The following is a 230,686-nucleotide window of genomic DNA, read 5'->3' as shown; positions in this document are numbered from 1 at the left end:
GTGAACTTGCGCACCGAACATGTCAACACGTTGACCGCCAGTAATTTTGGTGTACAGGTTATATTTTTTCGCGATTTGACCAATGGCAATTAAACCATCTGGGGTAACTTCACCGCCTGCCATACGCGGCACAACCGAGTAAGAACCATCTTTTTGGATGTTACCCAAGTAATAGTCGTTACTGTCTTGTAAGCCTGCATGACTTGGCTCAAGTACGAAATCATTCCAGCAAGAGGCCAAAATGTTTGCCGCAGCAGGTTTACAAATGTCACACCCTAAACCATGACCATGTTGATGAATCAAATCATCGAAGGTTTTGATTTCATTCACACGTACCAAGTGATACAACTCTTGGCGCGAGTACGGGAAGTGTTCGCAAATGTGGTTATTTACAGTCACACCTTGACGTTGTAATTCGGATTTCAATACTTGAGTCACTAATGGCGCACAGCCACCACATGCTGTTGCTGCTTTGGTGCATTTCTTTAATGCACCCAAAGAAGTCGAGCCATCACAAATCGCTTGGCAAATGTCCGCTTTTGATACGTTGTTACATGAACAAATCGTTGCGCTGTCTGGCAACAAATCTACACCGCTACCACCTGACTTACCTGCCGACTGTTCAAAGCCCGGCATAATCAAGCTTTCAGGCACTTCTGGCAAAGCCAGACCATTTAACATCATTTGTAAAAGGTCGTTGTATTCTTTGGCATCACCCACCAAAACTGCGCCAAGCAACTTGGTTTTATCTGCATTTACAACAATCTTTTTATAAACCAGCGCATGCTCATCTGCATAGAAATAGCTTAATGCACCTGGCGTCATAGCATGCGCATCACCTACAGAGGCAACATCCACACCCATCAACTTCAACTTAGTGCTCATGTCTGCACCAGCGAAGCAATTACACTCTTCATCTAGAATGTGTTTTGCTGCAATACGTGCCATGTCATAGCCCGGTGCAACCAAACCATAAATTTTATTTTGCCAAAGTGCACATTCACCAATGGCATAAATGTTTTGATCTGAGGTTTGGCAGTAATCATTAATGACGATACCACCACGCTCACCAATCGCGAGACCACTATTACGTGCAAGCTCATCACGTGGACGAATGCCGGCAGAGAATAAAATGACATCTGCTTCAAGTTCACTACCATCTGCAAATTTCATTACATGTGTAGTGCTGTTGCCCGATTGAATAGATTGAGTCGCTTTTTGTGTATGAACTTTTACACCAAGGTCTTCAATTTTACGGCGTAAAACTTTACCGCCCAAGTCATCAATTTGAACTGCCATTAAACGTGGCGCAAACTCAACAACATGTGTTTCTAGATCTAAATCACGCAACGCTTTAGCTGCCTCAAGACCAAGTAAACCACCACCAATCACTACACCTGTTTTTGCATTAAGACTTGCTGCACGAATCGCGTCTAAGTCTTCAATCGTACGGTAAACAAAACAGTTTTCACGGTCATTACCCGGAATTGGTGGAACGAATGCATACGAACCAGTTGACAACACTAATTTATCATAGCTAATGACATCACCATGGTTGGTTGTAACTGTTTGCGCAGCTGTATCAATTGCAGTTGCTTTGGTATTTAGACGTAAGTCAATGCCATGAGCATCAGCAAAGTCAAAACGCGCTAAAGATAAATCTTTTGCTGACTTCCCCGAAAAATATTCTGTCAAATGTACGCGGTCATACGCGATACGAGGCTCTTCCGCGAGAATCGTGATTTCCAGTTCATCATCTGCTTTTTCTAAAATGGCTTCGATGAATTTGTGGCCCACCATACCATGACCAATCATTACCAATTTCATAATGTTTCTCCTCAAATCACGTTGCTTTTAAGCTGCGTTATTGCGTTCTCAAATAGACGTTGTTTTTTGCCTTGTAGTTCTACCGAGAAGCGAATCAATCTCACAAAGCAGGTAGCTGCTTGGAATACATTTCTTTCACTCGTTGATGACACCCAATGCACAGCAAAGTCATAAAAATAAATAAAAAAAGCGAGCCCCCTCATAGAGAAGGCTCGCATCGCTGGAACTGAAAAATTAAATAATTCAGATATAAATTTTTTATGCAATAAAAATAAAGACATGGCCTTCACTCCGACTGAACGTAACTTCTTTGTGCACACTTGAATGTTCACAAACTCGATCAGAACGGACATCTTTGGCCGTCTTTAAAACTTATGGTCGTCTTCGACCTGTTAATAAATAAGCATTTTGCATGCCAGCTTTCAAAAAAATTAAATTAATTATTTTTTATTATTATTTTTCATATAGATAAAATTTTTAAAAATATAGAAGCGAATATTCTAAAATGGAGGACTGCTCTAATGTTGCACATTTATAATGGTCAGATAAAAATACGCTCTGCTACAAAATGAATCGTATTTTTGCACCAAGATTGATCAATTATGCCTTTAAGCATGCTAATTTAACGTTAAAGCTCGATTTTTTCTTTAGTTTGCTATGGCATTAATCTTGCTTAAATAATTGATAACAAAAACGCGTCGAATTGGCGCATTTTCTTAGCCTGATTTTCTGAACTTATGCCAAAACTCAAAATAGCCCTTATTGATGATGATCATGCGCGAGCCGACTATATAAGAAAAAGTTTGCTTGAAAATGATTTTGAAGTAGTTGCGTGCCTTACTTTGGATCATTTAAATATCTTTCGTCTAGAACATTTACAAGCTGATGTGATCTTGCTTGATATGGATCATCCTCATCGTGACATTATTGAAAGCTGTGTCAGTAGCTATGACCTGCCTACAGTTCTATTTACCAAAAATTCTGATAAAGACACCATTAAACAAGCCATCGATGCGGGAGTCACTGCTTATATTGTCGATGGCATTGACCCTTCCCGCTTGCATACCATTTTAGAAATCTCAATTGAACAATATAAAAAGCACAAAAAACTTGAAGGTGATTTAAAAGAGGCTCAAACCAAACTTGCCGACCGTAAAGATGTTGAAAAAGCCAAAGTGTTACTTATGCAACTGCATGGCCTACCTGAAGAAACTGCATTCCAGCTTCTTAGAAAAAATGCGATGAGCCACCGGATTACGATTGGAGAAATGGCACGGCGTTTACTTGACGCTCAAAAATTACTTGGCAATCAACTTAAGGATGAATAAATGAGCACATTAGAAAAGACTCAATTACAACTCGGCTATATTCCTTTGCTTGATTGTCTTGCATTGCTTTGGGCAAAACAAAGAGGTTTCTTTGAAGAACAAGGTTTAGATGTCACTTTAGTTAAAGAAGCATCTTGGGCAAGTCTGCGCGACCGTCTTGCTTTTGGACTACTAGATGCAGCTCACTGCTTATCGGCGATGTTACCTGCAGCCGCTGTAGGCGCAGATCAAATTGGTACACCTTTACAAACCTCACTGGTTTTAAGTGAAAACCGTGCTTTCATTAGCTTAAGCCAAAAGCTTACTCATCAGCTTGCAATTCAAGAAAATGACACCGCACAAATGTCTTCACAAAAAGTGAGCGATTATATTGAACAAGGTCACTCCATTTCGTTAGCGCATGTGTTTAAGCATTCTATTCACCATTATTGTTTAAGAGAATGGTTAGCTTTAGCAAATCTAAAACTCGCGCAGTCGATCCAGCTCAAAACATTACCACCACCTTATATGGTCGAAGCACTGGATAATCATGTTATTAATGGTTTTTGTGTGGGTGAACCTTGGAATACCCAAGGTGAGCTTCTTGGTTTAAGTAAAATGATTTGCTCCAGTCAAAACATTATTCCATCTGTAGCTGACAAGGTTTTAGCCGTAACGCAAGAATGGGCTAAGCAACATCCACAAACATTAGTTGCGCTCACCACCGCAATTATGAAAGCTCAGCAAGAGCTTGGTGAATTAGAAGATTTTTCCCCAATTTTAAAATTATTGGTCGAGTCTGGAATTGTACGTTTTCATTGCTCAGAAGAAGTGCATGTCGATAAATATTATATGATTCAGAATATTGTTCGTCATTTAGTAAAAGAAAGTGCTCTTCCAAAAGTAGAAGACTTTTATTGGCTACTCGAACAAATGCAAAAGTGGGATGAACTTCAAATCGATCAAGCAAAAATCACAAGCTTGGGAGCTCAGTGCATTAATCTTGAGGCCTATAAACAAGCCAAACAGCGATATTCTTCATAAGTTTACTAAGAGTCAAATCAGCATAAAAAAGCTGGTGATAAGTCAAAGTTAAAAACTTAACACCAGCTTTTAGCTAAAATCAATTAATAATTAAAAGTATAATTCAAACCAAAGGTATGCCCTTGTGCCCGCATACTAGACACTGGTGAAAAGGTAATTTCTAACTGCTAGCTATAAACCGTGCGATAGTCTTTATTCCACACATTATAAATTCCAAAATCCACTCCCCCCTTATAAGCTGGAAAATTCACTAGGGCGTCCATAATCGCATAACCCTTTATTTTTAGCGGGATTACCATGTTAAATAACTAATAAAGATTTTATCCCCATAATAGTAATGACTACTATTTACATCTATAATGATAATGACTACTATTTGCACCAATATTAATATTTACTAATTGGGAATAAAAATGCGCTTGTTACCCTTCAGTCTTTGCGTACTTACAACAGCAATTTGTACCCATCTTTATGCCGATGGTTCAATTAAAACAACTACCGAATCACAAAATGCTGAAGCTAAACTTCCGACAATTGTGATAACAGCGACACGTACACCCAAAAGCATTGCTGAAATTGCAGGAACAGTTCAAACCATTTCTGCTGATGAAATTGCGCAACAGGCTGGTCCAGGGCGTAAAGTTGCAGATGTTTTGGCACAACTAGTTCCATCTTTAGCACCAAGCAGTGGAACGAGCAGTAATTATGGTCAAACTATGCGTGGACGTAATGTACTAGTGATGATTGATGGCGTATCACAAACGGGTTCACGTGATGTAGCCCGTCAGTTGAATAGTATTAGCCCAAATATGATTGATCATATTGAGATCGTTTCAGGTGCGACCAGTATCTATGGTTCAGGTGCGACTGGCGGAATTATTAATATTATTACCAAACGCGCTGACAAGTCTAAGCCTGTTAGCTTTCAAACAAAATTAGGTGTGACATCGGCCGATAATTTCCGCGGTGACAGCCTGGCTTATCAAGTTGGCCAAACGGCTTCATTTGCAAATGATAAAGTCGACGGTTTTCTTGGCATAGACTATACCAATCGAGGCTCTCAATTTGATGGTAATGGGGATCGTATTTCATTAAGCCCTTGGCAGGGTAGCACTATGGATACTGACACCGTTGATGTGAATGGTCGTGTAAACTTTAATTTAACAGATAATCAGACTCTTAGTTTTGGTGCTCAGTACTATAAAGATGAACAAGATACAGAATATGGGCCTGATTATTCTTATTTGCTCACAAAAACAGATCCATCTTACAAAGCTGTCAAAGGTTGGAGCTTAGATAATCAGCCGTTTACTGAACGTTATGCTTTTAATACACAGTACCAAAATCAGGATTTCTTAGGTCAAGTTCTGAATGTGGAAGCGTACTATCGAAAGGAGAAGTCACGCTTTGTACCTTATGGTTATTCAACTGACGGTGTTAGTGTAAAGCAAAGTCAATCAAATGTGGATTATGCAGGTATTCGTTCAACTTTACAGTCTGATCTTGTTGTTGCTGACCGTGATTTAAAACTAACTTATGGCTTAGACTATGACTGGGAAAAAGATCATCAGTGGGCGGACTACTATATTCCAAGCAATAATGGTTTAGTTTATACCCCAACTGGAGAAAAACAAGGCTCAGGACCAGATACTGAAATTCAGAATATTGGTACCTTTATACAAGGGGACTATGCAGTAACAGATCAGCTTAATATTCAAGCTGGAGTGCGTTACCAATATGTTCAAGCGGACACAGACAGCTATTTAACTGCACGTAAGCCGTATACATTAATGGCTGCAGACTCTACAGATTCAGATAAATTCCTGTTTAACCTAGGTGCTGTCTATAAACTCACTGATGCTCAGCAAGTCTATGCTAACTTTTCACAAGGCTACAGTTATCCAGATGTGCAACGTGTATTACGTGATGTTGCAGCATATACCTTAACTACCTCTGGTATTGCTCCAATCACTGTGAATAGCTATGAACTAGGCTGGCGCTTGAACCAAGATAAAGGTTTGAATTTGGGCGTAACAGGTTTTTATAATACTTCTGATAAAGTCGTTCAATTTAACTCGGATCGTTCTGTAAATGTTGTTGATACCGACCAGCGAATTTATGGGGCTGAAGCAACAGTAAGTTACCCATTCATGGAAAATTATAAGGTAGGTGGGACTTTAGGTTATACAAGAGGCCAGTACAAGGATGGAGCCAATAATTGGCATGAGTTAAATGCTTTTGCAGTTTCACCAATGAAAGGTACGTTGTTTGCCGAATGGAATAATACGGCAGGCTATGGTGTACGTGCTCAAATGCTTGCGATCAAAGGAACTGATAAAGCTTATAAAGATGATCTAGAGTTAAAATCAGCTGGACTGAGTGATAGTAATAGCGCAGCAGAGATTAAAGGTTATACAACCATGGATGTATTAGCACATTTCCCTGTGGCGAAAGGTCGTGTGGACTTTGGTGTCTATAATCTATGGGGAAATCAATATAAAACTGTATTCGCTCAACAAGCAGCAGTAACCAATGCTAACTCATTGTTAGCAATCCCAGCCGAAGGTCGTACTTTTGTGCTAAGTTATACTATAAATTATTAAATTTAGAACTGGGAGAGACTGTTCTAAATTTTCTAAAATTAACGTAATATGCCTTATTATTTAATAAAAAGTCCAACCCTAGTGTCTGGACTTTTTTTAATGATTTGTCACGTTTAACGGTTAATTATCAATCAACTTTCACAATTTCATGTAGCCTCTCTTATTCTATTAGAGAGAAATACAGATATTAAAATTCGACTTTTTTTAACAGTCTGATTTAGGTTTTCCCAAAAAAACTTGCCCATCATTCTTTAATCGATCATGGATTAAGATGGTATGTAAGAGCATATGATTATGAAAAATGATGCTATATATCAAACTGGTCCTGACTATTCGAGATAAAAAATTAAGTTGTTGATTTATTATATTTTACTGTACTCTCATTTCTAATTCATTTAGTCCATCACGTTGCCGATAACTTCCACAGCGTGAGTAAAATTCATTTCGATAACAATGATATAGAACTGCTGTTTTTTCTAACATCTTTATTTTTTTCTGCGCTTGATAAGCAATATCTTCTGCAATATAGGCATAAGATTTTACATTTTCATCCGGCTCACCTACTATTCTACTGGCAGTTGAATTTTCAAAAATAAAATAACTCATCATGCGCATAACAGCTCTGAAATGCCCTTGCCCAAGCACATGTTTTTCACCAAATAAAATATGCCAGCCCAGATCAGAGTCATCAGCATCATAATAAAGCGCCAGTCGATCACGCTTGGCTTCATATATCTCAAGATAACCCACATCAGCATGTTCAATCGTAATAATAAATAAGCGCTGATGATCATCACAAATCATCTTTTCAAAGTAAACTGCCAGTTCAAGCTCCGGTTTATTCAGCTGCCACTGGGGAATGACATGAGGTTCATGCATCCATTTATACAATAATGGAAAATCCTGCGGGAGTTGCACAGCCCTTAATCCATAGGCTATTCCTCTTTCCTCGTAATGGAACTCATCCAACAGCTGTGAAGATAATGTCATCATAAATATTTTCTCAATTCAATTTCATGCAGATGCAGTAAAGTGGTAATAATCTTGTGCTGAATGTTCGCTAAAAAACTGGTCCCGTTTCTGCCGTTCTTGGATTTCCATTTGCTGAAATTGCTCAAGATGATGATGGGCAATATCTGGACTCAAAATAAACACACCATCGGCATCTCCAACCATTAAGTCACCAGGGGAAATACAGGTATCTCCCACTTGTATTTGCTGGTCAAACTCCACTACACACTTTCCCTGCTGACGTGTAGTCAGACAACTGACCGATGAAGCAAAAACGGGGACCTTCATGTTTCTTAAAGCAGTTACATCCGTTACAGCACCCAATATCACTACAGCGGCAAGCTGATGATATATGGCAGCGCGATGTCTCTGTTCTCCCCAACAGGCACGATGTTCCAACTGACGTGCATCAATGACCAGTACATCACCCGGTTGGCTGTTCAGCAAAGCCTGACGCAGTGCCATACCATTGACTGAATGCAATGTAGCCGTACGCACTCGGCCCACCGCATGCCCAATTTGGTTAATCGCATGAATCTGTGGTAAATGCCCTTGGTCCAATACATGACCAATGGTTGAACTGGCAATACCTGCATAGCTCTGGATTAAATTATTTAACTGGTCTTGCATGAGTATTTACCTCTGTGTTTATCCTGTCTCAGTAATGGACAGCTTGCACAATATTCTTTCTGTGCTTCAGGTAACTGAAAATAAAAGCAGCATTTTTTACGTTGGTAGGTCGTGGACGATTGCTGCCGACTCTGATCCAGTAAATAAAATGGGTTCTGTTTTAGACCCAGATCAGCTGCAGGTAAATCTATCAAAAACTGCCGTTGAAACTGGATACGGCTGAGTAAGGCTTGGTTCCCTCCTTTTCTGTTCATCATGTCGTAAAATTGCAGAATCCGTAATGCAGTATTTTCCCACAACAAAAATTTCTGTACTTTCCCTATACGGGCGAGGACATCAAACAACTTTTGCAGGTCATCTAGTATGAATCGCACATATCCTTCAAAAGATTGCTGTTTTCTACTGATTCCATGCTGTAATTGAGGCAGATTAATCAGATGCAGTGTTCTGTCCCAATACCAGTCAGGAGGCAATACTGTGGAAATACAGGATATTTCCCATGGCAAATCAATTTCCTCAGAAGTCAAGGCATAAAAATATGGAAATAACAGAGGAACAGCCCAATATTTAATGAACATGGATGTAGTGCAGGTTAAACTTACTGCACCCACGCGGGAACCAAAATCATTTAATGCTGTCAGACATGCAGAGGGATTTAGCAGATCTGTAAAACTCAGTATCTGCTGATCCTCTACAGGTAGCACATCAAATTGAATATTCAAGCGTTCAGCCAGCAACTGCCTAAGTACTGGTATATTAGATTCTGTCATTTTAAAATCAGACTCAATATTCAATACTGCAATCTGTGACTGCACACCTGAGTTTTCTCTATTCATGAAGTTAAACAACACTCCTGAATACATTCGGCACACTTCCCATACTGCTTGGCATACTTCCCACCCGATTATCTTGCTCAAGTAGCGGACGGATCAGTTGCTTATATGGCCACAACTCACTATCAAACAGGATATGCTTTAATTCAGCGCGGGCTGTATCCGTAAATGGCACATCATCCAGCGCTTGCTGTAACTGCTGAGCCAATACGCGCCATAAATCCGCCGAGTCAATCTGATAGAACTCTGCAACAGTTTCCAAGATACTCGCCAAATTGACCTGTATACCGAGTGTTTGCAGATAGAGAATCAAACTTTTCACACTGTCGTGATACAGCGTAATACGAAAATCATGTGGACTCAGGTAATCCGGATCAGGCAGACCCTGCTGCTGCATCCACGGCTGATAAATACGGACAGAATCATGGTCACGTAGCATGAAACCAGCGAATTGCCCGTGTTCTAGTACAATACAAATATTTTGGCCATGAATTTCGCCCATAAGACCAAGACGGAACAGGCGCAAATTCACCTCAAAGAAATCACGGCATAATGCAGCAAAAGTATTGCAGATATGCTGTGGTGTGATCGTTAAATTCTGCCATTTGAGAATCAAATCAAATACACATCCCTGCCCATCCATCAGCTGCCCTAAGCTAGCCATAGGAATAATCTGATAAGGTGCTTGTAACAACTCAGCAGGAATTCTACGGCGCTGTGCAGCGAGATGCATCGGCCGTTCATTGAATAGCATTAAATTATCTGGCGTTAAATTATCCTGTTGCTCTGGAAGATAAGCCCACCATTGATTTTCATCGCATAACCACAGACGTCTTTTTAAGACCTCATCTTTTTGCTTAGCAAGCTGCAATAGTTGCTGATTCTTTTGCCCATTGATCATTTTTACAATCGGCAAAAAACGCAATGAACCCAAAGACTTAACTGCAAGTGGTAATTTTAGACTATCCTGTGGCTGTGTCGCTGAAAGAAGACTTCTTAGTGACGAACTGGCGTACCAGCCGCTAGACTGGAACGCTAAAGGGATAATATCCTTATGGTGCAACTCTTCAGAAAATTTGTCGGACAGCACATGCTTGAACTGCCACGCATGTAGGGGAATTGCTAAATAGCTATCCCCCAGCGCTTTTTCATCGCACTCCTGTTTCAATATCAGGAACTGTTCCGCATTCAGAAAAATACGCGCAGGTTGCTGCCTGCTGATCTCAGTAACATCCTTCCCATAGACCAACTTTTCTTTATTTACTGCAACCCAGTGAACATTCATATCCTGAGCAAATTCAGGACTGAAATACTGATATTCATCGGGACTAAAACCGTCCTTTAATTTGGCCAGCGGATGATAGGGACGATCCCGCAAAGCAGCATACTGCTCCAGCTGTATAAATAAGTCTGCGGGATGCTGCGTTAACCATTCTGAGAAGGACAATTGATGTTGCTGAGACAATTCTGCATGCAACATTGCCTGTTTTAAATCTGCACGAAAATCTGCCAGTTTTGATGTATCAGCAGAGTTGAAACAGTGTAATTGCTGCATGAAGTCAAATAGCTGCAATGCACTTAGTTTCTGAACATGATAATCCTGTGCTTCGTCCAAGCTAAGCTTACAGATTGATGCTCCAACATACATTTGCCAAGGCTGTTTCAAACCCTGTTTCAGCGGTAGAATCAAACACTCAGTCTGTGCAGAATTAAATAAAACTGCAAAATGCTCTCCAGCTGTATAACTGTCAAAAATTGTTTCAAGTCCACGCTGAAACCTTTGTCTACATAGTCGTTGAGCTTCATCCTTTGTTAGGATCTCCGATTCTGAAATATATTGCTCAGCAAGTAGACTATTAACCAAATCCATCAATATCTCCTGCCCTGAAACGGCAGGTGAAAACACCATGGTATTCATTTATTTATTCCCCTAAACAGGCTGACGGAAATGGAACAGAGGGTTATTTACATAACGCATCTGTACATCACCATCACCGAATAAGCGGCGGCGGGTTAGCGATTCAATACAATATTGCTCTGCAAAGACATCAAACACAGCATAGCGTGACTGGTGTTCGGGATATTGCTGCTGAAAATGATGAATAATATCTGCTGCTTTTTGCCAGAAGACCTGTTCACTAAAGTCAAGGTGCTGTTTTAGTGTTATGGCAATATCACTCAATGCAACAAAGAATAGACAAGCGCAACTAAAATCCCGCACTGCATTTAGGTCATCCGTGAGAATAAATGACATACGATTAGCTTTCGCATGTTCTGCGGGTAATGCATGCAAGACCGGAAAAGCTTCTGGATGGGTCAGATGATCAGGACTGAAGCGGACCCCATCATGAAAATCCTTTAAAATGATTCGTACTGGCCAGCCATTACGATGAACCAAAATAATATTTTGCCCATGCGATTCAGTTCCAATTCCTTCAGCAAAGAGTAAATATAGAATTGGCTGAATGACCACAGACAGCAATTGCCCAACCCATGCATCCACACCATACTGATCCAGCCAAGGTGCGATCAGTAACTTCCCATCCTTCTGGACATGACCAATTCCATTCAGAGGAATAGCATCTTCACCAGATTTTAGATACTGTTGAACACTTTCACGCCACAAACTGGCAATAGTTCCATATGCCTGTTTGGCATGTGATTCAGGTAGACGAGTGAAATCCACTGCTGAGGCATGTACTTCACCAAGAATATCAAAATCCAATTTTTGGGCAATTTCACTGTTCTTTTTTAAACCCTGTAGCCAATCTGTAATTAACGGCCCATTCATTGCTGTATGTGTCGCCAATATCCGTGAACTTGAGGTATTTGTCAGACTCATGGACAATTTGATATAAGGCTTTTCAGGATGTTGTAAATTGGTCAGTGTTCTCAGTGACTGCTGAGCAATATAGGCATATTCGCCTCGTCCCAGATAAACAATCTTCTGTTCAGCAATTTCCTTAAAGAACACATGCACAATAGTATTTTCCCATTGCCATGGATGAACGGGTAACCAAATATACTCATCTGCATTTTTTTGTTGACCCAAAACCTTTGTAAACTCTTGCTGATCCTGTTCAGTCAATTGCTGCTGCAGAAAATCATCCGCATTTAAATGACTGGATGCATTATGGGAAAATATGGACTGATGTACTGCAATCCACACCAGATGGATAGGTTGTGCATATTCCACCCCATATTTCAAATTATCCTGCAGGTTAAAACCCACTCGGGATTTATAACAAGGATGATAGGGATGACCATCCATCAGATAGGTTTCCAGCACATCATAACTATATTGTGCTGCTGGTAGTGCATACTCATTCTGGCAGTGCTGAGACTGCACATCATGAATAAAAGTTCGCTTCAACTCACTGATAAAACCATCAATCTGGGCTGCTTGTGGAATACTTCGGATGACCTCATCAATCACCAAATTCAACTGCGCAACCGTTTTCTGTCCCTGATGATCCTCACGGATGACATCTGTAGCATTCATGCGTACTAGGCCAAAACTGAGATGTCGCTGTCCTGCAGCTACATAACGTACCGATTGCCCTTGTGAATTGATCACATCTATATAAAAAACACCATCCTCAAACTGGGCTGGAATCACCTCTTCATAAATCAATGCCTGTAGCAATTGTTTGATTACACGCTGTTCAACTTTTTTCATCGTGGATTGATCAGGTTGCTGCCACGCCAAAGTGCTTGTATTCACAGAATGTGTGGTCGTGGAAAGTGCTGAATGTAAATTGCCCATTATTTTTACCTTTATTGATTTTGGACCAAAACGTCCGCTTGCTTTTGACTCGGAAACTTCCATGCCGCGGGTAATGCCAACAGCATCACGCCTGCACAGATCAAAAATAGTTCCCGTATCGCATGAATTTGAGCAATTGCGAGTTCTGGTGAATATGGAATATTGTGTGTACGAATTTGCAGATAGAGTGCAGCAACCACGACAGCAATTGCAGCGCAAATCCGGCGCAGTAAGTTATTAACAGCGGCTCCTTGAGTCACCAGTTCTTGATCTTCCAGACTATTTAACCCAGCTGTTGTCGCTGGCATATAGGACAAACCAAATCCCAGCCCATGCAAGATCATACAAAACATCAGGGATATGACATGTGTACCTGGAATCAATGCCAAACCAGCGAATGCAGCAACAGTCAACAGAAGACCAAAACAAATTAATTGTCGGGCGCCATGTTGATCGAGATATTTACCCGCCCATTGACTACATAGACTGGTGGTCAGCGCACTACTCATCAGGATCAGCCCTGTCCACACTGGACTGAGCTTTAAAGTATTTTGTAACAGCAGTGGAATCAGGAGTAAGGTAATGAACAGTCCGATAGTATGTACAACTGAAATAATGACACTGTAGTTAAAACCACTACTGGTAAATAGTTGCCAGTCAATTAAAGCATTGGGCTTATTACGACTGAACCAGAAAAAGCCACCACATGCCGCAATGCCTGTACTGAACAACAACAGAAACTCAGACGTTTGGATGTCACTCAACTGCTGGATTTTGCTCAAGCTGAGCAGCAACGCTACAATGCCCACAGCAAGCAGTACAAAACCACTCCAGTCAAAACGTAACAATCTCAAATTAGTCTGCTGTGACGGCAACCACCGTAACCCCATCACCAATGCACAGATCGCCAGCGGAACATTCAATAAAAATAACACCTGCCAGTTCCACCACACCAAAACCAGTGCACCCAGCATGGGGCCGCATGCCAAAGTCAGCATGATCATGGCACCCCATAACCCTGTAGCAGTACCCCGCTGCGCAGGCGGAGTTACCATAAATATAATTCCCAGAGACAATGGGATCATCAATCCACTTGAAAAGCCTTGTAAAGCACGAACCAGCAGTACAGTTCCAAAATGCCCTGCAAAAGCACCATACAGCGAGCTCAAACCAAAGACTATCAGTGCAGTCAGATATACCTGACGTTTACCAAATCGCTGACTTACATAACCTGTGAGTAATAGACTCAGGCTCATACTCAGCAGAAAAATAACCATCACCCAGCTAACTGCTGTTTCATTGATCTGAAAATCATGCATCAACTGAGGAATAGCGGGGTTAAAACTACTGTTGTTTATACTGACCGTGCCAGTTCCCAACATCACACAGATCATCACCCAACGTTGTAACCCTGAAGATTCAGGATTTTCTGTCTGCAACAGTGGTTGTGGCTGTTCAGCCATCTCCTGTCCCCTGTGTTATTTGCTCATGACTTTTAAATACTGATCATCGGTTTTCCCAGAGGGACGCGGCATGACTGTATTTGTTCGGGAATTATTTATCTTGAATTCAGTCGTCAAGGCCTGACTATCCAGCTGAAAATCCTGAAAGCCTTGTTTCCCATCTACATCAAAATAGTTTTCTTTCAGAATCTGATTGGCAATCCGTGCGGAACGAAATGCACCCAAGCCCAGATCTGGAGTCCCAACGCCATGGTGTTGGAGACTGGTATTTTGTATATAGATCTCACCATCTCCTTGATACTGCAGTTGATGATGCTCACTAATTTTCCAGCGTTGCTGGCTATCTAATACAATCCCGTCATTTAGCTTATTCAGGAACGTCTGTGCAGGATATTGATAACCGGTTGCTGCAATCACGGTACTTGCCCGAAGTTTCAACACCTGCTTTTGCTGAGTCTGTAAAAATTCAAGTTGAATATTATTCGGCCCATGTAACTGTGCATTCTCCAACTGATAGTTGCCGGCAATAGTCACACAGGTATCCGCTTGTCCAATACTACGGTGATAAAGGCGCTCATAGATTTCCTGAATAGTTCTGCTACTGATTCCCTTGTACAAGTGGGCCTGTGCAGTTGGCAGAGTATCCTTGAGAGCTTCTGGTAAATGGTAGAAATAACGCATGTAATCTGGACTGAAGCTTTCCAGACCCAATGGTGTATTTTCCATGGGTGAAAAACCTGCGGAACGGGTCAACCAATATAAATGGAATTTGGGCTTGCCTGTTTCTGATGAAATCTGCTGATCAAATAAATCAATAAAAATTTCCGCTGCAGATTGACCAGAGCCAATCAGTACCACATTGCCAGAAAGATTATCGGTACACTGCTGTAGATAGCTAGAAGAGTGCAAACAAGATACGGTTTGTTCTGAAATTGTTTGTAATGGTTTGGGTAGTCGCGGTACTGTTCCCACCCCTAATACCAGTTTGCGGGTCTGATGAATGGACAATCGCCCACGCTGTTCAGCAATTACCTGAAAACCTCCAGAGATTGGGGCAACGTCTACCACTCGATGACCAAAATGTAGATCATGCAACTGCTGTACTACCCACTGGCAATAATGGTTATATTCTTTGCGTGGAATATACAGATTCTCACGAAAGTAAAACTTATAGAGGCGTTGCTGTGCCTTTAAATAGTTCAGAAAGCTATAAGGGCTTGTCGGCTCAACCAGACTGACCAAATCGGCCATAAAAGGGACCTGCAACATCGCACCTGGCAACTGTAAGCCTGCATGCCAGTCAAAATTTTCCCGTTTTTCAAAGAAACAATACTTCAATGAAGCATGCTGATTCACCAACGCAGCAAGACTTAGATTAAAGGGCCCCAGACCAACACCGATGAAATCAAGCATAGTCGGCCTCCTCAATAACTTGTCTAACATAGAGTGGATTTTTTAAATCAACATAGATTGATTGCTGAGAAATATCAGCTTGTAACTCATCCAACTCATACAGACGTGTCATCATATTGCCTTTATAAGGAAAAGTTTCATGATGTAAAACAGTCTTTAATAAATTGCTTTCAGGATATTTTTGATAGGCCTGCAACAGGTAGGATTGCAGCATTTCAATTAATTGTTGCTCCTGAACGGCGCCAGTCATACCTATGGCATTAATTAGACCGAATAAGGTATTACCAATAAAGTAATAACGAAAACGTTCATCCACCAGTGACAACGAGCACACTGCCTGACCATCAGTTGCCAATGTCGGATAATGTTTCAAAATTTCTGTGGCAAGCTCACGGATATAGTAAAATCCTTGATTATCCCTAAACCATACTGTTTTAGGCATACCCTGTTCCAATTCAATCAAGGTATTCTGTTGGTGTGCCTCAAAAGCCATTCCATATTCATGATACAACTCCATCAATGGCAGAATGGTCATTTCTAGGAAGCGATCAAACCATAGCAAGGCAACTTGCGACTGAGACTGACCTGTTTGTTTTGAAATATCTGCAAAAATTTCACTGAAACGATTTTTTGCCAATACAGGATGATCCTGACACAATGAAGCAATACAAGTCACATCATCACTGACCTTAAATGGATTTTCACGCAAAATACAGATGGTTTCATCTAGTACTTGACCATCAAATTTCAATGCAATCCAAGCAGGATCACTCAAAGCCTGAAGGTTCGGATTTCTCTGCCTAAATTCACTTAGACAATCATCATGCCACAGCTGATAACTCAACAAACCACGGTGGCATTCCTTATACAGATTGACCCGAACTGAATTAGTCACAGCCACAGTCATAGATGCCTTGAACATCCAAGGTGATTGCTCACTGTACAATGTACGTACTGAAGTTGTTGCCTTGACATCCCAGCCTAATGCGCCAAAATCAATCAATTTCTCTTCATGTAAAAGCTGTTGATACCAATCCTTATCCTTTAGATAACGTGCCTGCCATGGATGTAAAGGCAACAAGGCATAATCAGGAAATTGAGCTATTTTTGCACGGTGAAACGAATTGAAATATGGTTCTAAATCATGTTTGAACTGGGTGGGAATATCAATTTTATGTGCATTGTCCGAAGCAATATGCTCTGGGTGCACATATAGAAATTGCATTTTGAAGGTATTCTGTGTTTCAGGTGAAAAAATCTTCCAGTCATCCTGTACAAAACCCTGACGACTTTTTGGTGAAGGATGCATGCTATGGCCAAGTACCAATGCCTGTTCACTCTGAATAAAATTTTGCTGTTTTGCTATAATCTGATCAAAGTCTGGCTCACGATGACCAAGAAATTGATGCAGCGCCCTGTGACTCTGAATCCAACATTCCAGCAATGAAGATGCATCAATTTGCTGGGCTTTAGATTGTTCAATTAAATTTTCTAATAAATTTGCCGCAATATTTACAGGGCTGAGTGCCAGATTTTGACCTTCCCGCTCGACCCACGGCAAGTCAGCAAAACGGTGTCGCCCCACCTGACTGAAATATTCAATCGGTGCATAAAGAACCCCATTGATTGCGTGTAAAGGGATACTCAGTAAAACTTTACCCTTACCTCTTTCTGTTAAATGAGGAGATTGTTCTGTTAAAGAGAGAAAACGACCATGACCTGTTTCTTGTAAATATGAGTTCACTAAATGCTGCAAGGCAATTTTATTTGTGATTGATCTCATCAGGATTACTCTGTGGAGGGATAAATACCTACGGAGAATATCCACATTTAATTGCAAATACAAATGATAATAATTATTATTAACATTCAATAATAAAAAATTACATTTTATCAGCAAATTTCAATTTTATTCACAAAGTAAAATCAAACATAATAAAAAGTTAAGCCTTAAATATCCTAAAATATTGATCAATGCAAAACTAGATTAGATGAATCCACCCCAATTAAATGTGATATAAATCACAATTATTTTATAATTTTCAACAAAGTACCCCAAAATATTTTCTTTTCGTTCCCCAATAGAGCGAGAAACAAATTACTAAAAACAAAAAAGCAATTAGCTAGGATCAGTTGAAAAAAATGATAAAATCCGAGTAAAAAATGAGCTACTTGGAATATCATATGTAAACCTACTCTATAATAGAGCCTAGTGAAAATCCTTGTTAATGTGTGGAATTATTCAGAGTACAAACCACACCAAGCCCGCCCAGCCTTATTAAATTAAGGAAATCGAATATGAATAAACATTCGATTGCTCTTAAGAAACGAATAGCAAATGACATTTGCAGGCTATGACTTTATTTTTTCAACAACGATATTATGAATTACAATCATTCTCACTTATAATTCGACAAATTTAAAATCACTCTCAGGGCGAGACAATGGGAAATAAGATAAAAAGTCACAAACTTTTTACGAGGAATTCTGAAGTAAAAAATATCATTCCACTCCTTTCACTTGGTGGGGCCATTTTTCTATCAAACTCTGCCTTTGCAGCCTCAGCCTCTGAGACAACAGATATTGAAAAAAAGCCTGAAGCACTTCCTACAATTACAATTACCGCTTCACGCGCAGATGAACTTTCTACTTCTGCTAAGCAGGTGACCAAGCTCGATGAAAAACAAATTGAACTTTTAAGAAATGGTTCATCTGGCAGTATTGCAACCGTTCTAGCGAAAGCCGTACCAGGTCTGTCTGACTCAAGCCGAACCATTACCGATTACGGTCAAACTTTACGTGGTCGTAATGCTCTGATCTTGGTCGATGGCGTGCCAATCAACCTGACTCGCGACACATCACGCGGACTTTCAGCAATTGACCCTGAAAGTATTGCCAACATCGAAGTAATTCGAGGCAGTAACGCGATTTATGGCGGCGGCGCTGCTGGCGGTATTATTTCAATTACCACAAAAGCGGCTGGTGGCGAACCTACAGCTAAAACCGTAGTTGGGCTTCAAACACCTTTAACAAATTTCCGTTCTAATGCTTTAAGTGGCGATATTCATCAATATTTCACAGGCAGCTTTAACGCTTTTGACTATGCACTCGACTTTGGTTACCAACGTATTGGTAGTCCGTACGATGCAAGTGGTGACCGTGTTGCACCAGAACCAAGTCAAGGCGATTTATATGATGCCGATGCTTACAGCGTAGGTGGTAAACTTGGTTACCATATTGATGACAATCAATATCTACAATTTGCTGCAAACTACTATAATGCAGAGCAAGACTCAGATTATGCATCTGACCCAAGTGTTAAAAAAGCTCCAGCTGGTACAGTGCCAGCAAAAGCGATTAAAGGCTTAAAGCTTAAAGACCAGACTAAAAACGAAAACCAGATTTACAATTTAACCTATAACCATAAAGACTTTTTTGGCAATAAAGTTGAAGCTCAAATTTATTACCGCGATTTCTTTACCCGTTTTTCACCATTTGATGCACGTGTTTCTGAAAATGAAGTCAGCCCACGTGGTGGACAAGTGGATCAGGTATCTCAAGAAAATAACGTACTCGGTAGCCGTTTAACTGTGACCACACCGCTTGAGTTTTTAGGTGACTCCTCACTGGTTTGGGGCGGTGACTTTAGCCGTGAAAAAAGCGAAATGCCTTTAGATATTTTCGATCATGACATTTATGATCAATCTGGTGGCCTAGAGTTTGTAAAAACTGGCAAGCTCACATATTTACCCGAGCTTACCACTCAAAGTGTCGGCGGTTTTATACAGTTAAAACACCGCTTTAATGACCAATGGTCGGCTGAAGCTGGTACGCGTTATGAAGACAGCTACGCTCAAATTGATAGCTTTATTCCACTATCACAACTTGATCCTGACACACAATCATATAAGCCCAACCCTTACACCGTTGAGGGCGGAAAAGTAAAAGCTGATGCATGGTTATACAATGCTAATGTGACTTTCTCTCCAAATGACCAACACTCGATTTATGCATCGTTTAACCAAGGTTTCCAATTACCTGATGTTGGTGTAGTCATTCGTAATGCCAGCACAGGTTTTAATCTGGGTTCGTCATTCTTAGAACCTGTAAAAGTTGATAACTATGAGTTGGGCTGGAAAGGAAACTTCAATAATGTCTCTTCAAGTTTAGCGGTCTTTCACTCTACTTCTGACCTTGGTGCTGTGCAACCAGTAAGTAATAGTTTGGATATGACTAGAACGAAAGAGAAAGTCACTGGTGTTGAAGCAACTTTTGACTATCTTGATAATGCCAATGTTTGGGGAACTGGTGGTAGCGTTACTTGGATGAAAGGTCGTGAAAAACCGCAAAACGGTACCGAACAAGACATGACAGGCTTCCGTATTCCACCATTAAAACTCACGGGTTATATTTCTTATAGCCCAACTGAAACTTGGACAAATCGTCTACAAGCCACTTACTTCGGTTCAGAAGACTACCGCCTAAATGGCAAAAATAGTTTTGGTCGCTACGATGTAAAAACTTATACAACAGCAGATTTAATCAGTAGCTTTGCGCTTAACAAGAAAGACACTGTGACAATTGGTTTAGAGAACATGTTTAACCGCAAGTACTATCCTCTCTATAGCCAATTATTAAGATCTGGTAATAACACTAGCCATTTAGTGGCAAATGGTGCAACGCTGAAAGTTTCTTATAGCCATAGGTGGTAATCAAAACAGACTCAAAATGTGCCACAAAAAAGGAGATCTATGCGATCTCCTTTTTTTATTAAAAATATTAAATCCTTATCTATTTTTTCCATGGTTAACCTAAGTTAAACCCAAAGAACCACCCTAGCATTCTGCTAGAAATTTTGTTAACTTGATTTTGTTACATATTCAAGATACAACTTTTTCATCCTACACTTCCCCTCACTGTGTTTATGAAAACAATATCAATATGTAGTTTTACCAGTATTTTTAATGGGGCAAATCATAATGGAAATCTCACACCGCGAAATTTACGCGCTCGTAGACATTAATAATTGTTATGTGAGTTGTGAGCGACTATTTAATCCCAAACTTATTGGCCTACCGGTCGTAGTACTTTCTAACAACGACGGATGTGTTGTATCACGTAGTGAAGAGGCAAAAAATATGGGTATCAAAATGGGTATCCCATGGTATCAAATCGAACAAGAAGCTCTTCAAGCAGGTGTACACGTCTATTCAAGTAACTACACTTTATATGCTGAAATGTCGCGTCGCTTTTTTTCGGTTCTTGGTGATTTTTTCTCACCCGATGATTTAGAAGCTTATTCTATTGACGAATGCTTTATTCGCCTTACCCCTTACCTACAGTCTATAGATATCCACTCTTACTGTGCCAAAGTCGTAGAAACTCTAGAAAGTTGGTTAAGCTTACCTTGCTGTATTGGCATCGGATATTCAAAAACTCAAGCAAAATTAGCCAATCACTATGCTAAAAAGATTCCAAGCTTTAATAGACTTTGCAATTTCACCACCTTAGACCCTTTGCTTCTTGAAGACCTCATGCAGCATACTTCGGTCAAAGAAGTCTGGGGAATTGGCTATCAATTGGTCAAACAATTACGAAGTTATGAGATTTATTCATGCTTAGACTTAACTTTTGCCAATGAGCATCATCTAGCAAAAGCTTTTTCTGTGGTTATGGCACGTACCATTCGTGAGCTAAAAGGCCAATCCTGTATTCAACTCGACGATCCAGCCATTGTCACCAAACGAATTTTAGCATCACGCAGTTTTGCTCAAGCTTTGTCCAGCATTGAGATTATTAAACAAGCGCTTATTTTTCATCTTAACCGAGCTCACCGCCGCTTAATGAAACAAGAACAGCTGTGTGCCTGCGTTCAAGTCATGCTTTATGAAAAAATAGATAAACCACCTTATAAAAAAGCATCTTCTCAAGCGATAGGCTTAAATTATGCAACAGATGATTTATGTATATTAACAAAAGCAGCCATGCAGCAAATAGATGTTTTATATAAAGAAAATAAAAAATACATTAAAATTGGAGTTTTATTTTGTGGTTTGCATCCCCGTCAACATCACATTGATGATTTATGGCAACCTCTTGAGTTGATTCAGCAAAGACAACAATTAATGCAAACACTCAGCACAGTTCGCAACCGATTCGGTAGTCACTATTTACAAGTCGGTTATCATTCCCGTAATCCATCTTGGCACATGAAACAATGTCACCGTTCAAAAAATTATCTAACTCGATGGAATGAGCTATTAGTGATTGGAGAGAACTCTATAGCCGTTACACAAAATACATGAACTGTTTTTGTCAATTCAGTTTAAAATAAGCTCCATTAAATTACTTGAAATTTTGTCATTTTTTAACATTGCTAAATCATCGCAAAATTTACAATATATAAGCCGAATTTGGTATACCCTTTCTGCGACGATGAAAACAAATTATAAAAAAATTGTAGAAACATATGCCATAATAAGCAAACTTTGCAGACATCTTGCAAAGAATATTTGCAACTTTAGAGCTGGAGCAATCTGAATGAGTTCGACCATTTTGGTGATTCATGGACCGAATTTGAATTTGCTGGGAAAACGCGAACCAGAAGTATATGGTCATCTTACCTTAGATGATATTAACCAACAACTTATTAGCCAAGCTCAACAAGCTTCACTCACATTAGATACTTTTCAAAGCAACTGGGAAGGTGCCATTGTTGATCGTATTCATCAGGCACAAACTGAAGGCGTAAAACTTATTATTATCAACCCTGCAGCCCTCACCCATACATCTGTTGCTCTACGCGATGCCCTACTTGGCGTTGCCATTCCATTTATTGAAGTACATTTGTCGAATGTCCATGCAAGAGAGACATTCAGACATCATTCTTATTTATCTGATAAAGCAATTGGCGTGATTTGTGGTTTAGGTGCAAAAGGCTATCGCTTTGCACTCGATTACGCTATTGAAAAAATTCAACCATCTAACCCAAACTAGTTTAGGAATAGTCGCCCATGGATATCCGCAAAATTAAGAAACTCATCGATTTAATGATTGAGTCTGACTTGCAAGCGATCGAAGTTAAAGAAGGTGATCAATCAATCGCTTTAACTCGTCGCAATCCTGTCGTTGCTGCGGCTGGTGTAGCACTTCCGGCTGCTCCTGTTGCAGAAGCACCAGTTGCAAAAACACCGCGTGGAGCAGTTGAAACTTCTCCAATGGTTGGCGTGTTCTACGCTGCTCCAAGCCCAGGTGAAGCACCATTTGTTAAAGTAGGCCAAACAGTATCTGCTGGTGAAACTTTGGGTATTATTGAAGCAATGAAAATCATGAACCCAATTGAAGCAACTCAAAGCGGCGTGATTGAAGAAATTTTAGTGAAAAATGGTGAAGTTATCCAATTCGGTCAACCTTTATTCCGTTATCGCGCGTAATTACCCCGGGGACGTCTATGTTGCAAAAAGTTTTAATTGCAAACCGTGGTGAAATCGCTTTACGTATTACCCGGGCTTGTAAAACATTAGGAATCAAGACTGTTGGTATCTATTCAGATGCCGACAAGGATTTGATGCATTTACGTTTTGTTGATGAAGCAGTATGTATTGGTCCGGGCGCAAGTAGTGATAGCTATTTAAATATCCCGGCAATTATTACTGCTGCAGAAATTACCGGTGCTGATGCTATTCACCCGGGTTATGGTTTCCTTTCAGAAAATGCTGAGTTTGCTGAAATTGTAGAAAGCTCAGGCTTTACTTTTATTGGCCCACGTCCAGAACATATCCGCCTTATGGGGAATAAAGTTTCTGCGATTGTTGCCATGAAAAAAGCTGGCGTACCTACTGTACCAGGTTGCGACCATGCAGTAACCATCCACAATGCCTTGGCAGAAGCGAAAGAAATCGGCTTCCCGCTTATTGTTAAAGCGGCTTCTGGTGGTGGTGGTCGTGGTATGCGTATTGTTGAGCGTGTAGATACACTACTTGAATCAGTTCAAGCAGCGCAGCGCGATGCAGAAATGTGGTTCGGTGATGATACCGTTTACATGGAACGCTTCTTACAAAAACCTCGCCATGTCGAAGTTCAAGTTCTTGGTGATGGTAATGGTCATGCAATCCATTTATATGACCGCGACTGTTCATTACAACGTCGTCATCAAAAAGTACTAGAAGAAGCACCTGCACCAAACCTACCAGAGCAAGCTCGAGCTGATATTTTAGAAGCTTGTGTACATGCATGTCAGTTAATGCAATATCGCGGTGCTGGTACATTTGAATTCTTATTTGAAGACGGTGAATTCTTCTTTATTGAAATGAATACTCGTGTTCAGGTAGAGCATCCTGTAACTGAAATGGTTACTGGTGTCGATATTATTGAACAACAGTTACGTATTGCTGGTGGCCTAGGACTAGAGCTTCAACAAGAAGATATCAAAGTTCAAGGGCATGCAATTGAATGCCGTATCAATGCAGAAGATCCAACAACGTTCTTACCTTCTCCGGGTAAAATCGAAAGTTTCTATGCACCAGGCGGTGCAGGTATTCGTTTAGATTCTCACATCTACCCTGAATATAGCATTCCACCTTATTATGACTCTATGATTGCTAAATTGATTTCTCATGGTAAAGACCGTGAAACTTCAATTGCACGTATGCGTCAAGCATTAGATGAAATGATCCTTACAGGAATTAAAACAAATATTCCTTTGCATAAAGATCTTATTTTGCAAGATAAGAATTTCTGCTCTCAAGCAATGGATATCCATTACCTTGAAAAACACTTGTTAAAGCAAGTGGAAGAAAAGAAAGCTGAAACTGCATAATAAAAAAGCCTCTTATCTTTAAGAGGCTTTTTTATATCTATAATTTTATGGTAATACTCGACGCAAAGTCGCAAAGCACTGTTCACCCTTAGCTGTTGAACAGAAATTGATGGTATGGTCATTTTTCCATTGCACAAAATATTGCGAGACATCACCTGTTTGGTCTTGCTTTTGGCCAGAACAATCTACTTTGTTATTATCAAATTTAATTTGCATGACTAAAGCGGCCAACTGTTCTTTAGGATCATCAGACGGTTGATATTCGTAGATACCATAAGACCATTCCTGACCGCTTTTGATTACTACATCATTACTGCTACGAAAATTATAATATTCCACACATTTCTTATTATTTGGAATTTCCATTCCCCATAATCCCATAATTTCAGGACGCGTAACAATACGTATAGCATTAGGATTACTTGCAGTCCGAACAGGTTGTTCGGCTGGCTGCTCTGTCGCTGTTTCTGCCACAGCTAAACCAGAACAAGCCCACAACAATCCAATAATATAAATATTTTTCATAGATTTATTAATCGTTAAACGCATGAACTTAAGTTAGCATATTTTTTTAGAAAATCATTGGTCCATAACCATATAAAAACAATATTTTTCAACTGTAACGTGCAACTATAGCTCATCAAACAATTTTTATATTTATCTGCATTTTTTGATACAAAGTTATGAAATTTTACCTTACTCAAACTTATGTTGATAAATCAATTTGTTTAGGAAGCCACATCACAAAGCCCAAACCTAATAGCACAATTAAACTTGCACACATAAAGATGATTTCACCAGAAAGAATATTCCAGAAATGCCCAGCTAAAACACTACCAAAAGCTACTCCCAAACCCCACATGGTGCTGTAAAGTGCCTGACCACGTCCCTGTTGTCCCGCTGAGAAGTTTTGGAAAATAACTCGCATCGCAATTAAATGAAATAAACCAAAACTAAAAGCGTGCAAACACTGTGCAAAAAGCTGTCCAATAAAATCATGTGAAAATATAGCAACTAACATCCAGCGTATACTCGTCAATATTAAGCACGCGATTACCAAAATACGCCACGAGAAATATTGAAAAACTTTTGCAGCAATTGAAAACATGAAAATTTCAGCAAAAACGCCCATAGCCCATAAGAAACCAATTTGCGTGGTGCTAAAAGTTAAAGATTTCAAGAAATTACTATAGAAACTATAAAAAGGTGCGTGTGAAAAAAGTAGAATAAATTCAATTGTAAAAAATGCAGCCACTGTAGGGCGCTTAAGAACTGGAAGTAAAGGTTCCAAATGTTTTTGTGAGGTAGGTGCACTATCAGGTTCGCGAATTGTGAAAGACCAAATAAATGCCAGTGAAGCAATAATTAACAATAAAATTGGGAGCATTGAAATAGGCACTATTTCTAAAATTGCACCAATAGTGAATACCCCGACAATAAATCCAACAGATCCCCACTTACGAATTTTGCCATAAAGTTTAGCTTTTTGATCACCCAACCAAAATAAAGTAACCCCTTCAAATTGAGCCAAAATCGCATTTTGAAAGAAGCTAAAAATAAGCATAAGTAAAGCAATCGATTGGAAAGTATTTGGCACTATAAAAATGGCCAACCATATACACGACTCCATCCATGTTGCCAGCCGGACAAGTAGCATTCGTTTACCAGATTTATCAGCAATCCATCCCCAAATTAAAGGCGCAAAAAAACGCGTTACAATCGCAATTGATGATAAAACACCAATTTCCTGATAATTAAACCCTTGATCTTGAAGATATAAATTCCAATAGGGCATAAATGTGCCCACAATAGAATAGTAGAAAAAGTAAAATCCACCGAGTCGAGTTTGGAGGGTAAGTGGTTGGAACAAGTTGTAAACCTTTACATTTTCAATAGGTTAAAATTCGAGATAGTCATATATGTCAAAATATCCCAACACTTCAATTTTAACACTTTGTTTTGCAATACAAATAACTAAATAATTGATCATTTACTTGTCTCTAAAAGAATTTTTTATTGATAAGAAAGAATAAATAAAGTAAAGAGAACTGTAATTTAATTTGTACAACCTGTTAACTTGTGTAAAAATACATTTAATATTCATAAGGTATTTAATCATCAGATGTTTTTTCTTATTTTTTTAATTTGTCTTTTTCTGTTTTTACTCATCCTTAAACAACATTATCGATAATCTGGTTGTTACACCTATTTTTTAAATAGCATTCATATTTCCTTAAATTAAAAAAATTAAACATCATATTTTATAGATCAAACTCTTTTTAAGCTAAGTTTTCAAATCGAACTTAGCTTAAATATCAAATTTAAAACTTCTCATTATTGATATTTACTAATTAAAACACGAGCAAAAAATTCAAAATTAGAATCAAAAAGTCCTTAATAAGTCACTGTAACGACTATCGCATCTGAGTAATTACCAGGGGCTGTTGAAATAGAGGTACCTTGCGGAATTTTTCCATAAACTGTGGTGCTTTGGGTACTCCCATAACCTGTTTTAGAAACACCACCTGTACCCCCAACAATAATCACGCCTCCTGTGGCATCCCATACCGTACTATAGTTAGAGTCTTTATAGAGTTGATAGGGAATAAATTCATTATTACTATTCGCCATACGCCTAAAACCACCACTTATACGGTTATTACCATCCCCTAAATAAATACTGTATGACGTTCCATTATTACAGGTCGTATTCACAGCGCCTTGAGCTGTATAATCACGACGAGTCGTGCCCATATCATTAATATTCCCAAAATCAACACTTGATGTTGAATCTAATTGGCATAGGCTTGGGACCACATAATTAGCAGTGATTGTGGTACTACCTGAATCCCATCCTCCACCACTATCACCTTCACAGACAGTGCTAGAGCTTGCTTGCATGTCCCAAAATAGCTGAATCGTACCAGTATATGTTCCTTTAGGATATGCAAGGAGCGAACCTGTACGGGCCGGTACTTTTATATTTACTGAGTAACTAATCACATTATTATTTGAAGTAACTGTTCTCACTGGGCCGTACCAGACATTTGAAGTGTGGCTTGTAGTAGAAGACCCTGCTCCACCTACAGTTGCGGTGACCGTATAAGGTAATGAAACATTGTTAATTGCATTTGTAGTGCCCGTAAAGACGGTTTTCATGCACATATAACCTGAAATTTCTGGTGTTGAACGTCCCCCATAACAACGTATTGTCCCTGTATATGTCAGAACAGCATCACTATTAATAGTGGCCGCTGTGTAATTGTAAGTATTATTGGTTGTTCCCGTTACCGTACAACTGGCATGTGCTGAGCTAAAAAACGCATACAGAATAAAAACTAGAGCCATGACCAGAAGATATTTTATAAGCAAGGGAAACTTTCCACCCACCATCCAGAGAATATATCTTTCAATACTTATCGGCATACATATGGCCCCAATTTTTTAGTTGAGTACTGATTACTGTTATAGGTGAAATCAACTTGGCACAAGCCACGATCTAAAAGATCCACTTCGAGTGTGTTTTGCTTTAATAAGTTTTGAATAAACACTTCGCCGTCATAACCAACTACACCCTCTTGCTGCCCATTAATCCGAACCGTATAACCCGGCAATAATGGTGAATTGTTTTGATCAACAAGTTTTACTAATCCTGAAATAACCCGATGAGCACCAAAGTCAATTAAGGCCCCTTGACGGTAGCCTACAAAGACCATCTGATTTGTAGATGTAACATCCCACTCCAAAGGCAAATATGATGGATCTAGGTAGATATGATGAGATAGGTAGGGCCTCAAATTCGCAATTAAGAATCGGCCAGACTTGTCGGTTGCGCCTAAATTAGCACCACCATTTATAATTTGGCTTTTCGGTCCAGCATTGGTGACAACCGCATAACCCTCTCCAATTTCATTGGCCGCAAAGATACGCCCTGCGGCTGCAACCAAGGAACCCGTCGCTGATAGTGCAACCTGATCGTTGTCTCCAAATCGGTTATAGCGTCCTGTCAGGTAAGCAGCTCGCGCTCGGTAAGAAGCATAAATCGAAGCATTGTTTTCATTCCCATCCTGATCTCGCTCAACATAACCACCCCAGCCAAATGCTCCGATTTTCGGTTCTGATAAGCCGAAGATTTCCTCACGGTAACTCAGGCTGCCACTGTCACTAGAAACACTCGTAATCGCATTAAGCTTACTGGACGGTGTATAACGCAGGGCAAAGTAAAGACCATAGTCCTTGTTATTTTCATAATCTTTATAGGCTGAGGTATAAAATCCCCAATTCTTGTTAAGACTTCCACTTAAGTTGGCAGACAGTAATTTATATGAGTTATCGCTATATTTGATCTGGTTATAGCCCAGATAAGCCCCATAGCCTGCGTAAAAGTTGTAGTTAATCCCTGCCCTGAAAATCTCATCTGCCAGTGCACTGTAGCTCAGATAGTTGTGTGGCTCGGCATCGGTCTGGTTATCTTTTAAATATCTGACTTGAGATACACGGGCAAGGTCAAAGTAGTTATCAAAGACTTTGCGGTAACTGGTGTTGAATGAAATATTCTTACTGATGCGTCCTTCTAAACCCAGCAAGGCAGAATAGCCGTTTTCATCTTTATACTGGCTTGCTGCAATATCGGCATTAATCACTCCAAGACCAAACAGATTCTTGGCAAAGCCTGTGCCGAGATTCGACAGGCCATCTGTTGATGCTTCTGCTCCACCGCTTAAAGTCAGTGAGTTGCTGTAGCCGTATCGGATCGCACCTGATGCAAAGGTGGCATCGTCATAATCGTTGGAATAGAGTCCATAGTTATAGCGTGGCACCCCGACGTCTACTGAAAACTCATTAATGCCTTTTGCCAGAATCTTGGAAGAAAAATAGTAAGGCTTTTTGGTAATGCTCTGCTGGCCTGTTGCATCGGTGGTCACCAGCGTGACTTCATTTCCGGAAATAAACGGCAGTTGCTTAATATCAAAAGGACCTGAAGGTACTAGCCCTGAATAAATCTTTTGCTGGTTGACGTATAAATCTAAAGTTGAAGGCAGTGCAGCCGAACCGGAGAATTGCGGGAGTGCTGAGGTGACAATATCACCGCGCTGGGTGTAGGCACTCGACCACTGGAAACCGGCAAGCCGTACACTACTGCCCCAGTCAGGGCTGTTAGAAATAAAGTCCCCTAAGGTATAGATCCTGATCTTTTCAGGGTCGACATATTGCCACTTACTTTCCAGTCGTACCCACTTTTCATGGCTATAACTATTTTCATTACTGCCGTTATAGAGAACGCCTGATGAAAAGTTACCGATCGCGCTGTTAAAAATCCCCTCAGCTGAACCTGAAAAGGTATTTTCATCATTGGTTATGCTGTTATACAGGCTATAGTTGAGAATAGCCGCGTTTAAGGGTTTCATCTTGAGCAAATGCGGGCTAGTGATCTGCTGACCATTAAGGTCAACTGCATAGCCCGTCAGCATGTTTGACGGAACATTTAGGTTGAGGGATTGCTCATTTTCCAGATATTTAAACTGGATTTCGTTTAGATCGTTAATACATACCCATTGGCTATCTGATATGTGCTCATCCATTTTCAGTCTTAGAGCTTTTAAATCACGCGCACGGATATAGAGCTTGCCATCTTGAGCTTGCTTTACCGATATTAAATCTCTAGAAATATTTGAATTAATCGAAATATTTAAAAATAACTGTATATATTCTTTATCGGAACTAAAAGCCTGATAAGAAGAATTCGCGACTTCAGGAATACTTGGTAACGCAGCATTGGTACTATCTTGTAATGATTCAGCAAACGCATGAATCGGCAAGTACATAACACATAAGGCACTTACGAGATACTTCATATGTGCCTCTTTAAAGAGATGTTTGCTTACCGTTAATATTCAATGAAATATTATATTTGTGATCAGCTTGAAATTTAAAATCAGGACTAATATTAAAATTTCTTGATTTTCCAGCAAGAATATAGCCATTCACTGTATTTACTTTAATGGAATAGCTTTTATTTGCTGTGGTATCAACAAGCGTTAAATTATTTAAAAGTGCATGTCGATTACCAACATTACTTATTGTGAGATAAGCATTATTTTGTTCTTGTTGGATTGACCAATCTAGTTTAGTCATTGCATCTTTATTAACAACAAATACAGGCAATGATGAACGTAATAGTACGTTAACCCCTTGAGCTGCTTTACGACTATCAATAGGTTTTGGTAATTCATCAATAATAATACGATAGGTTTTTTCACCAGAAATCGCTGACGGATTAATTCTGACTACACGTAAATTATACGAGTCATTAGGCTTTAATTTTAAAAATGGTGGGCTAATTGCCATCTCTTCTGTCGGGATGAGTTGATCTTGTCCTGCATTTTGTCTCCACTCAAATACGCGTACCTGTAAATCAGCACTATCATTTGACTGGTTATATAAGCTGATTGAAGATGCTGCCTGATCACTCAACATTTCAACACTTACAGGCGAAAGACGAATTGATGCAGCATTTAGCATACTAGGCAAAACCAACAATAAACTTGTAACAACAAAGATATTTTTTCTCATGATTTACCCAGAACAACTTTTCTCAAAATGCGCTAGCTCTCATAAACAAGAGCTAGCAATAACACAATAAAACTTTTTAAAAATTAATAAGTCACTGTTACAGTTACAGTATCAACATAGCTACCTGCACTTGGTAAAGTTGAGCCAGCCGGGATACGACCATACACATTTACAGTTTGTGCCGTACCCGTACCTGTACCACTATATGCGGTTGTTGAAATACCAATCGCTGTTGCACGGTTAGTGTCTGAGAAAAGGTTATAAGGAATATATTCGTTGCTAGTTGCACCACCAATCATACGGCGTTGTGTCGTTTGAGCGTTCTTCCCCGCATCAAAAGCCAAAGTCCATGGCACAGTGTTGTTACATAATACTTTAATGGCAGTACCACCTGTTGTTGTGGTGTCTGCATCGACGTTATTCGCAAGTGAACTTAATGTACCGAAATCCAAAACTGCATTTGATGTAGTACCTGTTGCAGAAGTATTTAGAACACAACTATTTGTAATAGTAGCTTTAACGGTTAATGTACCGGTAGCTGATGCAGCGTTTGCGGCATTCATCGACATTAAACCCATAGCAATTGCTGATAAACAAATGAGAGACTTATTCATGGTTAAAAACCTTTTTACATTACGCCAATAAAATTAATAGATGTAAAAACCAGCCTTCCCCATCACAATCACTCGTTCTTTTGACTGTTTTTTCAAAGCGTTATTTTTTTACTCTACTAGTCGCGCATAATACAAAAAAACAACAAAAACACTAATATCTGTTTCATTCTAAATATCAATTAATAATTCAAATTTTGATTGATTTCTCAATTATAAAAATTTTTATGTCTTCTCTAACCTTTTATTTCAGTTTTTCGATACTTCCATTTATTTTGATTAGTTTTCCTAAAAAGTTATATTTTTTCATTAGTTAAATTTTACCATTAATTTTGATATTTTATAATTTCTTAAAATTTAATCAAAAAAGATCAGAATAAAAATTAAGCTATTGATTGTTCTATATATTTAAAATGAATAAGAAAACAATAATTTATGAATAAGAAATCTAAGTGTTTTATCACATTTTTAGAAATTTCAGTGATTAAAGACAGATGCTCACTAACAAAAGTACGTATTGCTAGCTCAACTATTCCTAAAAATTAAATGAAAATTAAACCCAAAAAACTACCCACCATTGCAAAACTCGGTAGATAAGATTCGATCTATCAAAAAGTAAATTCTAGATCAAACTTGCTTTTCCACATGTATCTCTTGTCTCGCCATAACACTAACAACAATTGCATACTTGTAGTTTGACTTGCTTATTGGCAAGGTATGTACCAGTAAAACATTAGGAATTTGTTCCAATATGGCGAGTCCAGCACAAATCATTCGACATAAATTTCTCAATACATTCTTCTCACGTCATTCTCTCTGGTTCTTATGTATTTTTACTGCGCTTAGTATTACGTGGTTTCGTACTGTATATACCCCTCATAGTATCTACTATTTTGTTTCTGACACTCTCCTTAACGGTTTATGGGTGGTTACAGGCGTCTTAAGCTTATTAGGACTATATGATGTTTTGCAAAATAAACATTCAATTCTAAGAAACTACCCAATTATGGGGCATTTCCGTTTTTTGTTTGAAGATATACGTCCTGAAATCCGCCAATACTTTATTGAAGCGGATCAAGATGCTCTACCTTTTTCTCGCATGCAAAGAAGCTTAGTTTATCAACGTGCTAAAAATGAAAATGCAGATAAACCTTTTGGTTCAATCATTGATGTCTACCAAGAAAATTACCGTTTTATTGTTCACTCAATAAGCCCTTGCCCGCCTGCAGACCCAAAAAGCTTCCGTATTCAGGTGGGTAATGCACAATGCCTACAACCGTATAGCGCATCTATTATGAATATTTCTGCCATGAGCTTTGGTAGTTTAAGTGCGAATGCAATTCGTGCTCTAAATAAAGGAGCACAATTAGGCGGTTTTTATCATGATACTGGCGAAGGAAGTTTAAGCCCTTATCATCTAGAAAATGGCGGTGATATTGTTTGGCAAATTGCCAGCGGTTATTTTGGTTGTCGCACGCTTGATGGGAAATTTGACGAACAAAAGTTTGCTAAGCAATCTCAATTACCACAGATCAAAATGATCGAGCTAAAGCTTTCACAAGGTGCAAAACCTGGTCATGGCGGTATTTTACCTAAACATAAAATTACCGAAGAAATTGCCCAAATACGTGGTGTTTCTCGCGATCACGATTGTATCTCTCCTGCCAAGCATTCTAGTTTTTCTACCCCAATTGAAATGATGCATTTCTTACAAAAATTACGCACACTATCGGGTGGCAAGCCCGTTGGTTTTAAACTGTGTATTGGCCAACCTTGGCAGTTTATGAGTATTGTTAAAGCCATGCTTGAAACAAAAATTGTTCCCGACTTTATTGTTGTGGATGGTTCTGAAGGTGGTACAGGCGCAGCACCAATTGAGTTTAGTGACAATATTGGCACGCCATTACGTGAGGGCTTACGCTTTGTACATAATACCCTTGTGGGTGCAGGACTAAGAGATCAAGTTAAGATTGGCGCGAGTGGAAAAATCATTAGTGCATTTGATATTGCCAGTACATTTGCGCTCGGTGCAGACTGGGTTAACTCAGCACGTGGTTTCATGTTTGCGGTTGGGTGTATTCAAGCACAGAGTTGCCACACTAACCAATGCCCGGTAGGTGTTGCGACTCAAGATAAAGATCGTCAGAAGGCAATTGATGTACCGACTAAATCAGAACGAGTATTTAATTTCCATAAAAATACATTGCATGCATTATCAGAAATGATCGCTGCGGCGGGTTTACGTCATCCTTCTGATATTAAAGCCCATCATTTGGCTCAGCGTGTAAATGACCGTGAAATTAAGAACTATGCTCAATTACATTTTTTCTTAAAAGAAGGTGAACTTTTGCAATCTGAACTTAATAACGACGATGATAATTTCTATTATCGAATGTGGAATATGGCAGATGCCAATCATTTTTAATTTATATTAATTTTTATGATTTGAGCATTACATCTATAGTGTGATGCTCTTCCATATTTCAAACGAATATGTGATTTTCAATTAAATCTCCTTTTGCTTTTAATTTGTATTTAATAGATTTTTCACCTAATATCAAAGTATAAATAACGTACACTTTTTAATTTTATTTAATAAAAATTTTTTAATGTTTATAACAAGAAGGTAGCTCATCATGTTGAAAAAAACATTCATCTCTTCTTTTGTCGCAATCGCTATAGGTTTAAGTAGCTACGCTACTGCTTGTACACGTGCCGTATATTTAGGCAATAATCAACACGTTATTACAGCTCGTTCAATGGATTGGAAAGTTGATACAGGTACAAATTTATGGATTATGCCAAGCGGAGTTAGCCGTGAAGGTAATGCAGGTCCTAACTCAATAAAATGGACCTCTAAATATGGAAGTGTTATTGCTACAGGTTATGAAGTTTCCACAACTGATGGAATGAATGAAGCAGGTTTAGTTGCTAATGTCTTATGGCTAGTCGAATCTGAATACCCCGATGTAAAAAAATCTAATAAACCACTACTCAGCATTGCTGCTTGGGCACAATATGTACTCGATAATTTCACAACCGTTGATGAGGCTGTCAAAGCGCTAGAGAAAGAACCTTACACAATCGTTACAGATAGTGTTCCTGGTGAAACCAGATTAACCACATTGCATTTATCTATTTCTGATAAAACAGGTGATAGCGCGATTATCGAATATATTGGTGGAAAACAAGTGATTCACCATAGCCGGAGCTATCAGGTCATGACTAACTCACCTACTTTCGACAAACAACTGGCACTTGCCGAATATTGGAAGCAAATTGGTGGAACAGTTATGCTTCCCGGCACAAACCGAGCATCTGACCGCTTTGCACGTGCATCATTCTACATTAATGCAATTCCTAAAAATGATAATGCAAAGCAAGCTCAAGCCTCTGTATTCAGTGTCATTCGAAATGCATCTGTTCCTTATGGGCTAAATACTCAAGAAGAACCTAATATCTCTTCAACTCGCTGGCGAACTGTTGCCGACCACAAACAGATGCTCTACTTTTTTGAATCCGCTCTCTCACCAAATGTATTTTGGGTCGACTTGAAAAAGATTAACTTTAAAGATGGCAAAACACGTAGACTTGATTTAGGACCCGATCAAAGCCATATCTATGCAGGCGATGCGACCTCTTCCTTTAAAATTGCAAAACCATTTGTATTTTTAGGTCCAACTACGCGCTAATTTATGTCAAAATTTATTACTCTTAACATAAATAATATTAAACATACGATCTTGGAATTTATATGATGAAAAAATCTCTACTCTTATTGGGTTCATGTCTACTTACAGCGGCTTGTAGCACCACACAGGTTAGTACAACAGCTCCTAAAGAGGTAAAGACAGCTGGTCAGCTAAACTGCTCGCCAACAGAACTATGCCCAAGCTTATTGGTTAAATGGAACGAAAGTCAAAAAAATCAGCTTCGAGTAGATGTTCATTTAAGTAGTAGTTATAACTTTTATGATATTAACGCTTTGACCTTTGATATTGATGGTAAACGATTCAATTATGAACCAGCTCAAGCCACTGAAAAAACAAATGTGAGCAGATTAGTTCCAAAACATTCAACAACTTACTTTGTTATTCCAAGCCAATTCTTACAAGAGTTTAAACATGCTCAAAATGTAAATGTTTTGATCAAAACGGATAAAGGGACAATCGAGCGTAATATGTATAGTCCACAAAAGCAGTCTTCGGTTTATAAAAACTTTATGCAGCTTTATCAAAATTCAAAATAAAGCCCTATACATTAATTTATGCATCTATCCAATTTTTTGGATAGATGCATTATTTTTTAATAATAAAAATGTTTTGGCTTTGCATGTAAAAAGGCCGGAATCAATCCTGTTAATGCGGCACGTATATCCGCACGTTCATTAATTAATTGATGAGAACCTTCTTCAAGCATTAACAACGTTTGGAGTCTAAATTTACGACGAATAAACTCAATGTTATAACGCCAATCAACTGTCTGATCGAGAGCACCTTGTGCAAGCCAGACAGGGATACGGCAAGCAGGCCGCTCCTCCATTTCTTGCATCCATTTTGACATTGCCAAAATCCAGTCCATGCCCATCATGCGTGGTTGCAAAGGATCTTTTAAACGTATAAAACGCAAAAATTCAGGATTATGATTGTTCCGTCTAAAGTGTCTTGGTACTTGACGTTTAATACGGCGAATAATGCCCAATCCAACAGGGTTATGCCACCATGCTGTTTTCGCTGGGCGAATTAACGGAGAAAGTAAAAGTACTCGGTCTACAATCGGATCTTGGCGTTTTTCAGCATATTCTAATAAGTGATGCATCCAAATTGCTCCACCCGTACTTTGACCAATACCAACCCATGGTTTTGGCAGCTGATTTGCATGTTTCACATATTGATAAACAGCCATCAAGACTTGCTGATAATGATCAAAATTTTTAATACTGGCTGGTGAACCATCACTTAATCCATGTCCTGGCAAATCATAAGTGATAATACTAAAACCCTGCTCAAGAATCTCACGAATAATTGGCTGATAAATACCGCTATGCTCAAGGTAACCATGCAATAAACAGACAGTACCTTGTATTTTTTCTACTTTAGGTTTGAAAACTTGTACATGCAAACGGAATAAAGGCATTTGAACATAGCCTTGCCAATGGTCACATTCAAGTAAATGTAAACCATATAATTTACGGTAAGCTAACAAATCACGAGAAGGTTCTTCTAAGGTATTTAAATTGAGTGGACTCAAAACCTGCGGTGTAAGGTCACGGTTAGGCACCGGTAAATCTAATTGTTTTAATACGGCAGGATTGAGAAATGGAATATCTGACATTAAGGAACCTCTCGACAATCACTTGAGCCAAACAACATGTCGCGAATTGTCGCAAGTAATTCATAGTTTGCACGGCGGCTATGATCGTAATTTTGCACACTTGGTTGCCAGCGTGTCAGTGGAGTTGGCATTGGAGCTACAACAGGAATAGTTTCAATGCCATTTAAAGCAAACAGTCGACGTGTACGTGGCATATGATATTCATCTGTAACCAACATGACTGTTGGTGCTCCGCCTTTTTTCTGAAGCAATAAAGAGCTAAACCGAGTATTTTCACATGTATTCATACTACGCTTTTCTAATAGCTTTGCATCAACACCGCGCTCTTTTAACCAAGCTTGCATATAAGGTGCTTCTACACCACTCAGCACAATCGGTAGATGATTTTGTTTTTCAACTTCTAAAGTTTTTTCTAATCGCAAACGGGTATAGCCATTCACTACAATATCTTTACCATTTTTATCTAAAGTTAACCCTCCGCCCAACACAACAATTGCATAAGGTTCTGATAACTTTTTAGGTTGTACAGGTAATGGATTTTTACGCACATATTCGACTTTTTGTTCAGGCTCACTAACAGCTTTTTGAGGCTCTGGTACCACAGGTTTTCTTGCTAAAAACTCTGTATATTGTTCAGTAAGTGCTTTGTTTTCAGAACTATTAATAAAGAGTGCTTCGTCAACAGGACTACTCGCCTCATCTGCAGCATCAATTTCAGAATTCTTAGCGACTAAAGGCACCGTTACAGCGGCTGCTTGTTCTTCTGAATCTTGTTCCTTTTCTTCTAAAAGAATAATTTGTTGTAAGGCTTTATAATTTTCTTGAATATAGGTCAGATCAGATGTCTTTTTTTCACGTAACGCTTGCTCTGTCAGTTTTAAATACGCCTGACGAGCAATCCATAAATTTGAACCCGGCTCTAAATTATCATGTTCACTTAATGCAGCCTGTCTTTGGCTCTCAGCAGCGACTTGGTTAACGTCAACTGGAACAAAATAATTAAGCCCAGCTACAATAAGTTTTGAATAAAATGGTGAATATAAAAAAACCACGAAACAGCCTAATAGTACAAATAGCACGGTGACTACTTGTACTAAACGTACCATTAAGTGTACTTTTGGCATAAAACTATTCCGTATGATTTTCAATTAAACCTAAACTGTTATAAAGCACAGGCTCTGGTTCTAACATAATATGGAAACGCTGATCAACATCATGTTGTACAGCCTGATAAGTTTTCTTTACATCAGTAAGAGATGCATTGGCATAATTCACCAAAACTAATGCCTGTTTATGGAACATCCCGACCATATCAAGTTGTTTCCCTTTCCAACCTGCCTGATCAATTAACCATCCTGCTGCAATTTTAACGTTTCCATTAGCTTGAGGATAATGAGGAATTGTTGAGAATTGTGTGACTAAGCGTTCAAATTCTTGAGGACTAACAATCGGATTTTTAAAGAAACTACCTACATTTGGATATTCTTTTGGATCAGGGAGCTTACTTTGACGAATCTGGATGACTTGATTTTGTAAATTTTCGGCTGTCTGATTGTCTCCAACTGCTTGTTTCAAATCGCCGTAGTTAAGTTTTAAATGCGGCTGTTTAAGCAATTTAAAAGTGACATGCGTGATAATGTAACGGTTTGGATCATCTTTAAAAATACTATGGCGATAGGCAAAATGGCAGTCAGCCACTAAAATTGTCTGAGTTTGCTTTAATTTACGGTCATACACTTGTACTGACTCAATAAACTCACCTACCTCTACCCCATACGCCCCGATGTTTTGTACAGGTGAAGCACCAACTAAACCTGGAATAAGGGCTAAATTTTGCAAACCAAACCACTTCTGTTCGGTGCTATATAAAACAAAATCATGCCAGACTTGGCCTGCACCTACTTTAACCCGAACAAAATCATGATCGTTTGATAAAACTTCAATTCCCTGAATATCAAGATGAATCACTAAAGCATTGATCTGCTGCGGCAATAACATATTACTACCGCCCGATAATACAAGTACATTTAACTGATGCTGCTCTGCAAAATCTAAAGCTTCTTCAATATCGTGAATATTGGCAACTTTAGTATAGTGAGAAACAGTTGCATCTAAACTTAAAGTATTGAATGGCTTAAGCTGTACTTGATTCTGAATTTGCATTGTGTTGAAAAACCTATTCTTAAACATTTTCTTAAACATTCAATTGTTTTTTTAAAATATTAACCCACGCCAAACTACTAGATTCGCATTGATTAAGTACACGTTCAAAGCCATCCGCACCGCCATAATAAGGATCTGGCAACGCTTGTTGTGGGTATTCAGGATCATGCTCACTCATTAAAGCTACTTTTGCACGAATTTGATGTGCGCCAAATTGAGAAATGGCCCTTTGCAACACGTCATGAATATCTTCAAAATTTTGATGATCCATTGCCAAAATCAAATCAAACTCTAAAAAGTCTTGGGTTGAAAGTTGCCTTGCACGTAAAGATGATAAGTCATAGCCCCTTTTCTTGGCATGCAACTGACTGCGCTGATCAGGTGCTTTATTTGGATGATAATTACTCGTTCCAGCTGAATCGACAATCACTTTGAGTTTATGCGCGTCACAATAATGTCTGAAAACCACTTCAGCCGTGGGAGAACGGCAAATATTTCCTAAACAGACACATAACACCTTATATTGTGTTTCCATTAGAAATTACGTCCAAACATTTGAATTACATAAAAATAAACAGGTTCATGCACAATCTTAACAGACTATGAGTTTGTGAGAACTGAATTGACCATTGTGACTTGTTGCATTTTGTCAAAACTCACTTGGGTTGAAAAGGAAAATAATGTTTATCAATAGATTAAAAGTTGATAAAACAGGCGAAAAAGTGGCTAAGTTTATACTTTTTAGAGCTTGCCCCACTCCAAGTGGCTTTGATAGATAAATAAAAAAAGCCTACTCTTTCAAGTAGGCTTTCCCCTTATGACTTTTGCGCTGATCATTAAGGTTTATTGTTGTTTAAAGCAACGGAAGGATCTTACAGAAATACTTAAGAATAAAAAAGCTTATTTACTTAACTGAATGTAAGTACTCATAGGCTCCTTTTTCATTACTCTGCAGTTTAATGACTGCATCTGTTTCGTCATTTAGTGTTAGGTTAAATACTTTTTCACCATCATATGAAATTTGATGGCCCATACGAAACTCTGAATCAAGTGACTCAAGAATAATAAAATTTCCTTCGTTGTTCGAAGCAATATAGTAAGTGTTGTTCCGATGAACATATCTAATTGTGTACATCACTAGTTAAATTCCACCTCAAAAATTATGTTTTTTCTTAATAATAAAAAAGATCCTTTTTTCCCTTCTCAATCAGAAAAGGTCCTAGCGAAAACTACCCCTCCCTTAGTGATGATTAACCCTGATCATTTAGTATTTTTTTCACCCTATACTATTAAATTGATATTACAGAAATACTTAATAATAAAAAACCCCGCCATTAGTCGATAGTTAGCGGAGTTTTTTGTAGTCTAAATTTGGTTTTGCTGGTTTAAATGCTGAGCTATAAAATCACCTTCCGAGAATGCTTTATTTTAAAGTGTCTTATGCTAACTTATTTGTAGATTGAGTCTTATAGAACCGTTCAACAATAATTTTCAAAAATAAGGAAATAATGTATATGAGCCATTTTCAATTTCAAACCGTTCCAAATATCATCTCTGGCTTAGGCTCTATACAAGAATTACAGAATGTTTTGTCATCAAAAGCTTACCGCAAGTTATTGCTAGTTACAGATGCAGGCATGGTTAAAAATCAATTACACCGTCCCATCGTGCAAATTTTAGATGCCCTCAATATTGAATATGTCATTTATGCGGATGTGCAAGCTGATCCGCCTGAACAAGTCGTTTTAGATGCAACCAACTATGCAAAACAGCAAAATGTAGATGTCATTATTGGTTTTGGTGGTGGGAGTTCTTTGGATGTGGCAAAAGTTATTGCTTTACTCGCCCACCCTAACCAGACCCAAAGTTTGCAAGAAATGTACGGCGTAAACCAAGTCACTACAGCTCGCCTTCCGCTTATTTTAATTCCTACTACAGCTGGTACAGGCTCAGAAGTAACGCCAATCTCAATTGTGACTACGGGTGAAGCGACAAAAATGGGGATTGTTTCTCCAGTACTGTATGCGGATACAGCTATTTTAGATGCAACCTTTACTCAAAACCTTCCAGCCCATATTACTGCTGCAACTGGTATTGATGCGATGGTGCATGCCATTGAGGCATATACCTCTAAGCACAAAAAAAATATATATACCGATATTTTAGCCAAACATGCACTCAAGCTACTAAATCATAACTTACCGAAAGTTCTTAAGAACGGCAATGATTTGGAAGCAAGGCAAAATATGCTGTTCGGCTCAATGCTTGCAGGTCAGGCATTTGCAAACTCGCCCGTTGCTGCGGTACATGCTTTAGCTTATCCACTGGGTGGACATTTTCATCTTTCGCATGGTCATACCAATGCCTTAGTATTGGTTGAAGTATTAAAATTTAATGCACCACATGCTAAACAATATTATGCAGAGCTTATGCAGTGGTTGGATCCATATAGTAATGGCAGCACCGATGGTCTATGTGATCTGTTTATTGATCATATGCAAAACCATTTAGACCGTAGTGGTTTGACTTTAAAACTTAGAGATCTGGGTATTGATGAATCTAGCTTACCTAGACTTGCTCAAGATGCCATGTTGCAAACCCGCTTACTACAAAATAACCCACGTGACATGACAGAAGCCGCTGCTTTGGCAATTTATCAGGCGATTCATTGATGACTAAACCCATTTTAAAAACTCGTGATCAATTTAAGTTCTTTTTAGACATTCAAACTCGTTGGGCAGATAACGATATTTATGGTCATGTGAATAATGTGACTTACTATAGCTATTTTGATACGGCAGCCAATGCATTGCTCATTCAAAAAACAGGTTTTGATATTCATGAAGCAAAATCAATTGGGTTAGTCGTCGATTCAGCTTGTAGCTTTAATCAGGAATTGTCATTTCCAGAAATTATTCAAGTGGGTGTTGCGATTGGGAAAATCGGCACGACATCTTTACGCTATGAATTGGCAATCTTTAAACAAGGTCAAGACCAGGCATCAGCTCAAGGACATTTTGTTCATGTGTTTGTTGATCGCGAAACGCGTAAAACTGTACCTATTTCTGAGACAGTTCGTGAAGTTTTAAAGAGTTATTTATTATAAAAAAACGGGGCAAAAAGAAAATGATCTTTTCTTTTTGCCCACCTAAACTTACATCATTGCAGGATCACTAAAAGAGTCTTCACCCGTTTCAACTCGACCAGCAAAACGTCGGTAATAATATGGATCACTCTGACTGGTGATTTCAAAATCATACCAATGTCCTACGTCAGCCAAAGCCCAATGTTGTTTAACGACTTGACCCGCTTTTACGATAAGTTGTAACGGTGCGTCTTGTCGGTATGCACAAGGTTTTACCGTCAATATTGTATCCTTGGTTCCTTCATTCATGAGTTCTACATACACATCACCGTTGGCAATGTCATAACACACTCTAATCTCAGGCTTAACACCACTATCGACAATACGTTGAGTATCCCCTTTAAAATGACGATGGTAGCCATTTGGACCGAGTACCCATAAATCGTAACGACCTAAATTATCTTTTAAAGCATCCCACTCATCATCTAAATTTTTATTCGGCTCTACAATATAACGCTTTGGAATACGGTCTAAGTTGAGCTTGTCATATACGTGGAAAACCGCTGCTTGCGTACCCGTATTAGAGAATATCAATTGCACCTTACCATCCGCTTTACAGTGCGCGCTGGTGTGCAGCTCGTAAGGTAGCGCACGTGACAGACGTATGCCACTTTGCTGAATCGGTAACTTAATATCCATTGGTACAGGTACAGCTGGCAGAGCTTCTTGATTTTCTCTTAACTCATCGGCCTGCACACGAGTTTGTTTCCCGTTCAACTGCGGTAAAACATCTGCATTTGGTGTTTTAAAGTTAAATGCACTGGTTAAATCGCCACACACCGCACGGCGGTATGGACTGATATTCAGCTCTTTAACCCCAAAACGTTTTTCTAAAAACATGAGCACAGAAGTATGATCAAACACTTGCGAGTTCACCCAACCACCACGGCTCCATGGGGAAATCACATATAATGGAACACGAGGACCCGGACCATAAACTCGTCCATCAGGTGTAGGCTGAGAATGGCTTCCCTCAGGTGCAGCATGATCAAAATATTCGTCCTGCATATCAGTACTGCTTAATGTCGATTTACCCGCGTATTGACCGTTTTTAAGTCGAGATGGTGCTGATGGCGATGGCACATGGTCAAAGTAACCATCATTTTCATCAAAGTTGATAAGTAGCGCGGTTTTACTCCAAACTTCTGGTACAGCAGTTAAAGCATCAATAATTTCTTGAATAAACCATGCCCCTTGAACTGGGCTTGAAGGGTCTGGATGTTCACAATAAATTGATGGCGCATTAATCCAAGAGACTTGTGGTAATTTACCTTCACGAATGTCTCGTTTAAAAGCGTCAAGATATTCTTCTGGTTTATTGCCTGGCAATGTATTGGCAATGCCCTTATAAAGTGGATTTTTGGCATTATCAGTCGCAGCATCATAGGCTTTATATGGTAGTTTTTGACCCGTATCGGCATACGGTTTATTCGGTTCGCCGCCACTTGAAACGGGATAACCAGATGCAATGTTCGCCTTTCTAAACGTACGAAATGCACCAAGCATATTATCGCCCCATTCATCTGGCATATTTTGATAACAAATCCAGCTTACCCCTGCTTCTTCTAAACGCTCGGCATAGGTTTTCCATGTATAACCACGATCTGCTGTAGCAGGATTACCATCAATCCAGTCCCATTCATTGTTTACAAATGAACGCTTGGTCGGTGTTGCTCCATTCGTACCCGTTAAGTGATAAGAACGGTTTGCATCTGTTCCAGTGTGCATAGAGCAATGGTAGGCATCACAGATCGTAAAGGCATTGGCAAGTGCAAACTGATATGGAATTTCTTTTTCTTTAAAATAACCCATGGATATATCAGTTTTGTGGGTTGGCCAGTTCGCCATACGCCCATTGTCCCAAGCCAACTGACTATCATTCCAAGTATGTGGTGTCCCATCCGCACGCTGTGCATTATTGGCTGTACCATCTAAATGAAAAGGTGTTAGAACTTGCCCATTACTTCTAAGTTGCTCCCAGACACGGCGGCCACTTGGTAGAGGAATCGTAAAACGATCGGCAAAACCCCGAACACCTTTTAATGTTCCAAAGTAGTGGTCAAAAGATCGGTTTTCCTGCATTAAAATAATAACGTGTTCGACATCCTGAATGGTGCCAGTTTTATTATTTGCAGGAATTGCTAAAGCTTTTTGAATACTAGATGGGAAAGTTGCCAATGCCGCAGCACCAAAACCCATATTTAAAGAGTAATTTAAAAATTTACGACGTGTAATCATGATCAGGTTCTTTTTATTATTTAAGTTTATGGAGCACAGCGCATTACAGGCTTTTTACCTGTATCTGGCGTATTTGAATTATCATTTGATGAGTCGTTACAACCACTCAGTAGAATCGCGCCGATTAATAAAAGATAAGAATATTTAAAACAATTTATTCCAGTGCATTGCCTTTTCATTGCTATGTACAATCCATTTAAAATCTAAAATGGCTAACATAGAAAAGTACAATGACAGTGACATGACCTGAATATTTCAATCCAATGAAGAATATGAAAATTCTATTATTTTCATATTCTGCACCAGATCAAAACTTAGATGAATTTAAGGCTTTAATTGAATATTTTGCAGTTCGCCATCAAAAGTTTCTATGAGACTTTTAATGACTGGCTGTTGCTGTAATAGCTCAGCTGCTCGGTGAAAGGCCCTTTCTTTACGTGCACTTTGAATGGTATAGGGTGTAGATGTATTCAAAGCACCATATTCAACTGTAAATTGAGTATTCGGCCATTGCTCATTTAATGCATCAATAAGGCCTTGCTGCAATTGGGTCAGCATATTTTCATATTCTTGAGGGATATGGAAAATAGTATTGCCGCCAATTTCACCGGTCATTACACCATGTTGCGCAAGTTCTTGGACGGCTGGTGAAAGCTGACTATTTCTAAACCAGTATTCCCATTTTTCAAGTGACCACTCACCTTCCAAAACTTGAGGAGCCAGCTTCAAGATATCTTGTGGCATCAGCTGCCCGTTATCAGTTTCGCTAGACTCTTTCACAACTACAACTGTTTCTGTTTGAACCATTACTTCGGCTTGTACAAATGACTGTTGTTCAATAATCGGTTCAGAAGCAAGATCAGACGTATCTTGGGCCAGCGAAAATTCAGCGTTAGGCGTTTCAAATAAACCCATAGGTTCAGCAGTGAAAGCTGGTTCAGGTTCAATATTTTTAGTTTGTGTTTCTGCCTGAAGTTGTACTAACTTTTGTTCTGGTACTGGAATGAAATCTTCCTCTAGAACACTAATTGTTTCTTGAACAACTGCTGACTCAAGCCCAATCAGCTCATGATGATTTGGGTCAAATATCATTAAATCCTGATTAGACTGAGGTTCAGGTTCAGGTTCAGGTTCAGGTTCAGGTTCAGGTTCAGGTTCAGGTTCAGGTTCAGGTTCAGGTTCAGGTTCAGGTTCAACCATAGCGGGTTGACTAATAACTTCAACAGGCTGAACAGCATTTACAGGAGCAATATCTTGAACTTGTTGCTGGACTTGGTGATTTAGCCCTACTACTGCTTGTCCATTTTGTTGAACAGGCTCTGATACTAAAATTTCATTAGGCGCTAAAGGACGGAATGCCAATAAGCGTAAAACACACATTTCAAAGCCTTGCTCTTGCGTTACGGCAAGTTGCAAGTCTGAACGACCTTTACAAGCGATTTGGTAATAAAGCTGCAAATCTTGAGCAGAAATCAGCTTAGACAATTGCATGATTTTGCGATTGATTTCATCGCTATATTTCAAACTCAAATCAGGTAGATATTGCAAAATTGCCAATTCATGCAATGTCGAAATCAACTGATCAAGCACAAGTGAAACATCTAACGCTTGATGTCTAAATTGCAATAAAAGCTGACTAACTTTCTCACGTTGGTTCTGATGAATCGCTAAAATCAAATCATAAATAATCGTACGGTCAATCAAGCCAAGCATTTCTTTAACATCTTGGTGATGTACAGAACCTTGACCATAAGCAATCGCTTGGTCAGTTAAAGATAATGCATCACGTAATGAACCTTGAGCAGATTCAGCAATTTGCCAAATTGCATCCTGATCGGCATTAATTTGCTCTTTTTCAAGAATAGCACCAAGGTGCTTAGTAATTTCATCGACAGCTAAAGGTCGTAGAGTAAATTGCAAACAACGTGAAATAACCGTAATCGGTAGCTTTTGTGGGTCAGTCGTAGCAAACAGAAATTTAACGTGTTCTGGTGGTTCTTCTAGTGTTTTTAATAACGCATTAAAAGAATGCGTCGATAGCATATGTACTTCGTCAATCAGGTAAACTTTAAAACGACCTTGCGTTGGCGCATAAGGAACGTTATCTAAAAGTTCACGCGTATCTTCTACTTTTGTTCTTGAAGCAGCATCAATTTCAATCAGGTCAATAAAGCGGCCTTCGTTTACCGCTTTACACGTTGCACAGACTTCACATGGCGTGGAAGTCACACCCGTTTCACAGTTCAAACACTTGGCTAAAATACGTGCAATTGTAGTTTTACCTACACCGCGCGTTCCTGTAAATAAATAAGCATGGTGTAGACGACCGCGTTCCAATGCACTACTTAATGCACGAGAAACGTGGTTTTGTCCCACTAACTCATTGAAATTACGTGGACGGTATTTTCTAGCAAGTACTTGATACATGTATGCTCCTTGTTACAGGCATAAGCATACTTTGTTTTTAAAAGAGTGTGAACGCATAAAGCTCATATCCGTACAGATAAACTGCGAACTGGCTTCTTTTCTCTACCAGAACCATTTATTTGTCTAAGGATGATCATGCTGAAGCTCTTGATCAGTTACACCCTCATCCATCGTTTGCACCAGTCCCACACCATCTTTAATTTCAGCCGAATAATTTCCTTTCTCGGTAAAAATTTGCATGATCGTATAATGGTCTTTTTGACTTTGAGTAATGGTAAAGAAATTCTGATTCGGATCGCCCTGATCAAATTTACCCGTCCATTGAACAATATCTTGGTCAACAGGTTCGATCTCTACAATTTTGCCTGTACGATTAATGCCATATTCCAACATTTGAAACTTAACAGTGTCACCCACTTTTTTAAGTTCAATCACATTTGGATCATATTTAATGACCATACCTTCTGCATTTTTAATTAGTGGAAAATTAACATTAGAAGGCAGTTGATCCTTTTCTATCTCACTAAAAACAATCTGTTGCTGAGACAATCTTTCTTTTTCGGACGGACTTAAATTCAGTATATTTTGACGAGCAAATTCATTCTGATTCTCTGCCATTTTTTGCCCAACACCTTGCCCATTTTCTGCAGACAACGTTAAAGCAGAAGAGCTTTGTTGTGAAAAGGCAAACCAGATTAAAACTGCTAACGCCACACAAGCGATAGCAGTTCCTATTAACAATTTATTTTTCTTCATTATTTACAGCTAAAAATAGAGATTAGTTATATAGAGAAATTTTCTGTGCATTCAGATTAATGACACTGACCGCATCAATTTTACCTTCTAGGCCTAAACGCACACCATATTTAGGATTGTATAGGTATGGACTCGAATAAAAATTAATATTATTGCCTCCCATTGCAGTACTTCCTAACGGATGAGCAAAGCCTGAGCCAATATTAGTTGAGCCATTATGGTACAGACCGAGATTATGCCCAACTTCATGACGCATAGCGGCGAAAGAACAACCTGCAATATCATTTGCGCCAATCATGTTATATGCAGAAGCATTAATCCAAGCCCAACCACAACCGCCATCACCTGGTTCATTACCTTGATAATAGACACCGTCTGCCAATACACGTTTACGCTCATTTTGTACCGTGGTGTCATCTCGTCCAAAAGAAATCGCTTCTTTTAAAGTGGCAGCAGGAATCTTATAAGTTAGGTAACCTACATCTCTTAAGTAAAAGCGTGCATTTGAATTTTCAGCGGTTAAATTCGTTAAATTTACGCCTTCTATCATTCTAAGTTTTGCAGCGCTCTCTCCTAAAATTGAATTTACTTCTGGACTAGAAACCAACAACATATCAATTGTATAACTATCTACTATCCAGCCTTGAGCAGTGTAAATAAAACGGCGATTTTCACCATTTTTAATTGCAGTAAACAAACCATTAGCGGCATTAATATAGGTGTCGGCCGATGCATTCGACACAATAAAAACCTTATCTCCGATTTGAGCTTTAGCGGGTAGTTGCAAGGTTGGCTGCCAATTTGATGTAGACAATTTCACCTTTAAAGTGGGCTGAGTCATATTCGGTAAAGTTGCAGGGATTGTTGCCGTTGAGTCAATCACCTTTGTTGGTGAAGAGATCAGCTGCCAATATCCTTTGTCGCTTACATACATAAACTCATATTGATCGCCTGTTTTAAGCGTTAAAGTCGCTTGGCTATTAATATTGGTATTATTAATTTTTGCAGACCAAGTCGCTGTAGACTTAATAATAATTCTATCTCGATCACTTGCAGTGGTAGGCAAAGTGAAATTGGAAACCCAGTTTCCATCTCCAAATGAAACTTCGGTAAGTGGGCTATTTACAGCGGCTAAAGTTGTTCCGATTTGCTGAACATTTAGCTTCTGAGGTTTTATATACTCTGGAACCCATTTTCCTAAAGCAGAATAATATTTAAACCAATATTCAGAGCCATTTTTTAATGTAAAACTGCTCGGAAATAGTAAATTTGTTTTATCAATGTCCGAACTTGCACTTGCTGTAGAAACAACTTGTACGGTTGTTCCGTCACGCACATCACTCGGTAATGCAATGGTTTGTGCCCATTTGTCATTTTGAATAAGTACTTTTTGCATTGATGCAGTTGTTAATGGAACGATTTCATAGGTCGCACCATTGGTAGGACTCACTGTCGCTAACTGTGCGATCCATTTATTTTGACTACTATTAAAGATGAATTGATAAACATCACCACTATTTATCTTTAATACTTCTAACGGAATATTCGTATTAGAAGTATCTAAATAACTACTATAGGCAGCACTAGAACGAATTGTAATTTTGTCCAAATTATTAGCGCTTGTGGGTAAAGTGAGGTTTTTGACCCAATTCCCATTTGCTAGATTAAATTCTAAATCTGAATAACCGGATGGAATTGATCCACTATTATTATTCTGATTTGGTGAAAGTACAGTTGCAGCATATACAAGTGAAGATGCAACAATTGCTCCAATAATGAGTGATGTTTTTAATTTAAAATTCACAGCAGCCTCTTTTATTTGTTTTTAGATTTTTCGAATAGCAGGTTAGCAAACCATTTTTACACAGTCAATTTCACTACAATTAATTTTTTATTAAATTTCAATTACATGACCATTGAATCATTTTGAAATAAAAATATGAAGCTTTTTAAAGAATAGTTTATTTATGAGAATTAAATAACCAATTTTTAATATGTAGAAAATATTAAAAAGATATTTAAGGATAAAAAGAAAGGTAGTCTCTCTTTTTATCCTTTAGTTTTAATTTACTTTCTTTGGAAAACTCAACCAGACAAATACAGTTAAAAGGAAGAAACAAATAGCTGAAATGGTAAGCACCCAACTATGGGCATAGCTAAAAGCTTGCTGCGCAACTGCAATTAATTGTCCTCCCAAAGGATTTTCAAGGTTAGACGCTAATTGCATGGTTTCTCCAATCGAGATACTCGCTTTTTCAATTAAGTCCGTTGGGAGCTGTTCTGGCAAAATAATTGAACGACTATAAAACCAAGATAACATTAACCCAAATATAGCAACGCCCAAACCAGCCCCAAGCTCGTAAGCCATCCCTTCTATGGCACCTGCTGCACTCGCCTTTTGCGGAGGTACAGATGACATAATCGCAGCAGTTGAAGCTAGTAAGGCAATCTCAATGCTAAAGCCTAAAAAGACCATACACGTCCACGCTAAAAAGTGATCAGTCGAAAAGTTAAGCTGGGCAAGCCCCCATAGACTAAATCCACTTATTAAAATACCAACAGTAGATACAAGTCTAAGTCCCCATTTATTTAAACAAATTCCGGCTAATGGACCACCTAAACTAATCGCAATCATAAATGGAATAATAAACATAGCTGCCTGTAAGGGAGAAAACCCATGTACAAACTGCAACTCTTGAGACAAGAGTAATTCAAAGCCAACCAAAGCAATCATGGAAACAACAGCCATGACAATGCTGGTAGAAATCACAGGATGTTTAAACAATTCCAGATCAATCATTGGTGTGGTAGCTCTTTTTTGGCTTCGTATGAAGTGAATTAAAGTACTTATACCAATTACAAACATCACAACCGTGAGTACCGAGAAGTTATACATAACCGATTTGATTGAATAGATAAGACTTAAAATAGCTACAACCAAGATTAAAGCTTGCCCTAAGTTAATTGGCTGATCGGTTTTCTCTTGTTGTTTAGGAATGATCATCACGATCATGACCAGAACCACTAAAATAATCGGGATGTTAATGAGGAATACTGCTCCCCAATGAAAATGTTCTAGTACAAATCCACCCACTAATGGACCAAAAGCGGCTCCGCCACCACCCACTGTAGACCAAACACCAAGTGCAAAATTCCTCTGCTTTTCTTCGGTAAAGGCATTACGAATGCCGGATAAAGTGGCAGGAATAAGCATCGCTGCACCTAACCCCAAAACAGCACGTGAAGCAATTAAGGCATAAGCGGTTGGAGAAAAAGCAGCAGCTAGCGAACCCACGCCAAAAACTGCGGTTCCAATAAATAGTAATTTTTTAAAGCCAATACGATCGCCGAGTGCCCCCATTGGCAAAATCAAACCTGCCATAATCAGCGAATAAATATCAATGATCCATAAAAGCTGATTGGCAGTTAAATTCAATGCGGCACTTAAAGATGGTGTTGCAACATGCATCACCGTTGCATCAATCGTAACTGGTAAATAAATAAGGACGATAATTGTCAGGATTAACCATTTTTTTTGCATAACGCTCTTCAATATCCAAAACTTGGACATGTGTTCAAATTGCGGTTATTATATACACAATTGGACACTTGTCCAACTTTTAAATTTAATGTAATTTGTGTCGAATTCAGTCAGGTGAAACAAACATGGCCTATCTTAATCGCGATCAACGCAGAGAAATGATTCTGCAAGCCGCCATGCAAGTTGCTTTGGCTGAAGGTTTTGCAGCCATGACAGTACGTCGAATCGCAACAGAAGCACAAACCTCTACCGGACAAGTTCACCACCACTTTTCTTCAGCATCTCATTTAAAAGCTGAAGCCTTTTTAAAGCTGATGGAACAGCTTGATGAAATTGAACAAACCTTAAAAACAACTAGCCAATTTCAAAGGCTATTCATCTTATTAGGCGCAGAAAACATAGAGAGACTTCAGCCCTACTTACGCTTATGGAATGAAGCTGAACTCTTGATTGAACAAGATGTTGAAATACGAAAGGCTTATAACCTTGCCATGCAGAATTGGCATCAAACAATTGTGCAAGCAATTGAATCTGGTAAAAAAGAAGGTGAATTTAAAAATATATCTAATTCAACAGACATAGCTTGGCGACTCATTGCTTTTGTGTGCGGATTAGAAGGTATTTATCAACTTGGTTTACACGGTTTAGCTGAAGAAGACTTTAAGCGCCATACCGAAGCAATTATTCGCCTAGAATTATTATAAATATAGAAGCTGGCATTAATTAAAATACCAGCTTTACAACACTAAAATTAGAACCAGCCTTTACGGCCTTTTAAAATTTGATCAGTGCAACGTAAGGCTTCTTGAGTCAGCCCCCACAAACGATAATCACCCGTGATTGAACCAATTTGGAAGTTATGAGTATAGGCAAAACTCAGGTCACGCTCAGGATCGCACCACGCCCCTGAACCATTGTAACCAATATGTCCAAAGCCATTTTTAGCGCGTTTACCCATAGTAATAATGCGGTGATATCCTAAGCGCCAATTCATCGGAATTGGCATGACACGATCACGTGCATAACTTTGAATGGTACTGAGCTCTTTAAATATTTCTGGGCGAATAACTTGCTGTCCATCCCATTCACCGTGATTTGCCAGCATCGCATAAATTTTAGCAAGACTATTTGCAGTAAACGTGCCGTTCGCCGCTGGAATGACTGCTTGTAACCCTTCATCACTAAAGAAACTAAAATGCTTCATTCCTTTTGGAATCATGGCATCCTGAAAATCTTGCGGATCTTGCCCCGTCCACGTAATCATTTTTTCAGAGAGTGAACTCTTGCGTGCTTGAGGCTTTTTAGGTTTTTCAACTTGGGGAGCCGCTGGTTTTTCAGGTTTGGGTTGAACAATTAAACGTGCTACACGGTCTAGCTCACTTGCAGGCGTACCAAAATAAGCGCCGTCTAACTGCAAAGGCTCAACGAGATATTTTTGCATGAGCTGATCTAAAGATTGACCAGTTGCTTTTTCAAGTACTCCACCGACAAGCCAGCCAAATGTTAAAGCTTGATAAGCATTGCCCTCTCCGGCAAGGAATCTAGGCTTAGTCGCTGCAATCACATTTAACATATGAGACCAGTCGAGCATTTCTCTTGCACTTTCGATAATATTTCGAACATCAAACATACCGCTTTGATGGCTTAGCACATGACGCAATGTCATTTGCACTTTTCCATTTTGTGCAAACTCAGGCCAATAAGTCGCAATCGGTTTGTCGTATTCTAGAAAACCTTCACTTACTAAAATATGCGCTAAGGTTGCAAGTACACCTTTACCTGTAGAGTAGGAAACTGCCAAAGTATCTGGCTGCCAAGCTTCATTTTGTGATTTTAAACCGGTGTAAATATCTACAACTTTCTGGCCTCTAAAATAAACCGCTAATGCAGCTCCACCTTGTCCTGTTCTAGCATATTGAAGACGGCTAAATTGGTGAGCTAAATCAATAAAACGTTCATCCAAAATACCGTGATAGTTATGGGTATCGGCCAGTAAAATCTCTTTAATCACATGAAGTTCCTTGCATTTTTTTGTTATTTTGCTCAAAAGCAGCCCAAACCTCTGTTCAGGCTGCTGATATTTTTATAATGCTTTTACAGTTCCTGCAACATGTGGTTTTTGTGATTTGGCATTACGAATCAAGAAATCAGTCTTTTTATCTGCATTTGCAGTTAAGAACTCAACTTTTGACGGTAAGAACATTGGTAGCTTAAACCACACATCTGCTTCATAAGCATTCGGTAATTCAAGGTTTGCTAATGCTTTAGCTTTGCTCCACATACCATGCGCAATGGCGTGTTTAAAGCCAAATGCTTTTGCAGTAATGGCATGAATATGAATTAAGTTAAAATCACCAGACACTTTCGCATAACGGCGGCCTGTGTTTTCTAAAATATTCCACTCAGCCTTGGGAACATAAGCTGGAGCTTGTTCTTCTTTGGCTTTCTCACCCACTCTTTTGTCGACTTTTTGGCGAGATAGATAAGTCGTTAAGCCTTCCATAACCACTTCATTACCAACTTTTGCCGTGGTAATAAAGTCAAACTGAACACCTTTATCATGCGGTTTTAGTTCCCCAAATTTGCATGACAACGTTAATTTTTCAGTCACACCAATTGGTCTGGTTTGTTTAATCTGGTTACGGATATGAACTAAACCTAAAATTGGAAATGGAAAGGCTTCTGCTGTCATCATGTGCATTTGCAAACTTTGAGAAAGCACCGCCAAATAAATTGCTGGTACAAAGCCATTATTTTGAAAGCCACATACTTCGTTATAAGCTTTGAGGTGGTTCTGATCAATTTCTAAAGTATCTACCACATATTCAACTTGCGGTAATATTTTTGGACCTTTAGGCTTTTTAAAAATTAAACCTTGCACTACTTTTGGATAAGCCAATGCCGCTTTTGGTAGCTGGCTAAAATGACGAGTATTCATACCTAACCTTTTATAATTTATAGATTCTTGAATAAAAAAGGGATGCACAAGCACCCCTATTTAGCTAAAAGTGCTTAAGCGCCCAACAAGCTTTGACCACATACACGCACAACGTTGCCATTTACGCCTGTAGAAGCAGTTGATGCGAACCATGCAATTGTTTCTGCTACATCAACAGGTAAACCACCTTGTTGCATTGAGTTCATACGGCGACCAGCTTCACGGATTGCAAATGGAATCGCAGCAGTCATTTGAGTTTCGATAAAGCCAGGTGCTACTGCGTTAATGGTAATACCATTTTTTAAGATAGGTGCAGTAAATTTCACCAGACCAATTACACCTGCTTTCGATGCAGCATAGTTGGTTTGACCAAGGTTACCAGCAATACCACTGATTGATGATACACAAACAATGCGGCCATTTGCATTTAGACCATCGTTTTCTAACAAGTAGTCGTTTACGCGTTCAGCAGCAGACAAGTTAATGTTAATGACCAAGTCCCAAAGCTCTGGCTTCATGTTTGCCAAAGTTTTGTCACGTGTAATACCTGCGTTATGAACAATAATATCTAAACCGCCTTGTTTTGCCGCAGCAGTTTTAATTTTTTCGCCCGCATCAGCAGCTGTAATATCAATTGCTAATGTAGAACCACCGATGTCAGCAGCTACACGGTCAAGATCAGCTTGTTGTTGTGGTACGTCTAAACAAATAACATGAGCACCGTCACGCGCCAACACATGTGCAATTGCTTCACCAATACCACGGCTCGCACCAGTTACTAATGCAGTTTTACCAGCAAGCGGTTTTGCCCAATCAACATCAACCACATCTGCTTTAGACACACGAACAACTTGACCAGATACATAAGCTGAACGTGGAGAAAGCAAGAAACGTAAAGTTGATTCAAGGTTTGCAGCAGCACCTTCGTCAACATAGACAACTTGAGCGGTAATACCCTTTTTAAATTCTTTACCTACAGATTTGATAAAGCCTTCAAGTGCACGCTGAGCAATCGCCTGTTTTACAGTTTTTGCCGTTTCAGGAGTTGTACCAATCACAATTACACGACCAGAAGTCGCAACTTGACGTGCAATCGGGTTAAAGAATTTATAAAGTTCGTTTAACTGTTCTGAGTTTTGGATACCAGACGCATCAAATACCACTGCTTTGAATTTTGATTCTTTATCGCCTGCATTGAATGGACGTAAATTTAAGCCAACTTTTGCAGCTTCTTGTTGTAAAGCAACGTTATTGCCTGCATAACTATCAGCATGAATATTGCTAAGTACTTGTGCAATCGCACCAGACAATACACTTGACGGCGCCGCGCCAACCAATACTGCACCATTCACTACTGGCTGAGCACTTTCAAAACGCTCTAATGCAACTGGTGATGGTAAACCCAGATTTTTAACAACGAATTTACCAATAGGAGATTGTGTAAATGCTTGGTATTGATCAGTCATGATTATTATCTCTCAAAGAAATGAATTTTCTACGACAGGCTTCATTATGTTATGAGATGGATAGAAACAATATGAAAGCAGTCGTTCATTAGAGTTACTCCAAATCATACTTGACTTCATCTTTGGATGTCTTGACCTGAATGCTATCTACAATGTCATTCTAGTCAATACAGGTCTATTTGAATTGTGTTAAGGTAGCTTATAAGAATATCGTTAATATGCTTGGAAAAGCCTTATGAGCAAACCCACTCAAGAAAATCCAGCAGTCGAAAATTCTGCTGAGGAAAAAGTGTCAAATACATCAAAGCCGGCTTCTAACACGGCTAAGCGTAACAGCACCACTCCTAAAGCAGCAACTAATACTCCAAAAACGACACGTACTCGTTCAACGACTGCATCTGCACGTAGCCCTCGTACTAAGAGCGCGACTACAGCAACCACTGCTACATCTTCAAATGTAGCTGCAGAACCAAAAGCAACAAAAACCAAAACTTCTGTTCAACAGGATAAAACCATGAGCCAAAACACTGTTCGCCGCGTTGCAATTATTGGTGGCAACCGTATTCCATTTGCACGTTCAAATACTGCTTATTTCAAGGCGTCAAATTCTGACATGCTGACAGCAGCATTAAACGGTTTGGTTGAACGCTTTAACTTACAAGGTAAGCGTATTGGTGAAGTCGTTGCTGGTGCTGTTTTAAAACACAGCCGTGACTTTAATATGACTCGTGAAGTTGTATTAAGTACAGATCTTGCTCCTGAAACTCCTGCTTATGACATTCAAATTGCTTGTGGTACAGGTTTACAAGCAGCTTTTGTTGTTGCAAACAAAATTGCGCTTGGTCAAATCGATGTAGGTATTGCAGGTGGCGTTGATACTACTTCTGACGCGCCGATCGCTGTAGGGGATGGTTTACGTAAAGTTTTACTTGAGCTCAATGTAGCTAAAACTGGTAAAGACCGTCTTAAAGCCTTAACAAAAATTGATTTTAAAAAGCTTCTTGATGCACCAAGCAATGGTGAACCACGTACTGGCCTTTCAATGGGTGAGCACCAAGCAATCACTGCTTTAGAATGGGGTATTACTCGCGAAGCGCAAGACGAGTTAGCTGCAAGCAGCCATCAAAAACTTGCTGCTGCTTATGAACGTGGTTTTTTTGACGACTTAATCACTCCATTCTTAGGTCTTAACCGTGACAACAACTTACGTGCAGACAGCACAGTTGAAAAACTAGCTAAATTAAAACCAGTTTTCGGCAAAGGCGAAACTGCAACAATGACAGCTGGTAACTCAACTCCGTTAACTGACGGTGCTTCTGTTGTCTTGCTTGCTTCTGAAGAATGGGCAAAAGAAAACGGTCATGAAGTTTTAGCTTATCTTTCTTTCTCTGAAACAGCAGCTGTTGACTTCATTGGCAAGAACGGTCCTAAAGAAGGCTTATTGATGGCTCCTGCTTATGCAGTACCTCGTATGCTTAAACGTGCAAATCTTAAACTTCAAGATTTTGATTTCTACGAAATCCATGAAGCATTCGCATCTCAAGTGTTATCTACTTTGAAAGCTTGGGAAGATGAAAAATTCTGTAAAGAACGTCTTGGTTTAGATGCACCTTTGGGTTCAATCGATCGCTCTAAACTGAACGTAAATGGTTCATCTTTAGGTGCAGGCCATCCATTTGCTGCAACTGGTGGTCGTATCTTAGCTACAGCCGCTAAATTGATTAATCAAAAAGGTTCAGGCCGCGCTTTAATCTCGATCTGTACAGCAGGTGGTGAAGGTGTGGTTGCGATTGTAGAAAAGTAATTTCTATAACGAACTAACAAAATAAGCACCCTTCTGGGTGCTTATTTCATTCCAATATAGCCAATTAATGAAGTGATGCAGCTTTAGCATTTGGGAAAAATTTATCTTCAATATGGTCATAGCACCACTGGAAAATAAAGGTATAAACCAAAATACATAAGGTTAAGCCAATATCTAAAATAAGTGCATCAATAACACTCATCTGAAGCATATATGCAATCATCGGTACAGTCGCAATCAGCAAACCGCCCTCAAAACCAATCGCATGTAAAATCCGCACAGGGATCGTTCTTTCCCAATTATATTTATGCTCTACTTTTTCGAAATAATGGTTAAAAATCATATTCCAGAAAACTGAAACCACTGCCATAAACACGCCGAGTGTTCCGGTCACTTCCATCGGCATATCAAAAATAAAACTTAATGCAATCGCAATGATGACCAATAAAATTCCTTCATAACTGATTGCATGAATGAGTCTTCTCTTGGAAATCAACATTTTTAAATACTCAATAATTACTTGGATAATGTGCATTTTATTTTTATAATATTGATTAATCCAATCAGGTTCTTTCAGTTTTTTTGACAGATGAATATTAATCAAGAACAACTACTCATGTTTCAAGCCGTGATTGAAACTGGCTCTTTTTCTGCAGCAGCCCGTAAACTTGGCAAAGTTCCTTCGGCTGTAAGCATGTCTATTGCCAACTTAGAAATTGATCTGAACTTAACATTATTTGACCGCAAAGGCCGTGAACCTATCCCTACTGACGAAGCACGAGTTTTGTATGAAAAGACCTCTCAGCTGTTGATTGAGATGAATCAATGGAAACAACATGCTCATGCATTAAGTACAGGGTTAGAAGCTAATTTAACTATAGTGATTGTCTCTGAACTCTTACATACCAATTGGACTGACTATATTTGTCTTTTAGAGAGCCGCTTTCCAGACCTACAAATTAATATTGTGTCTGCCCCTCAAGAAGATGCGCTCCAAATGTTATTAGACGGCTCTGCCCAACTTGCACTGATGTTTGAACGCGAGCACCTAGATAACAGAGAACAATTTGTAGAACTTAAACGTGAGGCTCTAATTCCAGTTATTTCAAATAACCATCCTCTAGCAAGCCAAAATCAGGTTTCTTATGAGCAGATCCTCACAACACGACAAATTGTTGTGGCAAGTCGAGATGAGACATTAAAACCCGAATTACTTTTTTCGAAACATTACTGGCGTACAGACAACCACCACTCTGCTTGTTTAATGATTTTACGTAATCTGGGTTGGGGTGTTCTTCCTCAAGAAATGTTTAAAGAAAACCCTGAATTAAAAAATAAGCTTAAAGTATTGGATTTATTAGATTTCACTCCACGATTTGAATACTACGTTGACTTGGTTTGGAGTCGAGAAAGTGAACTTGGTGCCGCTGCTAGATTTTTGATTGAACATATCCGTAAACAACGAATGCAACCACTGCCTTAAAATTATTTCAATTGAGATGCAGAACCTAAACGTTTTTCTTTGAAAGATAACAATTGATATATCGACAGCATGAATAGACTTTGTGCTATAAAGAAAACATAAGATTTATTACTGAAGATGTTGAATATCAATGACTCATACAGCACTTGACCAATTAAAAACATTAACGACCGTTGTTGCCGACAGTAGTGACCTTGATGCAATTCGTAAATTCCGTCCCTTAGACGCGACGACTAATCCTTCATTGATTACGGCAGCAGCAGAACAACCAGAAAGTAAAGAGCTCATTGAAGATGCTTATTTTCAAGCCAAAGAAGAAGGCTATAGCAACGATGAGTTAATCGAAAGAACCATTGATATTTTAACTGTAAAATTTGGTGTAGAAATTTTAAAACTGATCGAAGGTCGAGTTTCAACAGAAGTGGATGCTGCACTTTCATATGACACTGAAGCAACCATTCAAAAAGCACATGAATTATGTGAACTTTACAAAGGTTATGGGATTGATCAGTCACGCATTCTGATTAAAATTGCTTCGACTTGGGAAGGCATTCAAGCTGCTAAAGTATTAGAAGCTGAAGGAATTGCTTGTAACCTCACTCTTCTTTTCGGTTTACATCAAGCTCAAGCATGTGCAGATGCAAAAGTCACTTTAATCTCACCGTTTGTAGGCCGCATCTTAGACTGGTACAAAAAAGCGGAAGGTGTAGATACTTACCCAATCGAAAAAGACCCAGGTGTGGTTTCAGTTAAAAAAATCTATACCTACTACAAACAGCAAAACATTCCAACTCAAGTAATGGGTGCAAGCTTCCGTAGTATCGACCAAGTACTTGGTCTTGCTGGGTGTGATTTACTTACGATCTCACCAAGCTTACTTACCCAGCTAGAGCAAGATACCCGTACAGTTGATGCGGCACTTGATTCATCTCAAGCAAAACAAGCAGAAGCCATTGTTCGACCAGCGCAAGATGAGCAAAGCTTTAAAGATGAACTCAACCATGACTTAATGGCATTCCAACTTTTACAAGGTGGTGTTGATGGCTTTATCAAAGCACGTGACCAATTAAGTCTTTTATTGCGTCAGTCTTTTGGAATTGATGCGGAAATAAAATCTTAAAAAACTGCACTTTTCATACAAAATTGCCGATTTTTGTTATCATGACAAAAATCGGTTTTTTATTGGGTTTATTGTGTTCGGCATAACAGATTTAACAACATATATTATTGGTACATTCCTAATTGTGTTATTGCCCGGGCCCAATTCTCTTTATGTGATGTCAATTGCTTCACGTTACGGCGTTAAGACTGGATATATGGGTGCATTTGGTATTTTTACTGGTGACCTTATTTTAATGCTGTGTACAGTACTTGGTGCTGCTTCTTTACTTAAAGCCTTTCCGTGGGTATTTGTTATTCTTAAATTAACAGGTGCACTTTATTTATCTTATTTAGGCTTTAAACTATTACAAGGTAGTATTCAACGCTGGAAACAACGTAATCAAAATCAACCAGAAATGGCCGATTTACCAGCTTTAGATAAAGTTCATCCTTATAAAACAGCACTCAGTATTAGTTTACTCAACCCAAAAGCGATCTTATTTTTCCTTTCTTTCTTTGTTCAATTTGTTGAACCAGATTATGCATATCCTGCTCTGAGCTTTTTAATTTTAGCGATTATTTTACAGATCATTAGTTTTAGTTATTTAACTGCATTAATCTTCTCTGGAATTAAACTCTCGGCATTTTTTAAAGAGAACCATAAAATTGCAGCGAGCGGAATCTTTCTAGTAGGAATTCTATTTTTTGGGTTTGGTTTAAAACTAGCAACTTCAACAATTTAATTATTTTTAATCTAATTAAGTTTTTGCATTAAAAAGTTAAAATATAATGAACTGCTAAAAGTCCAGCATGCCATCTGTTTTAACTTCATTAAGCACAAAAAATGTTCTTACTTGTCTTACTCCGGGTAAAGCAATAATTTTTTCACTATGAAATCGATTAAACGCAGCTAAATCTTTAACACGGATTTTGAGAAAATAATCGACTTCTCCTGCTACCAGATAACATTCTAAAACATTTTCCAAATCACCCGATGCTTGCTCAAATGCTTGAAAACTATCAGGGGTTGAACGGTCTAAAACTACACCGACTAATACCACAGTACCACGTTGAACCGCATTGGGATTAATCCGAGCACGAACATCCAAGATGGCCCCAATCTTAAAAAGGCGCTGAGTATGATTCCAACAAGATGATGTACTGATCCCTACAAGTTTTGCCAGCTCCGCATTACTTAAGCGTCCATTTTCTTGTAAACAGCGCATAATTTTCAGTTCTAGTGGTGTCAAATTTTCAGCCTGATCTTCCATAAAATAATATCCCAAATTAATTATTCGATCTGAAATAAATAATAGCATTATTCCATATTTTAAAAATATTATTTCTTTTTTAGCCTCAAAATAGAAAGCACCTTCTTAAAAAAAATTGTTAAATTCACCCCAACTGGAAGCAATGGCAGAAGCCTATAAACTTTTCTTGGATTTAGAACACGTATTATGCAAAAGATTCTTCAAGATTTTTCAATCCCGGCAGTATTTGCTGGTTTTATTACTTTTTTAATCGGTATTAGTGTTTCGGCCGTTTTAGTGATTCAGGCAGCACAAATTTTAGGTGCTTCACCTGAACAGATCACCTCTTGGTTTTGGGCTTTAGGTCTAGGAATTGGCTTATCGGGACTCATTCTTTCTTGGAAATTTAAATATCCCGTAGCGACTTCATGGTCAACCGCTGGTCTTGCTTTAATTATGGCAACAGGCAGTGGATATAGCTTAAATGAAGCGATTGGTGCTTTTTTAGTTGGTGGTTTGCTGACTGCTATTTTAGGATTTTCAGGGGTATTCCAAAAAGCACTTTCATATATTCCTCAAAGCCTAACCAGTGCCATGCTTGCAGGCGTTTTACTCAAATTTGGTATCTCACTTTTCGCAAGTTTACAAAATGATTGGGCATTTATTTTGTCCTTACTTAGCATATATGTCATTACAAAAAGATTGTGGCCGCGTTACAGCATTGTATTTACCGCAGTTGCAGGGATTGTTCTCTGCCCCGTTTTTTTAGAATTTCATATGCCTACACTTCAGTGGTCTTTAGCAAAACCTGTTTGGATTAGTCCAGAGTTTAGTTGGTCGGCACTGTTGGGTTTAGCTCTACCACTGTTTGTGATTAATATGGCCTCGCAATATTTACCGGGAATTGCCATGATCAAAAGTTATGGCTATAAACCACACGTTAACCAACTCATTGGCTGGACAGGTTTAACCCAAGCTTTGCTTTCCCCTTTTGGTTGTTACACAGTAAATATTGCTGCGATTAGTGCAGCGGTAAGCTTAGACGACCAAGTACATCCTGACCCTAACAAACGCTATATTGCGGGCATGAGCTGCGGATTTTTCTACATCTTAATGGGCTTGTTTGCTGCAACACTCACAAGTTTGCTGATGTCATTTCCTCACATTTTTATTGTAGCTTTGGCGGGCATAGCTTTACTTGGTACAATCAGCCACAACATTGCGATCGCCTTTGCTCAAGTTGAAGAACGTGAAGCTGCATTATTTACCTTTTTATGTAGTGCTTCGGGTATTCAATTTTTCGGTATTGGTTCAGCATTTTGGGGTTTGATTGTTGGTATTATTGTATTTGTAATACTTAAATTTAAAACCAAAAGAAATTAATAAAAAAGCGTTCATAGCCCCCTATTTTCAATGCTATGAACGCTTTTTTGCCATAATTCTTATAGCTCTCTAACTACAACTGATTTTGCCATTTTGTCATGCCAACCTTGTTTTTTAGCGTCAAATGCCACCCAAAAAAGACCAATACCAAACACTAGAATTGATGGAATATAACCAATATAGCGAATAATGCTCTGCATGACTGTAAGCTTATTGCCTGTTTTTTCATCTAAAACTTTTAGTCGCATCAAACGTTTGCCTGGTGTACCTGCAAAATACAACCAACATAAAACTGAATACAAGAAAGGAAATGCATAGTTCACAATGAGATCGAACAAGTAATTTTGTGGTTTACTGCTTAATCCAGTAGCAAACACTAGGTCGTAATCTCCCCGATAAAAAATCCATGCTGCTGGAATAATTGCTAAAAAAAGAATAAGACTATCAATAATCATTGCGCCAAATCTTAACCAGAACCCTGCATACTCATACTTATAAGTCATGCTCACCTCACTTTGTTATTGTTTAATAGCTAAAACGTTCTTACAATTTTACTTTTATCCTAAAGGAAACTTTTTTAGTTTTAAATACTTAAATAAACTTTAAATTTTCTACTTTTATATTTTATTGTAATTATTTCGATCAAAAAACATCCTTATCTGCCTAAAAAATAAAATATTTTAAAACTGACACTTTTATGTCAGTTATATTGAAATACTTGCCTAAATAAATTAAAAATAAATATTATATTTATCTCCAAAATAAAATATCTATTTTAAACTCTTTTTTTAATAGCAATGCTGCAAATAATAGACTTAACCCAATGACAATTAAAAAAATACTTAAACTGATTACTCCATAAATAACAGCTACCGTGCCCAATATAGCTAAAATATAAAATATAATTACGCTGAATGTTGGCATTTCAATTTATTCCACTACTTAAAATAAAAGCAATTTATTCTATCGAGTTTATAAACGATTGCTGTTTTCAAATGTTGACTACACTATTAATTTGTATCATCATACAATAATAATGTTATTAAACTTATTTAATGTTAATTTAGTTTAATTAATAGTGATGTACTTCACATAACTTTATTTAATTTCAAAATAATGCTTTTCAGTCACAAGTTTAATTTTTAAATTTTTATATAAACGCTCTTTTGCATCTTCAAGTGAAGGAACTACTTTTTCTGCAAATTTATCTTCAGTCATGAGTCTTGCGTAAGTTTTATAGCCAATGATTAACTTTTGGGGTTCTTTACCTGTTTGACTAAACTCTTCAATGAGTTTATTGACCTTCTTTGCTGTTAAATCTGCCATATTCCTCTGCTCCCCCTTAATTTACTATTTTGTTATACGGCCTATATATGACAGAAATATGAACCGTAATTTTTTGTAATTTCCATGTAAATATTAGTGACTCTCATCTCTAGCATATTAACTCAAAAAAACAAATCAAGTTACTGATTTATAATTATTTTATTTAATTTCAATTACTTTAACTGAATGGATGTCTCCAAAGAATGAAATATGTTAATCTTTAATTAATAAATGCTTCATATATATAACAACTGTAAATAAGAGGAATAACATTATGAATTACCAACATATTATTGTACCTGTAGATGGTTCTGAAATTTCTTTAGCGGCAGCTAGACAGGCCGCTCACATTGCAAAAGCATTTGGTAGTAAATTGACCGCCATTAGTTTGGTTGCGGTAGACCCTTTTAGTGGCGTAGATTTTTATTACATCTCACCTGTTGTAAAAGATTATTTTGTTGAAGCACGAGCCAATGCAGAAAAGACACTCGCAACTGTAAAAGCTTTATGCGCAGAGGAAGGTATCGATGCAGAGACTCAAATTATTCAAGGTGAAATTTCTTCAGATGGTATTTTGAAAGCGGTAGAAGACTTAGGTTCTGATTTAATTGTGATTGGTTCCCATGGTCGTAAAGGCTTCCAAAAACTAATTTTAGGTAGTTTTGCTCAAGATGTTTTAAATAGCACTAAAATTCAAGTTTTAGTAGTAAAAGAGTAAAGCTCTACAAAGACAAAAGCCCAATCTAATGATTGGGTTTTTTAACAGAATAACTTCTAGAAATTTTACACTTACCTAAAATCGCTATAGAATAGTTCATTCTTCCATCAATTTCGTGAGTCACGCCAATGAAGTAAGTCTTTTTTCTCATCAATTTTTTCTTTTTTTGATGTGCAAAATAGACTATTTGTGTGATTTACCGTCTCTATTAAAAATTATCATTATCCTATTTTGTACATCCTGTATTTATGAGGTTTTTTATGACTCAGCAGGCATGTGTAATATCGCAACTTACCCTAGAGTTTCCTTCAAAGGTAATGTTTAAGCACCTAAATTTTAGTCTTGAATCGAATGAGCTATCTGCCTTAATTGGTCGTAATGGCCAAGGCAAATCTTTGCTTATGCAAATGTTAAATGAGACATTTGCAGCAGATTCAACTTATATATCAGGGCAAATATCTTGGCATGTAAAGTATGCATATTTACCTCAATTACATCGTTTGACGGCGCAGACCATTGCCGAAGCTTTAAATATCTTAGATATTTATCGAGCTTTTAAAAGAGTTGAACAAGGTGATGCAAGCTTTGACGATTATGATTTATTAGAAGGTAAATGGGAGTTACCTACCTTATGGAATAACATCTTAGAATCTGCTGGCTTACCAACAGATTTAGATTTTCCAGTTAAAAATTTAAGCGAAGGTCAAAAAACCAAGTTGGCTTTAAGCCGTTTATTTCTAAAATCAGATCACTATCTATTACTTGATGAGCCTAGCAATCATCTAGATCAGGAATCTAGACAATGGCTAATTAGTCATTTGAAAAAGCACCCAGCAGGTAGTCTTATTATTAGCCATGATCGGACTTTATTAAATGAAGTAGATCATATTTATCATTTAAATGAACATGGCCTACATCATACAACCGGAAACTATGAAAAATTTTATGGGCAATATCAAACCAATATCACAGCTCTAGAGCAATCTATTCAACAAAAGCAACGCGAAGTTAAACACATGAAGCAAAAGCAACATGATGTATTAATGAAAGCTCAAAAACGTGAGCGTGCTGGCAATAAGTTAAGAGAATCAAATTCTCAAGCCAAAATTTTGCTCGACTTTAAAAAGGAACAAGCAAGCCAAAGTATTGCCGCTATACAAACTCAACATCAACGACAAATTTCGAACAGTCAAAATGATTTGAAAGACAAGAAAATGCTTCTTGAAAGTGTCAAACCTCAACAGTTTGTGTTCCCAACTTTTCAGAAGAAATCAGGTGAAATTCTTCGTATTAAAAAACTTAAACTGAAACATGGAACTCAAAGACCCATTGATCTCGCTGTACAAGCTGCTCAAAAAATTCACATAACTGGACAAAATGGCATTGGAAAGTCAACTTTGCTTAAAGCAATTTATGAACAGGACAAGCAGCCATGTGACAGTATTCACTTATCTGTAGGGTGTTTCTATCTCGACCAGAACTTTAGCTTTTTAACTGATGAGATGACTGTTATTGACAATCTCACCCAACTGAATCATGAGCTTTCAGAAGTCGAGTGGCGGAATTTATTAGGGCAACTCCGAATCCGCGGTGATAAAGGTACACAACTACTGTCTCAGCTCAGTGGGGGTGAAAAACTAAAAGTAGCTTTATTAGCCCTTAGCCAGATAAGCCCTCCCCCTGAACTTCTGTTATTAGACGAACCAGAAAATCATTTAGATATTGAATCTAGAAAGCTACTCGCTCATGCAATTCAGAGTTATGAAGGTGCTGTATTACTCATTTCACACGACCCACAGTTTGTAGAAAATTGCGGTATAAATGAGTCATTTTCGTTAGCTGAATAGGTTTATTCAGACTATTTCTTCAAATTTACTAGTTCTCATTTGAGAGCTAGTAAATTTTATCAATTTTTATTTTTTTACGTTATTTAAGAGTTCTAGGTCTAAATTATATTTCACAGTTTTATTTTTACGAGCACTATTACGCATTTGATAAACCTGAATAATATAATCACCATCGGCTGGTAAAATAAGCTCTCCTTTAAAACCTACGGTTGAGCCAATCAATAATGCGTTATCTTTACCGGGCTTTGTACCAGGTGCAAAAATATTAACGTATGCTAAATTACCAAGGCTATTAATATTAAATTTTAATATTTGACCCTTTTTTGCATAAACTCTATACCGCACATCATCGTAGCCCTGAAATTTTCCAGTTAAAGTGGTATGTGGTGAACCTTGTAAAAAATTAACTTTTTGCTCAATATTTTTCGCGTAGATAGTGAATGAAGTAGTTGAAATCAATGTAGACAATAATAAAGTTTTAATAACTTTTTTCAATTTACTAACCTCAAAATTAATTTCAAATTATTATATTAAAAAATAATTTTATAAAATTTTACTTTATGTACGAGTTTAATGAGTATTAGTTGCTTTTTATAATTAGTAACAAATAAGATATATTATAAACATAAATTACTTTTACTTTTTTATATTTAATTACAAAGTTAAAGCGTAATAGCTAATCAATATATCTGGAAGTATTTTAATGAATATTATTGTTCGTGATGAAGAAATCACAGACATTGAAGCAATTGAAAAATTAACAAAAGCAGTTTTTCAAAATGCTGAACACAGTAGCCATACCGAGCATTTCATTGTTAATAGTTTAAGAACTCACGGTCAACTCACTATTTCGCTAGTGGCAATTGAAGATGGCTCTATTATTGGACATGTTGCTATTTCTCCCGTTGAAATGAGCTCAGGTGAAATAGGTTGGTATGGTTTAGGCCCTATTTCAGTTCATCCAGATAAACAAGGCTGTGGTATTGGCTCACTCCTCATGAATAAATCACTACAAAAATTGAAACAACTCGGAGCCCAAGGATGTGTTTTATTGGGCGAACCAAGCTATTACAGCCGATTTGGTTTTAAAAATTATCCTGAGCTAATTTTGCCGAATGTACCGAGTGAATATTTTCAGGCTGTAACTTTCTCGGGCAATATTCCAAAAGCTAGTGTCAAATATCATGAAGCATTTAATGCGACGCAATAATAAAAACTTATTATCTTTAAAAGAAAACTCCTAAAAATAGGAGTATTCTTTTTCGTTAATTTTGAATAATAATTACTTAAATCATCAGCGTTTATTTAACACGCTCAATCTGAAAAACTTCAATATCGGTAGGTTTAATTCTATGCTTATCTACCTCTCCAACAACACGTACTTTATCCCCTGCTTTTAACTGTAAAGGCTTCCATAAGTCATCATCAATATCAATTACTATGGTACCTGTTGCATCTTTTAGTTCAAAATGATCACCAGCAATATGCTTTACGATGGTACCGGTTAGAGTTACCCCAGCTTCATCAGCCAAAGTTTGTACTTTAGATACTGTGACTACATTTTTTGTGGCTTCTTTTAATAAAGCAGCATCTGGTTTAGCCATCACAGCATTACTACCTAATAAGGCAAATCCAGCCAACGCTGTTAAAAGTATTTTTTTCATTACGATTACCTATTTTTAATATTCATAGTTATATAAACAAATTCTTTTAAAGTTATAGAGTTAGGTTTAGTGAGTTTTTGTATCTTATGAGTATTTTTCTTTACACTTTCTTTGCCCATGGTCGCGTTTTTAATCTTCTTGAGATTTCTCTTCTCTAAATAAAATTATTTTTTAAATCTTTATTGGATATACAAATAGATATTTAATTATTTATTAACAATTACACTTGTTAACGATTCATAAACACATATAATAACGATTATCATTATCTTTACCCTTATAACACAATGAAACATTTTTCAAAAAAAAGATTAGTAAATTCAATTTCTTTAGCTTTTTTGGGATTAAGTGCAAATCAAAGTTTATTTGCTGCTGAAGTATCCATGTTGCCTACTATTAAGGTACAGGCCGAACAAAAGCCTGAAAGTTTTGCTAAAGGAAATCTTGCTTCACAAGCCAATTTAGGCGTTTTAGGTAATAAAAAAATTATAGATACACCATTTAGTATTACTGAATACACCTCAGGAATTATTGAAGAGCAACAAGCCTCTACTGTAGGAGAAGTTCTCAAAAATGACCCAGCAATTCGTATAACAACAAATCAAGGGCATTTAAATGAAAACTTTAAAGTACGCGGCTTTGATTTAAACCATGAGGATATGGCTTATAACGGATTATATGGTGTGGCTCCTTATGGCCGGGTTCCGACTGAATTTTTAGAATCTATTACGTTATTAAAAGGGCCAAATGCCTTAGTTTCAGGTGTAGCACCAACAGGAAGTGTCGGTGGTGTAATTATTGCCCATTCAAAGCGTGCAGATAAGGAACTTACCCGACTCTTTAGCTCATTTGAGGATCAAAATTATTATCAATCTGGTTTTGATATTTCACGCCGATTTGGTCAACAAAAAGAATTTGGTATTCGATTAAATGGGGTCTATGGAGACGGCGAGCATATTATTGAAGAAATGAATGACCGCCATATCTCAGGTGCTTTAGCAGCTGACTACACAACAGATAAGCTCAAAATTAATTTCGACTCTTATGCGATTAAAGAAAATCGTAAAGGAGGATCTCCAGCCATGGTGGCTATGGGTGGGAATAATTCAATCAATCAAGTTATTACACCACCTAAAGGAAATAGTAACTTCTTTCCACATCTTAGGGGAAACACGGAAAGTAAATTTGTAGGATTATCTAGTGAATATAAATTTACACCAGATTTCAAAGCTTTTGCTGGGATCGGCTATATAGAAAAAGAATATCAGGGCCATTTATTCGGTACACGAATGATTATTACCGATACGAATGGTTCAGCAACCTCACAATACTATCAAGTGGGTTCAAAAGAACATAACAAAGCAGCAAATGTAGGATTTGAAAATAAGTTTAATACGGGTTCGGTTAAACATACGGTCGGTTTAAGAGCAGACTATCTAAAACGGAAATATACTCAACATAAAGCTGCTACTACCGCGGCCTTCAATACAAATCTTTATCAGCCCTCTGCAAATGGTGGTATGCCTACTACCCTTCCAGACATCGTTCCTTTTGGTGATAATGAATATATCAGTTACACCTTAACCGATCAGTTATCGATGCTAGATGATAAATTACAGTTAATTTTAGGGGCACGTTATCAAAATATCGATACTAAAAATTTAGTTAAAAATATCTCTTATAGCAAAGATAAAGTATCCCCGAGTTTAGGTATTGTGATTAAACCGTTTGGTGAGAGTCTTTCTTTTTATGCAAGTTATGTAGAAGGATTATCAGAAGGTACTACTGTTGATAATAATAAAGATGCAAATAATAGACGAACTTTTGAGCCATTTCAGACTAAACAATATGAAGTTGGGGCAAAATATCAGGTGGGGACTTGGTTAAATACTTTAGCAATATACCAAATTGAAAAACCAAACACGATGGCTCTCCCTTTCTCTGATCCTCAAGATAAGAATATTACTCAAATTACGGTTGATGGAGCGGAAACACGTTCGCGTGGCATTGAATGGGGTTTCTCAGGTGAAGTATTGGACGGCTTAAATTTATTAGGTAACTTGGCTTATATCAAAGCTGAAATTACCAAAGCTCAGATAAATGTTGGCAATGATATTTATGGAGTACCTAAATTAACAGGGTCATTAGGTTTAGATTATCAAGTTCCACAAATTGAAGGTTTGAATTTAACGACAAGAGCAACATATGTAGGTGAACAATATTTAAATAGTGCTAATACATTAGAGCTCCCTAGCTATACTATTGTAGATATTGGTGCCCGTTATAAAACAGTATTAGGCGGAGTAAGTACAACATTTTTAGCAAATGTGGATAATGTGGCGAATAAAAAATATTGGGAAGGTGTATTCAATGACAACTATGCTGTTATTGGAGGAGCAAGAACCTATAAGGTGGGCCTAACATTTGATTTTTAATAATTTAAAAGCCCTATAAAACAGGGCTTTTTTTATATTTGCTTAAGAACTGTAACTAACTCAAAGTTAGCATCGGCAGCAAAATCAGAAGGAGCAATAAAACCCAATTGATTCCACTTTATAGTTAGACCCACCTTTTCATAGCATTGAGCCACATATTCAGAACATATAAATTCACGGTCAGCCTCAATTCTTTTTAGCTGTTTGGGTGTAAAAGGTATTTTTGATGAAAGAATTCTTGCTGCAATTTTTGCAATTTCGTCATTATCATAGGGATAGCCAAAGAAATTGATTGCATATTGTGTAAGAGCAACCAATGAATCTTTGTTTACCAATTTTGCAAACTGTTTATGGCGAATTACAATCATTCCACCGGGATAAGGTTGTCCATCGTTTGTGTAATCTTCTAAATATTTGGATAACCTTACAGTACGCACGCCAATAGGTTCGACACTTTCTAGCAACATTATACGATCAATAGCATCTAACCGCAGTATAAATGCCACATGACTCCAGACACTCTGTGTTGCCTGTTGAATCATTGTAGAAAATATTCCATTACCCGAACAAAGTAAGATATCGCCATTTTGCAAACTGCTACGTATTTCTCGATAATCAGTAGGCTTTTTTTTAGGAAATTTATCAATTTTCAGCATTTTAACTGACTCAACTGTTCATTATTATTGTTTGACTGAAACTCTATTATAAACAGCAATTGTTATAAAATTGAGAATATAAACGTATATATACACGAAACTTACAAAGAAAAAAGTGCTTACATATAATGAAATATGACTGAATATAACTATTCTTAGGCAATAATATGAGCTAAGCACTGTAGACTCTTTACTGCTTCCACTTCATCTTCAGTTTGCATAACAATCAATCTATCGTATGAAATTCCACCAATTTCAATATAAATTTTTGGATGTGGAAGCTGGGGAATATAGACTTTTAAAGGTTGATAAAGCGCAAGCAGATAACCAAATGAGTCATAAGGATAATGATCATCTTTTAATGTCTTCTTTATCACGACGTAAGTGTTCAATATATTTAAGATAAATCCATATTCATTTTCAGAGTGAAATTTAGCATCCATACCCACCTCCTTGATTAATTTGTATTTTTTATAATCAAAATTAAAGGTTAAATTTCTGATCTGATGGTATTTGAACCAAATTAATTTAAATATAGAGTTATATTTAAAGTAAATGGTTGTGAATTTAAATATATTGAAAACCTAGCATAATAGTCAACATATTTTGAACAGAGCCATTAAAAATAAATATTCTGAGTTACAAATCACACTTTAAGACAAAAATAAATAGATATAAAAAACCCATCTTATGATGGGTTCTGGATATTTAACTAGATTATGAATCTTTATCTATTGAATGAGGAGTTGTGGTTTTATCTTGCTGTTCTGTATCATTTTCACCTTGGCAGGCACTCACACTTAAAGAAATAAAGGCGGCTAAACCCAAAGTTGCTATAATTTTTGTCATGTTTCACCTCATGAATTTTTCAGATTGATGAGTTAATAAATACTTTTAATTAGTTTTACGATCAGCATAGGTTTTTAGGCTTTTTTGTAGATTTAGCGCAAAAATGTAAAGCTCTTTAGTTATATTTCAACTCAAAACTATGCAATTTAATACTAATATTGCTGAGTTAAATTAAAGTAAAAATTAAACATTAACCGAGTGCCTCAAGGTTTTGATAAGTAAATCATATAAATGATCTACAGCTTTCGATTCTAGAGATACTCTACTGCGATAAACAGCAGTCTCCATAGGTTCTAAAGGCCCAAGACCATGATCAGCACCTAATATTGTTAAATGTTCGGGTGCACTACATTGAGTAAACACGGCAATTGCTAAACCACTTTCAACTGCAGCAATTTGACCTGCTAAACTTGAACTGTTGTATACCACACGATAACGGCGTCCTTGTAATGCTAAGGAATTAATAGCACTCTTTTTGGCTTGGCTGGTACTTTCATAAACTGCAATTGGGAGTGGATCTTCTCGCCAGAGTTCAAACTGCGGAGAACCTACCCACACCATCGGTTCATGAAATAAAAGTGTTCCTTGACGAGCGTTATCTCTTGAAATTAATGCTAAGTCTATATCACCGCTTTCTACCCGTGGTATTAAGGAAGTGGACTGCTCACAGATCAATTCGATTTCAACGCCTCCGTAACGTGGCGCAAAGCGCTTAAGCACGGGTGTTAAATATTTTGCTGCATAATCATCGGGTACACCAAGGCGTATACGCCCCTTCAGTTCATCTCCATGAAATGCCATTTGAGCTTCAGCATGTAAGTCGAGAATACGGCGTGCATAACCTAAAAGTAGTTGTCCTTGCGACGTTAACTCAATTTGTCGGTGTGTTCGTATTAAAAGTTGGCATTGCAAAGCTTCTTCTAATTTTTTAAGTTGCATACTCACAGCAGATTGAGATCGATACAACTCAGGTGCTGCATTAGACAGTGATCCTGTATCTACCACCGTGACAAAACACTTTAGCCAATCAATCTGTAAATTTTTTAAATTCATCACGATTTATCTATTCGATTTTCAAATAGTATATAAAAGAATTATGCGCTTTTCTTTATTTGTTATCTCTCCCATACTAAAAATTAGACAAGCTAAACGATACATTTTTAAAGGGAGAATATCTGAAATTGAATAGTGATCTTTATAGATATGCTCTTAATTCGGAATTAAAAGCGATTTAACCAGTTTTTATTATCATTTTAAGTCATGAGATTGTGTTCTTATTAACTTAATAAAATAAGAGCTTAAATAGCAGCCTTTTTTAACAACTTTATCACTTTATATTTCTTAGAAATTATACCTAGGAGGGATTCGTATGCGCCTAAATAAAGAGCTGCTCGCTTCACAAAGTGCAACTTCAGCTTTTGTCCTACTCTGGGGAAGTGCTGCAATTTTTACTCGATGGGGACTCGATAGTGCTTCTCCACTCGCATTCTTAATTCTTCGTTTTTCAATCGCTTTAATTATACTAATTGTTCTTGCTGCTTTTAGACAAAGACTGTTACCGAAACGGGGCACGAGAAAACAAGTTCTTATTACTGGACTCCTTATTATTGCTGGTTATTCAATCTTCTATTTTAAAGCTATGGCTCATGGCGTTACGCCGGGCTTGATTGCAACAATTATGGGCATACAACCCATTTTAACACTTTGCCTTATCGAAAAAAATTTGAAAAAAGAAAGGCTTTTAGGTCTATGTATCGCTTTAGCTGGACTCGTACTTTTAGTGTGGAAGAGTTTAACGACTTCTTTTATTGCTCCAATTGGAATGTTATTTGCCTTAGCTGCCCTGTTATGTATGACATTTGGAGCAATCATGCAAAAAAATATTCAACAGCCACCTACAGATGTGCTCCCTCTTCAATATTTAGTCACCCTTATGGTGTGCATATTGTTTGTTCCGTTTGAGAATTTTGAAATAGAGTGGAATTCACAGTTAATCATTTCAATTCTATTTCTTGGTATTTTAATTTCTGTGATTGCTCAGCTTTTGCTTTATCGACTTTTAAATCAGGGCAATATTGTAAATGTGACAAGCCTGTTCTATTTAGTTCCTGTTGTTACCGCACTTCTAGACTATCTCATTCTAGGAAACAAGTTACCCATCTCAGGTTTATTGGGAATGATCGCCATCATACTCGGTTTAATAATTGTATTTAAAAAGAAATAACTTATTTAGAATTTAGTATAAAACCCTCGATCGAGGGCTTTATATCGAGTCAAAGACTAGTCTAAATTTTTCCAGTCCTTACCGATTTGAGCTAATGCTGGAAGTTCATCACTATTAAAAACATTAGAATTACGATCAATAGCAAATCGATAAATGGGCACAGAATCAGCTTCAGTTTTTTTATAGAAACTGAAGTTTTCAGTAATATGATAATTGCCGGCTTCTGTAGACTTTACAGCCGTTCCTGATGGGATATGGATATAACTTTCACATTCCACTTCAACATTATTTCCAGCAAGATCTTGGTAGGAAAATTTCATATTCTCATCCTTTTTAAATTTTTATGATTGAAAAAAACTTAACATGCTATCTGACCAGATTATGGAAACTTTTTTCAACTAATTGTTTAAGTGTGTATATTTAGTTAAAACTCAAAATGGTTCTTCAAGATAAAATTCTATTTCAAATGCTTCTTCTCAAAGTCACAATCCCAATCCTTTAAAACCTCGCTCATCAAGTTCTTTAAGCTCCTCAAGTGTATACAACCGTCCTTCTGGATCAAAAAACTTATCAAAGTCGAATTGTCCTTCTTTATATAGTTGATATCTTTTAGGCCCTAACCACTCTTTTTGAAAGAAATCATCTGTTAGTTTAAAAAACTCTCTAAATGACATATTTGCATCTAATTGGCCAATTAACTGTTCACGTTCATTTTTAGGAATATTCTTAAATTTTCTCTCATCCATAATGAAGGCTCGACTGCCAACTAGCTGACCATCCTCATGAGTTGGAACTAGAATACTGCGGCAATGAGGATGCAAAGGCGGAACTTTTTTTGTAGGATCATTGATATTCCACACACTGCTGTCCAGGGCTGCACATACTTTTGAGGTTCTGCCATCAAGAACACTTACAAATCTGACATATTCAAACTTTAACTGTTTATAGCTGTTTAAATAGGCCTGATTGGATATATGACTTCGAATCGTACGCACAGTCCGTTCAATATCAATCTTAGAACTATTTAATAGTCCATCTTCATATTTAAGGCGTTTAGTCCCTCGGATCCTTTGAATAATTTGCTGATTTGTTGCTCCAGTATTGAGGCCATCTCGAATTGCATACTCAACTCTTTGACGGGCGACCTCGGCAATTGTAGAAAGTAATTCGTCCACCAATGCTCCACCTGCTAAAGGAACACGTTTAGCAGCTTTATAGAGCTGTTCACCTTTTAATTCTTTATGTTTGCCACCAAAAACTTTTGACATATATTTGGCTTCATAAATAGCCAATGCCACAGCAGAGATTGTAAAAGTTTCAATGAGCACAGCATTGGTGGTATCAAACCACTGAGAAATTAGTGCACGTATCTCTTTTAATGGGGCTGTTGAGTAAAGCCCACCCGCCAATGCGGTTTTTTCCTTTTCATTTAGCTCATCTAACAGATTACTTAGTTTAGTCAGCATGTTAACTGTTTCGTAATTAAATAAATTAAGAAGTTCATTGACCGATCTTGAAGATGCTCGATATAGATAAGCTTGATGTTGAGTCAGAACATCAAAAAGTGATTTCTGATGAAGATTAATCATAAAAATTACCTCTACAGAATTGCCCTTTTTGTTATTTTCTATTTGTTTGCATCACCTTATGTAATTTGCTTACTATTAATATCTCTAGAATAAGTGATGACTAACAAGTGTACCTACGTAAAGTTATTTAGCTAACAGCTTATCCTTGTAATTTATATCTTTATAAACTTGTCTCGTGTCTAAACTACACAATCTCTTTAATGCTGAGTAAAACAGCGTTACTTGGAATACTTTTAAGTATTTTCTTTTGTTGTTTTCTCCATTCTTTATGAAATTTTTTATCAGATTGTTCCGAAAAAATATCTCTATGATTATTGCTATAAGCACAACTCTTATTTCCAGAATGCGGACATGGCCAATTGTTTAAGTGAGGTGTCAAAACAGCGTTACTCATTAATGAAAGTTCTTCTAATCTAATTAAATTCATATTTACTTCCTTGCTTACACCTGCCAACTGACTCTTCAAAATATTCATCCAAACTTTATCTTGAATAATTTAAAGACGGCTATGGTTCTATTTCCCAAGCCAGTCTGGCCTACACACAAATACCACACCCTTAAAAAAGCAAAGTGCAAGTTTTGTATATTGATTTACCAATGATGTAACTTGTTATATGCGTAAATAAATAAAGGTTAAGTAGAATAAGAAGCTATGTAGAAGGTTTTCTTCTCAGTTACTCCAATTTCAGTTATACTAGCCTTAGTATGAGATGAGCCTTATATAGTTCATTGGTAGATCAATGAATGACTAAGCCCTTCGCTTTCGAGCAAGGGCTTTTTTAATGCATATTTTTGGAAAAATTAATTTTAGCTGACTCGCCGATTCACGCCTCAGTTTGCCTTTACTCATCAGGTCTGTTAGATTGGTCTTGTTCATCAACTCCTATTGTCGATGAATACTGAAGCCTGATTCGTAGCATCAGGCTTTTTTATGCTTAAAATTTTATAAATATTGATCGGAATGGCTTTTCTAATAGGAATCAATAAAGAATTAAAACGCTAAGAAGCTAAAAATAATTGTTTTTCAACTGCACGACGTCTAACTAATCCAGCCAAACGCTTACCTCCTGCGTTTACCCATACATCAAACTGATTTGCGGCCCCTTTGTAATCACCTGAGTTTAACTTTTTTAGTAAGGTCGATTTTTTAAAGGCGCCTACACCAATGTTATAAGTTAGAGATACTAATGCATCAAATTGAGTTTGTTTTAGAGGAACTTTTACAGCGCTATTTACGGCACGTTCAAATATTTTCAAATCATGCTGCATATATGCTTTGGCCTGCTCAAGGGTACATGTATCACCTTTTTGAACGCTCGAACCATTTGGATATCGAGTTGTACCATAACCAATACTCCAGATGCCTGTACCATCATCATAGGCCTTTAAACGTAATCCTTCAAAATTACAAATCTGATTTATTCCCTCCAAACTGAGAATCATCTCATCAACTGCAAAACCAATTTCCGCAGTACCATTATCAGTTGCTGTAGCAATATGGCGATTTGAAACGTCATTTGGTCTAGACCTAGCAGTAAAAATCTTAAGGAAATAATCCAATATTTTTTGCATTTAAAGCCCTGTTGTATTACTTCTTGTATAAATATATAACCACATATATCAAGACTAATTTTTTATTTCTAAATCATTGAGGGAGAATGATTTAACCACCATTCGGGCTAGTTAAACCTAAAAATATCACTCAAAAATTTAAAATGCCCAATGTTGAATTGGGCTATGCTTTATTCTTCGACTTCGATCGGATCGCCATCTTCAGGACGAATATGACGCTCACCATCATCTGCCGGATCGACACTAGAGCCATCTTTGGTAATGCTGTTATATAACTCATCCTCTTTTTTATCATCGATAAATTCTTCATCTGCAAAATCAAGAGGTTCTTCATCATCGTCAAAATTTAAGGGTTTTTCTTCATCTATCATGAGAGTTATCCTTGACTTAACTTGTGTTATTCCATGCTTAATTAATTACGAGATACATTCAACCCTAAACAATCATCATTTGTGTAACAGACACTTTAAGATACATTTATATAAAAAAACCGCCCCAAAAGGCGGTTAATAAAATCCTGTTATGGAGAAATCAAACAATATTATTTCTTTTTAAATATTTTAAGTAGGTAATTTATTATTTTTAAGGTAATCATCTGATTTAAAATAATTAACAATCATTTCTGCATTTTCTTCTTTTACAGGTAAAGTAGTTACTGGGATACTTTCATTCCCCATACTAAAACCTTGAGGAATCAATTGTGAAATTGGAGGAAACTTAGGTTTTCCTCCTTCGGTAACTCTTTCAACAAATCCAGCAAGCCATAAAATAAATTCACCTTCATTTTCAAACTTAGGTATAAGGCTAAAATCAATTTTTACCGAGCATTGTTCACTAGGTTTGGTTAGACAATCTTCAAAATTGATAAAGTTATACTTTAATTTAAATTCAGTACCTTTTATCGCATTACGAATAAGGCCAATCAAACAATTTAGATTTTCAATCACCTCATCAGAAAACAAGTTGTCATTTTTAATTTTTTTATAAACCTTCTCTGCTATAGCTAGATATTTTGGCATCATAGCCTCCTATTTTCTTATGAATGAATATATTCATACACTTTTTAAAATATTATTTTTTTATGTAATATAGGGTAAAACTCATAAACCAAATGTAAAAAGTATAAGTCATCTGAAAGCCACCATTAAAACTCATCACAAAAACACATGAAAATGCAAACCATCTCACATTAATTTACTTGTAAAATGAGATTTTTGAAAAATTTGCTTTCAATCTATTTTAACAATTTCGTTATAGCCTAAATAAGAGTTACGATTCTCATTTTAATAAGTAAAGGCTAATCTTTTAAATTTTATTCACTAGAATTTTTATTATTTTCTAAATGACTTAAAATACTACTAATTTTTAAAAGCAAATAACCAAACAACAGCCCATTAAATATAATAAACAGACCAATTGTAATCATTTCTGTAGACCATACTTGAATAATGTCTAAATTATCATTTCTTGTTTCGACTTGCCCATATGACAAAATAAAGGCTACTCCCAAAACAATTCCAAATAAAATTACACACCAAGCTACAACTTTTGTAGACTTACTTTCATTATGAGGCTTCATTAATTCACTCATATTTGTTCTTTACACTCTTGTAGATGTATTTATTTTTTATATCAATTTCTTACTTTTTTAAAGTTTTGTTTATGTTGCCTTTTGATAGTAATGTAACTAATTTTTATATTTTTTTAATTTATAAATAAAATGTCTTATTTTCTATTTAAACTGAAATGTTAGCTCATTTCTTCTAAAGCTAAATTTATTTAATAAAGATATTTTCTATTTAGCTGAAACCTACCACATCAAGACTATAAGGACTTAAAGAGCAAATTTAATTTCTATCAATAATTATAAATCTGCTCTTCATGTTTAAGGAGAACTAATTTACTTTACTTGAAATTTCATATTGAATCTTCTAGCTTGCTTTCTTGCTTCAGGATGAGAAGGTAAAACAAATGGACTCGCACGCCATATCGCTTTTTCTATACTGGTTTTAAATTTCTGCTCTTCTTTATCTAAAAAGATAATTTGTTCAATTTCTCCACTATCCGTTAAAAAAACTTTTACACTTGCACTCATGCCTGTAGAAGACTTGGGGATATCCCATATTTTATAAATTTTCTTTTGATATTGTTTTTTATATTTCTCGGCCTCTGAGATAATTTTATTATCAGACACTTGAACAGAAGTAGTCTGTTTATGACCTGTAGTACAACCAACTAACAAAAATAAAGAAGCAATAATAGTAAAATTTTTCATATAAAGTACCTTTTTTCAATCATTAAAATTTAACAGTTTAAAATTCAAAAAACTACCTAAAGGTGATGTCCATTATTTATTATCTTGAATCAGCAAAGCTGTTAAGCCACCTTTACTGATCCTTTTCTTAACTTAATAATCTATTTTCTTTAAAAAGGGATTTCATAACGGAAATTCATATTAGAATTTTCTGGCATATTATAGGTGTCTTGATCGGTAAAAAGTCCATGCTCCGGTGTTTTAAAACTATTGAAAGCTTTATTCACTGGTACAATTGGAGGTTTATTTAAATAATTTTCTTGAGAATTATATGTAGATGAGGCACAACCAATTAGCCCAAAACCTATTAAAGAAATAATTAAAAATGTCTTCATAAATTCCGCCCGCTTTTATAAAAACCAAACAATCTAACAAATTAGAAAACCTTTGTCACACCGGAATAGTTTAGATTTACTTAATAATTAACTACTTAGAAGTTTTAAAAAACAATAAATTATTGATAGATAAATATTAAATTAAATAATAATCAGATACTTTGAATTAAAAGTTTTAGTTTTAATTTTAATAATTATCAGAAGCCATCAATAGACCTTCACGCACAGCACTATACGTTACCTTATTATTTACCAGTTGATTAAGTACTGTTAAATCCAAACCTCCAAAAAATTAACTTTAATGTTATAATACAGTGATTTACTCAATTTCAATTGGACCTCAAAAGAAATGAATAGATTTTTATTAACTTTTTTATTTTTAAATATTGGGTTTTTTTCTTCTTCCACATTTGCTGAGGCAAACACATTTCAAACGAAACAAGAATATAACCACCCTAAATTTAATCAGCATAAAAGTATGCTTGAATTGAGCGCAAACTCTCAAGACCTTAAATTTAATGAACAACAAGATTCTTTTAGTTCTACTCATCAAAATGTAGATTTTTTTGAAATTGCAAAACAATATCAAGGAAACGAAGCAAAGCCTTCTTCGTTTACCGATGAGACAGTAAATATGAGTGATCATGAACGTAGTCTTTACTACATTAGACATCAGGATCATATGGGGATTCAAAGAGAGATTCGCGGCCAGCAGTTTAGATCGCTCAAACAACAGCGGGATAAAGGTGTTATTTCTAATGATGTATATAAAGAAAAGGTCTATAAAATCTTAAATCAACCTACTTTTAAATAGATTTAAAGCCCTCTCTAGAGGGCTTTTTAAATGTTACTTTTAGGAGTGTCACTCTCTCCACCTTTACAACTTTCAATTCATAGGTATTGCAACCTCACCTATAGCAAAAGTTAATCAATCATGTGAAAAGTTAACAGAGATCATTGAGTAAAATAGGGCTCAGTCATGAGAGTCTAAAAATTTAATGATATGGTAAATATGAGCTTCTAAAAAAGAATCGACTGCTAACTTTTGTTATTTCTATCAAGTATTTTTACTTTTTATCATAATACTTTTTGTACCAAATGGTTTACAATGAAAGTAATATCATTGGTTTTCAAATAGATTTTTTTACCTACTACTAAAAAAGCCTTAGTAATCAATTTAAATGTAAATAAGCCATTAGCAGAGGAACTAAATGGATTATCATCAAGAGTTAATTGAAAATGGTTTATCAGCGACACCTTCACGCGTTGCAATTTTCCGTTTTTTACATGAGAACGATAAGGGAATAACTGCAGAAGAAATATATCTGTTATCTCAAAAGAAAAACCTAAAAATTAGTCTAGCTACTACATATCGTACTTTAGCGGAGCTTGAACATAGAAAATTAATTAAAAGAGTGGTTTTGGGTAAAAGTAATAGAGGAATTTATCGACTAGCCACTAATAAAATTAGTTTAAATCTTATTAATACCAAAACTGGAAAATCACATCCTTTTGAATATGATGAAAAAGTAGAAGAATTATTAGAATCTCTGCTAAAAAATATTGATGAAAAAGCTTTGAACATTGAAGTAAATGTTTATAAGTAGCGTATTAGTAATTTACGCTACTTAACTACTCGCCTTGTTATTTAGACCTCGGCCCACTTACGAATTAAGTTGTGATAAGTATTTGTTAAGTTCAAAACTTCTTTATGATCATCACCTAGTTGCATACGTAAGTTTTGAATAGTTTGGTCTAGATTAAATAACATATGTCGCTCGGCATCATCACGAATCATGCTCTGTACCCAGAAAAAAGATGCTATACGACAGCCTGAAGTAATAGCAGTCACTTCATGCAGACTGGTAGATGGATACAAAATCATATCACCCGCAGGCAATTTAATTTCATGATATCCATACGTATCTTCAACGACGAGTTCCCCACCCTCGTACTCTTCAGGCTCACTTAAAAAAACCGTACAAGATAAATCCGTTCTTAAACGCTGATTACTACCACGTATTAGGCGTATTGAATTATCTACGTGAAAACCAAAAGATTCATGATTTTCATAACGATTAAATAAAGGCGGTATGATATCTAATGGGATTGCAGCAGATAAGAATAATGGATGTTTTCCTAATGCATCAAGGATGATATTACTCAGTTGATGAGTTAGAGGATGATCTTCAGGCAATTGCTGATTATGTTTTACTGTAGCTGAAAGTGTACCAGCCGTGACTTTTCCATTAACCCATTCTACTTTGTCCATTTCCTGACGGAAAAACTGGACTTGTTCTTTACTCAGTACATTTGGAATATGGTGAATCACGATGATACCTTTAAAAATAGTTTTAATTAATAAAATAGCCTCAAATTGAGGCTATTTTAGATTACTTCTTAAGACTAATAAATTTTTAAACTTATTAGTATTTAAAGTTAACTGATAATACTGCACTACGTCCTTCTGCTTCAGTTGCATAGTGTGAAGCATACGCTTTAGTAAAGTAACGCTTATCAGAAAGGTTATTTAAGTTAAGTTGTAAGTTAACATTCTTGTTAACGTCATAACGAGCCATCGCATCATAACGAACATACGATGGAACCCATTTTGTATTAGCTGCATCACCATATACTTTATCAGTATAGAAAGCGCCAGCACCCACAGTAACTTGAGGCAATACTTTATATGTAGTCCATAAAGTTGCAGAGTTTTTAGGTACGTTTGGAAGTTGCTTACCTTTAGCTGCATTTTCAGGATTACATACACCAGCACGACTACAACTTGGTCCTGGATCAGTATTTTCACTATCTAAATAGGTGTAACCTGCGCTCACAGCCCATTTATCAGTGATATTTCCGTTTGCTGAAAGTTCAATACCGTCAACTTTACTATCGCCGCCATTCGTATAAGTGCTTGAGTCAACTTGAATACGTGTATTTTGCTTCTCTGTACGGAAAATAGCAGCAGTCAAATTAAGTTTTTCGTTTAGAACGTTCCACTTTGTACCCAATTCAATGGTTTGGCTTTCTTCTGGTTTAAGGTCCATATAAGCTTGACCGATTGACTCAGAACCATCACCGCCATCTACACCTACCGGGTTAGCAGAAGTTGCATAACTTGCATAAATACTACCATTTTCAGTAGGTTTGAAAGTTACGCCGGCATTGTAAGTAACAAAGTCTTTATTACTCTCGATTTTAGCGCCAGTGGCATTTGTAACCTGTTCTGTATCAAACTTGTCCCAACGAACACCTAAATCAAGTAACCACTGAGGATTAAACTCAATATTATCTAATAAATAGACAGAGGTATTTTTTGTAGTCGTTGTCGTTGTTGCTTTATTGGCGATACGACCACCTAACCAAGCATCTTTAGAATTAGGATTAGTTAATGAAGTACACCACGCATCATTAATAGCACAGTCACTATTAAAACCGCCTGTTGTAGAACCTGCATAGCCCGGATATGTTGTCGAGTAGCTACCTTTATCCGATTCTTGATCACTATATTCCGCACCAACATTGAAACTATGCTTGATAGCGCCAGTATTAAACTTACCTCTTAAAGATAATTGATCTGTAAAAATATCAGTGTCTGTAATTCGAGAGTTAATACGACGCCAAACTTTACCGTTTGCTACATTACCTTTTGAATCATCTGGCTGAGTCCAAAGGTAATCATTTTTTGATTTGCTATAGAGTACAGTGTTAGCAAGAGTAAGATTTTCATTTAAATCATGCTCTACTTTAAAAGTACCAATATGATTTTCTTGTTTTTGGAAATCACGACCTTTTAAACCATAGTAAATACCCTGTTTAACATCAACAGGTTTACCAACAGTTGCCTTCTTAGTCGGATCGTAATTATATGGAACACCTGAGTCCGGAGTGTCATCAGATCTTAAGTAGTAATAACTTAAAGTTGCACGTGTTGGTGTATCCAATCCAAATGTAATACTAGGTGCGATACCTACACGCTTGTATTCAGCACCATCACTTTGACCCGCTTTTTCATTTTTATGCCCCATAAGGACAATGCGACCAGCAGTACCATTACCAAAGTCTTTATTACCATCTAACGTGATACGTTGATAATTATCGGTACCTGCTTGAACAGAACCTTCTAAAAAGTCACCTTTTTTAGCAACTTTAGAAATCATATTGATGCTACCACCAACAGAACCTGCCCCGCCCATAGAAGAAGCAGACCCTTTAGTCACTTCAACTTGCTCGATAGCAAACATTTCACGGTTTTGTGATGATGAGTTACGAATACCATCAACGTACATTGAACTTTCAGAGTTATAACCACGAATAAATGGTCGATCACCATTTGGGTTACCGCCTTCACCTGCACCTAAAGTAATGCCTGGGACAGTACGAAGTGCATCACTTAATGTATTTACTTTCGTATCTTCAATAAGTTGCTTTGAAATTACTGAAACTGATTTTGGAGTATTTAATAAAGGTGCTACGAACTTAGAGTTAGCCGATTTATCAACTTTAAGGCTCTGTGCAACTTCTGCATCTGCTTGCACATGAATCAATGGAAGTGGTACAGAGTTTTCCTGAGCAGCCATTGCAGTTGTAGCTACAATTGATAATGAAGACGCTATTGCTGATTTAGCAATCTTCTTACGAGACTTAATAAATTCCATATGTATTTTGTGTGTTCATGTAAATATTAGCGCGAATAATAATGATTATTGATTATTAAAACAATAATTTAATATAAAAATCCTATAACACACGTTCAGAAAAAATTAATAATCCTTTGATTTTCATTAAAAATATTTACTAAATTATTTTCCATTTCACACAAATAGCTTTTAAACTCAAGTTATTACAAACTTATGTATGCAAAGAGAATAATAATTTCCTTTTCAACACTCTTATATTTTTATACTTACTGTGTCTTTAAACAAGAATTTTACATAGCTGTACACAAGAGAGATTCAATTTTTTTAGCTCCATTGTCTAGCTAAAACGTTATTATTTATATCTAAATTATAGCCAGTTCTTTGAAATCATTATCAAAACCAACCATTTAGAAAAAGTTTAAAATTCTTAGAAAAAAACATAAACCATTTTATAAAATTTTGTTACTTTTTCGCTATAATGATTATAATTATCGTTTAGGACTTCGATACATCAACATGGACCGCTCATCTTCTCTTTCACTCCCAAATTTTAAGTTCAAAGTTTCTACACTTAGCTATGCAATTGGACTCGCTTGTACTTATTTAGTAGTTCCTGCACATGCCGAAGATACAGCTGCTAGTGCATTACCAACCATTACCATTAAGGCACAAGGTAACTGGTTAGAAGAAGCAAATGCTGAAACTGTTCACCAACATGCTGGTGCTCGAACTATTGTTGACCGCAAACGTTTGGATGAAACAGCTGCAACTTCAATCCGAGAAGCGTTAAAACAAATTCCCGGAGTTCAGGCTCAAGATAGTAGCGGCACGGGTGGTAGTGATGTTTCACTCAATATTGGGGTCCGTGGGTTAGCCTCTCGCCTGTCACCTCGTTCAACAGTTTTAGTAGACGGTGTTCCGCTTTCATTTGCACCTTATGGTCAGCCACAGCTATCTTTAGCTCCTGTTTCAATTGGTAATATTGAATCAGTTGACGTTGTACGTGGTGCTGGATCCGTTCGTTTTGGGCCTCAAAACGTAGGCGGAATTATTAACTTTGCGACTCGATCAATTCCTCAAGATTTTAGTGGAACTGTTAGCCTAACTTCAGAATATGCATCTGGTACTGACCAAGTAAAGCTCAGCCCTAATCTATTTGTAGGTGGAACTTTAGATAATGGCTTAGGCCTTGCCCTCTTGTATTCAGGGACTAAAGGGAATGGATATCGCGAAGCAAATAACAAGATTGACATCGATGATGTAATGTTAAAGTCTGCTTATCAATTTAATGATAAAGACTCGGTCGCTTTAAATCTGCATCACTATGAAGGTCGAGGCGAAATGCCAGAGGGTTTAACTCAAGCCCAATACGCAGAAAACCCGTATCAATCTTCTGGTGAAAAAAACTATTTTGCAGGTCGACGTACTGATGTCTCTTTACGTTATAACCATAAAGATGAAAAAAATAACTTCGAAGTCCTCAGTTACTACATCGACTCTTTCCGCACAAGTAATCTTGAGACCGTGTTAGCAAGTGGTGACAAGCGCCTCGACTCTGCGCCACGCGACTACAAAGTCTATGCGATTGAACCGCGTTACTCTCGTATTTATCAACTAGGTAATACTCAAAATGAAGTGACGGTTGGTTATCGCTACTTAAAAGAAGAAAGCTCTGAATTTGCCGGACGTACTGCATCCTATGCAGCAGGTTCATCAGTGCCAGATTTTGCCCCGCGTACGATTAGTGATGGTGGTACCAAAGCACATGCTATATATATCGACAACCGCATGGAACTCGGACGTTGGACCATCACACCGGGTGTTCGTTTCGAATCAATTGAAGCTCATAATAATTTTTCGGTTTATGACAAGAATGGTCTAGTAAATACAGTTCATCCAAAAATTGATTCAGATGAATTTTTACCAAGTTTGTCTGTAGTGTATTCTGCAAACGAAAAATGGAACATATTCGCAAATGCTGGTGTATCATTCGGCCCACAGCAATACAGCCAAATGGCACGCCTCGAAGAAAATGCTGATACTAAAGAAATCTTTGCAGCTGCTACGACCGATGGCTTACATCCAGAAAAGTCGAATAACTATGAAATTGGAACAAAATATCTCGGTAATGGGTTAAATGCCGAATTTACGGTGTTCTACCTAGATTTTGATAAAGAGCTTTCATTGGTACGTGATGCTGCCAATAACGGGATCTGGACAGACTTAGGGGCAACCAGCCATAAAGGTGTCGAAACGGGTATTAGCTATGATTTCGGTCAATTGTCTGATGCACTGGAAGGCTTAAAAGTATATGGTAACTATACTTTCACCAAAGCAGTTGCTGAAGCAGGAAAGTTTAAAGATAAAGACCTACCGTTTTACTCGCGTCATGTCGGTAATGTTGGGTTAGGTTATACCGTGGACAAATGGTCTTTAAATGCTGACATGTTTGCGCAGTCTAAGCAACATTCGCCTGATCTACCTAAAAGCACTGTCTATCAAACAGAAGAAACTGCAGATGGTAAATATGGAGATATTCCGGGTTATACCACTTTTGCGATCCGTACCTCTTATGACTTAAGTTCACAAGTTAAAGGTTTAAAAATTGCTGGCGGAATCAAAAACGTCTTTGATAAGCAATATTTTACTCGCTCAACAGACTCTACTGGCGGTAAATATGTAGGATTGCCACGTACTTTCTATCTACAAACCTCTTTTGACTTTTAAAGCTCAATTAAATTGAACAAAAAGCCCTCTTCGGAGGGCTTTTCTATAGGCATTCAACACTAGAATATTGATCAATCTACACAAGCGTCGACATAAAATATTCTAACAACTTATCTCTTCCATCGATCTTATTTGCACTTAAAAGTTGAACCATCGCCCCATCAATCACAAACAAAAACATGTAAGCATCTTCAACTGTAGCGGTCGCTTTTACGGTTAAAAGCAGCTTATAAATTTCTTTAATAAACCAGTTCCGATAGTCAATCACGAGTTTATAGGCCGTTGGATAAAGCTTTTCAATTTCAAAGATCGCTTTAAATGGCAATCGATAGAAGCCCTCTAAGTTTGCATGTAAAAAGTAGATTTTCTTGAGCTGATCGAATGCCATGAGTTCACGGTACGAATGAATAATCGAAAACACCTCATGTTTTAATGCATCTGTTTGAAAAGTTAAGCTCATTTGAATGAGCCTTTCTTTGGAGTGAAAATAGTTATAAAAAGTGGCTTTAGGAATTTTGGCTTCCTCAACAATTCGGTCAACCCCGATGTAAAACCCATGTTGATTAAATAAATCTTTTGCCGCGTGGAGCACGCGTAATGCTCTAAATGAAGATTCTAAATTTGGCATATATATACCGTTTAAAATAATTTTTTGTTGTTTATAAAAAGAGATAAAAATGCCATCACTCTTAACATGAGTGCTAAAAACAGGCATGCAAAAGCCGCACGAAAAAGGTGTGCTCGCCTATCTCAAGTTTATTGTCGCTATGATTTTTAGTCGTAATTGATCTAGAGATTAAAACCTATAGTCGATTAAACCTTTTTAAAGTTCTGTTGGATGGTATGAATAGAGAGACTTTGGCAAAGGCCAATAAAGAAAAAGAATTAGTACGCATGAGCGAACTCCTTTGGGTAATAAAGAAGCTTCACCACATTACTGTCAAATAATGGTGGCGAAACGAGAGAGGGTTGACAGACTGATACCCAAAAGATCAGCACACCCGAGGGTGTCCCCCTCCCGTTCCGCCGCAGAGGGGGCACGCAGGGATGCCCACAAAAAAGAAAGACTTTTTCGTGTGCTTTGGGTATACAGCCTGTCAAAGCCGACTGGCAATGTGGCCAGCAGGCAAAGGATAATCGGAGCGGTTTTGGGTGTCAATGTGATATTGGCTAGAAAACAGTTAAATAATTATTGTTTTTCATTGTATTAGACTATTTAATTACTTAGTTAAAAATTCATTATTAGCTCATATTTAGTTAATATTAACCACTAATTAATAATATATTTCTTCAACTACTTTAAAATAAGGATAATTATGCTAGACCTAGACGAAATGAATGGAAATTTTTTTAATTTTGATCATGTAGATACATTCAAAATAGAATACGACCATATAATGAATTGCTACAACCTTGTTTTGATTCTATCTAAGGATTTACATGATCCTTCAGCCCCAAAATTCAATGTATGCTTTAACTATATTTCAGATTTAAGTCTGAATGATAGTTTTAGAAATAATTTTCAACAATTCCCGACCTTAATTATCGAAAAGCACAAAAATCAGTGGGACAATGTTAATTATGAAATCAGACAAGTGGAAGATGATAACTTAAGTTTCAAATGCAAGAGTTTTACGGCTTTCTTAACTTAATTTTATTTAGTGTCATACATAAGGCTTTTTTATCGGCTTCTTTAAGTTGAGGGTGTTGAACTGATCGCATATAGCTACAGCCATGAGGTGCTTTGTTGTTTTTCTTGAGTTCATCGGCAATATTTTTTAGAAGTTCCGTGTTTAGCGTACTAATTTTTAAACGTACTTCTGCTAAATCTTGCGGTTTCCAATTGGTTTCCGGACTCGACAACCAGTCTGCGCGATAGCGATACTGAATTGCCTTGGCAACATTCATTTGCGTCGCAATAAATGGCTTCACTGTTTCACTATTTAAGCCAAAAGATTCGGCTTCCGAAAGTGATTGATCCAGAACTTTCTTTTCTTGAGTTAAATCTTCAATCGGTAAATGCTGCTCTGCTTTATAACCCGCGACATCTTTCATATAAGATAAGCGCTCGTTAACTAAACGGGCAGTTTGAGTGTATTGTGCAGCTTGAGCTATTGAAGAAACACACACGACAGCTGCTAACGTACAAACCACTTTAACTGCTGGCTGAGCACTTTTAATTTTTTTCATTTAAAACCTATCGAAATTATTGTTCTATCATCATTCCAGCCCAGTACTGTATTTCAAGAACATACGAAAGTAAAATTTTAAGATAGGCTAAGTTCTTGGCTCCATGCCGAATCAGGCTGGTGATAGATATGCTGGCAGACTTGCTTAAGAGATGAGGTAAAGTGCTGGTTATGCCCTTCCCATTTTTCAATCATGCAATAGGCGACATGAATGCCTTTAGGTTGGAACTCTCTTGCTAATGACTGAGATAAAGCACGAACACCCGCAAACATGCTTTGGCTTAACACATCATACTGAGTCGAATGAATGGAAGGTGCGCCAAGAAAAATAACGGTGCCCCGCTGCTGTTTCAACATCGGTTTAATCACAGCTTGCGCTACACTCACAGCACTTAAACCTGTGGCCTGCCAATTGTGTTCAATTTCTTCTAGAGATAAAGCTTGGATATTTGGTGAAGATGAGAAACTTGGCTGAAATACACAGAGCTCAATCGTGTGTCCGTGGCTAGAAATATAACGAACCAAACATTTTAAATGATTTGCATTCACCAAATTTAAATGGACTGCTGTCACGCCATCATTGATAGAATGAGTTTTCATTTTTTGTGCGGCTGAATCATGTACAACTTGATAAAGATGTAATGGAAAGTGCGCATTTTTATCTAGAATGACAAAATCACGCTCGATCAATTGTAGGTCATGACCTGCGACCACAACACAGCCCTGCTTCTTTTTAAACCTCTGAAATATTTTTTTTAGCATTTTAGTCTCTCAAAATTTTTCTTGATAAGGGCGTAAATCCAGCTCATGTGTCCAAAGCTTCGGAGTTTGTTGATAAAGCATCCAATAGTTTTCTGCAATTGCATCAATATTAAGCCCCCCTGTACCTCGCGTAAGACGAGCTAAACGCCCCAAACCAAATAATGCTTTATTCACTCTATCGCCATCGACCATTCCATCAATAATCACATGAGCAATATGGATGCCTTGTGATTTATAAATTTGAGCTAAATTTAAGGCATACGCTCTTAAAGCGGATTTACCCATGGTAAAAGCTGCAAAAAAAGGTTTGCCGCGCAAAGAAGCACTCGCCCCCGTAAAAATAAGCGTACCGTGGTTTTGGTCTTTAAAGATTTTTAGACAGCTTTGAGAAACCAAATAAGCCGATAAAAAAGTGGATTGCCACATTTTAGTAAAAAACGACAATGGACTACGTAAAAAGATCGAAGGAATATTCCCTCCAACATTATGAATAACAGCAGTAATCCGCTCATTTTGACTGGTAATAGTGTCAAACAAGGCCTGTACTTGTTTTATATCTTCTGCATCCAAACGGAACGCTACAGCATTGCCACCATTGGCATGGATTTCGGCAGCGACTGCTTCAATTTTTTGGAAAGTACGTCCAGCAACATAAACTTTTAAGCCTTCTTTGGCGAAAAGACGGCACACAGCTGCACCAATCCCCTGTGATGCCCCGACCCCAATAACAACTGCACAATCTTGTGTTTTATCTAGTGTTGCCGATGTCATAGACATTTCACCCTGTTTGTTTTTTATACCATAATGCAATAAACGGACGATTCAAAATTTCTTTACTAAATTTTTTACTGGTACGGACCACTTCACCGAGTTGAGCAACTACAGCAATGTCTGCAATGGTTTGGCTGTCTCCAACCAACCATTCATTTTGTGATAAAACCTGCTCAATACGATCTAGATGCCTTATAAACTCTTCTTCAACATGTTCAGCTTTCATTCGACCAAGTCCTTGAAAGAAAAGCTGTGTCTTCAATTCGGCCAAAATAAAACCTTTTACCATAGGCTTTTCATAGGCTGGGCGGCCAACGCTACTAATACGGATGGCTTCTTTTAAAGCTTCAGGGTCATTGACTCGTAAATAAACTTCAAAAAAATAAAGAGATTCATCTGCCCAATCTTCCCAAAGCTCGGCAAGAGCTCTTTGGTTGGGGTCTTCTGGATAAAGTCGAGGTGTATCTGGATAGGTGTCGTCTAGATAGCGAGCAATTCGAGTACTGTCTTGAATCCGCTGACCGTTATGGTCAATTACAGGCACCTTACCTACTTTACTCAGTAAAGGAACTTTGGCCCCTAGAAGGCCGTTATAATTGATTGTTTCAAATGCAATTCCTTTAAATTTCAGTGCCCTTGAAATTTTTTGACAAAATGGAGAAATTTCCCATTGATGTAAAATGATATCCGACATTTGTTCACCTTTATTTTAGTTGCCTATTTTACTATCTAGTTCTTTTTTGGAACCAATCAATAAATATACAGTATGTATTTCCAAGTCAAACTGTTTTTAATGACGATCAAGTTTCAAGGATTAAAAATATTTAAATTTTATTTTTTATATCTGAACCATTTTAGACAAAATTATGGGAAATACGCGGAACCATTCAACTAAAAAAGATCCGCGCGTAGATTTTAAAAATTAATAGGTCACTGTCACAACAACACTATCAGAATAAGTCCCCGGCCTACTTGCGATGGAAGTACCTTGCGGAATTTTCCCATAGACAGGTGTACTTTGCGCGCTACCTGTACCGGTTTTTGAGACTCCTCCTGCTCCCCCAACACTGGTTACGCCTCCTGTAGCATCCCATACCGTACTATAGTTAGAGTCTTTATAGAGTTGATAGGGAATAAATTCATTATTACTATTCACCATACGCCTGAATCCACCACTTATACGGTTATTACCGTCTCCTAAATAAATACTATAGGGTGTTCCAAAGTTACAAGTCGTATTCACAGCGCCTTGAGTTGTGTAGTCTCGTTTTGTAATACTGATATCATTAATGTTTCCAAAATCAACATTTGATGTTGAGTTTAGTTGGCACAGACTTGGTACCACAAAGTTTGCTGTTAGTAATGTATCACCCGAATCCCAACCACCAAGTAAATCACCACATGATAAACCCAAAAGATCCATATCCCAATACAACCGAACCGAAGCCGTATATGTTCCTTTAGGATATGCAATGAGCGACCCCGTTCGAGCTGGTACTTTTATATTTACCGAGTAACTCACAATATTATTTGATGCGACTGTTGCTACTGGACCATACCACACATTAGAGGTTTGATTAGTGGTAGAAGACCCAGCTCCACCTACAGTTGCTGTGACGGTGTAAGGTAATGAAACATTGTTAATTGCATTTGTAGTTCCCGTAAATACGGTTTTCATACACATGAAATTAGAAATCTGGGGAAGCCCTAAATTCGTGCAAGTAATGGTTCCTGAAAGGTTTACAGTTGCATCACTATTAATATTTGCTGCCGTATATGTAAAAGTATTATTTGTGGTACCGCTTACTGTACAAGCAGCTTGTGCTGGACTAAAAAATGCATAAACAAGATAAAATAAGCAAATGCCTATAAAGTATTTTAAAGACAAAGAGAAAAATTTATAGCTCTGTATTTGAGCCTTATTCATAATATTTAATGACATATATAAGGTCCCAATTTTTTAGTTGAGTACTGATTCCCGTTATAGCTGAAGTTAACTTGGCAGGAACCACGATCCGTAAGATCGACTTCAAGTTTGTTTTGCTTTAATAAGTTTTGAATAAATACTTCGCCGTCATAACCAACTACACCCTCTTGCTGTCCATTAATTCGAACCGTATAACCCGGCAATAACGGTGAGTTGTTCGCATCAACAAGTTTTACTAATCCTGAATTAACTTGATGAGCACCAAAATCAATTAAGGTTCCTTGGCGATAACCGACCACTGTTTTTTGTTCAGTCGCTTTAACGCTCCAGTTAAGGGGCAGATAAGACGGATCCAAATAAATATGGTTCTCTTGATATGGCATGAGGCTTGGAATTAAAAATCTTCCAGACTTATCAGTTTCTCCTAGATTTACCCCGCCATTTATAATTTGGCTTTTCGGTCCAGCATTGGTGACAACCGCATAACCCTCTCCAATTTCATTGGCCGCAAAGATTCGCCCTGCGGCTGCAACCAAGGAACCCGTCGCTGATAGTGCAACCTGATCGTTGTCTCCAAATCGGTTATAGCGTCCTGTCAGGTAAGCAGCCCGTGCTCGATAAGAGGCATAGATTGAAGCATTGTTTTCATTCGCATCCTGATCTCGCTCAACATAACCACCCCAGCCAAATGATCCGATTTTCGGTTCTGATAAGCCGAAGATTTCCTCACGGTAACTCAGGCTGCCACTGTCACTAGAAACACTCGTAATCGCATTAAGCTTACTGGACGGTGTATAACGCAGGGCAAAGTAAAGACCATAGTCCTTGTTATTTTCATAATCTTTATAGGCTGAGGTATAAAATCCCCAATTCTTGTTAAGACTTCCACTTAAGTTGGCAGACAGTAATTTATAGGAGTTATCGCTATATTTGATCTGGTTATAGCCCAGATAAGCCCCGTAGCCTGCGTAAAAGTTGTAGTTAATCCCTGCCCTAAAAATCTCATCGGCCAGTGCACTGTAGCTCAGATAGTTGTGTGGCTCGGCATCGGTCTGGTTATCTTTTAAATATCTGACTTGAGATACACGGGCAAGGTCAAAATAGTTATCAAAGACTTTGCGGTAACTGGTGTTGAACGAAATATTCTTACTGATGCGTCCTTCTAAACCCAGCAAGGCAGAATAGCCGTTTTCATCTTTATACTGGCTTGCTGCAATATCGGCATTAATCACTCCAAGACCAAACAGATTCTTGGCAAAGCCTGTGCCGAGATTCGACAGGCCATCTGTTGACGCTTCTGCTCCACCGCTTAAAGTCAGTGAGTTGCTGTAGCCGTATCGGATCGCACCTGATGCAAAGGTGGCATCGTCATAATCGTTTGAGTACAGTCCATAGTTATAGCGTGGCACCCCCACGTCTACTGAAAACTCATTAATGCCTTTTGCCAGAATCTTGGAAGAAAAATAGTAAGGCTTTTTGGTAATGCTCTGCTGGCCTGTTGCATCGGTGGTCACCAGCGTGACTTCATTTCCGGAAATAAACGGCAGTTGCTTAATATCAAAAGGACCTGAAGGTACTAGCCCTGAATAAATCTTTTGCTGGTTGACGTATAAATCTAAAGTTGAAGGCAGTGCAGCCGAACCGGAGAATTGCGGGAGTGCTGAGGTGACAATATCACCGCGCTGGGTGTAGGCACTCGACCACTGGAAACCGGCAAGCCGTACACTACTGCCCCAGTCAGGGCTGTTAGAAATAAAGTCCCCTAAGGTATAGATCCTGATCTTTTCAGGGTCGACATATTGCCACTTACTTTCTAGGCGTACCCACTTTTCATGGCTATAACTATTTTCATTACTGCCGTTATATAAAACGCCTGATGAAAAGTTACCGATCGCGCTGTTAAAAATCCCTTCAGCTGAACCTGAAAAGGTATTTTCATCACTGGTTATGCTGTTATACAGGCTATAGTTGAGAATAGCCGCGTTTAAGGGTTTCATCTTGAGCAAATGCGGGCTAGTAATCTGCTGACCATTAAGGTCAACTGCATATCCTGTCAGCATGTTTGACGGAACATTTAGGTTGAGGGATTGCTCATTTTCCAGATATTTAAACTGGATTTCGTTTAGATCGTTAATACATACCCATTGGCTATCTGATATGTGCTCATCCATTTTCAGTCTTAGAGCTTTTAAATCACGCGCACGGATATAGAGCTTGCCATCTTGAGCTTGCTTTACCGAAACCAAATCTTCAGAAGCATTTGCATTCACAGAAACGTTTAAAAAAAGCTGAGTAAAGCTAAGATTTTGCTCCTGTTTATCGACCTTCACCCCTGCATATTTATTCTTGCTATTTATAGCATCGGGAACACGCGGAGTTGCTGTGTTCGTATGATCTTGAAGTTGCTCAGCAAAAGAATATGCAGGAAGATATGCAACACATAAGACACCTATAATGTATTTCATATAAGCCTCTTAAAGTGTGGTTTTCTTACCATTAACTGTCAGAGATACGCTGTATTTATGATTTGGCTGATATGTGAAATTATTAATAGAGTAACTTCGGGTCTGCTGTCCAAGAATATAACCATTCACAGTGTTTACTTGGATCGGATAACTTTTATTTGCTGTAGTATCAACAAGCGTTAAATTATTTAAAAGTGCATGTCGATTACCAATATTACTAATATTTAAAGAAGGTGCCTTCTGATTAGAATCAATTTTCCAATTCAATTTAGTAATCGCGTCTTTATTGACTACAAATACAGGCAAAGATGAGCGAAGTAATACATTTATTCCTTGAGCTGCTTTACGACTATCAACTGGTTTTGGTAACTCATCAATAATAATACGATAGGTTTTTTCACCAGCAATCGCTGACGGATTAATTCTGACTACACGTAAGTTATACGAGTCATTAGGCTTTAATTTTAAAAATGGCGGACTAATTGCGATCTCATCAGTAGGAATTAATTCATCCTGCCCATTCTTCTGCACCCATTCAAACACGCGAATCTGTAAATCAGTACTTTCATTCGACTGGTTAAATAAACTAATCGAAGAAGCACTTTGATTACTCAATATTTCCACATTCACGGGTGAAATTCGGATTGTAGCCGCACTCAACGTGCTAGATAGAGATAACAATAAACTCGTAATAATAAAGATGTTTTTTTTCATGAGTTGCTCAAAATAAATCTTTTAATGTATTAGCCCTCTTAAAGGGCTAACAGTATTTCTTATTTATAAAAATTAGTAAGTTACGGTCACGGTCACTGTATCTAAATAACTACCTGCACTTGGTAAGGTCGTTCCGGCAGGAATACGGCCATACACATTTACAGTTTGAACATTACCCGTTCCTGTTCCGGTGTATGCTGTTGTTGCAATACCAATTGCTGTTGCACGGTTAGTGTCTGAGAAAAGGTTATAAGGAATATATTCTGTAGTGGTTGCTCCACCAATCATACGACGTTGAGTTGATAAAACATTCTGGCCACCATCAAAAGACAAAGTCCACGGTACAGTGTTGTTACAAAGTACTCTGATTGGAGTACCACCTGTGGTCGTAGTATCTGCGTCTACGTTGCTCGCAAGTGAACTTAATGTCCCAAAGTCTAAGACCGCATTTGATGTAGTACCTGTAGCTGAGGTATTTAGAACACAGCTATTTGTAACTGTCGCTCTAACAGTCAATGTTCCAGTTGCTGTAGCGGCATTTGCTGTATTGAGAGAAAATAATCCTGCAGCAATTGCTGATAAATAATAAAAAGTCTTTTTCATGGTCTAAACCTTTTTACATTAAATTGTTGGCATTAATAGATGTAAAAAAATTAACCCTTACTATTACAATCTCTTTTAATTTGACTGCTCTTTTAAAGCTTATATTTTTTACCCTATTTTGGTCATAATACATAAAAAAAGTTAAACTGCATGACAACATTTTTATTTAGAATTTCAATTAATAAAATACAATTACTCAAATTAACCTCAATTAACAATTCATTAACATTTAAAAAAATAAATTGCTGATTTTATTTAACTTAATAAAAAGACTATAAATTTTATTGGAGAAAATTTAAATAAATATGTCAGTCTATTGAGCTTAATTACCTATAAACAAAAACGATTTTCAGCGTCAATTATTCTATTTTTTAGTTTATTATTCTAATAATTTTTGATTTTATATCTTTACTTAAAGATGTATTTAAAATAAATCATTAAAAATTATAATTTATCTAAAATAAAACTAAAAAATCATAAAGCTAGAAAACAACTATAAAGTTAATTTTTGACTGCTATATTTGTATTTGGAAATATAAAAATAAAGGCCTCATATGAGACCTTTATTTAGTGTATTTAAACCTAATTAAACGCTTAACATACTATTTAAAGTTTCAGACACGTTTTTCGATTTCACTTTAGGCTGCAATGCTTGCAAGGCTTGCTGCACTTGAGTACGTTGAGGCTCTGCAAGCGTATACCAACGTGACAATACTTGTAATAGACGTGAACCTAAAATTGGGTTCTTTTCATCCAGATATTGTGCGAGGTTAATAAAGTGAGCTACACCAAAGCCCCAAGTATTTTCAGGGTTATTTGACAAGCCGCCGCTTACCGCACGAATACGGTTTGGAGTCGTTAAGTCATAGTCAGGATGTTGAGTTAAGTACTCGATTGTTTCAGTGGTTGCATTTGGGTTTGCAGCTTGAATCATAAACCACTGATCTAAAGACAAAGCTTCATCTTTAAAGCGGTCATAGAAATCAGCAAGAGCATCTTGAGCTTGAGGCGCACTTTGCCAAACCAATACACGTAACGCACCTAAACGCTCAGACATATTACCTGTGTTTTGGTACTGCACATGTGCCAATTCAAATGCAGTTTGATCACCCTGACGTGCCATCATCATGAGCATAATATTCTTTAAAGCACGTACACCCATCGCTAAAGAAAATTCTTTTTGCAAGTCTGGGTCAAGTGTAAGGTAAGTATCTTTCCAGAATGAACCCAGCTCTTGTGCCAAACGATTGAGTAAGGCCTCACGTTTTACGTGAATATCAGTAGGTGCATAATCATGATCGATACGGCTACCCAAATAACCTTCACTTGGTACATCAAACAAACGTGATGCTAAAAGTGGATCACGCCCCACTAACTCAGGTAAAGTACTTTGAATAGCTTGAATGTACGCATCTGCAGAATGGTCTTCTAGCAAAATACGCTCGAGCAAGGTTTGTGTTGCTTGCCACTGGTTAAAACCATTTGTTTCGTGCTGAATTAAGAATGCTAATTCTGCATTAGTATAATCAAACACAAGATTTACAGGCGCAGAGAAATTACGAAGTAGCGACACTACTGGTTGCTCAGTTACCCGTGTAAATTCAATAGTTGCTTCATCTTGATCAAACAGATATACGCCATCTTTAACATCATTTACGAATAGGCTGTCACTGTGCAATGTATATTGCTCACCTGATTTAGCATTGAATAGTGCCAACGCTACAGGAATCGGTACAGCTTTTAAATTTGGATATTTAGGGTGTGCTTTTAGGCTTTGTTTAAAACTTAAACGATAAGTTTGTGTCGCTGCATCGTACTCACCTTTTGCTTCAAGCTTTGGCGTACCTGGTTGGTTGTACCAAGTTAAAAATGCAGATAAATCGACACCTGAACCCGCAGATAATGCAGCAACCCAGTCTTCTACCGTTACGGCTTGGCCATCATGACGGCGGAAATATTCATCCGTACCCTTACGGTATTTTTCTTTACCCAACAAAGTCGACATCATGCGGTTAATTTCCGCACCTTTTTCATAAACAGTTGCGGTATAGAAGTTATTAATTTCTACAAAGTGATCTGGACGTGGTGGATGCGACAAAGGACCTGCATCTTCAGGGAATTGATGCGATTTAAGTACAGCGATGTCATCAATACGTTGAACCGCAGCAGATTGTAAATCTTCCGAGAAAGACTGATCACGGAATACCGTTAAACCTTCTTTTAAGCAGAGTTGGAACCAGTCACGGCAAGTAATACGGTTTCCTGTCCAGTTGTGGAAATACTCATGGGCAATTACAGACTTTACACGCATGATTGCAGCGTCAGTGGTGTATTCTTCATCAGCAAGCACGCATGAAGTATTAAAGATATTTAAACCTTTATTTTCCATTGCACCCATGTTGAACTGGCTCACTGCAACAATCATATAGTTGTCGAGGTCATATGCGCGGCCATAGTGTTCTTCATCCCAACGCATAGAATGCTTTAATGCTTCCATCGCGATATGGCATTTTGGAATGTCTTTCTCGATTGCATAAATTTCTAAAGCAACATCACGCCCTTCAGAAGTCGTATAACGATCATTAAGTACAGCTAAATCACCAATGACACAAGCAAATAAATAGCTTGGCTTTTTGGTCGGATCTTGCCAGATTGCAAAGTGACGGTTTTCACCCACCTCACCAGTTTCAAGCAAGTTACCATTGGCAAGTAACACAGGATATTTTTTGTCTGCTTCTACACGAGTCGTAAAGACTGAAAGTACGTCCGGACGATCTGGATAGAACGTAATTTTGCGGAAACCTTCTGGTTCATTCTGCGTTACAAACAACTCATCTGCTTTATATAAACCTTCTAACTGAGTATTTGTTTCAGGATGAATAATCACTTGAGTTTGTAAAATGACTTCATCTGGTGCATCAGTGATCACCAGTTGCTCACTATCGAGTGAATATTGTGCAGGAGTGAGAACTTGACCATTTAGCTGAATCGATTGCAATTCAAGATCACGGCCTAATAACACCAAGTCTCCAGCAGTTTGGCGCTTCATCACCAATGTTGAATCAACAATTGTTTTATCGTCATAAACTTGAATATCAAGATTAATGGATTCAACCAAGAACGAAGGTTTTTGATAATCTTTTAAATAAACAGTTTGATCTGCCTGAACTGGAGGCTGTGCCGCAATATTCATCTTTATTCCTTATATACTTTTCGGAAACCATAGTACGAATTGTTATGAGTTGACCATATTCAATCATACATACTGTGTTTACTTACCTTTATAAAATTAATGGGACTTCATTTATACTTTTCAAATTAGAATCGTCTTTTATTAGCACAGATTAGACCAAATTTACGATAATCGTTGCTTATATAATCAATCTATACAATAAAAATAAAACACCTTCGGCTTTTAACATTTTTTAGGCCTAGCTTACATTTTGGGCATGGTTCTTGCCTTATCTAATACACCAATATAACTATTTCAATCAGAACAAGAGGTATCCACTATGGAATTAAAAGCACATTTACATCGCTTAGAAAATATTAAAGCGATCCATGATCTAGACGCAGCAGGACTTGACCACCATGTGATTGCAGTATTTTTATCTGCTGAAGGTATTTCAATGACTGCCCAAGAAGTAACGACCATCGTAAACACTTACGATGCATTAGGTAAAGTCAAATTACCAAGTAAAAAAGTACAGGCACTCATCAATGCCAAAAAACTTGGACAAAATGATGAGAGTTTGCCGTGCCCTGTTTAATTAAACTTCGAATTATGATGAAGACCTAAAATCCAAACGTAGATTTTAGGTCTTCCTATTTTAGCAGCAAACAAAAAGACAATCTCAGCCATCTACAGCGTTGCTGTGTATAATAGCCCTTTCATTTTTTATTTTATGTTCGGAGCAAAATGGCCTTACAAATTCTACAAAAACAGCTAGATGAAAGTAGCCATTGTCCTCTCTGCCAAGCTTCGATGTACTGGGTAGATGCCGAGCAATTTGAACAAGACATTCAATTTCATGAATGCAGTCATTGTCAGCACCGCATATTTAAAGATGAAAAAATGACGTGCCACTGTGAAACCTGTACTAAACAACGTAAAAAGCTTTTACAGCAAACACGCTTACAAGAACAACGCCAATTTAAGTCAAAAGATCAACCACAGCGAAGTCTGGAACAACTGAGTTTTTTACATAAACTATTTTTACTCAGTGTACTTGATGACTATGCCCGTGATGATATTGCACATGATGAATACATTCACTGGGACCGCATTAAATCCCATCACATTACTCCGAACTGGATGTTTCAAAACCATCTAATTAAACAACTTCATAAAGATGGAATTTTAAACGCTCAAGACCAAGCGGATGAACCTCAATGTTTTTATTTAAACATTCGCTTAGATGGTTATAGCGACCCAAGTTTATTTAGTGTTGCCCAGCAACTACGCCATTGGTTTTATGAAAACTTAAGTCTCGGTATACCATTTCGCAGTGCCGATGAAGTGAAAGATGTACTATTTCAGGTGCTCTATCAAGAAATTATCCAGTTTATGCAGTTCTACTGCAGAACATGGGGCGTTCAAATTGCAGGAAGCACTAATTTCCAAACTTTTTGTTATCGTTTAATGGATTCATTGGCGATTGGACAAATTTACTATTTGATTCAAACCGCGCTCGAATATCTTTATAAACAAAAAGCATTGCAGCCTCGCAATGAGAAATTTATTAACACCAATTTATTAAAGAAAACCTTAGAGCAGTATCGAGAGAGAGCTTTAGCCGAAAAGTGGGAAACCTCCATGCTGCCTCGTCCTCATAATATTCCCTACAGTAAAATGAGCTATATTTTGCTTAACCGTTTCTTGGGCTACGACGAACAGATATTCGTACAACCTGTCTGGAAAGCATGGCGTAAAATTGAACCGCGTTTAAACTTTTATTCGGTTAAACGTTGTATGCATTGTGGTTCAAATGATTTAACTGTTGATTATGATGCGGCCGATTATGTTTCTTTAATTTGCCAAAAATGTAAGCATCAAGATCACTATTTCACCCACTAAATCTATAATCACTTTGGCTTGATAAGGATAATAATATGACATCAGCATCGACTTTAATTGAGCAAGTAATTGAAGCTTGGCAAAACGTGCAGGCAAAAACACCTCTTGTGCAATGTATTACCAATAGCGTTGCAGCGAACTATACAGCCAATGTGTTACTTGCTTCTGGTGCCTCACCTGCCATGATTGATAATCCTTATGAAGCTGAAAGTTTTACCAAGATTTCATCTGCTTTAAGCATTAATTTGGGCACACCAACTTCAGAGCAAATGCAAGCCATGCAAATCTCTGCCAAGACCGCTCAGCTTAACAATGTTCCTTGGGTACTCGACCCAGTTGGATATGGACCAATTTTAGCTTGGCGTAGTCAAATGACAGACGAACTTTTACAGTTCAAACCAAGCGTTATTCGTGGTAATGCCTCAGAAATCAGTACGCTTGCAGGCAACCAAGTTCAATCTAAAGGTGTCGATAGTACTTTAAGCAGTGATCAAGCCTATCAACAGGCTTACTCCCTATTAACGCATGGAGAATGTATCGCTATTTCGGGCGAGTCAGATTACATTTTATCTAAAGAATTAGACATCGTTATTCAGGTAAATGGCGGAAGTCCGTTACAACCTAAAATTACCGCAACGGGCTGTGCATTGGGTGCTTTAATCGCAGCATATAGCGCTGTGAGTACCCCAAGCATTGCCGCACTTTCAGCTCATGTTCACTTCGCAATTGCAGGTAAACTTGCTGCAAATCAAGCGCAAACTATGGGAAGTTTTAGTACTATCTTTATGGATTATATCCATATGTTAGATGCCAACTTAATTGAGCAATATGCTGATATCAAACTTTTAAACCTACAGGCATAACCCAAGTTAGGCCTGTATGACTTGCAATCATTTTAAAAGTAAGTAGATATCTGTAATAAGCTCGGATTCTTTCACCTCATGTACAAAGTTGTGATAGTGAAAGAAAACAGGATAATCCCCCGCTTCTTCTGTTTGATCGGGTAACCAGTTTCTAAAGATGTAATACACACTATCTTTAATCTGGTCATGACTACCAAAATGTCTTACGGTTGCATAACGACCCGCAGGAATTTCTCCTGTTTGTATGTCGTAACTATTTTCGGGTACAGCCTTTTCAATTGAACACGCAATATCGAATCGAAACTCGTCAGATGGGGTCTGTTCAGGGTCAGCAAACGGAATACCATAAGTTCTAGATTTGGTCACAGGTGATAAACCCGTTTCTTTACGCCAAGCAATAAAACGTGCAGCCGTTTCAAAGACTTTATCTGGACTGCCTAAATGCGACAGATAGGCAATCTTTTCAGCAGGCCGCTCAACAATATTTACATTCATTTCTAGCTCACATTTTGGAATCGTAAAAACAAACTTCTGGTGCCAAGATTCCCAGTCTGGTTTCTCTCTAAAAGCCCGAGGAGTTTGATCAAATGAACGCTTAAATGCACGAGTAAAAGCCTCTGGACTCTCGAACCCTGCTTGCAATGCAATCTCAATAATTTTGAGATCAGGTTCAAATGTCAGTTGAAAAGAGGCCCGCTTTAAACGAGAAAGTTGAATAAACTTCATCACATTTAGGCCAATATGAATGGCAAAAATTCGATGAAAATGAAACTTGGATAAGGCCGCAATCTGGCTCAATCGATCAACATCTAAATCTTCATCTAAATGTCGTTGAATATAATCGCAAACCAGTTGCAGCTTTTGTGTATATACAGCCATACATTTATGTCTGTTCATTCGATAGCACTACTTTTACATAGTGCTCATCTCTATTCTTGATCGAAATTGCGCTTTTTAGCGCTTATACAACTTGCTTGAAATAATCTTCTCTTGGCATATCGACAAGCTCAACGCACAATTGAATTTCTTTATTAAAATCTGGTTGTAGATATTTTTTGTTGCTGAGTGCCGCTAATAACTGCTCACCCATAAGCTGTTTTTGTTCGGCGGTTCTTCCTGACAAAATATAAACTTTTACATGAATATAAGCTTGATCAGAGCCCCCTAAGCCAATGAGGAAAACGTCATCTTTACGCGCACGGCTTTTAATATCTTCTGGGCTGAATAGCTCTGTCTCAATAAGCGTAGTATTAATTTCTTCAAGTAATTGTTTTGCGTTTAATCCAGTTAAATTTTCTGAATAATCAACTACAACGTGCGGCATAGCCACCTCAATTTATATAATAAGTCATTAAGCGAATTAAACTTTACTCAATAAATAATAAAGCTAATCGAACCTGATCATATCCCATCCGAGGACTAGTTGCCTCAACAATTGGTCTTAGTTTGATCGAACCATCATCAGAAAAATGATCTGGATTTTGGCGCTTTTTCAGCTTCTTATAAATTTTACGAATTTCTTCGACCACTTCTTCACCCGGATGGGCAACCGAAATATCTAGCTTTTGTTCTTTATGAAGTCGAGCCAAATGGTTAATAATCGTCGCTGGGGTTAGACCACGTTCATGCGCGATATCTTCAATTTCATAGCCTTCTTCAAACAAGACACGTGTCTCGTCTAGCGTTGCCGTAGCGTAATTTTGCTTGCCATCTTTTGCGAGTTTTTTCTCATTACGAGAAATCTCAGTTTCATTTAAGGTGCCGCCACAGTGACGAATAAACGCTTTATGCTGAGCCGTTAAATCTACATCTGCAAAGTTATCTTCGGCTTCTTTTGAAAGCTCTTGAAAACGGCGATCGGCTTTTACAGCTAAACTGTCTAATTCTAAAGCTTGCTCATTAATCCCTAATAGCTTTAACCCCGTTAAAGATTTCAAGCGCGAAAGCGCAACATAACCCTGACCTTTTTCAAAAGTGTTCATGAGGTTAATTTCAGCGGCTTCTAAAGTCATCCCTTGGCTTTTATGAATAGTAATCGCCCATGCTAAACGAAGCGGAATTTGCTGAAAACTTGCAATGACCTTACCTGCTTCATTTTCAACGGACCAAGTTTCAGGGGCAACTAGCAAAGTCGTGCCATCAGTGAGTTTTACTTTCGGCAGTAAGCCATTTTCGTCATCTTCCTCAAAGCCGATGACTTCACCCAAACTTCCGTTGATATAGCCCATATCAAAGTTGTTTTTTACAAACATCACTTTGGCATGTTTTTTAAGTGTGAGTTCTTCTGGCGCACGAACCGAAGATTTTAAAGTTTCTAATAATTTTTCATTCCCATCTAAAACAGCATTGAATTGATGCCCTTCGTTATCAATTTCATTTAAGTGCTGATAATTGATATTGTCGACATCCATATTGTGCGTATAAAGACGCGTAAAGGTCTCACCAATATCGTGTGAGCGTGATTGACGCAGTGCTTGTAAATGATCTGCTTGAATATTTTGCGCGCGAATAGCGTTTAGAATCTGGTTCAGAATTTCGTCGTCTTGACGGTGTTGTTCCGTTAAATAACATACACGGAATTTGGCTTCGACCCATGCATCTGACATAAAGCAGAACTTGTCACGGTTGGCTTCACCATTACGACCTACAGGCGGCAACTGGAAGAAATCTCCAGCCACGATGACTTGAATACCACCAAAAGCTTCATCGCTTTCTTTAAAATATTTTAGAACCTGGTTAACCAAATTAAGCTGTTTCGCATGTAGCATCGAGATTTCATCAATTACGAGAACTTGCGCATTTTCAAGATGTTCCTTGAGATATTTACGCTCTTTCATGCGTTTTAGATCATCGTCAGTTAACAGATCTTTAATACCAATGCCAGCCCATGTATGAATGGTCATACCGTTCATATGCGTTGCAGCAATACCTGTAGATGCCGTAATCGCCACAGGCACTTTACGTGCTTTTAGGTATTGGATGTACTGATTAAGTGTATAGGTTTTCCCTGCACCAGCCGAACCGGTTAAAAAGACATTTTCACCTGCTTTAAGCAGTTTAAGCGCAGTTTCCTGTTTCATAATCTCATATGTACATCTTCAACAGCCCATAGCTTAACGATTTTCCCGAAAAAATTAAATGAATGTGCCAAACTTTCTAAAAAGTACTTATAAATCAAAAATTAAAAACAAAATAATATTTGGTAGGTTTTTGGTAGGTAGGAAAATAATCTTCACATCACAATACTAAGGCCATGGTGAGGCTCACCTGTAATAACAAACAATGGATTTATGGAAGAAGGAATCACTCCATGGCTTTTAAAAATATTGCAGATCAAACAAACGGTTTTTATATTCCTTGTGTATCACTCTTTGGACCAGGATGTGCTAAAGAAATTGGGACCAAGGCTCAAAACCTCGGCGCAAAAAAAGCATTAATTGTGACCGATGAAGGCTTATTTAAATTTGGTGTTGCAGACCTTATCGCAAACTATTTAACCGAAGCAGGCGTTGCAAGCCATATCTTCCCAGGCGCAGAACCCAACCCAACCGATATTAACGTTCATAACGGGGTAAATGCCTATAACGAAAATGGCTGTGACTTTATTGTCTCACTAGGTGGCGGTTCATCTCACGACTGTGCGAAAGGAATTGGTTTAGTCACTGCGGGTGGTGGTCATATTCGTGACTACGAAGGCATCGATAAAAGTAAAGTCCCGATGACGCCATTGATTGCAGTGAATACAACGGCTGGTACTGCATCTGAAATGACTCGTTTCTGTATTATCACCAATACCGATACTCACGTAAAAATGGCGATTGTTGACTGGCGTTGTACCCCACTTATTGCGATTGATGACCCGAAACTCATGATTGCAAAACCAGCTGGTTTAACCGCTGCAACAGGTATGGATGCATTAACCCATGCAGTTGAAGCATATGTTTCTACGGCAGCAAACCCAATTACCGATGCCTGTGCAGAAAAAGCGATTACAATGATTAGTCAGTGGTTACAACCTGCTGTTGCAAATGGTGAAAACATCGAAGCACGTGATGCGATGAGCTATGCACAATATTTGGCTGGCATGGCATTTAACAATGCATCTTTAGGTTATGTTCACGCAATGGCTCACCAGTTGGGCGGTTTTTATAATCTACCTCACGGCGTGTGTAATGCAATCTTGTTACCACACGTATGCGAATTTAACTTAATTGCTTGCCCAGATCGTTATGCAAAAATCGCTGAGTTAATGGGTGTAAATACTCAAGGGCTGACCGTAACAGAAGCTGCGTATGCTGCAATTGATGCCATTCGCAAACTGTCTTCATCGATTGGTATCCCATCTGGTTTAACCGAGCTTGGGGTGAAAACTGAAGACCTTGCCGTCATGGCCGATAACGCTCAAAAAGATGCATGTATGCTCACCAACCCTCGCAAAGCAAATCATGCACAAGTTGTGGAGATTTTCAAAGCAGCACTGTAATACTGATGTAATGGCATATCCCTCTAGTAAGTCAAATCCCTCCGACCGTTGACTTACTTTTTTGGGGAATACTTAGCTCCAGCGGTATTCCCTTTTTTTAGAACCTTTACTCCAACCTTTTCCAAACCTGATTGACAATTCGCCCATTTCATTGAAGGATACTCTGCATGTCTTAATTACAATAGCTCGATAAAAATGAATACATCTTTAGCTAATCAAACTTATGTTCCAGATATTTTAGGCACAGGTTACGAACAGCTCACACTCAACTTTCCTAGTGATTATGAAGGTAAAGTTGTAGCCACTTTAGTGCGTAAAAAAGCCGCTCAATCTACTCAAAAAGCCGTACTTTATATTCATGGTTTTTTAGATTATTTCTTTCAAACCGAAATGGCTGAGCAATTCAATGCTCATGGTTACGACTTCTATGCACTCGATTTAAGAAAATATGGCCGCTCAAAACTGCCTCATCAAATTTTCTATAATGTGCTTGATTTAAAAGAATATGATGCCGAAATTACTCAAGCATTAGAGATTATTGGCGCAGAGCAACACACTCAGGTTTTACTCGCAGGGCATTCAACTGGTGGGTTGACAGCAACGCTTTATGCTGCCCATCATGCAGATCATCCTCTTATTAAAGCGCTCTGGGCGAATAGTCCATTTTACGATTTTAATTTAAGTTTAGTCGAAAAGAAATTTGGTATTCCAATGCTCAGTCGAGTAGGAAAATATCTGCCAAAAGTTAAATTCCCAAGCCAATTAAACAAATGGTACACCACCAGTCTTCACAAGCAGCTCAAAGGTGAATGGGACTTTAATCTTGACTGGAAACCGACCTCTGCCCCTACAGTTCAACTCAGCTTTGTACATGCAATTCATACGGCACAAAAAGAGATTCACCGCGGGCTTAAACTGAACGTTTCTGCACTCATTATGCATTCTCATCAGACTAAAAACCCACGCAAATGGGGGCCAGATGCGACTCAAAGTGACGTAATTTTAGATGTTAAAGATATTGAAAAACATGGTAAAAAAATTCAAGGCGATGTCTCGGTTGTCTCTATTCAAAATGGATTGCACGACTTAGTCCTTTCGGCCCAGCCAGTACGAGAACAAGTCTATCAACAACTGTTCCAGTGGCTGGATCAAAAAATCACTTAACTAAGCTTAGGTGAATCAAGGTATTTCATCAGCAATTGATGCGCAGGATGTTCGCTCGGAACTAACTCCATAAGGCGTTCTACCGCATCAATTGCTTCAGGGAAATGAGCTAGATGCTTTAACAGTAAATCTGTTTCTTGGGTTTTAAAAATTGCATCGCTCAAGCGTGATTCAAGGCAGTCGCGCCATGCACATAAAAACGGACTTTCAGTTTTTGCCAGAAATACACCTGTGTAAAGCTGCAAAGCCGAGGCTGCATATCCTGCATCAAGCGCTTGTTCAGCTTGTAAAAAATCGGCCTCAACATGTACCAGCAAACGATATGGGCGTGAACCAAGTAAACCACCCAAAATATCTCGTAGTTGAGACATTTCAGCTTTAAGCGTACCCATACTAACTTTACGTTCGCCATAGAGCGCCTGATAAAGATGCTCTAAAGTTAAGCCATGTGGACATAAAGCCAATATGGTTAAAATTTCAATTTGACGCGGCGTTAATAACAGACTCTTGCCATTAAATTTAACTTGTGGCGTCGAAAATGCACGAATATGTAACTGTTGACGCTGTTGCTCTAGCAAAGCAGATTGAATAATGGATGCACAACGTTCAGCAGCCAGAATTCCTAAACTATTATGGTTCTTCCATGTGGTTGATAAATCAACAACACCTAGCGTTTGTTTCGAATATGGATCGATAATCGGTGCGGCATAACATACCCAATCATGAATCGACTCCATGTAATGTTCATTTGAAAAAACACAGCTTGATTGTTGAGTTTTTAAAGATAAAGCCAAGGCATTGGTGCCAACAAATTCTTCACGCCATTGACCACCTTGTACAAAATGCACACGTTCAGCAGCACTTTGCATTTGAGCACTTGGTGCAGTCCAAATAATGGTACTGCCGATATCACCGACGGCAATCACCATTGAAGATTGCTCTGCAATATGACGCAAGTCATCGGCACATTGGCTTAAAGCCATATCTAAAGCATTCTGTGAAGCAGTTTTTTTCTCGACTAGTGGAGCCGCAAAACGCTCCTTAGGAATCGCAGCAGAGGCTGATCGTTCCCACGAGCTTGCAATACTTTGGCCGAGTTTGGCAGCGTTCTGAGGAGAGAGACTATTTTGCGTGCGCAGTTGATCAATCAACGTCCGTTGCTGCAATAAATCCTTTTTTGTGAACATTTGTAAATTCCTTATATATCCACATTTCTATTCCAACCTTTCTCCAACCTTCTTCTTTATATCCTAATTATACAAAGTACGAAAGTACCTACTGACAGGGTTCTTGTTAGTCTTTAGTCCTAAAAAGCAAAGGAATATTTATATGCGCTATATCGATCCAAATCAACCAGGCTCAAAAGTTCAATTTAAATCACAATACGAAAATTTTATTGGCGGTGAATGGGTTGCACCTTTAAAGGGTGCATATTTTGACAATGTATCTCCTGTTGATGGAAAAGCTTTCACACGTATTCCCCGCTCTAGTGCCGAAGATATCGAACTCGCGCTAGATGCAGCGCACAAAGCGAAAGCAACATGGAATAAAGCCTCTCCAATGGTACGCTCAAATATACTTTTAAAAATTGCTGATCGTTTAGAAGCAAATCTTGAAATGCTTGCTGTTGCAGAAACTTGGGATAACGGTAAAGCAGTCCGTGAAACTTTAGCAGCAGACCTTCCACTTGCGATTGACCATTTCCGTTATTTCGCTGGATGTATTCGGGCTCAAGAAGGTGGCATCTCTGAAATTGATGAAGATACCATCGCCTACCATTTCCATGAACCACTCGGTGTGGTTGGTCAAATCATTCCATGGAATTTCCCAATTTTGATGGCAGCATGGAAACTGGCACCTGCTTTAGCAGCTGGTAACTGTGTGGTAATTAAACCAGCTGAGCAAACTCCAGTGGGTATTTTGCTAGTTGCTGAACTGATCCAAGACATTTTACCGCCGGGTGTCCTGAATATCGTCAATGGTTTTGGTGCAGAAGTTGGCCGCCCGTTAGCAACAAATCCACGTATTGCCAAAATTGCGTTTACAGGGTCAACTCAAACTGGACAAATGGTGATGCAATATGCGACTGAAAATATTATTCCAGTCACCTTAGAGCTTGGCGGTAAGTCACCAAATCTTTTCTTTGAAGACATAATGGATAAAGAAGATGACTTCTTAGAAAAAACACTTGAAGGTTTTGCGATGTTTGCTTTAAACCAAGGTGAAGTATGTACTTGCCCTTCTCGTGCTTTAGTACAAGAAAGCATTGCTGATCAGTTCTTGGAGATGGCTGTCGAACGTGTAAAGCGTATTAAAACTGGTCATCCACTTGATACTGAAACCATGATTGGTGCTCAAGCATCTCTACAACAACAAGAGAAAATCTTACGTTGTATTAATACTGGTCGTGAAGAAGGTGCAGAACTCTTGCTTGGTGGTAGCGGCCGTAAAGAAGTAGGCGATGGTTATTATGTTGATCCGACTATTTTTAAAGGTCACAACAGTATGCAAGTTTTCCAAGAAGAAATTTTTGGACCTGTACTTGCTGTGACAACATTTAAAGACTTTGATGATGCAATTAAAATTGCCAATGACACCATGTACGGCTTAGGTGCAGGCGTTTGGTCACGTTCAGCTCATATTTCTTATCGTGCTGGTCGTGCTATTGAAGCGGGCCGTGTTTGGACAAACTGCTACAACATCTACCCTGCACATGCTGCATTTGGTGGTTACAAGAAGTCTGGTATTGGGCGCGAAAACCATAAGATGATGCTAGATCATTATCAACAAACTAAAAACTTGTTGGTGAGTTATTCAACTAAACCAATGGGCTTCTTCTAAGTTTCGCACCAAGTTGATGCCACACTATCAACACCAGCAAGAAGTAAGATGACTAATCATATAAGAAGCCAGTAATTTAGATTGCTGGCTTCTTTATTTTATATTGTTAATTCTTAAGTTCTTACTATTTGGAATAAAAAAGTGCCATCTATTAACTAAAGTTTTTCATTTAGGCACTGCTTTTGCATTGATAAATACAAACCAACTCGCAGGAGTATTGTATGAATCAACCAGAAACAGCTTCCGTCATTTCTTCAGATACAGAAATCTCATCAGCAGAATATTTTGCTCAGCGTCAACTTAAACAAGGTACGGTTGGTTGGTTACTCCTAATTGGTTTAGGCGTAGCTTATGTAATATCGGGTGATTTTGCCGGTTGGAACTTTGGTATTGCTCAAGGTGGTTGGGGTGGTATGTTTATTGCCACTGCTCTCGCTGCAATCATGTATCTGTGCCTGTGTCTTTCTATGTCAGAAATGTCCACCATGATGCCAACAGCAGGTGGCGGTTATAGTTTTGCACGTGCTGCTTTTGGTCCTTTTGGGGGCTATTTAACAGGCACAGCCATTTTAATTGAATACGCAATTGCACCTGCGGCAATTGCTGTATTTATTGGCGGTTATTGTGAATCTCTATTTGGCATTAATGGCTGGATGATTTATCTCGCCTGCTACGCCATTTTTATGGGCATACATCTTAAAGGTGCTGGAGAAGCCTTAAAAATTATGTTTGCGATTACACTTGTCGCAGCAGTTGCTCTGGTTGTGTTTATTGTCGCAATGATTCCACATTTTAATACGCAAAATTTGTTAGATATTCCTGTTGGAACAGCAGCTGGCGCAAGTCGTTTTCTACCTCATGGCTATTTAGGCATCTGGGCCGCTGTTCCTTTTGCAATCTGGTTTTTCCTCGCAGTTGAAGGTGTTCCATTAGCCGCCGAAGAAGCAAAAAATCCAGCCAAATCTCTCCCACGAGGTTTAATCGGAGCAATGCTTATATTAACGGCGTTTGCCATGCTCATTTTATTCTTAGGTGCGGGCGCAGCAGGTGCAAGTACTTTACAAAACTCAGGCGCTCCTCTCGTCGATGCTCTGGTTAAAGTTTATGGTACCAACACTTGGCTTGCGACTTTTGTTAACTTTGTCGGTTTAGCAGGTTTAATCGCAAGTTTCTTTTCAATTATCTATGCCTATTCACGTCAAATCTTTGCACTCTCTCGTGCTGGCTATTTACCAACTTCACTCTCTTTAACTAATAAAAATAAAGCGCCTTATTTGGCAATTATTATTCCGGGCATTATTGGGTTCTTACTTTCACTGACCAAAGAAGGCGATTCACTGATTTTAATTGCGGTTTTTGGTGCAACCATTTCTTATGTGTTGATTCTTTTATCCCACATCAAACTACGCCTATCTAAACCCGACATGCCTCGTCCTTATAAAACTCCCGGAGGAATTTTCACTTCAAGTATTGCCTTAGTCCTAGCAGTCGCTGCTGTAGTTGCGGGCTTTGTTGTTAATCCTAAAGTTTGGTTTATTGCTGCCGCCATTTATATCGTATTTATTGCTTACTTTTTATTCTATAGCCGCTATCATTTAGTTAAAGGTACACCAGAAGAAGAGTTTGCAAATATTAAAGCCGCAGAACAAGAACTATAAATAAAAGGAAGCAACTATGAGTTATCGCAATATTATCGCCAATCAACAATATCACTTTGCTGACTTGAAGACCTTGATGGCAAAAGCAACACCGTTACGTTCAGGCGATGAATTAGCAGGTGTAGCGGCCAGAGATGCAACCGAACATGTTGCGGCACAAATGACTTTGGCCGATGTACCGCTTAAAACCTTTTTAAACGAAGTTGTGGTCGATTATGAAACCGATGAAATTACACAACTGATTATTGATGAACATGATCTGGCAGCCTTTGCCCCTATTTCACACTTTACAGTAGGTGATTTCCGAAATTGGTTACTGGGAGAAGAAGCCAATGCCCAAACCTTAAAAGTATTAGCATCAGGTTTAACTCCAGAAATGGTGGCTGCCGTTAGCAAAATTATGCGCAATCAAGATTTAATATATGTCGCCAGTAAATGCGAAGTAATTACCCAATTTCGCAACACCATTGGTTTAAAAGGTCATCTTTCTACCCGTTTACAACCGAACCATCCTACCGACGATGTACTTGGTATTTCTGCCAGTATTTTAGACGGTTTGATGTATGGCAACGGCGATGCCGTGATTGGCATTAACCCAGCGACGGATAACCTGCATAATTTGTCAGAGCTACTAAAATTACTTGATCATGTCATTCAGGAATATCAAATTCCGACGCAATCTTGTGTACTCACGCATATCAGCTCAGGCATTCAACTCGCTGAAAAAAATGTGCCAATTGATTTAATGTTTCAATCGATTGCGGGTACGCAGCTAGCCAATGAAGGCTTTGGAATTTCACTCGACTTACTACAAGAAGGATATGAAGCCACGCTCGCACTTAAGCGCGGAACTCTTGGACAAAATGTTATGTACTTTGAAACGGGTCAAGGGAGTGCCCTATCAAGTAATGCTCATCACGGCGTGGACCAACAAACCTTAGAAACTCGTGCCTATGCTGTAGCCCGAAAATATAACCCACTTTTAGTAAATACAGTCGTTGGTTTTATTGGCCCTGAGTACCTTTTTAACGGTAAACAAATTATACGTGCAGGACTAGAAGATCACTTCTGCGGTAAGTTACTTGGCGTGCCAATGGGCTGCGATATTTGTTACACCAACCATGCCGATGCAGACCAGAATGATATGGATGTTCTCCTCACTTTATTTGGCGCCGCGGGCATTAACTTTATTATGGGAATTCCGGGTTCAGACGATGTCATGCTCAACTATCAAACGACTTCATTCCATGATGCTCTCTATTTAAGACAACTTTTAGGTTTAAAACCCGCTCCTGAGTTTTCTGCTTGGCTTGAACAACAAGGTATTTTCAAACAACAAAACTCTCAAATTTGCTGGGCAGACCACATGCCGGATCAATTCTCTCGTCTGCTGATGAATTAGGGAGAACACCATGAAACTTAATCGTGATATTAAATACCCATCAAGCACGCATCAAGATCAGTGGGAAAAACTTAAACAATTTACTGATGCTCGCATTGCATTAGGACGCGCTGGTTGTAGCATCCCAACACGTGCTTTACTTGAGTTCCAGTTGTCGCATGCCCAAGCAAAAGATGCGGTTTATCAAACTCTGGATGTTTTCTATTTATCAGAGCAATTAGCACAAAGGCAGTTGCAAAGTCTTCATGTTCAAAGCAATGCTCCTAATAAGGAAATTTACCTCAAACGTCCAGATTTGGGGCGCCAGCTTTCAACCCCATCAAAAGGTGCCTTAAGTAAGAAATATGCAGAAAATCCGAAGCTATACGACGTTTGTATTGTTGTAGGTGACGGTCTCTCTGCAAGAGCGATTGAAGCGAATGCTATCCCATTCATTACAGAGCTAAATGAACAAATTCAGCAAGAAAACTGGAACCTCGCACCAATTGTACTTGCCACAGGTAGCCGAGTTGCTTTGGGTGATGAAGTCGCAGAAATCTTTAAAGCATCTATGCTTGTTATGCTCATTGGTGAGCGCCCTGGTTTAAGCTCTCCGGATAGTATGGGAATTTACTACACATGGAATGCATATTCGGGTTGCCTCGATGCTAAGCGCAACTGTATTTCAAATGTTCGCTCAGCAGGTTTAAGTATTCCAGTTGCGGCACAACGTTTAATGGCATTAATGAAAAAATCAAAACAACTTGGTTTTTCAGGAGTTAATTTAAAAGATGAACATCAACTTTCAGATATAGGCATTGAACAAACTCAAAAGCTATTATTTTAAGCAGTGGAATATGCAAAGAGATTTATTGAAAAATAGATAAACCTTTGCATAACACTATTATCTTAACGAAAAATATCAATTTTCAGGTATTGACGATTTATACAGATATTTTCTTCTTTATATTTATCGCTATACTCCAACTATTGATCTTCTATGAATCATTTGTATGAACACAACAAACGCCTTCCCTAAAACTATTTATGCCATTCAGCATCTTGCTTTCGAAGACTTAGGTTCATTAGAAGATGTGTTTTATCAACATGGATTTCGCGTGCGTTATTTTGAAGCAGGCGTAGATGATTTAACTCCTGCTTTCTCACACGATGGATTAACTATTATTTTAGGTGGCCCAATCGGGGTTTATGAAACTGAAGATTATCCATTTTTAAAAGATGAAATTGCTCTACTTAAACAACGTTTAGCAGCAGATAAACCTACACTTGGTATTTGTTTGGGTGCACAGCTTATTGCTCATGCGCTTGGTGCAAAAGTATATGCAGGACATCAAAAAGAAATTGGCTGGGGTCCACTAAGCTTAAGTTTACGTGCCAATCAGGTGTTATCTCCTTTGCTTAATAATGTACATGTTTTACATTGGCATGGCGATACTTTCGACCTTCCCGAAAATGCTGTGTTATTAGCTAGCTCAGAGATTTATACCAATCAAGCATTTGAAGTTGGAAATAATATTCTCGCATTGCAGTTTCATATTGAAACGACAGAAGAAAATTTTGAGAAATGGTTAATTGGCCATACATGCGAACTTCGTAATGCCAATATTTCAATTCCGAAACTTCGTGAACAAAACTTACAATATGCCCAAGCACTCGAACATGCTGCATTTGAGGTTATTCAAAAATTTTTAAAAAGAATTGGTTATAGTGGTTAAACTATAAAAATTCTAATGCGTGCAAATACTAAATTTTACCATTTGGTATTATTATTTGCTTATTTTTCAAACAAAGGGAATACGATATTCGGCTTTAACAAACATTTAATAAAATTTTCAGTGTATTATTAATTTGTAACACAAAATATACGTTGATTTACTATGGATATCTGGAAATTTATTAAAAGCTTTAATACGGTCAATACTTATTTATTGCTTTCATGTATTCTCCTTATAATCTTGGTTCTTTATTTTTATGTGATTAATCCAGCCTAAGCTAATTTGCCAAGGATATTAATCATAAAGAAAAAGAAAATATGAGAAGACATCTAAATAAAAAAGCCCAACTGAAAGTTGGGCTTTTTTATTTCTGTTGTTTACTCACAACATGTTGTTCGTCTTGCGAAAAAGTAAGAGATAATCAATCTCTTACTTTTTCTCAGGTTTGAAGCTGTCTTTTAAGTCAAGAATACGGTTGAAAACTGGTTTCTCTGGTGAATGATCATATTGATCAGCGACAAAATAGCCTTCGCGCTCAAATTGGAAACGATCTTCAGGAGTTGCTTGTGCTAAAGCTGGCTCAATGACAGCTTGTACGATTTTTAATGATTCAGGATTAAGATTTGCCAAGTAGTCATCACCAGTTTCAGGGTCAGCTTCTGTAAATAATCGATCATAAATACGTACTTCAGCAGGAATACCTTTAGTTGCAGATACCCAGTGAATCACACCTTTAACTTTACGACCTTCAGGATTCTTACCTAAAGTTTCAGGGTCAATTGAACATTTCAGCTCAATCACTTCACCATTTGCATCTTTAATGACTTCATCACATTTAATGACGTAAGCATGACGTAAACGCACTTCACCATCAGGAACTAAACGTTTAAAGCCTTTTGGCGGTACTTCTTCAAAGTCTTTACGGTCAATATAGATTTCCTTGGTTAAAGGAATCACACGATCACCCATATCTACATTAGGATGGCGAGCATGTGTCAGATCCATATCTTCTGGTAAATTGGTTAAAGTCACTTTAAGTGGGCTTAAAACAGCCATACCACGCGCAGCAGTATTTTCTAAAGATTGACGAATACAGAACTCAAGCATTGCAACATCTACAATACCATCAGTTTTTGACACGCCTACACGCTTACAGAAATCACGTAAACCTTCAGGAGTAAAACCACGGCGGCGCATTCCTACCACAGTCGGCATACGTGGGTCATCCCAACCATTTACATAGCCACCTTCCACCAATTTACGTAATTTACGTTTTGATGTAATGGTGTAGTCCACGTTTAAACGTGAAGATTCATACTGATGTGGAACAGCTTTAGATTTTACTTTTTCTACAATCCAGTCATAAAACGGACGGTGATCTTGGAATTCTAATGTACAAAGCGAATGGGTAATCCCTTCAATGGCATCAGACAATGGATGAGCATAGTCATACATCGGGTAGATTTTCCATTTATCGCCGGTTTGGTGATGCTCTGAATGCAATACGCGATATAAAATCGGATCACGCATATGTACATTTGTACTTGCCATATCGATCTTGGCACGTAAAACTGCTTCACCCTCTTTAAACTCACCACTACGCATTTTTTCAAAGCGAGTAAGATTCTCTTCAATAGATGCATCACGGTATGGAGAGTTTTTACCTGGCTCAACAAAACTACCGCGGTTTAACTTAATTTCTTCTGGAGATTGCAAATCTACATATGCATCACCTTGTTCAATAAGTTGAACTGCCCATGCATATAATTGATCAAAATAACCTGATGCATAGCGTGGTTCACCATTCCAGTTAAAACCAAGCCATTTCACATCATTCGCAATACCATCAACATACTCTTGTTCTTCAGCATCAGGATTTGTATCGTCAAAACGCAAATTACACAAACCATCAAACTCTTCAGCCACACCAAAGTTCAAGCAAATTGCTTTTACATGGCCAATATGTAAATAGCCATTTGGTTCTGGTGGAAAACGCGTTACGATCTGCTTTGCACGTCCTGTAGCCAAATCATCAGTAATGACTTGGCGAACAAAATCTAAGCCAGCCTGTTGTTCTTGCTGCGCAGAATCGACAGAGGCATGAGTATTCGGTGTCGGGTTATTTGGCAGGCTCGAGACAACATCATTAGGCTTCATAGTGTATCAATCACTTCTTTGTAGATAAATTTCGAAAAATTTAAACGCTATCTTCATTTTTCACAAAGATTTTAACGTTTTTTACTTGCCTTGTAGTTTACAGTTTGCTTATGCTTCTCTCAACCAAAAACCCATGGTCATAAGCCCATGTTTAGGAGATTAATGTAATGAGTTTTCCTCAAGTCGAATTAAACACCAATAAAGGTCGTATTGTTCTTGAACTAAATACTGAAAAAGCACCAAAAACAGTAGCAAACTTTTTAGAATATGTACGTGACGGTTTTTATGACGGCGTTATTTTCCACCGTGTCATTGATGGTTTCATGATCCAAGGTGGCGGGATGGACGAAAACTTCAAAGAAAAAGCGACTCGTGATTCTATCGAAAACGAAGCTGACAACGGTTTAAGCAATGATGTTGGTACGATTGCTATGGCACGTACTCAAGCACCTCACTCTGCTTCTGCACAGTTCTTCATTAACGTAAAAAACAACTCTTTCTTAAACCATACCTCTAAAACTGCTCAAGGTTGGGGTTATGCCGTATTTGGTAAAGTTGTTGAAGGTATGGATGTTGTTGATGCGATCAAAGGTGTTCGTACTGGCAACCGTGGTTACCACGCTGACGTTCCTTTAGAAAACGTTGTAATCGAATCTGCTAAAATTATTTCTGAATAATTTTAGGAATAAGCTGTGACTTATCTGTTTATTTCAGATCTACACTTGTCACCTGAACACCCTCGACTCGTTCGAGGGTTTTTAGATTTATTGGTGCATTATCAAGATAAACAAACACAGCTCTATATTTTAGGTGACTGGTTTAACGCTTGGATTGGTGATGATTACTCAGCACCATGGCTCGATGAAATTGTTGAAGCATTAAAAGACTTCAACAAAAAAGGAAATCGGGTTTACTTTCAAGTGGGCAACCGTGATTTTGCTTTGAATCAGGTTTTCCTCAATAAATTTAACGGTGTATTACTACCCGACATTTATTATCTCAACATTGCTGGACATCAGTACCGCCTAGAACACGGTGATGCCTTATGTACAGATGATATTTCTTATCAAAGATTTAAAAAAATTATTCGAAACCCGATCTTAGTTGCTCTTTTACGCCGTACACCACTGAGTTTTCGTACCAAACTGGTGAATGGTTTTCGTAAAAGAAGCTCCGCTGATAAACAGCAAAAAAGCTATGAAATTATGGATGTAAATGAACAAGCTGTACTCTCTGCTTTAACAGATGTAGACAAACTTATTCATGGGCATACTCATCGCCCTTCAATTCATCAATTACAACATAAACAGCGTATCGTCCTTGGCGATTGGCGAGAGCATCAAGCTCAGATTTTGGAAATTGATCCTACTGATCATGCACCGCAGCTAAAGTTAATTGAATGGAAATACTAATTTAGAAGTATATATTTATAAAAAATATTATTTAATTGCGACATTACTGCTATAAATTTTTATCAAATTAAAGAGCAAATATCTTTGAATAAAATAGCGTATGATTCAAACGATTAAATTCTCTCAATTGCAATAAGATTGATATGGAGTACAGAATGGATTTATTAAATACAGTTAAAAGCCGCTACACAACAAAAGCCTATGATCCAGATAAGAAAATTCCTCAAGACAAACTTAATAAATTATTAGAAATTTTACGTTTTACTCCTTCTTCAGTAAATATTCAGCCTTGGCATTTCGTAGTTGCAGACAATCTTGCAGCGAAAGAACGAATCGCAAAAGCATTAACAGGGAAATATGCTTACAATGCACCCAAAGTGCTTGAGTCATCACATACAATTGTATTCTGCACAAAAACAGATATTTCCTCTGAATATTTAAATCAACTACTTGAACAAGATGATTTAAGTGGCCGTTTTAAAGATGAAAAAGCTAAACTAGGCCAAAAAGATACTCGCCATGGCTATGTTGAATTCTATCGAAATGAGCAGAAAAATTTATTTGGATGGATGGAAAACCAAACATTCATTGCTTTAGGACAGTTACTGTTTGCTGCCGGTTTAGAGGGTATTGATGCGACTCCGATGGGTGGTTTTGATGAGGAAATTTTAAATGCCGAGCTCGGTTTAACAGAAAAAGGCTTACGAAGCTCTGTGATTGTTTCTCTAGGCTATCGCAGTGAAAATGACTTTAATGCTAAGCTTCCTAAATCACGCCTGCCAGATGAAGTGATTTTCACATATTTATAAAAATCTCTATAGTTCAAGAGACTCGCCTCTCTTGAACTATCAAGCCATTGCGCTACCTAAACAAACTACCCCACTTATTCCTAAAAGAATCCCCCAAATAGTAGGCCATTTTAATTTTTCTTTATATAAAATCACTCCGCTTAGAATTCCTAATAACACCACAAGAATATTCATGCTTGCAAAAACAATTGCAGGTGAATCTTTTAAAAGAATATGAGCCTTTACATATAAAGCAATATTCAAAAAATTAAGTGAGCCTAATACTAGCCCAGCTATCGTACTTTTAAACTGCCACTTTTGAGTCTTTTGTAGTAATAAATATGAAATCGACAATATAAAAGCAGTAATAAAAATAAGATTTAAAGTAAGAGTAAACTGAAGTCCTAAACTACTTGTATATTTTAAAAGAATGTCTACTGCTGCATAACCACACCATACACTTAACAGAGCAAAGATCGCTTTTCGAGATTGGTTATTTGAGAAAGAATTTATTTGTCCAAATAAGACAAGTAAGACTGCAAAAATTCCTAGACCTATTCCCCACAGTTTTAATGCATTAAATTGCTCATGAAAAAAGAAATATGCTGCAAGCAAAGAAAGAACAACCGAAAGTCTTTGGGCAAGTTCCGTCTTAACAATACCTGCATATTCCAATGATTTGGCAAGGCATAAAAAAATACTAGGTAAAATTACGCCCAATGCAATAATTAGCCACCAAGGTGTATGTTGTATTGAAACATGTTGAATATCAGGCTGAAACCATAAAAAACAAAGCAGACTTGCGCTTGCATAGTTCCATGCAATCATTTGTAGCGGTTGATAACCTTTTCTCTTTAAAGTTTTTAATAGGATAGACACCAAGACACTGCTTAAAGCAGCAGCTAATATCAATATCATTTGTTAAAGCCCTAATTATTTAAATATATTAGTCACCATGGTCAAATCATATCCACAGCCAATTAAATATTTAGAATTAACTTTTAAATACACATAAAAAAACCAGCCATTATCTGACTGGTTTCTTTTTGAGATTTCAATTAACGATTATTTTCGTCGTCTTGTCCATCTTCAAATTTAGTGTCGTTGTCAAAACCACCTTGATGACCGCCGAAACCGCCTTGACCACCGAAGCCGCCTTGACCACCGAAGCCACCTTGACCACCGAAGCCGCCACCTTGACCACCGAAGCCGCCTTGACCACCGAAGCCGCCTTGAGCGCCACCGAAGCCGCCTTGAGCACCACCGAAGCCACCGCCTTGACCGCCGCCAAAGCCGCTACCTTGACCACCAAAACCGCCTTGAGTGCCGCCTTGTGCTGGGAAGCCTGTACCTTGAGCGCCTGCTGGACGTGGGTTACGTGCTGGAACAACAGTTGAAATTGCGTGTTTGTAAACCATTTGACTTACAGTATTTTTTAATAAAACAACATATTGGTCAAAAGATTCAATATGACCCTGTAATTTAATACCGTTCACAAGGAAAATAGAAACAGGGATACGTTCTTTACGGAGAGAATTTAAGAACGGATCTTGTAAAGTTTGACCTTTAGACATTTTTAACTCCAAAAAAAATTTTTAAATCAGCGCAAAAAAACTATCTTTATTTTTCAACTAAAAATTATAAAAAGACAGTGTGCAAATTTTGCTTTATCCATAAGAGTTTCGCAAGTCTTCTTTCGCCTGCTTTATCGTCAAGTAAGTTTTAAAATCGTGTATTTCTTGCAAAGAACGTAACCACGTATATTGACGTTTGGCAAGTTGTCGTGTTGCAAATAAAGCTTTATCCTCCATTTCACGTTTACTTTTGAGACTTAAGTCACTTTTTAATAGAAATTCTAGTGCTTGTCGATAACCCACCGAACGCATTGAGGGCAAATTTTCATCTAAATCGTATTTTTCAATTAGAGCTTCAACTTCACTCAAAAAACCGATATCCCACATTTTGCTTAATCTTTGCTCAATGCGTTGATGTAATTCTACTCGATCTGGAAGCAAAGCATAGTTATGAAATATGTATCGATATGGTACGTTTTTTGGTTGTTCTGCCTGTAATTTAGTAATTGGTTGGCCCGTAATTTTATAAACTTCTAAAGCCCGAATAATCCGTTGCTTATCAGTCACATTAAACTTTATAGCTGCGGCTGGGTCTACAGAAACCAACTCATCATAAACTGCTTGCCATCCTTCATTTAGGGCTTTTTCTTCAATTGCGGCCCGAACTTCAGCATCAGCACTGGGTAAATTACCAGACAGCCCCTCCAATAATGCTTTAAAGTACAACATGGTTCCTCCCACTAAAATAGGAGTTTTCCCACGTGAATGCATCTCATCAATCAATTTACATGCATCTTCAACAAACTGAGCAGCAGAATAGACTTCCAGAGGAGTAATAATATCAATGAGCTGATGAGGATAGAGTGCTTGCTCTTCACGCGTTGGTTTAGCCGTGCCGATATCCATATCTTTATAGACAAGTGCAGAATCAACAGAAATTAGCTCAAAATTTCCACGCTCATATAATTCACATGCCAAAGCGGTTTTCCCGCTCGCAGTTGGTCCCATTAAATTGATGACGGGCAATTGATTTGACATGTAAAACTACTCTCCTCGAGCAAATAATTTATCTAATTGAGATAATGGGAATGCACGCCAAGTTGGACGCCCATGGTTACATTGGCTCGCAAATTCGGTTTGTTCCATTTGACGAAGTAAAGCATTCATTTCTGAAAGGCTGAGTTGCCGATGTGCACGCACTGCCCCATGACATGCCATTCCAGCGAGTAATTCATCTCTTTTTTGAAGTAATCCTTGTGCTTCATCATTTGGATCTAAATCATTTAAAAGCTCTGGAATGAGATTTTCAAAATCAGCTTTTTGTAAAATGGCTGGCACGCCGCGAACAATAACTTGCTCATCACCATATAAGTCAATTTCCAAACCTAAGCGCTCAAGCTGAGGTTTTAGCTCTTCGACCCTAACGGCTTGCATACGACTAATAGAGATGACTTTAGGTATAAGTAACTGCTGAGATGTCCAAAATTCCGGTCTCTCCCAAGCATTTTTCATTTGCTGTAATAAAATACGTTCATGTGCCGCATGCATATCAACAATAATAAGCCCTTCGGTATTCTGCGCTAAAATATAAATTCCATGAAGTTGAGCTATTGCGATCCCTAATGGAAATTCATCTACTTTAGCAACTGGCTCAACATCTTCATTTACTGAAAAACTAGCAGGCTGGTCACGCAGAGGCGCTAAATAAGTTTTTAAAGCATTATTTAATTGAGCAGAACCATTATATTTGGGTGTTTGATCTGCATAGTGAACAGCTTGCGGACGACTAGCGTTAAAATCAGTTAATAATTCTGTCGGTGCATGCTGAGTTTGTGCTTCACTGTTTGAATTTAAAGTTTCATTTGCGCGGTGCAACGAAAATTGTTCTTGATATTTGGGCTGAGGTTGTACTGAATAATCTGAGCTTTCATCCGCTTTCATCGCTTGAGCTAGATCAGCACTCGCTGTCTGAAATTGTGCGAGAGTTTCTTTTGCATAATGTCTTACAAACTCATGTACTTCTCTTTGATTTAAAAAGCGAATTTCATGTTTAGTCGGATGGACATTGACATCAATATTTTCAGGATCAACTTCTAAGAAAAGTAAATAAGATGAATGCTGATGACCATGTAAAATACCGTCATAGGCCATGCGTAGCGCATGCGAAATCGTTTTATCTTTGACAATACGACCATTTACATAGACATATTGCATATCAGCCTGTGCACGTGCATCTGAAGGATGACCAAGCCAACCTGATAAACGCATACTAATACTTTCAGCATCAATCCAATATGCATTTTGTACGAATTGCGAGCCTAATAATTGCTGAACTCGCTGAAAACGTAGCTCTCCGCTATCCGCTATAGGTAAATTAATTCTTATATTATCATTATGTTCAAGCACAAAACGTATATCGAAATGCGTTAGAGCCAAACGACGAACAATCTCTTCAATATGACCAAATTCTGTAGTTGGTTTTTTTAAGAATTTACGGCGAGCAGGAACATTAAAAAATAAGTCTTGAACTCGAATATGGGTACCCTTTTGCGCTGCAACAGCTTGTACCTCTTGATGATCAAATGCTGTACCGTTTACTTCAACTTGATGGCCGATACCACTTTCATCTTGGCTACTGGTCAAAGTCAATCTTGAGACAGCAGCAATCGAAGCTAGAGCTTCCCCACGAAAACCCAAACTCACAATCGCATGTAAATCTTCAGCGGTTTTAATCTTACTTGTAGCATGACGCATGACAGCAAGTGCCAAATCATCCGGATGAATACCATGCCCGTTATCAATAATTTCTATTAGGGTCGAACCACCTTGAGCAATCCGCACAATCAGCTCAGTTGCACCGGCATCGATAGAGTTTTCTAATAATTCTTTGACCACAGAAGAAGGTCGCTCAATCACCTCACCCGCTGCAATCTGGTTCGCTAACGCTGCGTCTAATGTATGGATACGACGTTGTGTTAGCTTTTCATCAGTCATGAAGCTGTTCCTGCAAAGTCTGGTACAAATTTTCTGTTGGTAATGTTAAAGTTACGAACCTGCTCAACTCATCGTCTGACTTTTGAATGTCAATGATGATATCCGCTTGTGGAATTTCATCACCACCTTTAGACGGCCATTCAAATAAAAATAATGCATCTGTGATATCTAAATAGTCACGGATTCCCATTAATTCAAGTTCGTACGGATCATTCAAGCGATACAAGTCAAAATGAAAAATTTCTTTATCATTAATTTTATATGGCTCAACGAGTGTATAAGTTGGACTTTTAACAGAGCCTTTGTGGCCTAAAGCCTGTAAGAAATAGCGCGTAAGTGTGGTTTTACCCGCACCTAAGTCCCCAATTAAATAAATTACACCCGACTGAACATGCTGCGCCAAAGCTTGAGCTAAACGCTCAGTATCTTCTTCATGATTTAAGACCAATTTCAATGAATACGACATAGCACACATAACATGATTCGAAATAATCGATATGATAACATTGCCCTGCCTTAAAAGCCTACTTAAGCCCTAGAAGTTGGCTTTTTTTATATCAATTTTCTTAAATATTCATACTTTCTTATGTCTAGTCCAAACGATTTTTTGCCACCCATGATTGATGGAGTAAGTGCGAGTCAAGTCTATCTTCCTCCGCAAAAAGATACTCAAACGATTTATGAGTATCTATGTGGCCACTTTGCACATATTAAAACAGATGAGTGGAAACAGAGATTTCAAGACGGTCTTATATATGCAGCAAATGGGGATAAATTAACTTTAACTAGTCCATATGTAAGCAACACCCATATTTTTTATTATCGCTTTCTTACCTATGAACCGCATGTTCCTTTTGAACATCAAATTTTATTCGAAAATGATGATTTACTGGTGGTCGATAAACCCCATTTTTTAACGATTAGCCCGACTGGACAATATGTTCAAGAAACGCTTTTAGTTCGTCTAAAAAAACAAACAGGCAATGAATTTTTAACTCCTATCCATCGCCTAGATCGTGAAACTGCTGGCGTTGTTTTATTTTGCAAGCGAGTTGAATCGCGCGGCATTTACCAACAATTATTCGCAGAGCGCCAAGTTAATAAAATTTATCACGCTGTTGCACCTTATAAAAAAGATTTAAATTTTCCTCAAACCTTACATTTACATTTAGATAAAGGTAATCCTTTTTACACCATGCAGGTTATAGAAAATGCAAAAACAAATACCGAGACTTATATTGAGCTGATCGAACACAATCAGATGTGGGCAAAATATCGCTTAACCCCTACAACAGGGAAACAGCACCAACTTCGCGTGCATCTTAATTACTTAGACATTCCGATTAAAAATGATCCATTTTATCCTGTAGTTCAACACAAGGCTGAAGATGATTTCTCGGAACCATTACAGCTGCTAGCTAAGCATATTTCATTTATAGATCCCTTAACAAAACAGGGAATGTCTTTTAATTCCGAGTCTGAATTGACATTGTAATGTAACCGTAATGACAAAAAGATTATTTTTTATGCCAAAAAACATTGAAATTACATTGCGATGGTTTAAAATGAATTCCTAAAAATTAAAAATCATTTGGTTTTGTTATTCATGCGAAAAACAGAAGTTTATCAGGTTCGACTTGACTCCCAAGAAAAAAAACAGGCTTTTGCTGTTTTTAAACAACTTGGAATTACCCCTGCTCAAGCAGTACGACTTTTTTTTAAACAGGTCGTACTCACTAAATCGATTCCTTTTGCGATCGAAAATCAGAATATTAATATGGAACAATTATTAAAGCTGAGAAAAGCAAAAGCATCTTCATTGAACCAAAATTCATCAACATTAGCTGAAGATGATGACCATGAAGATTTATTTGAAGAACTGAATGCACTTCTTGGCGAAAGCGACAAAACTTAACACTGTTGCATTTATAAACAAGTTTTAACGTCAAAAAGCTTTTTTTTTCGTTATGCTCTCTTTGTAAAAACATAATGATAAGTTACAAGGAGTGCCAAATGATCGTTAGACGAGCGACTTTTGAAGATTTAGAGCAACTCGCCGTTTTATTTGATGAATACCGCCAATTTTATGGGGCCTCTTCTAATTTTAATGAATCACTTCACTTCCTTAAACAACGTTTTGAAAATAGAGAAAGTGTGTTCTTCATTCATATTAAAGACGATAAAATTACGGGTTTCATTTTACTCTATTTAGGTTTTTCTTCAGTTGCTTGTTCAACTTACTATATTTTAGATGATGTCTATGTTACGCCCGTTTTCCGGCGTCAAGGTTCTGCTAAACAGTTAATCGATACAGCAATCTTATTTGCAAAACAAGAGAATGCTTTACGGATTAGTTTGGAAACTCAAAGCAACAACCATGAATCTCATCGCTTATATGAACAAATGGGATTTATTCGAGATAGTGAGTTCCAAACCTTCCATTGTTTTCTTAAATAATATTTTGAGCAAGCTGTTTTTGTTGTTCAGATAAATAAACCCATTCTCCATCTTCAAGTTCAGGTAAAACCAATTGCCCTACTTGATGACGATGTAATGCTTCTACTTTGTTTCCTACAGCTGCAATCATTCTTTTTACTTGATGATAAACACCCTGATGAATCGTCATGGTTAATTGATGAGTTTCTAATATCTCTACATCCGTTGCTGCAAAAACACCTTTTTCTTGATGTAAGCTCACACCTTGGCTCAGCATTTCAATTTGCTCAGGTGTAACTGGATCTGTAGTCGTAACATGATAAACCTTTGGAACATGTTTACGCGGATGAGTTAAAGCTTGAAGATATTTACCATCATCAGTCAGTAAAAGTAAGCCTGTGGTATCTTGATCTAGACGACCAATGGCTTGCACGCCACGTTGAATCAGGATTTCCGGTAAAAGACTAAATACGCTTTGATGATGGTGAGGCTGATGTGAACATTCAAAACCTTTTGGTTTTCTTAAAGCAAGGTAAACTTTTTCTCGATATTGATAAGTTTCCCCAAAAAGGGAAAATTCTAAATTTTCTGCAGAGAATTGCTTTTTAAGATCACTTACAACCTCTCCATCAATACTTACAGATCCATTTTTTATTAACTGCTGACAATATTTACGTGAACCAAACCCTTGTGATTGTAAAATTTTTTCCAGCAGCATGAAGTTTTCTCATTAGAACTAAGCTGTTATTTTAACGTAATTTCCATTTTTTTCTAAATACTACTCGCCACTGTTTTCATCTACTCGAACTAACTCGCACCCTTACTCCTCAACGACACGATAAATATTTTCGTTCTGTTCGCTTTCAAATAATAATTCGGTAGTAGGCAAAATAATTTCATTATCAACAATAATATGCTCAATACGTTGGCTTAGTTTTAAAGATTCATTTTCATGTTCCACTAAATTTTTCTTTAGTTGTGCTTTTGCATCATGAATCTTATCAAACTGATCTTTGATCTTGATATCTATAATGTCCATAAAATATCCTGCTCTCATGAGTAATGACTATTTTTATATCACAATTTTAAAAAACTAAATTTTTTAACTTGTTAATTTATATAACATTGTTTCCAAGCGTAAATAGAAATTAAAATTCCTTATCATTGAGAGATATACAATCAATTTTTAACTAAGAAGTGCTGAAAATCAGCTATATCTTTTAAAGCTTTCACATTCCAACACTTAAATATTATACAATTCCATTTATTTTACATTTCTCTCAGCTCGCCATGCTCGCCCAATTTGATGTTAATTTAGTTGTTCTACTCGTTCTGCTTGTCTGCGGCTTATTAAGTCAAAATGCGGCTGTAACTATTGCAGCAGGTGTGCTGATTGTCGTTAAAATTACGCCATTAAATGAGTTTTTCCCTTATATTCAAGCTCATGGTCTTAATTTAGGAATTCTTATTTTAACCATTGGCGTACTGACCCCTATTGCAAGTGGCAAGCTCAGCGGTGAGAGTATTTTAAAGTCCTTTATTAGTGTTAAATCGCTTATGGCTATCGCAATCGGCCTATTAGTCGCATGGTTGGGTGGTCGCGGAGTAAAACTAATGTCGAGCCAACCTGATGTGGTTGCAGGCTTACTTATTGGTACGGTTGCTGGTGTTGCTTTACTCCGTGGTGTACCAGTCGGTCCTCTGATTGCAGCAGGCTTACTCTCTTTATTTATTGGTAAATAAAAAGGTGCGATTAAGCACCTTTTTTAATACTTAGGCTAAATTATTTGTTTTAACCAGAATAATAGGCGTTTCGTTTTAAAGAGAACTTTTCTAACTGCTTTAAAAATCCTTCAAAATAACTTTTCTCTTTTTCTTCAGTTCGATAACCTGCATATAAAGTTCGTCTTAAACCTGTAGGAGAAACACAATCTAAACGACGACTTGTGACCCATCCCTTTTGTTCATACTCATTCACTACCCAATCAGGTAAAGCAGCAATACCTCGTCCACTTGCAACAAGTTGAATAAGCATTTGGGTTAAATCTGTTGTTCGTATTTGCTTAGGCTGAATATTCGCAGGAATGAAAAGTTTAGACATAATATCTAAACGATGCTTATCAACTGGATAAGTAATTAAAACTTCTTCGGCCAACTCTTGAACTGTAATATTTTCAGCCCGCACCAAAGGATGGGTGTTTGATAAGACTAAACGTGATTCATATTCAAAAATCGGAAAATACTCAATTCCTTTTAATGCAATTGGGTCGGCTGTAATCAGTAAATCAAATTCCGCATTTTGTAAGAGTTCATGTGGATTAGCTTCAAAACCCGAAGCAAAGTCTAAATCGACATCTGGGTATTGCTGACGATACTGATTTAATAAAGGCATTAACCAATCAAAGCAACTATGGCATTCCGATGAAAAAATAATTCTACCTGTCTGTCCATGCACAATACGTGTGATATCACTATGTGTAATCTGAATTTGTGGCAAGACATCATCGGCTAACTTTAATAAGCGCTGTCCAACATTAGAAAAACTAACAGGTCTGCTTCGACGGTTAACTACCTCTACCCCATACCAATGGTCTAATTCTTTCAATTGATGAGAAATAGCAGATGGTGTTAAACAAAGGTCGTTAGCTGCTGAAACTAATGAACCGTGTTCACGTAAGGCAACTAAGGTTTTAAGGTGACGAATTTCTAACATGGGCTAAGCCTGAACAATAGATTTATCTATGAATGTCTTAATCTGATCTTTGCCTTTCAACAAATAGGAAAACTCTAGATAAATCTTCATTAATGAACAAGATTCATCTTAACATAAAATTAATTAGTTTTCCTCAACATAAAATGTTCTTCAAAATTATTCTGGCAAATGATTTTTTAATTTAGAGCGGTAGATACAATTATGTAGGCTTTAGAAAAGTTTGTAATTGTAATTCTCACTTAATTGAAGATGAAAAGAATCTTATAAAAACAAAAAATAGACCCGATCTAGGTCTATTTCTTATGAAAAGTAATAATTACTGTGCTAACACATTTAAGCTAATAATCGTATAGCTTTGATTTTTAGGTTTTACCTTTAAATTTAAAGGAGCTGTTACTTCTACAAGATACTCTCCAGCTTTTGGAAAGCTAAGCACAACCTGACCATTGCTTTCTGCTTTAAACTGCTGGACTTGTTTGTCAGTTGCACCTTTTTCTCTTAAATTAACTTCAGCATAAGCTAAAGGTTGTCCTTTTTCAGTTATGGTTAATTTAACAGGTTGAGCAACTTTAATCTGGTTTGGGTGCACAGAGAAATCAACTTTAATCGGTGTATTTGGAAGTTGAATATCTGAAACTTTCCCTTTAGAAAGATAGCTCTGCAATATCCACTCACGTGTTACTTGCTCTGTTTTTATTGTTTTTGTTTTAAGATCAGCTGGAATCAAATATTCACGTTCTGCTTTAGGTGGAGCTTTGTCAGCTGGCATATCAAAAAATAGATGCCATGCTTTTTGGTCATATACATATTTTAAAGGATAACTTGCTTGAGTTTGAACAATGTAGGTGCCTTCTTCAGGTAGATCTACATCAAACACAGTTACAGACTTATGCAATGCGTCTGAGTTGACGGTTTTAAGCTCTTTTTTTGGTGTGATTACAGTAAGTTTGGCATCCTTTAAAGCATATTCACTATTTAATGCTTCTTCCGCATAACCAGCAATTACAGGCACTTGAGTTTGTTCAGTTTTATAAGCCACAGGTGCCACATAAGGTTCATGAGCAAAACCAGTTGTACATATCAATGCAAGTGACGTCATTAGAAATCTATTCATTATTACAAAATCCTGTTGTATGTAAAGTTAAAAAATTTCAGACAAAATATAAGCGCATACAGTATACACAAATAAAAATAATTCTTATTATCATTAATGAATTTAATTTTTATAATAGAAGAAATACGTAATCATTTTCTCAATATTTTAGTTTTTTATTATTCTGTTCTCTTTTCCCTTATACTTCTCTTTTTTGTGTCTTCCTTTAAATTATTATGGCGTCCCCGCAATCTCCCCTATCTACCCCTCAACACTATTCTCTCTTTTTAGCAATTTTCTCACTCGCTGTAGGTGGTTTTTGTATTGGAACCACTGAATTTGTCGCAATGGGCCTGATTCAGGAAATTGCAAATAATTTAAGTATTACAGTACCTGAAGCTGGCCATTTTATTAGTGCCTATGCATTAGGTGTAGTTATTGGTGCTCCTATCATCGCTATTCTTGGAGCCAAAGTACCTAGAAAAACTTTATTGCTCGGCTTAATGCTTTTTTATGGAGTTGCGAATGCCTGTACTGCTTTAGCTCATACTCCCGAAACTGTTTTAATTTCACGTTTCATTGCAGGTTTACCACACGGAGCATATTTTGGAGTAGGTGCCTTAGTTGCCGCTGAACTAGCAGGTCCCTCGCGAAGAGCCTCTGCCGTTGCTCAAATGATGATGGGACTTACTGTTGCAACTGTGATTGGTGTTCCTCTAGCAACTTGGTTAGGTCAAAACTTTGGTTGGAGAGCAGGTTTTGAGTTTTCAGCAACTATTGCTTTCGTCACTTTAATTGCTGTTGGCTTCTTTGTACCCAATATCCCAGTTCAAGCTACTGCCAGTATAAAAACTGAGTTAGCTGGCCTTAAAAATATCAATATGTGGTTAACACTAGCGGTAGGCGCCATCGGTTTTGGAGGCATATTTTCAGTTTATAGCTATGTCTCACCAATTTTGACTGAATACACACAAGTTAATATCCAAATCGTTCCTATCGCCTTGGCTATTTGGGGTATTGGTATGGTTATTGGTGGTTTAGCAGCAGGATGGCTTGCAGATAAAAACCTTAACAAAACGATTATAGGTGTATTAATTAGTTCAGCGATCGCTTTTGTGGTTGCTAGCTTCTTAATGAATAATATTTATACTGCTATTGCCTCTTTATTCTTAATTGGTCTCACGGTAATGGGTTTAGGCGGAGCATTACAAACTCGTCTAATGGATGTCGCTGGTGATGCACAAACATTAGCTGCCTCACTCAATCACTCTGCCTTTAATATGGCCAATGCATTAGGTGCATTTTTAGGAGGTTGGGTGCTCAGTCACCAAATGGGTTGGATCGCACCAATCTGGGTAGGTTTTGTTTTAAGCCTCGGTGGTCTAATCATTTTACTTATTGCATTTGCAGTAGAAAAAGCTAGCAAAAAAGCTTAATCAAGAGTGAGGCTAACTTATTTTTCTAATCAGTTAGCTTTCCACCACAGTGTGGGCAATAACATTTTTTCTCTCGAACCGACTCCTCTTCCTCTAATACTTTTTCACGCATAATTTGAATAATCAGGTTATGCGCCTGCTCTTTTGGCAATCCGACTTTTTGGCGTACCCGCTCTATTTCAATTTCATCATGTAGAATATCAATACCTCGTGCTTGAAGTAACTCACGAAACTCTTGCTCTAGTCTCTGATTACGTTGATTAAGCTCATTTGCAAGTCCAGAAGCCAAAATACCAGCTGGCAATGCTGCAATACCCACACCCAAAATAGTAATAAGAGCCCCTAATAACTTTCCTAGGCTAGTTACCGGAGTGACATCGCCATAGCCTACTGTAGTTAAGGTAACCACTGCCCACCACATAGATTTAGGTATTGAACTAAAAGCTTCTGGCTGAGCCTTGTTTTCAACCACATAAATTCCGGAAGCAGTCATAATAATCATGATAATTAAAATAAAGATAACGGCTTGAAAAGATCCTTTCTCACGTTTAATCACGCATAACAGTATTTGTAGCGAGATAAAATAGCGTGTTAATTTTAATAAACGAAGTAAACGCAAAATCCGAAGCATACGAAGATCGATTCGTACAAAGAAATTCAGGTAAGCTGGCAAAATTGCCATCAAATCAATTATAGCTTCACCGCTTTTCATCCAATTCAAGCGGATTTTCCATGAGGGCTGTGTCGTATCTCGATCAGCAATACTCCACAATCTTAATAAATATTCGATACTAAAAATTGCGATTGAAATATTTTCAAAGTAGTCAAACCAAATACGATAACTTGTGTACAGATCATTTACTGTTTCCAATAAGACCGCAGCGACATTACCAATAATTAAAACAACTAAAAAATAGTTAATGCATTTACTTACCGTAGTTTCATAGTCATGGTTATGGAGATTATTATAAAAAAATTTACGCAATCCTTTCCAAGCTGAATTTTGCATATTGCACTGACCACTTGATATTGAAGATATAGTAAGCTCATCGCCTCTATTCACCAATATAGTCTCTAACAATTTTGTTTTACTTATGCCAAAATTTAAGTCTTAAACTTTACTTCTTGCATCAATCCGCGGCTACACATCGGAATTCATTTTCTTCCCACCACATCACATCGTAGATGCCGGGATGGGATTTTAAAATAATATTTATATAGTTTTGCAGCACCATAATATGATGAGTAATATCAAGTTTTCTAAATAGAAACTTTCTTAAAATCGGCGTATTTGGGGAAATAAAAATTGCGAATCCATTGCTATATTCTTCATAAACGCTGATTCCAAGATACATTGTTATTTCAGGTAGTGGAATCTCAATTTGCCATCCCCATTTCTCGCTATATAGCTCTACATTCAAATGATATCTATTCTTTAATATACTAAAGATATACTGCGCAATATCTTCAGTTTTTTGAATTAATATACCGCCTTCATCAGCATACGTTTTTTGACCATATAATTGATAATCATCAAATTTAAATTCAACAATTGTCTTTAGCATTCTTAAGTTCCCTATATAAAATACTCATATTTTTTTAATTATTATTAAGTTCGTTCAATTATTTTAAAGCAAAAAACGCTTTAATATCTAGCATAATATTTATTTTTACATTTTCATTAAACAAAATTTGATCTATTTGTTATTTTTTAATAAAAAAAAGAACCTGTTAACTTTTTAACCCTAATAATAGAATAAAAATATTGATTTTTATCCAAGAAATTACTCCTTAAATCATAACTATTTTTGTTTGGTTACTTATTTGTATGCACATTATATATTTGCTAGTACAACGGCACATATTACTGCAATGTTTGCAGCCTTTTATACAGCAGGAATTGCACTTGGTGCACCGCCCATGCTCTTTGTTTTAATGATGGCAGCAGCTTCTAGCATTATGATGACATTAACCCATTATGCGACTGGCACTTCCCCTGTTGTGTTCGGCTCGGGCTACACCACACTTGGTGAATGGTGGAAAGCTGGCTTTGTCATGAGCGTGGTTAATATCATTATTTTTGTGGTGATTGGCGGACTTTGGTGGAAAGTGTTGGGGTATTGGTGATTTTATAAATATGGAGGAACATTCTTATGTTAATAGGAATGTTTCTCTAAATTTAAATGCCAATGTATAAATAATATTACCATCAGTATAGATATCTCTTAATCTTAAAAATCTTTTGCCTAATTTTAATTTAAATAAGAATTCTCTCTATCGATCAAGGCATTCCACTCTTCATGACTATAAAGTTTAAGATTGGTCAATTGGGTACCTACTAATAAAAAGTGATCATCCCATGTCAATACTTCTCTACTGTCCTCTAACGTTCTGTTTGAAAAAATGGGAAATAAAATCTCGTTAAAATGCATTATTCCAATTTCAAGTAAATGCTTAACCTCTTTAGGATTCTCAGGAATTGAATAAAAGACAGGTATATTTTTGATTAATTTAGAGGCGATTTCGCGTGGTTCAGAATATAAATCATCTAAATACCATTTTTCATCATCACATCTCCATAAATAGGCAGTAAAACTATTTTGCTTAATTAATAAGGTTTCAGTAATGGCATTTGGGTCTTGATACCAAACCATAAACTCTAGAGCCCTTGTTGGAATTATTGAAAACGTCGGTAATTTTAGATAAGGATAATCTTTTAATATTATGGAGAATAATTGCTGAATTGAGCTTTCCAACTCTTCAATTTTTTGTTTTTTATTCAAAATATTTTCTAATTCAAAAATATTTTTTTCTATATTTAAAATGCTTTTCATTATAAAAAAATAAGGGCTGATTAATCAGCCCTTATTTTTAGCTAAACCAACAAATTAAGTCAATTGAGCAGCTTGGATTTTCTTAGTATCAACTTGATCAGCTTCTTTAGTATATTCGCTCATCTTGTCGAAGTTTAAGTATTTGTAGATGTCAGCAGAAGCGCTGTCGATTTGAGACGCGTACTGTTGATATTCTTCTGGGCTTGGTAATTTACCAAGAACCGCAGCTACAGATGCAAGCTCAGCAGACGCTAAGTAAACGTTTGCACCTTGACCTAAACGGTTCGGGAAGTTACGAGTAGAAGTCGATACACAAGTTGTGTTCGGTGCTACACGTGCTTGGTTACCCATACATAATGAACAACCAGGCATCTCTGTACGTGCACCAGCACGGCCATAGATGTTGTACAAGCCTTCTTCCATTAATTGGTGCTCGTCCATACGAGTTGGAGGAGCCAACCATAAACGAGTAGACAATGAACCACCAGGTACTTTGTCAAGTAACTGACCAGCTGCACGGAAGTGACCGATATTCGTCATACAAGAACCGATGAATACTTCATCAATCTTGTCGCCTTGAACATCAGAAAGAAGTTTAGCGTCATCTGGATCATTCGGGCAGCAAAGAATTGGTTCTTTGATGTCAGCTAGATCGATTTCGTAAACTTTTAAGTATTCAGCATCAGCATCAGCTTTTAACAAGCTTGGGTTATCTAACCACTTCTGCATGTTTTCAGCACGACGAGCAAGTGTACGTGCATCGCCATAACCTTCTGCGATCATCCACTTCAACATAGTGATGTTAGAACGTAAGTATTCAGCAACTTTCTCTTCAGAAAGTGTGATTGAACAACCAGCCGCAGAACGTTCAGCAGATGCATCAGAAAGTTCGAAAGCTTGCTCAACAGTCAAGTCATTTTCCATTTCTGATAAATCGATTTCAAGGATACGACCAGAGAAGATGTTTTTCTTACCTTTCTTCTCTACAGTTAAATCACCCGCTTGAATTGCATAGTAAGGAATTGCATGTACAAGGTCACGTAAAGTGATACCAGGTTGCATTTTACCTTTGAACTTAACAAGTACAGACTCAGGCATATCAAGTGGCATAACACCAGTTGCAGCTGCGAACGCAACAAGACCTGAACCCGCTGGGAATGAAATACCGATTGGGAAACGAGTATGTGAGTCACCACCAGTACCTACTGTATCTGGAAGTAACATACGGTTTAACCAAGAGTGGATAATACCGTCACCTGGACGTAGAGATACACCACCACGGTTCATAATGAAGTCAGGTAATGTATGGTGAGTTGTTACGTCAACTGGTTTTGGATACGCAGCAGTGTGACAGAAAGACTGCATCACTAAGTCAGCTGAGAAGCCCAAGCACGCTAAGTCTTTTAACTCGTCACGAGTCATTGGACCTGTTGTATCTTGAGAACCAACAGTTGTCATTTTAGGTTCACAGTAAGTTCCTGGACGGATACCTTGGCCTTCTGGTAAACCACATGCGCGGCCAACCATTTTTTGAGCTTGAGTGAAGCCTTTGCCAGTGTCAGCAGGTTGTACTGGAGTACGGAACAATGTAGAAGGTTCAAGACCTAGTTCTTCACGCGCTTTAGCAGTTAAACCACGACCAATGATCAAGTTAATACGACCACCAGCACGTACTTCGTCTAAAAGTACAGGAGTTTTAAGTTCTGCTTCAGAAATTTGTACGCCATCTTTAAAAGCAGTTACTTTTGCAGCAGCATGGTCAATTTTCAATACTACTTCGTCGCCCATGTTCATGTTAGCAACGTCGATTTCTACAGGTAATGCACCTGCATCTTCCATAGTGTTGAAGAAAATTGGAGCGATCTTAGAACCTAAGCACACACCACCATCTTTTTTGTTTGGAATGTGTGGAAGTTCATCACCAAAGAACCAAAGAACAGAGTTAGTTGCAGACTTACGACTTGAACCTGTACCAACAACGTCACCAACGTAAGCAACTTGATTGCCTTTCGCGATAAGTTCTTTAATTTGGCTTAATGGACCAACTTCACCTGGTTTTTCAGGGTTGATACCATCACGCTCGTTTTTCAACATTGCATTTGCGTGTAATGGGATGTCTGGACGGCTCCAAGCATCTTGAGCTGGAGACAAATCATCAGTGTTTGTTTCACCAGTTACTTTGAACACAGTGATTTTGATTTCTTCTGGAACGTCAGGACGGCTAGTGAACCATTCTGCTTCAGCCCAAGATTGTAAAACAGCTTTAGCAGCTTCATTACCAGCTTTTGCTTTATCTGCTACGTCATGGAATGCATCAAATACAAGAAGAGTTTTCTTTAATGCTTCAGCAGCTAAGCCTGCAAGTTCAGCATTGTCAAGGAGTTCAACAAGTGGGGCTACGTTATAACCACCTAACATAGTACCAAGTAAGTAAACTGCACGCTCTTTAGAAACGAGTGGTGAAGTTGCTTCGCCTTTTGCAATCGCTGCCAAGAACGCTGCCTTTACGTAAGCTGCTTGGTCAACACCTGCAGGAACACGGTTTTCAAGCAAATCTACCAAGAACGCTTCTTCGCCTGCTGGTGGATTTTTTAATAGTTCAACAAGCTGAGCTGTTTGAGCGTCATCAAGTGGCTTCGGTGGGACTCCGAGTGCGGCACGTTCTTCAACGTGTTGGCGGTAAGCTTCTAGCACGGTGTTCATTCCTCTTTTTTTGAAAAATTACTTGCAAATTCCAGCTTTCTTAAAAGCTTCACAAGCAATATGGACTACAAAAGTTTACTAGAGTTCAAGGTAAAAGTTAATGAGCGCGGGGTGTTTCTCCGTGATGCCCATTATTTTGTATCTAAATACCTGTGTCCAAATAATGAGCATATTGGGCTAAATTGAGTTTTTTTCGAACAAATTAAGCTTTATTGGATAGAAATTCGATAACTTCATCCACAATTAGAACGATTTATATTTTGGCATTTTGTCATGAGGGGTTGCCAAACATTCATCCATCATTTGCTTTCTAACTTTTTCTTGAATTGCTTGAGAATCTTTGGTCAGTTCTTCTTTTGGAATTGCATAAACTTTTTCAATAACATTAAGAATGAATTTTTTAGTTATCTCATCTTCAATCTTGTTTGCATGCTCAACTGCCTGCGTTTTTTCAATTGCTTGTTGACGATCAAAAACAATACTTCTTGCAGCATTTCCTACGCTAGTACAAAAGCCATGCCACTGCTCTTCTGGTGTTAATGGTTTCTTTTCTGAACAACCAACAAAGAGCAAACTCATTGCAATCAATAAAATCTTTTTCATCATTTCACTACACTAATTATTGCTGTCCATATCATACGGAAAATCATCGTTTTTGCCAAAACTGCCATAAAAAACCGAGACAACAAAATCTCGGTTTTTTATATGAAATATTAAAAATACCAGTTTAGTGATTCAAATTAATTAAAGAATTTGATATCCGTAGGTGTTGATATTTTTGCTGCATCACCAGCAGGTTTTAAGGTCCCATTTTTTTCATCAAAACGGAATAAACTAATATTATTACTGTAAACATTGGTTACATATAGATATTTACCAGATGCATCGAATGAGAAAGCACGTGGTTCAATACCATTCGCTTTATAAACAACTGGCTTAGCTAACAATCCATTCTGTTGGATTTTAAATACTAAAAGTTTGTTGTCTGCACCTCGATTGGCAGCAATCACATATTTACCTTTTGGGCTAAGGATAATTCCACTCGCGCTCTTAAATTCAGGTGTTTTGTCCTCGTGTACCAGTTTTAGCTCAGCTACTTTTTTCAAATGACCATCTTGCACGTTAAATGTCACAATTTCACTTCGCATTTCTGCGGTAACATACGCATGTTTGCCATTTGGTGAAAAGACCATATGACGTGGACCAGAACCATGCGTAAAAGTCACATCTCTGCTGCTATCCGCCTCGAGTGGTTGAGGCTTGTTCGGGTTATAACGAAACGCATAGACTTTGTCATTGCCAAGATCACTAGCATACAAATACTTACCGTCTGGGCTGAAAGTTGTCGAATGAGCATGACCACTATCTTGGCGGCCTTTGACATGGCCCGAACCTTCTTCAAAAACAATATTTTGTACTTTTTCGCCCAAATGACCGTTTGGCAGAATTGGTAAAACAGCCACACCACCGCGACCTTTATCAAATGCTGAGTAGTTCGATACAAACAGGAATTTACCATCTAAACTAATCGATGCGTGCGTTGGATGCCCGCCATGGCTATCCACTGTGTTCAATACTTCCATCTTTCCATTCTGAATTGATAATGCGGTCACCGCTCCTTCATTTTCTTCATTCGTGGTATATGCAAAACGGCCATCTTTTGATTTCACAATCCAAGAAGGACTTTTCATTTTCAACACATTAACTGGGGTTAAAGTTCCATCGCTATTTACTTGAAGCTGGTATAAACCTTCACTGGCTTTTTTTGGTTTTTGCACAAGTGGTGCATTTGGAATCGATGTCCATGTTCCCACTAAAGCGATTTGTTGTTGTGCGGCATTTACGGTGGAGCCCCATCCAAATGACAAAAGCGTCAATGACAATGTTGCTGTTAACTTTTGAATTAGCCCACGATATTTAATATTCGTATCATTTTCCTTGCCATATTTAATTTCAACACAAGTATTTATTTTCACTGCTATATCCTTGAAAGAACCACCTTATTTGCACTTATCAACAAGGTCTTATCAATTTAATTTAATTTCATTTAATGCTTCTGAAAGCTAATTTATAAAAGAGCAATTTTCAAGTGAATTTTCTTTAATCAGAACCTACTCAGGGTTTGATTACTTTTAAGAAACTGATGTTTATTTAATCAATATCCAACTTTTTTTAAATTTTATGAAGGTGTTATTAAAATAAAAGCCCACGATAGTGAGCTTTTAATTCATTCATTATTGGTTTCAATCAACTAAAAGCGCCAATTGTAGAAAAGGTCGATCGCTCTTTCTAAAGATTGACTCGCTTCTAAGTATAAACGGCGATTCATTTGATAACGTAGTGTGAGTTTATTTACAGGAGTAAACACCCCAACACCATAACGAATAAACAGATCCGGTGTGATATAACCCGTTAAACTCACTTGCGTATCATCACCTGTACCTTGTGCATCTAAAGCTAGGCCACTCAAACCAAACGTACGTCCAATCTGATTAGTTAAAGCTCGTGTACCACCCAAGCCCATACTAATACCAGCAGCAGCAATGGTGTTGTTTACATCAGATTTAAAACCTTCTGCATTACTCAAACCACTCGAACCTTCATTAATACGACCAGTAACAAGCGCATTTAATGCTTCTTGCTCAGATAGACCTGCATCGTTATAGACCTGAATGTTTGGCGATGTCGCAGTACCCGTAACACGTACCCCAACCATACTACCTTGAACATTTTTATTTGCATCAATGTCTAAAGTCGGGTTAGCGAGTGGTCCATTAAAACGGGCAATTGCTCGGTTCAAGTCTAGACTTTGTCCATAGGCTTCGATTTTCACTTTTTGACTAACACCAATTGCCCCATTAGCTCTCATTGCAGTCTCATAGCCACGTTGGCTTAAGTTTAGACGACCAACTAATGGAATATTACTGTTAAAGCCTTGGAAGATAACTTGTTTTCCAATATTAACAGCAATGTCAGCTCGAATATCCCAAGGTTTAGCGGCCCGTAAAATTGCAAGTGGATCTTGGCCTTGGCGTACAATACGAACATCTGATGAGGTATTAATCACTGGAGCAGATGTTTCTGGCATTGAAATACGTGCGCGAGGAACATCTACAGATCCTTTTAAGCTTAAGCGCTTATCGAAAGGATACATATCAAGTGTCAAGTTCGGATTGGCAATTGCGGTAATTAATGGAGCTTGGCGCACTAATAAATTATCACCTTTAAGATTTAATTGAAGGCGTGGCGCATCTTTCCATTCAAAACTACCCTTAAGTAACCCTACACCTTGTCCACTATTAAATGCTCCATCAATGGTTGCCATATCTTGACGAATTGATGAATACACCTGAACGTTGGTTAAATTTACCGGTAGAGAAATCATACTGATGGCACCATTTTTCAGACGCATTTCACCAGTAAACTGAGGCTGGGTTAATGTACCGTTGATTTTACCTGCCAAGGCTAAAGTACCACTCATTGAACGAACATCTTGAATAAATGGTTTTAAGACTTTTAATTGAACATCATTAAAGGCCACCTCGCCATGCATTGGCATTGATGACTGGAATGGGTTGATAATAACGTTCGCATAACCCGTACCAATATCTGGTGTTTTAACATCAACACGGAATAGCAGACCCTCTGATACACTTTTTGCAATCACCCCTAACTCATCATAAGCCAAAGTCGTTGCAGGGTCTTGTGGATCTTCAGCAGCTAAACCGATTTCACCTTTACGCGTAATTAAACGTGCGTCAATTTTTGGATTACTTCCATTTACCCATGATGCCTTAGCGTAACCATTTAATTGTCCAGTCATTGCTAAGCCTTCTGGCATAAATGCAGCGAAGTCGCTTAAGTCCATGTTCTGAGTTACAAAGGAAACATTACCTCGTGCTTTACTCACCCGTACAGGCTGATCAAAACAAAGCTGACTATTGGTGCTTTGCCAACAATGTTGACCTACATATAACTCAGATCGTGCAGAAGTAAAAATTATTGGCGCATTTTGATTTTGTGCCAAACGAATTCGTCGTGAATCAAAGCTTCCTTTTTGAATCTGTCCTAACCAGTCATTGTTTTGGTTAAACCCGCCTGCCAACTGAACATAGAACTTCGAAATTTTATTATTACCGAGTACTTTCAATAAATGTGCTTTTCTTGTACCCGTCAAATTCACTTCTGCAGACTGGATTTCTCTATTTCCGCTTCGTAAATTATCTAATTTTGCGGTTAATTGAGTCGGTGTTGTTTCTGATGTTGGAAGCTCACCCTGAATACTTAATCTCTTCACACTGACAAGTGTATTAAAAGCAAAATTATCTACTGCAATATTTGCTGTTGCTTTTAAACGTGGCTGTGATTGAACATTAAGATTACCATAAGCTCGACCACGTAACCCTGGATATAATTCGTAGAGTGCTGGTGCATTGAGCTTAATTTTTAGATTTTGTGCATTACCTGTAGCTTGTAGCTGGTTCTGCCCATACACTAAAAATAAGTTATTTGCTTCAAACTGCTGAGGTAAAAAGCCATTTTGGTTGGAATCCATCAATAAAGATAAATTCCCCTTACCTCGAACAGGTTTATTATTCAAAAAGCCAGCAAGATTCAATTGTTGAATATTAATTCGCTTCAAGTGATCAGACCAAACCCCTTGGGTTTTCAGATTCCCTGAAATTTCACCTTTAACAGTTGAGGCAAAATATTGAGGTTTAAAGCGTACTAATGAGCTATTAATATCCCATGCAATACGGTCTTTTAAATTTACAGAACCTGTCGCATAGATTTTTCCTGCCACACCATCATGTTGTAATTGGCTAATTCGAATATAATCTGGTGTACCGGCTATAGCAAATTTCAACAAACCATTCGCCTGTTTTAAGGCTTTTAAAGACCCATCATAATTAACTGCAAAGCCTTTAAAGCCCCCACCAGCTTTTACATCATGAAATAAAAGGGCTGCTGTACTTTTTCCGCCTAAACTTACCGTTTCTTGACCAGCTTGAGCCAATCGACCCGTTAAATCAATTTTCTCAAATTGGATAATTTGCTGGTTTGGTTTAGCAAAACCATTTGCCTTAATCGAACCGTTTAATAGGTTTACTGGTGCTGCTGCATGAATACTTTGTGGATTAAAATCTTTCGCATTTAATAATGCATTCCAAGCCAGCTGACGTTTTTCAGTAGGTAATAAAACTTTAGCCTGTCCTGTTAAGTTGCCTTTTTCAGCAGCAAAACTAAAATTAGGAACATTTAAGATATTATCTTTAACATTCAGGTTGGCTAGATATTGTCCTGCTGGCAATAAAGTTTTTTCATGCTGATATACTTTTGTTGCAACTTTAATATCTTGTTGACCGTCGCGTAATGTTAAATCAACTTGACCATTGTCACTACTTAACCAGCCAATATAAGGCATTGCACGATCTATATTTGCCCAAGCCACATTCATGAGCATCGGCTGAGGTTTATTATTCTTTTCAGGTGCCTGATTAAGTTTGAGTTTCCAAGACTCATAACGATCAAAGTCAATATTAGCAAATACTTCTGTGCCTTTTTCTAATGACCCAGTTGAAGCAACAGCTGCATCTAAACTTGGTGGCAAAAAGTCTTGAACCACCTGAGGAATCGCTTTGTCTTTAGGATTAATGTGATCTAAACGACCTTTGATATCCCAAGTGACATGATCTTTCCAACTTACCAAACCTTTAAGGTTAACGGCACCTTTCATAACTTGGCCATTAAAATCAGTGATATTCAACTGATTAACCAAATCAGTATTCATTAAAGCATTGTATTGACCTTCAGGTAAATTCTCACCTTTTAAATCTGTATCAAGTGCTAAATTAAGTTGTTTAATATCACCTTGAAACTTGATCACACCATTTTTTGCAAAGAGTTTTTGTTCTTGTAATAAAGGCAAGTGGTAGTTTCTTAGTAATAATTCACCCTGCATCGGAACTTCATCGCGAACAGGATGTAAGATTACCCAACCCGTTAATAAATCTGGAGTTGTTGTAGCCACGCCAGCTTTTAAAGTATCTAAACTTCCGCGAGCTGCAACTTTAATATTCTGAATATTTAGACTTTTTAAAGACGGAATTCTTAAATCTGCTGTGGCATTTAATGGATATTTACCACTAAAGTCCATTTTACCTGTCGCGTTATGGACTGAAAGATATCCCATATCCATACTAGATTTTTCAAACTCTAGTTTGGTCTCTGACCAGAGCGCATCTTGTAAATGGACATTATAGAAACTTACATCTGAGCTCGATAATTTAAGCTCTAAATGGTCAACATCTCCCTCATCTACGCGTAAAACAAATGGCAATTTAATGGGTTTAAATTCAAACGGTTTACCAGAAGGCGGAGTTTTATTAATAATACGTAAGTTGCGCACATCTGCATGGCTCAAATGCACTTCTTTTTCTAATAATAAAGAGCGCCATCCCAAGCCTACATCAGCTCGATCCAATGAAACATCAACGTCTTTTAATTGCACCAACACATTTTTAAGAATGATGCCCCGCAGTAAGTTGCCGCCTTCATATTCATATTTAATTATTTTCTGAGCTTCTAAAACCCGATCTAATAAAAAACGGCTACCGCGATCTGTTGACATCATAATGACCAACGAAGAAGCCAATAATAACAATATGATCAATATCATCAGCAAGAAGCTACGCAAAATGCGACGCTTCTTCTTAGGAGAGCTAGGTGCCGAAGTGGGCTGCTGTTCTACTTCCGCCATAAAATAAACCTAATAAAATTTTATTTTTAAAGTTGTGGGCCTATAAAGAAATGTAAACGAATCGGATGGTTTTCATCTGAAATACCCGAAGCGACATCTAAACGGATTGGACCGATTGGAGACTTCCAGCGAATTCCGACCCCAACGCTATAAGCTGCTGGATTGCTGAAGTCTTTATCGTAAGCATTACCAAAGTCAGAGAAAATAGCTGCGCGCCATCCATCTTTGAACTGATAGTTATATTCTAAAGAACCTACAGCTAAAGCCTGGCCTCCAATTTTATATCCATCTACTTCTGGAGAAAGACTTTTATAGTCAAATCCTCGAATAGTTTGATCACCACCCGTAAAGAATCTAAGATTGTATGGCACTTTGTCAAAGTCATCGGTAAAAATGTAGCTAAGGTCAGATCTGCCAACAAATTGATGATCATCATTTTCACCTAGAGAATAAATAAATCTCCAACCCGCACTTGCAATTGCCATATTGGCATCAGACAGTAAACTCTCACTACCTAATTCTAATTTATAAGTTTGTTTAAAAGCTTTAGTTGGGTTTAAACGTGTATTACTTGAAGTTTTAGATGTTTCATAACTAAATAATAATGCTTCCTGCTCAGATGCCGCAGTTTTAAACGCATCCGGTAACTCAGAAATATCAACATCACCTTGTTGTGTAAGACGGTCTAAACGATAGCGGACACCAATTGTATGTTGCCAGTTTCCTAGTGGACGCTTGATTACCCGTTCACCACCAAAAACAGCCGATTCAGTTAATAAACTTACATCTGGACCAATATCATCACGTGTTTCACGTTCATATCCACCCACAATATTAAAATAGTCATTTAATGGGTGTTTATAAGGAATACTATATCGCCCATCAATAGATTGACGAATTTCTGAAACCTCTAAGTTAGAATCAAAAGAATGACCGTATTTATTTACAATAGCGCGGCGATACTGGGTACGTAAACGCGCACCTGTATCGGTTCCATAACCAATACCTGTTTCCAAACTATTTAGCTTATCTGCATTTAAAGTCACAATAACTGGAATTCTTTTTGTTTCTCTTGCTTGAGCTTGCAAACGGTCCTGTTCAGTTTCTTGTTCATTTTGTTGAACTGAGGCGCTTTTCAACATTGCAGTTTGAGGCTCTGCCTCTTTTGCACTTTGTGTCCCAGCAAACTGCTTTTCATCTACTACGTTTTGCGTAACTTCTTTATTAGAGGTCGCTAGTTGACGCGCTTTCGCAAGTTGTCGTTGTTCAGGTGAAAGTAAATCAGACTCATCAACATCAATGTTTTGCTCATCGACCAAAGCTTGTAAATCTGGTGGTAGCTCAAGTGGTTTTTCAATTGGATCTGGTTTAATGCTATCAACCAAAGTGTAATTAAAATAACGTGAGTTAGTTAGGTTATTTGCTAACACATTTACACGCCAGAAGGCATAGTCATCACCCTCTTTCCAAGGCGCCATACTTTCTAATATATTTTGATTTAATGGCAAAGGTTTCGATGGATCACTCATACGAAACTCAACTTTATCTAATTTATAACGCTCACCTGTTTCATAGCGTAAATTGATATCGGCCTTATTTTCCGGTTGACTCACTTTCACATCGTGCAGTCGCCAATAAGCATCAAAATAACCGTTATCAGATGCCGCATCCACAATACGGCTTTTGGTCGTTTCATATAAACCGTGGTTAAAGATATCACCCACATCTTGATCAGGGACTAAACGAATAACCTGAAATTGTGGCTGCTTTTCACCAGGACCTGTAAATTCAATATTTTGCTCATTAATCCGTACTGGCTCATTTGGTGTTACTCGGACACGTACCCGACTCGGACTTAATTTTTCAAATCGAAACTCAGCATTATAATAACCAACCGCTTGAGCAGCTTGATTACTCAATGTTCTAAGCTGAGGTAAAGCAGCATTGAAGTCTTCAAATGATTCTTGAGTAAATGTTGATAATTTACCTTTAATATTTTTAGCCAACTCATCTGAAGCGCCTTCTACCTCTGCGCTAATACGCGGCACTTGCTCCATCGGAATTGCACGCGGTGGACGTACTTTATTTAAAATACGCTTAAAGAAGCCAGCTTGCTCAGGTGGTTCTTCGACCTCTGGTGTTAATTCAGGCAGTGTTTTCCCAGTCTCATTGGCTTCGACAACAATCTTACTATCAGATTTAATCTCTTGCATGAGCTGATCAATATTAACAGGCGCCTGATTAATCTGATTCAACTCAGATTGAGTTGCATCGCTTACAGTAACTTCAGACTGCTTCTGCGTCCCATTTTGAAAGTTCTGCGCTTCACTTTTAGCTTCTTCTGCTACCCTATAAATTTCATTTGCCATGTTTTGATCAACAGGCATCTCAGGTAAATCTTCAAGATTATCAAGAGCAATTGGCTTAAATTCATCAATTTGATTTGGAAATTGTTCTTGTTGTTGCAATATAGCCAAGCTATCTTGTTGTTGCTGAGCTTGAGTCACAAGTGTAGCCACATCTGTCACTGGAGCAGTGTATTGCTGATTAACTTGGGCTGATTGTTCAGTTGACTCATCAGATACAGTTTGATTTAAACTTGATGAATCAGCTACTACAGAAGAAGTTTGAGCAAAACTTGGCGTTACACAAACACTTAACAACAAGCTGCTACAAATAAGTTTAGGAATCCCCTGCATTTTTAAAATTAAATGCATAGAATGAGAGAGAGTTGACTGTTTAAACTTAATTTTAGAAGGCATAGAAAACTCTAGACTTATTTTTTAATAAAACGCACCAATGCGAGTGTAAAACTCACTCAAAACCATTGATTTTTCATTTAATCAAGCGTTAAAAATATCATACATGGTTTTCGATGCAAATTAACACTCGGTCACATTTTTTTATAAAACACAATGAAGTTTGCACATGATGAAACAAGATGAGCACCTGATGACCTCACGTCGGTTTGTACCGATGTTTTTTACCCAGTTTTTTGGCGCATTAAATGATAATGTTTTTAAGCAAGCTTTATTATTGGTGATTACTTATGGATGGATTCAGCAACAATCTGCTCCGGTAAGCACGCTTAATAATTTGGCAGCCCTCTTGTTTATACTGCCATATTTCTTTTTTTCAGCCACAGCTGGACAAATCGCCGACAAATACGAACGATCTCAACTCGTCCGTGGTATTAAAATTTTAGAAATCATCATTATGCTCATCGGTACTGCGGGTTTCCTGTTAGGAAACTTATGGCTACTTCTTTTTGCTTTATTTTTGATGGGTACACATTCGACATTCTTCGGTCCGATTAAATACGCAATTTTGCCTGAAATCTTAAAACCGAACGAGTTAATGTCGGGTAATGCGCTATTTCAATCCGGCACATCCATGGCAATCTTGTTCGGAATGATCTTAGGTGGTGCCGTTATTGCCTCATCAGATGGAAATTTATTGTGGATTAGTATCACCGTCGTTGCTATTGCTTGCATAGGCTATTTATTTAGTCGTTTCATTCTGCCACAAAAAATTGCTGCGCCTGACTTAAAGATTGACTGGAATTTTATCCGTACCAGTTTCCAAACCATTAAATATGCAAAAAGCTTACCGTTAGTATTCACAATTTTGCTAGGCAACTCATGGTATTGGTTTTATGGAGCAACTTATTTAACTCAAATTCCGCAGCTGACCCAACAAAATCTGCATGCATCAGAAAATGTCGTTAGTCTGTTACTGACTTTCTTTTCAGTCGGTATTGGTGTGGGTTCTCTTCTTTGCCGTAAAATTGGTGGCTCAGAAATTAATATTAAAATGGTGCCGATTGGTGCAGTTGGCCTTACTGTTTTTGCGCTCTACCTTGCTGCCAGTTTAGCTTTTGTACCCGAAAGAACTGGGGCATTACTGACTTTAAAAGATGTTTTTACTCAGGGCTGGGTTTACTACCATGTCATGATTGCTGTGACTTTACTGGGTATTAGTGGCGGTTTTTATATAGTTCCTTTGTATGCCATGATGCAGGCTTACTCACCACGCTCACATCGTGCTCGAGTTGTTGCAGCGAATAACATCTTAAATGCCGTTTTTATGGTTTCTTCTGCAATTTTTTCAATCTTAATCTTAAGTGTTTTAAAAATTGATATTAAAATACTATTTATTATTACAGCTGTACTTAGTGCAATCTTTAGTATCTGGCTTCTTGCCCGACTAAAACCAATGCTTGCCACAGCCCACCTTTCTTTAGAGGACTAATTTATGCGCCACTATACTGGAATTGATCAACTTATTAACTCATTTGATCAGGCATTGCGTAGTCTTGTTCCGGGTGCAACAGCAGCACAGCGTCAAAATCCAGCTGAAACAGTAGAAACAAAACTTGGCGTAGAAGATGCTCGCCATGTCGCAGGCTTAATGCGTGTTAATCATAGTGGTGAAGTGTGTGCTCAAGCACTTTACCATGGGCAAGCATTAACAGCGAAATTGCCAAATGTACGTCAGGAAATGCAACAAGCAGCGATTGAAGAACAAGATCATTTAGCTTGGTGCGAAGACCGTTTAAAAGAATTAAACAGTCATACAAGTTTGTTAAACCCAATCTGGTATGGGTTGTCATATGGCATGGGTGCCCTTGCTGGTATTGCAGGTGATAAATATAGCTTAGGTTTTGTGGCCGAAACTGAGCGTCAGGTTAGTCTGCATTTACAAGATCACTTAAACCAATTACCAGCTCAAGATGAGCGCTCTCGTAAAATTTTAGAGCAAATGAATGAGGATGAATTACATCACCGTCATACTGCACTTGAAGCAGGCGGTGTTGAGTTACCATATGCAGTAAAAATTACGATGACTGCGATTTCAAAGTTAATGACGAAAACTAGTTATTATCTTTGAAAAAAAACAAAGGATTGATCTCATTCCGATCAATCCTTTTTTAAAATATTATTTTAACCCGTGATCATATTTGAAACGTTCGATATCTCGAATTGAGTTCCAATAGTTTCTGTTAATGCGGTCACGATCAATTTGTAATTCTCTTAAAAGCTTACGATAACGTTCACGCTCTTCTGGCTTTAATTTTTCGTTGTAGGCATTATCAGAATATTGCTTAAACTTTTCGTCATAACGATCGTATTCAGCTTTTGCATTATAGTAATCGGAAGCTGCTTGATAATAAGGTCTTAAACGATTGCGCTGCTCAACTGGGCACACATTAATATTGCCATTGCCCTCTAAAGCGTTATAAAAAATATTTGCAGGCTGACAATAATATCCTAGCCCCTCTTTGTACCCGCGCTCATATGACTTTTGATCTGGAACAATATTGGCTTTTCCGCACGCTTTATAATATTGATCTAAACGTGGCGAAGATCCCTTTGAACCATCTTTCTCACCCACTAATGACCAATTCGCAGTCTTACATTCTTCTACGCTCATTGCAGCACAACCTGAAAGGCTGATTGCTAAAATGGCTAAACCGATATTTTTCATATTAAGAAAACTCAAAAATAAAATTAAAAAACGCAAAAAATAAAATTCCAGTACATGTGCTATATAAGCCTTGCTCAATTCAAGATTTATAAATAAATGTTTAACTGGATAAGCATTTAAGTTTAAAACAGTTTGACCATCTCACCAAATAAGAAGCTTAAATTTCTAGCTTTGTTTAGTTTAAAAAAGAGAAATCCAAAGATTTTTATAATGCGCCGAGTGCTCTTATACGCTAATTTTACTTTAAAAATTGCTTATCAAATTAAGCATCAAAATATTGATTATTATAATAAAAAATCAAAATTATTTACAACAGAATCTTTCATCATTTTACTCTTTTTTTACGAGATTAACGTCAAAGGCTACGGTAGGATTTTAGCTAAATAACCACCAAGGTTTTTATAATGAGTACGCTTATTTATCCTAATTTAAACTTACAAAATCCTCTTTTTAAGGCATTTAAAATATCAGATGATTTTAATCCTCCAGTACAACCTAGCACTTTCAACTCAGAGCTTTTTCTGAAAGAAGTTGATGAATATTTAAGTTTATATCCCCACACTCAGCACATTGATATTTGCTTGCATGACTTAAACGGGCATATTCGTGGTAAACGTATTGACGTTAAGGGTCTGAAAAATCTATCTAATGGATGTTATTTTCCACTTTCTGTTTATGCAATGAGTCTTGATGGAAAAGTGATTGAAGAGACAGGCCTAGGAAAATACATTGGTGAACCAGATAGACTTTGTCTGCCCATTTTAGGCAGCTTGCAACCAAGTGCCTTATCCCCAGAATTCAATGCTCAGCTTTTCCTCACAATGCAAGAAGAAGATGGTTCAGACTGTCACTATGAACCACGCAACATATTAAAAAAATTATTAAATCAGTTACATGCTAATAATTATTTCCCTGTCATGGCTGCCGAACTAGAATTTTACCTTTTCTCACCTTACCCTCAATCTGAAACATGTTCAGAAAACCAATGTTTTGATATAGATGCGCCAAATAACTACCAACAAGTCCTAGAAGAAGTTGAAAAAGCCGCTCTATTACAGTCTATTGAAATTACCGCTATTGTTGCAGAGTCATCCCCTGGACAATATGAATTAAATCTTCAACACAGCCATGATATTTTAAAACTCTGCGATCAAATTAATGCTTTAAAAAGAATTGTAAAACAAGTCGCAAAAAAACATGACTTAACTGCTTGTTTCATGGCAAAGCCAAACTTGGCAAAAGCTGGTAGTGGTATGCATTTTCATATGAGCCTGCTCAATCAGTACCATGAAAATATATTTAGCTCAGAAGAAGAAAAAGATAAGCTTTCCATCAAATTACTCAGCGCAATTAGCGGACTTATTGAATTAATGCCTGCATCTATGGCTATTTTAGCGCCTAATATTAATTCTTATAGACGTTTTAAAATTGGACATCATGTGCCATTAGAAGCCAATTGGGACACCAATAACCGTAACGTAGCAATCCGGATTCCATGCTCAGATGTACAAAATCAACGCTTAGAATATCGCGTTGCTGGAGCCGACTGTAATCCCTATCTCGTTACAGCAACAATTTTAGCGGGTGTATCTTATGGCTTATCTCATAAATTACCGCTACCAAAACCTGCACATCTTTTAAAGTTTCCAGACGAGCACATTTTATTAGCCAACAATCAACCGGAAGCCTTAAAAATATTTAAAGGAAGTCTTATTTTAAAAGGATATTTAGGAGCAGACTTTGTAGAGCATTGGTACACGGTTAAACAGGCTGAATATCAAAATATTTACAGTCAAATGACCGAAGCAGAACAACATTGGGATATATAACTCAAAAAACACTATGACATAAAAAATAAAGAAACACTGTATTCAGCGAACCCTTAGGGAGAAATACCCTAAGGTTTTTTTTATATCTATTAATGATTTTTCTGCTTAGCTAAAAAACGTAATCCAACACCTGGCTCAGTTGCAATATAACGTGGCTGAATCGCGTTATCCCCCAGTTTACTGCGTAGCTTGCCCACTAAAATACGTAAATAGTGCGTATCTTCCTGATGGGTTGGGCCCCACAGTTCTTTTAAGAGCTGAGGCTGTGTTAAAAGCTGCCCTTGATAGCGCATTAATAGCGTCAAAAGTTGAAACTCTTTTCGAGTTAAAGTAATTGGCTGTTGCTCGATCCAAACTAATCGTTGCATGACATCAACCTTGAGATAGCCATCGTCATACACATGAGCTTCTTGCTGAATCGGTTGATTTCTTAGAATGACACGTATGCGCGCCAAAAGCTCTTGCACACTAAAAGGCTTGGTCATGTAGTCATTTGCACCTGCATCTAGCAAGGCAACTTTTTCATATTCATCGGCACGGACAGATAACACAATAACGGGAACATTCGACCAGCTACGTAATTCTTGAAGCACTTCTTTTCCATCTAAATCGGGTAAGCCTAAGTCTAAAATAACCAAATCAGCCCCTTGGGTTGCCAATGCCTCTAGGCCTTTGTAACCCGTTTCACAGAGCGTGGTTTTGTATTTTTGAGTTCTTAAAGCAATGTCTAGAAATTTACGGATTTGAGGCTCATCATCAATAATCACAATACGTGTTTCTACAGGTGATGTTTCTGGACTTATCATGAATTTACAACTTATTCTTTTACTGGATGAATGGGTAATTTGATTTGAATTAAAGTACCTCTATTTTGGCGCCCTGAAAATGCTTCTATTGTACCCATATGAGCACCAATAATCGCTTTTACGATGGTTAGCCCTAAACCCGTACCGAATTTCCCACGATCTCCACGTTCCATGGTGTAAAACATATCGAAAATGCGGTGTCTTTCGTCTTCAGGGATTCCTGCACCTTTATCTTCAATTTCTATTTTTACTTCATCGTCTGACAAAAGATGAGTACGAATCATAACTGGTTCATCTGGAGGTGAAAAGTTTGCGGCATTTTCTAAAACATTAAAAATAGCTTGCTCTACTAGTGCTGGGTGGACATATAAACTAATAGTTTGTTCAGGCAACTGAACGATCACTTGAGTATCAGGTTTGTAGCGCTTTAAACGGCGGGTTGCGGAGCCGATTAATTCATCTACGCCAATCCAGTCTCTTTTTAAAGTTAGACCTTCGTGTCCCAAACGGGTCATATCAAGCAAGTTCTGAATATAACGGTCTAAGCGCTCACCTTCTAAATGAATTGTTTCAAGTAAATCTTGCTGGTCTTGTTCTGACATATCAGCTTTAAAATTGGCAAGCGTGTCTGCCGCCCCAATAATAGAAGCAAGTGGCGAGCGTAAATCATGCGATACCGACGATAATAAAGCTGAACGTAAGCGCTCTGTTTCGCTGGTGACTTTTGCTTGTTCAAGCTCATTAACCAATTGAGTCCGAAGTACTGCCTGAGCAATATACTCGACCACACTTTCCGTTAGTTTCTTCTGCTCAAAATTTAAGGAAACTACATCATCCTTAAAATAAATTCCTACTATACCTAGGCTATTTTTCTGTTCTAAAAGAGGTAAAAACCACCAGTTTGACTGACTGAGTGTATCTGTAAAACGCCCACACGGCTGCCTGTGTTTCAAACACCATTCTGCAGCTACTTTTTCTTTATCATTTAGCTCAATATCAGATGAAATGACCTTATCTTGAATAGAAATCCATACCTTTGTTTGAAGCTGTGTTTCTAAAGTCATTCGACCTGTTTGCATGACATCTTCAAGGTTAACGGCACTAGAAAGCTTACGTGCCAAATCTTGCATTACCGTAGTGTAGGCATTTGCTGCTTTTAAAGACAAAACTTGCTGGCGTAACTGAGAGGCCAAACGTCCAGCGATTAACGCTGCTGCAAAAAAAGCAACAACAGTAACGACCCCTTGGTGTGCTGAAATCTGAAAAGTAAAACGTGGTGCGATAAAGAAAAAATTATAAGCTAAGAAGCAGATTAAGGCTGCCACTACGGCAGCAAGCATTCGGGTTTTAGTTGCAACAATTAAAACTGAAATAATGAAAATGACAGAGAAGTCTTCAATACCAAATAGAACTTCCGCGAAATGAGCTAGAAAAATGCTGCCACACGTCACAGCTAAAACAAAAATACTTTCTTTTAATGATAAAAATGAAGGCTTTTCAATTTGATTGATCTTTTTGGTACCCTGTTCTGGGTGCAAAATGGTTAAAGCAATTGAGTTTTCTTGATTTAATAATTGCTGAGCTAAATTTTTCTTAAATAACTTTAACCACCAAGGCGAAATACTTTTACCAATGACCAGATTTGAAATTCCTCGGTCAACTGCGGCATCCATTAACACTGAAGCAACTCGCGGCCCATATAAAACTTCTGTTCGACCACCGAGTTGCCGAGCCAATTCAAATGCACGGTCAATCTCGATATATTCTTTTTTATAAGAAGTTCCTGAACTCTGCCCAAAGTCCAAGCTTTTAGCAACATTCACTACAGTCCATGTAGCGCCATTACGTTCTGCTAAACGGCAGCCTGCCCGTACTAAATACTCAGAGGAACCTTGCCCATCTATCGCAATCATCAATTCATTTTGCAGCGAGATAGACTTCAAACCTTTAGAGGCATAGCTCTCTTTTAAGTCTGAATCGACATGCTCAGCAACGCATTGCATTGCCAGTTCACGTAATGCCGTTAAATTTGAAATGCTAAAAAAGCCTTGTAATGCTAGGTTTGCTTGCTCTGGTACATAGACTTTCCCTTGATGGAGCCTTTCAATAAGCTCACTGACAGGTAAATCAATTAAGCGAATGTCTCGGATACGATCAAATACCCGATCTGGTACCGTTTCATTTACTCGAATCCCGGTAATCTGGTAAACCACATCATTTAGGCTTTCTAAATGTTGAATATTTATGGTGGTGAATACATCAATACCAGCGTCTAGCAACTCATTAACATCTTGCCACCGTCGTTCATGACGACTATTTGGGACGTTGCGATGAGCCAACTCATCGACCAAAACAATTTCTGGATGCCGAAGCAGAATAGCATCCAAGTCCATTTCTTCTAATGTATGCCCCTGATATTGCATTTCCTTTCTAGCAATTTCAGGTAAGCCTTCCAAAATTTTTAGAGTTTCTATTCTTCCGTGGGTTTCAACTATACCCACAACCACATCTGTGCCCTGTTGAAATAACTCTTTGGCACGGGCAAGCATGGCATAGGTTTTTCCAACACCAGGTGCCGCACCTAAAAAGACCGTTAGTCGACCAGCTTGATATCTGTTGACATGATTTAATAAGGCCTCAGCCTGATTTTCGCGATTGCTTTGCACTTGATATCATCCGGTAAACTAACAACTTTATTTTTAAGTTAATGTGTAGATTGTAATTGATCTAAAGCAATATTGAGCTGTAATACATTAACACGAGCTTGCCCCAATACACCAAACTGCTTCGGTTCAATATGCTTTTGCAAAAGCTCTTCCACAATCTTAGGGTCTAAATGACGCGCTTGCGCCACTCGAGCAACCTGTAACTGAGCAGATTCAGGACTAATATGCGGATCAATACCACTCCCCGATTTAGTCACCAAATCACTTGGAATTGGTGTATTACCTGTGTGATCTTGTTTTTTCACCACAAGACTCTGAGCATCAATTTGTTGCTGTAGTTCAGGATTAGTACGAGCTAAATTTGTACCCGCCATAGCCATCGGGTCATAAGCGACTGCTGAAGGACGTGGATGAAAATAAGCCTCTCCCACAAATGGCTGAGCGACTAATTTTGACCCTAAAACTTTATGATCTATTTCAATCAAACTACCATTTGCTTGATTGTTAAATAGCACCTGTCCCGCACCTGTAGCAATCGCACTATAAACAGCACCACAGCCAACTAAGGTAAAAATTAATAATCCCAAAGATGCTCTTAAGGTCTGACCCAAATTTGCTTCTGAATTTTGTGCATAAGTTTTCATTTCAAACTCCAGATTACAAACCAAATAATTGAACAATCACAACATCAATCGCTTTAATGGCAATGAATGGTAGAACCACGCCACCCACACCATAAATCAACATATTTCGACGTAGTAACTGAGTTGCCGTTGACGGTTTAAATTTCACGCCTCGGAGTGCGATTGGAATTAATAGCGGAATAATAATCGCGTTAAAAATTAATGCAGATAAAATCGCACTGCTTGGACTTGCTAAGTGCATTACATTCAATACTTGCATTTGTGGAATCGCAGCAGCGAACAATGCAGGCAAGATGGCAAAGTATTTAGAGACGTCGTTTGCTAACGAAAATGTTGTTAAAGCACCACGGGTAATCAGTTGCTGTTTCCCAATCTCAACTACAGCGAGTAGTTTGGTCGGGTCAGAGTCTAAATCGACCATATTGCCGGCTTCTTTTGCAGCTTGTGTACCCGAGTTCATGGCTAAACCGATATCGGCTTGTGCTAATGCTGGCGCATCGTTGGTTCCGTCACCGACCATTGCAACTAAACGACCTTGCTGTTGTTCGGTGCGAATACAAGCCAATTTGTCTTCTGGTTTTGCTTCGGCAATATAATCATCTACACCAGCTTCAGCAGCAATCGCGGCCGCAGTTAATGGGTTATCACCTGTAACCATGACAGTTTTAATACCCATTTCTCTTAAACGGGCAAAACGTTCTTTAATGCCGTGTTTAATTACATCTGAAAGCTCAATCACACCCAATACATGATGTTGATTTGCTACCACTAATGGTGTTGCACCTTTTTTAGCAACTTGTTCAACACGTGCTTTTAACTCTAAATCTTGAGAATAATCTTCATCTACAAACTTTAAGATTGCATCTAAAGCACCTTTACGAATTTGCTCACCATTCGGTAAATTCACACCAGAAATTCGAGTCGAAGCACTAAAAGAGATAAATTCGGCTTGCTCAGGTTCTTGCTGTTTTAAACCTTGCTCTTTTGCTAACTTAACAATCGACTTCCCTTCTGGTGTTGGGTCAGCAAGTGAACTTACCCAAGCAGCAGCTCTCAACTCAGACTCGGTTACCGAAGTTAAAGGATAAAAAGAAGTTGCTTGACGGTCACCATAAGTAATGGTTCCTGTTTTATCGAGTAAAAGCACATCAATATCACCCGCGACTTCTACCGCTTTACCTGATTTCGCCAAAACATTGGCTTTGAGGGCACGGTTCATCCCTGCAATACCAATCGCAGGTAACAAGCCACCAATGGTTGTAGGAATCAGGCAGACCAATAATGCCACGAGCACAACTGGATCAAGTTCAATATGCAAATACTTGGCAATAAATGGCAAGCTAATCACGACAATTAAAAACGTGATTGTCATCACCATTAACAAGAAGCCAAGTGCAATCTCATTCGGAGTTTTCTGGCGATTTGAGCCTTCAACCAAAGCAATCATACGGTCTAAGAAACTTTGACCAGATTCAGCAGTCACTTGCACAACAATACGATCTGTAAGTACTTTGGTTCCGCCAATAACACCTGAACGGTCTGTTCCAGCTTCACGTAACACAGGTGCTGACTCACCTGTAACAGCCGATTCATTAATAGTTGCAAAGCCTTCTACAATCTCACCGTCGGCAGGAACAAGCTCACCTGCATGTACTTCAATAAAATCATTTAAATGAAGTTCAGTAGCTGCGATTTGAGTGGTTTGACGGTCTGTCAAAGAGTTGAGTCTTCGAGCCGTTAAATTTTCTCTTGCTGCACGTAATGAAGATGCCTGCCCACGGCCTCTAGCCTCTGCAACTGCTTCGGCATAGTTAGCAAATAAAATGGTAATAAACAGAATTGCTGTAACCACTAAACCAAATAACAGCGTGGTGTAACCTAAGATTGTACTAATGCCTGTAACCACTGTTCCAAGCCATACAATTGCCATCACAGGGTTTTTAATTGCATGCTGCGGTAGCAGTTTCACAAATGCATTTTTCCAAACTTCAAAATTTGGCACTGCCATGGTTTGTTTATGGCTATTTACATGAGTTTGTGTATTCATTTTCACTCGCCTCCTTAGCCTTTAACCAACAAAAGTTGATCGGCAATAGGCCCAAGGACAAGAACTGGCATAAATTGTAATAAGGTAAGCAACACAACAATCGTAATCAGCGTTAAAGCAAAGGTTGGAGTTTCAACTTGAAGACTACCTGCTGTTTCGGGTGCTTTTCTTTTTGCTGCTAAACGTGTCGCAATCATTAATGGCAAAATTAATGTCGGAAAACGTCCTAACAGTAGAGCGATACTACAAGTGACATTCCACCATACAGTGTTGTCTCCAAGACCTTCAAAACCTGAACCATTGTTGGCAAATGCAGAGACATATTCGTAGAACACTTGGCTAATACCATGTGGTCCCGGATTACTAATTCCAGATATGCCTGGAATGCTGAGGCTTAATGCGGTAAATGCAAGAATGACTAAAGGTTGAATCAAGATAATAATCGCGAGTAACTTAATTTCTGCGGCTTCAATCTTGCGTCCAAACAACTCTGGAGTACGGCCTGTCATTAAACCTGCAATAAATACGGCGAGTAATAGATAAATCATAAACTGTTGTAGACCACAGCCCACACCGCCCCAAATCGCATTAATCAGCATGTTAATGAGTTCGACCATACCAGTAAGCGGCGCAGAAGAATCATGCATCATATTGACTGAGCCGTTATTCACCTGCGTAGTGATCGCTGCCCAAACTACTGATGCTGCTGGTCCAAATCGTTGTTCCTTACCTTCCATTACGGCAAGCTGAGATGCTGTCGATGACATACTCTCAGACCAGACAGCCGCTGCACCTGAAATAATCGACATGAAAAGCATGCTACCAAACACAAAATAGGCAAACTTTTTACGCTGAGTAAAATGCCCGACCATACATATAACTGTGATTGGAATGAGTAAGATTGCAATCATTTCTAGTAAATTAGAAAGTGGTGTTGGATTTTCTAAAGGTACAGAACTATTTGGACCATACCAGCCACCACCGTTACTACCCAATTGCTTAATCGCCACCATTGGCGCAACTGGCCCTAAAGGAATTTTTTGAGTTTCAACACTATTGGCTTTATCAATAAGCTGTACTTCTGGTCCACCTTGGAAAGTTGCTGGTACGCCTTGGCTGTTAAGCAACAACGACCAGACAAAACACAGTGGAAGCAAAAAGCGTACTGTAGGGCGAATTACATCTGCCCAATAGTTACCAATTAAAATTTGGTCTGGTTGCTCGGCCACATTGGCTGCAATATGGCTTGGACGCTGATAAAAAAAAGCTCTTAAGGTCGCGACAACTAAAGCCAGCCCCATCATTGGAGTAATAACTTGCAACCCCACAATACCTGTCATTTGCGACAAATAAGATAATTGAGCTTGACCAGAATAATGCTGTTGGTTGGTATTGGTTAAAAATGAAATAACTGTGTGTAACGCTAAATCCCAACTCATATTTGGTGCATGGTTAGGATTTAATGGTAGCCATGCTTGCGTCATAAAAATAGCTAGAATAGCCACTGCAAGAAAAATACAGCTCACAACAAATGCTAGAGAATAGTGTTTCCAGTTCATTTGTTGCTGTGGAGATACACCTAATAAGCGGTAAACAGGATTTTCAATCCAACCAAATAATCCATCACCCAACATCGGCTGATTTGCCATCACTTTGGATAGATATTTACTGAGGCACCATGCTAGAAAAATAGCAATAAATAAAACAAGTATAAGTTCTAACATAGCTATTCTCCTCTATACCCCTTGGCTTGATTTGCCAAACTGGAAATGAGGAGAGATGGAGAAATATCATTTGTTTTAAGTCCGCATAAGACAATGCCAGACTGATGCAAGATGCGCATTTGAGAATTTATAAGCATCTTTATTGTCCTGAAATAACATTAATTTAGTGAATTTCAGTATCGATAAAATGCCCGTAAATTCTCTATTGAGGAAGTTAAAGCCCGCGTAAAGTTTGCGTAAAATTTAGTTTGAAGGGTATTAAACTTTAAAATTAACGACTGGATAAATCATGCTATCAGCCTTTAAGGTTTCACAATGCCAAAGTTCATATAAAGGAATTTTTACATCGAGTGCTAAGGGCAATTTTTTAGAATTAAATTGCATATGGTCCAGATCACTTCCCCATGCAATCAAATCTACATCTAAAGAAATATGATGCGACGGACGAACGCGCCCCGAATCTGACTCAAGTTGCTTTAGAAAGGATTCAATTTGGTCACACGATAAAGTGCTTTTTAATAGACATGCTGAATTCCAATAATCATCTCCAATACCATCTCGGCATGGAATTTGATAAACAGATGAAAACTGCACTTTCCCCAAAGTTGCCAATTGCTTATAAGCAAAAGTAAAGTGCTGATCTGCGTCTAAATTACTCGCTAGAGCGAGCGCAAAAATTGTTTCTGGTGCGTTCAAGACGAATTCCTACAGCATTAGCTTCTGCAATGATGGCTGGCTTACGGATGGTTATGGTAATTTTTTCAATTGTTGGAAAGGTTTCAAATAAACATTGCAAAACCAACTGAGCTGCATGTTCGATTAATTCAGGTTTGGCTTGCTGAATGGTTTGAGCCGATAACTCACAAATCTGGGCATAGTTGAGTGTGTCCTCAAGTTTGTCAGACTGCGCTGCTCGGCTCAAATCATTATGGATGGTTAAATCCAACATTAAAGGTTGAATGATTTGTCTTTCCCAGTTGAAACAGCCAATCACTGTCTCAACCTTCAATCCTTCAATAATAATGGCATCCATAAATTTAAACTGACCTTAGTGCTTTAATAACGAAGCAGGTTCCATATTTTGAACCATTTTCAAACGTTGGTCTGCATAAATATCAGTATATGGTGCGAGTACGCGCATAAAACGATCGAAATAAAGCATTTGCTTAAATAATAAAGCAAAATCACGTGGGAATTTAATACCGTGGCGTTCGCCTACACCTACCATATCCATCATAATGTCATTTAAATCGGCTGGATTTGAAGACAAGATCTGCTGTGGATCGGCCATTAATACGCCATTAAACAAACGCTCTAAATCTTGTGCCAATACATCAACATCGACCTTGTTATGGGTCATACCCATTTTTAGCATATTTTCAGCCATTGCCTGATAATCAGTCTTTTGTAAGGCATCCATAAAAGCAATACATGCTGTCCAAACTTCTGGCTTTAACTGACCCACGATACCAAAATCGATAAAACCAATTCGGCCATCTTCAAGCAACATTAGATTCCCAGCATGTAAGTCCGCATGGAAACTCTTACACAGCATAAGACTACCAAACCATGTATTCATGGCGGTAATCAGTACTTGTGATGGATCTTTAGCATATTGTTTTACAACACTAAAGTCTGTCAAAGACACACCATATAAGCGTTGCATGGTCAAAACACGGCGTGTAGAAAACTGATGATAAACTTTAGGCGCTGTCGCTGCTTTATTTTGTGAAATATTAAGATACTCCACAAAATCATCTAAGTTTTGTGCTTCTTCAATGAAATCGACTTCACGAACCATACGGCTTTTAATTTCATCAACAATTTCAGAAAGAGCAGCAAATTTAATCTTTGGTACTGCACGCTCAAGCAACTTAGCAGCCCAATGCACTACACTTAAGTCAGTATATAAAATGGTTTCAACACCAGGCTTTTGTACTTTAATAACCACATCTTCACCTGTAGTCAGTTTAGCGGCATGAACCTGAGCAATTGATGCAGAAGCTAATGGCTTTTCATCGATATAGCTAAAAATCTGACTTAAATCGCGTCCTTCAAATTCAGACGCAAGCACACCTTGAATATAACTAAATGGGAGTGTTGGTGTCTGGTCTAGACAACCTTGAAATTCTTCTACATATTCGCGTGGGAAAAGCGATGGAGTACTCGCAATAAACTGACCAAGCTTAATATAAGTTGAACCAAGCGACTCAAAAGTCTCTCGCATGAGTTTGGCATTACTTGGTTTTTCAGTTGCGTATTTAATTCCAGCTTTGGCGGCAACCACTGCTGTTTCACCAATACGGGCGACTGAACGTAGCCCATCAAACAAAATATTTTTTTTCATATTTCTTCAAAACCGAATCATTCAGGTTGAGTGTAGCAAATTTTGTTTCATTTACTGATTAGCTTGCCTGACAAAGTGGGCAATTTACATCTTTATCAAAACTAACAATACGTTGTGTCATATTTAAACCATCCCACAATAATAGTTTCTGCTTTAAAGGTACACGATTTAAACCTAAATACAGTAAAGTGTGATGTGCTTGTAATGACGCTATCATTACAGGTGTAGTTGCAAGTACCCCAGACTCAGCACAGCGTAGTCCTTCATTACTATGTTGTTCTTTCGGAAAAAGGCATTCATAGCAAGCTGAATCTCCTTCAACCATAAACATTTGTGCCTGAAAACCAATTGCTGAAGCACTAATTAGGGCGACCTGATGCTTCTTACAAGCTGCATTTACCAGATAGCGAGTTGTAAAATTATCACATCCATCTAAAACCACATCTTGGTGTTCAACAAGTCTATCAATGTTATGTTCGTCTAAACATTCGTTATAGTATTCAACACAGATATAAGGGTTAATTTTCTGTAAACGTTTAGCTAGAATTTCTGCTTTATAACGTCCGATATCTTCATGACCAAATGCAATTTGGCGCTGTAAATTACTTATCTCAATAGTATCTGCATCAATCAGTGTAATTTTCCCAACCCCTGCTCTTGCAAGTAGCTCTGCACTGCTACAGCCTATTCCACCAGCACCTACAATCAGCACATTAGCAAGTTTGAGTTTTTCCTGAGCTTCAATATCCCATCCATCAAGTAAAATCTGACGGCTATAGAGATGCATTTCTTCATCACTTAACTCTACAAAATCGATATCTTGAAGCTCGGTCACGCGTTAATCCTTTCACTTAGAAGCCAAGTGATTTTATGACTAAGTTAGTCATTATGAAAGCTATAAAATGGAAACAACTTTTTTATTCGGTTAATACCCTATCACATTACTTCTCTCATACTTTCTGCAACAATAAGGCTATCTGTTTTCTGTGTTACTTAGGCTAAATATGACGCAATCATATATTGCACCTGTAGAGTTAGAAAAAGCTTATCGCTTGTTAAATCATGGTCCTACTGTCCTTGTTTCCGCGCAACATGGTGACGACCGTAATGTAATGGCTGCTGCTTGGGCATGTGCCTTAGAGTTTAAACCAGCCAAAGTGTCTGTGGTTCTCGACAAAAGCACTAAAACACGACAGCTGGTTGAGCAAAGTGGCTATTTCACCTTACAAGTTCCTTGCTATGCACAGCTCGATCTGACTCATCAACTTGGCACAATTAGCAAATTAGATGATCCACAAAAGCTTGAGCATTGTGGTGTTGAACTATTCTATCAAGAAGAACTTCCTAGCCCACTTGTATCAGGTTGCATCGCATGGCTGGTATGTAAACTTATTCCTGAACCGCATAACCAATCAGCTCATGATTTATTTATTGGTTCTGTTGTAGGTGCATGGGCAGATAGCCGCATTTTTAGAGATGGGCACTGGCATTTTCAAGATGCACCGAAAGAACTTCGCAGCCTGCACTATATTGCAGGTGGAACTTTTTATTTGATTGGTGAGGAAGTCAAAGCTCAGATTTAATCATCAAAAAAGCTAGCTTTACTTAACTTTTTAAATTTCATTAAATCGGATTCAAATTAGAAAATTTCTGCTCAATGGCAAAAAACCGCATAACAATTGCGGTTTTTTGCATTCAGTGACTATTTTTAAAATCTAATACTTAAACTTGGGTTACTTCGCGAGCAATCACTAAACGTTGAATGTCAGAAGCACCTTCATAAATCTGACTTACACGAACATCCCTATAAATTCTCTCAACAGGGAAATCACTGACATAGCCATACCCACCATGAATTTGAATCGCATCCGAACAAACTCGTTCAGCCATAGTAGACGCAAATAACTTTGCCATCGAGGCTTCTTTTAAACAAGGTAGCCCCACATCTTTTAAAGTTGCAGCATGTAAAACCAACTGATGTGCAGCTTCAATCTGGGTTGCCATATCTGCTAAGCGAAAACCAACCGCCTGATGCTGAACCAATTCTACCCCAAAGGCTTTTCGTTCATTTGCATATTGCACAGCCGCATCAAAAGCAGCTCTTGCCATACCGACGGATTGAGCAGCAATCCCAATACGGCCAGCCGCTAAATTAGAAAGTGCAATTTTATAACCTTCACCTTGTTGCCCTACCAAATTTTCTAACGGAATTCGACAGTCCTCAAAAGTAATGGTCGCTGTGTCTGAAGCATGTTGGCCCATTTTGTCTTCAATTCGAGTCACAAAATAACCTTGTGTGTTCGTCGGCACAAGAAAACACGAAATGCCTTTTTTGCCAGCTTGTTTATCTGTAACCGCAAATACCAAAGCCACTTGGGCGTTTTTACCGCTGGTAATAAATTGTTTTACGCCATTTAAAACCCAATGGTCACCATCTCGCTCGGCTTTACATAAAATCGCGCTCGCATCAGAACCGACATGAGGTTCAGTTAAACAAAAACATCCTAGCCATTCACCAGAAGCAAATTTTGGTAAATAGGTTTGTTTTTGCTGCTCCGAACCGTACGCCAGTGTAATACCACAAATCAATGAATTTTGAACACTTACAATAGTCGAAATAGCACCATCACCCGCAGCAATCTCTTCAATTGCAAGCACTAAAGATACATAATCCATTCCCGCACCGCCCCATTCATTTGGAACGGTCATCCCCATAGCACCTAGTGCACCTAAATCTTTTAATTCTTGAGCAGGAAATTCATGGGTTTTATCGCGATGTGCGGCTGTTGGTTTTAACTGATTCTGCGAGTAGTTACGCATCATCTCCTGAACCATACTTTGTTCAGCATTTAAGATCATTTCAGCATCCTTATTTTTATTATTTTGCTGCCATACGAATTGCACCATCCAAACGAATAACTTCACCATTTAAATATGAGTTTTCAGCAATGTGTGCGACCAAACGAGCAAATTCTTCTGGCTTTCCTAACCGCGATGGATATGGCACCATTTGTCCCAAAGCATCCTGTACATTCTGTGGCATACCTTTAAGCATTGGGGTTTCCATAATTCCTGGGGCGATGGTCATAATACGAATGGCATGTCGCGCAAGCTCACGAGCAATCGGCAATGTCATCGCAACAATAGCGCCTTTTGATGCAGAATACGCAGCCTGACCAATTTGACCATCAAATGCCGCCACAGACGCAGTGTTTACAATCACACCACGGTCTTCTTCACCTTCTTCAACCGTGTTTTTACTCATCGCATCAGCTGCAAAGCGCAGCATGTTAAATGTACCAGTGACATTAATTTGCAGAGTCTTTGAAAATAGCCCCAAATCATGTACGCCTTCACGACCAACCACTTTTGCAGAAGGGCCAATACCCGCACAATTCACCAAACCATGCAAATGACCATGTTTGACCAACACATCTTTAAAGAACTGTTCAGCAGCCTGCTCATCGGTTACATCAAGTTTTACAAAGTCAGCTTTTGGCCCTAACTGTTTTGCTTGTTGCTCGCCTGCTTCTACATTCATGTCTACCAAGGTAACTGAAGCTCCTTGCTTTACCAAATACTCAGCTGTAGCAGCACCTAAGCCAGAGCCACCACCAGTAATCACGAAATGTTTCCCTTGAATTTTCATTATGTAATGTCCTATAGAAATATTCTTTAAACTTAGTAGTGAGAGTAAAAGTTGTTGTTTTCCGATACAATTTCAAAAAGCCTCAAAATGTTTGCAGCTTTTGATCAATCCAAATTTTAAATATGAAATATTTCACTTGAAATATATGAAGAAAATATGAGTCTTTGACATGGTTGTCCAATCTTCTTTAAGTAAAGGCACAATTTCGATTGCACTAGTACATGAAGCACTGAGTGCGGCTTATGCTAAAGGCCTAAATACACAAATAATTCTAAATAAAGCAGGCATCCCCACTGAATTACTGATGTCTCCAAAGGCACGTGTCCCTGTTACGACATATGGCCAATTGTGGATAGAGCTTGCCAATGCCATGAACGATGAGTTTTTTGGGATGGATAGCCACCCCATGCGTCGTGGAAGCTATAAATTACTGACTAAACTCGTCAGTACGGCTGAAACTTTAGAAAAAGCACTCTACGATATTTTGAAGTTTTTTAACTTTGTTTTAGATGATATGCATGGAGAACTCATTCGAGAACAACAAAAAGCTTATTTAGTGATTCATGATCATGAACAACCTAAACGCATGTTTACCTATGCAACCTTTTTAATATTAGTACATGGGCTGATGTGTTGGCTAGTAGACCAACGAATTAGCTTAAATAATATTATGGTACGCTGCTCTAAACCTCAGGATATTCAGGACTATCTCGTACGTTTTGGTGAAGATATTCAATTTAATAGTGAGATAAATCGAGTTGAATTCGATGCTCATTACTTAGATATTAAAATTAAAAAAGATAAAAAAGCGCTTTATGATTTTTTAGAACAAACTCCACAAAATCTTTTAGTTCGTTTTAAAAATGAAAATGCCTTGAGTGTACTTATTCGTCGTCATTTATTGAAACTCCATCCTGCACAATGGCCCGAACTCAAAGATGTGGCACAACAACTCAATATTTCAGAAGCAACAGTTCAGCGCCGACTGAAACATGAAGGTGTAAGCTATCAACAAATTAAAAATGAAATCCGCTGTGATATTGCTGTTGAACGCTTAAGCAAAACGAATGACTCAATTCAAGATATTAGTGAAGACTTAAATTTTCATGACCCAAGTGCATTTCACCGTGCCTTTAAAAAGTGGACTGGCGTCAGCCCAGGTGCATATCGAGATAATTTAACTGGACACAAGCAATAACATAAATATCATAAGCTTAAGGCATTAGAGCTTAAGCTTATGATATTTATGTCTTTTAAATTCAGTATTTCAGATAAACGCTTTATTTAAAACTTAATAATATTCATAAAAACAGTGTTTTATAGTTTTATTCAAACTTTTATCTTTCAAACTGATTTATAAATCAAAATAACTAAGTTCATAAGCCTCCAAACACGTGAAAGGATGATCTCCTATTTCATTTCGGTTTTATTTTTATCATGTCTTTAAAATCAAAATTTTCTCTACCAAAGACTTTGTTGGCATCAACATTGGGGTTTGTATTTACTTCATCTGCTTTTGCAGCAATTCCGACTACGCTTAAGCTTGATTATGCTTACTATGCACCAACTAGTTTAGTCGTCAAAGATCAAAAACTTCTCGAAAAAGCACTGCCAAATACCCAAATTAAATGGGTTTTTAGTCAAGGTAGTAATCGCTCATTAGAATATCTCAACAGTAATAGTATCGATTTTGCTTCTACCGCTGGATTAGCTGCTGTATTAAGTCGAGCGAATGGTAGTCCAATTAAAACGGTTTATGTACAAAGCCAACCGGAGTGGACCGCGCTTGTTGTCGCAAAAAATTCACCAATTAAAAACCTAAAAGATTTAAAAGGTAAGAAAATTGCAGCTACTAAAGGAACAGATCCTTTCTTATTTACACTACAAGCACTAGACACTGTCGGTTTGAGTAAACGTGATGTACAACTGGTTCATTTACAACATCCAGACGGCAAGACTGCATTAGAGCGTGGTCAAGTAGATGCTTGGGCTGGACTTGATCCATTAATGGCTTCTGCTCAAATTCAATCGGGTGCCAAATTGCTTTATCGTAATGTTGGATTTAATAGCTATAGCGTACTGAGCGTTAAAGAAGATTTTGCAAAGCAAAGCCCTGAAGCGGTTGAGGCTGTTATTAAAGCCTACGAACAAGCCCGAAAATGGGCAAAAGCCAATCCAGATAAAGTGGCAGCACTTTTAGCTCAAGAATCAAAACTTCCTCTACCTGTGGCTAAACTACAACTGAGCCGAACCAACTTCGATCAAAGCATTCCATCAGCAACTCAAGCACAAGCGCTAAAACGTTCTGGGAAAATTTTGACAGAAGAAGACTTGGTTAGAAAAGGTACTAACGTCAATCAAGTGGTTGATCAGTTGTTAGACCCACGTTTTGCTCAAAAAGTCGTGAAATAGTATATGAGTGATTCACTTAACAAAGCTGAGCTAAATCACTTCTTAGCTCAGCAGGCTTTAAAATCTCAGAAAAAGCATCTAAACCACAAATTTACACGTTGGTTTAAAGCGCTACTCATTCCACTCATCTTTTTAGTAGCTTGTGAGTTTTTAGTCAGAAATGGCTATATCGATGCTTATCTACTCCCTGCACCGTCGAGTTTATGGCAATCTTTTTTAGATTTAGCTCATAGCGACCTATTTGCCCATATTTATATTAGTACATGGCGTGTTCTATTCGGCTTTATTATAGGAAGCGGTTTAGGTTTAATTTTTGCGATTTGGGTTGGCTTAAGTAAAGAGGCAGAAGCATATTTAGAACCAACTTTTTCAGCAATTAAGTCGATCCCAAGTCTTGCTTGGATTCCTCTTCTATTACTTTGGTTAGGAATTGACGAAGGTTCTAAAATTACATTGATTGCAATCGGAGCATTCTTTCCAACTTACACTAATACAGTTGCAGCAATTCATAATGTAGATAAAAAGCTCATTGAAGTTGGAAAAGTTTATCGGCTTAATGCTTTTCAGCGGATTATATCTATTATTTTACCAGCAGCCTCTCCGGGCATTTTAATTGGCTTACGCAACAGCTTAAGCTTATCTTGGATGTTTATGATTGCAGCTGAACTGATTGCAGCCACACAAGGGATTGGCTATTTACTTAGCGATGGCCGAGAAACGTCTCGACCTGATATTGTTATCATTGCAATTATTTTATTGGCGCTATTGGGTAAATTAACCGATACCTTAATGAAACTTATAGAAAACTGGTTGTTACGTTGGCGGGATACACTACAAAAGTAATTTTAAATCCAGCATGCCAAAGTGACTCGATCATTTTGGCCATAATCTTGAATGGTTCTTATCTCACTAAAACCATGCTCAGCAAATATAGTTCGAACAGCTTGCCCCTGATCATAACCATGTTCCAGAGCAATCCAGCCTTTTGGGTTTAACCAGCTCTTACCTTGAGCAATAATAATTTCAATATCAGCCAGTCCCTGATGATCTGCAACCAATGCACGGCGCGGTTCTGTTGCCAAAGCTTGCATGTGCTCATCTTCAGGGTCGATATACGGCGGATTAGAAACAATTAAATCAAATTGTTGTGGGTGCAGTGCCTCAAACCAAGCGCCGCAGGCAAATTTCACACGTTGTAAATCATGTGTTTGTGCGTTTTCTTTCGCAACTTCCAATGTAGGCGCATAGATATCAGTTGCTGTGACGAACCAATCTGGGCGTTCACTCGCTAATGCAAGCGCAATTGCACCTGTTCCCGTTCCCAAATCAACAATATTTGCAGTATTTGGTAAATTTAGATTTAAAACGGTTTCAACTAAAACTTCAGTATCTGGTCGTGGCACTAAAGTATCAGATGTTACTTTTAAATCGAGCGTCCAAAATGGCTGTGAACCCGTTACATAAGCTAAAGGTTCACCTTTTTGAATACGTTCAAGACCAGCTAGATAGTCTTGCTCTTGTTGGGCTGTTAATTCTTGCTCAAGTCTAAACTTTAATTCAAGCGAATTGATTTTTAGAAAATGCTCAAGTAACCAAGCATTTTCTTGTCGTTCATAACTATCAGGTTCACCACGAATTGCAAGCGCTTGAGCAATATTCATTAGCCGCCATTTTCCTGTGCAAGCATCGCCAACTGATCTGCCTGATATTCACGATGTAAGCTATCAAGCAATTCAGTTAAATCACCTTCCATAATCGCGTCTAACTTATATAAAGTTAGGTTAATACGATGGTCCGTCATACGACCTTGTGGGTAGTTATAAGTACGGATACGTTCAGAACGGTCACCAGAACCAACCAAATCACGGCGCATTTCAGAAGTTGCTGCATCTGCTGCTGCACGTTTAGCATTTTCTAAACGCGATACTAACAATGCCATCGCCTTAGCTTTGTTTTTATGCTGTGAACGCTCTTCTTGACACTCAACCACTGTACCTGTTGGGATGTGAGTAATACGCACTGCCGAGTCTGTTTTGTTAATGTGCTGACCACCCGCACCCGAAGCACGGTAAGTATCAATACGCAAATCTGCCGGATTAATTTCAACATTGGTATCAACATCAATTTCAGGCAAGATCGCAACTGTACATGCTGAAGTGTGAACGCGCCCTTGTGATTCAGTTGCAGGAACACGTTGCACTCGGTGAGCACCACTTTCAAATTTTAAGCGACCGTAAACACCATCACCATCTACGCGGCAAATAACTTCTTTAAAACCACCATGCTCGCCTTCATTTTCAGAAAGAACTTCAATACGCCAACCTTGTGTCTCGGCATATTTACTGTACATGCGGAATAAATCACCAGAGAAAATTGCGGCCTCATCACCACCTGTTCCAGCGCGAATTTCTAAATAAGCCGCATTAGAATCATTTGGATCTTTTGGAATCATTAAAATATTGAGCTGGCTTTCTAATTCTTCAAGCAATGTTTTATTGGCTTGAATTTCTTCTTCTGCCATATCTTTGAAGTCTGGGTCAGACTTCATCAGCTCAGCAGTTTCAATATCTTCTTCTGCTTGACGGTATTTACCCCAAACCTCGGTAATTTCAGATAAATCACTATGTTCACGAGACAATTTACGGAAACGTTTGTTATCGGAGATCACTTCAGCATCTGCAAGCAATGCAGTAAGTTCTTCATGTCGATCACAGAGCTGATCAAGTCGTAAACGGAGTGACGCTTTCATAAGAGGAAATATCTCAAAAGTCCAAAAAGCTTATCGAACGCTATGTAAGTATAGAAGATAAGCAAAATCGTAAAAATAGCGCATAGTTTACAGATTATGGCGCTTAAATGACATATATAATCAGCCAATTCATCAACTTTCCCAATAAGTAGAGGTGTATAAATATAATGATTTCGAATAAGATTTATTTACTTACCTATAATTTGGCTTTTCTGTAGGAAATAATAAGTTATATTTCCTCTTTATATGACAATAGAGGCTTTGTTTTAAAAACCTCTTTGCCCAGCTTACTTATTTTAATTTTTCTAATAAAGTTTTGCCCACTAAAACAGCCGATGCTGGATTTTGTCCTGTAATCAGTTCACGGTCTACCACCACATTTGGAGTCCACGCAGTTGTATTACTTTGATATTTACCTCCTATAGACTGTAGAGCCGTTTGCGGATAGAACTTCATTTCACCACCTTTTAACAAAGCTTTTGCTTGCTCTTCTTCCTGATTGCTAATCACCGTCATCCGATAATTTTTATAAATCCATTCGCCAGTTTTGACTGTTTTACCTTGTTCTAGTTGACCAGCTACTTCTGAGGCATTAGGTAAAGTTGACATTAAAGCAATAGGACCATGGCAAACCAAGGCAGTAGGTTTTCCAGCTTTATGAAAAGCCGTAAGAACTTTACCAAGCTGTTTATCTTTTAATAAATCTTGCATTGGTGCATGCCCACCCGGAATATAAATGGCATCAAATTGTTCTATACCAATTTGCTCAATACGCGATAGGCTCACAACCGGAGAATCTTGAGCAGATGTTAATTTTAGATCACGCAATAAACCTGCATATTGCTTTAACGCTTTTTCATCTTGATTAAAGTACATCGCACTGTTCGATGACTCATCTAAGGTTGGGGCTTTCCCTTTTGGAGTGGCAAATGTTACGGTGTGACCCGCATCTAAAAGCATTTTGGTAGGCTGCATCAATTCATTAAGGTAAAAACCTGTTTTAAAAACCTGATTATTTTTTAGCTCTAACTGCCCTTCATCAGACAATACAACCAAAACATGAGCAGCATTTGCACTGAATGCTGCTGAAGCGGTAACTACTGCAAGCATTATTTTATTTAGAGATTTCATCATTAGACCTTCATTCCAACCATTTGCTGGATTTATATTTTGGATGGATATATTCTATTTTTGCCAATGAGGTAGATAAACAATCACCTTTGCAAATCTTTTTTGCGTTTGAGGACTAAATGTCACGTCAATTTGACCATCTTGCCGATATTGAAGTGTTTTTAATTGTGGCTGAGAAGCTTTCTATTAGTGCAGCTGCAATTTATTTAGCAACCACTCCTTCAGTCATTAGTAGAACAATTACGCGGCTAGAGAAAAAACTTGGTATTCAGTTTTTTAGAAGAACAACTCGCCATCTGAGCTTGACGGAAGCAGGTCAGCTTTATTATGAAAAAATGCAACATGCTTTTCAGTTAATTGACCATGCAGAGCGTGCTATTCAAGGTGAGCAACTGCAAATTTCTGGCAAAATTAAATTAAGCGTACCCACCACCTATGGGCATTATCGTCTTCCAGAATTACTACAAAAATTTCTTTTTCAATATCCGGACATTCAAATTGAAATCAGTATTTCTAATCGAAACGTCGATTTAATTGCTGAAGGATTTGATTTAGCTATTCGTCAAGGTCAGCTTCCCAATAGTACTCTCGTTGCCAGACCTTTGGAGCTTGCCCCTCTTCAACTTGTTGCCTCACCCGATTATTTAAAACGTATGGGTGTTCCTAAAACCGTGGAAGACTTAAACCATCACCAATGTATTGCCTTTGAATTACCAAGCACGGGTAAGGTCACGCCATGGTTTTTAAAAAATGGTGATAATGAAATTCAGTGGATACCAACAAATCGGATTTTAGTAAAAGAAGATATTTTAGGAGTCGTGTCTCTTGCTGAAAATGGGTTAGGGATATGCCAGAGTTACGAATTTATTGTTAATGAAAAGATTCAACAAGGAAAGCTACAGCCTTTACTTGAGACGTATGCAGGCCACACACGCCCTTTCTCTTTACTATATGCACAACATAAACATATGTCTTCTGCCACACGATCTTTTATTGATTTCTTGTGTTCAACTGACCGTAAAGAAACTTACGAACATTAAGTGAGGATCAGTTCTTTCTATATGAGTATTAAATATTCTATTTTAATAGAAAGCATACAAACCAGACACTAAACTACAATAATCAAAAGATAGTTCTCCATATTTTCGGAGAAGTGTTTTGTTACATTTGCCGTAACAAAGATATAGGGTCCTGCGGCTAGGGACACGGAGTCAAAAATGAAATTAAATGCTTGGTTATGTAGCGCTGTTTTAGCAACTTCTATGGTTACTGTGGCACACGCTGACAATACAACACATGTAGCAGCTGCTTCTGCTTTAGGTAGCGTAGCAGGTACTGCAATTGGTAAAAGCATGGGCGGTACATCTGGTGCGACAATTGGCGCTGCTTTAGGGGGTGCTGGTGGTGCAGCTGTTGCAAGCGATCGTCGTAACCGTACTGAATCTGCAATTGGCGGTGCTTTAGGTGGTGGCGCTGGTTATACAGTTGGTAAAAGCATGGGTGGTACAAACGGTGGTTATGTAGGTGCTGCATTAGGCGCTGCGGGTGGTTCTGCTTTAGGTAACAAAATCTCTAAAGATCGCGATGCAGACAGATCTTCTAAGTACTGGAAGAAAAAACACCGTCGTCATCACTAATCAAATTTGACGCACAGATATTTAAGCACCTTCGGGTGCTTTTTTATTTTGATAAATCTACAAGCTATTATGTCGTATGCTCATGATTTATCCACATATTAATATAAACCATACAATCCGACACAAAACACTCGTATCTCCTTTTGGCTTCTCCATAATTATCACGAAATTTTTTATTACATTTACCTCAAGACAAAAATACCGTCCTTTCAGTAAAAAGGACATGGAGTTCTACGATGAAAATGAATATTTGGTTGGCTGGTGCAGTACTTGCAACATCTTCTATGGTAACAGTTGCACATGCTGACAATGGTACACGTGTTGCTGCAACCTCTGCTTTAGGTAGTGTAGTGGGTACTGCAATTGGTAAAAGTATTGGTGGTACCTCAGGTGCAACAATCGGTGCTGCTCTAGGTGGAGCTGGTGGTGCAGCGGCAGCAAGTGATCGTCGTAATCGTACAGAAGCTGCAATTGGTGGTGCTTTAGGTGGTGGTGCTGGTTATACAGTCGGCAAAAATATGGGCGGTACAAATGGTGGTTACATCGGTGCAGCAGTAGGTGCTGCTGGTGGTTCGGCACTTGGACGTAAAGTTGCTGAAGACCGTAACTACGATGATCGTTATTACCGTGGCCGTTATGATCGTGATGACCGTAGATATTACGATGGTGATCGTCGTTATTATAAAGGTGGTAGCCGTCGCCATGACAATGGCTTACACCGCGGTTGGTATAAAAACCGCTAATTCATATATGAATCAAAAGAGCACCTTCGGGTGCTTTTTTTATTGATAGATAAAATTTAATATCGAAAAAAAACGATATACATCAAACTTTATATATCGTATTATTCCGATATACCCTTATTCGAGAATATCGCATGCGATCACTTCAAGATACCAAGTTCTCTATTTTGGAACTTGCTCCCATTCGTAATGATAAAACCATCGAATTCTCATTACGTCACGCACTAGAATTGGCACAACATGCAGAAAAGCTAGGTTATGAACGTTTCTGGCTTGCCGAACATCACAACATGGATGGTATCGCAAGTTCTGCTACCGCTGTCTTACTCGGTTTTATTGCTGCACATACACAGCGTATTCGTTTAGGTTCAGGCGGAATTATGCTGCCTAACCATGCCCCTTTAGTTGTCGCAGAACAATTCGGGACGCTTGCTACACTCTATCCAAATCGTATTGAACTTGGGTTAGGTCGTGCTCCAGGCACAGATCAACTCACCATGCGAGCTTTACGTCGTGGTCATCAAGAAACAGAAGATCAGTTTCCTAGAGATGTTGTCGAAATCCTAAAATATTTCGATGTACCTCAAGCAGGGCAAAAGATTATTGCAACGCCAGGGCAAAGCACCCATGTTCCTGTTTGGCTACTTGGATCTAGCCTATTTAGTGCACAACTTGCGGCAAAACTTGGACTCCCTTACTCATTTGCGTCACATTTCGCACCACGTATGTTAGGTCAAGCGATTCAACTCTATCGAGAGAACTTTGAACCTTCTGAATACCTAGATAAGCCGTATGTTTCAATGGGTGTTCCTGTTGTTGTAGCAAATACAGATGAAGAAGCACAATATTTAGCAACAAGTGCTTACCAACGCGTATTAGGCTTAATCCGCGGAGAAAGCTTAAAGCTTAAGCCTCCAGTTGAATCAATGCAGGGATTATGGAATACAGCAGAACAACTGTCTGTCGAAAACTTCTATGCAATGGCACAAATTGGTTCTGTCGATACAGTTCGCACTGGTTTACAAAAGCTTATAGCAACATACGATGTTGATGAGTTTATTTTTACATGTGATGTATACGATACAGCTAAACGTTTAGAAAGCTTTACCCAGCTCATGAATGTAAAAACAGAACATTAAAACTCCGCTTCACCCTCCCATACTTGAATTGATTTTGAGTATGGGACGACCATCTATCTGAAAAGACTTTACCCCGACTTGCTGCTTGGTTATTTATATTAAAACGATAAAAACATCATGATTTAAAAACCAAAAGGACTTTTGGAAAATGAGTATTAATATTAAAAATAACACTTCAAAATCAGTAATTTTTCAGAATACTTCTCAAGATTTTGAAGGTTTTACTGGACAAGTGATTTCATCAAGTTCAATTAAAGAATTTGACTTTTCACATTCAACTGTCGCAATTATTGGTACTAATCAAGATAGCGTGACCCATCTTGAAAAAATCTGTCAACAAGCAAAATCTGTGACTGTATTTCAAATCACCCCTCACTTTATTTTGCCCCACAGTCAAATGGGCACAAATAAGTTAATTACCCATCCACTCATTATCAAAAACCGGAGATTATTTAATAATCGAGTAAAAAGTCTTTTGGCCTTACGTTTTCTTGACACGCAAGTGAGTGAAACATGGCTTAAACGCCTTTTAACTCCCAATATTGCAACCACCAAAAAAGTGTTTTTTAAATCTGATAGCTATTATGCTGCACTTCAAAAACCTAACTGTAAATTACAAACTTGGCCCATTGTTAAGATTACCCCTACTTCTATTCATAGTATGGACGGTATAGAACACCCTATTGACATCATTATTAGAACCAGTGCATAAAAATAAAAAAGCATGGTTTTTAGACCATGCTTTTTTATTTATTCATATTTTTGCAAATTACCGTGATCATCGTAATGCAAAATGATGCGTTGTTTTTTTTGCAAATCATTTAGCATGTCGGAAGTAACTGAAAATTGGGCCGCTAACAGCTCAACAGAACTATTAGGTGCCTTAGCTCTTCGGTCCTCACCACTAAACCTAATCCAGTTATAACTTGCCCATAAAATTAAAATGAGCGCGCTAATTCCGATCAATAACGCTAAATGTAATAAGGTCTTAACTTCTGATATATGATCAACCCAGACGTAATCATAAATTAAGTGACCTTCAAAGACCCATAAAAACAGTGAGACTAATGGAAAAAGCAACCACATTAAGCAAAACCAACCGATGGTTTGTAATGTATAGTTTGCCGTTTTATTTTTGACATATTCCGGCTGATCAATATATTCAGGGATATCTAAGGTCTCTATATCCTTATTTTCCTCAGGTTTCATGGGTTATCTCCACGGAAGCCACGGTCTGGGCTTACCCAGCGAGCACGTTTTTTAGTGTTAAATAAAGTTTTTGGTACCGCCACAACACTTGTAAACAAAGTCAATAACCAGAAAAACAACGGATACCAAATCACCCAGAAGTAATTTCTAAAGAAACGCCCGCGGTCATAACGTTGGTCAATCCACAAACTTACTAAAAACTGGATCAAACATGTTCCGCCGAGTATTACACCGTACCACTGTGGCATAAGGGTTTTGATCTGCCATTGCTGAGGCAACTCAACAAATAATCCAACAAAAAATAATGTGAATATCATGATCATCACATAAGACCAGATAATACTGACTAGCGCCTCAATCATGACTGGCCACATTCTTCGAACACGCAGTTTGAACATTTGTGGAATATATTCTATAAGAACCTCTACCCCACCTTGCGCCCAGCGAAGACGCTGTTTCCACAGACCTTTAAATGTCTCAGGCATATAGATATAACAAAGCGCTTGTGGAATATACTGAATATCCCAATGGTCGAGCTGTAACTTCCATGAAATATCAATATCTTCGGTAATTTTATCGTCAGACCAAAACCCGACTCGAACGAGTGCGGTTTTACGAAATGCTGCAATCACTCCAGATACGGTAAAAATACGACCATATGTACGCTGTGCACGTTTAATCAAACCAATAATCGAAGAAAATTCACCTACCTGTAATTTTCCTAAAATACTAGATCGGTTTAAAATTCGCGGATTACCTGTTACAGCACCAATTCGCGGGAAATTAATAAATGGTTGCATTAACCAAAGTACGGCATGCGGATGTAATAATGCATCACCATCAATACAAACAAGATATTCGTATTTACTCACCAATACGCCCGATCTTAAAGCTACGGCCTTACCCTGATTTTCTGCTAAGTGTACAACCCGAAGTCGTGAATCTTGCGCTGACAATTCATCGAGAATTTCAGCTGTTCTGTCACTACTTCCATCATTAACGGCGATCACTTCAAAATTAGGATATTTGGTTTGTAGCGCATAACGAATTGTTTGGCGTACTTGCGCTTCTTCGTTAAAACACGGAATGATGATACTGCATCCTTCATCTGTAGGTTCAGGAAGTGCTTGTTCACGGTATTCTCTTTTAAAGAAGAACCAAAGTCCCCCTACCATCCATGTCCAAGCCATTAGCAAGGGATATAAAAAGGCAAAAGCAAATAGAATATCGAGTAATACTCTCATTACTTTTTCCCCTCTACCAATCCAGCAAAAGGCTGATACATCACAGGGCTATAATTCAAACTAATCGGATTATATAAATATTGATGGACATCTTTTGATTTTTCAAAATTATAGTCATCAACACCGAATTTCTGGATCCCTACCCGTTGAATCGAAAAGAGTGCTTGCTGAACTTCTTCCCATGCAGTTTTTTGCGAGTTTTCCGGTAATACTAAAGTCAGCATTATTCTTTGCTTATCATTTGCATCAAGTGTTTTTAAAAGCGTTAACAACTGATTAAATTGTTTTTTCTTGCCAATTACATCGAACTTTAAATTGACTAATTCATGTTGCACTAAAAGTGTTTTTATAAGCTCAGGTAGATTTTCGATATGATCTAAATCAGGTGTAAGCAATAAACTAAACTGTGCCTGATTACTCATATTTAAATAAGGTTTAACTGCTTTTTTAGTCAGCTGGCTGAGTTGGGCTAGCTGTTTTGATTGTTCAATACAATTGTTTTCCTGCGCCATTCTTATTTGCATTGCGCAATTTAAAGATGTTCCCGCATTCAGTTGAACACCACTTAAATTACTGTTAAAGCGTGCAATATCTTTAGCCAAATCTACTGCTAAAAATGGCTTATCTTTTTGCGGATAAGCAGGCAATTCTAATATTACAGATTGGCCTGCACGAGTTTGAGCCTGCCATAAACTACGATTTAAAATATCTTGTTGAACAGACATTTTATTTGTAGGAAAATAAGCAACATCATATTGCCCATCTCCATCTTTATCTTCCAAAGGCTTTAAGATTAAAGCGTTGTTTTTTAAGCTATACAGTTTTGATAACAACTGCCCAAGTTTTTCATCAGTTTGAGCATTTTGTTGTGCTGCCAAATGCTTTAAATCCATACTCACAAAATGACGCGATTGCTTAAATAAATCTGACTCTTCGAAATTCAGAATATTTAACATGCCTTCTGTCAGTTGTTCGGCTGTAGGGTTATCAATGACTAAGCTACGCTTAAAAGTTGAGTCACTCACGCGATTCATACCATCACGTCCCAAACTGAATGAAAACTGGAAACCCGCCTGTTGTGCTAGCTTTTCTAACTGTTCATTCACGGCGCCATAAGGCCAAATAATTGCTTTAGGATTAACCCCTACTTCTTTTTTTAAAACTGCATAAGATTTTTTTAAGTCCTGCAAAATGCGTTGTTGATATTCCACATCGGTTTCATAACGTGATTGCGATTTTAAATAGGCATAAGAAGTTGCAGCAGGTTGCTCATTACCTTGAGGATTGGCTAATACACCATGATGCAAATCATCACTATGGCTTGCAAACTCGGCTAACCCAGATGCTTGCATTTCACGAACTTGAGCCCAGTTCACCAAGTTACCTTGGCCATAGGCTTCATAACCCGCTTTTGTATTACCATTTAACCAACTTGTTGGAAGCGCAAAAACTGCTGGGATTTTATACTGCTTCAGCAAAGGAAATACTCGGCTATAGCTACTTAAAGCACCATCATCGAAGGTAAGTAGAATAGAGTTATGAGGTAATTCTTTACCTTGCTTACGCGCCTCTTCAATGTCTTTTAGACGAATCGGTTTCCAGTCCGACTGACTGAGCCAGTCAAGAAACTGTGCCAAATTATTGGTCTGAATCGCATAAACATCACGATCACCTTCTTTGAGCACATCATCACGCACATCATGAAAAGTTAAAGAAACCGTATGATTTTTTGGTAGTTCAGTTTCAATGCGGGCATGAGAAAATTGTACGGGTAATAATGTTGAGGCAAACACGCAGCTCAACATTTTTGACATCATATTATTCATTAAAAACGCCCTTCAAATCCAAAAATACCATAGGTATGTTGTTCATCATGACCATCGTATGGATGGTTTTGCCAACCAATTCCATAATTAAGTTGCCAAGTCCGTGAGAGCTGCCATTGATGTTGATATTGCAAAGAGTATGTTGGTCGCGCAGAGTAATCTGCTTGTTTATAAAGCCCTACTCCAGCTTCAAAATGCTGTTTAAATGAGCGCTCATATTCTCGCCAAGTGACCCAGTCATGGCTTAAACTCAACTCAGCACTGTAATGATTACTTGGGCTAAAGTAAGAGGTCTGATCTTGGCTATTGCTGCCATAAAATCCACGAATGGTTCCGTAAGTAATATGATGAGGCGCATCAAATAATCGCTCGCGCCAAAAAGTCGAAAATTCTTGTTGTTTGTTACCGTCACTTATATCGGTTAAGCCATAACTCGCCCCAATTTGGCGTGACTCATCTTTTTGCCATGTCAAAGCAGCACGGTAAGCTTGTCCATCCTCACCAGCATCAATTGCTTGTAATGGAATATTAGCCTGACTGTCATATTGCAATTGATATTGCCAGTGGTCGTTTAACCATTGCGACCAGTCAAGACGAATACCTCCTTGTCCACCATCCGTACTCTGCGACAAGATTGCCGACAAGGCCTTACGGTTTGCTTGCCACTCAGCACCCACACCATAACGTTGGTCATGTACATCACCAAAACGGTATTCACCATAACGATCTTGATGCCAAGCAAATAGACGATAGTTATCTTTGATCCATGGGCTATTAATACGAGTTTCCATTTCGCGGTCTTTTAAACCATTTTGCCCACTCACAGAATCACTATTTTCTGCTTTACTCTGCCCCCAAGTTGTTGAGTGTGAAATCGTTGCTCTATCACGATCATCCAACTCTTTTCGACTCTTAACCACGCCACTATCTTCAGGATAATATTGCAAAAGACTTTCTGTGCTTTTGCGCCACTCAGGAATATTCCCTAAAGCCTGAGCATTTTGCATTTGGTTAATTCGGGTATCTTTCGCAACGGGTGTTAAACCATTTAAACGGTCAATTGTTTGTTTTGCCTGTAACGGTTTATCTCTCCAGCGCTCAACACGAGCAAGGTTATTAATTAAACTTTCGTTAGCAGGTGCAAGATCTACTTGTTTCTGAAAATGCTTTTCTGATTGATCCAAATGATTTGCATAAGCTAAATGCATACCCTGTAAAGCGATATAATCATCACGATCAGGATGGCTTGACTTATCTACTCCTTTAGCTTGACTATATCTATACGTAGGAATCAATCGATCCACTTCATTCAAAAGTTGTTCAGCTTGTTTATATTTTTCTTGTTCAATATAAGAATAATAAAGCCCCGTATATACCGTCATATCTGAGTAGTTTTTTTCGGTAAGTAAGGTTTTAAATGCAAGTTCAGCCTGCTGCGGTTGTCTTTCAGCTAAATAACTATCAGCAATCGCATGACGGACATAAGCCGGTAGTTTTTCTAAAGGTACATTTAATTTAGTAAATTCATCTAATACCGTACGGCTACGCCCACGAAAGTCCAAAGCATATAAATAGTCATAATGAAATCTTAAATAATTAGGGTCTGACGGTTGAATCAAAGGCTGTATTTGCTCACCTTGTTTCAACACAGCATCAAGCTCGGCAAAGCCTTCACTGTCCGACATGCCTTCCCGATTCAGATATTTATAGCGAGTAATTGCGTTATTTACACGTTGAGAAAACTCGCTGACTTGTAACCAGTGTTTTAACGATTCAGTTTGTACATTTTTATCGCTGGCAAGTAATAACTGCTGAGCTTTTTTATAGGCACCTACAGCCGCTAAGTCGTAAGTATATTCTTGCAAAACCGCAAAAGACTTTGGCTGCTGTTGATAAGCTCGCTCAATTGTAGATAAAGCATCTACAGGCGAATTAATGAGTCGATACGCATAAGCAATTTGAACAAGTTGATCAACTGTAAGGTTTTTACTCTTAATATTTTTTAAGTGTATTTTTGCATTTACAGGATCTTGAGCCTCTGCATATAAAACTGCTAACAAAATCTGGCCATCAGGCGTTTTTTGAATATTAAATTTATTCGACAACTCAATCGCATTTTTAAAGTGTTTAAAATCACGAAAATTACGTAATAAAGGGAATTGCCCATATTCTGGAAAAGTCACATAATTAACATTTGCTAAATGCTGAGAAAAAGTCATTAGATCTTTTTTCTCACTAGACATTACAACTAAATAATCGGCTAGCAATTTTTGGTCATGCGGGTATTTATTCAACAATTGTTCTAGTTGCGATATTGCTTGTTGAGTTTGTCCAGTTTTGTAAGTGTGAATAGCTTGCTCTCGCAATTCATCTACTTGAGCGGCATATAAATTAAGTGGCAAGATATATACCAATGAAAAAACACATTTTTTTAGCATTTTGATAATCGGATAGTCCCATATCGAGGTGGGAAAGTATAAATAAAATTAAAAATTAATCACACAACTCCAAAAAAGTGTGATCTATTTAACATTTTATAAATTATGGATTTTTTATGAATGCTTTTCTAAAATATTTAGTAAAATTAAATAATTACTATTTTTCAGCGTAATAAAACATATACACTTCTTTTCAATAGTATTATTTAAATTTACAAATGAGTTTCAAAATAACTACGGGTTTATAACCAATAAAAACTATTTAATAATATCTGGTTTTATATATAAAACTTTTATTTTTCACTATGAAATATATTAAAAACCATTCAACTTATCTATAAATTAATATAAATAATTGAATGGTTAAAATAAGCACTTGATTAAATTAACCAATACGTCGTTTTAATCCTGTCATTTGTAAAATACGAGTTGAAATCTCTTCAATTGACATTTCAGTCACATTTAAATATTTAATGCCTTCAGAAATATAAATTCCTTCAATTGCTCTAAGCTCCATTTGGCATTGGCTAAAACTCGCATAACGACTATTGGCTTTACGTTCACTACGAATCGCGACCAATCGCTCAGCATCAATCATTAAACCAAATAATTTATTACGATGAGCTCTTAATACTGCTGGTAAACGGTTATCATCTAAATCTTCTTCAGTTAATGGATAGTTTGCAACCCGAATACCGAATTGAAGAGATAAGTAAATAGAAGTCGGTGTTTTACCTGAACGAGAAACTCCAATTAAAATTAAATCTGCTTTATCATAATGACGAGTACGAGCTCCATCATCATTATCAAGTGCAAAATGAACGGCATCAATACGGGCTTTATAGTATTCAGAATCGGTTACCGCATGGGTCTGCCCCACCAATGTTGTTGGTGGTGTTCCAAGCTCTTGCTCAAGTTTGCTAATTAAACCTTCAAACACATCTAGGTTAACTGCTTTAGCTGTATTAATAATCTCTCGCACATGCGGATCAACTAAAGTATCAAATACTAAAGGTAGGCAACCGTCTTTGGTTTGGCATCGATTAATCTCAACTACCACATCCATTGCCGCCTCTTCAGTTGTAATATACGGCATGATGTGAATATCAAAATCTACATTGGGAAATTGTGCTAATAACGAATGTCCAAGAGTCTCGGCAGTAATTGCAGTTCCATCAGAAATAAAAAAAACACTCCGCTTAAATTGTTTACTTTCTGACATTAAAATTCTCCTTAAACATTTGTCTTAGTGCTATATAATCTTTATAGTAAACTGATCTTACATGACTGTCGCTTAGTATAATTCTCAACTAAGCACTTTATTTTTATAATTTCATGCCAAGATAGACATTAATACTGCAAAAGTGGAGTGAAAACTTTGGAAGCGCGCGTAATCGGTCTAGAAAAATTAGGGAAACACGATGTCGAACTCGTAGGTGGGAAAAACTCATCTTTGGGTGAAATGATCAGCCATTTATCAAATGCTGGTGTATCGGTACCTGGTGGCTTTGCAACTACTGCTGCTGCCTATCGTGAGTTCTTAGACCAAAGTGGTCTTAACGCTCGAATTCAAGCAGAACTTGCTCAACTCAACGTCGATGACGTAAATGCTCTTGCAGAAACAGGCGCTAAAATTCGTCAATGGATTGTAGAGACTCCACTCACTGCAACCTTAGAACAAGAAATTCGCGCCGCTTTTACAGCACTTTCTAACGGCAACCCTGATATCGCGGTTGCCGTTCGTTCATCTGCAACTGCTGAAGATTTACCAGATGCTTCTTTCGCGGGTCAACAAGAAACTTTCTTGAATATTCGCGGTATTGATAACGTACTTATTGCGATCAAAGAAGTATTTGCTTCTTTATATAATGACCGTGCAATTTCTTACCGTGTACACCAAGGCTTTGATCATGACGTTGTGGCATTATCAGCGGGTGTTCAGCGTATGGTTCGTTCTGAAACTGGCGCTGCGGGTGTAATGTTTACACTTGATACAGAATCTGGTTTCCGTGATGTTGTATTTATCACTGCATCTTACGGTTTAGGTGAAATGGTTGTACAAGGTGCCGTTAACCCTGATGAATTCTACCTATCTAAACCATTATTAAATGCTGGTAGACATTCTGTTTTACGCCGTAACCTTGGTTCTAAACACCAAAAAATGATTTATGGTGAAGAAGGTTCTGCTGGTAAATCTGTTGTTGTTGTTGACGTTGAAAAACAAGAGCGCCAACAATTCGCTTTAAATGACCATGAACTACAAGAGCTAGCTAAACAAGCACTTATCATCGAACAACATTACGGTGCTCCAATGGACATTGAATGGGCAAAAGACGGTGATGATGGTCAAATTTATATTGTTCAAGCTCGTCCTGAAACTGTAAAAAGCCGCCAAAATGTAGGCACGATGGAACGCTACCTTCTCAAACAAAGAGGTACTGTTCTTTGTGAAGGTCGTTCAATTGGTCAACGTATTGGTTCTGGCAAAGTCCGTATCGTTAACTCAATTAAAGAAATGGACAAAGTTCAAGAAGGCGACGTTCTTGTATCAGATATGACCGATCCTGACTGGGAACCGGTAATGAAACGTGCTGCTGCAATTATCACTAACCGTGGTGGTCGTACATGTCACGCAGCAATTATTGCACGTGAACTTGGTGTACCGGCTATTGTTGGTTGCGGTAACGCAACAGAAGTATTAACTGACGGTCAAGAAGTAACTGTTTCTTGTGCTGAAGGTGATACAGGTTTCATTTATGAAGGTGCTTTAGATTTCGAAGTTCAACGTAACTCAATTGAATCTATGCCTAAACTTTCGTTCAAAATTATGATGAACGTAGGTAACCCTGACCGTGCATTTGACTTTGCTCAAATTCCAAACGAAGGTATTGGTCTTGCTCGTCTTGAGTTCATCATTAACCGTATGATCGGTGTGCATCCTAAAGCCCTACTAAACATTGACAGTCTACCTCGTGAAACTCGTGCTGCGGTTTTAACTCGTACCGCGGGTTATGCATCACCTGTAGACTTCTATGTTGAAAAATTAGTTGAAGGTATTGCAACTCTTGCTGCTGCATTTGGTGACAAGCCAGTGATCGTTCGTATGTCTGACTTCAAGTCAAACGAATATGCAAACTTAATTGGCGGTAAGTTATACGAGCCTGAAGAAGAAAATCCGATGCTCGGTTTCCGGGGTGCAAGCCGTTATGTATCCGATAACTTCCGTGATTGTTTTGAATTAGAATGCCGTGCACTTAAGAAAGTTCGTGATGAAATGGGTCTAACCAATATTCAAATCATGATTCCTTTTGTACGCACAGTATCTGAAGCGAAACGCGTTATTGAATTACTTGCACAAAATGGTTTAAAACGTGGTGAGAATGGCTTAAAAGTAATCATGATGTGCGAATTACCAACTAACGCTTTGTTAGCTGAACAGTTCCTAGAGCACTTCGATGGTTTCTCAATTGGTTCAAATGACTTAACTCAGTTAACGTTAGGTCTTGACCGTGACTCAGGTATTGTTTCACACTTATTTGATGAACGTGATGCAGCTGTTAAAGCACTTCTTTCAATGGCAATCCATGCCTGTCGCAAAGCAGGTAAATATGTAGGTATCTGTGGTCAGGGTCCTTCAGACCATCCAGATCTTGCAAAATGGTTAATGGAACAAGGTATTGAATCTGTCTCTCTTAACCCAGACTCAGTTTTAGATACATGGTTCTTCCTTGCTGAAGAAAAAATCAAGCAAATCTAATATGTTATAAAAAAAGGCCCATCCGTGGGTCTTTTTTCATCTTTAGAATAGAGAATTTTTATTTATGCAAATTTACTTGGCACGTAATAATCAACAAGCTGGGCCTTACACTTTAGAACAAGTAAATCAAATGTTGGCGAGCCAACAAATTTTGTTAACTGATTTAGCTTGGCATGAAGGCATGACAGAATGGAAAGCTTTAGGAGAATTAACCCAAGGTAAACTTGTATATCAACCTATCGGTTATTCTGTACCTACAATAAACACGAATACATCAACTAATGAAACTATTCGTCAAATTCGTGTAGAACCTAAAGTTCATGAACTTGCGTCTATTCCAGCTCGGGCTTTAGCAAAAATTATTGATTTATTGCTTTGGTTACCAATCGCTGCAATTCCTTCCTTTTTCTTTAATGAAGCTCAATATAAGCAATTATTCGAGCTGCAAAAACAGATGCAATCCGCCGAAATCGCATCGACTAAAGCGGCAGAGTTACAACAGCAACTTTTTACCTTAATTCCGATAGAAGCTTGGCACTCAATGCTGCTTTACGTCGTAATTATGCTTGCTATTCAAGCCATTCTTTTAACGAAGTTTGGGCAAAGCATAGGTAAAAAAATCGTTGGAATTAAAATTGTAGATGCTGAGGATAATAGCAAGGTTAATTTAACCCGTATCTTCTTATTAAGAAGTATTGTTTTTATCATATTAAACTTACTGTTTATGCCGATCAGTACAATTATTGACTACGCTTTTGCATTAGGACAAAAGCGACAAGCTTTACATGACAAAATTGCAAGAACAAAAGTGATCAAATGATAGTGAATGACTCATTCATTTAATGTCTAAAAAAAGAGGAGGCACCCCGCCTCCTTTTTTCTATAGAGAGTTGATATTTAAATAAAAGCTCTATTGAAATTAAATACCCTACAAAAAAAATCGGGTTTTAAAACAATTATTTCAGCCTACTTTATGTATAGCTTAGTTTGTCGATATGAGGCATAATGCCCTACAACGTAGCGGTGTCATATAATTGAGAAGTCTAAATTTTAGGATTAGCGTTCTCAATCATGCGACACTTTAATCGCTATCCCATATTTAATTAGGGAATGGGACTCTTCACCGAGGTTGTAAAATGAGACAAACGATTTTAGCTGTATTGTCTTTATCAACGCTTGCCGCACTTTTGACTGGGTGTGGTGGTGATATGGTACTTCTAAACTCTAAAGGTCCAGTTGGTCAAGGTCAAAGTGACCTTATGATGACTGCGATCTATTTAATGTTACTTGTGGTGATTCCTTCAATCATCATGGCATTATGGTTTGGTTGGAAATATCGCGCGTCAAATAAAGATGCAGACTATAAACCTACATGGGCACACTCAACTGCAATTGAAGTTGTAGTATGGGGTATCCCTGTCATTATTATTGGTATTTTAGCTTGGTTAACTTGGTGGGGTTCCCACAAGTATGACCCATACCGTCCTTTAGAATCAGATAAAGCACCTTTAACTATTCAAGTTATTGCTGAACAGTTCAAGTGGATCTTTATTTATCCTGAACAAAACATTGCAACAGTTAACGAAGTACGTTTCCCTGAAAAAACTCCGTTAAGCTTTAAAATCACTTCTAACTTTACAATGAACTCATTCTTCATTCCACAGTTAGGCGGCCAGATTTATGCAATGGCAGGTATGCAAACTCACCTTCATTTGTTAGCAAATGAAACTGGTGTATATCGTGGTTTCTCTTCTAACTACTCAGGTTACGGTTTCTCTCAAATGCGTTTCAAGGCGCATAGTGTTACAGAGCAACAATTCAACGAATGGGTAGCAGCGGTTAAAGCAGGTAATGGTTCAACCATTAACCCAGAAGCAGTTCAAAAAACTACGCTTGACCAAGCTGAATTGGCAACCTTACGTGATGGTAACCGTTCTAAGCATCAGATCGAGCATTTAGTAAATCGTGCTAAAGCTGCTGGTGATGAAAAAGCAGTTGCTGAAGCTGAAGCTATGAAACCGTTCCCGACTAAGCCACACCCTGTGACTTATTACTCTACAGTTGAACCAAAATTGTTTGAAACAATTATCAACCACTATATGAGTAACTATCATGGTGTTGACCACTCTGCTGCACACGCAACAGCTGACACTCATGCTGCAGCTGAACACGCTGCTCAAGGGGAATAATACATGGATATGATTTTTGGTAAACTGGGTTGGGATTCTATCCCGACAGAGCCAATCGTACTTGTCACCATGGTCCTTATGGCAATTGGTGCAATTGCAGTGCTTGGCGGTATCACCTATTTCAAAAAATGGGGATATTTGTGGAAAGAGTGGTTTATTACGGTAGACCATAAAAAGATTGGTATCATGTATATCATCGTATCAGTTATCATGCTTCTGCGTGGTTTCGCCGATGCGATCATGATGCGTTTACAACTTTTCCTCGCTAAAGGCGGTGGTGAAGGTTATCTACATCCTGACCATTACGACCAGATCTTCACCGCACATGGTGTAATCATGATCTTCTTCGTAGCAATGGGTCTCGTTGTAGGTATGATGAACATCTCTGTACCTTTACAGATTGGTGCTCGTGACGTTGCTTTCCCATTATTGAACTCTTTAAGCTTCTGGTTATTCGCTGGTGCTGCTGGTTTGATGATGCTTTCACTTGTATTAGGTGAATTTGCTGCGACTGGTTGGATGGCTTACCCTCCTCTATCTGGCATTCAATATTCTCCTGGTGTAGGTGTTGACTACTATATCTGGGCACTTCAGGTTTCTGGTCTAGGTACGCTTTTATCTGGTGTTAACTTCTTCGTTACCATCATCAAAATGCGTGCACCTGGCATGAAATTAATGGACATGCCTATTTTCACGTGGACTTCACTTTGTACGGCTGTATTAATCATTGCATCATTCCCTGTATTAACAGGTACTCTTGCAATGCTTACTCTTGACCGTTACTTCGGCTTCCATTTCTTCACAAATGAGCTTGGCGGTAGCCCAATGCTTTATGTGAACTTGATCTGGACATGGGGTCACCCTGAAGTATATATCTTGGTATTACCAGCATTTGGTTTATACTCAGAAATCGTTGCAACCTTCTCTCGTAAAGCGTTGTTTGGTTACAAGTCTATGGTGTATGCAACTATCGCGATTACTGTTCTTGCGTTTGTTGTATGGCTTCACCACTTCTTCACCATGGGTGCTGGTGCAAACGTTAACGCGTTCTTCGGTATCATGACCATGGTTATTGCGATTCCTACTGGTGTGAAAATCTTCTCTTGGTTATTCACCATGTATAAAGGTCGCATCACCTTTACTACTCCAATGTTATGGACGCTTGGCTTCCTTGTAACATTCGGTATCGGTGGTTTAACTGGTGTACTTATGGCAGTTCCACCTGCGGACTTCTTGGTACACAACTCATTATTCTTGATCGCTCACTTCCATAACGTAATTATCGGTGGTGTGGTGTTTGGTATGTTTGCCGGCATCATTTACTACTGGCCAAAAATGTTTGGTTGGAAGCTCAACGAAGCATGGGGTAAAGCTGCGTTCTGGTTCTGGTTCTTCGGTTTCTATTTTGCATTCATGCCACTTTATATCCTTGGTTTCATGGGTATGACTCGTCGTTTGAATACATATGACAACCCTGAATGGGATCCGTACCTTGCGATTGCATTATTTGGTGCTGTTCTTGTTGCGATTGGTATTGCATGTTTCTTAATGCAAATCATCGTTGGTTTCTTACAACGTAAAGACAACATGGACCTTACTGGCGATCCATGGGATGCTCGTACGCTTGAATGGGCGACCTCTTCCCCTGCTCCGTTCTACAACTTTGCGCATGAACCAGATGCAAGCGGTATCGACCGTTTCTGGACTGACAAAGAAAATGGTGTAGCATACGCACGTAACACTAAATATGAAGACATCCACATGCCGACTGATCGTGCAGCTGGTTTTGTCATTGCAATGTTCATTACTCTTCTTGGCTTTGCACTCATCTGGCATATTTGGTGGCTCGTTGTTGTTTCATTCGTTGCAGCTGTTGTTAGCTTGATCGTAAGCTCATTCACTAAGAATGTTGATTACTACGTTCCTGCTGCGGAAGTTGAGCGTATTGAAAACGAACGCTATGCTTTACTTGAAAAACACTTGAAGAAGGACTAAGGAAATGGCTGAAGTACTTCATCACGACAACCACGGCCATGACGGTCATCATGAACATGATGATACTGATTTAACGGTCTTTGGTTTTTGGACATACTTGATGAGTGACTTGATTCTTTTCGGATCACTCTTCATTGCGTTCGCTGTATTAAGCAGTCATATCCCACCAGGAACTCCAAGTGCATATGACCTATTCCATGACTCACTAGGCTACGTGTTAACTGAAACATTCGCCTTATTGATTTCATCGGTAACTTTTGGTTTTGCTGTACTTGCATCTTATAAAAAGAATGTGAATCAAGTCATCACTTGGTTATTTATCACATTCCTTTTTGGTGCAACGTTCATTGGGATGGAAATCTACGAATTCCATCACCTTGTACATGAAGGTCATGGTCCAACTCATAGTGCATTCTTATCATCGTTCTTTACTTTGGTTGGTACACACGGTATCCACGTAACCTCTGGTCTCGTATGGATGCTTGTATTAATGTATCAAATCAAGACTAAAGGTTTGACTTTACCGAATACACGTCGTCTTGCTTGCTTAAGCTTGTTCTGGCACTTCCTTGACATCGTTTGGATCTGTGTATTCAGCGTCGTTTACTTAATGGGAGTTCTCTAATGAGTAGTCATGAGCATAATGCTGCTGGTGCGTCACACGGTAACTTTAAGCAATACACTGTTGGATTTATCCTTTCTGTTATCCTCACCATCATCCCTTTCGGGATGGTGATGGCGGGTGGTTTCAGTCGTGGTCTTTTAGTTACAGTGATTGCAATCACTGCGGTTGCTCAGGTCCTTGTACAACTTGTGTATTTCTTACACATGAATACATCATCTGAACAACGTTGGAATATGATTGCATTCATCTACACAATCCTTTGTATCGCTGTACTTTTAATCGGTTCTGTGTGGATTATGAATTACCTTCACTACAATATGATGATCTAAACTGATTGTCATGTTGAAAAAATATCTATTCCTGACTAAACCAGGAATTCTCTTCGGTAATTTCATTACCACCTTGGGCGGCTTTTTCTTAGCCGCCCAAGGCTCTATAGACATCTTATTATTACTTCTAACCCTACTCGGAACAACTTTAGTTGTAGCCTCTGGTTGCGTTGTTAATAATGTTATAGATCAAGATATTGATACAAAGATGCAGCGCACGCAAAACCGCGCACTTGTTAAAAAAACAATCTCTCCTACTATTGCGTTGATATATGCATTCGTACTTGGGGTAATTGGTTTTAGCATTCTGTGGTTCGGTGTAAATGGCTACGCATTTTTGTTTGCAATGATTGGTTTTATTGTCTACGTCGGTTTTTATAGTTTGTGGACTAAACGTACCTCAATCCATCAAACCGTCATTGGTAGTATCTCCGGGGCGAGCCCTCCTGTTATTGGTTATACAGCAGTAACTCATCAATTTGATGTGGCAGCCTTGCTTTTGTTTTTAGCATACGCTTTATGGCAAATGCCTCATTCTTGGGCAATTGCAATTTATCGTTTTGATGATTACAAAAATGCGGGAATTCCAATTTTACCTGTAGCACGTTCTATTTATCGTACGAAAATTGAATGTGTAATCTATATCCTGTTATTTGCATCTGTTTTGAATGGGCTATATTGTTTTGGCTATACCAATATATTCTTTTTAATTACCTTTAATGCTTTGACTGCATATTGGTTATATTTATCAGTTGTTGGATTTAAAGCCGAAAATGATCAATTGTGGGCTAAACGTTTTTTTCTCTACTCGGTCATATTAATTACCTTGTTAAGTTTGAGCTTTAGCTTTACCTATCAATCCCCTGCTCCAAATCTTCCTCTCTTTTAAACAAGAGAGGATTTCCTCTTTATAGTAAAGAAGTTTTACTTTTCTGATCAAAAGATTTGTTTTTAGTCGAACTTTTACCTATAATTCAGCCTTCGCAAATTTTGCGACATAACTTATTAAGTTATGACTCCTTGCTTCTAATTTTTTTATTAGGGGCTGTTTAAACCGTAAGGAGCTGACAATGCGTCATTACGAAATCGTACTTTTGGTACACCCAGACCAAAGCGATCAAGTTGTAGGTATGGTTGAACGCTATATCTCTCAGATCAAAGAAGCTGAAGGTCAAATTCACCGTTTAGAAGATTGGGGCCGTCGTCAATTGGCTTACCCAATTAACAAAATTCACAAAGCGCACTACATTCTTATGAATGTTGAATGTGGTCAAACTACGCTTGATGAGTTAGAAGAATTATTCCGTTATAACGACGCGATCATTCGTAACCTTATCATCCGTCGTGAACACGCAATCACTGAAGAGTCATTGCTTGCTAAGAGTGCTGAAGAAAAGCGTGCGCGTAAAGCTCAACGCGAAGAAGCACAGCAAGTTGCTCAAGAAGCTGAATAAGGAGAACATCAATGGCACGTTTTTACCGTCGTCGCAAGTTCTGCCGCTTTACAGCTGAGAATGTTGCGTACATCGACTACAAAGATATCGACACTTTAAAACAGTACATCACTGAAAACGGCAAGATTGTTCCTAGCCGTATCACTGGTACTAAAGCTCGTTATCAACGTCAATTAGCACTTGCTATCAAACAAGCTCGCTATTTGTCTTTGATTCCGTACACTGACAACCATAAGTGAGGTGATCTGTGGACGTTATCTTATTACAACGCATTAAGAACCTTGGTAAATTAGGCGATAAAGTATCAGTTAAAGCTGGTTACGGCCGTAACTTCCTTATCCCTCAAGGTAAAGCAGTTGCAGCTACTGAAGCTAACACTGCTGCTTTTGAAGCTCGTCGTGCTGAACTTGAGAAGCAAGAAGCTGAAGTTTTAGCTGCTGCTCAAGCACGTGCTGAACAATTGAATGAAGTTAACATCGTTATCACTGCTAAAGCTGGTGACGAAGGTAAACTCTTCGGTTCTATCGGTACTCGTGACATCGCTGACGCATTAACGAATGCTGGTCTTACAGTTGACCGTGCAGAAGTTCGTTTACCAAATGGCGCGCTTCGTCACACTGGTGAATTCAACATCGCAATCCAATTGCACCATGATGTTGTTGCAGAAGTTCTCGTTACTATCGTATCTGAGTAATTTCTCATCAAAAAAAGAGCATGCTTTTGCATGCTCTTTTTTTATGTTTAGAATTTTAAAACAAGATATATTAATTCCTGATCAGTTCTTTAGTTTAATTGGTTTTTTAATTAGGTAGTTTATTTAATTTTGTTTTAAGATAGTTCTCGGCTTTACAGCCTCTTTGTGTACACCTTCTTTATCATCAGGTCTAATTATGTCTCAGGCGAATGCCACTTCTTTAGCGCTTTCATCTCCAACAGAAAATAAAACGAGTGAATCAGGCCAACTTAAAGAGTTTCGCACTCCCCCACACAATTTAGCCATTGAACAAGCCGTTCTTGCTGCTCTCATGACAGTTGCCGAATCTTTTGAGCAAGTCAACGATGTACTCAAAGAAAATGATTTTTATGCAACTCGTCATAAATATATTTTTCGCGCAATTGAGAAATTAGCGCAGGAAAACTCACCCTATGATGCTGTCTTGGTAAGTGACTGGCTCTTAAAACAAAATTTACTTGATGCTATTGGTGGTGAAGAATATTTAATGCAGCTTATGGCTGATTCACCTTCAAGTTTCTATAACTTAGAAACTTATGCGACTAAAATTAAAGAATTTTCTACGCTACGCAGCATGATTAAAGTTAGTACTGAAATTTTACAAAATGCTTATGACACAAAAGGTCGTGGTGTTAGTGAAATTTTAGACTTGGCCGAAACGAGCATTTTCTCTCTAGCAGAACAACACAATAACAATAAAAAAGATGCAGGACCCAAATCTATCAGTTCTGTTACCGCAGACGTAATTAGTAAATTGGATGAGCTTTCAAAATTAGATGGCAATATTACAGGTTTGACGACTGGCTTCTTAGAACTTGATAATAAAACATCTGGTATGCAGCCGGGTGACCTAATTATTGTTGCTGCACGTCCATCAATGGGTAAAACTACTTTTGCCATGAACTTGGTTGAGAGCGTTTTGCAATATAACAAGTTACCTGCCCTGGTCTTTTCAATGGAGATGCCAGCAGACTCGATTGCAATGCGTCTTATTTCTGCAATGGGTAAAGTCCATCAAGGACATTTACGTTCGGGTAACTTAGATGCAGATGAATGGACCAAGGTGACGGGCACAATTTTGCAGCTTCAACAAATGCATTTGTATATTGATGACTCTTCTGCCTTACCTCCAACCGAACTGCGTGCCCGTGCGCGTCGTGTTGCCAAAATGCATGATGGTAAAATCGGTTGTATCATGGTCGATTACTTGCAGCTCATGAAAGTTCCAGGCATGGGTGATAACCGTGTAGGCGAGATTTCAGAAATTTCACGTAGCTTGAAAGCATTAGCGAAAGAAATGCAATGTCCTGTTATCGCACTTTCCCAGCTTAACCGAAGTCTGGAAAACCGTCCAAATAAACGCCCTGTAATGTCTGACTTACGTGAATCTGGTGCGATCGAGCAGGATGCCGACTTAATTATGTTTATTTACCGTGATGAGGTTTATAACAAAGAGTCCAAAGAAGCCGGCACCGCAGAGATCATTATTGGTAAGCAGCGTAACGGTCCAATTGGTTCAGTTCGTCTTGCTTTTGAAGGTCAATATACTCGATTTAGTAATCTCTCTCCTGAGTATTACAGCCAATATGATGATGAAGAATAAACTCTATCTCTAGCCCAAAGGAGTAAATGAGGGTGCGCCAAGCAACAGTTTATATTGACCGCAATGCACTTCAATATAATTTAAACCGTGTCAAACAACTCGCAAAAAATTCAAAAATTGTAAGTATGGTGAAAGCTAATGCTTATGGACATGGAATCAAAGACTGTTTAGCAGCCTTAAATGCATCAGATGCCTTTGGTGTCGCCTGCCTACAAGAAGGTTTGGAAATTCGTGAACTCGGATTTCAACAACCTGTCACTTTAATTGAAGGGGTATTTTCTGAAGATGAAATGCCGACTGCAATTGAACAACAATTTGAATGTGTGATTCACCATCAACAACAATTTGAATGGTTAATTAAACACAAACAAGCTTACATCGCCCAAGGTTTAAAAGTCTGGGTTAAACTTAACAGCGGCATGAACCGTTTAGGTTTTAAAAATCCAGAAATTATTGAAGTTATTAAGACTTTAAAATCTGAAGGATTTACTTGTGTACTTGCAATGCATTTCGCAAATGCAGATGTAGACCACCCGCTTAACGAACAGCAAAAACAACAATTCTTACAAGTTAAACAAGCGTGTGATCCAGTTTTAGCATCTTGCTGTAACTCTGCTGCTATTTATAAGTGGCCAGAATTACATTTTGATTATGTTCGTCCCGGTATCATGCTTTATGGCGCCTCACCTTTTGCCGATAAAACGGTTCACGAACTTGACCTAAAACCAGTAATGACTTTCTCAACAGAAGTAATTGCACTAAATCACATTCAAACGAATGAACATGTCGGTTATGGCTCTACTTTCTGTGCTAAGCAAGCAATGGATATCGCGATTGTTTCTATAGGTTATGGTGATGGTTATCCACGGGCTTATATTAAACAGAACTATGTCGCTATTGATAAACAGCTCTGTGCGGTTGTAGGACGAGTGAGTATGGATATGCTTGCAATCGATGTGACAGGTATGCAAGTAAAATTAGGTACCCAAGTCGAGCTCTGGGGCCAACATCGTTTAGTTGATGATGTCGCGGACGCAAATGGAACCATAGGATATGAATTACTCTGTCGCTTAAGTAATCGTCCTACTCGTAAAAGCAGTTAAATAATAAAATATAAAAAAATCCAAGCATGCTTGGATTTTTTTATTTAAATATTCAAAATTTTATCGCCAATAATCATCAGTAGGTTTTGGCATTTCCTGTAATCCACGACGTAAAGTATCCGACCATTGTTTACTAATCTGTGAAAAATAAGGATCATCTTCGGTAATTCGTTTTCCCATTGGAATCACAAAACTATCTTTGATGTACACCAATGCATCAAGTGGCAAGCCAACAGAAACATTTGAGCGTAAAGTCGAATCAAAAGAAATCAGGCTACAACGCAATGCATCATCTAGTGGCATTGCATAATATAAAGCTCGATCCAGAATAGGCTTTCCGTATTTACTTTCACCTATTTGAAAATAAGGTGTATCTGTCGTTGCACAAATAAAATTGCCCTGAGGATAGACATTATAAAGTTGCATGTCACCACCTTTAATCTGTCCCCCCACCAAAATACTACAGGCATAATTCATTTGTTCTTGAGTGTCTGAGCTAATATCTTCTAAAACAGTTTTTAAGGTTTTGCCAATTAGTTCAGCCGCCTCAAACATCGTATTAACACTATATAAATTAGGTTCTTGCTGCAAAGTGAGCGCATTTTGCAAATGACCAATAACGGCTTGCGTTGTTGCTAAGTTACCTGCGGTTTGCAAAGCAATAAAACGTTCTCCGGTAACGCCAAAAGTATGCAGTTTTCGGAACACAGAAATATGGTCAACTCCTGCATTGGTCCTCGTGTCACTAATAAACACTAAACCTTGTTCCAATCTTAGCGCACAACAATAGGTCATTTCATTCTCTTTACATTCAACATGCCAACACTTGAACCACAGACATCATACTCTCAACTCCACCTTGCTCTCTTACACCACGAATAGGTGCTACATCGAGATAGTCACGACCCACAGCAAGGTAGATGTGATGTTTGGGTGTAAACAACTGATTGCTTACATCAAAACAATACCACTGATTTTCTAAAAATACCTCCGCCCAAGCGTGACTGGCAAGGTGCGGATAGTTTTGATCAAATAGATAACCAGAGACATAACGTGCAGGTAATTGTAGCGCACGACACATTGCAATTAAAATGTGAGCATGATCTTGGCATACACCTTGCCCCGTATGAAATGCTTCAATCGCAGTTGTCTGAACCGAAGTACTTTCAGGCTGATAAAGTATTTTTTGCAAAATATATTCGCTTAATAGCGCTATATGCTGTCGATCTTTGACCACTACAATATTTTTGGCAAAGTCCAACATTTCCGAATCACATCGAGTTGCACCTGTCATCTGCAAAAACAAATTAGTTGGTGTCGAGAGATTTACATAACCCAGCTCTACATCTTGAAGCTCAATAATTCCTTGGGCCATAAAAGTAAGATGTTGGTATGAATAACGTTGACTAGCCGTCATCCATACATTGTTAAATATATCTCTTTTTATCGTTTTATCGCCCGGCACGCTAATTGCCCAATTCATAACATGTTGATGAGGCGATGTCTGAGGCATCATTTTAATATACTGAATACTATTTCGAGCAGTTTCAGTATAGCTATAATGCGTTTGATGATTAACCATCAATTTCATAATCAGCCCTCAAACATATTTTCCAACTGCTGTGTAAAAGTATAGTAAGCGTCCCATGTAAGTTGCTGCTTCAGTACTTGCCAATTTTCATCTATATTTTCCCAATTCAAATTAGCGAGCTGTTGCACCACAATATCTAGCTCTGATATGAGAACAGATAAATCTTGTCCAAAACGAAGTTCTATATCAAATTGCTCTATTTTTTGGCCTAAATGCAAAAATAAACGAACATCTTCATGTTCCGCTTCTAATATTTGAGTGCATTGTTTGACAGCTTTATTCAATGCATTAGGTTCGGGTAGAAGCGTGTTGATCACATTATTTAATTCTGCATAAGCGTGTGATGACAAAATACCTCTTAGTTCCTGAATATTATCTTTAGCAATAATGAGCTGGTTCAGTAATGAAAATGTTTGCTTCTTGTCTAACATATAGTGATTTAGTAATTCAGCATTTTCTATGACCAAACCAAATGCTGCTGCAAATTTTGTTGCTTTCTCATCTTCTGTAAAGGGTAAATGAGAAGCTGCAAATTTAACTCGCATCAAATATCGACCCAACCAATATATTTGATGCGCACTCGAATTGAGTAAAACCATAAAGTTCCTCTTTAACCCACAATCAGGAATGTAATGTTTCGACAACCCATGTATCTTTTATACCGCCACCTTGGGACGAATTTACAACTAAAGAACCAGGCTTCATGGCCACGCGTGTTAAGCCACCAGGTACAATCTCTGTACGATATGGTGAACTTAGTACAAATGGACGTAGGTCAATATGGCGCTCAGCCACCCCGCCTGTCGTTAAAGTTGGGGCAACAGATAAAGCTAGAGTTGGTTGTGCAATGTACATATGAGGCATCGCAATCAATTTTTTTCTAAACTCATCAATTTCACTCGAGCTTGCTTTAGGCCCAATCAACATGCCATATCCACCCGAACCTTGTGCTTCCTTCACGACTAATTGATCAAGATTAGAAAGCACGTAATCTAAATGTTCGTCTTTACGACATTGATAAGTAGGTACATTTTTTAGAATTGGTGTTTCATCCAAATAATATTGGATCATTTGGTCTACATAAGGATAAATAGATTTGTCATCAGCCACACCTGTTCCAGGTGCATTTGCAATCACCACATTTTTCTGCAAATAAGCAGACATAAGGCCTGCTACACCCAACGCACTGTCTGGTCGAAATGCTAAAGGATCTAGAAAGTCATCATCTAAACGGCGATAAATTACGTCTACTTTTTGACGCCCACGAATAGTTTTGACAAATACCTGATCATTTTCTACAAATAAATCTCGATTTGTAACCAGTGGCACATCCATTTCACGTGCTAGAAAAGCGTGCTCATAATAAGCACTATTAAAACGCCCTGGTGTTAGCACCACAATAAAAGGTTGATCTGCAGAAGAATTTTCTTGCAATATTTCTTTTAAAAGTTTTGGATAATGCTCAATTCCTTGTAAATTATTGGCTGTACATAGCTCAGGCATTAATTTCTGGCTAATATTTCGGCTCTCAATCATATAAGACACCCCAGAAGGTGTTCTCAAATTATCTTCTAATACAAAAAACTCCCCTTCACCATCACGGATAATATCGATCCCGCTAATTTGTGAATAGATTTTTCCTTTTAAAGAATGTTTAAGCATATGGGGCTGGAAAGCATCATTTCCCATAATTTGTTCTTCGGGAATGATTTGTTCTTTTAAAATATGTTGTCCATGATAAATGTCATCTAGGAAATAATTTAATGCCTTAACACGCTGTGCACATCCCGAGGCAATTTTTTCCCATTGCTTTTTCTCAATTACTCTTGGAATTAAATCGAAAGGTATGGTGCGCTCCGTTCCTTCTTTATCGCCATAAACATTAAAAGTAATCCCATGATAAAGAAAATGCTGTTTTGCTTGGGTATTTAACTCCTTTAACTCATCTAAAGTACGGATGCTTAACCATTGTTCAATTTTTTTAGAAGCTGCACCATTCGATGTGACATCATCAAGCATCTCATTAAAGAACTGTGATTTAAGTTGCTCAAAGAGATTGGTTTGCACAGAAATATGTTCTAAAAAAGAGGTTGGGTTAATGAGTGCTGTTGTTGTCTGCTCTTGTATAAAAAAATCATTATCTAGATGTAATTCATGCTCTTGTTCTGACATAACCACCTCGTCTTATCATTTATCTATATTTCATTTTTAAATAAGCAATTTCAGTGCCACTTATATATCTCTAATACTTGTTCGGCATCATTGTTATAACTTTCTTCTAAATCTTATCATCGTTTGCCCAATGGGCTATAAACTGAATCTGACAAACTTGCTAAATCTGTAAAGATTTTTTATTGTGTTGACACCAAAGCAATTGGATATAGATGTATTACGCTTATGTCTGTAATAGAAAAAGAAACTTCGAATAGTTTATATCGCCAATGGCAGATCTTGTCTCGCCTACCGACCGGTAAATGGATCGGGACTCGAGAATTACAAGAAATGCTTGAGCGAGAAGGTATTGAAATCAGTTTAAGGACTATTCAGCGTGACTTAAATCAAATTGCTCAGCGTTTTCCGATAGAGAGCAACAAAGCCGTACCTCAAGGCTGGCGGTGGCAATCCGATGCGCCTATTCAAAGCTTACCTCACATGACAAGTTCTCAAGCAGTGACATTTATGATGGTTGAGGAGCACCTTAAGCACTTACTTCCCCCGAGTCTGCTTGATGAGATGGGGCCATGGTTTGATTTGGCCAAACGTAGTCTTTCTACTCAAAATAATGTGAGACAGTGGATTAACCGTGTACGTATTGTTCCTGCAAGCCAACCTCTTATTCCGCCTGTAGTTGATCGAAATGCTCAACAAGCAATTTATGAAGGCTTGCTTCAAGACAAGCAAATTGAATGTATTTATAAAGCACGGATAAATCAGGGAGAAGACAGAACCTATGTTTTAAACCCTTTGGCTTTGGTACAAAAAGGTGCAGTCATTTATTTAATTTGCACACGACATGACAAAACCGAAGTACAAACATTTGCCTTGCACCGTTTTAAATCAGCAAAAGTATTAGATAGTCGAGCACTGCATCCAGTCAATTTTGATATTGATCATTATATTGACTCAGGGGCTTTAGGCTTTAGAGTGGACTATAACCAACCAACTGAATCAATTCAGCTCACCTTAACCATGACCGAGCAAACTGCTAAAACTTTTTATGAAAGTCAGTTGAGTAAAGATCAAACCATTACCCCAATTGAAGAAAATATTGTCGAAGTTACGGCGACCGTTCCATTTACATCCCAACTGGTGTGGTGGTTACGGAGTTTCGGTAAAAAACTGCTCCATATTGAACCAGTTCAAGTACACAATGCTGTACGAGAGATTGAAACTGATAGTAAGTAGATGTAAAAAAAGAGAACCATAAGGTTCTCTTTAGATTTTGAATTATAATTTTCTTAATTTTATATTCTTCTTATAATTTTACTTGTGTTCAGATCAAGATGTTCTCCCCCACCAAAACTGATCTGCTCTTTCTTTTGCGCTATTTTGAACATGAACATTGGCATGCCATTTCATATCCATTGTAGCGAATTGATTTCATTGTCATGATTAAAGCCCTCTTGTTTGAACGTGAATTCAATATAACTGGCGGCTTAAAATATGTGAAATAAGAAAAAAAGGAAGCAAAATCTCTTTTCCTCCTTAGGAAGTTTCCATATATTTTTTGAACAGAAAATAAAAAGGCCCAGTCTTAACTGGGCTAGAAAATTACGCTAAAAGATCAAACACGAATAAAACCAATATGATCACTCTTAAGAACTGATTCACTAGTTTCAATTGAAGAGGATAATAACTTAATAACCAAATAATTAATAAAGCAGCAAAACTGAGTATACCAATCCAATAACATATACCGATAGACTCCCCCCAATGATAAATTGAAAGAGCCAATGCGATTACTAAAATGCTATAACCAGTGATCAAATACCAAATATTGTATTTTGCTTGCAAAACTTTTTGAAACACTTGTTGTTGATGACGAGACATAGAAAAACAAATGTGTAAAAAACCAAGCAGACACAAAAAATAAATAAGGAAAAAATCAATCATTGACCTTCTCCTCTCGCAACAACACTTTCAAGGTTTATATTTTTTTTAGTTTTGTGGATACCAGCTACTTTGTGTTTTTTTACTTTATAAAAAATAAACAACAAAATCATTCCAAGAGCCAAACTCATCAAATCAAAAGTTGCTACTACCCATTGAGCCTCTGCAATACTGCTCCAGATTACTCGCCCACCTGTTAAAGCATTTAAGAGAGGAATAGCACAAAATAAAATAGCACCGAACAAAAGTTGCTCTAACCAAGCATTTCGATGTGTGCGTAAAGCCGCATGTAGCAAAGTTAACAGCCATACAATAAAGAATATTTTAATTTCTAAAAAACTACGATTTTCAGTGGCAACTGGAATTAAACGGTTTGCGTAAAAATAACCAGCTGTTGCAATTAATAAACCAGAAATTGATGCAATATTTAAAACCTCAACCAAACGATAGCCAAAATTTTTATAGCCCTGCTTTTGTTGCTGAGGTGCACGTTTGATACACCAGAGAACTAATCCTGATGCAACCATTACTGTTCCTAAAATACCCGAAAAGAATAATAGCCAACGTAGTCCCAAATCAACACCACGGGCTTCGTGTAATACAGTAACGGTATTATAAATACCGATAGGAACACTAATTTTGAGCTGTTGAGGCTGAGAGATTAACTCACCTGTAACACCATTAAAAATTAGTGTTGGAACAATCGCTCGATTTAAAATACTTTCTGAGTATGTAGCACGGATTTCTACCTCACTGTTTTGACGGTTTGGTGAAATGATATTGAAGGACGCAACTGGATTATCGCCCCATAATTTTTGTGCTTGAGCTAACATTGGTGTTAAATCAGCAAGAGGTGCCTTTTCAACCTCCAAACGACTTCTTTCTTTATTTAATCGACCCTTTTCCCCTTCACCATGTCCAGTGCGTTTACTGCTATCAAGTTTTTGTGAACTAGAAGCGAGTTCAGCAGATCGGATAGTTTCTCCATTCAGCTGCGCGCGCTGTGCTTGTAAAAAATGCAGCCTTCCCTCTGGAAATAAAGCAGAAACACCGTAAGGCATTAATGAGTACATCAATAATAGTAAGCCACTAAACATAATCATAATATGAAATGGCAAAGCTAGTACTGCTGTTGCATTATGGCCATCCAACCAAGAACGCTGCCCTTTGCCCGAACGAAATGTAAAGAAATCCTTAAAAATTTTTTTATGTGTAATCACACCACTGATAATCGCGACAAACATAAGTACTGTCGCGATACCTACAATCCAACGTGCCCAGCCACGAGGCAGGCCATAAAGCTCAAAATGAAAACGGTAAAGAAAACCACCTCCACGAGTTTCACGTGGCTGAAGTTTTTCACCAGTGACTGAATCCAATATGACACGTTCACCACCTCGACGTGCTCTTGGATCTTCGTTTTCACCACGAATCGTAATATCAGTCGTGGTACTGCGTGCATTTGGTAAATTGATATTCCATGCCGAAGCATTTGGAGCATTTTGCTGTAAATAAGCGATAGCTGATTGTAATTGCTGAGACTGATCTTTACGATTTATGGACTGATGTAGTTCAGGCTTCATCCAAATGGAAATCTCATTTTGAAAAAAGCTTAATGTTCCCGTCACAAAAATTGCATATAGCAACCAACCTAGAACTAAACTCGCCCATGTATGTAACCATGACATCGACTGACGCGGGCTTTCTGCATTTCCATCAATACGCATTATATTATTCCTTTCAGTCCCCAATAGAATATAAATAAAAGTACCGATGGAATCACAACTCCCCATGTTGCTCTTTGAGTACTATGATTTATAAAAACCCATATAAATACAGAAATATAAATAATAAAGGCTAACATTGTTGCAGATAAAACAGCATCTACAGGATGAGCTTTGAATAAATAACTCAATACAACACAGGCTAAAGCAGAAAGAATATATCCACCGATACCAGCTAAAATAAATCGATAAAAAATCATCCATCTATATTTTGCAGGAACTACTTTATGTTTTACTTTTCTTTTAATCGAACGTTCTTCTGCAATTAAATTGCATGGTTCAGTCGTTAACATATGAGACACCGAGATAACTTTAATTTAAAACTATTGCTTATATAAAGTCAGTTCTAGACCTATAATATCCGGAGGTAAATCTTCAAGTATTTTTTCAAGTTTCTTATTAATATTTTCATCATGAAATAAAACAGATAAGCCTGTTTTTGAATCAAAAATATTAATACCTACTCGTTCATCTGCAGATTTATAAATACTTTTGTTTTTACCGTAGAATATTCGCTTGATTAAGCCATGATTTTCTAGGTCGACTAAAATACGATAAATAGAACCTATACTGATCTTTTCTTTTCCAGCAAGCAGCACATAAATATCTTCTGCTGTTAAACCTTGTGGATTTTCTATAAGCAAATGGAAAAGTACAACACGGGTACGTGTAGCAGCTAATCCATTTGATCTTAGTTTTGAGGCAATATTCATTTTGCAATTTGATATAAAAAGCTAGCTAGAACATATAGCTAGCTTTTATAAGTTTAGAATGAATACTTCAAGGATGCATAATAAGCACGCCCTGGTTCATTATAAGTTTGATTTATAGACGTATCGCGCAACTTTTGCTCATCAAACAAGTTGCTTATACCAAGACGACCGCTTAGATTTTGATTAAATTTATAACCAAAATTAATACCAGCAATACTGTAACTTTTAATTGTTTCACGGTTCAGCGAAGCATTACGAGTTTCTTCATATTGCATTGGTTTTTGACGGCCGTATTGGGTATATACGAAATTGACATCCAAAGCATCGGTAATGTCATAGTTAAGAATAGAATTAATGGTATAGCTCGGTACAATCGATAATGGATTCCCGGTTTCTTTGTTAATTGAGTCTTTCATCCAAGTAAAGTTGTTTGTCCAACGAATATTCCCCCAATCTAGGCCAATACTTCCTTCAAGACCTTGCACCAACGCTTTAGGAATATTTGTCCATTGTAGAAGTCGATATGTTGAACTTCCAACTTCAACAGAATCTAATACAGTTGTACCAGAGGTAATCTTATCTTTATAGTCATTACGGAACCATGCCAAGCTAGCATTAACAATATCTTTCTCAAACTGGATTCCAAGCTCTTTATTAATAGATGTTTCAGGTTTTAGATCAGGATTACCTAATAAATAGCAACTGCCACTATCTACAGATACGGGGCAACCATTTCCTCGGGTAAATAATAAATATCCTTCAGCTGTTTGATATAAATTTGGAGTTTTGTATGCTTTTGCAATACCACCTTTTAAAGTGAAATACTCACCCAGCTTTTGAGTAAGGTTTAAGCTAGGGCTCCAGTTACTGCCAGATTTACTATGGTCATCAAAACGTACCGCCAATACCGCATTGGTACTATCAGTCAGCTGTACATTATCTTCAACATATGCCGAAGCAATCCGCGAATTCATCTTTGTACGATCTGCTGGCAAATTAATAATGCCAGATGCATCGGTTTGCGTAGTATTAGCCGAATCGGTAAAATCGTCTTCAACCCACTCAGCACCGACAGTTAGATTTTGTGGGCGCCAAACTTCAAAAGGAATATTTGCCTCGGCATTAAAACGCAATGTTTCCAGAAGTGAAGTTGAGCGATCAGTACTGTTAATACGCCCTTCCGGTCCGCCCGCAAGCCCCTCTGTCAAACGTTTGTTTTTCGTTTGATCATACGAAGCTACAAACTTGCTCTTACCCCAAGTCCAATCCCCTTCATGCGTTAATGCATAACTATCACGATACATCGTGTTGGTTTCGGTACCTAATAGTGAATTTAATAAAGCATTCGCTTCTGGATCTGTTGCATCAACATTACTATTTTGAGTATCACCAGTATACTCATTACCTTGGCGACTTGATGCGACATCTAATAAAACAGTTTGCTGATCTGTCATCTGCCACGCTAAACGTGCATTAATATCTTTATTTTCTACCCCTTCACGCGCCCCTGCTCGAGTACCACTCTCAGTTATAGGATTAATATCTGGATCGTCCGAATCAGTTTTATTGAAATTACCATATACACGATAGGACAAAACATCTTTAATAATTGGGCCACTCAGCGTTGCACTCACACGGCTACTACTACCTTCTTTGCTGTCTTCAGGTTGATTGGTATATACCTCGACTGAGCCATGGGTTTCATTCGTAACTTTTTTGGTAATAATATTAACCACACCGCCCATTGCACCATTCCCATAACGGGCAGCAGCAGGACCACGTAAAACTTCTATCGACTCAATCGCATCGGCAGGCACCCAATTAGAATCACCACGAGTATCACGCTCTCCACGCCAACCGTAACGTACTGAATTACGTGAAGTCGCTGGTTTGCCATCAATTAAAATGAGTGTGTTTTCTGGCCCCATTCCCCGAATATCAATTTGACGATTATTGCCACGTTGGCCTGTAGAACTGTTTCCAGTGAGATTAACACCAGGCATGCGACGTAAAATCTCAGAGATATCATTTACAACAGGTGTTTTTTCTAAATCTTCAGATGTGACTACCGATACGCCTAGAGATTGCTTCACCTGCTCTTCAGCAGTCACAACAATTGTATTCAACTTGACAGTTTCCGTTTCTACCTCCTTGTCCGTTGTCTCTGCCGACTCAGCCATGGAGCACATACTAAATAAAATTGAAGCAGCCAAAACAGAACGTGGAATATTGAACGCGGACATACTATGCCTCCCCTCAGAGATTAATGATGAGTTGCAACTGCAAATAATGAGTTAACACATAGTAACAAATAAAAATATAAATACAAATAAAATAGATAATCGTTCTCATTTATTTTGTTTAATTATTAAAATTCAATAATTTAATTTATAAAAACTTATATTTTTAAAATCAAAACAAAAATAGCAAGCTTAATAATTTATAAGCCCGCTTCTTTTATCATTATTTCTGCTCTTAAATAAGAAAAAGAAAATCAGATATATTATTTAGGATTGTTGTTAATAACAGTTTCAGTAATATTAGACTTCACACTAATAGCACGTTTAACACATGCTCCTTTTACTATGTAAGTTTAATAGTCCTTACTGTTATGTTAATCACAATACTCGCAATGTTGATCACCCTTCCACATATTTTGAAAGCTCAACCCGCACCATTGTCGCCCTTCATAGATGATTCATTCTCAATCATTCCAAATGTCTATCAATTTTGTCGCATACATTTTACTCATCTATAAGCATGAAAAAATGGATAAAAAATGAAGAAAATAATAATCATTACCAAATAATTAAAAATAATATTAATTTTCAAATATTTAAAAATAACAAATTTTTAACATTAATTATAAAAACTTAAAAATTTCATATTAAATTATAATTCTGTCTTAATGATTTACATACTTTTACAATACAAATCACTTATTTTTATAAATTTTGACTCATAAAAAAGCCCAGTCTTAACTGGGCTTTTTCTACATTCAAATGATTAAGCTGTTTTCTTAATCATATTGTTCTTACGAATTGTGATCATTACAAGCTGAACAGCTGCTGGCGTAACACCAGGAATACGGCTTGCTTGAGCTAATGTTTCCGGAAGAACTGTTTTTAATTTCTGGGTAATTTCGCGAGATAAACCAGACACGACATCATAGTCAAAATCGGCAGGAATTTTGGTTTCTTCAAGGCGTTTTAATTGAGCTACATCTTCATGCTGACGGTTAATATAACCTTCATATTTCACAGCAATTTCGATTTGCTCGCCCACTTGCTCTGAAACTTCAGAACCAGTAAGTTCTGCAATTTGACCAAAGTTGATGTTAGGACGCTTAAGCAAATCAATTGCGCTGCATTCTTTACTCAAATCAGCACCCGTCATTTCAACAAATTTTTTACCCATAGGGTTATTTGGTGCTGCCCATAAATGTTGTAAACGAGAGGTTTCACGCTCAACTGCTTCCATTTTTTCACAATAAGCAGCCCAACGTATATCATCAACCAAACCAAGTTCACGACCAATAGTTGTCAAGCGCTGATCCGCATTATCTTCACGCAACATCAAACGATATTCAGCACGTGAGGTAAACATACGATACGGTTCTTTAGTACCCAACGTAATCAGGTCATCAACTAGCACACCCATATAAGCTTGGTCACGTTTAGGTGTCCACTCTTCTTGCTCCCACGCACGGCGTGCAGCATTTAAACCTGCAAGTAAACCTTGTGCACCAGCTTCTTCGTAACCTGTTGTACCATTAATTTGACCAGCGAAATACAAGCCATTAATCGCTTTAGTTTCGAGGGTAAATTTCAACGCTTGCGGGTTGAAATAATCATATTCAATTGCATAGCCCGGACGTAAGATATGAGCGTTTTCCATACCACGAATTGAGCGTACAAGCTCAAACTGAACATCGAACGGTAAAGAAGTCGAAATACCATTAGGATAAAGCTCATGTGTATCTAGACCTTCTGGCTCCAAGAATACTTGATGTGAATCTTTATCAGCGAAACGGTGAATCTTATCTTCGATTGATGGACAGTAACGTGGTCCAACACCTTCAATAACACCTGTATACATTGGTGAACGATCTAAACCACCGCGAATAATATCGTGAGTTTTTTCGTTTGTATGAGTGATATAACAGTTTACTTGTTCAGGGTGCATAGAAGCATCACCCATGAAGGACATCACTGGAGACGGGAAATCACCCGGCTGCGGAATCATGACTGAAAAATCAACTGAACGTGCATCAATACGTGGTGGAGTCCCAGTTTTTAAACGACCAACAGGTAGTTTTAATTCACGTAAACGCTGAGCAAGAGCGATAGAAGGAGGATCCCCCGCGCGACCGCCACTTGATTTTTCTAAACCAACGTGGATCACACCACCCAAGAATGTACCTGTAGTCAACACAACCGTTTTCGTATCAAAACGGATACCCATTTGAGTCACAACACCTTTAACGGTATCGCCTTCAACAATTAGGTCATCAGCTGCTTGCTGGAAAATATCAAGATTCGCTTGATTTTCCAAAGTCTCACGGATGGCAGCTTTATAACGCACACGGTCTGCTTGAGCACGTGTTGCACGCACAGCTGCACCTTTACGTGAATTTAAAATACGGAACTGAATACCACCTTTATCGGCAGCTAAAGCCATTGCACCACCAAGTGCATCAATTTCACGTACTAAGTGAGACTTACCAATACCACCGATTGCTGGGTTACAACTCATTTGGCCCAAAGTCTCAATGTTATGGGTCAAAAGCAAAGTCTGTCGTCCCATACGCGCAGCAGCAAGGGCCGCTTCCGTACCTGCGTGACCGCCACCGATAACGATAACATCATAAACTTTAGGATAGTGCATGAGTACAAAAACACCAGAAAAAAAAGACGGAACATTATAGCAAAATTATCTGGTTATTGATGTACATAATTACAAAATTGTCTTCACATAATTTACGGTACGCCACATGATTTGACATTTTGTTTCATGAATTCAATACAAAGTGAATGTTTTTAAAATTAATTCATCTTAGAATAAAAAATGTACAGCACTTCTATGACTTTAAAATTAACGCAACGAGAAGGAATACAAAATGAAAACGACCATGTTAAAAATCTTAACTGCATCTCTAATTTGTTTTTCAGGCGTAACTTTTACCCATGCTGCTGACACGAGCAAAGCCGAAATGCAAAAACAAATTCGAGTCTGTGCAAAAAAACAGCAAGGTGAATGGGTTTCTTACAATCACAATGGTGTGATCTTTAACGGTACTTGCCAACCAAATGAAAATGGCAAGTTACAATTTAAAGCCCCTGCTCCTTAATTTGTTTTGACCCAAGGTATAGAAGAGATTACTTATTTTCTGCTATATCTCATCAATATTTTCAAAGGCGGTCCATTAAAGATGGGCCGCTTTCTTTTTTAAAATGGTCTAGTCCGCTACAATACGCCTTTAAATAAAATTTTTAGGTCCTTTTCGTGAAGTGGTTACAAATACACATTACCGTTGATCAAGAACAAGTTGAGTTCACAGAAACACTTTTAATGTCTCTAGGTGCGGTAAGCGTAACGCTGGATGATGCTGAAGATCAGGCTTTACTTGAACCATTACCAGGTGAAACACCTTTATGGAACAAAGTGATTGTGACAGGCATCTATCAACAAGACGAACAAGACCCAATTGATGTCGACACTTTAGAAGCTTTCTTAAAAGCTCAACTTCCAGATGTTCCTATGCGCCATGAAGAACTTGAAGATCAAGTGTGGGAACGTGCATGGATGGATTATTATGAACCAATTCAGATTGGGGAAAAGTTCTGGATCGTACCTGAATGGTTAGAACCACCAGAAGCAGACGCAACTAATATTAAGTTAGATCCAGGTCTTGCGTTTGGTACAGGTAATCACGCAAGTACTTTCCTATGCTTACAATGGCTGGGTAAAACTGACGTTAAAGATAAAATCGTGATTGATTATGGCTGTGGTTCAGGCATTTTGGGCGTAGCAGCTTTATTATTAGGTGCTAAAAAAGTATACGCTACTGATATCGACCCTCAAGCTGTTTTAGCCACAAAGCAAAATGCAGAACTCAACGGTGTATTAGATCGCCTATATGTAGGTCTTCCAGAAGAATTTGATCAAGAATTCAAACCTCAACAGGCTGATGTTTTAGTTGCAAATATTTTAGCGGGTCCATTGATGGCACTTGCGCCTGAATTTGCAAATTTAATTAAATCTGAGGGCGAGTTCGCACTTGCCGGTGTAATCGAAGAGCAAGTTACTGATGTCTCACGTGTTTATTCTGAATTTTTTGATATATTAGATGTCGAAAAGCGCGAAGAAAACTGGTGTCGCATTTCAGGAAAACGTAAAAAAATAAATTGAGATTTTTAACTCATGAATGAAAAACAAACCCGCTGCCCTAAGTGTTTAACAGTCTATAAAGTATCTCTTACTCAATTGACTGTTGCTCAGGGTATGGTTTGTTGCCCTAAATGTGATTTGAGCTTTAATGCATTAACCAATCTGATTAATATTGAACAGCCAGTCATGGTCAATTCAACAGCGTTAACCAATGGTTCAATGCAAACTAGGTATATGACACATTCTCACGTGTTAGATATCTTTGATCAAAAAGTTGAGAACTCTAATATTGATCTATTAACTTATCTCAATAACTTAAATTATTTTCACAACGAACCTATTAATGCTCTACCCAACCTTAATTTAGCTGAGCAAGCATCCCCACAAGAGCAAGACAATAATAAAAAGCATAGCTGGCTGTACTATACACTTTGGAGCTCTGCCAACCTTATTTTGATTTTAGTTTTTACTTTCCAGATTCTTTGGTTTAATCCTAAACTCATGCATGCAAGCCCAACAGTGAGCCATGCATTTAATTATGTTTGCCAAATACTACATTGCAACAAATCAGCAGAACTCTATCAACTTATCTATATAGAAAGGTTAAAAGTTCGCAAAATTGACGCAAGCCATACTCAGTTCTCAGGCATATTGCTCAATCAGAATAATAAAAGTATTGAGCTTCCTAACCTAAAGTTGATTTTTGCAACAGAACCAGACAAAACAGAGGAAATCATATTAACTCCTCAACAATATCTAGTTGAAAATTTACGGGGCATTCAACGCATTCCATCAAACACTCCTTTCCGATTCCAATTTGAGCTAAACAAAAGCAAAAAAAGGCTAGTAAATTATCGATTAGAAATTGTCCACCCCTAAAATGTAAAAAAAGTGAAAAAAAAATAAAAAAAAATGCAGTTAATTTGCTCACTTTTTCCTAGACAATGGTATGATACGCGCCACGAAAGCTTTGACTCATATACTCCTCGCTCTCAATCCAAAAAAAATACTGTTAAGCATGTGTGCTTTTCTACTTTAAGCGCATAGCCTAACTTTTTTTGTTTTTGAGGGGGCTGTAACAAATATTTAACTATTGTTACGCTTATTTTTTATTCAATACGAAGAAATATGGCAAGCTAATTGTTCTTATGTTTTAGAGTCACTGTTTTAGGATCTAAAACAGGACTCCGTATTTTTAGACCACATTTATATACTACTTTACCCAAGTTAGTATTTGATTTTCGGATTAACTCGCATGAATAGCAAATCTCCTATTTTTACTGCACAATCTGATGTTGCTCTTCGCATCCACGTGGATCGCGCAGTTCGCCATTATTTTGCACAATTGCAAGGTGAGCAACCATCTCAGGTATATGACATGGTGCTAGCAGAAATGGAGAAACCTCTTTTATCTGTAGTTCTTGAATATACACGTGGTAATCAAACACGTGCTGCAGAGATTCTTGGACTCAACCGTGGCACTTTACGTAAAAAGTTAAAAGCTCACGGTTTAATGAGTGAATAAATGATAAAATGCTCACGACGTCGTGGGCATTTTTTTATGCTTATTGGTTTTAATCCGTAGACTTGAAATTGTTGAATTAAACATCATGACTATTAAACGTGCTTTGATTTCTGTATCTGATAAGACAGGAATTGTCGAATTTGCTCAAAACCTTGCAGCTCTAGGGGTAGAACTATTATCTACAGGCGGCACATACAAGTTGCTTAAAGATAATAATATCGCGGTTGTAGAAGTATCTGAACATACTGGTTTCCCTGAAATGATGGATGGTCGTGTTAAGACATTACATCCAAAAATTCATGGCGGTATTCTTGCTCGTCGCGGTTTAGATGAAGCAGTTATGCAAGAGCACAACATCGATCCGATTGATCTTGTTGTTGTAAACCTTTATCCATTTGCTGCAACTGTTGCAAAACCAGACTGTACTCTTCCTGATGCTATCGAAAATATCGACATCGGTGGTCCTACAATGGTTCGTGCGGCTGCTAAAAACCATGCTTCAGTAGGTATCGTTGTAAATGCTTCTGATTACGACACTGTAATTAATGAATTAAAAACTGCTGGTTCACTTTCTTATGAAACGCGTTTCGATTTAGCAGTTAAAGCATTTGAACATACAGCTCAATACGACGGCATGATCGCTTCTTACTTAGGCGCTCGCGTTGGTAAGATCGAAGGTGAAGCTGACTTATTCCCTCGTACGTTCAATACTCAATTGAACAAAGCACAAGATTTACGTTACGGTGAAAACCCACATCAATCAGCTGCTTTTTATGTTGAAGCTAATGCAAAAGAAGCATCAGTTTCTACTGCAAAACAGTTACAAGGCAAAGAATTGTCTTATAACAACATTGCAGATACAGATGCAGCACTTGAATGTGTTAAATCATTCGCAAAACCTGCTTGTGTTATCGTAAAACATGCTAACCCTTGTGGTGTTGCTGTTTCTTTAGACGGCATTAAAGCTGCTTACGATTTAGCTTATGCGACTGATCCAGAATCTGCTTTCGGCGGCATTATTGCATTCAACCGTGAATTAGATGTTGCAACTGCTCAAGCAATTGTAGAGCGTCAATTCGTTGAAGTGATTATTGCTCCAAGTATTGCTGATGGCGTACTTGAAGTAACTGGCGCTAAGAAAAACGTTCGTGTTTTAGTATGTGGCGAGTTACCTGCAATTGATGCACGCGCACCGCAACTTGACTACAAACGCGTTAATGGCGGCTTACTTGTTCAAGATCAAGACTTAGGCATGATTACTAAAGATGATCTTAAAGTAGTTACGAAGCGTGCGCCAACTGAGCAAGAAATTGATGATCTTATCTTTGCTTGGAAAGTTGCAAAATACGTAAAATCAAACGCAATTGTTTATGCTAAAAACCGCCAAACTATTGGTGTAGGTGCAGGTCAAATGAGCCGTGTTAACTCAGCTCGTATTGCTGCCATTAAAGCTGAACATGCGGGGTTAGTTGTTGAAGGTGCTGTAATGGCTTCTGACGCATTCTTCCCATTCCGTGACGGTATTGATAATGCGGCTAAAGCTGGCATTAAATGTATCATTCAACCAGGTGGTTCTATGCGTGATGAAGAAGTAATCGCAGCAGCAGATGAAGCTGGTATTGCAATGGTCTTCACTGGTATGCGCCATTTCCGCCACTGATTTAAATTTAGTCCTCCCTAACCCTCCTTTTATTCAGGAGGGTTTTCCACAATAATGGAGCTAAACTCCACCTTGAGGGATAGAGGGGGATGAAAAGGATTAAAGTTAAGGAACAAATTAAAAATGAATATTTTAGTTTTAGGTAGTGGTGGTCGTGAACATGCTTTAGCATGGAAAATCGCGCAAGATATCAAAGTTACTCAAGTTTTCGTTGCTCCTGGTAATGCTGGTACAGCAACAGAAGACAAATGTGTAAATGTTCAACTTGATATTTTAGACAACCCTGCAATTATTGCTTTTGCTAAAGAAAATAATGTTGAGCTGGTTATTGTTGGCCCAGAAGCACCTTTAGTGAATGGTGTAGTAGATGCTGCACGTGAAGCAGGTCTAAAAATTTGGGGACCAACTCAATATGCTGCTCAGCTTGAAGGCTCAAAAGCATTTGCTAAACATTTTTTAAAGCGTCATAACATTCCAACTGCTTTTTACGAAGTATTTACGGAAGTTGATGCAGCTAAAGCTTATGTTGAAAAAAATGGTGCACCGATTGTAATTAAGGCCGATGGTCTTGCTGCTGGTAAAGGTGTAATCGTTGCAATGACCAACGAAGAAGCTTTTGCAGCAATTGATGACATGCTTGCTGGCAACAAATTCGGTGATGCTGGTTCACGTGTGGTAATTGAACAGTTCCTTGCAGGCGAAGAAGCTTCTTTCATTTGTATGATTGATGGTAAAAATATTTTACCAATGGCAACTTCACAAGATCACAAGCGTATTTTTGAAGGTGACCAAGGTCCTAATACGGGTGGTATGGGTGCCTACTCTCCTGCCCCAGTGGTAACTTCTGAGATTTTCGAACGCGTTATGACTGAAATCATGCGTCCGACTGTTGAAGGTATGGCTGCTGACGGACATGTCTACACTGGTTTCTTATATGCTGGCTTAATGATTGATGAACAAGGTCAACCACGTGTGATCGAGTTTAACTGTCGTTTTGGTGATCCTGAAACTCAGCCAATCATGATGCGCTTAAAGTCATCTCTTGTTGAATTGGTAGAAGCTGGTATTGCTGGCAATTTACCAAAAGAAGCTGAATGGGATGAACGTAAGTCAATCGGTATCGTACTTGCAGCCGAAGGCTATCCTGATAGCGTACGCAAAGGCGATGTAATTTCAGGTATTGGACAATCACCTGAAGATACTAAAATTTTCCACGCAGGTACTGCAACTCGTGAAGATGGTCACATCGTGACTTCTGGTGGTCGAGTTCTTTGTGTAACTGCGTTGGGTGACAGCGTTCTTGAAGCACAGATTAATGCGCTTGAAGTATGTGGACAAGTTACATTCACAGGTATGCAATATCGTAGTGACATTGGTTACCGCGCAATTGCACGTGAAAAAGCTGAGTAAAAACTCATTTATAGAAAGTCCTCTATGAAAGAGGGCTTTCTATTTTATTTTCACTTATCAAAAGATTTCATATAAATCCCAATTTTTATTCACTTCCAATCAATCAGATCGAAACATGTCCACTATATTGAATATGTTTTTATTGATATGATTAGTCAAAGCGTTGGAACTTTCCACAAAGTTATTGTGCCTCTAAATATTAGAGCTCATCATCTAATTCTGTTAGGGATAATAGTTATTTTTAACATTGAATACTTTTAGAGATCGTTTAAGACTGATAACACAAAATAAAACTGTTATGAAAATAGTTTTATTTAGCTCAGCTTATGACGGCAAATCAAGTATCTGAAGAATTAGAAAAGAGCTATAAGTGATAACTTTTAGTATTGAAGACTTTGTGATGTTGCAACAAAACTTATTTCTTTTCTAGTTGAGAGCCAACTCGAATAGTTGATTTCTCACTTAATCAGGACTTTTTTTACATGAAAAAGCTGATCAGTCTTTTTTTAAGCGTGTCTGTGCTATTACTTGCAGCCTGCGGTAAACAACAAAGTGAACCACAAGCTGGAAAGAGTGGTGATTCATCACAACTTCAAACTGTGGTTATTGCCTCAACTGGTTCTGACGCTGATATCTGGCGTTATATTTCGACTCTACCAGAAACTAAAGCTGCTGGTATTAAGCTTGAAGTGAAAAACTTCACTGATTATGTTGCAATGAATACAGCTGTAGCAAATAAAGAAGTTGACCTAAATGCATTCCAATCTTATGCATATTTGGTTGCTTTCAATGCATCAAATAAAGATAAAATTGCTCCAGTTGCTACAACTTATCTTGAACCAATGGGTATCTACTCAAGTAAACATAAAAAAGTAGAAGAATTCCCTCAAGGTGCAAGCATTGCAATTCCTAATGATGCAGCGAATGAAGCTCGCGCGTTATTGTTATTACAAAGTGCTGGCTTAATCAAACTTAAAGCTGACTTCGATCCTGCTAAAGGTACACCAAGCGATATTATCGATAACAGCAAAAAAATTGATATTAAACCAATTCAAATGGCGACAGCTGTACGCGTAAAAGATGAAGTTGATGCAATTGTTTTGGGTAATACGTTAGCTTTAGAAGGTGGCCTGAACGTACTTAAAGATTCTATCTACTACGAGCCTGTTGACCAGAGTACTAAACTGAATGTAAACATTCTTGCAACAGCTGAATCTCGTAAAGATGACCCAACTCTTCAGAAGGTTGGTCAGCTATACCACACTGAAGCTGTTAAAAAATACGTTGAACAACACTTTGGTGGTACAAAAGTTGACGTGAATCAGCCAATCAGCTACCTCACGGAAGCTAAATAGTAATATAATAGCTGCAACGCGAAACAGGCAAAGACTCTTTGCCTGTTTTTTCTTTTTAGCATAGTTTTTGACGACATGATTCAATTTAAAAACATTTCAAAGCACTATCAGCTTAAAGGCCAAACCATACGAGCTCTGGACCAAATTAATTTGGAAATTCCAGAAGGAAGTATTTTTGGGATTATTGGCTATAGTGGTGCAGGTAAAAGTACTTTAATCCGCCTGATTAACTTACTTGAACGACCAAATGAAGGTCAGGTTATCATTAATCAAAAGGACTTCACTGCTTTGGATGCGCGTTCATTACGTCAGGAACGTGCAAATATTGGTATGATTTTTCAGCACTTCAATTTGCTACAAACCAAGACGGTTGCTGAAAATATCGAAATGCCAATGCGTCTGCTGAATTACAATAAGGCAGAACGTGAAAAGCGCTTAAATGAGTTATTGGAGTTCATTGATCTTAAGCATAAAAAAGATGCTTATCCTGATGAACTTTCTGGCGGCCAAAAGCAACGTGTCGGTATTGCTCGTGCTTTGGCAAATCATCCAAAAATTCTTTTGTGTGATGAAGCAACCTCTGCCCTAGACCCGCAAACAACCAAGTCTGTTTTAGAGTTACTCAAGAAAATCAATCAAGAGCAAAAAATCACAATTGTTATGGTGACCCATGAAATGGATGTCATTGAAACCGTTTGTGATCATGTAGCTGTGATGGAAGCAGGTAAAGTCATTGAACAAGGCTCAACGATTGATATCTTTAGTAATCCTCAACATCCGACGACTAAGAACTTTATTCAGACTGTTTTACATCAACAGTTGCCTGTGAATATTTTAAATCAACTCGAAAATCAGCATCACCACAGCATCTACTGTTTACAGTTTTTAGGTCGCTCTGCTCAGGAACCTGTAATTCAGTCATTGATTAAACAATTTGATATTAGCTTAAATATCTTGTTCGCTAACATGACTGAAATTAACGGCACTGTAATTGGTCAAATGTTTGTACAGCTTCTAGGTGAGCCTGAGTTGATTCAGCAGGCTATCGAGTTTTTAGAGAAAAATGAAGTGAGTGTAGTTCAATCAGGAGATCAAGTATGAGAGATTTAATCGTACAGTGGTTAACTGAACTTACTCAGCCGTTCTGGCACAGCTCCCTTTCAATTGACCAGTTTGTAACAGCATTGCAAGAAACATTTCACATGGTGTTCTTTGCGCTTTTATTTGGTGGTATTTGGGGATTCATTCAAGGGATTATCCTGCTTGTAACTCGTCCAGAAGGTATTTTGCCGAATAGATTCATTTATCATTTACTCAACCCGATTGTAAATGCGTTACGCTCTCTGCCATTTATTATTTTACTTATTGCAGTGATTCCTCTTACCAAGTTATTGGTAGGCACTTCAATTGGTACATGGGCAGCGATCGTTCCTTTAACGATTTACGTTGGGCCCTATATGGGACGTCTGATTGAGACTTCCCTGCTTGAAGTAAATGAAGGAATTATTGAATCTGCTCAAGCAATGGGTGCTACACCTTGGCAAATTATCTCTCGCTTTGTTTTGCCAGAAGCACGCAGTTCACTCATTTTAAACCTAACCACAGCAACCATCAGTTTGATTGGCGCAACAGCAATGGCTGGTGCAGTTGGTGCCGGTGGTATTGGTGATTTAGCTATTTCGTATGGTTACCAACGTTTTGATACAAGCGTTGTAATTTTAACAGTGATTGTTCTATTGCTCTTAGTACAGATTGTACAGACACTAGGCAACTGGCTCGCGAAGATACGTTAAATTATCGATTATAAAAAGCTCCCTTCAGGGGGCTTTTTTGTTTGATATGAATCTTTTTTATCCAACAGTTGAGTGCGTGAGTTAATACCATTTTCTGTTATGATCAAAATCAGTGATTATTTATTTACTTTTTGGATTTGGTTTTAGGATAAAACAATGCGTTATAGAATTCATTTTATTGATGTGCAGAATGCCCTCCAAAACTATATCTGGATTTTAGAAGATACTGAAACCCAACAAGCCGTTGCAGTTGATCCAACAGAAGCAGAACTTGTTACTCAATTTTGTCAAAATCATCAACTCACTTTAACACAGATCTGGCTCACCCATTGGCACAAAGACCATATTGGAGGTGTGGCTGATCTTACTGCTGCTCAAAATATTACAGTGTATGGTCCACGTGATGAGCTTACAAAAATTCCAGGAATCACCCACCCCTTACAACATAATGATCATCTAAAGTTTAATGATTTAAAAGTAGAGATTATTGCGACCCCTGGCCACACTTTAGGACATATTGTGTATTTCATTGAGGAATTAGAAGCTGTATTCTGCGGCGACACTTTGTTTGCAATGGGATGTGGTCGATTATTTGAAGGTACGGCTGAACAAATGTATCACTCACTGAGCCGTCTAGCAGCATTACCTACACAAACCAAAGTTTATTGTACGCATGAATACACACTTTCAAATGCTGAATTTGCCTTAACGGTAGAGCCTCATAACCATGCTTTATCTGAACGAGCAGAAGAAGTCCGTGAGCGACGTAAACAAGGATCAATCACCCTCCCGAGTACGATTGAACTTGAATTAGCAACCAATCCTTTTCTTCGTGCAGAAAGTGTTGAAGACTTTACTCACCTACGCGCCCTTAAAGATAATTTCTAAAATTAATTTTCAATAAAAGATACAGTTTCATTTTAAAAACTGTATCTTTTTGCATAAGGCTTTTTGATCGTAATTATTTTTTACATTTACTTTATTCTTATTTATTCAAATTTTTTGAAAATTTCGCCAAATTTATACTTTTTTTAAAACATGCCAAGGAATAATATTTTAAATAAAAAAGTTTTATTTTTTAGTTACATAACATCCTCACAATTTTATAAAAAACAAAAATTTCCTTTCTCTATCTTACTTTTTTTACAACTTGCAAAATAAAACAAAGTTTTCCCCCTTTAAAAAATCTAATTAAAACCCTATTAATAAATAAGATGTAATGCCACGGATAGAAGGAGTTCTCACGTGAAAAAGGTTGTTAAAGCTAAAAATTTGATTGCGTTTCGTATTTGGTTAGAAAAGTTAGGGTATTCAGTTAAAAATCTTGCTGATGGGAAAGGTTTTACTTTTAGTTTTAAAAAAGAATATGGTTTAGTGACCTGTGATTTAGCAGGAAATTCATTAGCGATGCAATTAGGTGAAGAGTTTGAGGATCACTTAAAAGCTTAATTTTACGACTTAATTTAATTACTATGTTTTTTTGAAAAAGACATGAATCTTGCAGAACTTTAGAATGGTTTAATTAAAATATATTGTTAGACATTAAACAAAAAATCTGTAGCGGGGCTACTCTCCCAAATTGCCCTTAGCTACAGATTTTTTTATAAAATTATTGTGCTTTAGGGTTCTTTAATGCTTTATCTAAAAGATCTTTATCTAAAGCCTTATCCCATCTTGCTACAACAATTGTTGCACAAGCATTACCTACTAAGTTTGTTAATGCACGACATTCAGACATAAAACGATCAATACCAAGAATTAATGCCATACCTGCAACAGGAACCGCCGGTACAACCGATAGAGTTGCAGCCAGAGTAATAAAGCCTGCACCAGTCACCCCTGCTGCACCTTTAGAACTTACCATCGCAACAAGAAGCAATGCAATTTGTTCACTAATTGATAAGTCTACGTTACACGCTTGCGCAATAAACAGAGCGGCCATAGTCATGTAGATATTTGTACCATCTAAGTTAAATGAATAACCTGTTGGAATTACCAAACCGACTACCGATTTTTCACAACCTGCTTTTTGCATTTTATCCATTAAAGATGGTAAAGCTGCTTCAGAAGAACTTGTTCCTAAAACCAACCAAAGTTCATCTTTGATATAACGGATTAAATGAATAATTGAGAAGCCGTTGTAACGCGCTACTGCTCCTAAGATCACTATGACAAATAGTACCGCTGTAATATAGAACGTCATAATTAATAGTAATAAATTACCAATTGATTCGATTCCATACGCACCGATGGTAAAAGCCATTGCACCAAAAGCACCGATTGGAGCTAGCTTCATTAACATACCAACCAGATAGAAAACTGGAGCCGTTAAGTTATTTAAGAAATCTGTAATTGGACGCGCACGGTCACCCAATGCAGCTAAAGAAATACCAAATAACACCGCTACAAATAGAACCTGCAAAATTTCGCCACCTGCCAGAGGGCTGACTAGTGTTTGCGGGATAATATTCATGAAAAAGTCGGTAATATTTGTTGCGTGCGCCTTTTCAACGTAAGTATTTACTTTATCGTTCACTAAGGTAGCAGGATCAATATTAAGACCTTTACCCGGTTGGATAATATTTGCCACAATCATACCAACCACAAGAGCCAAGCTTGAGAAGGTAAGGAAATAAAGCATCGCTTTACCAGTTACACGGCCAACTCGTCTCATGTTTGTCATACTGGCAATGCCTGTCACAACAGTTAAAAAGATTACGGGAGCAATAATCATTTTAACAATCTTGATGAATGCATCACCAAGCGGTTTTAAACTTTCGCCAAGTTCTGGGTAAAAATGACCTATTAAAATGCCCAAAATAATTGCAAAGATGACCTGTACATACAAAATTTGGTGAAACTTCTGTTTTTTCTGCACTGTTTCTTGGTCAAGGGTATTGAAATCCATTATCTAAATACCTTTTCGATGGGGATAAAAAAAATAAATATAAAGCGTGCACCACAAGCTGCTTTATCAAGGAAAAGCCATTGTAAAGAATAAAAAACGGCCTGTGTTATAAATTTAAAAAATGTTAAATCCAATAGTCATGCAATAAATTATATAAAATCATTATAATTTTTCTGTTTTCAAACATAGAAAAATAAATAAAATACTTCCTAAGTTATTATTTAAATTCTATATTTCAATAAAATTAAGCATAAAAATAGCTATCTAGGCTTAATTAGATCAAATAAGCCTACCATTTATTAAATAAATGATTTTATAAAAAACATGTAAATTGTAAATTATGAAAATTTAATTTAAAAATAATAAGAAATATTGATATATAAATTTATAACCACAGAAGAAATTATCTATTTCGATCAATATTCTGCTCAAATAATTCTTTTCATTTAAATGACATCAGCATGTGCTTTAAATAAACGTGCCAATAAAGTTTGCACGTAATCTAAATCTAATACTCGATCGGTGAATAAAATTCTGAACAGCATAGGTGCAATCACAGCTTCGATAATTTCCTGATTGTCGATGGTTAATTCATTACGTGATTTCGCTCTGGCTTGAATAATGTCAAGTTGTTGAATAATTAAAGTTTCGCATTTTCGAGCGTTGGAAGAATCGTTTGTATGTAGCACATCACGTAGCAATGTTTGCCCTACTTCAGAAGAGTACTCCTCGAAATATTGTTCAATCCATGCAGTAACATCAAGCTGAAATGAACCTAAATCTTTCGGTTCCATATCTGGCTTCAGTTCATTTAAGGCTACATCTGAAAATAGCTGATTGATATCACCCCAACGGCGGTAAATAGTTGAAGGTGTTACTCCTGCTTTTTGAGCAATCATAGGGATAGTAATTTGGCTTTGCTCCAAATTTTTTTGTAGTCCTTTTACTGCTTGATGTACCGCAGTTTGAATTCTTTCACTACGACCACCTGGACGTAACCCAGTAACAACTTTTGCCATTAATCAGCTCTACTTCAAGAAGAAACAATTAAAATATTATTTGTATATACAAAATACACTAAAGCTAATGATTTGCTTTAGTGTAAAAATAATGTATAAAAGCTAAATATTCGCTTTAATGTTATTCATCTTATATGAACAATTCAAGTTCAAAACGGTCTGGATCAGTTTTTCAGTTAGATCCAAAAGTGGCGTTGACCTTAAATACAATCACGCTCATGACCTTTATGGCGGCGTCTAGTGCCCCTACACCTCTATATCGTCTGTATCAGCAGACATGGCAATTTTCGCCTGTTACTCTAACTTTGATTTTTGCGACCTACGCGTTTACCTTACTTGCGTCTCTACTCATTATTGGTTCTTTATCTGATTATATCGGACGTCGGCCTGTCATTATTACAGCAATTTTTCTGCAAATTGCTTCAATGAGCTTTTTTCTTTTTGCCTCAGATGTTTCGATGTTATTTATCGCACGTGGCTTACAAGGTATCGCAACAGGTCTTGCCGTTTCTGCAATTGGAGCTGCAATTTTAGATTTCAGTAAGCATCATGGCTCCCTAATTAATAGTATTGCTCCCATGGTCGGCATGGCAGCAGGTATTTTTATTACATGTCTTATTCTGCAATTTTCAGCTCAACCCTTACATTTGGTTTTTGAACTCTTATGTGTTTTGTTTGCATTTGAACTTATTCTAAGTTTCTTTAACCCTGAGACTGTACGCAAAAGATCAGGAGCTTTGGCTTCATTAAAACCCAACATGGCTATTCCTCATCAAGCAAGAGGTGCACTATTAAGTATTAGCCCTATTAATATTGCGCTCTGGATGGTGAGTGGTTTTTTCTTATCACTTATGCCCTCTTTACTGGCAAAAATTTTTCAAACATCTTCAGCTTGGCTAAACGGCAGTATGTTTATGGCGCTCGCCCTTTCAGGTGCGGCAGGGATTCTGACGCTTAGAAAATCTACCAATTTTCGTATTTTGCTCACAGGCACCTTATCCATCATTATTGGTGCAACCGTTTTATTTTTAGCGATCAATTTTACAAGTGCCGTGGTTCTACTTATTGGTTCTATTATTACCGGAGTGGGTTTTGGTACAGCTTTCATGGGAGCAATTCGTACTGTCATGCCTCTCGCTTTACCCGAAGAACGTGCAGGTTTAATGGCTGCATTCTTTGTTGAAAGCTATTTGGCTTTTAGTGTTCCAGCAATTCTGGCGGGTTACTTTGTGGGTAAAATCGGACTTATGAACAGCGCCAATATTTATATGAGTTTAATTATTGGTCTTGCACTGATTGCCCTTCTAATGATTTTTAAAAATATTAAAAGTAAATAAGGATTAAAAAAAACAGCCTCCATCAAGGCTGTTTTTTTACTTTACTGATCACGCCAAAGCTTCAAAAAACGCTTTACATACTTTTTAAAAGGCCAAGTAAACTGTTTTACAAAACTATTTGGGATTTTATAGCCTACTGTTCCATACACACTTGCCAAATGTTTAGGCATATAGACGGTTTTAAAAATGACATCATAGAGTGGAATAAACGCAGCGTAATTCTTATCAATGGCAGGTTTTTCTGAAGAATGATGCCAATGATGAAATTCTGGCGTTGCGATAATCCAGCGCAAATATGGAAAACGAAAACGCACATTAGAATGAATAAAAATAGCGTGAAATGAAATAAAAATTAAATAAGCAAAAACAGCTGAAGTATGAAAACCTAACAGGAAAATCGGTAAAGTCGCAATAAAGCGAGTCATTAGTACTTCAATGACATGCAAACGAGAAGAGGCTAACCAATCCATATATTCAGTCGAATGATGAATCGCGTGAAAACGCCATAAGAAATTAACTTCATGCATGGCACGATGTAACCAATACACCGTAAAATCGACCACAATTAGTAATTCAATAAATTGCAGCCAAATCGGCTGAGCTTGTACATAAGGCACAATTGGATTATCAGGTAGATGCGTAATCCAATATTGAATCGGCATGACCGTTAAAAAGCTGAATAATTGAATGCCAATATGACTGACCATGAAATATTTCATATCGGTCACCCAGCCCACCCTTAATATTTTCTGTTCAGGATTTTTAGCAAAAAAACCTTCAAGCGGAATAAAAATGAACGCTAAAATGAATAAGGTCAGTACAAAATAATCGATACCCGCATAAAACGGTACACTTGGTAAAACGGGTGCTTCAATTACACCACAGCCCAAAACTGCTGCTACAAGTGAAAAACATAGTCCGTAAAAACCATATCGGTTTTGACGGAAAATTGCACTAAATGCACCAAAACCAGCACTAATCACAATGCCTGTAATCAGGCCATAATAAAAAAGATGATAATGTTTTGCGTAAAGAGGTCGGAGTTCTGGGGTCGTTAATACACTGGGAAATAAAAAACATAATGCACCAAACAAACAAAGTAAGCTGAGTGACATTGAAATAAAAGCGCTGATTTTCCCTAAACCTGCGTTAAGTTCTAAATTTTCAAATTTTGCTCTTAATTGATCGGTCATAATTCATATACAATTCTTATTGTGTATAATGCGAATGCTATCAAAATTTAATAATAAATTGGAAAGAACTTTAACTTCTCAGATCAAAGCCCTTAATCTGAAAATGAAATTTAAATAGCTTATAAAACTTCAAATATTTGACCGACAGATTGAATCAGCCATTTTCTGGCAATAATATCATCACTACGATTAAACCAGTTCAAGCTCACTTTAAAAGAATCCATGGCAAAAGGTAATTCAAACATTTGGACATTACCATGAGCTAGATAATGCCGGGCTGCTCGCGACGGTAATGTCACCAACATATCTGAACTCTGCAAAACACCTTGTAAAACACTAAAATGTGGAACTTCTAAGCGAATGCGTCGCTTCAAATCCATTGTTTTTAAATATTGCTCAACTTGGATATGTCCTGTGGATGACTTGATAGCAACATGATCTTCTTGCAAATATTGCTCTAACGTCAGTTGTTGATGTAGCCTCGGGTGGTCAGCTCTAGCAATGCATACATATCTTTCTTCAAATAAAGTACGTGTTTCTATTTTAGGCATTATGGTCTGTGTACTATTAAATACAGCTAGATCTAAAAAGCCATCAATAAGCCACTGTTCAACCTTAGATGACTGAATCTCTTCAATCTCAATTTGAATATAGGGCGCTGTTTTCTGCAAAAAAGCCATAAGACTAGGCAATAGGCAAATCTCCCCTGCGTCGGACAGTCCAATTCGGAAAGTTTTATTGGAGTTTTCAGGATGAAATTCCTGTGCTTGAGCAATCGCCGATTCAATATTAAAAATTGCTTGATGAAAAATGGGATAAAGCTCATGTGCAACTTTTGTCGGTTCGACGCCACCTCGGCTTCGGGTAAACAACTCGTCATTTAACTGACGGCGTAAACGGTTCAAATTATAAGTCACAGAAGGCTGACTCAAATTTAATTTATCAGCAGCTTTACTAATATGACGAGACTCATAAATACAGACAAAAACTTTAATCAAACCTAAATCCATGGTTCTGATCCTTTAAATACTCTAAACAAAGACTTTAACTACTTTGCTTAGAATTTAGTTCCTTTTACAGGAATAAAAATGCTTAATTCTTATGGAGATATACTTGAATTTAGCATTACACGTTTGGTTCGATTACAAATACTTATGGCAATAACACTTAAAGTTGCCAGCACACAAGGAATGGCTAGCGCGATAAAGTTATATTCAATTGGTAAATGCAAACTTAAAAGCCAGCCGCATAAAATTGGACCTAAAATCGCTCCAATACGGCCTACCCCCAAAGCCATACCAATGCCAGTACTGCGAATTGGTGAAGGATAAAACTGAGCCATATAAGCGAGTAATAAAATTTGCCCGCCGATAGACGCGGCTCCAGCAATGGCAACACAAAGATATAAAATGACCATAGGTAAAGCATAGCTCAGCAAGTAAAGTGAAATTGCACCCGCTAAGAAGAGTGAACAAATAACTTTACCTAAATGAAAACGATCAGCAAAGTAACCGCCACCAATTGCGCCCAGCATCCCACCCAAGTTTAGCGCCAATAAAAAGACCAGACTGGTTGATAAATCATATCCGGCCTCGACCATGAGTTTTGGTATCCAGTTACCGAGCGCATACACCATCAGTAAAGCCATAAATACACTCAGCCAGAAAAACACAGTGGCTAAAGCACGGTTTTCGGTAAAAAGAGCAACCAAAGGTCGAGCCGCAGTTTGTTGATTTTCTTGATGTAATACGATGTTTGTATGATCAGCTATGTTTTTTTCTGGCGCTAACTGTTTAAGTAAATCACGTACCTCATTCCATTTTTTTTGGCGAACCAGATAATCAATTGATTCGGGTAAAAATTTCCAAATAATCGGTAATGAAATGAGTGGAATACCCGCCAAAATAAACATGATTTGCCAACCAAATTTAGGAACCAACCACATGCCTAAAAGTGCTGAACTCATCCCACCAATCGCATAGCCGCTAAACATGAGCGATACTAAAGTTGATCGTAATTTCTTTGGGGCAAACTCGGTCATTATGGCAATGACATTTGGCATTACGCCGCCCAAACCGAGGCCGGCAATAAATCGATAAATGGCAAACTCTTTAGGACTGTTGGCAAAACCACATAACACCGTAAAACCACTAAAAATGAAGACACAAAGCATAATTAAACGCTTACGGCTAAAGCCATATGACTCTAATTTGTCGGCCAAACTACCGAAAATCACGGCACCAAACATCATGCCAAATAATGCAACACTACCCAGCAATCCAGCAGTCATACTATCTAACTGCCAATGTTGCATGAGCTTAGGCAATGCCACACCATAAATGACCAAATCATAGCCATCAAAAATAATAATGAGCGCACTCAGCAAAATCACCCGCCAATGTAATAGTGTTAATCTTGCATCATCAATCAATTGATTTGCATTTAGTTTTTCCATAATTGCTTTCCTTAGCAAATTGTGTGTAAAACAAAAATTTATTTAAATGGTTGCCATTCCTAGCTGATGTAATTGTTGCTGTGCTTCTGCAACATCCTGTTCTAGATCGTGTTGCCATAACCAATCAAAGCGATGCTCAAGATGTTCTCCAATTTCGGCAAACGTTGGGTACTGAGTCGAATAACATTCATAAATTTCGCCAGACTCACGAGAAGTTTGTTGAACACGACAAGCACGTTTTAAACGGAGCTTTTCATATATCGAAGACACATCGGTTAATTGATCTGCTTGTAAGTTTTTTGTCGACAATAAGGCCGCAAGGATTAATGCATCTTCAAGACCTTGGCCTGCTCCTGCACCTTGGTGAGGTAACATGGCATGTGCAGCGTCACCCATGACAATGACATGACCTGAGGTACTTTGATAAGTCGAAAGTTCTTCAATTTCATGTAAGGCCCAAATGGTAGGCTGTTCAATTAAACTGAGTAATGTTTGGCAGCTTTCGCTCCAGTCTGAAAAATCGGAAAGCATTTGAGCTTTATCGACAGGCTTAGTCCACGGTGTATCTGCTGGTAGTACTGTATCTTCGCGGTTTGAGCAGAAAGCAACGATATTAATTTGCTCCCCCTTACGAATTGGGAACGTTAAAATATGTTTATCTTTGCCCAATAACATTTGGGGAATATCTGCTAAATCTGTATCGCCATTTATTTGCTGCAAAGCTTCTTTAAATGAAGCGTGAGAAATAATGCCACGATATGCCCAAGTTCCTGAAAAACGTGGATGAACTGGTGATAAATGATGAGAAGCTAAAACATATTGGCGAGCCATGGAGCGGATACCGTCAGCCCCTATCAAATAGTCACATTCATGCTGACTACCATCATTAAAATACAAAATCACCTGATCATCTTGTTCTTCAATCGTCTCTAGGCGTTTAGAAAAGTGGACATTTTGTGTAGGCATGTGAGGAATAATGGCATCAAGAAAGTCAGCACGATGAACAGATGACTGCCCTACACCTGTTGCGATCGATGCAGATAAATATTCATCGGTATAACCATTGCGCCATTGAAACCAAACATCTTGAAATGGTGGCGATACTTTATCTGCAATTGCATGATATTCGTTGGCTAAACCTAACAGTTCAATGGCTTTGACAGCATTGGCACCAAAAGAAATCCCTGCCCCAATTTCAGAAAACTGAGGTGCAGATTCAAACATTTGGACATCTAAATGGGCGTGTTTACTTAAATTACTTGCTAAAGCCAGACCAGCAATACCACCACCGACCACGGCAATTCGAATATGTGTATTCATGTGTTTGTTCCTTAAACATCATTATCGTTTTCACATATTCATTTTTGAGAAGTTGGCTTATAAAGTCCAATTAGTATTTTTTTTGTTCAATTATTTAAAAATTAAATAATCGTCATTTGGGCGAGCCTCTATAAAGTCTAAAGGTCCCCCATGCTAATAAATGATTGTTAAAACACTTTATGGTGTGCCTGGCGGGGTTCCAATAGCATATTTCATTGGAGCTTCATAAGTTGTCTCTGCAACTGGCGAAACACGCCAAATCGTATTGCCCACATCATCTGCAACTAACACAGCACCTGAAAAATCAATTGCTACACCCACAGGGCGACCATACGCTTTGCCTTTATCGCTGAGGAATCCAGTCAAAATATCTTGCGGTGGACCAGAAGGTTGACCACTTCTAAATGGTACAAAAATGACTTTATAACCACTGTGAGGCTTACGGTTCCAAGAGCCATGCTGACCGATCAATGCACCTCCTCTAAATTGTGGCATGAGTTCGGCTGCATAAAATGTGAGGCCTAAAGAAGCCGTATGGTTGCCTAGTGCATAGTCTGGTTTAATTGCACGGGCAACCATTGCTGGATTTTGTGGTTTAACTCGTACATCAACATGTTGACCATAGTAGCTGTAAGGCCAGCCATAAAAAGCTCCATCTTGAACTGACGTCATATAATCGGGTACTAGGTCACTCCCAATTTCATCGCGCTCATTAACCACCGTCCAGAGTTTTCCACTTTGAGGTTGCCAAGCCATACCATTTGGATTACGTAGGCCCGTTGCAAATGGGCGTGACTGACCACTTGCGATGTCAAACTCCGTAATTTGTGCCCGGCCTTTTTCTTGATCTAAACCATTTTCAGCAATGTTACTGTTAGAACCAACGGTAATGTACAGCTTGGTACCAGCTGGGTTAGCAATCACATTTTTGGTCCAATGGTGGTTTAAAAGGCCACCTGGTAAGTCCAATACTTTGGTTCCACTGGCTGTAATTTGAGTTTCACCTTCTTGATAAGGAAAACGCACCAATGCATCTGTATTGGCGATATATAAGTTATTACCGACCAATGCCATACCAAATGGAGAATTTAAGTTTTGAAGAAATACTGTTTTCTGGTCAGCGACGCCATCCCCATTGGTATCACGAAGTAAGCTAATACGGTTTGCACTTGGATGAGATGAGCCTGCACGTCTCATCACAAAAGACATAATTTTACCTTTAATCCCTTTGCTGTCTTCTGGTTTAG

202 protein-coding genes and 3 pseudogenes (2 of these 205 only partly in view) are annotated in these 230,686 nt (G+C 38.0%); 83 read left to right on the top strand and 122 right to left on the bottom strand.

The genetic code is table 11. The features are described 5' to 3' along the window. On the bottom strand, positions 1–1,827 hold the 5' portion of the coding sequence (gene nirB / locus HLV59_RS07460; RefSeq protein WP_216606765.1) for a nitrite reductase large subunit NirB. 720 nt of this gene lie to the left of the window's left edge; only the first 1,827 of its 2,547 coding nucleotides appear in the window; the start codon lies at positions 1,825–1,827; its stop codon lies beyond the left edge, outside the window. An 11-nt stretch (positions 1,828–1,838) separates the two neighbouring features. Further along, positions 1,839–2,180, bottom strand: coding sequence for a hypothetical protein (locus HLV59_RS07455; RefSeq protein ID WP_057106132.1), 342 nt, complete (start codon positions 2,178–2,180; stop codon positions 1,839–1,841). 384 nt (positions 2,181–2,564) lie between these two features. Here HLV59_RS07455 and HLV59_RS07450 point away from each other — a divergent pair, with 384 nt between their 5' ends. Both HLV59_RS07450 and HLV59_RS07445 read left to right on the top strand, forming a co-directional pair. Beyond that, positions 2,565–3,155: an ANTAR domain-containing response regulator gene (locus tag HLV59_RS07450; RefSeq protein ID WP_016140698.1), complete on the top strand. Its 591-nt coding sequence runs from the start codon at positions 2,565–2,567 to the stop codon at positions 3,153–3,155. Beyond that, complete coding sequence (locus tag HLV59_RS07445; RefSeq protein WP_125699273.1) at positions 3,156–4,178, top strand: ABC transporter substrate-binding protein; 1,023 nt, start codon at positions 3,156–3,158, stop codon at positions 4,176–4,178. Positions 4,179–4,261: 83 nt separating this feature from the next. Here the strand turns inward: HLV59_RS07445 and HLV59_RS18640 are convergent. Continuing rightward, positions 4,262–4,462 (bottom strand): annotated as a pseudogene (locus HLV59_RS18640) (hypothetical protein); the annotation flags it as partial. Positions 4,463–4,591: 129 nt separating this feature from the next. Here HLV59_RS18640 and HLV59_RS07440 point away from each other — a divergent pair. Continuing rightward, positions 4,592–6,781, top strand: coding sequence for a TonB-dependent receptor (locus HLV59_RS07440; RefSeq protein WP_171429657.1), 2,190 nt, complete (start codon positions 4,592–4,594; stop codon positions 6,779–6,781). 369 nt (positions 6,782–7,150) lie between these two features. Here the strand turns inward: HLV59_RS07440 and HLV59_RS07435 are convergent, their stop codons facing one another. The 8 genes from HLV59_RS07435 to HLV59_RS07400 are packed head-to-tail and all read right to left on the bottom strand — an operon-like array spanning position 7,151 to position 17,680. Beyond that, positions 7,151–7,774 carry a GNAT family N-acetyltransferase gene (locus HLV59_RS07435; protein ID WP_016145681.1) on the bottom strand — a complete coding sequence of 208 codons (624 nt, stop codon included), beginning with the start codon at positions 7,772–7,774 and terminating at the stop codon, positions 7,151–7,153. A gap of 21 nt (positions 7,775–7,795) precedes the next feature. Further along, positions 7,796–8,422 (bottom strand): RraA family protein, encoded by a 627-nt coding sequence (locus HLV59_RS07430; protein WP_081173479.1) that lies wholly within the window; start codon positions 8,420–8,422, stop codon positions 7,796–7,798. After that, positions 8,407–9,285 carry a (2Fe-2S)-binding protein gene (locus tag HLV59_RS07425; protein WP_081173477.1) on the bottom strand — a complete coding sequence of 293 codons (879 nt, stop codon included), beginning with the start codon at positions 9,283–9,285 and terminating at the stop codon, positions 8,407–8,409. Before HLV59_RS07425 ends, HLV59_RS07430 begins: the two co-directional genes overlap by 16 nt. Continuing rightward, positions 9,263–11,173, bottom strand: coding sequence for an IucA/IucC family protein (locus HLV59_RS07420; RefSeq protein WP_216606764.1), 1,911 nt, complete (start codon positions 11,171–11,173; stop codon positions 9,263–9,265). The genes HLV59_RS07425 and HLV59_RS07420 overlap by 23 nt, the downstream gene beginning before the upstream one ends. A 12-nt stretch (positions 11,174–11,185) precedes the next feature. Continuing rightward, entirely contained in the window at positions 11,186–13,021 is a 1,836-nt protein-coding gene (locus HLV59_RS07415; RefSeq protein WP_171429656.1) for an IucA/IucC family protein, read from the bottom strand. Positions 13,022–13,032: 11 nt separating this feature from the next. Continuing rightward, entirely contained in the window at positions 13,033–14,484 is a 1,452-nt protein-coding gene (locus HLV59_RS07410; protein ID WP_171429655.1) for an MFS transporter, read from the bottom strand. A gap of 15 nt (positions 14,485–14,499) precedes the next feature. Next, positions 14,500–15,897, bottom strand: coding sequence for a lysine N(6)-hydroxylase/L-ornithine N(5)-oxygenase family protein (locus HLV59_RS07405; RefSeq protein ID WP_016145687.1), 1,398 nt, complete (start codon positions 15,895–15,897; stop codon positions 14,500–14,502). Beyond that, the gene (locus HLV59_RS07400; RefSeq protein WP_016145688.1) at positions 15,890–17,680 is read right to left on the bottom strand and encodes an IucA/IucC family protein; all 1,791 of its coding nucleotides are present in this window, start codon (positions 17,678–17,680) and stop codon (positions 15,890–15,892) included. Before HLV59_RS07400 ends, HLV59_RS07405 begins: the two co-directional genes overlap by 8 nt. Before the next feature lie 661 nt (positions 17,681–18,341). Here HLV59_RS07400 and HLV59_RS07395 point away from each other — a divergent pair. The 5 genes from HLV59_RS07395 (at position 18,342) to accC (ending at position 24,715) form a co-directional block, all read left to right on the top strand. Further along, positions 18,342–20,609 (top strand): TonB-dependent receptor, encoded by a 2,268-nt coding sequence (locus tag HLV59_RS07395; protein WP_081173470.1) that lies wholly within the window; start codon positions 18,342–18,344, stop codon positions 20,607–20,609. A gap of 267 nt (positions 20,610–20,876) precedes the next feature. Further along, positions 20,877–22,202, top strand: a complete 1,326-nt coding sequence (locus HLV59_RS07390; RefSeq protein WP_171429654.1) for a Y-family DNA polymerase — start codon at positions 20,877–20,879, stop codon at positions 22,200–22,202. 235 nt (positions 22,203–22,437) lie between these two features. Continuing rightward, positions 22,438–22,893, top strand: a complete 456-nt coding sequence (aroQ, locus tag HLV59_RS07385; protein WP_078220979.1) for a type II 3-dehydroquinate dehydratase — start codon at positions 22,438–22,440, stop codon at positions 22,891–22,893. 17 nt (positions 22,894–22,910) lie between these two features. Further along, positions 22,911–23,330 (top strand): acetyl-CoA carboxylase biotin carboxyl carrier protein, encoded by a 420-nt coding sequence (gene accB / locus HLV59_RS07380; RefSeq protein ID WP_000354611.1) that lies wholly within the window; start codon positions 22,911–22,913, stop codon positions 23,328–23,330. Between the two features lie 17 nt (positions 23,331–23,347). Beyond that, positions 23,348–24,715 (top strand): acetyl-CoA carboxylase biotin carboxylase subunit, encoded by a 1,368-nt coding sequence (gene accC, locus HLV59_RS07375; protein ID WP_016145691.1) that lies wholly within the window; start codon positions 23,348–23,350, stop codon positions 24,713–24,715. A 45-nt stretch (positions 24,716–24,760) separates the two neighbouring features. Here the strand turns inward: accC and HLV59_RS07370 are convergent, their stop codons facing one another. From HLV59_RS07370 to HLV59_RS07345, 6 genes are all read right to left on the bottom strand, one after another. Continuing rightward, positions 24,761–25,264, bottom strand: coding sequence for a hypothetical protein (locus tag HLV59_RS07370; protein WP_031948612.1), 504 nt, complete (start codon positions 25,262–25,264; stop codon positions 24,761–24,763). Positions 25,265–25,421: 157 nt separating this feature from the next. Beyond that, positions 25,422–26,585, bottom strand: coding sequence for an MFS transporter (locus HLV59_RS07365; RefSeq protein ID WP_171429653.1), 1,164 nt, complete (start codon positions 26,583–26,585; stop codon positions 25,422–25,424). A gap of 524 nt (positions 26,586–27,109) precedes the next feature. After that, positions 27,110–28,141 carry a Csu type fimbrial protein gene (locus HLV59_RS07360; RefSeq protein ID WP_171429652.1) on the bottom strand — a complete coding sequence of 344 codons (1,032 nt, stop codon included), beginning with the start codon at positions 28,139–28,141 and terminating at the stop codon, positions 27,110–27,112. Further along, positions 28,132–30,540, bottom strand: a complete 2,409-nt coding sequence (locus tag HLV59_RS07355) for a fimbria/pilus outer membrane usher protein (protein ID WP_228721998.1) — start codon at positions 30,538–30,540, stop codon at positions 28,132–28,134. The genes HLV59_RS07360 and HLV59_RS07355 overlap by 10 nt, the downstream gene beginning before the upstream one ends. 40 nt (positions 30,541–30,580) lie before the next feature. Beyond that, a complete protein-coding gene (locus HLV59_RS07350; protein WP_031948690.1) occupies positions 30,581–31,288 on the bottom strand; it encodes a fimbrial biogenesis chaperone in 708 nt (235 codons plus the stop codon). Positions 31,289–31,371: 83 nt separating this feature from the next. Beyond that, the gene (locus tag HLV59_RS07345; protein WP_031948691.1) at positions 31,372–31,902 is read right to left on the bottom strand and encodes a Csu type fimbrial protein; all 531 of its coding nucleotides are present in this window, start codon (positions 31,900–31,902) and stop codon (positions 31,372–31,374) included. Between the two features lie 748 nt (positions 31,903–32,650). On the opposite strand from HLV59_RS07345, the gene HLV59_RS07340 reads away from it, so the two are divergent. The 3 genes from HLV59_RS07340 (at position 32,651) to HLV59_RS07330 (ending at position 36,148) form a co-directional block, all read left to right on the top strand. Next, positions 32,651–34,324: an FMN-binding glutamate synthase family protein gene (locus HLV59_RS07340; protein WP_200042622.1), complete on the top strand. Its 1,674-nt coding sequence runs from the start codon at positions 32,651–32,653 to the stop codon at positions 34,322–34,324. Positions 34,325–34,535: 211 nt separating this feature from the next. After that, on the top strand, positions 34,536–35,591 hold the full coding sequence (locus HLV59_RS07335; RefSeq protein ID WP_171429650.1) for a linear amide C-N hydrolase: 1,056 nt from the start codon (positions 34,536–34,538) through the stop codon (positions 35,589–35,591). A 62-nt stretch (positions 35,592–35,653) separates the two neighbouring features. Next, positions 35,654–36,148, top strand: coding sequence for a hypothetical protein (locus tag HLV59_RS07330; protein ID WP_171429649.1), 495 nt, complete (start codon positions 35,654–35,656; stop codon positions 36,146–36,148). A gap of 56 nt (positions 36,149–36,204) precedes the next feature. Here the strand turns inward: HLV59_RS07330 and HLV59_RS07325 are convergent, their stop codons facing one another. From HLV59_RS07325 to HLV59_RS07305, 5 genes are all read right to left on the bottom strand, one after another. After that, positions 36,205–37,233 (bottom strand): alpha/beta hydrolase, encoded by a 1,029-nt coding sequence (locus tag HLV59_RS07325; RefSeq protein ID WP_016145700.1) that lies wholly within the window; start codon positions 37,231–37,233, stop codon positions 36,205–36,207. Next, positions 37,233–38,357, bottom strand: a complete 1,125-nt coding sequence (locus HLV59_RS07320; protein WP_016145701.1) for a YdcF family protein — start codon at positions 38,355–38,357, stop codon at positions 37,233–37,235. Before HLV59_RS07320 ends, HLV59_RS07325 begins: the two co-directional genes overlap by 1 nt. Positions 38,358–38,361: 4 nt before the next feature. After that, positions 38,362–39,396, bottom strand: coding sequence for a UDP-N-acetylmuramate dehydrogenase (gene murB, locus HLV59_RS07315; RefSeq protein ID WP_267313495.1), 1,035 nt, complete (start codon positions 39,394–39,396; stop codon positions 38,362–38,364). Positions 39,397–39,427: 31 nt separating this feature from the next. Then, a complete protein-coding gene (locus HLV59_RS07310; protein WP_140383397.1) occupies positions 39,428–39,931 on the bottom strand; it encodes a low molecular weight protein-tyrosine-phosphatase in 504 nt (167 codons plus the stop codon). A gap of 369 nt (positions 39,932–40,300) precedes the next feature. After that, positions 40,301–40,531, bottom strand: a complete 231-nt coding sequence (locus tag HLV59_RS07305; RefSeq protein ID WP_171430592.1) for a hypothetical protein — start codon at positions 40,529–40,531, stop codon at positions 40,301–40,303. A gap of 379 nt (positions 40,532–40,910) precedes the next feature. Here HLV59_RS07305 and HLV59_RS07300 point away from each other — a divergent pair, with 379 nt between their 5' ends. Further along, positions 40,911–42,068 (top strand): iron-containing alcohol dehydrogenase, encoded by a 1,158-nt coding sequence (locus HLV59_RS07300; RefSeq protein WP_171429647.1) that lies wholly within the window; start codon positions 40,911–40,913, stop codon positions 42,066–42,068. Then, the gene (locus tag HLV59_RS07295) at positions 42,068–42,502 is read left to right on the top strand and encodes an acyl-CoA thioesterase (RefSeq protein ID WP_171429646.1); all 435 of its coding nucleotides are present in this window, start codon (positions 42,068–42,070) and stop codon (positions 42,500–42,502) included. The genes HLV59_RS07300 and HLV59_RS07295 overlap by 1 nt, the downstream gene beginning before the upstream one ends. Positions 42,503–42,550: 48 nt before the next feature. Here the strand turns inward: HLV59_RS07295 and HLV59_RS07290 are convergent, their stop codons facing one another. The 5 genes from HLV59_RS07290 to amvA all read right to left on the bottom strand — a co-directional run bounded on the left by HLV59_RS07290 (position 42,551) and on the right by amvA (position 51,503). Beyond that, positions 42,551–44,779, bottom strand: coding sequence for a phosphocholine-specific phospholipase C (locus tag HLV59_RS07290; protein WP_171429645.1), 2,229 nt, complete (start codon positions 44,777–44,779; stop codon positions 42,551–42,553). 324 nt (positions 44,780–45,103) lie between these two features. After that, positions 45,104–47,206 carry a DNA polymerase III subunit gamma/tau gene (locus HLV59_RS07285; protein ID WP_171429644.1) on the bottom strand — a complete coding sequence of 701 codons (2,103 nt, stop codon included), beginning with the start codon at positions 47,204–47,206 and terminating at the stop codon, positions 45,104–45,106. Positions 47,207–47,329: 123 nt separating this feature from the next. Continuing rightward, on the bottom strand, positions 47,330–47,962 hold the full coding sequence (gene cpaB, locus HLV59_RS07280) for a metalloprotease secretion chaperone CpaB (RefSeq protein ID WP_171429643.1): 633 nt from the start codon (positions 47,960–47,962) through the stop codon (positions 47,330–47,332). 22 nt (positions 47,963–47,984) lie between these two features. Next, complete coding sequence (gene cpaA / locus HLV59_RS07275; RefSeq protein ID WP_104074369.1) at positions 47,985–49,766, bottom strand: metalloendopeptidase CpaA; 1,782 nt, start codon at positions 49,764–49,766, stop codon at positions 47,985–47,987. 258 nt (positions 49,767–50,024) lie between these two features. Next, entirely contained in the window at positions 50,025–51,503 is a 1,479-nt protein-coding gene (amvA, locus tag HLV59_RS07270; RefSeq protein WP_104074368.1) for a multidrug efflux MFS transporter AmvA, read from the bottom strand. Between the two features lie 125 nt (positions 51,504–51,628). On the opposite strand from amvA, the gene HLV59_RS07265 reads away from it, so the two are divergent. Further along, positions 51,629–52,207 (top strand): TetR family transcriptional regulator, encoded by a 579-nt coding sequence (locus tag HLV59_RS07265; RefSeq protein WP_171429642.1) that lies wholly within the window; start codon positions 51,629–51,631, stop codon positions 52,205–52,207. Positions 52,208–52,254: 47 nt separating this feature from the next. Here the strand turns inward: HLV59_RS07265 and HLV59_RS07260 are convergent, their stop codons facing one another. From HLV59_RS07260 to HLV59_RS07250, 3 genes are all read right to left on the bottom strand, one after another. Further along, on the bottom strand, positions 52,255–53,514 hold the full coding sequence (locus HLV59_RS07260; RefSeq protein WP_171429641.1) for a serine hydrolase domain-containing protein: 1,260 nt from the start codon (positions 53,512–53,514) through the stop codon (positions 52,255–52,257). A gap of 72 nt (positions 53,515–53,586) precedes the next feature. Next, positions 53,587–54,441, bottom strand: a complete 855-nt coding sequence (locus tag HLV59_RS07255; RefSeq protein ID WP_104074365.1) for a MaoC family dehydratase — start codon at positions 54,439–54,441, stop codon at positions 53,587–53,589. Positions 54,442–54,515: 74 nt separating this feature from the next. After that, positions 54,516–55,907, bottom strand: a complete 1,392-nt coding sequence (locus tag HLV59_RS07250; RefSeq protein WP_171429640.1) for a 3-oxoacyl-ACP reductase — start codon at positions 55,905–55,907, stop codon at positions 54,516–54,518. Between the two features lie 235 nt (positions 55,908–56,142). Here HLV59_RS07250 and HLV59_RS07245 point away from each other — a divergent pair, with 235 nt between their 5' ends. After that, positions 56,143–57,711, top strand: coding sequence for an acetyl-CoA C-acetyltransferase (locus HLV59_RS07245; RefSeq protein ID WP_171429639.1), 1,569 nt, complete (start codon positions 56,143–56,145; stop codon positions 57,709–57,711). Positions 57,712–57,775: 64 nt separating this feature from the next. Here HLV59_RS07245 and aceI read toward each other — a convergent pair whose 3' ends face one another. Further along, entirely contained in the window at positions 57,776–58,210 is a 435-nt protein-coding gene (gene aceI / locus HLV59_RS07240; RefSeq protein WP_171429638.1) for a chlorhexidine efflux PACE transporter AceI, read from the bottom strand. A gap of 90 nt (positions 58,211–58,300) precedes the next feature. Here aceI and aceR point away from each other — a divergent pair, with 90 nt between their 5' ends. The 3 genes from aceR to leuE all read left to right on the top strand — a co-directional run bounded on the left by aceR (position 58,301) and on the right by leuE (position 61,038). Continuing rightward, positions 58,301–59,194 carry an HTH-type transcriptional regulator AceR gene (gene aceR, locus HLV59_RS07235; RefSeq protein WP_031948713.1) on the top strand — a complete coding sequence of 298 codons (894 nt, stop codon included), beginning with the start codon at positions 58,301–58,303 and terminating at the stop codon, positions 59,192–59,194. Between the two features lie 130 nt (positions 59,195–59,324). Continuing rightward, complete coding sequence (tal, locus tag HLV59_RS07230) at positions 59,325–60,314, top strand: transaldolase (RefSeq protein ID WP_171429637.1); 990 nt, start codon at positions 59,325–59,327, stop codon at positions 60,312–60,314. Positions 60,315–60,387: 73 nt separating this feature from the next. Further along, the gene (gene leuE, locus HLV59_RS07225) at positions 60,388–61,038 is read left to right on the top strand and encodes a leucine efflux protein LeuE (RefSeq protein ID WP_087088041.1); all 651 of its coding nucleotides are present in this window, start codon (positions 60,388–60,390) and stop codon (positions 61,036–61,038) included. A gap of 54 nt (positions 61,039–61,092) precedes the next feature. On the opposite strand, the gene HLV59_RS07220 is transcribed toward leuE, so the two are convergent. Then, positions 61,093–61,566, bottom strand: coding sequence for an Lrp/AsnC family transcriptional regulator (locus tag HLV59_RS07220; protein ID WP_216606763.1), 474 nt, complete (start codon positions 61,564–61,566; stop codon positions 61,093–61,095). Between the two features lie 186 nt (positions 61,567–61,752). Between HLV59_RS07220 and HLV59_RS07215 the strand changes: the two genes are divergently transcribed. Continuing rightward, positions 61,753–62,928 carry a benzoate/H(+) symporter BenE family transporter gene (locus HLV59_RS07215; RefSeq protein WP_171429636.1) on the top strand — a complete coding sequence of 392 codons (1,176 nt, stop codon included), beginning with the start codon at positions 61,753–61,755 and terminating at the stop codon, positions 62,926–62,928. Positions 62,929–62,987: 59 nt separating this feature from the next. On the opposite strand, the gene HLV59_RS07210 is transcribed toward HLV59_RS07215, so the two are convergent. The 3 genes from HLV59_RS07210 to HLV59_RS07200 all read right to left on the bottom strand — a co-directional run bounded on the left by HLV59_RS07210 (position 62,988) and on the right by HLV59_RS07200 (position 64,254). Continuing rightward, positions 62,988–63,431: an RDD family protein gene (locus HLV59_RS07210; RefSeq protein WP_016145723.1), complete on the bottom strand. Its 444-nt coding sequence runs from the start codon at positions 63,429–63,431 to the stop codon at positions 62,988–62,990. 247 nt (positions 63,432–63,678) lie between these two features. Then, on the bottom strand, positions 63,679–63,852 hold the full coding sequence (locus HLV59_RS07205; RefSeq protein WP_016145724.1) for a hypothetical protein: 174 nt from the start codon (positions 63,850–63,852) through the stop codon (positions 63,679–63,681). A gap of 174 nt (positions 63,853–64,026) precedes the next feature. Beyond that, positions 64,027–64,254 carry a hypothetical protein gene (locus HLV59_RS07200; protein ID WP_016145725.1) on the bottom strand — a complete coding sequence of 76 codons (228 nt, stop codon included), beginning with the start codon at positions 64,252–64,254 and terminating at the stop codon, positions 64,027–64,029. Positions 64,255–64,528: 274 nt separating this feature from the next. Between HLV59_RS07200 and HLV59_RS07195 the strand changes: the two genes are divergently transcribed. Both HLV59_RS07195 and HLV59_RS07190 read left to right on the top strand, forming a co-directional pair. Further along, positions 64,529–64,972 (top strand): universal stress protein, encoded by a 444-nt coding sequence (locus HLV59_RS07195; RefSeq protein ID WP_005306472.1) that lies wholly within the window; start codon positions 64,529–64,531, stop codon positions 64,970–64,972. A gap of 260 nt (positions 64,973–65,232) precedes the next feature. Continuing rightward, entirely contained in the window at positions 65,233–66,819 is a 1,587-nt protein-coding gene (locus HLV59_RS07190) for an ATP-binding cassette domain-containing protein (RefSeq protein ID WP_171429635.1), read from the top strand. Positions 66,820–66,885: 66 nt separating this feature from the next. On the opposite strand, the gene HLV59_RS07185 is transcribed toward HLV59_RS07190, so the two are convergent. Both HLV59_RS07185 and HLV59_RS07180 read right to left on the bottom strand, forming a co-directional pair. Beyond that, complete coding sequence (locus HLV59_RS07185) at positions 66,886–67,314, bottom strand: DNA breaking-rejoining protein (protein ID WP_081173428.1); 429 nt, start codon at positions 67,312–67,314, stop codon at positions 66,886–66,888. 35 nt (positions 67,315–67,349) lie between these two features. Beyond that, positions 67,350–67,430 (bottom strand): annotated as a pseudogene (locus HLV59_RS07180) (hypothetical protein); the annotation flags it as partial. Between the two features lie 92 nt (positions 67,431–67,522). On the opposite strand from HLV59_RS07180, the gene HLV59_RS07175 reads away from it, so the two are divergent. Then, entirely contained in the window at positions 67,523–68,029 is a 507-nt protein-coding gene (locus HLV59_RS07175; protein WP_171429634.1) for a GNAT family N-acetyltransferase, read from the top strand. 91 nt (positions 68,030–68,120) lie between these two features. Here the strand turns inward: HLV59_RS07175 and HLV59_RS07170 are convergent, their stop codons facing one another. Beyond that, entirely contained in the window at positions 68,121–68,483 is a 363-nt protein-coding gene (locus tag HLV59_RS07170) for a NirD/YgiW/YdeI family stress tolerance protein (RefSeq protein WP_016145729.1), read from the bottom strand. A 287-nt stretch (positions 68,484–68,770) separates the two neighbouring features. Here HLV59_RS07170 and HLV59_RS07165 point away from each other — a divergent pair, with 287 nt between their 5' ends. Beyond that, positions 68,771–70,918 carry a TonB-dependent receptor gene (locus HLV59_RS07165; RefSeq protein ID WP_171429633.1) on the top strand — a complete coding sequence of 716 codons (2,148 nt, stop codon included), beginning with the start codon at positions 68,771–68,773 and terminating at the stop codon, positions 70,916–70,918. A gap of 32 nt (positions 70,919–70,950) precedes the next feature. Here HLV59_RS07165 and HLV59_RS07160 read toward each other — a convergent pair whose 3' ends face one another. From HLV59_RS07160 to HLV59_RS07145, 4 genes are all read right to left on the bottom strand, one after another. Beyond that, entirely contained in the window at positions 70,951–71,574 is a 624-nt protein-coding gene (locus HLV59_RS07160) for a C40 family peptidase (protein ID WP_171429632.1), read from the bottom strand. A gap of 155 nt (positions 71,575–71,729) precedes the next feature. Continuing rightward, a complete protein-coding gene (locus tag HLV59_RS07155; protein WP_016145732.1) occupies positions 71,730–72,017 on the bottom strand; it encodes a hypothetical protein in 288 nt (95 codons plus the stop codon). Between the two features lie 274 nt (positions 72,018–72,291). Further along, positions 72,292–72,423, bottom strand: a complete 132-nt coding sequence (locus HLV59_RS07150) for a hypothetical protein (RefSeq protein ID WP_016145733.1) — start codon at positions 72,421–72,423, stop codon at positions 72,292–72,294. 183 nt (positions 72,424–72,606) lie between these two features. Continuing rightward, positions 72,607–73,476 (bottom strand): LysR family transcriptional regulator, encoded by an 870-nt coding sequence (locus HLV59_RS07145; RefSeq protein WP_031948725.1) that lies wholly within the window; start codon positions 73,474–73,476, stop codon positions 72,607–72,609. 316 nt (positions 73,477–73,792) lie between these two features. On the opposite strand from HLV59_RS07145, the gene HLV59_RS07140 reads away from it, so the two are divergent. Next, positions 73,793–74,647, top strand: coding sequence for a DMT family transporter (locus HLV59_RS07140; RefSeq protein WP_171429631.1), 855 nt, complete (start codon positions 73,793–73,795; stop codon positions 74,645–74,647). Between the two features lie 56 nt (positions 74,648–74,703). Here the strand turns inward: HLV59_RS07140 and HLV59_RS07135 are convergent, their stop codons facing one another. The 9 genes from HLV59_RS07135 to HLV59_RS07095 form a co-directional block, all read right to left on the bottom strand. Continuing rightward, complete coding sequence (locus tag HLV59_RS07135) at positions 74,704–74,967, bottom strand: hypothetical protein (RefSeq protein WP_125740101.1); 264 nt, start codon at positions 74,965–74,967, stop codon at positions 74,704–74,706. A 162-nt stretch (positions 74,968–75,129) separates the two neighbouring features. Beyond that, complete coding sequence (locus HLV59_RS07130; RefSeq protein ID WP_171429630.1) at positions 75,130–76,236, bottom strand: minor capsid protein; 1,107 nt, start codon at positions 76,234–76,236, stop codon at positions 75,130–75,132. A gap of 184 nt (positions 76,237–76,420) precedes the next feature. Then, positions 76,421–76,663 carry a hypothetical protein gene (locus tag HLV59_RS07125; protein ID WP_016145738.1) on the bottom strand — a complete coding sequence of 81 codons (243 nt, stop codon included), beginning with the start codon at positions 76,661–76,663 and terminating at the stop codon, positions 76,421–76,423. Positions 76,664–77,235: 572 nt separating this feature from the next. Next, complete coding sequence (locus tag HLV59_RS07120; protein WP_087088022.1) at positions 77,236–77,808, bottom strand: lysozyme; 573 nt, start codon at positions 77,806–77,808, stop codon at positions 77,236–77,238. A 170-nt stretch (positions 77,809–77,978) separates the two neighbouring features. After that, complete coding sequence (locus tag HLV59_RS07115; RefSeq protein ID WP_002114613.1) at positions 77,979–78,179, bottom strand: hypothetical protein; 201 nt, start codon at positions 78,177–78,179, stop codon at positions 77,979–77,981. A gap of 189 nt (positions 78,180–78,368) precedes the next feature. After that, complete coding sequence (locus HLV59_RS07110) at positions 78,369–78,827, bottom strand: hypothetical protein (protein WP_125740105.1); 459 nt, start codon at positions 78,825–78,827, stop codon at positions 78,369–78,371. 293 nt (positions 78,828–79,120) lie between these two features. Beyond that, complete coding sequence (locus tag HLV59_RS07105; RefSeq protein WP_125740106.1) at positions 79,121–79,399, bottom strand: hypothetical protein; 279 nt, start codon at positions 79,397–79,399, stop codon at positions 79,121–79,123. 309 nt (positions 79,400–79,708) lie between these two features. Further along, positions 79,709–80,083 (bottom strand): TonB C-terminal domain-containing protein, encoded by a 375-nt coding sequence (locus HLV59_RS07100; RefSeq protein WP_125740107.1) that lies wholly within the window; start codon positions 80,081–80,083, stop codon positions 79,709–79,711. 149 nt (positions 80,084–80,232) lie between these two features. Continuing rightward, complete coding sequence (locus HLV59_RS07095) at positions 80,233–80,457, bottom strand: hypothetical protein (protein WP_062849482.1); 225 nt, start codon at positions 80,455–80,457, stop codon at positions 80,233–80,235. A 349-nt stretch (positions 80,458–80,806) separates the two neighbouring features. On the opposite strand from HLV59_RS07095, the gene HLV59_RS07090 reads away from it, so the two are divergent. Then, positions 80,807–81,271 (top strand): hypothetical protein, encoded by a 465-nt coding sequence (locus HLV59_RS07090; RefSeq protein WP_125740108.1) that lies wholly within the window; start codon positions 80,807–80,809, stop codon positions 81,269–81,271. Positions 81,272–81,668: 397 nt separating this feature from the next. Continuing rightward, the gene (locus tag HLV59_RS07085) at positions 81,669–82,064 is read left to right on the top strand and encodes a Fur family transcriptional regulator (RefSeq protein ID WP_057106307.1); all 396 of its coding nucleotides are present in this window, start codon (positions 81,669–81,671) and stop codon (positions 82,062–82,064) included. Between the two features lie 41 nt (positions 82,065–82,105). On the opposite strand, the gene HLV59_RS07080 is transcribed toward HLV59_RS07085, so the two are convergent. Then, positions 82,106–82,789, bottom strand: coding sequence for a Fe2+-dependent dioxygenase (locus tag HLV59_RS07080; RefSeq protein ID WP_057106306.1), 684 nt, complete (start codon positions 82,787–82,789; stop codon positions 82,106–82,108). Positions 82,790–82,883: 94 nt separating this feature from the next. Then, on the bottom strand, positions 82,884–85,118 hold the full coding sequence (locus HLV59_RS07075) for a TonB-dependent receptor (protein ID WP_171429629.1): 2,235 nt from the start codon (positions 85,116–85,118) through the stop codon (positions 82,884–82,886). 498 nt (positions 85,119–85,616) lie between these two features. On the opposite strand from HLV59_RS07075, the gene HLV59_RS07070 reads away from it, so the two are divergent. Continuing rightward, the gene (locus tag HLV59_RS07070; RefSeq protein WP_171429628.1) at positions 85,617–87,827 is read left to right on the top strand and encodes a TonB-dependent receptor family protein; all 2,211 of its coding nucleotides are present in this window, start codon (positions 85,617–85,619) and stop codon (positions 87,825–87,827) included. Positions 87,828–87,903: 76 nt separating this feature from the next. Here the strand turns inward: HLV59_RS07070 and HLV59_RS07065 are convergent, their stop codons facing one another. The 10 genes from HLV59_RS07065 to pepN form a co-directional block, all read right to left on the bottom strand. Next, complete coding sequence (locus HLV59_RS07065) at positions 87,904–88,455, bottom strand: TetR/AcrR family transcriptional regulator (RefSeq protein WP_171429627.1); 552 nt, start codon at positions 88,453–88,455, stop codon at positions 87,904–87,906. Between the two features lie 1,004 nt (positions 88,456–89,459). Beyond that, entirely contained in the window at positions 89,460–90,017 is a 558-nt protein-coding gene (locus HLV59_RS07060) for a chorismate mutase (RefSeq protein WP_171429626.1), read from the bottom strand. A gap of 77 nt (positions 90,018–90,094) precedes the next feature. Beyond that, complete coding sequence (locus tag HLV59_RS07055) at positions 90,095–90,778, bottom strand: SDR family NAD(P)-dependent oxidoreductase (RefSeq protein WP_163119009.1); 684 nt, start codon at positions 90,776–90,778, stop codon at positions 90,095–90,097. Positions 90,779–90,787: 9 nt separating this feature from the next. Further along, positions 90,788–91,549, bottom strand: coding sequence for an SDR family NAD(P)-dependent oxidoreductase (locus HLV59_RS07050; RefSeq protein WP_171429625.1), 762 nt, complete (start codon positions 91,547–91,549; stop codon positions 90,788–90,790). Positions 91,550–91,556: 7 nt separating this feature from the next. Further along, positions 91,557–92,243: a glutathione S-transferase gene (locus HLV59_RS07045; protein ID WP_031948742.1), complete on the bottom strand. Its 687-nt coding sequence runs from the start codon at positions 92,241–92,243 to the stop codon at positions 91,557–91,559. 228 nt (positions 92,244–92,471) lie between these two features. Beyond that, positions 92,472–93,491: a Csu type fimbrial protein gene (locus HLV59_RS07040; protein ID WP_031948743.1), complete on the bottom strand. Its 1,020-nt coding sequence runs from the start codon at positions 93,489–93,491 to the stop codon at positions 92,472–92,474. Next, positions 93,482–95,941 carry a fimbria/pilus outer membrane usher protein gene (locus tag HLV59_RS07035; protein ID WP_171429624.1) on the bottom strand — a complete coding sequence of 820 codons (2,460 nt, stop codon included), beginning with the start codon at positions 95,939–95,941 and terminating at the stop codon, positions 93,482–93,484. The genes HLV59_RS07040 and HLV59_RS07035 overlap by 10 nt, the downstream gene beginning before the upstream one ends. Positions 95,942–95,950: 9 nt before the next feature. Continuing rightward, positions 95,951–96,655 (bottom strand): fimbrial biogenesis chaperone, encoded by a 705-nt coding sequence (locus HLV59_RS07030; RefSeq protein WP_031948748.1) that lies wholly within the window; start codon positions 96,653–96,655, stop codon positions 95,951–95,953. A 72-nt stretch (positions 96,656–96,727) separates the two neighbouring features. Further along, on the bottom strand, positions 96,728–97,258 hold the full coding sequence (locus HLV59_RS07025) for a Csu type fimbrial protein (protein WP_171429623.1): 531 nt from the start codon (positions 97,256–97,258) through the stop codon (positions 96,728–96,730). A 586-nt stretch (positions 97,259–97,844) separates the two neighbouring features. Further along, positions 97,845–100,451 carry an aminopeptidase N gene (gene pepN, locus HLV59_RS07020; protein WP_171429622.1) on the bottom strand — a complete coding sequence of 869 codons (2,607 nt, stop codon included), beginning with the start codon at positions 100,449–100,451 and terminating at the stop codon, positions 97,845–97,847. A 319-nt stretch (positions 100,452–100,770) separates the two neighbouring features. On the opposite strand from pepN, the gene HLV59_RS07015 reads away from it, so the two are divergent. The 3 genes from HLV59_RS07015 to thiM all read left to right on the top strand — a co-directional run bounded on the left by HLV59_RS07015 (position 100,771) and on the right by thiM (position 103,198). Beyond that, positions 100,771–101,028, top strand: a complete 258-nt coding sequence (locus HLV59_RS07015) for a hypothetical protein (RefSeq protein WP_031948752.1) — start codon at positions 100,771–100,773, stop codon at positions 101,026–101,028. 149 nt (positions 101,029–101,177) lie between these two features. After that, positions 101,178–102,335: a hypothetical protein gene (locus HLV59_RS07010; RefSeq protein WP_171429621.1), complete on the top strand. Its 1,158-nt coding sequence runs from the start codon at positions 101,178–101,180 to the stop codon at positions 102,333–102,335. A 35-nt stretch (positions 102,336–102,370) separates the two neighbouring features. Continuing rightward, positions 102,371–103,198, top strand: a complete 828-nt coding sequence (gene thiM / locus HLV59_RS07005; RefSeq protein WP_171429620.1) for a hydroxyethylthiazole kinase — start codon at positions 102,371–102,373, stop codon at positions 103,196–103,198. A gap of 27 nt (positions 103,199–103,225) precedes the next feature. Here thiM and HLV59_RS07000 read toward each other — a convergent pair whose 3' ends face one another. The 3 genes from HLV59_RS07000 to HLV59_RS06990 form a co-directional block, all read right to left on the bottom strand. After that, on the bottom strand, positions 103,226–104,077 hold the full coding sequence (locus HLV59_RS07000) for an AraC family transcriptional regulator (protein ID WP_171430590.1): 852 nt from the start codon (positions 104,075–104,077) through the stop codon (positions 103,226–103,228). A gap of 82 nt (positions 104,078–104,159) precedes the next feature. Continuing rightward, a complete protein-coding gene (locus HLV59_RS06995; RefSeq protein WP_016145761.1) occupies positions 104,160–104,522 on the bottom strand; it encodes a 5-carboxymethyl-2-hydroxymuconate Delta-isomerase in 363 nt (120 codons plus the stop codon). Between the two features lie 43 nt (positions 104,523–104,565). Next, complete coding sequence (locus tag HLV59_RS06990) at positions 104,566–106,278, bottom strand: AAA family ATPase (protein ID WP_171429619.1); 1,713 nt, start codon at positions 106,276–106,278, stop codon at positions 104,566–104,568. 230 nt (positions 106,279–106,508) lie between these two features. Here HLV59_RS06990 and mdh point away from each other — a divergent pair, with 230 nt between their 5' ends. Continuing rightward, a complete protein-coding gene (gene mdh / locus HLV59_RS06985; protein ID WP_057106361.1) occupies positions 106,509–107,681 on the top strand; it encodes an iron-dependent methanol dehydrogenase in 1,173 nt (390 codons plus the stop codon). A 195-nt stretch (positions 107,682–107,876) separates the two neighbouring features. Then, the gene (locus HLV59_RS06980) at positions 107,877–108,845 is read left to right on the top strand and encodes an alpha/beta hydrolase (protein WP_171429618.1); all 969 of its coding nucleotides are present in this window, start codon (positions 107,877–107,879) and stop codon (positions 108,843–108,845) included. Here the strand turns inward: HLV59_RS06980 and HLV59_RS06975 are convergent. Next, complete coding sequence (locus HLV59_RS06975; protein WP_017385401.1) at positions 108,842–110,032, bottom strand: helix-turn-helix domain-containing protein; 1,191 nt, start codon at positions 110,030–110,032, stop codon at positions 108,842–108,844. The two genes, HLV59_RS06980 and HLV59_RS06975, sit on opposite strands and share 4 nt — an antisense overlap. A 142-nt stretch (positions 110,033–110,174) precedes the next feature. Between HLV59_RS06975 and exaC the strand changes: the two genes are divergently transcribed. The 5 genes from exaC to HLV59_RS06950 all read left to right on the top strand — a co-directional run bounded on the left by exaC (position 110,175) and on the right by HLV59_RS06950 (position 116,461). Further along, positions 110,175–111,686: an acetaldehyde dehydrogenase ExaC gene (exaC, locus tag HLV59_RS06970; RefSeq protein ID WP_171429617.1), complete on the top strand. Its 1,512-nt coding sequence runs from the start codon at positions 110,175–110,177 to the stop codon at positions 111,684–111,686. Positions 111,687–111,907: 221 nt separating this feature from the next. Continuing rightward, positions 111,908–113,344 (top strand): ethanolamine permease, encoded by a 1,437-nt coding sequence (eat, locus tag HLV59_RS06965; RefSeq protein WP_163119025.1) that lies wholly within the window; start codon positions 111,908–111,910, stop codon positions 113,342–113,344. Between the two features lie 16 nt (positions 113,345–113,360). Continuing rightward, positions 113,361–114,746 carry an ethanolamine ammonia-lyase subunit EutB gene (locus tag HLV59_RS06960; protein ID WP_163119026.1) on the top strand — a complete coding sequence of 462 codons (1,386 nt, stop codon included), beginning with the start codon at positions 113,361–113,363 and terminating at the stop codon, positions 114,744–114,746. A 10-nt stretch (positions 114,747–114,756) separates the two neighbouring features. After that, positions 114,757–115,572 carry an ethanolamine ammonia-lyase subunit EutC gene (gene eutC, locus HLV59_RS06955; protein ID WP_163119027.1) on the top strand — a complete coding sequence of 272 codons (816 nt, stop codon included), beginning with the start codon at positions 114,757–114,759 and terminating at the stop codon, positions 115,570–115,572. A 166-nt stretch (positions 115,573–115,738) separates the two neighbouring features. Then, positions 115,739–116,461, top strand: coding sequence for a glutamine amidotransferase (locus HLV59_RS06950; RefSeq protein ID WP_057106355.1), 723 nt, complete (start codon positions 115,739–115,741; stop codon positions 116,459–116,461). A 429-nt stretch (positions 116,462–116,890) separates the two neighbouring features. Here the strand turns inward: HLV59_RS06950 and HLV59_RS06945 are convergent, their stop codons facing one another. Beyond that, positions 116,891–118,618, bottom strand: a complete 1,728-nt coding sequence (locus tag HLV59_RS06945; RefSeq protein WP_171429616.1) for a glutamine--tRNA ligase/YqeY domain fusion protein — start codon at positions 118,616–118,618, stop codon at positions 116,891–116,893. Positions 118,619–118,785: 167 nt separating this feature from the next. Here HLV59_RS06945 and HLV59_RS06940 point away from each other — a divergent pair, with 167 nt between their 5' ends. The 3 genes from HLV59_RS06940 (at position 118,786) to nfsB (ending at position 120,839) form a co-directional block, all read left to right on the top strand. Next, a complete protein-coding gene (locus HLV59_RS06940; RefSeq protein WP_016145770.1) occupies positions 118,786–119,295 on the top strand; it encodes a peptidylprolyl isomerase in 510 nt (169 codons plus the stop codon). Between the two features lie 15 nt (positions 119,296–119,310). Then, entirely contained in the window at positions 119,311–120,030 is a 720-nt protein-coding gene (locus HLV59_RS06935; protein WP_151747609.1) for a UDP-2,3-diacylglucosamine diphosphatase, read from the top strand. Between the two features lie 155 nt (positions 120,031–120,185). Beyond that, on the top strand, positions 120,186–120,839 hold the full coding sequence (gene nfsB, locus HLV59_RS06930) for an oxygen-insensitive NAD(P)H nitroreductase (RefSeq protein WP_016145772.1): 654 nt from the start codon (positions 120,186–120,188) through the stop codon (positions 120,837–120,839). 39 nt (positions 120,840–120,878) lie between these two features. Here nfsB and HLV59_RS06925 read toward each other — a convergent pair whose 3' ends face one another. The 5 genes from HLV59_RS06925 to tsaE form a co-directional block, all read right to left on the bottom strand. Next, positions 120,879–121,736, bottom strand: coding sequence for a DMT family transporter (locus HLV59_RS06925; protein ID WP_171429615.1), 858 nt, complete (start codon positions 121,734–121,736; stop codon positions 120,879–120,881). A 140-nt stretch (positions 121,737–121,876) separates the two neighbouring features. Further along, complete coding sequence (hfq, locus tag HLV59_RS06920; protein WP_016145774.1) at positions 121,877–122,392, bottom strand: RNA chaperone Hfq; 516 nt, start codon at positions 122,390–122,392, stop codon at positions 121,877–121,879. 93 nt (positions 122,393–122,485) lie between these two features. Further along, complete coding sequence (gene miaA, locus HLV59_RS06915; protein ID WP_061874565.1) at positions 122,486–123,430, bottom strand: tRNA (adenosine(37)-N6)-dimethylallyltransferase MiaA; 945 nt, start codon at positions 123,428–123,430, stop codon at positions 122,486–122,488. A 6-nt stretch (positions 123,431–123,436) separates the two neighbouring features. Continuing rightward, entirely contained in the window at positions 123,437–125,386 is a 1,950-nt protein-coding gene (gene mutL / locus HLV59_RS06910) for a DNA mismatch repair endonuclease MutL (protein ID WP_171429614.1), read from the bottom strand. Further along, complete coding sequence (gene tsaE, locus HLV59_RS06905) at positions 125,379–125,852, bottom strand: tRNA (adenosine(37)-N6)-threonylcarbamoyltransferase complex ATPase subunit type 1 TsaE (protein ID WP_031945487.1); 474 nt, start codon at positions 125,850–125,852, stop codon at positions 125,379–125,381. Before tsaE ends, mutL begins: the two co-directional genes overlap by 8 nt. A 120-nt stretch (positions 125,853–125,972) precedes the next feature. On the opposite strand from tsaE, the gene HLV59_RS06900 reads away from it, so the two are divergent. The 3 genes from HLV59_RS06900 to HLV59_RS06890 all read left to right on the top strand — a co-directional run bounded on the left by HLV59_RS06900 (position 125,973) and on the right by HLV59_RS06890 (position 127,843). Continuing rightward, positions 125,973–126,881 (top strand): pseudouridine synthase, encoded by a 909-nt coding sequence (locus HLV59_RS06900; protein ID WP_016145777.1) that lies wholly within the window; start codon positions 125,973–125,975, stop codon positions 126,879–126,881. A gap of 111 nt (positions 126,882–126,992) precedes the next feature. Next, positions 126,993–127,301, top strand: coding sequence for a type II toxin-antitoxin system RelB/DinJ family antitoxin (locus tag HLV59_RS06895; protein ID WP_002122138.1), 309 nt, complete (start codon positions 126,993–126,995; stop codon positions 127,299–127,301). 98 nt (positions 127,302–127,399) lie between these two features. Continuing rightward, positions 127,400–127,843, top strand: coding sequence for a GNAT family N-acetyltransferase (locus tag HLV59_RS06890; RefSeq protein WP_002122286.1), 444 nt, complete (start codon positions 127,400–127,402; stop codon positions 127,841–127,843). On the opposite strand, the gene HLV59_RS06885 is transcribed toward HLV59_RS06890, so the two are convergent. Then, on the bottom strand, positions 127,836–128,540 hold the full coding sequence (locus HLV59_RS06885; RefSeq protein ID WP_171429613.1) for a pseudouridine synthase: 705 nt from the start codon (positions 128,538–128,540) through the stop codon (positions 127,836–127,838). The two genes, HLV59_RS06890 and HLV59_RS06885, sit on opposite strands and share 8 nt — an antisense overlap. Positions 128,541–128,642: 102 nt before the next feature. Beyond that, on the bottom strand, positions 128,643–128,861 hold the full coding sequence (locus HLV59_RS06880; RefSeq protein WP_002122273.1) for a hypothetical protein: 219 nt from the start codon (positions 128,859–128,861) through the stop codon (positions 128,643–128,645). 251 nt (positions 128,862–129,112) lie between these two features. On the opposite strand from HLV59_RS06880, the gene HLV59_RS06875 reads away from it, so the two are divergent. Next, complete coding sequence (locus HLV59_RS06875; RefSeq protein ID WP_002122149.1) at positions 129,113–129,565, top strand: DUF441 domain-containing protein; 453 nt, start codon at positions 129,113–129,115, stop codon at positions 129,563–129,565. Positions 129,566–129,614: 49 nt separating this feature from the next. Here HLV59_RS06875 and HLV59_RS06870 read toward each other — a convergent pair whose 3' ends face one another. After that, positions 129,615–130,535, bottom strand: coding sequence for a LysR family transcriptional regulator (locus HLV59_RS06870; RefSeq protein WP_002122195.1), 921 nt, complete (start codon positions 130,533–130,535; stop codon positions 129,615–129,617). 316 nt (positions 130,536–130,851) lie between these two features. After that, positions 130,852–131,649, bottom strand: a complete 798-nt coding sequence (locus HLV59_RS06865; protein ID WP_216606762.1) for a DUF4198 domain-containing protein — start codon at positions 131,647–131,649, stop codon at positions 130,852–130,854. A 215-nt stretch (positions 131,650–131,864) separates the two neighbouring features. Between HLV59_RS06865 and HLV59_RS06860 the strand changes: the two genes are divergently transcribed. Beyond that, positions 131,865–133,064: an MFS transporter gene (locus tag HLV59_RS06860; RefSeq protein ID WP_171429612.1), complete on the top strand. Its 1,200-nt coding sequence runs from the start codon at positions 131,865–131,867 to the stop codon at positions 133,062–133,064. A 25-nt stretch (positions 133,065–133,089) separates the two neighbouring features. Here the strand turns inward: HLV59_RS06860 and HLV59_RS06855 are convergent, their stop codons facing one another. Both HLV59_RS06855 and HLV59_RS06850 read right to left on the bottom strand, forming a co-directional pair. Continuing rightward, positions 133,090–134,073 (bottom strand): ion transporter, encoded by a 984-nt coding sequence (locus HLV59_RS06855; RefSeq protein ID WP_016145782.1) that lies wholly within the window; start codon positions 134,071–134,073, stop codon positions 133,090–133,092. 121 nt (positions 134,074–134,194) lie between these two features. Then, positions 134,195–134,629 (bottom strand): hypothetical protein, encoded by a 435-nt coding sequence (locus HLV59_RS06850; protein ID WP_171429611.1) that lies wholly within the window; start codon positions 134,627–134,629, stop codon positions 134,195–134,197. Between the two features lie 247 nt (positions 134,630–134,876). Between HLV59_RS06850 and HLV59_RS06845 the strand changes: the two are divergent. Next, positions 134,877–135,191: pseudogene (locus HLV59_RS06845) on the top strand (anion permease); the annotation flags it as partial. 125 nt (positions 135,192–135,316) lie between these two features. Here the strand turns inward: HLV59_RS06845 and HLV59_RS06840 are convergent. The 6 genes from HLV59_RS06840 to HLV59_RS06815 form a co-directional block, all read right to left on the bottom strand. Further along, positions 135,317–135,898 (bottom strand): hypothetical protein, encoded by a 582-nt coding sequence (locus tag HLV59_RS06840; RefSeq protein WP_171429610.1) that lies wholly within the window; start codon positions 135,896–135,898, stop codon positions 135,317–135,319. Between the two features lie 54 nt (positions 135,899–135,952). After that, positions 135,953–138,592 (bottom strand): bifunctional aconitate hydratase 2/2-methylisocitrate dehydratase, encoded by a 2,640-nt coding sequence (locus HLV59_RS06835; protein WP_031948784.1) that lies wholly within the window; start codon positions 138,590–138,592, stop codon positions 135,953–135,955. 252 nt (positions 138,593–138,844) lie between these two features. Beyond that, on the bottom strand, positions 138,845–139,207 hold the full coding sequence (locus HLV59_RS06830) for a hypothetical protein (RefSeq protein WP_016145785.1): 363 nt from the start codon (positions 139,205–139,207) through the stop codon (positions 138,845–138,847). Between the two features lie 134 nt (positions 139,208–139,341). Next, positions 139,342–140,577 carry a lactonase family protein gene (locus HLV59_RS06825; protein WP_171429609.1) on the bottom strand — a complete coding sequence of 412 codons (1,236 nt, stop codon included), beginning with the start codon at positions 140,575–140,577 and terminating at the stop codon, positions 139,342–139,344. Positions 140,578–140,852: 275 nt separating this feature from the next. Then, complete coding sequence (locus HLV59_RS06820; RefSeq protein ID WP_171429608.1) at positions 140,853–145,361, bottom strand: translocation/assembly module TamB domain-containing protein; 4,509 nt, start codon at positions 145,359–145,361, stop codon at positions 140,853–140,855. Between the two features lie 26 nt (positions 145,362–145,387). Next, the gene (locus tag HLV59_RS06815) at positions 145,388–148,123 is read right to left on the bottom strand and encodes an autotransporter assembly complex protein TamA (protein WP_171429607.1); all 2,736 of its coding nucleotides are present in this window, start codon (positions 148,121–148,123) and stop codon (positions 145,388–145,390) included. Positions 148,124–148,289: 166 nt separating this feature from the next. On the opposite strand from HLV59_RS06815, the gene HLV59_RS06810 reads away from it, so the two are divergent. Further along, on the top strand, positions 148,290–149,612 hold the full coding sequence (locus tag HLV59_RS06810) for an MFS transporter (protein ID WP_081033746.1): 1,323 nt from the start codon (positions 148,290–148,292) through the stop codon (positions 149,610–149,612). Positions 149,613–149,615: 3 nt separating this feature from the next. Next, on the top strand, positions 149,616–150,251 hold the full coding sequence (gene coq7, locus HLV59_RS06805) for a 2-polyprenyl-3-methyl-6-methoxy-1,4-benzoquinone monooxygenase (protein WP_002119684.1): 636 nt from the start codon (positions 149,616–149,618) through the stop codon (positions 150,249–150,251). A 48-nt stretch (positions 150,252–150,299) separates the two neighbouring features. Here coq7 and HLV59_RS06800 read toward each other — a convergent pair whose 3' ends face one another. After that, entirely contained in the window at positions 150,300–150,848 is a 549-nt protein-coding gene (locus tag HLV59_RS06800; RefSeq protein WP_016145790.1) for a DUF2799 domain-containing protein, read from the bottom strand. A 404-nt stretch (positions 150,849–151,252) separates the two neighbouring features. Between HLV59_RS06800 and HLV59_RS06795 the strand changes: the two genes are divergently transcribed. Beyond that, positions 151,253–152,677, top strand: coding sequence for a glutamine synthetase family protein (locus tag HLV59_RS06795; RefSeq protein ID WP_171429606.1), 1,425 nt, complete (start codon positions 151,253–151,255; stop codon positions 152,675–152,677). An 89-nt stretch (positions 152,678–152,766) separates the two neighbouring features. Here the strand turns inward: HLV59_RS06795 and HLV59_RS06790 are convergent, their stop codons facing one another. From HLV59_RS06790 to HLV59_RS06750, 9 genes are all read right to left on the bottom strand, one after another. Beyond that, a complete protein-coding gene (locus HLV59_RS06790; RefSeq protein ID WP_016145792.1) occupies positions 152,767–153,483 on the bottom strand; it encodes a response regulator in 717 nt (238 codons plus the stop codon). A gap of 11 nt (positions 153,484–153,494) precedes the next feature. Next, a complete protein-coding gene (locus HLV59_RS06785) occupies positions 153,495–156,149 on the bottom strand; it encodes a sensor histidine kinase (RefSeq protein WP_171429605.1) in 2,655 nt (884 codons plus the stop codon). Positions 156,150–156,187: 38 nt separating this feature from the next. Continuing rightward, a complete protein-coding gene (gene kdpC / locus HLV59_RS06780; protein ID WP_171429604.1) occupies positions 156,188–156,793 on the bottom strand; it encodes a potassium-transporting ATPase subunit KdpC in 606 nt (201 codons plus the stop codon). Positions 156,794–156,806: 13 nt separating this feature from the next. Then, positions 156,807–158,846 carry a potassium-transporting ATPase subunit KdpB gene (kdpB, locus tag HLV59_RS06775; protein WP_171429603.1) on the bottom strand — a complete coding sequence of 680 codons (2,040 nt, stop codon included), beginning with the start codon at positions 158,844–158,846 and terminating at the stop codon, positions 156,807–156,809. Positions 158,847–158,854: 8 nt separating this feature from the next. Beyond that, positions 158,855–160,564: a potassium-transporting ATPase subunit KdpA gene (gene kdpA, locus HLV59_RS06770; protein WP_171429602.1), complete on the bottom strand. Its 1,710-nt coding sequence runs from the start codon at positions 160,562–160,564 to the stop codon at positions 158,855–158,857. 258 nt (positions 160,565–160,822) lie between these two features. Further along, positions 160,823–161,260, bottom strand: a complete 438-nt coding sequence (locus tag HLV59_RS06765) for a 2-amino-4-hydroxy-6-hydroxymethyldihydropteridine diphosphokinase (protein WP_151747591.1) — start codon at positions 161,258–161,260, stop codon at positions 160,823–160,825. Further along, on the bottom strand, positions 161,217–161,597 hold the full coding sequence (gene folB / locus HLV59_RS06760) for a dihydroneopterin aldolase (protein ID WP_171429601.1): 381 nt from the start codon (positions 161,595–161,597) through the stop codon (positions 161,217–161,219). Before folB ends, HLV59_RS06765 begins: the two co-directional genes overlap by 44 nt. Before the next feature lie 15 nt (positions 161,598–161,612). Continuing rightward, the gene (locus tag HLV59_RS06755; RefSeq protein ID WP_031948800.1) at positions 161,613–162,911 is read right to left on the bottom strand and encodes an ABC1 kinase family protein; all 1,299 of its coding nucleotides are present in this window, start codon (positions 162,909–162,911) and stop codon (positions 161,613–161,615) included. 58 nt (positions 162,912–162,969) lie between these two features. Further along, positions 162,970–163,746 carry a HesA/MoeB/ThiF family protein gene (locus HLV59_RS06750; RefSeq protein WP_171429600.1) on the bottom strand — a complete coding sequence of 259 codons (777 nt, stop codon included), beginning with the start codon at positions 163,744–163,746 and terminating at the stop codon, positions 162,970–162,972. Between the two features lie 169 nt (positions 163,747–163,915). Between HLV59_RS06750 and HLV59_RS06745 the strand changes: the two genes are divergently transcribed. Further along, entirely contained in the window at positions 163,916–164,494 is a 579-nt protein-coding gene (locus HLV59_RS06745) for a flavin reductase family protein (RefSeq protein ID WP_125738667.1), read from the top strand. Positions 164,495–164,633: 139 nt separating this feature from the next. Here HLV59_RS06745 and HLV59_RS06740 read toward each other — a convergent pair whose 3' ends face one another. Together HLV59_RS06740 and HLV59_RS06735 are read right to left on the bottom strand one after the other, a co-directional pair. Beyond that, positions 164,634–165,770, bottom strand: a complete 1,137-nt coding sequence (locus tag HLV59_RS06740) for an acyl-CoA dehydrogenase family protein (RefSeq protein WP_171429599.1) — start codon at positions 165,768–165,770, stop codon at positions 164,634–164,636. 19 nt (positions 165,771–165,789) lie between these two features. After that, positions 165,790–166,560, bottom strand: coding sequence for a 3-hydroxyacyl-CoA dehydrogenase (locus tag HLV59_RS06735; protein ID WP_171429598.1), 771 nt, complete (start codon positions 166,558–166,560; stop codon positions 165,790–165,792). A gap of 169 nt (positions 166,561–166,729) precedes the next feature. Between HLV59_RS06735 and HLV59_RS06730 the strand changes: the two genes are divergently transcribed. The 3 genes from HLV59_RS06730 (at position 166,730) to HLV59_RS06720 (ending at position 169,815) form a co-directional block, all read left to right on the top strand. Beyond that, positions 166,730–167,758 (top strand): AraC family transcriptional regulator, encoded by a 1,029-nt coding sequence (locus HLV59_RS06730; RefSeq protein ID WP_125697833.1) that lies wholly within the window; start codon positions 166,730–166,732, stop codon positions 167,756–167,758. 239 nt (positions 167,759–167,997) lie between these two features. Beyond that, positions 167,998–168,972, top strand: a complete 975-nt coding sequence (locus tag HLV59_RS06725) for an aliphatic sulfonate ABC transporter substrate-binding protein (protein ID WP_062848377.1) — start codon at positions 167,998–168,000, stop codon at positions 168,970–168,972. A 3-nt stretch (positions 168,973–168,975) separates the two neighbouring features. Continuing rightward, a complete protein-coding gene (locus HLV59_RS06720; protein ID WP_171429597.1) occupies positions 168,976–169,815 on the top strand; it encodes an ABC transporter permease in 840 nt (279 codons plus the stop codon). Positions 169,816–169,817: 2 nt separating this feature from the next. Here the strand turns inward: HLV59_RS06720 and prmC are convergent, their stop codons facing one another. The 3 genes from prmC to HLV59_RS06705 all read right to left on the bottom strand — a co-directional run bounded on the left by prmC (position 169,818) and on the right by HLV59_RS06705 (position 172,852). After that, on the bottom strand, positions 169,818–170,633 hold the full coding sequence (gene prmC / locus HLV59_RS06715; RefSeq protein WP_062848375.1) for a peptide chain release factor N(5)-glutamine methyltransferase: 816 nt from the start codon (positions 170,631–170,633) through the stop codon (positions 169,818–169,820). Then, positions 170,633–171,721 (bottom strand): peptide chain release factor 1, encoded by a 1,089-nt coding sequence (prfA, locus tag HLV59_RS06710; RefSeq protein ID WP_151747581.1) that lies wholly within the window; start codon positions 171,719–171,721, stop codon positions 170,633–170,635. The genes prmC and prfA overlap by 1 nt, the downstream gene beginning before the upstream one ends. 291 nt (positions 171,722–172,012) lie before the next feature. Beyond that, positions 172,013–172,852 carry a type 1 glutamine amidotransferase domain-containing protein gene (locus HLV59_RS06705; protein ID WP_215901647.1) on the bottom strand — a complete coding sequence of 280 codons (840 nt, stop codon included), beginning with the start codon at positions 172,850–172,852 and terminating at the stop codon, positions 172,013–172,015. Between the two features lie 119 nt (positions 172,853–172,971). Here HLV59_RS06705 and HLV59_RS06700 point away from each other — a divergent pair, with 119 nt between their 5' ends. The 5 genes from HLV59_RS06700 to HLV59_RS06680 all read left to right on the top strand — a co-directional run bounded on the left by HLV59_RS06700 (position 172,972) and on the right by HLV59_RS06680 (position 177,083). Further along, on the top strand, positions 172,972–173,892 hold the full coding sequence (locus HLV59_RS06700) for a LysR family transcriptional regulator (protein ID WP_151747580.1): 921 nt from the start codon (positions 172,972–172,974) through the stop codon (positions 173,890–173,892). Positions 173,893–174,069: 177 nt separating this feature from the next. Next, positions 174,070–174,489, top strand: coding sequence for a glycine zipper domain-containing protein (locus HLV59_RS06695; RefSeq protein ID WP_171429596.1), 420 nt, complete (start codon positions 174,070–174,072; stop codon positions 174,487–174,489). Between the two features lie 236 nt (positions 174,490–174,725). Further along, positions 174,726–175,232, top strand: a complete 507-nt coding sequence (locus HLV59_RS06690; RefSeq protein WP_171429595.1) for a hypothetical protein — start codon at positions 174,726–174,728, stop codon at positions 175,230–175,232. 134 nt (positions 175,233–175,366) lie between these two features. Continuing rightward, positions 175,367–176,371, top strand: coding sequence for an LLM class flavin-dependent oxidoreductase (locus tag HLV59_RS06685; RefSeq protein ID WP_087087915.1), 1,005 nt, complete (start codon positions 175,367–175,369; stop codon positions 176,369–176,371). A gap of 148 nt (positions 176,372–176,519) precedes the next feature. After that, complete coding sequence (locus tag HLV59_RS06680) at positions 176,520–177,083, top strand: NAD(P)/FAD-dependent oxidoreductase (protein ID WP_087087913.1); 564 nt, start codon at positions 176,520–176,522, stop codon at positions 177,081–177,083. Positions 177,084–177,121: 38 nt separating this feature from the next. Here the strand turns inward: HLV59_RS06680 and pgaD are convergent, their stop codons facing one another. The 5 genes from pgaD to ppsR form a co-directional block, all read right to left on the bottom strand. Continuing rightward, the gene (gene pgaD, locus HLV59_RS06675) at positions 177,122–177,580 is read right to left on the bottom strand and encodes a poly-beta-1,6-N-acetyl-D-glucosamine biosynthesis protein PgaD (RefSeq protein ID WP_016145810.1); all 459 of its coding nucleotides are present in this window, start codon (positions 177,578–177,580) and stop codon (positions 177,122–177,124) included. Beyond that, on the bottom strand, positions 177,577–178,824 hold the full coding sequence (pgaC, locus tag HLV59_RS06670; protein WP_005068507.1) for a poly-beta-1,6-N-acetyl-D-glucosamine synthase: 1,248 nt from the start codon (positions 178,822–178,824) through the stop codon (positions 177,577–177,579). The genes pgaD and pgaC overlap by 4 nt, the downstream gene beginning before the upstream one ends. Further along, positions 178,824–180,650, bottom strand: a complete 1,827-nt coding sequence (gene pgaB / locus HLV59_RS06665) for a poly-beta-1,6-N-acetyl-D-glucosamine N-deacetylase PgaB (protein ID WP_171429594.1) — start codon at positions 180,648–180,650, stop codon at positions 178,824–178,826. The genes pgaC and pgaB overlap by 1 nt, the downstream gene beginning before the upstream one ends. Continuing rightward, entirely contained in the window at positions 180,650–183,088 is a 2,439-nt protein-coding gene (gene pgaA, locus HLV59_RS06660; protein WP_171429593.1) for a poly-beta-1,6 N-acetyl-D-glucosamine export porin PgaA, read from the bottom strand. Before pgaA ends, pgaB begins: the two co-directional genes overlap by 1 nt. 385 nt (positions 183,089–183,473) lie before the next feature. After that, positions 183,474–184,310 carry a posphoenolpyruvate synthetase regulatory kinase/phosphorylase PpsR gene (ppsR, locus tag HLV59_RS06655; RefSeq protein WP_016145814.1) on the bottom strand — a complete coding sequence of 279 codons (837 nt, stop codon included), beginning with the start codon at positions 184,308–184,310 and terminating at the stop codon, positions 183,474–183,476. A 147-nt stretch (positions 184,311–184,457) separates the two neighbouring features. Between ppsR and ppsA the strand changes: the two genes are divergently transcribed. From ppsA to alr, 12 genes are all read left to right on the top strand, one after another. Then, entirely contained in the window at positions 184,458–186,845 is a 2,388-nt protein-coding gene (gene ppsA / locus HLV59_RS06650) for a phosphoenolpyruvate synthase (protein ID WP_171068076.1), read from the top strand. Positions 186,846–186,909: 64 nt separating this feature from the next. After that, a complete protein-coding gene (locus HLV59_RS06645; protein ID WP_171429592.1) occupies positions 186,910–187,665 on the top strand; it encodes an RDD family protein in 756 nt (251 codons plus the stop codon). Positions 187,666–187,981: 316 nt separating this feature from the next. After that, positions 187,982–189,034, top strand: coding sequence for a ubiquinol oxidase subunit II (gene cyoA / locus HLV59_RS06640; protein ID WP_016145817.1), 1,053 nt, complete (start codon positions 187,982–187,984; stop codon positions 189,032–189,034). A 3-nt stretch (positions 189,035–189,037) separates the two neighbouring features. Next, positions 189,038–191,029 (top strand): cytochrome o ubiquinol oxidase subunit I, encoded by a 1,992-nt coding sequence (gene cyoB / locus HLV59_RS06635; protein WP_016145818.1) that lies wholly within the window; start codon positions 189,038–189,040, stop codon positions 191,027–191,029. A 4-nt stretch (positions 191,030–191,033) separates the two neighbouring features. Further along, positions 191,034–191,654, top strand: a complete 621-nt coding sequence (gene cyoC / locus HLV59_RS06630) for a cytochrome o ubiquinol oxidase subunit III (RefSeq protein WP_016145819.1) — start codon at positions 191,034–191,036, stop codon at positions 191,652–191,654. Then, complete coding sequence (locus HLV59_RS06625; protein ID WP_000094534.1) at positions 191,654–191,983, top strand: cytochrome o ubiquinol oxidase subunit IV; 330 nt, start codon at positions 191,654–191,656, stop codon at positions 191,981–191,983. The genes cyoC and HLV59_RS06625 overlap by 1 nt, the downstream gene beginning before the upstream one ends. 10 nt (positions 191,984–191,993) lie before the next feature. Further along, entirely contained in the window at positions 191,994–192,872 is an 879-nt protein-coding gene (gene cyoE, locus HLV59_RS06620) for a heme o synthase (RefSeq protein WP_171429591.1), read from the top strand. 181 nt (positions 192,873–193,053) lie between these two features. Continuing rightward, the gene (gene rpsF, locus HLV59_RS06615; protein WP_002119610.1) at positions 193,054–193,437 is read left to right on the top strand and encodes a 30S ribosomal protein S6; all 384 of its coding nucleotides are present in this window, start codon (positions 193,054–193,056) and stop codon (positions 193,435–193,437) included. A gap of 11 nt (positions 193,438–193,448) precedes the next feature. Next, positions 193,449–193,676, top strand: coding sequence for a 30S ribosomal protein S18 (gene rpsR, locus HLV59_RS06610; RefSeq protein ID WP_000090661.1), 228 nt, complete (start codon positions 193,449–193,451; stop codon positions 193,674–193,676). 8 nt (positions 193,677–193,684) lie between these two features. Further along, positions 193,685–194,131, top strand: a complete 447-nt coding sequence (gene rplI / locus HLV59_RS06605) for a 50S ribosomal protein L9 (RefSeq protein WP_000382591.1) — start codon at positions 193,685–193,687, stop codon at positions 194,129–194,131. Between the two features lie 196 nt (positions 194,132–194,327). Further along, positions 194,328–195,773, top strand: coding sequence for a replicative DNA helicase (gene dnaB / locus HLV59_RS06600; protein ID WP_002119718.1), 1,446 nt, complete (start codon positions 194,328–194,330; stop codon positions 195,771–195,773). Between the two features lie 32 nt (positions 195,774–195,805). Continuing rightward, the gene (gene alr, locus HLV59_RS06595) at positions 195,806–196,876 is read left to right on the top strand and encodes an alanine racemase (protein WP_171429590.1); all 1,071 of its coding nucleotides are present in this window, start codon (positions 195,806–195,808) and stop codon (positions 196,874–196,876) included. Positions 196,877–196,936: 60 nt separating this feature from the next. On the opposite strand, the gene HLV59_RS06590 is transcribed toward alr, so the two are convergent. Genes HLV59_RS06590 through HLV59_RS06575 form a run of 4 tightly spaced genes read right to left on the bottom strand, consistent with a single transcriptional unit; the run spans position 196,937 to position 200,639 of the window. Continuing rightward, positions 196,937–197,671, bottom strand: coding sequence for a proteasome-type protease (locus HLV59_RS06590; RefSeq protein ID WP_002119721.1), 735 nt, complete (start codon positions 197,669–197,671; stop codon positions 196,937–196,939). A 16-nt stretch (positions 197,672–197,687) separates the two neighbouring features. Continuing rightward, the gene (locus HLV59_RS06585; protein WP_171429589.1) at positions 197,688–198,467 is read right to left on the bottom strand and encodes a transglutaminase family protein; all 780 of its coding nucleotides are present in this window, start codon (positions 198,465–198,467) and stop codon (positions 197,688–197,690) included. Between the two features lie 2 nt (positions 198,468–198,469). Further along, positions 198,470–199,066, bottom strand: coding sequence for an alpha-E domain-containing protein (locus tag HLV59_RS06580; protein ID WP_171429588.1), 597 nt, complete (start codon positions 199,064–199,066; stop codon positions 198,470–198,472). 22 nt (positions 199,067–199,088) lie between these two features. Then, positions 199,089–200,639, bottom strand: coding sequence for a circularly permuted type 2 ATP-grasp protein (locus HLV59_RS06575; protein ID WP_171429587.1), 1,551 nt, complete (start codon positions 200,637–200,639; stop codon positions 199,089–199,091). A gap of 225 nt (positions 200,640–200,864) precedes the next feature. Between HLV59_RS06575 and HLV59_RS18575 the strand changes: the two genes are divergently transcribed. After that, positions 200,865–201,872 (top strand): helix-turn-helix transcriptional regulator, encoded by a 1,008-nt coding sequence (locus tag HLV59_RS18575; protein ID WP_213033156.1) that lies wholly within the window; start codon positions 200,865–200,867, stop codon positions 201,870–201,872. Between the two features lie 366 nt (positions 201,873–202,238). On the opposite strand, the gene HLV59_RS06565 is transcribed toward HLV59_RS18575, so the two are convergent. From HLV59_RS06565 to mnmG, 6 genes are all read right to left on the bottom strand, one after another. Next, on the bottom strand, positions 202,239–202,517 hold the full coding sequence (locus HLV59_RS06565; protein WP_267313494.1) for a DUF3325 domain-containing protein: 279 nt from the start codon (positions 202,515–202,517) through the stop codon (positions 202,239–202,241). Between the two features lie 59 nt (positions 202,518–202,576). Then, positions 202,577–204,304, bottom strand: a complete 1,728-nt coding sequence (locus HLV59_RS06560) for a PepSY-associated TM helix domain-containing protein (RefSeq protein WP_171429585.1) — start codon at positions 204,302–204,304, stop codon at positions 202,577–202,579. After that, entirely contained in the window at positions 204,304–204,654 is a 351-nt protein-coding gene (locus HLV59_RS06555; RefSeq protein WP_228721993.1) for an iron transporter, read from the bottom strand. Before HLV59_RS06555 ends, HLV59_RS06560 begins: the two co-directional genes overlap by 1 nt. Positions 204,655–204,684: 30 nt before the next feature. Then, on the bottom strand, positions 204,685–205,074 hold the full coding sequence (locus HLV59_RS06550; RefSeq protein WP_171429584.1) for a Fur family transcriptional regulator: 390 nt from the start codon (positions 205,072–205,074) through the stop codon (positions 204,685–204,687). Positions 205,075–205,127: 53 nt separating this feature from the next. After that, complete coding sequence (locus tag HLV59_RS06545; RefSeq protein WP_057105701.1) at positions 205,128–207,317, bottom strand: TonB-dependent siderophore receptor; 2,190 nt, start codon at positions 207,315–207,317, stop codon at positions 205,128–205,130. 763 nt (positions 207,318–208,080) lie between these two features. After that, the gene (gene mnmG / locus HLV59_RS06540; RefSeq protein ID WP_031948824.1) at positions 208,081–209,961 is read right to left on the bottom strand and encodes a tRNA uridine-5-carboxymethylaminomethyl(34) synthesis enzyme MnmG; all 1,881 of its coding nucleotides are present in this window, start codon (positions 209,959–209,961) and stop codon (positions 208,081–208,083) included. Positions 209,962–210,193: 232 nt separating this feature from the next. Here mnmG and HLV59_RS06535 point away from each other — a divergent pair, with 232 nt between their 5' ends. The 11 genes from HLV59_RS06535 to HLV59_RS06485 all read left to right on the top strand — a co-directional run bounded on the left by HLV59_RS06535 (position 210,194) and on the right by HLV59_RS06485 (position 220,656). Then, positions 210,194–210,424, top strand: coding sequence for a hypothetical protein (locus HLV59_RS06535; RefSeq protein WP_016145832.1), 231 nt, complete (start codon positions 210,194–210,196; stop codon positions 210,422–210,424). A gap of 155 nt (positions 210,425–210,579) precedes the next feature. Next, positions 210,580–211,485: a 50S ribosomal protein L11 methyltransferase gene (gene prmA / locus HLV59_RS06530; RefSeq protein ID WP_171429583.1), complete on the top strand. Its 906-nt coding sequence runs from the start codon at positions 210,580–210,582 to the stop codon at positions 211,483–211,485. Between the two features lie 12 nt (positions 211,486–211,497). Continuing rightward, positions 211,498–212,343, top strand: a complete 846-nt coding sequence (locus tag HLV59_RS06525) for a zinc-ribbon and DUF3426 domain-containing protein (protein ID WP_031948826.1) — start codon at positions 211,498–211,500, stop codon at positions 212,341–212,343. A 376-nt stretch (positions 212,344–212,719) separates the two neighbouring features. Further along, positions 212,720–212,989 (top strand): DNA-binding transcriptional regulator Fis, encoded by a 270-nt coding sequence (fis, locus tag HLV59_RS06520; RefSeq protein WP_001086304.1) that lies wholly within the window; start codon positions 212,720–212,722, stop codon positions 212,987–212,989. Between the two features lie 85 nt (positions 212,990–213,074). Next, a complete protein-coding gene (purH, locus tag HLV59_RS06515; protein WP_216606761.1) occupies positions 213,075–214,649 on the top strand; it encodes a bifunctional phosphoribosylaminoimidazolecarboxamide formyltransferase/IMP cyclohydrolase in 1,575 nt (524 codons plus the stop codon). A 123-nt stretch (positions 214,650–214,772) separates the two neighbouring features. Further along, on the top strand, positions 214,773–216,059 hold the full coding sequence (purD, locus tag HLV59_RS06510; RefSeq protein WP_171429581.1) for a phosphoribosylamine--glycine ligase: 1,287 nt from the start codon (positions 214,773–214,775) through the stop codon (positions 216,057–216,059). A gap of 482 nt (positions 216,060–216,541) precedes the next feature. Beyond that, positions 216,542–217,414, top strand: coding sequence for a MetQ/NlpA family ABC transporter substrate-binding protein (locus HLV59_RS06505; RefSeq protein ID WP_016145837.1), 873 nt, complete (start codon positions 216,542–216,544; stop codon positions 217,412–217,414). A gap of 75 nt (positions 217,415–217,489) precedes the next feature. Next, positions 217,490–218,515 carry a methionine ABC transporter ATP-binding protein gene (locus HLV59_RS06500; protein ID WP_151747568.1) on the top strand — a complete coding sequence of 342 codons (1,026 nt, stop codon included), beginning with the start codon at positions 217,490–217,492 and terminating at the stop codon, positions 218,513–218,515. After that, complete coding sequence (locus HLV59_RS06495) at positions 218,512–219,207, top strand: methionine ABC transporter permease (RefSeq protein WP_016145839.1); 696 nt, start codon at positions 218,512–218,514, stop codon at positions 219,205–219,207. The genes HLV59_RS06500 and HLV59_RS06495 overlap by 4 nt, the downstream gene beginning before the upstream one ends. 156 nt (positions 219,208–219,363) lie before the next feature. After that, a complete protein-coding gene (gene gloB, locus HLV59_RS06490) occupies positions 219,364–220,095 on the top strand; it encodes a hydroxyacylglutathione hydrolase (protein WP_171429580.1) in 732 nt (243 codons plus the stop codon). A 357-nt stretch (positions 220,096–220,452) separates the two neighbouring features. Further along, positions 220,453–220,656, top strand: a complete 204-nt coding sequence (locus tag HLV59_RS06485; RefSeq protein WP_002119766.1) for a hypothetical protein — start codon at positions 220,453–220,455, stop codon at positions 220,654–220,656. 160 nt (positions 220,657–220,816) lie between these two features. On the opposite strand, the gene HLV59_RS06480 is transcribed toward HLV59_RS06485, so the two are convergent. Both HLV59_RS06480 and HLV59_RS06475 read right to left on the bottom strand, forming a co-directional pair. Further along, the gene (locus tag HLV59_RS06480; RefSeq protein ID WP_171429579.1) at positions 220,817–222,115 is read right to left on the bottom strand and encodes a dicarboxylate/amino acid:cation symporter; all 1,299 of its coding nucleotides are present in this window, start codon (positions 222,113–222,115) and stop codon (positions 220,817–220,819) included. 446 nt (positions 222,116–222,561) lie between these two features. Further along, on the bottom strand, positions 222,562–223,134 hold the full coding sequence (locus HLV59_RS06475; RefSeq protein ID WP_171429578.1) for a TetR/AcrR family transcriptional regulator: 573 nt from the start codon (positions 223,132–223,134) through the stop codon (positions 222,562–222,564). Between the two features lie 134 nt (positions 223,135–223,268). On the opposite strand from HLV59_RS06475, the gene HLV59_RS06470 reads away from it, so the two are divergent. Then, positions 223,269–224,471, top strand: a complete 1,203-nt coding sequence (locus HLV59_RS06470) for an MFS transporter (RefSeq protein ID WP_171429577.1) — start codon at positions 223,269–223,271, stop codon at positions 224,469–224,471. Positions 224,472–224,512: 41 nt separating this feature from the next. Here the strand turns inward: HLV59_RS06470 and HLV59_RS06465 are convergent, their stop codons facing one another. The 5 genes from HLV59_RS06465 to HLV59_RS06445 all read right to left on the bottom strand — a co-directional run. Beyond that, the gene (locus HLV59_RS06465) at positions 224,513–225,664 is read right to left on the bottom strand and encodes a sterol desaturase family protein (RefSeq protein ID WP_171429576.1); all 1,152 of its coding nucleotides are present in this window, start codon (positions 225,662–225,664) and stop codon (positions 224,513–224,515) included. Between the two features lie 119 nt (positions 225,665–225,783). Then, a complete protein-coding gene (locus tag HLV59_RS06460; RefSeq protein ID WP_171429575.1) occupies positions 225,784–226,674 on the bottom strand; it encodes a LysR family transcriptional regulator in 891 nt (296 codons plus the stop codon). Between the two features lie 89 nt (positions 226,675–226,763). Then, positions 226,764–228,119 (bottom strand): MFS transporter, encoded by a 1,356-nt coding sequence (locus HLV59_RS06455; protein ID WP_171429574.1) that lies wholly within the window; start codon positions 228,117–228,119, stop codon positions 226,764–226,766. Between the two features lie 42 nt (positions 228,120–228,161). After that, positions 228,162–229,439, bottom strand: coding sequence for a salicylate 1-monooxygenase (gene salA / locus HLV59_RS06450; protein ID WP_171429573.1), 1,278 nt, complete (start codon positions 229,437–229,439; stop codon positions 228,162–228,164). Positions 229,440–229,616: 177 nt separating this feature from the next. Further along, a protein-coding gene (locus HLV59_RS06445; RefSeq protein WP_171429572.1) for a PQQ-dependent sugar dehydrogenase crosses the window boundary here: on the bottom strand, positions 229,617–230,686 show its 3' portion. Its footprint extends 304 nt past the window's final position; only the last 1,070 of its 1,374 coding nucleotides appear in the window; its start codon lies beyond the right edge, outside the window — the gene reads right to left on this strand; the stop codon is at positions 229,617–229,619.

Origin of the sequence: Acinetobacter lactucae, assembly GCF_013122135.1 — a bacterium.
Classification (GTDB): Bacteria; Pseudomonadota; Gammaproteobacteria; order Pseudomonadales; family Moraxellaceae; genus Acinetobacter; species Acinetobacter lactucae.
The sequence above is the reverse complement of the archived record's forward strand: the minus strand, read 5'-3'. Positions and strand labels throughout refer to the sequence as shown.

Coding starts and splice junctions, on each gene's coding strand:
- HLV59_RS07135 (WP_125740101.1), bottom strand. CDS start 74,967: ATGAAATTTTCCTACCAAGATCTTGCTGGAAATAATGTTGAAGTGGAA.
- HLV59_RS06590 (WP_002119721.1), bottom strand. CDS start 197,671: ATGACCTATTGTTGTGCGCTAAGATTGGAACAAGGTTTAGTGTTTATT.
- HLV59_RS07425 (WP_081173477.1), bottom strand. CDS start 9,285: ATGTATTCAGGAGTGTTGTTTAACTTCATGAATAGAGAAAACTCAGGT.
- HLV59_RS07165 (WP_171429633.1), top strand. CDS start 68,771: ATGAAACATTTTTCAAAAAAAAGATTAGTAAATTCAATTTCTTTAGCT.
- HLV59_RS07335 (WP_171429650.1), top strand. CDS start 34,536: ATGTTGAAAAAAACATTCATCTCTTCTTTTGTCGCAATCGCTATAGGT.
- HLV59_RS06790 (WP_016145792.1), bottom strand. CDS start 153,483: ATGATAAGTCCAGAAACATCACCTGTAGAAACACGTATTGTGATTATT.
- HLV59_RS06575 (WP_171429587.1), bottom strand. CDS start 200,639: ATGTCAGAACAAGAGCATGAATTACATCTAGATAATGATTTTTTTATA.
- pgaA (WP_171429593.1), bottom strand. CDS start 183,088: ATGCTAAAAAAATGTGTTTTTTCATTGGTATATATCTTGCCACTTAAT.
- HLV59_RS06505 (WP_016145837.1), top strand. CDS start 216,542: ATGAAAAAGCTGATCAGTCTTTTTTTAAGCGTGTCTGTGCTATTACTT.
- HLV59_RS06840 (WP_171429610.1), bottom strand. CDS start 135,898: ATGAAAAGCATTTTAAATATAGAAAAAAATATTTTTGAATTAGAAAAT.
- HLV59_RS06720 (WP_171429597.1), top strand. CDS start 168,976: ATGAGTGATTCACTTAACAAAGCTGAGCTAAATCACTTCTTAGCTCAG.
- HLV59_RS06555 (WP_228721993.1), bottom strand. CDS start 204,654: ATGTTAACGACTGAACCATGCAATTTAATTGCAGAAGAACGTTCGATT.
- HLV59_RS07360 (WP_171429652.1), bottom strand. CDS start 28,141: ATGCCGATAAGTATTGAAAGATATATTCTCTGGATGGTGGGTGGAAAG.
- HLV59_RS07350 (WP_031948690.1), bottom strand. CDS start 31,288: ATGAGAAAAAATATCTTTGTTGTTACAAGTTTATTGTTGGTTTTGCCT.
- HLV59_RS07265 (WP_171429642.1), top strand. CDS start 51,629: ATGGCCTATCTTAATCGCGATCAACGCAGAGAAATGATTCTGCAAGCC.
- HLV59_RS06990 (WP_171429619.1), bottom strand. CDS start 106,278: ATGAAACAGGAAACTGCGCTTAAACTGCTTAAAGCAGGTGAAAATGTC.
- HLV59_RS06625 (WP_000094534.1), top strand. CDS start 191,654: ATGAGTAGTCATGAGCATAATGCTGCTGGTGCGTCACACGGTAACTTT.
- HLV59_RS07015 (WP_031948752.1), top strand. CDS start 100,771: ATGGAATTAAAAGCACATTTACATCGCTTAGAAAATATTAAAGCGATC.
- HLV59_RS06725 (WP_062848377.1), top strand. CDS start 167,998: ATGTCTTTAAAATCAAAATTTTCTCTACCAAAGACTTTGTTGGCATCA.
- aceI (WP_171429638.1), bottom strand. CDS start 58,210: ATGTTGATTTCCAAGAGAAGACTCATTCATGCAATCAGTTATGAAGGA.
- HLV59_RS06810 (WP_081033746.1), top strand. CDS start 148,290: ATGATGAAACAAGATGAGCACCTGATGACCTCACGTCGGTTTGTACCG.
- mutL (WP_171429614.1), bottom strand. CDS start 125,386: ATGACTGATGAAAAGCTAACACAACGTCGTATCCATACATTAGACGCA.
- cyoE (WP_171429591.1), top strand. CDS start 191,994: ATGTTGAAAAAATATCTATTCCTGACTAAACCAGGAATTCTCTTCGGT.
- HLV59_RS07340 (WP_200042622.1), top strand. CDS start 32,651: ATGGCGAGTCCAGCACAAATCATTCGACATAAATTTCTCAATACATTC.
- HLV59_RS07355 (WP_228721998.1), bottom strand. CDS start 30,540: ATGTACTTGCCGATTCATGCGTTTGCTGAATCATTACAAGATAGTACC.
- cyoA (WP_016145817.1), top strand. CDS start 187,982: ATGAGACAAACGATTTTAGCTGTATTGTCTTTATCAACGCTTGCCGCA.
- HLV59_RS07420 (WP_216606764.1), bottom strand. CDS start 11,173: ATGAATACCATGGTGTTTTCACCTGCCGTTTCAGGGCAGGAGATATTG.
- HLV59_RS07245 (WP_171429639.1), top strand. CDS start 56,143: ATGAGCAAACCCACTCAAGAAAATCCAGCAGTCGAAAATTCTGCTGAG.
- purD (WP_171429581.1), top strand. CDS start 214,773: ATGAATATTTTAGTTTTAGGTAGTGGTGGTCGTGAACATGCTTTAGCA.
- rpsF (WP_002119610.1), top strand. CDS start 193,054: ATGCGTCATTACGAAATCGTACTTTTGGTACACCCAGACCAAAGCGAT.
- HLV59_RS07010 (WP_171429621.1), top strand. CDS start 101,178: ATGGCCTTACAAATTCTACAAAAACAGCTAGATGAAAGTAGCCATTGT.
- coq7 (WP_002119684.1), top strand. CDS start 149,616: ATGCGCCACTATACTGGAATTGATCAACTTATTAACTCATTTGATCAG.
- nfsB (WP_016145772.1), top strand. CDS start 120,186: ATGGATTTATTAAATACAGTTAAAAGCCGCTACACAACAAAAGCCTAT.
- HLV59_RS07400 (WP_016145688.1), bottom strand. CDS start 17,680: ATGAGATCAATCACAAATAAAATTGCCTTGCAGCATTTAGTGAACTCA.
- HLV59_RS07190 (WP_171429635.1), top strand. CDS start 65,233: ATGACTCAGCAGGCATGTGTAATATCGCAACTTACCCTAGAGTTTCCT.
- HLV59_RS06850 (WP_171429611.1), bottom strand. CDS start 134,629: ATGCTAAAGACAATTGTTGAATTTAAATTTGATGATTATCAATTATAT.
- HLV59_RS06740 (WP_171429599.1), bottom strand. CDS start 165,770: ATGATCTTAAATGCTGAACAAAGTATGGTTCAGGAGATGATGCGTAAC.
- HLV59_RS07330 (WP_171429649.1), top strand. CDS start 35,654: ATGATGAAAAAATCTCTACTCTTATTGGGTTCATGTCTACTTACAGCG.
- HLV59_RS06465 (WP_171429576.1), bottom strand. CDS start 225,664: ATGACCGATCAATTAAGAGCAAAATTTGAAAATTTAGAACTTAACGCA.
- HLV59_RS07285 (WP_171429644.1), bottom strand. CDS start 47,206: ATGTATCAAGTACTTGCTAGAAAATACCGTCCACGTAATTTCAATGAG.
- HLV59_RS07195 (WP_005306472.1), top strand. CDS start 64,529: ATGAATTACCAACATATTATTGTACCTGTAGATGGTTCTGAAATTTCT.
- HLV59_RS07045 (WP_031948742.1), bottom strand. CDS start 92,243: ATGTCGGATATCATTTTACATCAATGGGAAATTTCTCCATTTTGTCAA.
- HLV59_RS06560 (WP_171429585.1), bottom strand. CDS start 204,304: ATGCGTATTGATGGAAATGCAGAAAGCCCGCGTCAGTCGATGTCATGG.
- HLV59_RS06730 (WP_125697833.1), top strand. CDS start 166,730: ATGGTTGTCCAATCTTCTTTAAGTAAAGGCACAATTTCGATTGCACTA.
- HLV59_RS06950 (WP_057106355.1), top strand. CDS start 115,739: ATGAACACAACAAACGCCTTCCCTAAAACTATTTATGCCATTCAGCAT.
- prmC (WP_062848375.1), bottom strand. CDS start 170,633: ATGAATATTGCTCAAGCGCTTGCAATTCGTGGTGAACCTGATAGTTAT.
- HLV59_RS07345 (WP_031948691.1), bottom strand. CDS start 31,902: ATGAATAAGTCTCTCATTTGTTTATCAGCAATTGCTATGGGTTTAATG.
- HLV59_RS07175 (WP_171429634.1), top strand. CDS start 67,523: ATGAATATTATTGTTCGTGATGAAGAAATCACAGACATTGAAGCAATT.
- HLV59_RS06860 (WP_171429612.1), top strand. CDS start 131,865: ATGGCGTCCCCGCAATCTCCCCTATCTACCCCTCAACACTATTCTCTC.
- HLV59_RS07415 (WP_171429656.1), bottom strand. CDS start 13,021: ATGGGCAATTTACATTCAGCACTTTCCACGACCACACATTCTGTGAAT.
- HLV59_RS18575 (WP_213033156.1), top strand. CDS start 200,865: ATGTCTGTAATAGAAAAAGAAACTTCGAATAGTTTATATCGCCAATGG.
- HLV59_RS07090 (WP_125740108.1), top strand. CDS start 80,807: ATGAATAGATTTTTATTAACTTTTTTATTTTTAAATATTGGGTTTTTT.
- HLV59_RS07065 (WP_171429627.1), bottom strand. CDS start 88,455: ATGCCAAATTTAGAATCTTCATTTAGAGCATTACGCGTGCTCCACGCG.
- HLV59_RS06480 (WP_171429579.1), bottom strand. CDS start 222,115: ATGGATTTCAATACCCTTGACCAAGAAACAGTGCAGAAAAAACAGAAG.
- HLV59_RS06735 (WP_171429598.1), bottom strand. CDS start 166,560: ATGAAAATTCAAGGGAAACATTTCGTGATTACTGGTGGTGGCTCTGGC.
- HLV59_RS07035 (WP_171429624.1), bottom strand. CDS start 95,941: ATGAAATACATTATAGGTGTCTTATGTGTTGCATATCTTCCTGCATAT.
- HLV59_RS06565 (WP_267313494.1), bottom strand. CDS start 202,517: ATGTCTCGTCATCAACAACAAGTGTTTCAAAAAGTTTTGCAAGCAAAA.
- HLV59_RS07145 (WP_031948725.1), bottom strand. CDS start 73,476: ATGAATTTAAAAAATTTACAGATTGATTGGCTAAAGTGTTTTGTCACG.
- HLV59_RS07170 (WP_016145729.1), bottom strand. CDS start 68,483: ATGAAAAAAATACTTTTAACAGCGTTGGCTGGATTTGCCTTATTAGGT.
- eat (WP_163119025.1), top strand. CDS start 111,908: ATGAATCAACCAGAAACAGCTTCCGTCATTTCTTCAGATACAGAAATC.
- HLV59_RS06475 (WP_171429578.1), bottom strand. CDS start 223,134: ATGGCAAAAGTTGTTACTGGGTTACGTCCAGGTGGTCGTAGTGAAAGA.
- HLV59_RS06975 (WP_017385401.1), bottom strand. CDS start 110,032: ATGTTCACAAAAAAGGATTTATTGCAGCAACGGACGTTGATTGATCAA.
- salA (WP_171429573.1), bottom strand. CDS start 229,439: ATGAATACACATATTCGAATTGCCGTGGTCGGTGGTGGTATTGCTGGT.
- hfq (WP_016145774.1), bottom strand. CDS start 122,392: ATGTCTAAAGGTCAAACTTTACAAGATCCGTTCTTAAATTCTCTCCGT.
- HLV59_RS06685 (WP_087087915.1), top strand. CDS start 175,367: ATGCGATCACTTCAAGATACCAAGTTCTCTATTTTGGAACTTGCTCCC.
- exaC (WP_171429617.1), top strand. CDS start 110,175: ATGCGCTATATCGATCCAAATCAACCAGGCTCAAAAGTTCAATTTAAA.
- HLV59_RS06455 (WP_171429574.1), bottom strand. CDS start 228,119: ATGGAAAAACTAAATGCAAATCAATTGATTGATGATGCAAGATTAACA.
- HLV59_RS07100 (WP_125740107.1), bottom strand. CDS start 80,083: ATGAAAAATTTTACTATTATTGCTTCTTTATTTTTGTTAGTTGGTTGT.
- amvA (WP_104074368.1), bottom strand. CDS start 51,503: ATGCAAAAAAAATGGTTAATCCTGACAATTATCGTCCTTATTTATTTA.
- HLV59_RS07140 (WP_171429631.1), top strand. CDS start 73,793: ATGCGCCTAAATAAAGAGCTGCTCGCTTCACAAAGTGCAACTTCAGCT.
- tsaE (WP_031945487.1), bottom strand. CDS start 125,852: ATGTCGTATTCATTGAAATTGGTCTTAAATCATGAAGAAGATACTGAG.
- HLV59_RS07215 (WP_171429636.1), top strand. CDS start 61,753: ATGCAAAAGATTCTTCAAGATTTTTCAATCCCGGCAGTATTTGCTGGT.
- cyoC (WP_016145819.1), top strand. CDS start 191,034: ATGGCTGAAGTACTTCATCACGACAACCACGGCCATGACGGTCATCAT.
- HLV59_RS07115 (WP_002114613.1), bottom strand. CDS start 78,179: ATGATAGATGAAGAAAAACCCTTAAATTTTGACGATGATGAAGAACCT.
- HLV59_RS07440 (WP_171429657.1), top strand. CDS start 4,592: ATGCGCTTGTTACCCTTCAGTCTTTGCGTACTTACAACAGCAATTTGT.
- gloB (WP_171429580.1), top strand. CDS start 219,364: ATGCGTTATAGAATTCATTTTATTGATGTGCAGAATGCCCTCCAAAAC.
- HLV59_RS07070 (WP_171429628.1), top strand. CDS start 85,617: ATGGACCGCTCATCTTCTCTTTCACTCCCAAATTTTAAGTTCAAAGTT.
- folB (WP_171429601.1), bottom strand. CDS start 161,597: ATGGATGCCATTATTATTGAAGGATTGAAGGTTGAGACAGTGATTGGC.
- HLV59_RS06525 (WP_031948826.1), top strand. CDS start 211,498: ATGAATGAAAAACAAACCCGCTGCCCTAAGTGTTTAACAGTCTATAAA.
- HLV59_RS07450 (WP_016140698.1), top strand. CDS start 2,565: ATGCCAAAACTCAAAATAGCCCTTATTGATGATGATCATGCGCGAGCC.
- kdpA (WP_171429602.1), bottom strand. CDS start 160,564: ATGTTAGAACTTATACTTGTTTTATTTATTGCTATTTTTCTAGCATGG.
- HLV59_RS06870 (WP_002122195.1), bottom strand. CDS start 130,535: ATGTTAGAAATTCGTCACCTTAAAACCTTAGTTGCCTTACGTGAACAC.
- HLV59_RS06895 (WP_002122138.1), top strand. CDS start 126,993: ATGCGAAAAACAGAAGTTTATCAGGTTCGACTTGACTCCCAAGAAAAA.
- HLV59_RS07305 (WP_171430592.1), bottom strand. CDS start 40,531: ATGTACACAATTAGATATGTTCATCGGAACAACACTTACTATATTGCT.
- cpaB (WP_171429643.1), bottom strand. CDS start 47,962: ATGAAGAAAAATAAATTGTTAATAGGAACTGCTATCGCTTGTGTGGCG.
- HLV59_RS06925 (WP_171429615.1), bottom strand. CDS start 121,736: ATGATATTGATATTAGCTGCTGCTTTAAGCAGTGTCTTGGTGTCTATC.
- HLV59_RS06495 (WP_016145839.1), top strand. CDS start 218,512: ATGAGAGATTTAATCGTACAGTGGTTAACTGAACTTACTCAGCCGTTC.
- kdpC (WP_171429604.1), bottom strand. CDS start 156,793: ATGAAAACTTATGCACAAAATTCAGAAGCAAATTTGGGTCAGACCTTA.
- HLV59_RS07255 (WP_104074365.1), bottom strand. CDS start 54,441: ATGAATACTCGTCATTTTAGCCAGCTACCAAAAGCGGCATTGGCTTAT.
- prfA (WP_151747581.1), bottom strand. CDS start 171,721: ATGAAAGCGTCACTCCGTTTACGACTTGATCAGCTCTGTGATCGACAT.
- HLV59_RS06995 (WP_016145761.1), bottom strand. CDS start 104,522: ATGCCGCACGTTGTAGTTGATTATTCAGAAAATTTAACTGGATTAAAC.
- HLV59_RS07040 (WP_031948743.1), bottom strand. CDS start 93,491: ATGTCATTAAATATTATGAATAAGGCTCAAATACAGAGCTATAAATTT.
- purH (WP_216606761.1), top strand. CDS start 213,075: ATGACTATTAAACGTGCTTTGATTTCTGTATCTGATAAGACAGGAATT.
- HLV59_RS07445 (WP_125699273.1), top strand. CDS start 3,156: ATGAGCACATTAGAAAAGACTCAATTACAACTCGGCTATATTCCTTTG.
- HLV59_RS07370 (WP_031948612.1), bottom strand. CDS start 25,264: ATGCGTTTAACGATTAATAAATCTATGAAAAATATTTATATTATTGGA.
- HLV59_RS06855 (WP_016145782.1), bottom strand. CDS start 134,073: ATGCAAAATTCAGCTTGGAAAGGATTGCGTAAATTTTTTTATAATAAT.
- tal (WP_171429637.1), top strand. CDS start 59,325: ATGACTCATACAGCACTTGACCAATTAAAAACATTAACGACCGTTGTT.
- HLV59_RS06580 (WP_171429588.1), bottom strand. CDS start 199,066: ATGGTTTTACTCAATTCGAGTGCGCATCAAATATATTGGTTGGGTCGA.
- HLV59_RS06680 (WP_087087913.1), top strand. CDS start 176,520: ATGAGTATTAATATTAAAAATAACACTTCAAAATCAGTAATTTTTCAG.
- rpsR (WP_000090661.1), top strand. CDS start 193,449: ATGGCACGTTTTTACCGTCGTCGCAAGTTCTGCCGCTTTACAGCTGAG.
- HLV59_RS06745 (WP_125738667.1), top strand. CDS start 163,916: ATGACGCAATCATATATTGCACCTGTAGAGTTAGAAAAAGCTTATCGC.
- HLV59_RS06695 (WP_171429596.1), top strand. CDS start 174,070: ATGAAATTAAATGCTTGGTTATGTAGCGCTGTTTTAGCAACTTCTATG.
- HLV59_RS07150 (WP_016145733.1), bottom strand. CDS start 72,423: ATGACAAAAATTATAGCAACTTTGGGTTTAGCCGCCTTTATTTCTTTA.
- HLV59_RS07200 (WP_016145725.1), bottom strand. CDS start 64,254: ATGGCAGATTTAACAGCAAAGAAGGTCAATAAACTCATTGAAGAGTTT.
- HLV59_RS06585 (WP_171429589.1), bottom strand. CDS start 198,467: ATGAAATTGATGGTTAATCATCAAACGCATTATAGCTATACTGAAACT.
- HLV59_RS06705 (WP_215901647.1), bottom strand. CDS start 172,852: ATGAAATCTCTAAATAAAATAATGCTTGCAGTAGTTACCGCTTCAGCA.
- pgaB (WP_171429594.1), bottom strand. CDS start 180,650: ATGAATAATATGATGTCAAAAATGTTGAGCTGCGTGTTTGCCTCAACA.
- ppsR (WP_016145814.1), bottom strand. CDS start 184,310: ATGTCAGAAAGTAAACAATTTAAGCGGAGTGTTTTTTTTATTTCTGAT.
- HLV59_RS06755 (WP_031948800.1), bottom strand. CDS start 162,911: ATGAAAAAAAATATTTTGTTTGATGGGCTACGTTCAGTCGCCCGTATT.
- HLV59_RS07000 (WP_171430590.1), bottom strand. CDS start 104,077: ATGGCTGTATATACACAAAAGCTGCAACTGGTTTGCGATTATATTCAA.
- HLV59_RS07220 (WP_216606763.1), bottom strand. CDS start 61,566: ATGGAAGATCAGGCTGAAAATTTGACACCACTAGAACTGAAAATTATG.
- HLV59_RS06460 (WP_171429575.1), bottom strand. CDS start 226,674: ATGGATTTAGGTTTGATTAAAGTTTTTGTCTGTATTTATGAGTCTCGT.
- HLV59_RS06945 (WP_171429616.1), bottom strand. CDS start 118,618: ATGAAGCCTAATGATGTTGTCTCGAGCCTGCCAAATAACCCGACACCG.
- HLV59_RS07125 (WP_016145738.1), bottom strand. CDS start 76,663: ATGAATTTAATTAGATTAGAAGAACTTTCATTAATGAGTAACGCTGTT.
- HLV59_RS06865 (WP_216606762.1), bottom strand. CDS start 131,649: ATGAATAGATTTCTAATGACGTCACTTGCATTGATATGTACAACTGGT.
- HLV59_RS07210 (WP_016145723.1), bottom strand. CDS start 63,431: ATGACTTATAAGTATGAGTATGCAGGGTTCTGGTTAAGATTTGGCGCA.
- HLV59_RS06875 (WP_002122149.1), top strand. CDS start 129,113: ATGCTCGCCCAATTTGATGTTAATTTAGTTGTTCTACTCGTTCTGCTT.
- HLV59_RS06960 (WP_163119026.1), top strand. CDS start 113,361: ATGAGTTATCGCAATATTATCGCCAATCAACAATATCACTTTGCTGAC.
- HLV59_RS07085 (WP_057106307.1), top strand. CDS start 81,669: ATGGATTATCATCAAGAGTTAATTGAAAATGGTTTATCAGCGACACCT.
- HLV59_RS07325 (WP_016145700.1), bottom strand. CDS start 37,233: ATGTCAGATATTCCATTTCTCAATCCTGCCGTATTAAAACAATTAGAT.
- HLV59_RS06815 (WP_171429607.1), bottom strand. CDS start 148,123: ATGCCTTCTAAAATTAAGTTTAAACAGTCAACTCTCTCTCATTCTATG.
- mdh (WP_057106361.1), top strand. CDS start 106,509: ATGGCTTTTAAAAATATTGCAGATCAAACAAACGGTTTTTATATTCCT.
- HLV59_RS07095 (WP_062849482.1), bottom strand. CDS start 80,457: ATGAAGACATTTTTAATTATTTCTTTAATAGGTTTTGGGCTAATTGGT.
- HLV59_RS06880 (WP_002122273.1), bottom strand. CDS start 128,861: ATGGACATTATAGATATCAAGATCAAAGATCAGTTTGATAAGATTCAT.
- HLV59_RS06830 (WP_016145785.1), bottom strand. CDS start 139,207: ATGATGAAAAAGATTTTATTGATTGCAATGAGTTTGCTCTTTGTTGGT.
- HLV59_RS07320 (WP_016145701.1), bottom strand. CDS start 38,357: ATGCCAAAAGTACACTTAATGGTACGTTTAGTACAAGTAGTCACCGTG.
- HLV59_RS07435 (WP_016145681.1), bottom strand. CDS start 7,774: ATGATGACATTATCTTCACAGCTGTTGGATGAGTTCCATTACGAGGAA.
- HLV59_RS07410 (WP_171429655.1), bottom strand. CDS start 14,484: ATGGCTGAACAGCCACAACCACTGTTGCAGACAGAAAATCCTGAATCT.
- HLV59_RS07295 (WP_171429646.1), top strand. CDS start 42,068: ATGACTAAACCCATTTTAAAAACTCGTGATCAATTTAAGTTCTTTTTA.
- HLV59_RS07405 (WP_016145687.1), bottom strand. CDS start 15,897: ATGCTTGATTTCATCGGTGTTGGTCTGGGGCCCTTTAATCTAAGTCTT.
- aroQ (WP_078220979.1), top strand. CDS start 22,438: ATGAGTTCGACCATTTTGGTGATTCATGGACCGAATTTGAATTTGCTG.
- HLV59_RS07105 (WP_125740106.1), bottom strand. CDS start 79,399: ATGAGTGAATTAATGAAGCCTCATAATGAAAGTAAGTCTACAAAAGTT.
- HLV59_RS07110 (WP_125740105.1), bottom strand. CDS start 78,827: ATGCCAAAATATCTAGCTATAGCAGAGAAGGTTTATAAAAAAATTAAA.
- mnmG (WP_031948824.1), bottom strand. CDS start 209,961: ATGCACTATCCTAAAGTTTATGATGTTATCGTTATCGGTGGCGGTCAC.
- pgaC (WP_005068507.1), bottom strand. CDS start 178,824: ATGAGAGTATTACTCGATATTCTATTTGCTTTTGCCTTTTTATATCCC.
- HLV59_RS06820 (WP_171429608.1), bottom strand. CDS start 145,361: ATGGCGGAAGTAGAACAGCAGCCCACTTCGGCACCTAGCTCTCCTAAG.
- eutC (WP_163119027.1), top strand. CDS start 114,757: ATGAAACTTAATCGTGATATTAAATACCCATCAAGCACGCATCAAGAT.
- HLV59_RS06645 (WP_171429592.1), top strand. CDS start 186,910: ATGCAAATTTACTTGGCACGTAATAATCAACAAGCTGGGCCTTACACT.
- HLV59_RS07310 (WP_140383397.1), bottom strand. CDS start 39,931: ATGGAAACACAATATAAGGTGTTATGTGTCTGTTTAGGAAATATTTGC.
- HLV59_RS07030 (WP_031948748.1), bottom strand. CDS start 96,655: ATGAAAAAAAACATCTTTATTATTACGAGTTTATTGTTATCTCTATCT.
- HLV59_RS06885 (WP_171429613.1), bottom strand. CDS start 128,540: ATGCTGCTGGAAAAAATTTTACAATCACAAGGGTTTGGTTCACGTAAA.
- HLV59_RS07430 (WP_081173479.1), bottom strand. CDS start 8,422: ATGCAAGACCAGTTAAATAATTTAATCCAGAGCTATGCAGGTATTGCC.
- HLV59_RS06535 (WP_016145832.1), top strand. CDS start 210,194: ATGAAAACGACCATGTTAAAAATCTTAACTGCATCTCTAATTTGTTTT.
- HLV59_RS07160 (WP_171429632.1), bottom strand. CDS start 71,574: ATGCTGAAAATTGATAAATTTCCTAAAAAAAAGCCTACTGATTATCGA.
- HLV59_RS07120 (WP_087088022.1), bottom strand. CDS start 77,808: ATGCAAAAAATATTGGATTATTTCCTTAAGATTTTTACTGCTAGGTCT.
- HLV59_RS06545 (WP_057105701.1), bottom strand. CDS start 207,317: ATGTCCGCGTTCAATATTCCACGTTCTGTTTTGGCTGCTTCAATTTTA.
- HLV59_RS06800 (WP_016145790.1), bottom strand. CDS start 150,848: ATGAAAAATATCGGTTTAGCCATTTTAGCAATCAGCCTTTCAGGTTGT.
- HLV59_RS07060 (WP_171429626.1), bottom strand. CDS start 90,017: ATGAAAAAAATTAAAAGTGCTCAGCCAGCAGTTAAAGTGGTTTGTACG.
- HLV59_RS07455 (WP_057106132.1), bottom strand. CDS start 2,180: ATGTCCGTTCTGATCGAGTTTGTGAACATTCAAGTGTGCACAAAGAAG.
- HLV59_RS07025 (WP_171429623.1), bottom strand. CDS start 97,258: ATGAAAAAGACTTTTTATTATTTATCAGCAATTGCTGCAGGATTATTT.
- HLV59_RS07130 (WP_171429630.1), bottom strand. CDS start 76,236: ATGATTAATCTTCATCAGAAATCACTTTTTGATGTTCTGACTCAACAT.
- HLV59_RS06550 (WP_171429584.1), bottom strand. CDS start 205,074: ATGAATATTGCCTCAAAACTAAGATCAAATGGATTAGCTGCTACACGT.
- dnaB (WP_002119718.1), top strand. CDS start 194,328: ATGTCTCAGGCGAATGCCACTTCTTTAGCGCTTTCATCTCCAACAGAA.
- accC (WP_016145691.1), top strand. CDS start 23,348: ATGTTGCAAAAAGTTTTAATTGCAAACCGTGGTGAAATCGCTTTACGT.
- pepN (WP_171429622.1), bottom strand. CDS start 100,451: ATGAATATTGCGGCACAGCCTCCAGTTCAGGCAGATCAAACTGTTTAT.
- HLV59_RS06500 (WP_151747568.1), top strand. CDS start 217,490: ATGATTCAATTTAAAAACATTTCAAAGCACTATCAGCTTAAAGGCCAA.
- HLV59_RS06900 (WP_016145777.1), top strand. CDS start 125,973: ATGTCTAGTCCAAACGATTTTTTGCCACCCATGATTGATGGAGTAAGT.
- HLV59_RS06700 (WP_151747580.1), top strand. CDS start 172,972: ATGTCACGTCAATTTGACCATCTTGCCGATATTGAAGTGTTTTTAATT.
- HLV59_RS07300 (WP_171429647.1), top strand. CDS start 40,911: ATGAGCCATTTTCAATTTCAAACCGTTCCAAATATCATCTCTGGCTTA.
- fis (WP_001086304.1), top strand. CDS start 212,720: ATGAATAGCAAATCTCCTATTTTTACTGCACAATCTGATGTTGCTCTT.
- accB (WP_000354611.1), top strand. CDS start 22,911: ATGGATATCCGCAAAATTAAGAAACTCATCGATTTAATGATTGAGTCT.
- HLV59_RS07155 (WP_016145732.1), bottom strand. CDS start 72,017: ATGGATGCTAAATTTCACTCTGAAAATGAATATGGATTTATCTTAAAT.
- HLV59_RS07055 (WP_163119009.1), bottom strand. CDS start 90,778: ATGCTAAAAAAAATATTTCAGAGGTTTAAAAAGAAGCAGGGCTGTGTT.
- thiM (WP_171429620.1), top strand. CDS start 102,371: ATGACATCAGCATCGACTTTAATTGAGCAAGTAATTGAAGCTTGGCAA.
- HLV59_RS06890 (WP_002122286.1), top strand. CDS start 127,400: ATGATCGTTAGACGAGCGACTTTTGAAGATTTAGAGCAACTCGCCGTT.
- HLV59_RS07075 (WP_171429629.1), bottom strand. CDS start 85,118: ATGGAATTTATTAAGTCTCGTAAGAAGATTGCTAAATCAGCAATAGCG.
- HLV59_RS06470 (WP_171429577.1), top strand. CDS start 223,269: ATGAACAATTCAAGTTCAAAACGGTCTGGATCAGTTTTTCAGTTAGAT.
- cyoB (WP_016145818.1), top strand. CDS start 189,038: ATGGATATGATTTTTGGTAAACTGGGTTGGGATTCTATCCCGACAGAG.
- aceR (WP_031948713.1), top strand. CDS start 58,301: ATGAATATTAATCAAGAACAACTACTCATGTTTCAAGCCGTGATTGAA.
- HLV59_RS07050 (WP_171429625.1), bottom strand. CDS start 91,549: ATGACATCGGCAACACTAGATAAAACACAAGATTGTGCAGTTGTTATT.
- HLV59_RS07290 (WP_171429645.1), bottom strand. CDS start 44,779: ATGATTACACGTCGTAAATTTTTAAATTACTCTTTAAATATGGGTTTT.
- HLV59_RS06690 (WP_171429595.1), top strand. CDS start 174,726: ATGAAAATGAATATTTGGTTGGCTGGTGCAGTACTTGCAACATCTTCT.
- HLV59_RS06795 (WP_171429606.1), top strand. CDS start 151,253: ATGAGTACGCTTATTTATCCTAATTTAAACTTACAAAATCCTCTTTTT.
- HLV59_RS06980 (WP_171429618.1), top strand. CDS start 107,877: ATGAATACATCTTTAGCTAATCAAACTTATGTTCCAGATATTTTAGGC.
- HLV59_RS07395 (WP_081173470.1), top strand. CDS start 18,342: ATGGGAAATAAGATAAAAAGTCACAAACTTTTTACGAGGAATTCTGAA.
- pgaD (WP_016145810.1), bottom strand. CDS start 177,580: ATGAAACCTGAGGAAAATAAGGATATAGAGACCTTAGATATCCCTGAA.
- HLV59_RS07250 (WP_171429640.1), bottom strand. CDS start 55,907: ATGACTGATCAATACCAAGCATTTACACAATCTCCTATTGGTAAATTC.
- murB (WP_267313495.1), bottom strand. CDS start 39,396: ATGCAAATTCAGAATCAAGTACAGCTTAAGCCATTCAATACTTTAAGT.
- HLV59_RS07205 (WP_016145724.1), bottom strand. CDS start 63,852: ATGCCAACATTCAGCGTAATTATATTTTATATTTTAGCTATATTGGGC.
- HLV59_RS07390 (WP_171429654.1), top strand. CDS start 20,877: ATGGAAATCTCACACCGCGAAATTTACGCGCTCGTAGACATTAATAAT.
- miaA (WP_061874565.1), bottom strand. CDS start 123,430: ATGTCAAATCAATTGCCCGTCATCAATTTAATGGGACCAACTGCGAGC.
- HLV59_RS06940 (WP_016145770.1), top strand. CDS start 118,786: ATGAGTTTTCCTCAAGTCGAATTAAACACCAATAAAGGTCGTATTGTT.